The organism is Acinetobacter sp. YH12132 (assembly GCF_013418645.1).
GTDB classification, from domain to species: domain Bacteria; phylum Pseudomonadota; class Gammaproteobacteria; order Pseudomonadales; family Moraxellaceae; genus Acinetobacter; species Acinetobacter indicus.
The window spans coordinates 230,686-457,792 of the sequence record NZ_VPBR01000001.1 but is presented as its reverse complement, the minus strand read 5'-3'; the positions used below and the strand labels follow the sequence as shown (position 1 = coordinate 457,792).

Annotated in this window: 208 protein-coding genes, 7 tRNA genes and 2 pseudogenes (1 of these 217 cut by a window edge); 90 read left to right on the top strand and 127 right to left on the bottom strand. The window is 45.4% G+C overall.

Features of this window, described 5'->3' with window-relative positions; all coding sequences use genetic code 11:
- Positions 1–726 (bottom strand): annotated as a pseudogene (locus FTU67_RS02150) (transposase); the annotation flags it as partial.
- Positions 727–802: 76 nt separating this feature from the next.
- On the opposite strand from FTU67_RS02150, the gene FTU67_RS02145 reads away from it, so the two are divergent.
- Positions 803–1,585 (top strand): hypothetical protein, encoded by a 783-nt coding sequence (locus FTU67_RS02145; protein ID WP_180061346.1) that lies wholly within the window; start codon positions 803–805, stop codon positions 1,583–1,585.
- Between the two features lie 110 nt (positions 1,586–1,695).
- Here the strand turns inward: FTU67_RS02145 and FTU67_RS02140 are convergent.
- Positions 1,696–1,772: transfer RNA gene (locus FTU67_RS02140), tRNA-Ile, on the bottom strand.
- A gap of 753 nt (positions 1,773–2,525) precedes the next feature.
- Here FTU67_RS02140 and FTU67_RS02135 point away from each other — a divergent pair.
- Together FTU67_RS02135 and FTU67_RS02130 are read left to right on the top strand one after the other, a co-directional pair.
- Entirely contained in the window at positions 2,526–3,092 is a 567-nt protein-coding gene (locus tag FTU67_RS02135; RefSeq protein ID WP_005177219.1) for a 1-acyl-sn-glycerol-3-phosphate acyltransferase, read from the top strand.
- A gap of 109 nt (positions 3,093–3,201) precedes the next feature.
- Entirely contained in the window at positions 3,202–3,951 is a 750-nt protein-coding gene (locus FTU67_RS02130; protein ID WP_005177213.1) for a YebC/PmpR family DNA-binding transcriptional regulator, read from the top strand.
- Positions 3,952–4,003: 52 nt separating this feature from the next.
- Here the strand turns inward: FTU67_RS02130 and FTU67_RS02125 are convergent, their stop codons facing one another.
- A complete protein-coding gene (locus FTU67_RS02125) occupies positions 4,004–4,474 on the bottom strand; it encodes an Lrp/AsnC family transcriptional regulator (protein WP_104490323.1) in 471 nt (156 codons plus the stop codon).
- Between the two features lie 375 nt (positions 4,475–4,849).
- On the opposite strand from FTU67_RS02125, the gene FTU67_RS02120 reads away from it, so the two are divergent.
- Positions 4,850–6,385 (top strand): hypothetical protein, encoded by a 1,536-nt coding sequence (locus tag FTU67_RS02120; protein WP_180061345.1) that lies wholly within the window; start codon positions 4,850–4,852, stop codon positions 6,383–6,385.
- Between the two features lie 59 nt (positions 6,386–6,444).
- On the opposite strand, the gene FTU67_RS02115 is transcribed toward FTU67_RS02120, so the two are convergent.
- Entirely contained in the window at positions 6,445–7,209 is a 765-nt protein-coding gene (locus FTU67_RS02115; RefSeq protein ID WP_005177208.1) for a glutathione S-transferase family protein, read from the bottom strand.
- A gap of 322 nt (positions 7,210–7,531) precedes the next feature.
- On the opposite strand from FTU67_RS02115, the gene ychF reads away from it, so the two are divergent.
- Entirely contained in the window at positions 7,532–8,623 is a 1,092-nt protein-coding gene (gene ychF / locus FTU67_RS02110) for a redox-regulated ATPase YchF (protein ID WP_005177206.1), read from the top strand.
- A gap of 353 nt (positions 8,624–8,976) precedes the next feature.
- Here ychF and FTU67_RS02105 read toward each other — a convergent pair whose 3' ends face one another.
- Positions 8,977–9,471: a hypothetical protein gene (locus FTU67_RS02105; RefSeq protein ID WP_005177204.1), complete on the bottom strand. Its 495-nt coding sequence runs from the start codon at positions 9,469–9,471 to the stop codon at positions 8,977–8,979.
- 102 nt (positions 9,472–9,573) lie between these two features.
- Between FTU67_RS02105 and FTU67_RS02100 the strand changes: the two genes are divergently transcribed.
- The 5 genes from FTU67_RS02100 to dapC all read left to right on the top strand — a co-directional run bounded on the left by FTU67_RS02100 (position 9,574) and on the right by dapC (position 15,946).
- On the top strand, positions 9,574–10,332 hold the full coding sequence (locus FTU67_RS02100) for an AzlC family ABC transporter permease (protein ID WP_045795021.1): 759 nt from the start codon (positions 9,574–9,576) through the stop codon (positions 10,330–10,332).
- Positions 10,322–10,669: an L-valine transporter subunit YgaH gene (gene ygaH / locus FTU67_RS02095; protein ID WP_104472645.1), complete on the top strand. Its 348-nt coding sequence runs from the start codon at positions 10,322–10,324 to the stop codon at positions 10,667–10,669. Before FTU67_RS02100 ends, ygaH begins: the two co-directional genes overlap by 11 nt.
- Before the next feature lie 190 nt (positions 10,670–10,859).
- Positions 10,860–12,065 carry a formate-dependent phosphoribosylglycinamide formyltransferase gene (gene purT, locus FTU67_RS02090; protein ID WP_104472646.1) on the top strand — a complete coding sequence of 402 codons (1,206 nt, stop codon included), beginning with the start codon at positions 10,860–10,862 and terminating at the stop codon, positions 12,063–12,065.
- Between the two features lie 23 nt (positions 12,066–12,088).
- A complete protein-coding gene (gene glnD, locus FTU67_RS02085) occupies positions 12,089–14,752 on the top strand; it encodes a [protein-PII] uridylyltransferase (protein ID WP_005177196.1) in 2,664 nt (887 codons plus the stop codon).
- 24 nt (positions 14,753–14,776) lie between these two features.
- On the top strand, positions 14,777–15,946 hold the full coding sequence (dapC, locus tag FTU67_RS02080; RefSeq protein ID WP_104511227.1) for a succinyldiaminopimelate transaminase: 1,170 nt from the start codon (positions 14,777–14,779) through the stop codon (positions 15,944–15,946).
- Positions 15,947–16,094: 148 nt separating this feature from the next.
- Here dapC and FTU67_RS02075 read toward each other — a convergent pair whose 3' ends face one another.
- Entirely contained in the window at positions 16,095–16,577 is a 483-nt protein-coding gene (locus FTU67_RS02075; protein ID WP_104469920.1) for a glutathione peroxidase, read from the bottom strand.
- Positions 16,574–16,993, bottom strand: coding sequence for a peptide-methionine (R)-S-oxide reductase MsrB (gene msrB / locus FTU67_RS02070; protein ID WP_005177175.1), 420 nt, complete (start codon positions 16,991–16,993; stop codon positions 16,574–16,576). The genes FTU67_RS02075 and msrB overlap by 4 nt, the downstream gene beginning before the upstream one ends.
- A 155-nt stretch (positions 16,994–17,148) precedes the next feature.
- Between msrB and FTU67_RS02065 the strand changes: the two genes are divergently transcribed.
- Positions 17,149–18,381 carry a pyridoxal phosphate-dependent aminotransferase gene (locus tag FTU67_RS02065; RefSeq protein ID WP_005177173.1) on the top strand — a complete coding sequence of 411 codons (1,233 nt, stop codon included), beginning with the start codon at positions 17,149–17,151 and terminating at the stop codon, positions 18,379–18,381.
- A gap of 60 nt (positions 18,382–18,441) precedes the next feature.
- On the opposite strand, the gene FTU67_RS02060 is transcribed toward FTU67_RS02065, so the two are convergent.
- Positions 18,442–20,418: an acyltransferase family protein gene (locus tag FTU67_RS02060; protein ID WP_180061344.1), complete on the bottom strand. Its 1,977-nt coding sequence runs from the start codon at positions 20,416–20,418 to the stop codon at positions 18,442–18,444.
- A 129-nt stretch (positions 20,419–20,547) separates the two neighbouring features.
- Here FTU67_RS02060 and gloB point away from each other — a divergent pair, with 129 nt between their 5' ends.
- Positions 20,548–21,282 carry a hydroxyacylglutathione hydrolase gene (gene gloB / locus FTU67_RS02055; RefSeq protein ID WP_104472650.1) on the top strand — a complete coding sequence of 245 codons (735 nt, stop codon included), beginning with the start codon at positions 20,548–20,550 and terminating at the stop codon, positions 21,280–21,282.
- Positions 21,283–21,297: 15 nt separating this feature from the next.
- Here the strand turns inward: gloB and FTU67_RS02050 are convergent, their stop codons facing one another.
- Complete coding sequence (locus FTU67_RS02050) at positions 21,298–21,570, bottom strand: hypothetical protein (RefSeq protein ID WP_005177167.1); 273 nt, start codon at positions 21,568–21,570, stop codon at positions 21,298–21,300.
- 452 nt (positions 21,571–22,022) lie between these two features.
- Between FTU67_RS02050 and FTU67_RS02045 the strand changes: the two genes are divergently transcribed.
- Positions 22,023–22,226 carry a hypothetical protein gene (locus FTU67_RS02045; RefSeq protein ID WP_005177162.1) on the top strand — a complete coding sequence of 68 codons (204 nt, stop codon included), beginning with the start codon at positions 22,023–22,025 and terminating at the stop codon, positions 22,224–22,226.
- 158 nt (positions 22,227–22,384) lie between these two features.
- Here FTU67_RS02045 and FTU67_RS02040 read toward each other — a convergent pair.
- From FTU67_RS02040 to FTU67_RS02015, 6 genes are all read right to left on the bottom strand, one after another.
- Positions 22,385–22,469: transfer RNA gene (locus tag FTU67_RS02040), tRNA-Leu, on the bottom strand.
- 86 nt (positions 22,470–22,555) lie between these two features.
- Positions 22,556–22,640: transfer RNA gene (locus tag FTU67_RS02035), tRNA-Leu, on the bottom strand.
- Positions 22,641–22,679: 39 nt separating this feature from the next.
- A tRNA-Trp gene (locus FTU67_RS02030) sits at positions 22,680–22,753 on the bottom strand.
- A gap of 33 nt (positions 22,754–22,786) precedes the next feature.
- Positions 22,787–22,871: transfer RNA gene (locus tag FTU67_RS02025), tRNA-Leu, on the bottom strand.
- Positions 22,872–22,978: 107 nt separating this feature from the next.
- Entirely contained in the window at positions 22,979–23,815 is an 837-nt protein-coding gene (locus tag FTU67_RS02020; RefSeq protein ID WP_180061343.1) for a protein kinase, read from the bottom strand.
- Positions 23,781–25,295, bottom strand: a complete 1,515-nt coding sequence (locus tag FTU67_RS02015) for a DUF3336 domain-containing protein (protein ID WP_005177157.1) — start codon at positions 25,293–25,295, stop codon at positions 23,781–23,783. The genes FTU67_RS02020 and FTU67_RS02015 overlap by 35 nt, the downstream gene beginning before the upstream one ends.
- A 180-nt stretch (positions 25,296–25,475) precedes the next feature.
- Between FTU67_RS02015 and FTU67_RS02010 the strand changes: the two genes are divergently transcribed.
- Positions 25,476–26,348, top strand: a complete 873-nt coding sequence (locus FTU67_RS02010; RefSeq protein WP_180061342.1) for an ATP-binding protein — start codon at positions 25,476–25,478, stop codon at positions 26,346–26,348.
- Positions 26,349–26,461: 113 nt separating this feature from the next.
- Here FTU67_RS02010 and FTU67_RS02005 read toward each other — a convergent pair whose 3' ends face one another.
- Positions 26,462–27,172, bottom strand: a complete 711-nt coding sequence (locus FTU67_RS02005; RefSeq protein WP_104472654.1) for a hypothetical protein — start codon at positions 27,170–27,172, stop codon at positions 26,462–26,464.
- A 79-nt stretch (positions 27,173–27,251) separates the two neighbouring features.
- The gene (tsaD, locus tag FTU67_RS02000) at positions 27,252–28,268 is read right to left on the bottom strand and encodes a tRNA (adenosine(37)-N6)-threonylcarbamoyltransferase complex transferase subunit TsaD (protein ID WP_005177148.1); all 1,017 of its coding nucleotides are present in this window, start codon (positions 28,266–28,268) and stop codon (positions 27,252–27,254) included.
- Positions 28,269–28,415: 147 nt separating this feature from the next.
- Here tsaD and rpsU point away from each other — a divergent pair, with 147 nt between their 5' ends.
- Entirely contained in the window at positions 28,416–28,631 is a 216-nt protein-coding gene (gene rpsU / locus FTU67_RS01995) for a 30S ribosomal protein S21 (RefSeq protein WP_001136722.1), read from the top strand.
- A 33-nt stretch (positions 28,632–28,664) separates the two neighbouring features.
- Positions 28,665–29,111: a GatB/YqeY domain-containing protein gene (locus FTU67_RS01990; protein ID WP_180061341.1), complete on the top strand. Its 447-nt coding sequence runs from the start codon at positions 28,665–28,667 to the stop codon at positions 29,109–29,111.
- 117 nt (positions 29,112–29,228) lie between these two features.
- Here the strand turns inward: FTU67_RS01990 and FTU67_RS01985 are convergent, their stop codons facing one another.
- The 14 genes from FTU67_RS01985 to FTU67_RS01920 all read right to left on the bottom strand — a co-directional run bounded on the left by FTU67_RS01985 (position 29,229) and on the right by FTU67_RS01920 (position 42,449).
- Positions 29,229–29,585 (bottom strand): hypothetical protein, encoded by a 357-nt coding sequence (locus tag FTU67_RS01985; RefSeq protein WP_171502426.1) that lies wholly within the window; start codon positions 29,583–29,585, stop codon positions 29,229–29,231.
- A 48-nt stretch (positions 29,586–29,633) separates the two neighbouring features.
- Entirely contained in the window at positions 29,634–30,029 is a 396-nt protein-coding gene (locus FTU67_RS01980; RefSeq protein ID WP_160241430.1) for a GFA family protein, read from the bottom strand.
- 38 nt (positions 30,030–30,067) lie between these two features.
- Positions 30,068–31,507, bottom strand: a complete 1,440-nt coding sequence (locus FTU67_RS01975) for a M48 family metalloprotease (protein WP_005177138.1) — start codon at positions 31,505–31,507, stop codon at positions 30,068–30,070.
- Positions 31,508–31,589: 82 nt separating this feature from the next.
- The gene (locus FTU67_RS01970) at positions 31,590–32,558 is read right to left on the bottom strand and encodes a D-glycerate dehydrogenase (protein ID WP_127801154.1); all 969 of its coding nucleotides are present in this window, start codon (positions 32,556–32,558) and stop codon (positions 31,590–31,592) included.
- On the bottom strand, positions 32,555–33,226 hold the full coding sequence (locus FTU67_RS01965) for a hypothetical protein (protein WP_180061340.1): 672 nt from the start codon (positions 33,224–33,226) through the stop codon (positions 32,555–32,557). The genes FTU67_RS01970 and FTU67_RS01965 overlap by 4 nt, the downstream gene beginning before the upstream one ends.
- 136 nt (positions 33,227–33,362) lie before the next feature.
- The gene (locus FTU67_RS01960; RefSeq protein ID WP_075166687.1) at positions 33,363–35,252 is read right to left on the bottom strand and encodes a M48 family metalloprotease; all 1,890 of its coding nucleotides are present in this window, start codon (positions 35,250–35,252) and stop codon (positions 33,363–33,365) included.
- Positions 35,253–35,342: 90 nt separating this feature from the next.
- Positions 35,343–36,881: an amidophosphoribosyltransferase gene (gene purF / locus FTU67_RS01955; RefSeq protein ID WP_005177128.1), complete on the bottom strand. Its 1,539-nt coding sequence runs from the start codon at positions 36,879–36,881 to the stop codon at positions 35,343–35,345.
- A gap of 24 nt (positions 36,882–36,905) precedes the next feature.
- Positions 36,906–37,481: a CvpA family protein gene (locus FTU67_RS01950; RefSeq protein WP_180061339.1), complete on the bottom strand. Its 576-nt coding sequence runs from the start codon at positions 37,479–37,481 to the stop codon at positions 36,906–36,908.
- A gap of 4 nt (positions 37,482–37,485) precedes the next feature.
- Positions 37,486–38,487 carry a quinone-dependent dihydroorotate dehydrogenase gene (locus FTU67_RS01945; protein WP_160241433.1) on the bottom strand — a complete coding sequence of 334 codons (1,002 nt, stop codon included), beginning with the start codon at positions 38,485–38,487 and terminating at the stop codon, positions 37,486–37,488.
- Positions 38,488–38,577: 90 nt separating this feature from the next.
- Positions 38,578–39,057 (bottom strand): type II secretion system protein GspM, encoded by a 480-nt coding sequence (gene gspM / locus FTU67_RS01940; protein ID WP_045795041.1) that lies wholly within the window; start codon positions 39,055–39,057, stop codon positions 38,578–38,580.
- The gene (gene gspL, locus FTU67_RS01935) at positions 39,057–40,196 is read right to left on the bottom strand and encodes a type II secretion system protein GspL (RefSeq protein ID WP_180061338.1); all 1,140 of its coding nucleotides are present in this window, start codon (positions 40,194–40,196) and stop codon (positions 39,057–39,059) included. Before gspL ends, gspM begins: the two co-directional genes overlap by 1 nt.
- A gap of 33 nt (positions 40,197–40,229) precedes the next feature.
- The gene (locus FTU67_RS01930; RefSeq protein WP_005177115.1) at positions 40,230–40,685 is read right to left on the bottom strand and encodes a histidine phosphatase family protein; all 456 of its coding nucleotides are present in this window, start codon (positions 40,683–40,685) and stop codon (positions 40,230–40,232) included.
- A gap of 84 nt (positions 40,686–40,769) precedes the next feature.
- Positions 40,770–41,843, bottom strand: coding sequence for an NAD(P)H-dependent glycerol-3-phosphate dehydrogenase (locus FTU67_RS01925; protein WP_016658361.1), 1,074 nt, complete (start codon positions 41,841–41,843; stop codon positions 40,770–40,772).
- Positions 41,844–41,873: 30 nt separating this feature from the next.
- A complete protein-coding gene (locus FTU67_RS01920; protein WP_180061337.1) occupies positions 41,874–42,449 on the bottom strand; it encodes a nitroreductase in 576 nt (191 codons plus the stop codon).
- 224 nt (positions 42,450–42,673) lie between these two features.
- Here FTU67_RS01920 and FTU67_RS01915 point away from each other — a divergent pair, with 224 nt between their 5' ends.
- The gene (locus FTU67_RS01915) at positions 42,674–43,054 is read left to right on the top strand and encodes a hypothetical protein (protein ID WP_005177108.1); all 381 of its coding nucleotides are present in this window, start codon (positions 42,674–42,676) and stop codon (positions 43,052–43,054) included.
- Between the two features lie 112 nt (positions 43,055–43,166).
- Here the strand turns inward: FTU67_RS01915 and rhlB are convergent, their stop codons facing one another.
- Complete coding sequence (rhlB, locus tag FTU67_RS01910) at positions 43,167–44,318, bottom strand: ATP-dependent RNA helicase RhlB (RefSeq protein ID WP_005177106.1); 1,152 nt, start codon at positions 44,316–44,318, stop codon at positions 43,167–43,169.
- 95 nt (positions 44,319–44,413) lie between these two features.
- Positions 44,414–44,626, bottom strand: a complete 213-nt coding sequence (locus FTU67_RS01905; protein ID WP_005177104.1) for a cold-shock protein — start codon at positions 44,624–44,626, stop codon at positions 44,414–44,416.
- 385 nt (positions 44,627–45,011) lie between these two features.
- Between FTU67_RS01905 and FTU67_RS01900 the strand changes: the two genes are divergently transcribed.
- From FTU67_RS01900 to FTU67_RS01880, 5 genes are all read left to right on the top strand, one after another.
- Positions 45,012–45,248, top strand: a complete 237-nt coding sequence (locus tag FTU67_RS01900) for a sulfurtransferase TusA family protein (protein WP_016658363.1) — start codon at positions 45,012–45,014, stop codon at positions 45,246–45,248.
- A 136-nt stretch (positions 45,249–45,384) separates the two neighbouring features.
- Entirely contained in the window at positions 45,385–46,254 is an 870-nt protein-coding gene (gene rpoH, locus FTU67_RS01895; RefSeq protein WP_005177101.1) for an RNA polymerase sigma factor RpoH, read from the top strand.
- 221 nt (positions 46,255–46,475) lie between these two features.
- Positions 46,476–46,841, top strand: a complete 366-nt coding sequence (locus FTU67_RS01890) for a DUF423 domain-containing protein (protein WP_180061336.1) — start codon at positions 46,476–46,478, stop codon at positions 46,839–46,841.
- A gap of 32 nt (positions 46,842–46,873) precedes the next feature.
- The gene (gene thiS, locus FTU67_RS01885) at positions 46,874–47,071 is read left to right on the top strand and encodes a sulfur carrier protein ThiS (protein WP_005177095.1); all 198 of its coding nucleotides are present in this window, start codon (positions 46,874–46,876) and stop codon (positions 47,069–47,071) included.
- A gap of 12 nt (positions 47,072–47,083) precedes the next feature.
- Positions 47,084–47,869 (top strand): thiazole synthase, encoded by a 786-nt coding sequence (locus FTU67_RS01880; protein ID WP_005177093.1) that lies wholly within the window; start codon positions 47,084–47,086, stop codon positions 47,867–47,869.
- A gap of 118 nt (positions 47,870–47,987) precedes the next feature.
- On the opposite strand, the gene FTU67_RS01875 is transcribed toward FTU67_RS01880, so the two are convergent.
- The gene (locus tag FTU67_RS01875) at positions 47,988–48,599 is read right to left on the bottom strand and encodes a glutathione binding-like protein (RefSeq protein WP_160243377.1); all 612 of its coding nucleotides are present in this window, start codon (positions 48,597–48,599) and stop codon (positions 47,988–47,990) included.
- A gap of 218 nt (positions 48,600–48,817) precedes the next feature.
- Here FTU67_RS01875 and FTU67_RS01870 point away from each other — a divergent pair, with 218 nt between their 5' ends.
- Complete coding sequence (locus FTU67_RS01870; RefSeq protein ID WP_005177090.1) at positions 48,818–50,263, top strand: SulP family inorganic anion transporter; 1,446 nt, start codon at positions 48,818–48,820, stop codon at positions 50,261–50,263.
- Between the two features lie 69 nt (positions 50,264–50,332).
- On the opposite strand, the gene FTU67_RS01865 is transcribed toward FTU67_RS01870, so the two are convergent.
- A complete protein-coding gene (locus FTU67_RS01865; protein ID WP_180061347.1) occupies positions 50,333–52,741 on the bottom strand; it encodes an ExeM/NucH family extracellular endonuclease in 2,409 nt (802 codons plus the stop codon).
- A 220-nt stretch (positions 52,742–52,961) separates the two neighbouring features.
- On the opposite strand from FTU67_RS01865, the gene trmB reads away from it, so the two are divergent.
- Positions 52,962–53,678 (top strand): tRNA (guanosine(46)-N7)-methyltransferase TrmB, encoded by a 717-nt coding sequence (gene trmB / locus FTU67_RS01860; RefSeq protein ID WP_075166682.1) that lies wholly within the window; start codon positions 52,962–52,964, stop codon positions 53,676–53,678.
- Between the two features lie 150 nt (positions 53,679–53,828).
- Here the strand turns inward: trmB and FTU67_RS01855 are convergent, their stop codons facing one another.
- The 5 genes from FTU67_RS01855 to FTU67_RS01835 all read right to left on the bottom strand — a co-directional run bounded on the left by FTU67_RS01855 (position 53,829) and on the right by FTU67_RS01835 (position 58,820).
- Positions 53,829–54,605 carry a Rossmann-like and DUF2520 domain-containing protein gene (locus tag FTU67_RS01855; protein ID WP_168405297.1) on the bottom strand — a complete coding sequence of 259 codons (777 nt, stop codon included), beginning with the start codon at positions 54,603–54,605 and terminating at the stop codon, positions 53,829–53,831.
- 84 nt (positions 54,606–54,689) lie between these two features.
- On the bottom strand, positions 54,690–55,487 hold the full coding sequence (locus FTU67_RS01850; protein ID WP_168390819.1) for a thioesterase family protein: 798 nt from the start codon (positions 55,485–55,487) through the stop codon (positions 54,690–54,692).
- A 63-nt stretch (positions 55,488–55,550) separates the two neighbouring features.
- Positions 55,551–56,222, bottom strand: a complete 672-nt coding sequence (locus FTU67_RS01845) for a class I SAM-dependent methyltransferase (RefSeq protein WP_104488772.1) — start codon at positions 56,220–56,222, stop codon at positions 55,551–55,553.
- 178 nt (positions 56,223–56,400) lie between these two features.
- A complete protein-coding gene (locus FTU67_RS01840; RefSeq protein WP_104488771.1) occupies positions 56,401–58,089 on the bottom strand; it encodes an AMP-binding protein in 1,689 nt (562 codons plus the stop codon).
- A 101-nt stretch (positions 58,090–58,190) separates the two neighbouring features.
- Positions 58,191–58,820 (bottom strand): TetR/AcrR family transcriptional regulator, encoded by a 630-nt coding sequence (locus FTU67_RS01835; protein ID WP_005177074.1) that lies wholly within the window; start codon positions 58,818–58,820, stop codon positions 58,191–58,193.
- A 147-nt stretch (positions 58,821–58,967) separates the two neighbouring features.
- Here FTU67_RS01835 and FTU67_RS01830 point away from each other — a divergent pair, with 147 nt between their 5' ends.
- The 7 genes from FTU67_RS01830 to FTU67_RS01800 all read left to right on the top strand — a co-directional run bounded on the left by FTU67_RS01830 (position 58,968) and on the right by FTU67_RS01800 (position 66,939).
- Entirely contained in the window at positions 58,968–60,140 is a 1,173-nt protein-coding gene (locus FTU67_RS01830) for an isovaleryl-CoA dehydrogenase (RefSeq protein ID WP_005177068.1), read from the top strand.
- Between the two features lie 34 nt (positions 60,141–60,174).
- Positions 60,175–61,776 (top strand): carboxyl transferase domain-containing protein, encoded by a 1,602-nt coding sequence (locus tag FTU67_RS01825; protein WP_005177066.1) that lies wholly within the window; start codon positions 60,175–60,177, stop codon positions 61,774–61,776.
- A gap of 11 nt (positions 61,777–61,787) precedes the next feature.
- Positions 61,788–62,582, top strand: a complete 795-nt coding sequence (locus FTU67_RS01820) for an enoyl-CoA hydratase/isomerase family protein (protein WP_180061335.1) — start codon at positions 61,788–61,790, stop codon at positions 62,580–62,582.
- 20 nt (positions 62,583–62,602) lie between these two features.
- Positions 62,603–64,597, top strand: a complete 1,995-nt coding sequence (locus tag FTU67_RS01815) for an acetyl/propionyl/methylcrotonyl-CoA carboxylase subunit alpha (protein ID WP_168417026.1) — start codon at positions 62,603–62,605, stop codon at positions 64,595–64,597.
- Positions 64,594–65,496 carry a hydroxymethylglutaryl-CoA lyase gene (locus FTU67_RS01810; RefSeq protein ID WP_005177060.1) on the top strand — a complete coding sequence of 301 codons (903 nt, stop codon included), beginning with the start codon at positions 64,594–64,596 and terminating at the stop codon, positions 65,494–65,496. The genes FTU67_RS01815 and FTU67_RS01810 overlap by 4 nt, the downstream gene beginning before the upstream one ends.
- 96 nt (positions 65,497–65,592) lie before the next feature.
- Complete coding sequence (locus FTU67_RS01805; RefSeq protein WP_180061334.1) at positions 65,593–66,297, top strand: CoA transferase subunit A; 705 nt, start codon at positions 65,593–65,595, stop codon at positions 66,295–66,297.
- A 3-nt stretch (positions 66,298–66,300) separates the two neighbouring features.
- Positions 66,301–66,939 (top strand): CoA transferase subunit B, encoded by a 639-nt coding sequence (locus tag FTU67_RS01800; protein ID WP_005177056.1) that lies wholly within the window; start codon positions 66,301–66,303, stop codon positions 66,937–66,939.
- A 122-nt stretch (positions 66,940–67,061) separates the two neighbouring features.
- Here FTU67_RS01800 and FTU67_RS01795 read toward each other — a convergent pair whose 3' ends face one another.
- From FTU67_RS01795 to FTU67_RS01775, 5 genes are all read right to left on the bottom strand, one after another.
- Positions 67,062–68,516 (bottom strand): OmpA family protein, encoded by a 1,455-nt coding sequence (locus FTU67_RS01795; RefSeq protein WP_171432010.1) that lies wholly within the window; start codon positions 68,514–68,516, stop codon positions 67,062–67,064.
- Positions 68,517–68,664: 148 nt separating this feature from the next.
- The gene (locus tag FTU67_RS01790) at positions 68,665–69,900 is read right to left on the bottom strand and encodes a dihydroorotase (protein WP_180006830.1); all 1,236 of its coding nucleotides are present in this window, start codon (positions 69,898–69,900) and stop codon (positions 68,665–68,667) included.
- 10 nt (positions 69,901–69,910) lie between these two features.
- Entirely contained in the window at positions 69,911–70,927 is a 1,017-nt protein-coding gene (locus tag FTU67_RS01785) for an aspartate carbamoyltransferase catalytic subunit (protein ID WP_005177046.1), read from the bottom strand.
- A 219-nt stretch (positions 70,928–71,146) separates the two neighbouring features.
- Positions 71,147–71,476 carry a hypothetical protein gene (locus tag FTU67_RS01780; protein ID WP_005177044.1) on the bottom strand — a complete coding sequence of 110 codons (330 nt, stop codon included), beginning with the start codon at positions 71,474–71,476 and terminating at the stop codon, positions 71,147–71,149.
- Between the two features lie 151 nt (positions 71,477–71,627).
- The gene (locus tag FTU67_RS01775; RefSeq protein WP_160241446.1) at positions 71,628–71,948 is read right to left on the bottom strand and encodes a hypothetical protein; all 321 of its coding nucleotides are present in this window, start codon (positions 71,946–71,948) and stop codon (positions 71,628–71,630) included.
- 237 nt (positions 71,949–72,185) lie between these two features.
- On the opposite strand from FTU67_RS01775, the gene rlmKL reads away from it, so the two are divergent.
- The gene (gene rlmKL / locus FTU67_RS01770) at positions 72,186–74,390 is read left to right on the top strand and encodes a bifunctional 23S rRNA (guanine(2069)-N(7))-methyltransferase RlmK/23S rRNA (guanine(2445)-N(2))-methyltransferase RlmL (RefSeq protein ID WP_180061333.1); all 2,205 of its coding nucleotides are present in this window, start codon (positions 72,186–72,188) and stop codon (positions 74,388–74,390) included.
- Positions 74,391–74,641: 251 nt separating this feature from the next.
- Here rlmKL and clpB read toward each other — a convergent pair whose 3' ends face one another.
- A complete protein-coding gene (gene clpB, locus FTU67_RS01765) occupies positions 74,642–77,221 on the bottom strand; it encodes an ATP-dependent chaperone ClpB (protein WP_005177034.1) in 2,580 nt (859 codons plus the stop codon).
- A gap of 324 nt (positions 77,222–77,545) precedes the next feature.
- The gene (locus FTU67_RS01760; RefSeq protein WP_005177032.1) at positions 77,546–77,968 is read right to left on the bottom strand and encodes an OsmC family protein; all 423 of its coding nucleotides are present in this window, start codon (positions 77,966–77,968) and stop codon (positions 77,546–77,548) included.
- Positions 77,969–78,115: 147 nt separating this feature from the next.
- Here FTU67_RS01760 and crp point away from each other — a divergent pair, with 147 nt between their 5' ends.
- Positions 78,116–78,820, top strand: a complete 705-nt coding sequence (gene crp / locus FTU67_RS01755; RefSeq protein WP_005177031.1) for a cAMP-activated global transcriptional regulator CRP — start codon at positions 78,116–78,118, stop codon at positions 78,818–78,820.
- A gap of 170 nt (positions 78,821–78,990) precedes the next feature.
- The gene (locus FTU67_RS01750) at positions 78,991–80,040 is read left to right on the top strand and encodes an NADP(H)-dependent aldo-keto reductase (RefSeq protein WP_152342317.1); all 1,050 of its coding nucleotides are present in this window, start codon (positions 78,991–78,993) and stop codon (positions 80,038–80,040) included.
- An 88-nt stretch (positions 80,041–80,128) separates the two neighbouring features.
- On the opposite strand, the gene FTU67_RS01745 is transcribed toward FTU67_RS01750, so the two are convergent.
- The 7 genes from FTU67_RS01745 to FTU67_RS01715 form a co-directional block, all read right to left on the bottom strand.
- Entirely contained in the window at positions 80,129–80,911 is a 783-nt protein-coding gene (locus FTU67_RS01745; RefSeq protein WP_005177027.1) for a M48 family metallopeptidase, read from the bottom strand.
- A gap of 162 nt (positions 80,912–81,073) precedes the next feature.
- Positions 81,074–81,382, bottom strand: coding sequence for a hypothetical protein (locus FTU67_RS01740; protein WP_005177024.1), 309 nt, complete (start codon positions 81,380–81,382; stop codon positions 81,074–81,076).
- A gap of 88 nt (positions 81,383–81,470) precedes the next feature.
- On the bottom strand, positions 81,471–82,256 hold the full coding sequence (locus FTU67_RS01735) for a M48 family metallopeptidase (protein WP_104469896.1): 786 nt from the start codon (positions 82,254–82,256) through the stop codon (positions 81,471–81,473).
- A gap of 136 nt (positions 82,257–82,392) precedes the next feature.
- The gene (locus tag FTU67_RS01730) at positions 82,393–83,712 is read right to left on the bottom strand and encodes an adenylosuccinate synthase (protein ID WP_005177019.1); all 1,320 of its coding nucleotides are present in this window, start codon (positions 83,710–83,712) and stop codon (positions 82,393–82,395) included.
- Between the two features lie 71 nt (positions 83,713–83,783).
- Positions 83,784–84,950, bottom strand: coding sequence for an ATP phosphoribosyltransferase regulatory subunit (locus tag FTU67_RS01725; RefSeq protein ID WP_104498237.1), 1,167 nt, complete (start codon positions 84,948–84,950; stop codon positions 83,784–83,786).
- A 297-nt stretch (positions 84,951–85,247) separates the two neighbouring features.
- Entirely contained in the window at positions 85,248–85,562 is a 315-nt protein-coding gene (locus FTU67_RS01720) for a hypothetical protein (protein ID WP_005177014.1), read from the bottom strand.
- Between the two features lie 163 nt (positions 85,563–85,725).
- The gene (locus tag FTU67_RS01715; protein ID WP_016658386.1) at positions 85,726–86,760 is read right to left on the bottom strand and encodes a type I glyceraldehyde-3-phosphate dehydrogenase; all 1,035 of its coding nucleotides are present in this window, start codon (positions 86,758–86,760) and stop codon (positions 85,726–85,728) included.
- Between the two features lie 405 nt (positions 86,761–87,165).
- Here FTU67_RS01715 and alaS point away from each other — a divergent pair, with 405 nt between their 5' ends.
- From alaS to csrA, 3 genes are all read left to right on the top strand, one after another.
- Positions 87,166–89,859 (top strand): alanine--tRNA ligase, encoded by a 2,694-nt coding sequence (gene alaS / locus FTU67_RS01710; RefSeq protein ID WP_171294514.1) that lies wholly within the window; start codon positions 87,166–87,168, stop codon positions 89,857–89,859.
- A 60-nt stretch (positions 89,860–89,919) separates the two neighbouring features.
- Positions 89,920–91,200: an aspartate kinase gene (locus FTU67_RS01705; protein ID WP_160232502.1), complete on the top strand. Its 1,281-nt coding sequence runs from the start codon at positions 89,920–89,922 to the stop codon at positions 91,198–91,200.
- 244 nt (positions 91,201–91,444) lie between these two features.
- On the top strand, positions 91,445–91,699 hold the full coding sequence (gene csrA, locus FTU67_RS01700; protein WP_016658388.1) for a carbon storage regulator CsrA: 255 nt from the start codon (positions 91,445–91,447) through the stop codon (positions 91,697–91,699).
- Between the two features lie 66 nt (positions 91,700–91,765).
- Here csrA and rnhB read toward each other — a convergent pair whose 3' ends face one another.
- The 15 genes from rnhB to efp form a co-directional block, all read right to left on the bottom strand.
- Positions 91,766–92,344 carry a ribonuclease HII gene (gene rnhB / locus FTU67_RS01695; RefSeq protein ID WP_104500160.1) on the bottom strand — a complete coding sequence of 193 codons (579 nt, stop codon included), beginning with the start codon at positions 92,342–92,344 and terminating at the stop codon, positions 91,766–91,768.
- Between the two features lie 61 nt (positions 92,345–92,405).
- Positions 92,406–92,783, bottom strand: a complete 378-nt coding sequence (locus FTU67_RS01690) for a hypothetical protein (RefSeq protein WP_005177001.1) — start codon at positions 92,781–92,783, stop codon at positions 92,406–92,408.
- Positions 92,784–92,885: 102 nt separating this feature from the next.
- Positions 92,886–94,097, bottom strand: coding sequence for a glycosyl transferase (locus FTU67_RS01685; RefSeq protein WP_180006831.1), 1,212 nt, complete (start codon positions 94,095–94,097; stop codon positions 92,886–92,888).
- Between the two features lie 13 nt (positions 94,098–94,110).
- Positions 94,111–94,869: a mannosyl-3-phosphoglycerate phosphatase gene (locus tag FTU67_RS01680; protein WP_180061332.1), complete on the bottom strand. Its 759-nt coding sequence runs from the start codon at positions 94,867–94,869 to the stop codon at positions 94,111–94,113.
- Between the two features lie 145 nt (positions 94,870–95,014).
- On the bottom strand, positions 95,015–96,013 hold the full coding sequence (locus FTU67_RS01675) for an adenosine deaminase (protein WP_168381847.1): 999 nt from the start codon (positions 96,011–96,013) through the stop codon (positions 95,015–95,017).
- A gap of 68 nt (positions 96,014–96,081) precedes the next feature.
- On the bottom strand, positions 96,082–97,404 hold the full coding sequence (locus FTU67_RS01670) for an NCS2 family permease (RefSeq protein WP_180061331.1): 1,323 nt from the start codon (positions 97,402–97,404) through the stop codon (positions 96,082–96,084).
- Positions 97,405–97,748: 344 nt separating this feature from the next.
- Positions 97,749–97,985 (bottom strand): hypothetical protein, encoded by a 237-nt coding sequence (locus FTU67_RS01665; RefSeq protein WP_180061330.1) that lies wholly within the window; start codon positions 97,983–97,985, stop codon positions 97,749–97,751.
- 208 nt (positions 97,986–98,193) lie between these two features.
- Positions 98,194–98,622 (bottom strand): I78 family peptidase inhibitor, encoded by a 429-nt coding sequence (locus FTU67_RS01660; RefSeq protein WP_005176977.1) that lies wholly within the window; start codon positions 98,620–98,622, stop codon positions 98,194–98,196.
- 208 nt (positions 98,623–98,830) lie between these two features.
- Positions 98,831–98,907, bottom strand: a tRNA-Val gene (locus tag FTU67_RS01655).
- Between the two features lie 31 nt (positions 98,908–98,938).
- A complete protein-coding gene (locus tag FTU67_RS01650; RefSeq protein WP_168398839.1) occupies positions 98,939–100,948 on the bottom strand; it encodes a DUF3488 and transglutaminase-like domain-containing protein in 2,010 nt (669 codons plus the stop codon).
- 2 nt (positions 100,949–100,950) lie between these two features.
- On the bottom strand, positions 100,951–101,862 hold the full coding sequence (locus FTU67_RS01645) for a DUF58 domain-containing protein (protein ID WP_005176842.1): 912 nt from the start codon (positions 101,860–101,862) through the stop codon (positions 100,951–100,953).
- 2 nt (positions 101,863–101,864) lie between these two features.
- Positions 101,865–102,815 carry a MoxR family ATPase gene (locus FTU67_RS01640; RefSeq protein ID WP_005176839.1) on the bottom strand — a complete coding sequence of 317 codons (951 nt, stop codon included), beginning with the start codon at positions 102,813–102,815 and terminating at the stop codon, positions 101,865–101,867.
- A 97-nt stretch (positions 102,816–102,912) separates the two neighbouring features.
- Positions 102,913–103,212 (bottom strand): YbdD/YjiX family protein, encoded by a 300-nt coding sequence (locus FTU67_RS01635; protein ID WP_005176838.1) that lies wholly within the window; start codon positions 103,210–103,212, stop codon positions 102,913–102,915.
- An 11-nt stretch (positions 103,213–103,223) separates the two neighbouring features.
- Positions 103,224–105,323, bottom strand: coding sequence for a carbon starvation CstA family protein (locus tag FTU67_RS01630; RefSeq protein ID WP_005176837.1), 2,100 nt, complete (start codon positions 105,321–105,323; stop codon positions 103,224–103,226).
- 171 nt (positions 105,324–105,494) lie between these two features.
- Positions 105,495–106,064, bottom strand: coding sequence for an elongation factor P (gene efp / locus FTU67_RS01625; RefSeq protein WP_005176835.1), 570 nt, complete (start codon positions 106,062–106,064; stop codon positions 105,495–105,497).
- Between the two features lie 377 nt (positions 106,065–106,441).
- Between efp and epmB the strand changes: the two genes are divergently transcribed.
- The 3 genes from epmB to FTU67_RS01610 are packed head-to-tail and all read left to right on the top strand — an operon-like array spanning position 106,442 to position 111,323.
- Positions 106,442–107,458: an EF-P beta-lysylation protein EpmB gene (gene epmB, locus FTU67_RS01620; RefSeq protein WP_104471883.1), complete on the top strand. Its 1,017-nt coding sequence runs from the start codon at positions 106,442–106,444 to the stop codon at positions 107,456–107,458.
- Positions 107,459–107,478: 20 nt separating this feature from the next.
- Positions 107,479–109,224, top strand: a complete 1,746-nt coding sequence (locus tag FTU67_RS01615) for a GTPase (RefSeq protein WP_180006834.1) — start codon at positions 107,479–107,481, stop codon at positions 109,222–109,224.
- Entirely contained in the window at positions 109,206–111,323 is a 2,118-nt protein-coding gene (locus tag FTU67_RS01610) for an EAL domain-containing protein (protein ID WP_168381852.1), read from the top strand. The genes FTU67_RS01615 and FTU67_RS01610 overlap by 19 nt, the downstream gene beginning before the upstream one ends.
- A 71-nt stretch (positions 111,324–111,394) precedes the next feature.
- Here the strand turns inward: FTU67_RS01610 and rpmE are convergent, their stop codons facing one another.
- From rpmE to FTU67_RS01590, 4 genes are all read right to left on the bottom strand, one after another.
- Entirely contained in the window at positions 111,395–111,622 is a 228-nt protein-coding gene (gene rpmE, locus FTU67_RS01605; protein ID WP_005176824.1) for a 50S ribosomal protein L31, read from the bottom strand.
- A gap of 206 nt (positions 111,623–111,828) precedes the next feature.
- Entirely contained in the window at positions 111,829–112,809 is a 981-nt protein-coding gene (locus tag FTU67_RS01600; RefSeq protein ID WP_104488747.1) for a bile acid:sodium symporter family protein, read from the bottom strand.
- A 156-nt stretch (positions 112,810–112,965) separates the two neighbouring features.
- The gene (gene gloA, locus FTU67_RS01595) at positions 112,966–113,367 is read right to left on the bottom strand and encodes a lactoylglutathione lyase (protein ID WP_005176820.1); all 402 of its coding nucleotides are present in this window, start codon (positions 113,365–113,367) and stop codon (positions 112,966–112,968) included.
- Position 113,368: 1 nt separating this feature from the next.
- Complete coding sequence (locus FTU67_RS01590; RefSeq protein ID WP_180006835.1) at positions 113,369–115,525, bottom strand: MFS transporter; 2,157 nt, start codon at positions 115,523–115,525, stop codon at positions 113,369–113,371.
- Between the two features lie 202 nt (positions 115,526–115,727).
- Between FTU67_RS01590 and FTU67_RS01585 the strand changes: the two genes are divergently transcribed.
- Positions 115,728–118,340 (top strand): Lon protease family protein, encoded by a 2,613-nt coding sequence (locus tag FTU67_RS01585; RefSeq protein WP_171526789.1) that lies wholly within the window; start codon positions 115,728–115,730, stop codon positions 118,338–118,340.
- A gap of 55 nt (positions 118,341–118,395) precedes the next feature.
- On the opposite strand, the gene grxD is transcribed toward FTU67_RS01585, so the two are convergent.
- Complete coding sequence (gene grxD, locus FTU67_RS01580) at positions 118,396–118,737, bottom strand: Grx4 family monothiol glutaredoxin (RefSeq protein ID WP_005176812.1); 342 nt, start codon at positions 118,735–118,737, stop codon at positions 118,396–118,398.
- A 162-nt stretch (positions 118,738–118,899) separates the two neighbouring features.
- On the opposite strand from grxD, the gene FTU67_RS01575 reads away from it, so the two are divergent.
- Positions 118,900–120,111 (top strand): aspartate aminotransferase family protein, encoded by a 1,212-nt coding sequence (locus FTU67_RS01575; RefSeq protein WP_005176809.1) that lies wholly within the window; start codon positions 118,900–118,902, stop codon positions 120,109–120,111.
- A gap of 82 nt (positions 120,112–120,193) precedes the next feature.
- On the opposite strand, the gene FTU67_RS01570 is transcribed toward FTU67_RS01575, so the two are convergent.
- The 3 genes from FTU67_RS01570 to surE form a co-directional block, all read right to left on the bottom strand.
- Positions 120,194–121,123, bottom strand: a complete 930-nt coding sequence (locus FTU67_RS01570; RefSeq protein WP_005176807.1) for a LysR family transcriptional regulator — start codon at positions 121,121–121,123, stop codon at positions 120,194–120,196.
- Between the two features lie 93 nt (positions 121,124–121,216).
- The gene (locus FTU67_RS01565; protein WP_016658404.1) at positions 121,217–122,053 is read right to left on the bottom strand and encodes a peptidoglycan DD-metalloendopeptidase family protein; all 837 of its coding nucleotides are present in this window, start codon (positions 122,051–122,053) and stop codon (positions 121,217–121,219) included.
- Between the two features lie 110 nt (positions 122,054–122,163).
- Positions 122,164–122,940 (bottom strand): 5'/3'-nucleotidase SurE, encoded by a 777-nt coding sequence (surE, locus tag FTU67_RS01560; RefSeq protein ID WP_075174788.1) that lies wholly within the window; start codon positions 122,938–122,940, stop codon positions 122,164–122,166.
- A 110-nt stretch (positions 122,941–123,050) separates the two neighbouring features.
- Between surE and FTU67_RS01555 the strand changes: the two genes are divergently transcribed.
- From FTU67_RS01555 to FTU67_RS01540, 4 genes are all read left to right on the top strand, one after another.
- Complete coding sequence (locus FTU67_RS01555; protein WP_168406056.1) at positions 123,051–123,422, top strand: MCR_0457 family protein; 372 nt, start codon at positions 123,051–123,053, stop codon at positions 123,420–123,422.
- Positions 123,423–123,619: 197 nt separating this feature from the next.
- Positions 123,620–124,015, top strand: a complete 396-nt coding sequence (locus FTU67_RS01550) for an MCR_0457 family protein (protein WP_168406057.1) — start codon at positions 123,620–123,622, stop codon at positions 124,013–124,015.
- A gap of 117 nt (positions 124,016–124,132) precedes the next feature.
- Positions 124,133–125,281 carry a D-alanyl-D-alanine carboxypeptidase PBP5/6 gene (gene dacC, locus FTU67_RS01545; protein WP_168406059.1) on the top strand — a complete coding sequence of 383 codons (1,149 nt, stop codon included), beginning with the start codon at positions 124,133–124,135 and terminating at the stop codon, positions 125,279–125,281.
- A 106-nt stretch (positions 125,282–125,387) separates the two neighbouring features.
- On the top strand, positions 125,388–125,918 hold the full coding sequence (locus FTU67_RS01540) for a gamma carbonic anhydrase family protein (protein WP_180061329.1): 531 nt from the start codon (positions 125,388–125,390) through the stop codon (positions 125,916–125,918).
- 142 nt (positions 125,919–126,060) lie between these two features.
- On the opposite strand, the gene FTU67_RS01535 is transcribed toward FTU67_RS01540, so the two are convergent.
- The 8 genes from FTU67_RS01535 to FTU67_RS01500 form a co-directional block, all read right to left on the bottom strand.
- Positions 126,061–126,855, bottom strand: coding sequence for a hypothetical protein (locus FTU67_RS01535; RefSeq protein ID WP_168383967.1), 795 nt, complete (start codon positions 126,853–126,855; stop codon positions 126,061–126,063).
- 439 nt (positions 126,856–127,294) lie between these two features.
- Positions 127,295–129,370 (bottom strand): ATP-binding protein, encoded by a 2,076-nt coding sequence (locus FTU67_RS01530; protein WP_180061328.1) that lies wholly within the window; start codon positions 129,368–129,370, stop codon positions 127,295–127,297.
- The gene (locus FTU67_RS01525) at positions 129,367–130,728 is read right to left on the bottom strand and encodes an SIR2 family protein (protein WP_180061327.1); all 1,362 of its coding nucleotides are present in this window, start codon (positions 130,726–130,728) and stop codon (positions 129,367–129,369) included. The genes FTU67_RS01530 and FTU67_RS01525 overlap by 4 nt, the downstream gene beginning before the upstream one ends.
- A 21-nt stretch (positions 130,729–130,749) precedes the next feature.
- The gene (locus FTU67_RS01520) at positions 130,750–131,664 is read right to left on the bottom strand and encodes a GIY-YIG nuclease family protein (protein WP_180061326.1); all 915 of its coding nucleotides are present in this window, start codon (positions 131,662–131,664) and stop codon (positions 130,750–130,752) included.
- A 4-nt stretch (positions 131,665–131,668) separates the two neighbouring features.
- Positions 131,669–131,956, bottom strand: a complete 288-nt coding sequence (locus tag FTU67_RS01515; protein WP_020752787.1) for a hypothetical protein — start codon at positions 131,954–131,956, stop codon at positions 131,669–131,671.
- Positions 131,957–131,959: 3 nt separating this feature from the next.
- Positions 131,960–133,891 (bottom strand): DEAD/DEAH box helicase, encoded by a 1,932-nt coding sequence (locus FTU67_RS01510; protein WP_180061325.1) that lies wholly within the window; start codon positions 133,889–133,891, stop codon positions 131,960–131,962.
- A gap of 10 nt (positions 133,892–133,901) precedes the next feature.
- Positions 133,902–136,601: a DNA methyltransferase gene (locus FTU67_RS01505; protein WP_180061324.1), complete on the bottom strand. Its 2,700-nt coding sequence runs from the start codon at positions 136,599–136,601 to the stop codon at positions 133,902–133,904.
- 99 nt (positions 136,602–136,700) lie between these two features.
- The gene (locus FTU67_RS01500; protein ID WP_180061323.1) at positions 136,701–137,714 is read right to left on the bottom strand and encodes an Arc family DNA-binding protein; all 1,014 of its coding nucleotides are present in this window, start codon (positions 137,712–137,714) and stop codon (positions 136,701–136,703) included.
- 115 nt (positions 137,715–137,829) lie between these two features.
- Between FTU67_RS01500 and FTU67_RS01495 the strand changes: the two genes are divergently transcribed.
- The 3 genes from FTU67_RS01495 to FTU67_RS01485 all read left to right on the top strand — a co-directional run bounded on the left by FTU67_RS01495 (position 137,830) and on the right by FTU67_RS01485 (position 140,449).
- Entirely contained in the window at positions 137,830–137,982 is a 153-nt protein-coding gene (locus FTU67_RS01495) for an Arc family DNA-binding protein (RefSeq protein ID WP_106405989.1), read from the top strand.
- Between the two features lie 179 nt (positions 137,983–138,161).
- Positions 138,162–139,706, top strand: coding sequence for an IS21 family transposase (istA, locus tag FTU67_RS01490; RefSeq protein WP_180061322.1), 1,545 nt, complete (start codon positions 138,162–138,164; stop codon positions 139,704–139,706).
- Entirely contained in the window at positions 139,703–140,449 is a 747-nt protein-coding gene (locus FTU67_RS01485) for an ATP-binding protein (protein WP_180061321.1), read from the top strand. Before istA ends, FTU67_RS01485 begins: the two co-directional genes overlap by 4 nt.
- Positions 140,450–140,607: 158 nt before the next feature.
- Here the strand turns inward: FTU67_RS01485 and FTU67_RS01480 are convergent, their stop codons facing one another.
- Positions 140,608–141,414 carry a hypothetical protein gene (locus FTU67_RS01480; RefSeq protein ID WP_228278815.1) on the bottom strand — a complete coding sequence of 269 codons (807 nt, stop codon included), beginning with the start codon at positions 141,412–141,414 and terminating at the stop codon, positions 140,608–140,610.
- Between the two features lie 318 nt (positions 141,415–141,732).
- On the opposite strand from FTU67_RS01480, the gene FTU67_RS01475 reads away from it, so the two are divergent.
- From FTU67_RS01475 to FTU67_RS01455, 5 genes are all read left to right on the top strand, one after another.
- Positions 141,733–142,218 (top strand): NUDIX hydrolase, encoded by a 486-nt coding sequence (locus tag FTU67_RS01475; RefSeq protein ID WP_005176771.1) that lies wholly within the window; start codon positions 141,733–141,735, stop codon positions 142,216–142,218.
- A gap of 4 nt (positions 142,219–142,222) precedes the next feature.
- On the top strand, positions 142,223–143,356 hold the full coding sequence (mnmA, locus tag FTU67_RS01470; RefSeq protein ID WP_075166642.1) for a tRNA 2-thiouridine(34) synthase MnmA: 1,134 nt from the start codon (positions 142,223–142,225) through the stop codon (positions 143,354–143,356).
- Between the two features lie 14 nt (positions 143,357–143,370).
- On the top strand, positions 143,371–144,102 hold the full coding sequence (hflD, locus tag FTU67_RS01465; protein ID WP_005176767.1) for a high frequency lysogenization protein HflD: 732 nt from the start codon (positions 143,371–143,373) through the stop codon (positions 144,100–144,102).
- Positions 144,103–144,152: 50 nt separating this feature from the next.
- On the top strand, positions 144,153–145,541 hold the full coding sequence (gene purB, locus FTU67_RS01460; RefSeq protein ID WP_005176761.1) for an adenylosuccinate lyase: 1,389 nt from the start codon (positions 144,153–144,155) through the stop codon (positions 145,539–145,541).
- 150 nt (positions 145,542–145,691) lie between these two features.
- Positions 145,692–146,330 carry a DUF2238 domain-containing protein gene (locus tag FTU67_RS01455; RefSeq protein ID WP_180006715.1) on the top strand — a complete coding sequence of 213 codons (639 nt, stop codon included), beginning with the start codon at positions 145,692–145,694 and terminating at the stop codon, positions 146,328–146,330.
- 32 nt (positions 146,331–146,362) lie between these two features.
- On the opposite strand, the gene sohB is transcribed toward FTU67_RS01455, so the two are convergent.
- The 7 genes from sohB to FTU67_RS01420 all read right to left on the bottom strand — a co-directional run bounded on the left by sohB (position 146,363) and on the right by FTU67_RS01420 (position 156,073).
- A complete protein-coding gene (gene sohB / locus FTU67_RS01450; protein ID WP_180006683.1) occupies positions 146,363–147,325 on the bottom strand; it encodes a protease SohB in 963 nt (320 codons plus the stop codon).
- A 397-nt stretch (positions 147,326–147,722) separates the two neighbouring features.
- Positions 147,723–148,652, bottom strand: coding sequence for a phosphate ABC transporter ATP-binding protein PstB (pstB, locus tag FTU67_RS01445; RefSeq protein ID WP_218944958.1), 930 nt, complete (start codon positions 148,650–148,652; stop codon positions 147,723–147,725).
- A gap of 13 nt (positions 148,653–148,665) precedes the next feature.
- Positions 148,666–150,060, bottom strand: a complete 1,395-nt coding sequence (gene pstA / locus FTU67_RS01440; protein ID WP_160241466.1) for a phosphate ABC transporter permease PstA — start codon at positions 150,058–150,060, stop codon at positions 148,666–148,668.
- Entirely contained in the window at positions 150,060–151,439 is a 1,380-nt protein-coding gene (gene pstC, locus FTU67_RS01435) for a phosphate ABC transporter permease subunit PstC (protein WP_180006684.1), read from the bottom strand. Before pstC ends, pstA begins: the two co-directional genes overlap by 1 nt.
- 101 nt (positions 151,440–151,540) lie before the next feature.
- Positions 151,541–152,566 (bottom strand): substrate-binding domain-containing protein, encoded by a 1,026-nt coding sequence (locus FTU67_RS01430; RefSeq protein WP_005176746.1) that lies wholly within the window; start codon positions 152,564–152,566, stop codon positions 151,541–151,543.
- A 597-nt stretch (positions 152,567–153,163) separates the two neighbouring features.
- Complete coding sequence (locus FTU67_RS01425) at positions 153,164–154,696, bottom strand: aspartate aminotransferase family protein (protein ID WP_104471299.1); 1,533 nt, start codon at positions 154,694–154,696, stop codon at positions 153,164–153,166.
- 3 nt (positions 154,697–154,699) lie between these two features.
- Positions 154,700–156,073, bottom strand: a complete 1,374-nt coding sequence (locus FTU67_RS01420) for a diaminobutyrate--2-oxoglutarate transaminase (protein WP_005176742.1) — start codon at positions 156,071–156,073, stop codon at positions 154,700–154,702.
- 468 nt (positions 156,074–156,541) lie between these two features.
- Here FTU67_RS01420 and FTU67_RS01415 point away from each other — a divergent pair, with 468 nt between their 5' ends.
- A complete protein-coding gene (locus tag FTU67_RS01415; RefSeq protein WP_163145952.1) occupies positions 156,542–157,246 on the top strand; it encodes an SIMPL domain-containing protein in 705 nt (234 codons plus the stop codon).
- 83 nt (positions 157,247–157,329) lie between these two features.
- On the opposite strand, the gene proB is transcribed toward FTU67_RS01415, so the two are convergent.
- Both proB and cgtA read right to left on the bottom strand, forming a co-directional pair.
- The gene (proB, locus tag FTU67_RS01410; RefSeq protein WP_005176735.1) at positions 157,330–158,463 is read right to left on the bottom strand and encodes a glutamate 5-kinase; all 1,134 of its coding nucleotides are present in this window, start codon (positions 158,461–158,463) and stop codon (positions 157,330–157,332) included.
- 29 nt (positions 158,464–158,492) lie between these two features.
- Complete coding sequence (gene cgtA / locus FTU67_RS01405) at positions 158,493–159,704, bottom strand: Obg family GTPase CgtA (RefSeq protein ID WP_016660051.1); 1,212 nt, start codon at positions 159,702–159,704, stop codon at positions 158,493–158,495.
- Positions 159,705–159,970: 266 nt separating this feature from the next.
- On the opposite strand from cgtA, the gene FTU67_RS01400 reads away from it, so the two are divergent.
- Complete coding sequence (locus tag FTU67_RS01400; protein WP_180006685.1) at positions 159,971–161,158, top strand: MFS transporter; 1,188 nt, start codon at positions 159,971–159,973, stop codon at positions 161,156–161,158.
- Between the two features lie 502 nt (positions 161,159–161,660).
- Here FTU67_RS01400 and FTU67_RS01395 read toward each other — a convergent pair.
- Positions 161,661–162,035, bottom strand: coding sequence for a helix-turn-helix domain-containing protein (locus FTU67_RS01395; RefSeq protein WP_168396279.1), 375 nt, complete (start codon positions 162,033–162,035; stop codon positions 161,661–161,663).
- 115 nt (positions 162,036–162,150) lie between these two features.
- On the opposite strand from FTU67_RS01395, the gene FTU67_RS01390 reads away from it, so the two are divergent.
- The gene (locus FTU67_RS01390) at positions 162,151–163,002 is read left to right on the top strand and encodes an SDR family oxidoreductase (RefSeq protein ID WP_180006686.1); all 852 of its coding nucleotides are present in this window, start codon (positions 162,151–162,153) and stop codon (positions 163,000–163,002) included.
- Positions 163,003–163,015: 13 nt separating this feature from the next.
- On the opposite strand, the gene FTU67_RS01385 is transcribed toward FTU67_RS01390, so the two are convergent.
- The 6 genes from FTU67_RS01385 to uvrB all read right to left on the bottom strand — a co-directional run bounded on the left by FTU67_RS01385 (position 163,016) and on the right by uvrB (position 170,109).
- Entirely contained in the window at positions 163,016–163,690 is a 675-nt protein-coding gene (locus FTU67_RS01385; protein WP_180006687.1) for a hypothetical protein, read from the bottom strand.
- Positions 163,691–163,703: 13 nt separating this feature from the next.
- Positions 163,704–164,414, bottom strand: coding sequence for an MFS transporter (locus tag FTU67_RS01380; RefSeq protein WP_373684835.1), 711 nt, complete (start codon positions 164,412–164,414; stop codon positions 163,704–163,706).
- Positions 164,415–164,586: 172 nt separating this feature from the next.
- Complete coding sequence (locus FTU67_RS01375) at positions 164,587–166,044, bottom strand: glyceraldehyde-3-phosphate dehydrogenase (RefSeq protein ID WP_075167798.1); 1,458 nt, start codon at positions 166,042–166,044, stop codon at positions 164,587–164,589.
- A 268-nt stretch (positions 166,045–166,312) separates the two neighbouring features.
- Entirely contained in the window at positions 166,313–167,242 is a 930-nt protein-coding gene (gene rarD, locus FTU67_RS01370) for an EamA family transporter RarD (RefSeq protein WP_168395057.1), read from the bottom strand.
- 133 nt (positions 167,243–167,375) lie between these two features.
- Positions 167,376–167,963: a lipocalin family protein gene (locus tag FTU67_RS01365; protein ID WP_005176705.1), complete on the bottom strand. Its 588-nt coding sequence runs from the start codon at positions 167,961–167,963 to the stop codon at positions 167,376–167,378.
- Between the two features lie 124 nt (positions 167,964–168,087).
- Positions 168,088–170,109, bottom strand: a complete 2,022-nt coding sequence (gene uvrB / locus FTU67_RS01360) for an excinuclease ABC subunit UvrB (protein ID WP_180061320.1) — start codon at positions 170,107–170,109, stop codon at positions 168,088–168,090.
- A 309-nt stretch (positions 170,110–170,418) separates the two neighbouring features.
- Between uvrB and FTU67_RS01355 the strand changes: the two genes are divergently transcribed.
- On the top strand, positions 170,419–171,198 hold the full coding sequence (locus tag FTU67_RS01355; protein ID WP_016660041.1) for a hypothetical protein: 780 nt from the start codon (positions 170,419–170,421) through the stop codon (positions 171,196–171,198).
- A gap of 160 nt (positions 171,199–171,358) precedes the next feature.
- Positions 171,359–172,808 (top strand): annotated as a pseudogene (locus tag FTU67_RS01350) (diguanylate cyclase domain-containing protein).
- A gap of 46 nt (positions 172,809–172,854) precedes the next feature.
- Here the strand turns inward: FTU67_RS01350 and FTU67_RS01345 are convergent.
- Positions 172,855–173,037 carry a hypothetical protein gene (locus FTU67_RS01345; protein ID WP_005176699.1) on the bottom strand — a complete coding sequence of 61 codons (183 nt, stop codon included), beginning with the start codon at positions 173,035–173,037 and terminating at the stop codon, positions 172,855–172,857.
- A gap of 219 nt (positions 173,038–173,256) precedes the next feature.
- On the opposite strand from FTU67_RS01345, the gene FTU67_RS01340 reads away from it, so the two are divergent.
- Entirely contained in the window at positions 173,257–174,492 is a 1,236-nt protein-coding gene (locus FTU67_RS01340; RefSeq protein WP_005176698.1) for a pyridoxal phosphate-dependent aminotransferase, read from the top strand.
- Between the two features lie 98 nt (positions 174,493–174,590).
- Here the strand turns inward: FTU67_RS01340 and FTU67_RS01335 are convergent, their stop codons facing one another.
- A complete protein-coding gene (locus FTU67_RS01335) occupies positions 174,591–175,049 on the bottom strand; it encodes a hypothetical protein (RefSeq protein WP_180061319.1) in 459 nt (152 codons plus the stop codon).
- Between the two features lie 236 nt (positions 175,050–175,285).
- Here FTU67_RS01335 and FTU67_RS01330 point away from each other — a divergent pair.
- A tRNA-Asn gene (locus FTU67_RS01330) sits at positions 175,286–175,361 on the top strand.
- Between the two features lie 272 nt (positions 175,362–175,633).
- Here FTU67_RS01330 and FTU67_RS01325 read toward each other — a convergent pair.
- From FTU67_RS01325 to FTU67_RS01275, 11 genes are all read right to left on the bottom strand, one after another.
- Positions 175,634–176,287 (bottom strand): tRNA-(ms[2]io[6]A)-hydroxylase, encoded by a 654-nt coding sequence (locus FTU67_RS01325; RefSeq protein ID WP_005176696.1) that lies wholly within the window; start codon positions 176,285–176,287, stop codon positions 175,634–175,636.
- A 15-nt stretch (positions 176,288–176,302) separates the two neighbouring features.
- Complete coding sequence (gene pdxJ / locus FTU67_RS01320; protein WP_016660036.1) at positions 176,303–177,028, bottom strand: pyridoxine 5'-phosphate synthase; 726 nt, start codon at positions 177,026–177,028, stop codon at positions 176,303–176,305.
- A gap of 13 nt (positions 177,029–177,041) precedes the next feature.
- Positions 177,042–177,752 (bottom strand): DNA repair protein RecO, encoded by a 711-nt coding sequence (locus tag FTU67_RS01315; RefSeq protein ID WP_180061318.1) that lies wholly within the window; start codon positions 177,750–177,752, stop codon positions 177,042–177,044.
- Between the two features lie 17 nt (positions 177,753–177,769).
- Positions 177,770–177,958 carry an NF038104 family lipoprotein gene (locus FTU67_RS01310; RefSeq protein WP_045795115.1) on the bottom strand — a complete coding sequence of 63 codons (189 nt, stop codon included), beginning with the start codon at positions 177,956–177,958 and terminating at the stop codon, positions 177,770–177,772.
- Between the two features lie 21 nt (positions 177,959–177,979).
- A complete protein-coding gene (gene era, locus FTU67_RS01305; RefSeq protein ID WP_168399845.1) occupies positions 177,980–179,008 on the bottom strand; it encodes a GTPase Era in 1,029 nt (342 codons plus the stop codon).
- Positions 179,005–179,706, bottom strand: coding sequence for a ribonuclease III (gene rnc, locus FTU67_RS01300; protein ID WP_005176685.1), 702 nt, complete (start codon positions 179,704–179,706; stop codon positions 179,005–179,007). Before rnc ends, era begins: the two co-directional genes overlap by 4 nt.
- Positions 179,678–180,049 (bottom strand): DUF4845 domain-containing protein, encoded by a 372-nt coding sequence (locus FTU67_RS01295; RefSeq protein ID WP_005176678.1) that lies wholly within the window; start codon positions 180,047–180,049, stop codon positions 179,678–179,680. The genes rnc and FTU67_RS01295 overlap by 29 nt, the downstream gene beginning before the upstream one ends.
- Before the next feature lie 25 nt (positions 180,050–180,074).
- Positions 180,075–180,902, bottom strand: a complete 828-nt coding sequence (lepB, locus tag FTU67_RS01290; protein WP_005176674.1) for a signal peptidase I — start codon at positions 180,900–180,902, stop codon at positions 180,075–180,077.
- A gap of 23 nt (positions 180,903–180,925) precedes the next feature.
- A complete protein-coding gene (lepA, locus tag FTU67_RS01285; RefSeq protein WP_005176673.1) occupies positions 180,926–182,743 on the bottom strand; it encodes a translation elongation factor 4 in 1,818 nt (605 codons plus the stop codon).
- A 174-nt stretch (positions 182,744–182,917) separates the two neighbouring features.
- A complete protein-coding gene (locus FTU67_RS01280; RefSeq protein WP_005176672.1) occupies positions 182,918–183,379 on the bottom strand; it encodes a thioesterase family protein in 462 nt (153 codons plus the stop codon).
- Positions 183,380–183,496: 117 nt separating this feature from the next.
- Positions 183,497–184,882 carry a Do family serine endopeptidase gene (locus FTU67_RS01275; RefSeq protein WP_104469870.1) on the bottom strand — a complete coding sequence of 462 codons (1,386 nt, stop codon included), beginning with the start codon at positions 184,880–184,882 and terminating at the stop codon, positions 183,497–183,499.
- 228 nt (positions 184,883–185,110) lie between these two features.
- On the opposite strand from FTU67_RS01275, the gene nadB reads away from it, so the two are divergent.
- Positions 185,111–186,757, top strand: a complete 1,647-nt coding sequence (gene nadB, locus FTU67_RS01270; RefSeq protein WP_075174747.1) for an L-aspartate oxidase — start codon at positions 185,111–185,113, stop codon at positions 186,755–186,757.
- 104 nt (positions 186,758–186,861) lie between these two features.
- Here the strand turns inward: nadB and mtlD are convergent, their stop codons facing one another.
- The 5 genes from mtlD to pabC form a co-directional block, all read right to left on the bottom strand.
- Positions 186,862–189,006, bottom strand: a complete 2,145-nt coding sequence (gene mtlD, locus FTU67_RS01265) for a bifunctional mannitol-1-phosphate dehydrogenase/phosphatase (protein ID WP_160241475.1) — start codon at positions 189,004–189,006, stop codon at positions 186,862–186,864.
- A 368-nt stretch (positions 189,007–189,374) separates the two neighbouring features.
- The gene (locus FTU67_RS01260) at positions 189,375–189,794 is read right to left on the bottom strand and encodes a PaaI family thioesterase (protein WP_005176662.1); all 420 of its coding nucleotides are present in this window, start codon (positions 189,792–189,794) and stop codon (positions 189,375–189,377) included.
- A 61-nt stretch (positions 189,795–189,855) separates the two neighbouring features.
- Positions 189,856–190,467, bottom strand: a complete 612-nt coding sequence (gene tmk / locus FTU67_RS01255; protein WP_180006690.1) for a dTMP kinase — start codon at positions 190,465–190,467, stop codon at positions 189,856–189,858.
- A 2-nt stretch (positions 190,468–190,469) separates the two neighbouring features.
- Positions 190,470–191,528 (bottom strand): endolytic transglycosylase MltG, encoded by a 1,059-nt coding sequence (mltG, locus tag FTU67_RS01250; RefSeq protein WP_104505507.1) that lies wholly within the window; start codon positions 191,526–191,528, stop codon positions 190,470–190,472.
- Position 191,529: 1 nt separating this feature from the next.
- Positions 191,530–192,342 (bottom strand): aminodeoxychorismate lyase, encoded by an 813-nt coding sequence (pabC, locus tag FTU67_RS01245; protein ID WP_160241477.1) that lies wholly within the window; start codon positions 192,340–192,342, stop codon positions 191,530–191,532.
- A gap of 161 nt (positions 192,343–192,503) precedes the next feature.
- Between pabC and FTU67_RS01240 the strand changes: the two genes are divergently transcribed.
- From FTU67_RS01240 to FTU67_RS01210, 7 genes are all read left to right on the top strand, one after another.
- Positions 192,504–193,514, top strand: coding sequence for a sulfate ABC transporter substrate-binding protein (locus tag FTU67_RS01240; protein ID WP_180036441.1), 1,011 nt, complete (start codon positions 192,504–192,506; stop codon positions 193,512–193,514).
- A 47-nt stretch (positions 193,515–193,561) separates the two neighbouring features.
- Positions 193,562–194,167 (top strand): alpha/beta hydrolase, encoded by a 606-nt coding sequence (locus FTU67_RS01235; protein WP_104472953.1) that lies wholly within the window; start codon positions 193,562–193,564, stop codon positions 194,165–194,167.
- 83 nt (positions 194,168–194,250) lie between these two features.
- Positions 194,251–195,084, top strand: coding sequence for a sulfate ABC transporter permease subunit CysT (gene cysT, locus FTU67_RS01230; RefSeq protein WP_005176654.1), 834 nt, complete (start codon positions 194,251–194,253; stop codon positions 195,082–195,084).
- Positions 195,081–195,974: a sulfate ABC transporter permease subunit CysW gene (cysW, locus tag FTU67_RS01225; RefSeq protein WP_075167788.1), complete on the top strand. Its 894-nt coding sequence runs from the start codon at positions 195,081–195,083 to the stop codon at positions 195,972–195,974. The genes cysT and cysW overlap by 4 nt, the downstream gene beginning before the upstream one ends.
- Before the next feature lie 11 nt (positions 195,975–195,985).
- Entirely contained in the window at positions 195,986–197,047 is a 1,062-nt protein-coding gene (locus FTU67_RS01220) for a sulfate/molybdate ABC transporter ATP-binding protein (RefSeq protein WP_005176652.1), read from the top strand.
- A 53-nt stretch (positions 197,048–197,100) separates the two neighbouring features.
- Positions 197,101–198,024, top strand: a complete 924-nt coding sequence (locus FTU67_RS01215) for a CysB family HTH-type transcriptional regulator (RefSeq protein ID WP_075167787.1) — start codon at positions 197,101–197,103, stop codon at positions 198,022–198,024.
- Positions 198,025–198,298: 274 nt separating this feature from the next.
- Complete coding sequence (locus tag FTU67_RS01210; RefSeq protein ID WP_180061317.1) at positions 198,299–199,513, top strand: OmpP1/FadL family transporter; 1,215 nt, start codon at positions 198,299–198,301, stop codon at positions 199,511–199,513.
- Between the two features lie 58 nt (positions 199,514–199,571).
- Here FTU67_RS01210 and carO read toward each other — a convergent pair whose 3' ends face one another.
- Positions 199,572–200,318: an ornithine uptake porin CarO gene (gene carO / locus FTU67_RS01205; RefSeq protein ID WP_180061316.1), complete on the bottom strand. Its 747-nt coding sequence runs from the start codon at positions 200,316–200,318 to the stop codon at positions 199,572–199,574.
- 305 nt (positions 200,319–200,623) lie between these two features.
- Here carO and dapD point away from each other — a divergent pair, with 305 nt between their 5' ends.
- The 5 genes from dapD (at position 200,624) to FTU67_RS01180 (ending at position 204,066) form a co-directional block, all read left to right on the top strand.
- Positions 200,624–201,445: a 2,3,4,5-tetrahydropyridine-2,6-dicarboxylate N-succinyltransferase gene (gene dapD, locus FTU67_RS01200; RefSeq protein WP_104494597.1), complete on the top strand. Its 822-nt coding sequence runs from the start codon at positions 200,624–200,626 to the stop codon at positions 201,443–201,445.
- Positions 201,446–201,540: 95 nt separating this feature from the next.
- Entirely contained in the window at positions 201,541–202,251 is a 711-nt protein-coding gene (gene queE / locus FTU67_RS01195) for a 7-carboxy-7-deazaguanine synthase QueE (RefSeq protein WP_168397339.1), read from the top strand.
- 98 nt (positions 202,252–202,349) lie between these two features.
- Positions 202,350–203,018 (top strand): 7-cyano-7-deazaguanine synthase QueC, encoded by a 669-nt coding sequence (gene queC, locus FTU67_RS01190; RefSeq protein WP_160241482.1) that lies wholly within the window; start codon positions 202,350–202,352, stop codon positions 203,016–203,018.
- Positions 203,019–203,034: 16 nt separating this feature from the next.
- The gene (locus FTU67_RS01185; RefSeq protein WP_005176638.1) at positions 203,035–203,448 is read left to right on the top strand and encodes a hypothetical protein; all 414 of its coding nucleotides are present in this window, start codon (positions 203,035–203,037) and stop codon (positions 203,446–203,448) included.
- A gap of 156 nt (positions 203,449–203,604) precedes the next feature.
- Positions 203,605–204,066 carry a peroxiredoxin gene (locus tag FTU67_RS01180; RefSeq protein ID WP_005176635.1) on the top strand — a complete coding sequence of 154 codons (462 nt, stop codon included), beginning with the start codon at positions 203,605–203,607 and terminating at the stop codon, positions 204,064–204,066.
- Between the two features lie 75 nt (positions 204,067–204,141).
- Here FTU67_RS01180 and FTU67_RS01175 read toward each other — a convergent pair whose 3' ends face one another.
- Complete coding sequence (locus tag FTU67_RS01175; protein WP_373685105.1) at positions 204,142–204,663, bottom strand: YceI family protein; 522 nt, start codon at positions 204,661–204,663, stop codon at positions 204,142–204,144.
- Between the two features lie 119 nt (positions 204,664–204,782).
- Complete coding sequence (locus tag FTU67_RS01170; protein WP_075174739.1) at positions 204,783–205,352, bottom strand: nicotinate-nicotinamide nucleotide adenylyltransferase; 570 nt, start codon at positions 205,350–205,352, stop codon at positions 204,783–204,785.
- Between the two features lie 100 nt (positions 205,353–205,452).
- Here FTU67_RS01170 and FTU67_RS01165 point away from each other — a divergent pair, with 100 nt between their 5' ends.
- The gene (locus FTU67_RS01165; RefSeq protein WP_180036435.1) at positions 205,453–206,253 is read left to right on the top strand and encodes an enoyl-CoA hydratase; all 801 of its coding nucleotides are present in this window, start codon (positions 205,453–205,455) and stop codon (positions 206,251–206,253) included.
- 95 nt (positions 206,254–206,348) lie between these two features.
- Positions 206,349–207,140 (top strand): nitroreductase family protein, encoded by a 792-nt coding sequence (locus tag FTU67_RS01160; RefSeq protein WP_180036434.1) that lies wholly within the window; start codon positions 206,349–206,351, stop codon positions 207,138–207,140.
- A 110-nt stretch (positions 207,141–207,250) separates the two neighbouring features.
- On the opposite strand, the gene FTU67_RS01155 is transcribed toward FTU67_RS01160, so the two are convergent.
- The 3 genes from FTU67_RS01155 to purL all read right to left on the bottom strand — a co-directional run bounded on the left by FTU67_RS01155 (position 207,251) and on the right by purL (position 212,669).
- On the bottom strand, positions 207,251–207,568 hold the full coding sequence (locus FTU67_RS01155; RefSeq protein ID WP_005176621.1) for a hypothetical protein: 318 nt from the start codon (positions 207,566–207,568) through the stop codon (positions 207,251–207,253).
- Between the two features lie 274 nt (positions 207,569–207,842).
- Complete coding sequence (locus tag FTU67_RS01150) at positions 207,843–208,709, bottom strand: carboxypeptidase regulatory-like domain-containing protein (protein WP_168391092.1); 867 nt, start codon at positions 208,707–208,709, stop codon at positions 207,843–207,845.
- A 126-nt stretch (positions 208,710–208,835) separates the two neighbouring features.
- Positions 208,836–212,669: a phosphoribosylformylglycinamidine synthase gene (gene purL, locus FTU67_RS01145; protein WP_168389677.1), complete on the bottom strand. Its 3,834-nt coding sequence runs from the start codon at positions 212,667–212,669 to the stop codon at positions 208,836–208,838.
- 1,306 nt (positions 212,670–213,975) lie between these two features.
- Between purL and FTU67_RS01140 the strand changes: the two genes are divergently transcribed.
- The 12 genes from FTU67_RS01140 to pal all read left to right on the top strand — a co-directional run bounded on the left by FTU67_RS01140 (position 213,976) and on the right by pal (position 225,290).
- On the top strand, positions 213,976–215,613 hold the full coding sequence (locus FTU67_RS01140) for a sodium:solute symporter family protein (RefSeq protein ID WP_005176615.1): 1,638 nt from the start codon (positions 213,976–213,978) through the stop codon (positions 215,611–215,613).
- An 11-nt stretch (positions 215,614–215,624) separates the two neighbouring features.
- Positions 215,625–215,756 carry a putative transporter small subunit gene (locus tag FTU67_RS14140; protein WP_005176614.1) on the top strand — a complete coding sequence of 44 codons (132 nt, stop codon included), beginning with the start codon at positions 215,625–215,627 and terminating at the stop codon, positions 215,754–215,756.
- Positions 215,757–215,953: 197 nt separating this feature from the next.
- Entirely contained in the window at positions 215,954–217,294 is a 1,341-nt protein-coding gene (locus FTU67_RS01135; protein WP_005176613.1) for a deoxyguanosinetriphosphate triphosphohydrolase, read from the top strand.
- A gap of 188 nt (positions 217,295–217,482) precedes the next feature.
- On the top strand, positions 217,483–218,085 hold the full coding sequence (gene ruvA, locus FTU67_RS01130) for a Holliday junction branch migration protein RuvA (RefSeq protein ID WP_180036433.1): 603 nt from the start codon (positions 217,483–217,485) through the stop codon (positions 218,083–218,085).
- A 298-nt stretch (positions 218,086–218,383) separates the two neighbouring features.
- Positions 218,384–219,385 (top strand): Holliday junction branch migration DNA helicase RuvB, encoded by a 1,002-nt coding sequence (ruvB, locus tag FTU67_RS01125; RefSeq protein ID WP_005176611.1) that lies wholly within the window; start codon positions 218,384–218,386, stop codon positions 219,383–219,385.
- Between the two features lie 83 nt (positions 219,386–219,468).
- On the top strand, positions 219,469–220,119 hold the full coding sequence (locus FTU67_RS01120) for a hypothetical protein (RefSeq protein WP_180006699.1): 651 nt from the start codon (positions 219,469–219,471) through the stop codon (positions 220,117–220,119).
- A gap of 308 nt (positions 220,120–220,427) precedes the next feature.
- A complete protein-coding gene (gene ybgC, locus FTU67_RS01115; RefSeq protein ID WP_005176609.1) occupies positions 220,428–220,841 on the top strand; it encodes a tol-pal system-associated acyl-CoA thioesterase in 414 nt (137 codons plus the stop codon).
- A 22-nt stretch (positions 220,842–220,863) separates the two neighbouring features.
- The gene (gene tolQ / locus FTU67_RS01110; RefSeq protein ID WP_005176608.1) at positions 220,864–221,562 is read left to right on the top strand and encodes a protein TolQ; all 699 of its coding nucleotides are present in this window, start codon (positions 220,864–220,866) and stop codon (positions 221,560–221,562) included.
- Positions 221,562–222,014 (top strand): protein TolR, encoded by a 453-nt coding sequence (gene tolR / locus FTU67_RS01105; protein ID WP_005176606.1) that lies wholly within the window; start codon positions 221,562–221,564, stop codon positions 222,012–222,014. The genes tolQ and tolR overlap by 1 nt, the downstream gene beginning before the upstream one ends.
- A 3-nt stretch (positions 222,015–222,017) precedes the next feature.
- Positions 222,018–223,202, top strand: coding sequence for a cell envelope integrity protein TolA (gene tolA, locus FTU67_RS01100; RefSeq protein ID WP_168408364.1), 1,185 nt, complete (start codon positions 222,018–222,020; stop codon positions 223,200–223,202).
- Positions 223,203–223,401: 199 nt separating this feature from the next.
- Complete coding sequence (gene tolB / locus FTU67_RS01095) at positions 223,402–224,685, top strand: Tol-Pal system beta propeller repeat protein TolB (protein ID WP_373366853.1); 1,284 nt, start codon at positions 223,402–223,404, stop codon at positions 224,683–224,685.
- A gap of 35 nt (positions 224,686–224,720) precedes the next feature.
- Positions 224,721–225,290, top strand: coding sequence for a peptidoglycan-associated lipoprotein Pal (gene pal / locus FTU67_RS01090; protein ID WP_005176597.1), 570 nt, complete (start codon positions 224,721–224,723; stop codon positions 225,288–225,290).
- Positions 225,291–225,379: 89 nt separating this feature from the next.
- On the opposite strand, the gene FTU67_RS01085 is transcribed toward pal, so the two are convergent.
- Positions 225,380–225,577: an NF038105 family protein gene (locus FTU67_RS01085; protein ID WP_005176594.1), complete on the bottom strand. Its 198-nt coding sequence runs from the start codon at positions 225,575–225,577 to the stop codon at positions 225,380–225,382.
- A gap of 188 nt (positions 225,578–225,765) precedes the next feature.
- On the opposite strand from FTU67_RS01085, the gene FTU67_RS01080 reads away from it, so the two are divergent.
- Both FTU67_RS01080 and FTU67_RS01075 read left to right on the top strand, forming a co-directional pair.
- Positions 225,766–226,740 (top strand): class 1 fructose-bisphosphatase, encoded by a 975-nt coding sequence (locus FTU67_RS01080; protein WP_075167770.1) that lies wholly within the window; start codon positions 225,766–225,768, stop codon positions 226,738–226,740.
- A 51-nt stretch (positions 226,741–226,791) separates the two neighbouring features.
- Positions 226,792–227,107, top strand: partial view of an RNA methyltransferase gene (locus FTU67_RS01075; protein WP_168369657.1) — the start only. The gene runs 461 nt beyond the window's last position; the window shows 316 of its 777 coding nt (coding positions 1–316); its start codon is at positions 226,792–226,794; its stop codon lies off the right edge, out of view.

Genomic DNA, 227,107 nt, shown 5'->3' with positions numbered 1-227,107 from the left:
CTGCTTCAATGGCTAGGCCTTCGCGGCGGTAATCATCAATCACATTCAATAATCGAAACTTGCGACCATCGGAAAGCTGATCATGCATAAAATCTAATGACCAAACCTGATTTTCTCGGATTGGTTCCTTCAATGGTTCAGGCGCATGCCGTTTTAGTCTTCTTCTCGGTTTAATACGCAGATTCAGTGCCAACTCACAGTAAATGCGGTAAACCCGCTTGTGATTCCAGCAGCAACTCTCAACATGCCGTAAATACGAGAAGCACAAACCAAAGCCCCAATCGGAATTTTCCTCAGTGAGTTCAATGAGCTGTTCAGCAATGAGTGCATTGTCATCGCTGAGTTTGGCTTGATAGCGGTAGCAGGTTTCACTAATGCCAAATGCTTTACAAGCCAAACGAATACTAATGGCATGCTGGGCAACTGCCTGTTGTGCCATCTTACGCCGGCAAGATGGCTTTACCACTTTTTTGCCATCGCTTCCTGGATGATTTCGGCCTTTAATCGCTCTTCCGCATACATCTTTTTAAGTCTGGTATTTTCGGCTTCTAGCTCTTTCAGTCGAGCCATTAATGATGTATCCATACCACCATATTTGGCACGCCATTTATAAAAGGTAGCATTACTCATGCCGTGTTCACGGCAAAGGGTCGCTACAGGTGTGCCAGATTCTGCCTGTTTCAAGATGGACATGATCTGACTGTCAGTAAATTTAGATGTTTTCATGCAGAATCTCCTGCTCGTATCTTAAGAGAAAATTCTACTTTTAGATCCTATTATTTTTAGGGGGGATTACCATGTAATGAGATCTATTTTTTGGTATGACTCAACTTATTTGCTGTTAAAATTTTTTAAGAAAGTTAAGACTCATAATGATTTTGCAGTTTTTTTTCATCAATTAAATAATGGAGACAAAGATCAGACTGACCCTAATAGTGGTATTTTCTGGAAGATTAAAATGGGGCGAGTTACTCTCGGTCAAAAATGGTTAGATAGAATTGAAGAAATTTTCCCAATAAGTCTTAATTTTTATAATCATTTCATTTGGGAAACATTAAAGCATACACCTATGGATGAATATACTTTGAAATTAAAGTTGAAGAATTTACCAGCAAATCTTCAGTACTTAATTTTTGAAGGAAATGATACTCAGGAAGAGATAGCATTAGAAGAACATCACTTACAAAGCATCAAAGCACTAAATAGTTTAGATGGCTTAGGATTGCTATATTTACTACATTTACTTGGGAGATACATTGGTAGTATAAAATTAACTAATGATACAGCATCTTCTATTAATCAAATGTTTGAAAATCTTTCTAAATTTCAAGGATTAGAGAGAGCACACCTTTTACTTTTCGATGAATTATCAAAGCGAGTCTATCAAATTAAATTTATTGGATATAATAAACCATTAAAAATTTTTTTCCCTTGGCGAACATATAGGGATAAAGATTGGGATTCGTCGCTTCGAATCAATTCACAAAATGCTGAACAGAAAATGCTTAAGGATAAATACTTAAAAGAAAAACTATCAAATTCAAACTTAATAGAACAAGAAGTTTTTATAACATCTTTTCACTAAATTGATAATTAGTTCTTTTTTGTTGATTTTAGTTGCTTACTATTAGCTTACTAGAATGCAAAAAACAAAAAAACCACTTAGGATTCGTACACCTAAGTGGTTGTTTTATATGGTGGGCCCAGACAGACTTGAACTGTCGACCAACGGATTATGAGTCCGCTGCTCTAACCAACTGAGCTATAGGCCCTTTTCACTGAAATTGTTATATATCAACAAGTTCAGGCGCCATGAATACTATCGAAGATTTTTTTAAAATACAAGCCCTTTCAAAATCGCTTGTACAGTAAGACAACAGTTAACCAGAAGCTCAAAAATTAGCAGGAAATTGCACAACATCATCTCATCAAGCATTGCACTGAAACTGCGCTCATATCATGAGAGGTAAATTCGAAATTTATTTTTTTTAAGATAAAAAAGCAATAAATCAATAAAAAATTATACTTTTTTGAAATAACTTTATATAGTGAGTACAAAAACTTATAAAGTATTCGTATTGCTGAAATTTTAAACTCTTTTTGAGTTCAGTGACTTTTCTTTGCGCGATTCGAACACAAGTTCAGCAATAGACCAAAGCACAATCACCATTAAAATGAGCGAAGCAACAATTAGTGCGGTCAAATATGTCATTTTGCTATTCCTGTTGAGGTTAAGCCTAAAGTTGGACATTGGCCTGAACTACGACCTATCTACGACAAAAGTCTAATGCTTAAATTATCTGCTGAATAGCTTTTTTTTCACTTTTTTAATAGTAATTTTCTATATACTCATTTATTTTAAGTCTTAATAACTTTTAATTTATATCTAAAAACAATAAGTTGTTAGATTATATTCTGCGGCTAAACAGGTCTTTATTTTTTCTGCACAGTTGCACAAATTAACCCTTGACTCTAAAGCCGAACAAGCACAAATTATGCGCTTTCGTTTGTTTTACTCTGTACCCATGTTAAAAAAATTTATTGGCGAAGCTGCATTTAAAGTTGCCGGATGGAGCTATAACGTCGAACCTGATATTCTGGAAGATAAACAGGTCATTATTGGTTTTGAGCATACCTCGATGCTCGATGCAGTGCTATCACTGGCCATCTTCCAAATTTTCGACATGAAAATTCATACCTTAATCAAGAAAGAATTATTCAAAGGTCCACTTAAACCGGTACTTGAAGCCGTGGGCGGTATTGCGGTTGATCGTAAAGCCAATCAGGACATCGTGGGACAAATGGTGGAGCTGTTCCAGCGCAATGAAAAATTCAATCTGGTGATTGCTCCTGAAGCGACCCGTGCCAAAAATGGTGAAGCACGTAAGCCAATTCGTACCGGTTTCTGGCATATTGCCAAAGCCGCCAATGTGCCGATTGTGCTGATGTATGCCAACTCTAAAACCAAGCAAGGCGGGATTTTTGGTAAAATTTATCCAACCGACCTGGCGCATGATCTCGCGCTGATCAAACAGCTCTATAAAGAAAACACCGGATTGGATATTATTATTCCAGACGTGAAAACAGCGTAAATTTTTCAGTTAAAACTTAAAACCCTGCCCTTTTTTCAGAAAAAGAGCTTATGGTAGAATCTGTGCAATTCGATCGGCATACAGCCAATCTACAAGGAGCATATTTCGCATGGCGGGTCATTCCAAGTGGGCCAATATCAAGCATCGTAAAGCCAAACAAGATGCTAGTCGTGGTAAGTTGTTTACCAAATACATTCGTGAACTGACAACTGCTGCTAAACTCGGCGGTCCGGATGCAGGGAGCAACCCTCGCTTACGTGCTGTAGTCGAAAAAGCATTATCGGTCAACATGACACGTGATGTGATTAACCGTGCGATTCAACGTGGTGCTGGCGGTGAAGATAACGATGACTTAAAAGAAGTCACCTATGAAGGTTATGGTGTCGGCGGTGTGGCTGTGATTGTAGAAACCATGACCGACAACTTAAACCGTACCGTACCAGACGTTCGTCACTGCTTCTCTAAAACCGATGGTAACTTAGGCACCAACGGTTCCGTGGCCTTCTTATTCACCAAACGTGGTGAAATTACGTTTGAAGATGTGTCTTTAGAAGATCAGATCATGGACGTGGCATTAGAAGCCGGTGCAGAAGATATTGAAGTCTCTGAAGATGAAATTCTGGTGATTACCACTCCAGAAACGTTTGGTACCGTTCAGGATGCTTTAGCAGCAGCAGGTTTAAAATCTGACAATGCTGAAGTGGTGATGAGCCCATCAACCAAAGCTGAAATCACCGACATCGACCAGGCTAAAAAAATCATGAAAATGATTGATATGCTTGAAGATCTGGATGATGTTCAGAACGTTTATACCAACGTTGAATTCTCTGATGACGTTTTAGCTGCCTTAGATGCTTAAAACTTACATATAAAAAACGCGCTCATCTGGCGCGTTTTTTATTTCTTAGAAATTAAACTTTACTGAGCAAATTCGAGCAGTTTAAAACATTATATTCTTTAATCACGAAGCTCGAATGCAGCGCCACCACATGGTCAATTTTACCAATGCGTTTGAGTAAAATGTCACTGTAGTTTTCCATATCCCGCGCAATCACTTCTACAATAAAGTCAGCGGTTTGCCCGGTCACCAAAAAGGCATTAATCACTTCGGGAATATTTTCCAGTTCTTCCAGAAACTTGGCAAAGGTATCGGTATCATGTTTACTCAGCGACACCTGCAACAGGACATGCAGACTAAAGCCGAGTTTCTGGTAATTAATTTCCCGTTTTAAACCTGAAATAATATTATGATCAATCAGGCTTTTAATCCGGCGATGTACCGAACTCACCGACAAATTCACCCGCTCCGACAATTCATTTAAATTGACATCTTCATGACTTAAAATTTCAAGAATATGCTTATCAAAGCGATCCAGTTCCATTTTTATACTCTTTTTAACAGGCAATGACACTTTATAATTTTAGCCGAATCAGTACCACAACAATATTTATTTCTCATTATTTTTTCATCTATTGAAATTTTTTTTCAAGATATGATGTGCAGACACAACTGTAGCCTAACGGATCAGACCTCTGCCATTTATCTTGATCTTTTAAAAACAGATAAACGGTTAGCTTCAATAAACCGCTGTTTTCTCAAAAATTTCCTTCTCTCTACTGCGTTTAAATTGCCTTCTCTGCCCAAATACAGCTAATTCCAGAACGTTCATCTTTTACAAGTGTATACAAATAGATTAAAAAAAGATGCGTTTCAACACCAGCAAAACAAAAACATAAGAACACAAGGAATCGTCTTCATGGCTTTTAAATCTTTCAGTTTGCTGAAAAGCAAGCTCAGCCCGGTTTTAACTGTCGAAACCCAAACCAGCAGCTTTTTCAGTGGCATCAGCTCGACCTTGTCGAACTGGTTTGGACAACTCACCAGCCCCTCTACCCCAACCCTCGACAGCTTATTGCAAAGTCTGTTGTCTGGAAACAGCCTGGACAGTAGCAGTCTTAGCAATTTAATCAGCCAGTTTACAGGAAGTAATAGCGGCAGTTTAGATATTTCTAGCCTGATTAATCAACTGACCCAAGCCAATGGGGGCAGTTTTGATCTGGGCTCAATTAGCAATTTAATCGGTGGTCTGATTGGCGGTAATACGGGCGACCTGGATATTGGTACCATTGCTGACCTGGTCGGTGGTCTCATCGGCGGTGGTGCCGGCGACTTTGATATTGGCGCAATCGTAGAACTGGTGAGCGGCCTGATGGGTGGTGGTTCGGATGATCTCGACATCGCAGCGATTACTGAATTGGTTGGTGGGTTGATTGGCGGCGGTGCTGGTGATATTGATATTGGCGCGATTGCCGGATTAGTCAGTGGATTAATCGGTGGTGGTTCAGGCGCTATCAACATTGCAGCGATTGCTGAATTGGTTGGCGGTTTAATTGGTGGTGGCGCTGGCGATATTGATATCAGTGCAATTGCCGGATTAGTCAGTGGATTAATCGGTGGTGGTTCAGGCGATCTCGATATCACAGCGATTGCTGAATTGGTTGGTGGTTTAATTGGCGGCGGTACGGGTGACTTTGATATCGGTGCAATCGTAGAGCTGGTAAGCGGTCTGATGGGTGGTAGTTCAGGCGATATCGACATCGCAGCGATTGCTGAGCTTGTCGGTGGTCTCATCGGTGGTGGCGCTAGCGATATTGATATCGGTGCAATTGCCGGATTAGTCAGCGGATTAATTGGTGGTGGTTCAGGTGATCTCGACATTGCACCCATTGCTGATCTGGTCGGTAGTCTGATTGGCGGTGGCGCCGGCGACTTTGATATTGGTGCAATTTCAGAACTGGTCGGTGGCTTAATCGGTGGTAATACGGGTGAAATTAACCTTGAAACGATTTCTGAACTGTTTGAAGGACTCATCGGCAATAACACCGGTGATCTGAACCTTGAAACACTGACCCAGTTATTTGAAGGCTTAACAGGTGGCAGCAGTGAGTTTGACTTAAGTGCCTTACTTGGCGGTCTCCCAGACATCGGCAGTGGTTTTGATTTAGGTGGCTTACTGGAAGGTCTGACTGACGGTGGCACAGACTTTGACCTAGGCAATCTTACTGACAGCTTGGGCGATGCATTTGGTTCAACTGACTTTAATCTGGAAGATCTGTTACAAGGCGCCAGTACAGGAGCAGACAGCAGTCTGAGTCTGGACAACCTGTTACCTGAACTTCAAGAAGCTCTGCAATCGACCAGTACAGAAAGCAGTAGCAGCAACTTTGACCTGCTCAGCCTTGCGCCGCAACTGCCTGCAATTGATCTGGATTCATCTACCCCATTCATTTAATGGATTTGATAAAGTCATAAAAATACGCGCTACAGGCGCGTATTTTTTATGGTTGCCGTTTAGATACCGCGCCAGTCCACACGGGCATGACGCTCGGTCTGATAAATTCTCAGTACATATTGCCCTAAAGGTAAATCACTGAGTTCCTGTTTAAATTGCAGGAATTGTTCGGACAAGGTTTCGCCCTGCTCTTTTTCCCACGGTGTATCCTGAATTTCCAGAATCGGAGCCAGCATGGAACAGACCGCAATATCCGCCAGGCCTAAACGCTCACCGACAAAATATGCGCCGCCATTGGCTATCAGACGCTGGTTTAATTCGGCTATTAAACGGCGCATTTCCCGTTCCGATTCATCAACCTTGTCCTGATCCAGCTGATAGCCTTTGGAAATCAGCATCTTCATAATCGGTTTGGAGTATTTTTCAAATTGACGTAAATAACCTTTTTCACCAATCAGCAAATCTAAAGGCTGCTCACTTTCAGATAAAGTATGTGCCAAGCCCCAGCGACGAACGTGATAGCCCAGAGTCGAGGCCAACTGGTCAATCTCCAGTGCTTCATTGCGCTGTGTCGGGTCTGGGCGTAATAAGGTATGCTCCGGATACACCTCATCTAAATACAGGGCAATTTGGGTACTGTCCGCAATCCATTGATCCTGATCGCGTAAAATCGGCAGCTTGTTTTGTCCGGTTTTTAGCTTGGCAAAAGCCCGGTGCACGCCCGGAATTAAATTCTGCGCGTTATAATCCAGTTCCTTATGATCCAGCAGCCAGCGCGCTTTTTCACAAAAATGAGATAAAGGAAACTGGTACAAAATACGCATATCTTCTCCGTCAATTTTTATTTTTTGTTCAATAATTTGAACAGCCAACATCCATTGGCTACTTTAGTCATACTGCTGCTGAAAAACAATGCGCTTTTTATTCAAAAATCGCCGGTATTCGGCCAAACGCTTCATCAAGCGTATTTAGGTCAGGCTATCCTGTTTAAAAATCACCAAAGATACGGCACGCATTACCCACCATCCGCAGCACATATTTCAGAAATATGCTTTTTCAACAAACATCCCCGCCATGACCTGACTTTATGCTGGCTTTCATGTAAAATCAGCGACAATTTTTGAATAACACTTTGTGAGTCATTTCATGGGTTTTAATTGTGGTATTGTAGGTCTGCCTAACGTTGGTAAATCGACTCTTTTCAACGCCTTAACCAAAGCTGCAATTGCTGCTGAAAACTTCCCGTTCTGTACCATTGAGCCAAACACCGGTATTGTGCCGGTGCCGGATGCGCGTTTAGACAAACTGGCGGCCATTGTAAACCCACAACGTGTCCTGCCAACCACCATGGAATTTGTGGATATCGCCGGTCTGGTTGCAGGTGCTTCAAAAGGTGAAGGTCTGGGTAACCAGTTCCTCGCCAACATCCGTGAAACTGACGCGATTGCTCACGTGGTGCGTTGTTTTGAAGATGAAAACGTCATTCACGTCAATGGTAAAATTGACCCGCTGGACGATATTGCCACCATCAACACTGAACTTGCGCTGGCCGACTTAGAAACGGTATCGAAAGCCGTGACCCGTTTAACCAAAACAGCCAAAGGCGGCGACAAAGAAGCAGTTGCGACCAAAGCCGTGCTAGAAAAAATCCTGCCATTACTGGATGAAGGCAAACCGGCACGTGCAGCCAATCTGGACGATGACGAACGTAAACTGATTCGTGGTTTTGGTTTATTAACCTTAAAACCCACCATGTATATTGCCAACGTGGCGGAAGATGGCTTTGAAAACAACCCGCACTTAGATGCAGTACGTGAACTGGCAGCAGCTGAAAATGCGATTGTAGTACCACTCTGCAACCAGATTGAAGCTGAAATTTCATTGTTAGAAGATGATGAACGTGCTGAATTCTTAGAAGCGATGGGTATGGAAGAACCTGGCCTGAACGTGGTCATCCGTGCAGGTTATGGCTTACTCGGCCTACAAACTTACTTCACTGCCGGTGTGCAGGAAGTACGTGCCTGGACGGTGAAAGTCGGTGCAACCGCTCCACAAGCAGCAGGTGTCATTCATACCGACTTCGAAAAAGGCTTTATCCGTGCTGAATGTGTGGCCTATGATGACTTCGTACAATACAATGGCGAAGCTGGTGCCAAAGAAGCAGGTAAATGGCGTTTAGAAGGTAAAACTTACATCGTACAAGATGGTGATGTTTTACACTTCCGTTTTAACGTGTAATCGCCTGATATCAATGAAAAACCCTCAAATATTTGAGGGTTTTTTTATACTCTTTTTTTGAAGAGCAATCTTTGGCTCACCACAATTTAAGCAAGAAAATTAATCAATCAGCGAACCGATCTTGATATCTTCTTTGATTTACTGAGATGTTATTGAATTCCCTACGCTTTCCAGTTCTCGAAAGCGCTTGATTTCAGTGCACTCAAGCGCACCATAACCGTTCAGCACCGTGAAAGATGCGCCAATATCTTGCAGACTAATTGTGTAATGTAATCGCTATTCTGATTGCAAAGATCAATTTAATACGGCGGCGCCATTAAAAAAGCGGAGCCAGAACTCCGCTTATTGATGCTTCAGGATGCTGTCGCAATCGCATTGCCTTTTTGTTTGGGATCGGTATTGCCCAGTTCCGGATGGGCAATCGCATCGGCACATTGCTGTTTATCGCGTTCATAATCGGCCTGTTTCTGGCTTACCGTTGCGCTACTTTCCAAAGTGGCACGCGCCCAGATTTCCAGACTGGTGAGTGCTTTACGGCATAAGGCATATTTTCCTTCGGTGACTGAATCGGTCATTTTGACGTTAATGCGCCATTCGGTGCTTAACTGGCGCGCCGGTTTGCGTACATTATCTTCAATTAAATTGCGCTGTTTGCGATAAACATAAGGTTCCACCTCATTCATCAGCTTCCAGGCCGCTTCTGCATACGCCGTTGCATCATTGGTCAGTTTCGGTGCAGGTTTAATTTCCGGCTTTTCACCGGACTGATCGCCCCCACAGGCCTGTAATAACAGGCTACTGCCCAGTACAGTTGCAACCACAAATTGACGTGTTTTGAACATCCACATATCTGGCTCGCTTCAACAAACATTTCGGCACTATGCTAGTGAATTCGGGTACAATACACAATCATCATTTGACTCCTTGTTCAACTCTCCTTCAGGTGTGTCGTGTCTGAACACAAAACGCTTTCCACACAGCCAGCCGGTTTTTGGCAAGGCGCTAAAGATAGCCAAGCCATTATTTTTACTTATCTCCCCGTTTCTTTTGCATTTGGCGTTTCGGCGACCCAATTCGGTTTTAGCGCCTGGGAAGCCCTGTTTTTATCCTGCACCATGTATGCCGGTGCCAGCCAGTTTCTGGTGGTGGCCCTGTTAGGCAGCGGCACCTCCATCTGGATGACCGCCCTGACTGTCATTGCACTGGATATTCGCCATCTGCTCTATGGCCCGGCCTTAACCAACCTGATTCAGGACCGGCTCAATTTAAAGAAAACCGCGATCTGGGCCTGGGGCCTGACCGATGAAGTCTTTGCTTCCGGCATGATCAAGCTGTCGCAGCGCCGGCAACAATGGTCGGAATCCTGGATGCTGGGTTTAAGTCTGTTTAGCTGGATGTCATGGGCGCTCGGTTCTTTACTGGGCGGTCTGTTTGCCGATCAGGTCAGTAAGCTGCCGCAGTTTTTACAAGCCGCACTGGATTTCCTGTTACCGGCCCTGTTCCTGAGTTTCCTGCTGGCCGCCTTTGAGAAAAAACATACCTTTGTGGTCAGTGTGACTTTGGTGGTATCAGCTATCGCCTGCTATTTCATTGACCTGTCCGCTGCCATCTTTATTGGTATTTTATCGGGCATTTTTGCAGGTCTGTTCAAACACTATGTCTTAAAACAACCGGATGATGCATACGCAGGAGGCTCACATGAATCTTGAAATTATTCTGGTCGGGATTGTGGTCGGCATCGCCAATTTTGCTTCACGCTTTGGACCGTTTTTTGTGATTCAGAAGTTTCAGCAGGACTCACAAAAACGGGGTGCCCTCTGGCTAAAGATTGCTTTGGGTTCAATTGGTATTGCCGCAATCAGTTCAATGCTGGTGGTCGCGACCTTGCCACCGTTACTGGAAACGCCCAATAAAAGTTTTGCCATGCTGGTCGGATTTATAGTGCTGGCCGGGCTGTATTTTAAATACAAGAAAATTGTACCGGCCACCTTGACTGCGGCCGTGACCTATGGCCTGATTTATACCTATATTCCATTTTCCTTCTAGGTTTTGACTTTAAAACCAGATACATTGACGCAGTGCTGCAGTTGTGCTGCGTTTTCAACACTGTATTTCCTCTTGCCCACTGCGTCTAAAAATTGTTGGACAAAATCACGATTTTCTCCAAATCGGCACTAACATCGCGGTGCAGTTCTGCTATGCTAAAAGCCCATAAAATCAAGCATGGATGAATTACATGAGCGTGACGATTGGTACTCCTCTTCAAGCTTCGGCATTTAAAGTATTGCTATTGGGTTCAGGAGAATTGGGGAAAGAGGTGGTGATTTCTTTACAGCGTTTAGGTGTAGAAGTGCATGCCGCCGACCGATATGATCATGCCCCTGCCATGCAAGTGGCGCATCATGCCCATACCATTAATATGGCCGATCCTAACGCACTGAAACAGCTGATTGCTCAGGTGCAACCGCATCTGATTGTGCCGGAAATTGAAGCCATTGCCACAGAAGTGCTGCTGGATATTGAAGCGCAAAACGTTGCTACCGTGATTCCATCAGCCAAAGCAGTCAATCTGACCATGAACCGCGAAGGCATCCGCCGTCTAGCTGCAGAAGAACTGGGACTGCCAACCTCTGCCTACCGTTTTGCCGACTCTCTGGAAAGCTTCCGCGCAGCCTGTGATGATATTGGCTATCCAAACTTTGTGAAGCCGGTGATGTCCTCCTCAGGCAAAGGCCAATCCCGGGTAAAAAGCTTTGATGAAGTCGATGCCGCTTGGGACTATGCGCAAACCGGTGGCCGTGTGAATCAGGGCACCGTGATTGTTGAATCGCAGATTGATTTTGATTTTGAAATTACCCTACTCACGGTACGCTCTAAACATCCAGAAACTGGTGAAATTGAAACCTCATTCTGCGACCCGATTGGCCATCGTCAGGATGCCGGTGATTATGTCGAAAGCTGGCAGCCACAACCAATGAGCAGCCAGGCCTTAGCAGAAGCCAAACGTATTGCCCACAAGGTTACCAGCGCACTTGGCGGCTGCGGTATTTTTGGGGTAGAACTGTTTGTCAAAGGCGATCAAGTGTGGTTTAGTGAAGTGTCACCTCGTCCACACGATACCGGTTTAGTCACGTTGGCCTCACAATACCAGAGTGAATTCGAATTACATGCCCGTGCGATTCTCGGCTTGCCAGTGAACACGGCGCGTCATAGTGTGGCTGCCAGTGCAGTGATTTATGCCGGTGTGGATGACCAGAACCTGTCATTTTCTGGCTTGAATCTTGCTTTAGCTCACCCGGATACTGATTTACGTCTGTTTGGCAAACCGGAAGGCTTCAAGCGTCGCCGCATGGGTGTGGCCACCGCCCGCGCAGAAACCACTGAGCAGGCACGTGAGCTGGCTTACGCTACTGCACAAAACGTCAGTGTCAATCAAAACTAGTCGCACAACACGGAACGCTGTTCATGATCAACACCTTACCCTTGCTGAATTACGTAAAAAGTAACCATGACATTCAGGCCATTAATCAGTGGCGAAGTGATGTTGAACATCAGCTGGGGGAATGTTTTGAAAATGGACATTCGATCCGTGACATTATTCTGGCGCGCTCCAATTTTATTGATGAGGCGCTAAAATTCCTGTGGCAACATGCCGGACTGGACCAGACCGATTTAGGCCTGTTTGCGGTGGGCGGTTATGGCCGCCGCGAAATGTTGCCCTATTCCGATGTCGACATCATGATCCTGTCAGAAGATGAAATCTCGCCGGAACAGGAAAAGCTGATTTCAACCTTTATTTCATCGCTGTGGGATGTCGGTAATTTCAAACCCGGCATTAGCGTGCGTACCATTCAGGATTGCGTGATTCAGGCCACCAATGACCTGACTGTGGCCACCGCTTTAATTGAAGCACGACTGATTATTGGCAATGAACATCTGGCCAAATGGCCACGCCGGATTGTGTCGCAAACCTGGACCGATAAAACCTTTTTTGATGCCAAGATGGAAGAGCAAGCCAAACGCTATGCTCAGCACAACCATACCGAAAGCAATTTAGAGCCGGATATTAAAACTGCACCGGGTGGCATCCGCGATATTAACCAGATTGGCTGGATTGCCAAACGGCATTTCCGTGTCAACCGTATTTATGATCTGGTGCATCTGGGTTTTATTTCCGAGTTTGAGCTGGGCGTACTGGAAGAAGCCGAAAGTTTCCTCTGGGAAATTCGCCATTATTTGCACCTGCTGACCAAACGCGATGAAAACCGCCTGCTGTTTGATTATCAGCGTGATATTGCAGCCAAGTTCGGCTATGTCCGTGAAGAAGGCAAATCACCCAATTATCCGATTGAACAGTTCATGAAGCGTTATTACCGCACCGCGCAGCAGGTGTCGACGCTAAATGAAATGTTACTGGCCTATTTTAATGAATCGGTGATTACCCCGCGCCTGCCGCAATATGAACGCCAGATTGAAGAAATTAATGAAAACTTCAAACTGGTCGATGGCAAACTGGCGGTGCAGCATCACAAGATTTTTTCTGAAAAGCCCAGTGCGATTCTGGAAATTTTCTATCTGCTGGCCAATCGTCCTGAAATTACCGGGATTCGTGCCCGCACCTTACGCCTGCTGACCCTGGCTGCCAAACGGATTGACCGCGATTTTCGTGATAATCCAGTCCATCAGGCGCTGTTTATGGCGATTTTACGCTCGCCGTACCGTTTATATGACACCATGGTGGCAATGAAACGCTATGGTGTATTGGGCAACTATATTCCGGCTTTCGGGCAAATTACCGGCCTGATGCAATATGACCTGTTCCATATTTATACCGTCGATGCGCACACCCTGCTGCTGATTCGCAACCTTAACCGCTTTAAAGAACCGGAATTTGCCAAAGATTTTCCGGTGGTCAGCTCGGTGTTCCAGCGTCTGGCGCGTCGTGACATTGTCTATCTGGCCGCAATTTTCCATGACATTGCCAAAGGTCGTGGTGGCGATCATAGTGAACTTGGCGCCGCCGATGCGATTGCCTTCTGCCGCACGCATGGCTTTACCGAACGTGAATGCAATCTGGTGGCCTGGCTGGTGCAAAACCACCTGCTGATGTCGGTCACTGCACAGAAAAAAGATATTTCCGATCCGGATGTGGTCAAAGCTTTCGCCGAACTGATGGGCGATATGGAACATCTGGATTATCTGTATACCCTAACTGTGGCCGATATTAACGCCACCAATCCAACCTTATGGAACACCTGGCGCGCCTCGCTGATGCGCCAGCTATACACCCATGCCCGTGATGTGATCCGTTCCGGCCTGGGTCGTCCGGTGGATTATCAGATGCTGATTGAAGACACCAAATTTGCGGCCAGCGAATTACTGGTCGAGGATTTCTCGCTGGAAGAAGTGGAAAAAGTCTGGCAGGAACTGGGCGATGAATACTTCCTGAAAGAAACCGCCGATGAAATTGCCTGGCATACCCGCGCCATCTTGCAGCACAGTGACAATCCGGCACCTTTAGTACTGATGCGCGCTCATCGTAAATATGCCCAGGATGCCGTGCAGATCTTTATTTATACTCAGGATCAGCCAAACCTGTTTGCCACCACCGTGGCGATTTTAGACCGCATGAATCTGGATGTGCAGGACGCGCGGATTATTACCGCCACCAAAGCCTTTAGTTTAGATACTTATGTGGTACTGGACCGTTTTGGTACCCTGCTGACCGATGCCGAGCGTCAGGACACCGTGATTCAATCACTGGTCACTGCATTAAGCCAGTCAGACAAATATCCGGGGCTGATGCAGCGCCTGATTCCGCGCCAGCTGCGCCATTTTGATATTGAAAATACTGTCGACATCAGCCTGAATGCCGCACTCAACCAGAACATGGTGGAAATTGCGACACTTGACCAGCCGGGCTTACTTGCCAAAGTCGGCGGCTTGTTTATGATGCAGGGGCTGGATATTCATTCTGCTAAAATTGCCACCCTAGGCGAACGTGCCGAAGATATTTTCTTTGTCACCAAAAAAGATGGCGCGCCCATGAATGCAGAAGAAGCCAAAAGCTTTGCGGCCAAATTAAAGGCAGCACTTGATGAAGCCTCAAATCAGGTGTGCCAACATTAACATCAACCTATCGGTAACGATTACATGAACTCAAGTTTGTCTTTATTGCACCCTTATCCATTTGAAAAGTTAAACCGACTTTTTCAGGATATACAACCGGCCGATTTACCGCTGATTCCCCTCTCAATTGGAGAACCGAAGCACCCGGCACCGGAATTTGTAAAACAGGCCATTATTGACAACTTCCAGCATTTATCGACTTACCCGAACAGCAAGGGTCTGCCTGAATTACGCCACAGCATTGCCCAGTGGCTAAGTCGCCGTTTCAAGCTGAACAGCATCAGTGCAGATCACCATGTTTTACCGGTTTCAGGTACCCGTGAAGCGATCTTCTCTTTTGTACAGGCACTGGTGAAACGTGAAGATGCACCGTATGTGGTGATGCCAAACCCGTTTTACCAGATTTATGAAGGCGCAACCTTACTGGCCGGGGCCAAGCCGTATTTCATTAACTGTACCGAAGACAACCAGTATTTAGGTGACTTTGATGCCGTACCAGCCGAAGTCTGGGAAAAAACCGCGTTGCTATTTGTCTGTACGCCGGGCAACCCGACCGGTGCAGTACTGTCCAAAGACCAGTTTAAAAAGCTGATTGCACTGTCCGATCAATACGGTTTTGTAATTGCCTCAGATGAATGCTATTCAGAACTGTGGTTTGATGAAGCACCGACTGGCCTGCTCGAAGTTTGTGCCGAAATAGGCCGCGACGACTATAAAAACTGCGTGGTTTTCCATTCGCTGTCCAAGCGTTCCAATCTGCCGGGGATGCGTTCAGGCTTTGTTGCCGGCGATGCCGATTTACTGAAACCGTATTTGCAATACCGTACCTATCACGGTGCAGCCATGCCGGTACAGCATCAACTGGCCTCTATTGCGGCTTGGGATGATGAGCAGCACGTTGAAGACAACCGCGTGCAATACCGCGCCAAATTTGACTTGTTCCAAAGCGAGCTGGGGCAACTACTCCCTTTACAAAAACCGGATGCCGGTTTCTATTACTGGCTCAAAGTCGACAATGATGAAGCCTTTGCCAAAATGCTGATGGAAAAAGCGCATATTAAAGTGTTGCCGGGCCGGTATTTATCGCGTGAAACTGAGCAAGGGAATCCGGGTGAAAACCATGTCCGTTTAGCCTTGGTGGCCGATATCGCCCAGTGCGAACAGGTGATTCAGCGCCTAAAAGCAATTTTGTAAGTGCTGATATTAAAAAATCCACTCTATTGAGTGGATTTTTTATGGCTGCTTTCAGCGCATTTTTTATTTTAGGCAGGATTAAGCACTGTTTGCATGGATGAGGATCATCCCCAAAATTAAAGCTGATGCTGAAGTCGCTTGTCCTGTATTAACCTTGTAAAGCCTGTTCAATATCCTGTTCCAATGCATCCGGCTTGGTGGTTGGTGCATAGCGATTCAGCACTTTGCCATCTTTGCCAATTAAAAACTTGGTAAAGTTCCACTTGATGCCATTGCCCAGAATGCCTTTGCTGTTGTTGGTTAAATAACGGAAAATCGCGTGTGCTTCCGGGCCTTTGACATCGACCTTGGCAAACATGGGAAAGCTGACCCCATAATTTTTCTGGCAAAAGGCCCCGATCTGCTCATTGGAACCGGGGTCTTGGCCACCAAACTGGTTACAGGGAAAGCCGAGCACCTCAAAGCCTTGGGGCTTATATTTTTCATACAGCTTTTCCAGTCCGGCAAACTGCGGGGTAAAACCGCATTTGCTGGCGGTATTCACCACCAATAAAACCTTGCCTTCATAATCGGCAAATGATTTATTTTTCCCATCTAACAACTCAGCCTCAAACTGATAAATGTTGGTCATGGATAGGTTTCCTCATCACTTTTTTCTTGTGTTTTTAGTTCTAATGACGCCGAGTTGACGCAATAGCGCAAGCCGGTCGGTTGCGGTCCATCATCAAAAACATGGCCCAAATGTGCATCACAATGATGACAGACAATTTCAGTACGCACCATGCCATGCGACTGATCGTTATGTTCTTCCACAACCCCCGGGGCAATTGGACGGTAGAAACTTGGCCAGCCACTGCCGCTGTCGTATTTGGTGTCGGAAGAAAATAAGGCTTCTCCACAGCAACGGCACACATACACCCCATCCTGTTTGCTATTCCAGTATTTCCCTGTAAAGGCCGGTTCGGTTCCTTTTTGTCGTGTAATCCGAAACTCTTCTGGTGATAACTCTCTTTGCCATTCTCGGTCTGTTTTATTGAGTTTTCCCATCACTAACTCCTTTAAATCTTTGACATTCAATGTCATGCTTCAGTACTTCCATATTTACGCTAGAGCTTGCAAAATATCTAGCTAAATTTCAGTATAGATTGTGATAATTGCGTAATCTATTTTTTGCTAACAGAAACATATAATTGGATGGAATTATGTCCACAGGTAACACGACTCCTCGCGAAATTAAAAAATCCTCAAAACTCGAGCATGTATGCTACGACATTCGCGGACCTGTGTTACGAGCGGCCAATGAAATGGAAGAGGCCGGCCATAAAATTATTAAACTGAATATTGGTAACCCCGCCCCCTTCGGCTTTGAAGCCCCGCAGGAAATTATTAACGATGTGGCGCTGAACCTGCCGAATGCAGTCGGTTATACCGACTCCAAAGGGATTTTCCCGGCACGTAAGGCTATTTGCCAGTATTATCAGCAAAAAGGCATTTTTGACCTGCACGTTAATGATGTCTATATCGGCAATGGTGTGTCTGAGCTAATCGTAATGGCCATGCAAGGCCTGCTGGATGATGGTGATGAAATGCTGATTCCAATGCCGGACTATCCACTGTGGACGGCGGCGGTTAATCTGTCGGGTGGTACGGCCATTCACTATAAATGTGATGAAGAAAATCACTGGTATCCAGATCTGGCCGATATGGAAAGCAAAATCACACCCAATACCCGCGGTATTGTGATTATTAACCCGAACAACCCGACCGGTGCGGTTTATCCACGTCATGTGCTGGAACAGATTGTCGCGCTGGCAAAAAAATATGATCTGATTTTATTTGCCGACGAAATTTACGACAAAATCGTGTATGACGGCATTGAGCATGTGTCGGTTGCAGCCCTTGCTGGTGATCAGCTGTGTATTTCATTCAACGGTTTATCTAAAGCCTACCGTATTGCCGGCTACCGTTCTGGCTGGATGGCCATTACTGGTGACCGTTCACGCGCGGCCGACTATATTGAAGGTCTGGACATGCTGGCCTCTATGCGTTTATGTGCCAACCATCAGGCGCAATATGCGATTCAGACCGCGCTTGGTGGCTATCAGTCAATTAATGACCTGATCCGTCCGGGTGGCCGTCTGTATGAACAGCGCAATATTGCCTGGGAAATGCTGAACGAAATTCCGGGTGTGTCTTGCGTCAAGCCAGAAGGTGCAATGTACTGCTTCCCGAAACTGGACCCAAATGTCTACGCCATTGAAGATGATGAAAAACTGATGCTGGATTTCCTGAAAGCCGAAAAAGTGCTGCTGGTTCAAGGCACCGGCTTTAACTGGCCAACCCCAGATCATTTCCGTGTGGTGTTCCTGCCAGCTGAAAATGAATTACGTGAAGCGCTTAGCCGTTTAGGCCGTTTCCTGGCGAAAATCCGCTAAGCTGAAATACAATAAAAAAGCCGTGATCAATTCACGGCTTTTTTGTGCAAACCAGAAAGATTAAAGCGATTTCAGCGGATTGCCGTATTGCTGTAAATAGGCCTGCCCCAGCGCTTCCGAACCTTTAAAACTGAGATGATCATCATCCTGATTTCGGTACAGCGGCGTTCCCTCGACACTTAAATCACATTGCTGCGCATCACACAGCACCTTGGTCGGCTCGACCACAATCAGTTGTGGGTACTGCTGCTGCAATTCGCTCATCCACTGATAAATTGGTGCATTGCTCTGCTGGAACTCCTCTGCCGACACCGCGCATTCACGCTCAATCCCCAGCCATTCACGGCGTAATGAACAATTGGCCTGATCTGGATCAATCACCGGGACATCCATCAGCATCACCACATGCTCGCTGCTGGCCAGCGCACTATCTACCGCGGCCTGTAAACCGGCAAAATAACTGTCTAAATGATTCGTGACCTGACTGTCCTCTTCTGCGCTCGGATGCAGATCATGCCCGGCATCCAGATACTGGCTAAAGGCAGCTGACATCACCACAAACTGATAATGATGCTGTTTTAAATGCGCCTCAATTGCGTCATTGCGGGCTTGAAAGGCAGCCACTTCATGCTCACCACGGCCACGCTGGACACCCGGTAAATAAATAGTGGTGTCCTGAGTGCTGTCATAACCGCGCAGTCCAGCATCTTTGGCCCAGACATCCAGCAGTCCGGTATAGCTGTTGGCATGTGAATCACCAATCAGCATAAAATCAATCTGCGGTTTTTCCACACCCAGCACACAGTCTTGCGGATTGGCCAGCGTTCCAGGATTGGGAAAGCTATGACATTTCTGCCGGATGCCATGCGCAAACGAATTTAAGGCTGCCATCTGGTTTTGCACTTGCGGACTTAGCCGCTCCGGAAAACCCTGATGCTGACTGACCAGCTGCGCCACGCCAATAAAACAGAGCGCCGGCGCCACAAAACCGCTCAGAATGACCTTGTAATTGGCAGCCATCACAAAACCTTTGCTCGGCTGTTCAATATAACGATAAGTCAGATAGGCCAGCGCGATACTAAGCAGCACCATAGCCAGCTGATAACCGGCATTAACCGGCAGCATATAGATACTGAACAGTACAATTACCGGCCAGTGCCATAAATATAAAGGATAGGAAATTTTGCCCATCCAGAGGCTAAAACGGTTGGTCAGTACCACATTCTGCGACTGCACGCTCTGGCCGATATAAATAATCAAGGCCGTTGCCAGACATGGAATCAGCGCCATTGCGCCCGGAAATGGTGTGGCATGATCCAACCACATTGCCGTGCCTAACAACAGCGCCAGACAACTCCAGACCAGCGTTTGCGCCAGCCATTTTGACCATTTTATTTGTGGCAAAAAGCAGATCAGCGCACCCAAGAGCAGTTCAAAGGCGCGGACCGGCATACTGTAATAGGCTTTCTCGGCATTCACGCTCAACTGCTGCTGCGCATACAGCAACGACATGAGAATAAAAGATCCGACCATCAGCAGACCCCATTGCCGGTTACTTCTTTTCATAAAGCACAGCAGAATCAGCGGCCAGAAAATATAGAACTGCTCTTCAACACCCAACGACCATAAATGCAGCAGCGGCACTTCATTGACACTCTGACTGAAGTAATCACCGACTTCACGCTGCATATAAATATTGGCCATCAGAAACGTGGCATAAAAGACACTGTCGAAATAACGACTCAGCTCATCGGGCAGCATCACCTGCCAGGCCACCAGACTCACCACACTGAGTACAGTAAAATAGGCCGGTGCCAAACGCACCACCCGCTTTTTATAAAAGCGACCAATTGAGAAAGTCTGGTTCTGGATTTCTTTGCTTAAAATTAAGGTAATTAAATAGCCCGAAATCACAAAGAAAATATCGACGCCAATATAACCACCGGGGAAAATAGACAGGCCAATATGATTAAAAATCACCAACAGGACGGCAATCGCTCTTAAACCGTCAATATCGGCGCGATAGGCAAAACTCATGAACGTGCAGGGGAAAATTGAAACGTGGCTTATTGTAGACCTTTTCAGTCAAAGATCAATTTTGGATACACAGCGACGACAACATCGCTTTCAGGCTATACTGGGCATTATATTATGTGGGGGTGAGGGATGAGCAACTATAAAGTGCATCTGCTGGATATTCAGAACCAGTTACAGAATTATATTTGGCTGCTGGAACATACCACATCCAGAGATGTGATTGTGGTCGACCCCACCGAAGCCGAACCGGTGGAACAGTATTGCCGTGAACATGGTTTAAATTTAAGCCAGATCTGGCTGACCCACTGGCATAAAGACCATATTGGGGGTGTGCCAGAACTGCTGCAATCCCGCAATATTCCGGTCTATGGCCCGCGCGAAGAGCTGAGTAAAATCCCGTTTATCACCCACCCTTTGCAGCATGAAGCCCATTTTAAATTTCATGATCTGCAGGTGGATGTACTGGCGGTTCCCGGCCATACCCTGGGGCATATTGTGTACTTTATGGATGCCATCGATATCCTGTTTTGCGGTGACACCCTGTTTGCCATGGGCTGCGGCCGGGTTTTTGAAGGCACCTTTGAGCAGATGTATCACTCTTTAAACCGTCTGGCGGCATTACCAGCGCGCACCCAAGTGTACTGCACCCACGAATATACCCTGTCCAATGCCAAATTTGCCCTGCATGTTGAACCGGATAATCTGGCGCTACAACAGCGTTATCAGCAGGTGGAAGATTTACGCCTGCTAAATCAGCCGACCTTGCCAAGTACCATTGAACTGGAACTGCAGACCAATCCTTTTTTACGGGTGGACAGCGTCGAAGAATTCCAAAAATTACGTGAAATGAAAGATAATTTTTAAAGCGATTTAACCGGTTTATAACAGCTGGTGACTGGCCGCATACGCATCCAGCTCGGTCTGTGTCACCACACGTACCGCATTCATTTCATCAATGCGTACCAGCAGTAAGCCGCCCAACGCTGGTTGATAACGACGCGCACTGCCAAATGGAGTGTAGGCCACCTGCGATTGTTCGGTAAAGACCAGCCAGTCTTCATGGCCTAGCATTACCGCCACCGGGGTTTGGCCCTGTTGCTGCATCTGTTGAATGGTCTGCTGTACGTCAGCTTCAATGGTATTTGGCGTCATCTTACTCACTCCTGTGGCTGTACTTTATGATACCCGATCTCCAGGCCTGCTATGGCTTAAAATAAAGCCATCAATCACTCAGCGTATGCAAATTATAGCCGGCAGATCGCTACAACTTTTTATCTCGCGCCAGGCCGAGGTTGTAAGAAATACTTAAAGATGTGTTGTCATCAATATTTAACAAATTATTTCAAGCCGGCTTAAATAGCCCATAGATAATGTTGAAAATTTAGAATAAAAATACATCAAATATATCAATCAATTAATTTAAAATTTGCTTAAAATTCTGCTGATTTATTCATCAATACACGTTTTTTAGGCGCTCAAATTCTGGATTTTTTGCTGCAAAAATCATCAATCTCAATATTTTTTGACACATTCTTGAATTTTGCCCTTTAAAAAATCTTGATATAACCATATCTATACTTTATTGAAGATAAGGGAGTACGCTCGTGAAAAAAGTGGTAAAAGCTAAAAATTTAATTGCCTTTCGTATTTGGTTAGAAAAACTGGGATATTCAGTCAAAAATTTAGCCGATGGCCGTGGTTTTACCTTTAGTTTTAAAAAAGAATATGGTCTGGTCACGGGTGAACTGGCCGGCAATGCACTGGCGGTACAACTCGGTGAAGAATTTGAGGACCACTTAAAAGCCTGAATTCGTTTACGCACTCTTTGATCGAGAAAAATAAAGTGTTCTCATAACTTGAGCCCGTTGAACCGTCTGTTCTGCGGGCTTTTCTTTGGGCGAGATAAAGGCCTGACAAAATAACAGGCAATAAAAAAGCAGGACATCTGCCCTGCTTTTTCAGAATTTGGTGGGGATGAAGAGACTCGAACTCTTACACCTTGCGGCGCTGCGACCTGAACACAGTGCGTCTACCAATTCCGCCACATCCCCATATAAAGATGCCAATTTTTTGAAGAAATACTCAAGCTGGCCGGTTCAACAAAAGAAGCGAGGAGTTTAACCTTGCTGATTTTGAGTGGTGGGGGCGGAGAGACTCGAACTCTCACGCCTCGCAGCGCTGGAACCTAAATCCAGTGCGTCTACCAATTTCGCCACGCCCCCATACCGGGTACCAACTTAATGCTGGATTTCTCAAAATTCTGGCAGAGGATCAAGGATTCGAACCTTGACGAACGGTTTTGGAGACCGTCATGCTACCATTACACCAATCCTCTGTTACCTAAAATCAAGCTCACTTGATATTTAAGTGGTGGGGGCGGAGAGACTCGAACTCTCACGCCTCGCAGCGCTGGAACCTAAATCCAGTGCGTCTACCAATTTCGCCACGCCCCCGATGGCTGTGTATATTATAGAGATCACTTCCCGATGACAAGCCCTTTTTATGAAAAAGCCACTTGTTTGTTTAAATAAAAAACAAAAGCCTCTATTTTGGTTTTTTCTTAAGCATTTTCAGTGCTTAACAGTGTTTTTAAGGCCAAAAAACTGACTTCTCTCTGGCTTTTTTGCTTGTTGAGCATCGCCTCAAGCAGGTCCTGAAAGCCCAAATACGCTGCGGGTAACTCAATTTTAAGCTGCTGACAATGCAAATAGGCCCAATCCTGATAGCTTTTGGCCTGTAAACGGCGCTGAGTCAGCCATTCATAGACAATAATCCCCAATGCATAGAGATCACTGGCCAATGTTTTGGCTTCACCATGAAATAATTCAGGTGCCATATAGCGTGGTGTGGCTGTCATATTGGACATTAGCGGATCATCTATGGCCTGCAACTGTTCAAAATCAATCAGTTTGACCTGCCCTGCCCATTCACGCCAATGTTCGGCTTTTAAATCTGCATGTAGATAGCCCAACCGTGTTAGCTGTTCCAGACTGTCCAGTACCTGTAGCAAGCGTGTTTGAATCTGGCTTTGGCTAAATTGTGAGGGGGCTAAAGCAAAAAACGCCGGCGCATTCGGCACAATCAGATAATCCTGAAAGCTCTCCTGCTGGATGCGTAGGATTTCGGTATTTTGCGCACAATAGAAAGGTAGCAGAAAATCCGGTGCATCTGCCTGCTGAAACTGGCGATAGAAATCCAGCTCTCGGCAAAAACCTGCGCTCAGTTGCGGATGCGCATCCCTCTGCTGGGCTTTCAACCAGTATACAGATTGCCCTTGTTGAAACTGAAACAGACGCCGCCCCATCTTGAAGCTTTGCGGCTTGGTTTTTAACTCAAAACAATAGTGTTCAAGTTCAGCCGGACTAAACGGCAATAAATTCGGATTTGGCGTGTTCAACGGGGTTCTGCTGATATTCTAAAAGTTCCAGACAATGCTGAATGGTTTTACCCACGCGGGCATGGGTTTCAATCATGGAGATTTTTGGCCAGGTGGCGCGTTCACCTTCGCGTTGCAGCAATCGGAACAGGTGTGGACGCGGATTTTGCAACATATAGCTATAATGACGCCAGCCATATTTGCCAACAATATTCACATCACCATAATAACGCTGATCGACAATGCCATGGCCATGATCGAGCAGACGGCGTACTGCCGGCACACCACCGACACGTTCACGGGTAAAGTCCATAATCCCCTTACTAATCACTTTGCCCTGACGGCGCACAATACGCTCCGGCCAGCTCAGCATATCTTTACGGAAACGCTCGGCATCGGTTTGCATAAATGGCACCACATGCGGATTGACCTGACTGGCAATGGTGTAATTCACATTATATAAACGCGCCATTTTTTCCTGCGGGAAATCACTACGCACACTGCCATCGACCCAACGGGTTCTGCCCATATAGGGTGTATGTTCCCCATCCTGCCGTTTACTGGTCAAACGCACCGGTGGAAACAGCACCGGTACCGCACAGGAGGCCAAAGCTGCACTCCAGACCAGCAAATCTGGCGAGGTATAACTGTTCATGATGCGTGCTTCCTGTGATGCATCATAAGGCGCAACTGCAATATTGATATGCAGCCCGGACACCTTAAAGGCTTCTTCAAAGGTGACATCACCGAGGTTGGTGAGCAGGAATTTTTTTAGATAGCGCACATCGGCAATACCGCCATTGCCCTTTAAAATGTCTTCCCAGCGGCGAAAATGAAAAGCTTCGGTAAAGAACGATTCGCCATTTAAAATGTGCATCATCTCCGATGGTTTAGAAATGCCAAGCATGGCGGTCATAATCGCCCCGGCACTGGAGCCAGATAGCACTTGCGGCATCAGGTCACGCTCGAGCAGCGCCTTGCACACACCGGTGTGGAACAGGCCCAAGGTTGCCCCGCCTGAAAACATAATCGCCGGCTGGCCATAAGCCACCTGACAGTTTTTAAAAAATTCTATTTTTTCCTGGGTACTGAGCAAATGGCATTCTTTGGATGCAATAAAGGCCAGACTGTTGCTGACTTCTTCAATATAATCTTCAATAATTTTTTTGGTGCCGACATAGGTCGCAGTAAACAGCATTGGATGGGCAATGTTGGCCACATCATAGGTCAGACCTTCGCGCAGAATATACATCAGGTCGCTGGTGCGCTCTGCCAGGCGATAACGGCGTAATAAGTTCAGACGATGGGCAATAATTTCAGCATCAAAATACGGCGAGGTGTTGTCATACTTCCATTCCTGCGCCCCCGATTCTTCATCTATTTTTAGTGCCAGATTTTTCCATTCTTCGTAACTCTCGGCATGTTCTATTTTTCGTTTTAATTTTTTGATCCGATAGGCCTGATGAGGATTAATGTCCTGGCTAAACTCTTTAAACAACATAGCTTCCCTCTGCGCTTCGCTGAATAGGCGCTGATCTGTCGATGTCTCCTAACTATGCAGAAATTTCAGACATTCTTCAATTGCATAATTCATGTTTTCATTGCTAAATCATTTCGCCTTGGTATACAGTCGTTTGTGCACCCGATAATCTTTTGACCTAGACCGAAAAGCTGAATAATCATGGCGCATATTGATTTACCCGATAATATTCTCACCTCGCTTGCAACCATTTTACAGCAGCTCCAGCAACATTTGCCTGAACTCAAGCAAGCCACCGATTTTTCTGCATCGGCCTTTAAATGGCAGGATCAACAGTTAAAAGCCATTTACCAGCCACGAAAAATCTATCTGGAAGATTTAAAAGGCATTGAAAAACAAAAAGAAAAAGTAATTCAAAATACCTTGCAGTTTTTAAAAGGCTTACCGGCCAATGATGTACTGCTTACCGGTTCACGTGGTACCGGAAAATCTTCCATTGTGCGTGCCCTGCTAACCGAGTATGAAGCACAAGGGTTACGGTTAATTGAAATTGAACGTGATGATTTATCGGATTTGCCTGAGATTCAGAAGCTGATTGCAGATCGGCCGGAAAAATTTATTGTCTATTGTGATGATCTGGCCTTTAACGCCGAAGATGAAAATTATCGTTCTTTAAAAAGCGTGCTAGATGGTTCATTACAGTCCGGTTCAAGTAATTTTGTGATTTATGCCACCAGTAACCGCCGGCATTTATTACCTGAGTTTATGCATGAAAATACACCGGTAACACGGGTAGATGTGCCGCAATATACCGAGCTGCATCCACAGGAAGCGATTGAGGAAAAAATTTCGCTGTCTGATCGTTTCGGGATGTGGCTGTCGTTTTATCCAATGGATCAGAATCTGTATTTAGAAATTGTCGAGCATTATCTGCAAAAGGCGAAGATGGAACTCACCGCTGAAGCGCGTGCCGAAGCTTTACGCTGGTGTCAGGCGCGTGGGCAGCGTTCTGGTCGTGCCGCTTATCAATTCTCGAAGCACTGGATTGGGTCTGCGCAGTTAAAGCAACTTTAAGTTGCCTATATTGCTCTGCCAGACAGAAATAGCGATTATGGATTGAAAATCCTCATCTACAATCTGTTCGCTCATGTTGAAAAGCCCAACCTTGTGAGATTGGGCTTTATATTTTAAGGATTAATCGCTTTTTCTTTTTTAAATTGTGAAATGATCGTATTCATTTCAGGTTCAAATAATTCAATATACCGATCAGATAACCCGCGGCTTGAAGATGGATGTGGTAAACCTATAATCTGACAGTTTTCAAACTCACAAAAATATATTTTAAATTTTCTTCCTGAAAACTCTTTCTTTTGCTTCACTACAAAACTATCTGGAATTTCTGTACCCACAATTTCTTCAAAACGGGCTTTAACTATAGAATTTCTTAATAGATGTATCAGCTGACTTCCCATAAACAGGATAATCTTAGGTTTTAAGGTACTGATATGATTTATAAAATTATTGACCTGTTCTTCGCTCAACAGATGCGAGTAATTCGCTAATTGATGATTGCAGGTATTGGCCCAATTGGTCTGTATAATGGACTTATCAAAATCCTGACCATATTCATTACTATCTAGCGGATGCCCCCATAAAGCAAACCACCGTTTAATTCTATTATCATAGGGCCATGATAAAGCACCCTGCCCATATCTCGGAACTTTGTTACTAAAGGTACAAGCGATATTAAAATCAACTGGCTTTGCGTCCTGTGACTGCTCCTGATCTTTCTTAGAGTTACCCCATTCATAACCGCATATCATCAAACCCTGCTGATCATTCCAACCTTCAAATATCCCATTACCCAAATTTAAATCTTTATATCTGACTGATTTCATTTTAACTCAATAAAAAATTATTAAATTCATTGCATTATAAGCATTAAAAAAGAGGCTTTCGCCTCTTTTACATGCTCTTTTATACTTGCTCTGGATTGGTCAATTCCGTCATCGGCCAGCGCGGAGTCGTGGTCACAGACAAACCATCCTGCTGCCCTGCTTTTAAACGCTGATAACCGGCAAAGGCAATCATGGCGCCGTTATCGGTACACAGTGCAGGCTCTGCATAATAAACAGTAGCCTTAATCTTGGCTAAATCAGCTTCCAGACGTTCACGCAAGCGCTTGTTAGCACTCACGCCACCCGCAATCACCAGACGTTTTAAACCGGTCTGTTTTAATGCTTTCACCGATTTTTTTACCAAAGTATCTACAATCGCTTCCTGGAAACTGGCGGCAATATCGGCATCACGGTTTTCATCACCGAGTTTCTTCATCTGCACCGAAACGGCAGTTTTTAAACCACTAAAGGAAAAGGTTAAATCCTGATGCAGCATCGGACGCGGGAAAGCAAAAGCATTCGGATCACCCTGCTCGGCCAGTTTGGCAATATTCGGTCCACCCGGATACGGCAAGCCCATCATCTTGGCCACTTTATCAAAAGCTTCACCGGCGGCATCGTCAATTGACTCACCCAGCAGTTCATACTGACCAATGCCATACGCGGCCATCAGCTGTGAATGCCCCCCTGAAACCAGAAGTGCAACAAATGGAAATTCAGGCGGCGTTGCAGACAATAACGGTGCCAGCATATGCCCTTCCATATGATGCACGCCAATCGCAGGTTTATTTAAGGCAAATGCCAAGGTACGGCCAAATAGAGCCCCGGTCATCAAGGCGCCCATCAGGCCCGGACCGCGGGTATAGGCCACGGCATCAATATCCGATTTTTTCACACCGCTTTGCTCAAGCAGTTCGTTCATTAATGGAATCAGTTTACGCACATGATCCCGTGAGGCCAGTTCTGGCACCACGCCGCCATATTCGGCATGCAGTTTGATCTGGCTATACAGCACCTGTCCGCGTAAACCCAACTCACTGTCGTACAGCGCGAGTCCTGTTTCATCACACGATGTTTCTAAGCCTAAAACGATCATTAAACTGCCTATAACCTGTATCAAATTTATTGCGGGAACTATTATAGACTTGTGATATGAGATGTAAATGAGTAAAATACTGACCTTCACTTGTGATCGAGGGCAATTCGGCCCCAGATCTTATCCATAACTTAATGAGGATTCTTCATGCCACAAGTTAAATTGAAAGAAGGCGAACCAGTAGACGTAGCTATCCGTCGTTTCAAACGTTCTTGCGAAAAAGCAGGTGTTTTAGCTGACGTACGTAAGCGTGAATTCTACGAAAAACCAACTCAAGAACGTAAGCGCAAAAAAGCTGCTGCTGTTAAACGCTACCAAAAGAAATTGGCGCGTGAATCAGTACGTACTACTCGCCTTTACTAAGATTAATTTGTGATTGACTGCCTGGATTAAAACATGACTACTTTAAAAAGCCAGATTACTGACGTTTTGAAAGCGACAATGCGCGCTAAAGAAATGGACAAGTTAACGGTCATTCGTAGTCTACAGGCGGCAATTAAGCAAATCGAAGTCGATGAGCGCAAAGAGCTTGACGATGCTCAGGTTCTTGCGGTCATTGAAAAGCAAATTAAACAACGTAAAGAATCGGTTAAAGCCTTTGAAGGTGCTGGCCGAGAAGATTTAGCTAGTAAGGAACAAGCCGAAATTGAGGTGTTATCTCAGTTTCTACCAGAAGCTATGACTGAGGAAGAACTTGATTCCATCATTGCGCAAACGATTGCAGCGCAAGAAGCTACTAGCATGAAAGATATGGGTAAGGTGATGAATTCTCTGCGTCCGCTCATAGCCGGGCGCGCCGATCCTGTACAAGTATCTGCCAAAATTAAAGCCAAATTAAGCTAATTCAAGTCAGGCATACGCCTCACTTCCTCCCCGAACAGCATCAACAGCTGTATCAGTTTATTTTCCCGAAAATAAAAAAACTGCCTAAAGTTTTAAGCAGTTCTTGAGTCACTTCTATCAGTGTGCACAATTGACCTGATATTTTTTCAGCATCTGCATTTCTTTAGATGAATACACCTGCTGGGCCACATCCTGCTTGGTCATGTTGCGATATTGCGGATCCAGATAGGCACGGTTTTCATCTGCAGCGCTATACAGCTGATCAATATAATTCTGCACAATGCCACAAAACTGCTGTTGCTGCGCCGGACTAAAACCCGATTGCTGCGGATTCAAGCCCTTTAAAAACTGCCGGGTCTGCTGCTTATAACTCTGGTTAATCTGCTCAACCGCCAGTACATACTGCTCCACACTTGCTGCCTGGACCACAGACAGACTCCCCCAGAGCAATACGCCCATCCATAATTTTTTCATCGCGTTATTTAAAATCATTATTTAGCCAGGAGCCGGAATTCTAGCATTTTAAACCCCATGCCTTACAGAGGTTTCCAGCAGACTGACTTGCAAAAACTGCGGTTTTCGATGTGCAAAAGCCTGCTCGATGGGTGCCGGCACATAGCCTTCAGTCACCGTTCCCAAACGCAAACGCAGAACCCCCGGTAAATCTAAACGGTAAGAATAAATCGGGCTGCCACATTCCTGACAAAACACCCGCGCCTTATTCGGACTGTGAAAATATTCTTTTAAATATTGCTGGCCGCGTACAATTTTAAATTTGGCTTGATCAATCGGGCTATTCCAGCCCAGCATGGTCCCCTGCGCACGCTGGCAATGCTGGCAAAAACATAAAATGGTCTTTTCCAGCTCGGCCTGATAATGGTAATACACCAGCCCGCATAAACATTGTCCCTGTAACATCATTATTCTCCTTATTGTTATTATGATTTTTCATGCTGTTAAATTTTGAGCTGTCGTTCCCGCTGCATTTCTGTGGTACGTGTTTTCAGTTTGGCAGTCATGGCCTGATTATCCTTGGCCAGACGCTGGGCATGCAGCAAGGATTTAATCGCTTCTTCCTCCCATCCAGACCAGTATTGCAGTTCTGCACGATAACGCAATACATTCACCGTGCGTAATGGCGAACTACGATCAATATTGGCGGCCTGCTGCATCAAACGCCAGGCACTTAAATCACGCTCGTTCCTGTTCAGGAACTTTTGCACCAGTGCCTGTGCTTCAGCCGGCTGATTCTGCCGGATCAGCACTTCAGCCAGCTTGTAATTCAAGGCCCGGTTCTCCGGCATAATCCGCGCAGGCGAACTGATCACTTTATAAGCCTCACTCAGCTTATTCTGCCCTAAATAGATGTCAGTTTGAATTAAACTAATAAGATGATGTAAACGGCGATGATTTTTGGCCTGATCCAGGGTTTGCTGTGCCAAGGCATAATCTCCCTGCCGGGTATAAAAAGCCGCTAAAGCCAGCTGTGCAGCAAAGTTATTGCGGCTGGCCAAGACCTGTAATTGCTGCTCTGTCGCCTGATTGGATACCACCAAGGTGTACTGTTTTAAAATATCAAATTCTTCATCACGTAATGATGATTTCACTCGTGGCAACTGATTGGCACGCAAACGTGCTTCACTCATCCGTTCTGTGGTCAGCGGATGGGTAAACCAGAAATCCGGCAGGAAACTGACCCGGCTGGTGGCACGATGCATTACCTCAAAAAAATCAGCCATGCTTTGCGGGTTATAACCGGCAGTATACATATATTGCATGCCAATCCGGTCGGCTTCACGTTCCTGATTACGGCTATAGGTCAGCTGCTTATCCATTAATGCGGCCTGCGAGCCCATCATCACGGCAGCACCGGCATCACCATCGGCCTGGGATGCCACCAATGCACCCACCAGCACACCTGCTAGTGCCAGCAGACCCTGTCCCTTAAAAGCTTCCTGTGAACGGCTATAATGACGCTGGGTCACGTGGGCAATTTCATGCGCCATCACCCCGGCCACTTCATCCATATTACGCGCAGAAGTCACCAGACCGGTATTTAAGGCAAATAGACCGCCTGGCACGGCAAAGGCATTAATTTGCGGATCATTAATAATGAGCAGACCAATGGGCTGGCCCATTTGGGTCTGGCTGAGCAGATGCGAGAAGACCGAGAACAGCTGGTCTTCCAGCCACGGATTTTGCGCCACCGGCATTTGACGCTGCACTTCACGATAGACTTTTTCACCAATCATGCGTTCTTTTTGCTGATCGATCAGCCCCACCCCTGCGCCAATTTCTGGCACATTAAATTGTGGTGAAGTGGTGAAGTTTGCCCCATGTGTCGAAGTGAATGCTGTAAGCAGGCCTAAACTACCTGCTAAAAACAACCGTTTCAAATTGCCGTTCTCAAATTATCTGCTCGTGTCTTGAATATAGCATTCAATATCGAAGAAATATGCAACGAAGTGTTAGGAAGTTTTACGCAAATCCGCCATTGACCGCGTAGCCCGGCTGCCGGCCTTCCAGCACATCCACCAGATTTTTATAGGCCAGCCAGGCCATTTTTTTACGGGTTTCTGCGGTCGCTGAGCCAATATGCGGCAAGGTCAGCACATTGTCCAGACCAAAGAGCTCCGAACTTTGCAGCGGTTCTTTTTCATAGACATCCAGACCGGCCGCAAAAATTTTCTGTTGTTTCAGCGCGTCAATTAAAGCCTGTTCATTGACCACGGAACCACGGGCAATATTCACAAATACCGCATGTTTTTGCATCAGCTCAAATTCACGCGCACCAATTAAAGCGGTCGAGTCGGCGTTTAAATCCACCGCGACCACCACAAAGTCCGACTGTTGTAGCAGCTCATCCAGACTGTGATATTGCGCATTTAAGGGCTGCGCCTGCGCCAGATTTTCACGGCGGTTATGGTACAGAATATTCATGTTAAAGCCATAACGCCCACGACGGGCAATGGCGGCACCAATATTCCCCAAACCAATAATCCCTAAAGTTTTACCATGAATATCCTGACCGAACTGGGCCGGGCCAACGGTACGTTTCCATTCACCCTGTTTGGTCCAGCGATCCAGATAGGCCAGCTGACGCGAAGCTCCCATTAACAGACTAAAAGCCAAATCGGCAGTGGTTTCGGTTAATACATGCGGTGTATGACACAGATAAATCTTTTGCTCAGTCAGATAGTCCACATCATAATTGTCATAACCGACACTGATACTGGAAACCACTTTAAGACGGCGCGCACCCGTCAGGTTAGAGGCATTGAGCAAACGCCCCGCACCAATCATGCCATCAGCATCTTGGACATGAGTACGAATCTGCTCATTAACATCACCCAGTTTCGGGCTAATTTCTACCACGTCATACTGCTGTTTCAGCTGGCTTAAAACGTCCTGATCAACCTGACTAAATGCGATAACTTTTTGTTTCATTCCTGATCCGTCATGTGTTTTTTATCTTGCATAGCCTGCCATAGCTGTTTTTTCAATAATGGCTGTTCCAGCATTTCGGCCAAAGCGGGCAACGCTGTAGCTTGCGCTAACTGTACATGAGGCAATTGCCCCAGCACAATGATCTTTTTCTCCAGTGCAATCGCATCCAGAAAACCTTGCACATACACCGAGACCGCCCGGCCATCTTGCAGCTCAGGCAAAGCAAAGGGCCAATTCAGCTCAAAAAATTCTGCCTGTGCCGCACGCTGGATATTGCGCCATAACTGTTGCTGCGACTCATTGATGTGGGTGGCATCCAGCACAATCGTATATTGTTTTGTAGCAATGGCTTGTAAATGGAATGCATCAATCTGTAAGGCAGGCTGCACTTCAACCAGAGCCGCAGGCGTGACAGGTTCTGCCGGGCTTTCGACTGGATTCTCTTGCGGAGAGACTTGTGGTTCCGCAACAGGCTGTCTGAGTTGTAAGGCAATATCTTGAGGTACTGTCGCCGCGACAGCTGCCGGCATGACAATTTCAGTCAGCAGTTCTGCCGAGGCCTGATCTCGCCATAAGGAAGATGTGGGCAAATTTTGAGATGCAACGTCCCGGGGAATCCATATATCAATTCCCAAACTTGCCAAAATCTCACGTTGATGCCCAATCATCTGCTATCGTCACTTATGTCCATAGGGCTATTCTAGCCGGATTAGTCCGGTTTTGCTGTGCTTTCTGCATCCAGTCATATCAAAGCTGCTCAATGAGGATGACTCGATCCGCCTACCGCACTCAGAAATAGAGTCCTTAGATAATCATTAAACTGTTTTTCTTCTGCATACGCTCAACCATTTCTTCGGTGGCAAAGCCTAAACGCCAGTACAGCAGCTCCAGTACATCCAGCTCATCCTGAGTGATAATCCGGTCATTCCACAAACAGGCTTCAGCAATACCCAGAATACTTAAACGGTCACGCAACAACAGCCCGGCCATATCATTCAGAATTTCTGCCAGATCAATTGGCTCATCGGAAATTTCTTCATACAGCGACATTTCATACGGTGTCAGTACGCGCTGTAAAATTTTTTCCCGCACTTCCAGCTGGTTGCCGCTATTGATTTGCTGCACATGCAGCAAGGCATCAATTAAACGTACAATTTGCGGTTTAACTTCATCCAGCGCCGTCGGGGTATGTAGCGGCAGCAGGTTCAACTCGGATTTGACCCGCTCCAGCAGCAAGGCATCCAGCAGTCCAATTTCCCCATCTTCCTGAATAATTTTGGCCAGCTTGGTCAAAAACTGCCGCGCGATACTGGCCGGCATGCCGCCAATATTCTGGCAGGCTTCCAGAAAAATAGAGATATGCACCCGACCATCCAGATTCAACAAGGCATCGACAATGGCACGGCTGACTTCTACTTCAGGCGGAATAAATTCGCGGTATTGGCGAATCATTAAAATTGCCATCATCACCTCACGCGAACCAGTGGCCGTCTGCAAGGCACGCTGGATCAGTTCCGGACGCGGCATATTACGGCGGATTTCCGGTTTCAGCGGCTTGATTGCATCTTTAATGGCAAAACTAATCGGGGATAACCGCAACAAAGGCAAAGGTTGCGGCGAACTCCACGGTGCATAATATTCACCATTGACTTCTTCCAGTGAACGAAACAGACCAAACCAGGGCTGACTGCGCAGCTTTTTCAGGTTTTCCAGTTGCAGATCCTGTACCAGTGCCGGATTTAACTCATAAATCCGCGCATCAATACTCGGATGGATATTCAACCAGCTTTGCGGACTCAGCGAGTTGGCAAAACACATATGCGCAATCGATTCCGAATATTCACTGTGAATTTGCGAACCGGCATGATGCACATAAATCCTGAGCAGGGTTTGAATATTGGCATTGTTCTGGATTAAACGTTTGGTTTTCAGGTCGTTTTTAAAGGTACGCCCGCTCAGGTTTAAATATTTAATAAAACGGGTAATCAGCACACCCAGGCTGCCAATCAGCCAGATTATGCCGCCCAGTGCAACAAAAGGCGTCGCGGGCGCATAGGCGGTATTGTAATACTGTTTGCCAAAGCCGAGTTTGGCCACTTTACTGCCCCACTGGCTAAACGTAGTCAGGCTGCTGTAGAGAATTTTCAGCTTGGTATTTTCCGCAGTTTCACCACTTAAAATTTGATGAAACTCATGACTGAGTAAGCCATACAGTTCCTGCTCATCCAGGTTTTGCAAGGCGCCCCAGGTCAGAATAATCGCAATATCGCGTGGATAAAAACCGGCGGTCAGTGCATTTACCCCGACTTCATCCGGCAGGACATACAGCGCCGGCGTATCAATCGCGAAGGTATCGGCCAGCTGTTCGGTAATTTTTAAGGCAACACTTTCTTCCGGCGTGCTTTCAATCAGGCTTAAACGACGTGCACACAGCTGCTTGGCCAGTGAGTGGCCGCCAGAACGGAAAATATATAATTCAATGGCAATGGAAATGCCCATTAAAGACAGCAGCACCGCGACCAGATAAGGACTTAAGCTATGCCAGTAAATGGACTGCGAAGCATCAATATAATGCACCAGCAAACCCAGTACAGTATTTAAAATAAAAATGGTCAGGATGACCGCAAGCAGACACAGGCTTGCAGACCACATCATATTCTTGTTTTTAATAAAGTAGTAACCTACATCTTTCAATGTAAATTTCCTTAAATTACATTGTCTTTAGGCGACATCATAAATGAAAAAAGCGGGAATTTCCCGCTTTTCCTGCCAGTTTTACAAGAATTATTCTTCTTTCAAACCGGTCAAATCTACCGATGCAGCATCAATATTCACATCAATATAATTGTCTTTTTTCTTTTTAGCTGTATCGCTGCGTTTTTGCTGAAGATTATCCAGATAGGCTTCATCAATACCGCCTGCGACATAAACCCCATCAAACACCGAGCAATCGAAATCATTCACTTCTGGCACTTTATGGGTACGTACTGCAGCTTTCAAATCTTCCAGATCCTGGAAAATCAGACGGTCAGCACCAATAATTTCACGAATTTCTTCAACGCTACGGCTAGAGGCAATTAGCTCCGATTTAGCCGGCATATCAATACCATACACGTTTGGATATTTCACCATCGGTGCCGCTGAAGCGAAGAATACGCGTTTGGCACCAGCGTCACGTGCCATCTGGATAATTTCGTTACAGGTGGTACCACGCACAATCGAGTCATCTACCAGTAACACATTCTTGCCTTTAAATTCCAGCTCAACCGGGTTCAGCTTTTGACGTACCGATTTTTTACGCTGCTGCTGACCTGGCATAATGAAGGTACGACCGATATAACGGTTTTTCATAAAGCCTTCACGGAATTTAACACCTAAGGTGTTGGCCAGTTCCAAGGCCGAAGTACGCGAAGTATCTGGAATTGGAATCACGACATCAATATCGTGTTCCTCACCCCATTCACGCAGGATTTTTTGCGCCAGCTTCTCACCCATTTTTAAACGGGCTTTGTATACCGAAATACCATCAATGGTCGCATCTGGACGCGCGAAATACACATATTCAAAAATACATGGATGATATTCAGATTGCGCCGCACACTGCTGGGTAAACATCTGGCCGTTAGAGTCAATGAAGATGGCTTCACCTGGTGCCAGGTCACGCTCGACTTTAAAGCCCAGTGCTGTAATTGCCACCGATTCAGAGGCAATGATGTATTCCATGCCTTCATCGGTTTCACGCGAACCGTAAATTAACGGACGAATCCCATGCGGGTCACGGAAGCCCACAATCCCTTGACCGGTCACCATGGCCACCACGCCATAAGCCCCTTTACAACGCTCATGCACACGCGTTACCGCATGGAAGATATCTTCTGCTGCCGGCTCCAGCTTGCCGCGTTTTTGTAATTCATGGGCAAAAACGTTTAACAGTACTTCTGAATCTGAATCGGTATTCATGTGACGTAAATCAGTCTTGAACAGGTCTTCATGAATTTCTTCGGCATTGGTCAGATTACCGTTATGCGCCAGCGTAATACCGTACGGCGAGTTCACATAAAACGGCTGCGCTTCTGCACTGCTAGATGAACCTGCCGTCGGATAACGCACATGACCAATCCCGTAGTTGCCCAGCAAGGCACGCATGTGACGGGTATGGAATACATCACGTACCATGCCGTTGTCTTTACGCAAGAACAAGCGACCTTCATGGCAAGTGACAATCCCAGCTGCATCTTGTCCCCGATGTTGTAACATCGTTAATGCATCAAACAACATTTGGTTAACAGGTGATTTACCAGCTATACCAACTACTCCACACATAGCAACCTCGCAGACCAGCTAGGATTAATAAAAAGGATTATTCGTTGACTCATCTGCGCCCTTTCGTTCAGGTTCAGATGAAGAACCAGAAGATTTCGGAGCATCTTCTGATTTGATGTGCTGTAAAGCCTCATTGGCGGCATCTTTGGACATTTGTGTGGCCCAAGGCGCATAAGGTAAAAGGGTTTGAATAAATTTGGACTGTTTCCAGTACGGCGAACTTTCGACCCACGGCCCAATGCTCTGAATGGCAATTAGCACAATCAGCAGACCTTTGAGGGTACCAAACGCACCACCGGCTAAACGATTTAATGGGCCCAGTTTCAGCGATTTCAAGATGCGGTTTAATAATGCGCTCACCATCCAGGTCAGCACCACAATCACCAACACAATAAAAGCAAAGGCCGCAATTTTCTGAACCACCGGATCAGCACTGAGAGCGGTCATTGAAGGCGCTAGAACGGAAGCATATTTTGCCGCCACAATCAGGGCAAAAATCCAACCGACCAAGTTCGCAAAGGCTTTAATAAATCCTTGACGCAAACCGTTAAGCCCTCCAATGAGCAGAATAATCAGTATAAAGATATCGATGGCGTTCATGACTTTAAAGTGCGTCTACACAATCTTTCACAAGTTCCGGGCCAGTATAGACCAAACCGCTATACACTTGTACCAAAGTTGCACCGGCATTGCGTTTCGCAACTGCCTGCTCACCTGAAAGAATACCACCAACACCAATTAAAGGAATTTTGCCCTCTAAAGTTTTGGCAAAGGCTGCCAGACACGCGGTACTCTTTTCAAATACTGGCGCACCCGATAAACCACCGGCTTCATCGCCATGTGGCAAATTCTCTACCCCTTCACGAGACAAGGTGGTATTAGTCACAATTAAACCATCAATTTTAAATTGCAGTAATTGCTGGGCAATAAATTCAATATCGGACAGTTCTAAATCTGGCGCAACTTTCAGCACCAACGGTACATAATGCTGATGCTCTTCGGCCAACGCCAACTGACGCTGTTTCAAGGTTTGCAACAGCTCGGTCAGGGCATCGCCGCTTTGCAGACTACGCAAATTCTTGGTGTTTGGTGATGAGATATTGACCGTAATATAAGAGGCGTAATTATAAACTTTTTCTAAACAAATCAGATAATCATCAACCGCTTTTTCTACCGGAGTATCGGCATTTTTACCAATATTAATCCCCAGTACGCCTTTAAATTTGGCGGCCTTGACGTTTTCAATCAGCTTATCGACGCCATCATTATTAAAACCCATGCGGTTAATAATGGCTTTGGCCTGCGGTAAACGGAACAGACGCGGATGTGGATTACCGGCTTGTGGACGCGGGGTGATGGTACCAATTTCAATAAAACCAAAACCTAGAGCGGCCAGTGCATCAATATAGGCACCATTTTTGTCCAGGCCTGCAGCCAGACCTACCGGATTCGGGAATTCAATACCCATACAGGTGACCGGTTTTGCTGCCACCTGCTGACGCATCAGGCCCATTTTATGACCTGATTTTAATAAAGATAATGTGAGCTCATGTGCACGCTCCGGTGCCAAAGAAAACAACAAAGGGCGGGCAAGAGAATACAACATATCGGCAAAAGTCTACGGCTTTTTAAGTCGGCCTATTATAGGCCCAGATTGTTGAAAACACCATGCTTGACCATTGTTTATTTTTACCGGTTATTGCACTGTCGCCGTTAATTTAATCTGCCCGGCATCGGAAATTAATTCCATTTTTTCAATGCTTAATCCCATTTGTGCCAGCTGGGTCAGGAAATTGGCCAGCACAGAATATTGTGCATGACTGCTTACAATTTGAATTTTTTCACCCGACTGCTGCGATGCAACCGATAAACCCTGCTGCTGTGCCACGCGCTGTACTTTTTCCAGACTGCTGAGCTGTACATCCCCGGCCGGCTTCATGGTCACGGCGTTGCTTTGCATCCACACCACCAGATCTTTTAAGGTATTGAGCCGTTTTTGCTGCTGATCTGCTGCGCCGTGCATATACCACAGCGCCGATCCGACGGCGGCCACCAGCACAAAAATACCGGTAAAAATCACCATGATCCGTTCACGCACACTGAGCGTATCTAGATAGTCATTTAATTTTTCCAGCGACTGATCCCAACGCTGCTGAATTTTTTCTACTGCTTTCATTATTGTACTTTCACCAGTCCGATTGCGCCGTTGGCGGCCGGTTGAATATTACCTAGCTCGACCTTAAAGCCTTGCTGGTTTAATTGCTGGGTCAATGCCTGCAAGCTGGCTGCGGAACTGGCCTGCAATTCCATATTCAGACTGGACAGATCATAATTGACCCGTCTGGCCACAATCTGATTCTGCATCAATACCGGCCCGACCCGACTGAGCAACTGTAAGGCTTGGGTATCGGCGGTCTGGCTTTGTTTTAACTGATATTCAAACTGGCTTTTAATATTTTGCTCGGTGACAGGATAGTTTTGCCCAAACCAGTATTTAAACTGGTCAATCGCCTGCACCGCGGTCTGATTCGCGACTTTTTTATACTGATACCAGCGCGTGGCATCATAACTGAACTGCACCACCAGAATCCCCAAAAATACCGCAGCACAGGCTTTCCAGCAACCCGAAATGCCCGATTCACTTTTGGCTTTGGGTAAAATATTAAAAGGATGCTGTTTGGCTTTTTTCAGCACCGGCACTTCATAATGGAAGGAGCTTAACTGCTCATGCGTGCTGATGGCCTCAATACTGTGCATCTGTTCGGCGGTAAAATTACTGATCTGATAACGCTGTTCAGGCGCCTGATAATCCAGAAATAAAGCCAGATCATCGACCGAGCTGCCCAGATATTCATTTTCACGTACCAGCAACCGGCCACAGACATTGGCCAGCACAATATGATCAGGCTCAGGCACTGGCAGCAATAAAAAGTCTGGCAATAAGGCCGTGACTTTGACCGGCAATAGCGCCAAAGCATGTTGCAAGGTTTCGACATGGCTTTGCGCCACACCAAGTAAAGTCAGGCGGTCCGGCTGCTGAAAATGATGCAGCACTTTCATGGCATCAATTGGCAATACCACAAACTCTTCTAGCAGGAATTTAATTCCGTCTGGCCCCAGCTGCTTGTATTGGGCCTTGCTCATCTGCTGTTGCAGCATCTGTATATCCCGGCTCGGAAAATACACCACTGCTTCTTCACCCTGATGAAGCTGTATCGCCTGAATCAGGTCTTCCAGGGTATTGGCCTGAACCCAGTACTCCTCGCTCGACCATTGCCAAACCCCATTGGCTTCCGGCATCCATATTTGCAACATTGTTATTGTACTGCCATGAAATAAAGTGTGTTGTTATGCGTCTGGAATAAAACTTTTTATTTGTGTCGATAAACCTGCAGCAATGACCGCCTGCTCATAAATACGCGCTTCTGCCAGCGCATAAGGATGGAAAGATTCCCCAGTTAACTGCTCTGCAATATGTGCCACCACATTCATATGACACACCACGGCAATTGATTCATAAGGCAAATGCGATAACCACTCAACAGCCTGAGTCGCATCATCATCCGGTTTAATGGTATTGCAAATCACCACAGGCACATCTTTAAAATAGGTCTGGATATGCGCCAGCGTTTCCTGGGCACGTAACAGCGGACTGACCACAAACACATCCGGACGGATCAGATCTTTTAAATACTCTGCCGTTTGCTGTGCCTGGGTATGCCCACGTTCGGTCAGGGGACGTTTAATATCATTACCATGCACGGGTGGTGAAGCTTCACCATGACGCACTAGGGTCAATTGCATATACATTTCCTTATTTCATTTTGTCCGCATTATAAGCAGTAAATATGACAGTTCGGTTCATCAAACTGTCATATTTTAACCAATTTATACCTCATGATGCGGCAATACAAACTCTACATCACTACGATGGCCATTTTTCATGAGTGCCAGTGCAATCGTCAGCGGCGGCTGTCCTTCATAAATCACATCATACAAGGCGCTGGTAATTGGCATATACACATCCAGCTCTTCAGAACGTGCTTTGACCTGCACAATGGTATTAATCCCTTCTGCAGTCTGGCCCAGTTCCTGTGTGGCCTGTTCCAGGGTTTTACCTTTGCCCAGTGCATACCCCACCTGATAATTACGACTCAATGGACTGCTACAGGTGGCAAATAAATCACCGACACCTGACAAACCAAGGAACGTCAGCGGGTTGGCGCCCAGCTTGACCGCAAAACGGCTCATTTCAGCTAAGGCTCGGGTTAAAATCATACTCTTGGTATTTTCACCGACGTTATACGCGGCAGCCATGCCCATGGCCACGGCATAAATATTTTTTAACGCCCCACCAAGTTCCACCCCGTGTACATCATCACTACCGAATACACGGAATAAAGCACTGTGCAGTGCCTGCTGCACCGCATAACGCACCAGTTCTGACTGGCTGGCAATCACAGTTCCGGCGGGCTGCCCGGCTACAATTTCTTTGGCCAGGTTCGGGCCAGACAGCACGCCATACGGCACTTCTGGCAATTCGGCACGAATAATATCGCTCATAAAGCAGAAGGTTTTGGCCTCAATGCCCTTGGTCAGGGATACCACCGCTTGTGAAGTAATAAACGGCTTAATCTGCTTCAGCACATCACGAAAAGAATGACTTGGAATGGCGACCAGAATAATATCGCGGTCGCGCACCGCCAGTTCCAGATCCGATACTGCTTTTAAGCCCGGCTCTAAAGGAAAATCTGGCAAATAGCGTTTATTGATATGAGTGCGGTTAATTTCCTCAGCGGTGGCTTCATCCCGAATCCAGATCATGGTATCGCAGCCGTTACGCACCGCGGTATTGGCCATGGCGGTACCAAAACTGCCCCCACCCAAGACGGTAATTCTTAATGCGGTTTTCTGATCAATATTGACCGGTTCTACCAGACTGGCAAAATTCAATTCTGACATTATTTTTATATCCTCAGCCGTATGCGATGCTTATTCAGTCCAGTAACTGACATAGGCGTCAGTCTGAATGTCCGCACGCGGCGCAATCGCTTTTGCGGCAGTTCCAATATAGATGATGCCTGAAATTAAATCATCTTCATTTAATTTCAAAGCTTTTTTCAATAATTTTGATTCCACTACAGCACCACTGCGCCACATACTGGCAAAGCCCTGGGCCTGCAAAGACAGCAGGAAATTCTGTACCGCCGCCCCGGTACTTAAGGTTTGCTCAAAATCCGGAACTTTAGGATGCGGCTGGAATTTGGTCAGTGCCAGCACCAGTAATGGCGCCCGAAAAGGATGATGTTTCACACGTTCCAGCTGCACCGCATCGGTCTGGCCCAAATCGGCCAGGGCCTGTACCAGCAATTCGCCAAAGGCTTCACGGCGCTCTGCCGAAATTACCACAAAACGGGTCGGTTTTAAACGATGATGATCAGGCGCGGTCAAGGCTGCCTGAAAGGCACGCTCCAGCTGCGCTGCATTCGGTGCCGGCTCGACCAGATGCCCAATCGACTGACGTTGATGAATATTCTGATGAACCGTAGCTTCCACTGTATCCGTCATTGGCTTATATCTATCTGTAAAATCTGCCTCAAGATTAGCATAAACCACAGAATTTACTCTATTTGCGTTGGGTTATTTGTATAAATCCTGAGTTTTAATGGCCGGCTTGTCTGTCACAGAGCCACTATATAAAACTGCATTTCTTTACAGCTTCTACAAACTCTAAAAGTGCAGATATGTTTAGATAGATGACTGATTCAACAAATAAAATATGGGGACCACACATGAACAAGCTGATTGGTTTAAGTGCTGCAGCCACCGCTGCGCTATTTTTGACCGCCTGTGCTTCAAACCCGACCTCTTCGCTGGCAATTCAGAAAGAAAATAATCAGTACGAAGTCACCGGTTTAGGTAAAAGCAATATCATCTCCAAAAACAATGCGATTAGTGCGGCCAACAAAACCTGTGGTAGCCGCGCTACACCGGTGGTGGTCGATGAACAGACCACTTATAACGGCGCTTTAAAAGGCGTGGTCGATGAACAGACCGGACAGATGATTCAGGCTGCCGCGACTGTGCTCGGCACCATCTCGGGTCGTAATGCCCAGCTGGCACAGGATGATGATTATCAGACCGTACTCACCTTCCGCTGTCAGGCCAACTAATCTGAACGTCATCAAAAGATGCAATAAAAAATGGATCAGGTCCTTTGGAGCTGATCCATTTTTTCATTTTGATGCGGGTAGCTGCCTCAGCAACAACACGACATAGTAAAGTCTAGCAATAACCATCTAAACGGGTTAATGGCAGTTTTTGTCCGATGGCTTTTTCAATTTCTGGCAAATAGAAAGCATCATCTTCGGCCAGGAAACTAATACTCACCCCACGCGTACCAGCACGACCAGTACGGCCAATACGGTGTACATAGTCATCTGACTGTTCTGGCAAGGTAAAGTTCACCACATGCGACACGCCATCGACGTGAATGCCGCGTCCGGCGACATCGGTGGCAATCATGATGTTGTGTTTGCCATTTTTAAACTGGTCCAGCATTTTCAGGCGTTTATCCTGGGCAATTTCACCAGATAGCATCACCACTTTATAGCCATCACGTTTCAGATGGTCATACAGACGGCGCACCTGATCGCGGCGGTTGGCAAAGATCATGACTTTTTCAATCGGCTCGTCGCGCAAAATATCTTGCAGCAGTTTATATTTGTCTGAATTCGACACCATATATACGCGCTGTTCGACATCGGCATTGGTTTTCTTTTCCGGTTCAATTTCGACAGTCACCGGTTCAAATAACCATTGCTGGGCCAGATTCAGCACATCATAGCTAAAAGTGGCTGAGAACATTAAAGTCTGGCGCTGCTCTTTACGCGGTGAAAAACGCACAATCCGTTTTACCGATGGAATAAAGCCCATATCCAGTAAACGGTCGGCTTCATCAATCACCAGAAATTCCAGCTGATCCAGCCAGACTTCTTTTTGCTCGACAAAGTCAATCAGACGACCCGGGGTCGCGACCATAATGTCGACAAAGTTTTTATCCAGCTGCGCTTTTTGCTTGTCAAAATCGACACCGCCCAACAAGGTCACTACATGTAGGTCGGTAAACTTCACCAGCTCTTTGGCATCGCTTTCAATCTGTAAGGCCAGTTCACGGGTCGGTGCCAGAATCAGGGCACGCGGCTCACCACGGAAACGCTGCTCTTTCACCGGATTATTCAATAAGTCATTGATGACGCTAATGAGGAAGGCAGCGGTTTTGCCGGTACCGGTCTGGGCGCGACCAATGGCATCATGTCCAGCCAAAGTAAATTTTAAAACCTTTTGCTGAATGGGCGTCATTTCCTTAAAACCTAAGGCCGCAATAGCTTGTCTCAGTTTCGGATGTAAATTTAAGGTTTCAAAACCAGATGACATAAAAATGTGCTCTAACTTATTAATCACAAAAACGTATCATATTATAAACAAAAAACGCCCCAATAGATGGAGCGTTTTTCAGATTAATCCAACGATTAGTCTAAAGGTTGTACTTCTTCCGCTTGGAAGCCTTTTTGACCTTTAACTACGCTGAACTCAACACGTTGACCGTCACGAAGTGAACGGTGGCCTTCGCCTTGAATCGCACGGAAGTGAACGAATACATCGTCGCCGCCGTTACGTTGAATAAAGCCAAAACCTTTAGTGTCGTTGAACCATTTAACTACGCCTTGTTCACGAGCTGTCATAAGTTAATCCTCATTGATTAAAAAGAAGGACCACCCGGTGTTGCAAACAGCAGAGTAAACAAAGTTTAAAAATATTTTTATTTCTAAGCTTGTAATCATTCTGTATAACTATTAACAAAATCCCGGTTACATCCAATTTGTAATAGGGCGACAAACAACAACTGCCTATCTCAAATCCTAAATACGCATCGAGCTTAACACGGGTTTATGACAAATAATAGATTTTTTTTGATTTATCTTATTCAGAATTCATGCTTTTTTCGACAGAGTTAATTCAAGATTTTTCAATGTTATATTTTGATAAAAACCGCAAATAAACTTTAGATTTGGCACCAAATTTGCTAATATTTTGAGTCCTTTTTTAAAGACCCGATTGAAGCAGATTATGGACAACTCTGTCGATGAAATGATCATCATTGATGCGATGGGACAACCCTGCCCCATGCCCTTACTGATGCTAAAACGCGCTTTAAAAAAAACTGGCGCCGGACACTTTCTGCTCAAGTCCTCTGACCCGCATAGTCAGCAAGATGTCAGCCGCTATTGTCAGATTCACCAGTACGGCTGTGAATTGACACAAATTTCTGCCAACGAGTTTCATTACTTTATTGAAATTAAATAATTTTCAATTAAAGTAAACAGCATGCATTGGCATAAAACTTTACATTTCTCTACCTTTTTTCCTTAATTTGCAAGGATATTGGTATTAAGATGAAATTTACAGGTAATACGACCCACCGATCCTATAAGGAGAACTCATGAGTGACAGCCGCAATCAGTTGATGCCCCTGTCATTATCTGCGCCAGGCGTAAATCTCGGTGCTTATATTAGTACCGTCAATCAAATTCCTATTTTAACGGCTGAACAAGAAAAAGAGTTAGCTGAACGTTATTATTACGATCAAGATTTAGATGCAGCAAAAATGCTGGTCATGTCGCATTTGCGATTTGTAGTCCATATTGCGCGTAGTTATGCAGGTTATGGTTTGCCACAAGGCGACCTGATTCAGGAAGGCAACCTCGGTCTAATGAAGGCCGTGAAACGCTTCGACCCGAATATGGGCGTGCGTCTGGTGTCATTTGCCGTGCACTGGATTAAAGCCGAGATTCACGAATACGTGATCCGTAACTGGCGTATTGTTAAAATTGCTACCACCAAGGCACAGCGTAAACTGTTCTTTAATTTACGCAGCCTGAAAAAATCCAGCAAAAAACTGACGCTGGAAGAAGCCAAATCGATTGCCAACGACCTGAATGTCACTCCGGAACAAGTCCTGGAAATGGAAGGCCGTCTGACCGCTTATGACGCGGCTTTCGAAGCGCAAAATGATGATGAAAGTGAAAACACTACCCATGTTGCGCCGGCGCTTTATTTAGAAGATAACCGTTACGATCCGGCCCGTCTGGTCGAAGATGAAGATTATGAGGCACAAAGTACCTCTGCCCTGCATGAAGCCATGGAGCAGCTGGATGACCGTTCGCGTAACATCTTGCAGCGTCGCTGGTTAGATGATGATAAATCGACCCTGCATGAACTAGCAGCTGAATATAATGTTTCTGCGGAGCGTATTCGCCAGCTTGAAAAAAATGCCATGGAAAAAATTAAAGTGGCAATGTCATCTAACTAAGTGATGATTCCAGAGTGCTAAAGTTAAAAAAGGGCGATCTGCCCTTTTTTGCTGTCTGTGCTTGCTGAAACCGGGCGATGATCTTAAAGAAATCCATTTTCTTCCCCCCTAAAATCAAAAAGCTGGATTCAATACCACATTTCAGGGTGAAAGTTTTTCACTTTCTCGTTGCCCGGAAAAATGTTAAGGTTGAGCGCAAATTTACTCAGGTCATTCTTGCTATGTGGATTGCAATTTCTGCCCTTAATTTAGCACTTGCGGTGATATTAGGTGCATTTGGTGCACATGGCTTAAAAGCACGCGCAACAGAAGCTCAACAGGCGTGGTGGCAAACAGCGACTGATTATTTTTTCTATCATGCCCTCGGATTATTGGCACTGGCGATTCTGGCCAAAGTCATGACTCAATTTCCCATTAAAGCCAGCTTCCTGCTGATTCAGGTCGGGATTGTGTTTTTCTGTGGCTCATTGTATGTGATGGCGCTAGGTTTGCCGCGCGGTCTGGGGGCCATTACCCCAATTGGCGGTGCGCTAATGATTGCCGGCTGGCTGGTACTGGCCTGGAATGCCATGAAATATGCCCGATAATTCGGGAACGGAACAGCTAGGAAACTGCAGGTATGCACATTTATTTAAACGGCGAATTACAACAGACACAGTGCCATAATTTACTAGAACTGGTGCAACAACTGGCGTTGGAAGGCAAACGTTTTGCGGTAGAACAAAACGAGATGATTGTGCCGAAAAGCCGACTGGAAAGCACCCCTATTCATGATCAAGACCGCATTGAAATTATTCATGCCGTTGGCGGCGGCTAAGACGGAGCACGTATGGAAGACACCCTACTTAAAATCGGTTCACGCACTTTTAACTCGCGCTTGCTGGTGGGCACGGGAAAATATAAAGATCTGCAGGAAACAGATCTGGCCATTCAGGCCAGCGGTGCGGAAATTGTAACTGTTGCTATTCGTCGCGTGAATATTGGTCAGCATCCCGATCAGCCAAATTTGCTGTCTGTGATTCCACCAGAAAAATATACCATTTTGCCAAATACAGCCGGCTGTTTTGATGCCAACAGTGCAGTGCGTACCTGTATGCTGGCACGTGAACTGCTCGATGGTCATAATCTGGTAAAACTGGAAGTACTGGGCGATGAAAAAACCCTGTATCCAAACATCACCGAAACCTTAAAGGCAGCGCGTACGCTTATTGATGATGGTTTCGAGATTATGGTCTACACCTCGGATGATCCGATTGTGGCACAAGAACTGGAAAGCATGGGCTGTGTGGCAATTATGCCTTTAGGCAGCTTAATTGGTTCAGGACTGGGGATTTTAAACCCGCATACCATTTCTATTATTAAAGAAAATGCCAAAGTACCGGTACTGGTCGATGCGGGTGTCGGCACCGCCAGTGATGCAGCAATTGCCATGGAACTGGGCTGTGATGGCGTGTTAATGAATACTGCAATTGCAGCAGCGCAAAATCCGGTCCTGATGGCTTCGGCAATGCGCAAAGCAGTGGAAGCAGGTCGTGAAGCCTATCTGGCAGGCCGGATGCCGCGTAAACGTATGGCCAATGCCAGCTCGCCAGAAACCGGTTATTTCTTTAAATAATCCGGACATTATCTGCGCTGAGAGATAAGTTACTCCTTCAGGTTTTACTTGATTAAAAGCTAAACATGAAAAAAGGACTCTGCTTGAGTCCTTTTTTATTGCGGTTTTTAAACCTGGATCAAGGAATCAAGCCTTCATCACGCATGGCAATCTGCACCGATTGACGCTCGGCCACTTTATTGCGTAGCGCAATAATATGGGTATATGGGGTTAAATCATGATGAATATGGTTCGACCAGTTGGTCAGTACGAATAAATAGGCATCGGCCGGGCCAAAGTTATCATCGACCAGATACTCATTGTCTGATTCATCAATAGTTTTATCAATATAACTTAACAGACGGTCAATTTCAGCATAGGCTTTATTTTTTTCATCATCGGTTAACTGGCCACCGAAGAATACCGCGTAGGCATCATGCAGTTCCGAGTTGAGATAACCTAACCATTCCAGCACTTTGGCACGGCCCATGCCTGATGGCGGAATTAAATCTTGTTTTGGATCGTGCTGGGCCAGAAACGGTAAAATTGCCACGTTTTCGGTCAGAATTAGACCTGGATTAATCTCAAGCGCCGGAACATAGCCTTTTGGATTAATTTCGTAATAATCATGACCTTTTTCGGTTTTATGGGTTTTCAGGTCGACACGTTCTAAATCAAAATCTACATTAATTTCATTTAAAATAATATGGGCCGCTAAAGAACATGCACCCGGTGAATAATAAAGCTTCATATCTGATCCTTGTTATATAACTACTAACTGTTTTAAATGGCTTCTAACAAACTTTCAAGTGATCGAACCTGTAAATTGCAAAAAAGCGTAAATGCGTAAAAAACATTTACCTTTTCAATATTGAGCAAGCGCGGCGCTTTTTCAAGTGGATTGCGGCTGCTTTTTTCACTTCATTTGTTTTACCATAGTCGCCTTTAAAGTTTCATGAAAAGCCGATTGTGATTAGTCTGAAAAAAGAAGAGTGGTTTTCCAATATCCGGACCGATGTGCTGGCCGGTCTGGTGGTGGGGCTGGCCCTGATTCCTGAATCCATTGCCTTTTCTGCAATTGCCGGTGTCGATCCACAAGTTGGCCTATATGCCTCCTTCTGTATTGCCGTGACCATTGCCTTTTTTGGTGGCCGCACGGCGATGATTTCGGCCGCGACAGGTGCCATGGCGCTGCTGATGATTACCCTGGTCAAAGAGCACGGGCTGCAATATTTGCTGGCGGCAACGGTACTGACCGGGATCATTCAGGTGGTGGCCGGCTATTTTAAAGTGGCCAAACTGATGCGTTTCGTGTCGCAATCGGTGGTCTATGGTTTTGTGAATGCGCTGGCAATTTTAATTTTTGTCGCGCAACTTCCAGAGCTGATGCAAATGGATCTGTGGGGCTATGTCTTTGTTGGCCTGGGGCTGGCGGTGGTTTATCTGTTTCCCTATCTGCCTAAAATTGGCAAGGCGGTGCCCTCACCGTTAATCTGCATTATTGTGCTGAGTCTGCTGGCGCTATTTTTGGGTGCCGATATGCGTACGGTGAGCGATCTGGGACAGTTTCCAGACACCTTACCGGTATTTTTAATTCCTGAAATTCCGCTGAATTTTGAAACGCTGGCGATTATTTTCCCTTATTCCATCACCCTTGCAACGGTGGGTTTACTGGAAACCATGATGACCACCACCATTGTGAATGAAGTGACGGAAACTGAAGGTGACCGTCATCAGGAATGTCGTGGTCAGGGCTATGCCAATATTGTCAGCGGTTTTATGGGCGGGATGGCCGGCTGTGCCATGATTGGCCAGTCGATTATTAACGTCAGCTCTGGTGCGCGTACCCGTCTTTCTACTTTGGTCGCCGGCGTTTTCCTGCTGTGTCTGGTGGTGTTCTTTAAAGACTGGCTGGCTTATATTCCAATGGCGGCGCTGGTGGCGATTATGATTATGGTGGCCTTTACCACCTTTAACTGGGATTCGGTGCGTAACTTTAGCAAGCATCCAAAGCAAAGTAATATTGTGATGCTGACCGTGGTGGCGATTGTACTGGCCACACACAACCTGGCCTTGGGTGTTTTCGTTGGGGTATTGCTGTCGGCCTTATTCCTGGTGAATAAGCTGGAAAGTGAAGTCAAAGTTCAGTCTGAACGCGTACAGGATACACGCCGTTATCAGATTACCGGACAGATTTTCTTTAGCAGCTCGGACAAGTTTTTCCAGTTCTTTGACTTTAAGGAAAATCTGCAACAGGTAAAGATTGATCTGACTCACGCGCATATTTGGGATTTAACCTCAGTGAATATGCTGAATACCGTGGTGCAAAAATTTGAAGCTCGCGGGATTCAGGTCGAGCTGATTGGCTTGAATGAAGCCAGTGACACCCTGATTGATAAATTAAGTCCGAATTAAGCTTGAGTAAAACCACATAAAAAAACGCCTGATAATCAGGCGTTTTTTTATGGCAGATCAATACCCGCCTTATTTACGGCGACGTAACCAAGCCGCAGCACTCAGACCGAATAATCCCAATAATGACCATAGACCGGTACTCCCCCCATGGGTATCCGCTTTGGAGTCTTCCGATGGCTTTGGCTCTACCGGTGCATCTGCCAAATCCAGATCAATAATAATCGGGTCGTGGTCAGATGAACGGAAAGCATCCGGGCTATAAAAGGCCTGAATCTGCTCGGCAGTTTTATAGTCTTCGTTATAGGCCAGCGCCGTCGGTTCATCGGCATTAATGGCCCATGCAAAAGCACGTTTAACCCGTGGATACAATTGCGCATCGGCAATGGCATGGTCTAAATTACCGGCGCCGCCATAGCCCTGGGTATTACTGGCTACACCAAACACATAACTATAAGCCTGTTTGCCCTGTCCGATTTTTTCATCATTAAACAGATTTTTATAGTTGGCCTTTTCCAGCGCCAAAATCGGATCTTCCTTGGCATAACTGTTTAAGTCGCCCAGAATCAGGACATTGGGCTGCGTTACTTTGGTTGGATTGGTCGCCAGCCATTGCATTAATTTCTGTACTGCGGTCACACGGGTGCTATTCCAGCAGCCTTGACCATCGTCCTGATCTGCATCTAGGCCGGTATCAGGACAGCTACCTTTGGATTTCAGATGCTGCGACACCACGGTAAAGCTTTCGCCACCCGCCACAGGTTTAAAACTTTGCGCCATGGTGACACGATTCAATTGTGTACCATCATCAAATACGGCAGCGGCATTCACCGGCGTCAGGCGTTTGCTGTTATAAATCATGGCTACGGCAATGGTATCGGTGCCCAAGCGATCTGCATTTGGCGGTGTCACATACTTCCAGTCTGGCCCCAAGCTTTGGGTTAAATAGGCAATGGCGCTGTCTGGGCCATAACCATTGTTGGCAATTTCATTCAGGCCATAGACATCGGCATCAATGGCTTTTAAGGCACTGACAATTTTCTGATGCTGCTTGTCGAACTCTGCTTTGGTTTTTGCACCGCGCTCGGTCGGGAAGCCTTGTGCCACGCCATTGTCATAGTTCAGGACGTTAAAGGCCGCAGCACGAATCTGGGCAGTATTTTTAGCGCTGACGCTACTGCGCTCATTTTTGTCTGCCACGATATTCGGCAAGGTTCTGCCCTGAACAGGCTGAATACGCCACTGGTTAAAACGATATTCCAAAATCCCTTCTACATTTTGCAGCTCATAGCCGGCTCTTAAGGTATTTTGCGCATTAAAGTTCAGCGGCAACCACGGCGTCCGGTTCTGGTTGTTATAGCCATCATCCAGAATAATTTTCGACAGCAGGTTTTGTTTGGCCAGGCTGAGTGCTTCGTCGGATTTGGCCGGATACAGATTGGTCGGCATATATAAACGCCCAAGGCTTAAGGCCAGCTCGCCATAACGGCCATAATTATAGTTTTCACTGACGGTCAGAGTTTGCGGCAGTTTAACCAGCGCACCCTGATAACGCTGCGGTGCATGCTGCTGCATATCCGTCAGGCTTTCAAACGGTAAATTTACCGTTTTTGGTGCTACCCAGCTTGCCGCTTGCGGATTACAGGTTTGAATATCCTGAGTCAGCTGGTCCAGCTGCAGCTGGTTTTGATAGCTAGTGAGGCGACCGCGTAAAATCACCTCTTCCCCAACCTGTCCGCCTTTGATCTGGCTGCTGGCCGGAATATAAACAAAAATCGCATTATTCAGGTTTGGCTTAGCTTTGCTATCTGGCGTTTGCAGATAAAAACCGGAAAAACCATTGCTATAACGATAATCTGCGGTCATCACCCCACGCACGGTATAGATCTGGTTCTTGCTGGCACTGTGCAAATCGGCAATGGCGGTATCACTACTGCTACAGCTAATCGTTTCCGTCACAGGCGGCGTCTGCTCTCCTTCTGGCAGCAAATACTGGCTAAAAGCGTTCCGGTCAGACCAGGCCGTCCATTCACTGTTCACATCAAAGGGCGCTGTTGGATCAACTGAGCTAACACTATGCGTGGTTTTATTGCGGCTTAAACTGGTGCCCTCTGCCCAACTCGTAGTCTGTCCAAGCACACCAAAACGATCAACCGGTGTATTATGCTTATACAGCACAACCGCATCATTACCATTAAAATTCAGACTTGCGATTTTTTTGACCAGATCGCCCAGCACCAGCTCCAATTCACTTCGCCCGACCAGATATTCAGCTTTGGCCGGCAACACTCCCTCTAAAGATACCGTCAGTCCGGCTGTGGTTGAGCCATTGGAAAAAATCTTGATTTGATACTGAGATAAATCGGCCGCTGTCGCATCGGGGTTATAAATCTCCAGTCCCTTACGGTTCGATGTACCATCGACATATTGACTGAACATCAGCTCTGCATGTGCAGAAAAGCCACAACCCATGAGTGCCATGGCCCAGCATAAAGTATGTAATTTCATTGTTTTTTATCAGTTGTTAAAGCTTATTCAGGCTATTTTTTAGACATGACAGATGTATGAACATTTGATGAAACTATTTCTGCATTTTCATGACAGCTGCCGTGAAAAAAATAGCGCAATGCATGAAAAAATTTGACTTCAACTGCTCAGGACTTAAAATACCGCATTTGAATTTTTTACGATTGCCAAAGTTATGTCGAATGATCAATTAGACCAGCAAGTCGTCGAGCTGGACAACTTAAACGAGCACCGTGAAATTGTGACGTTTATGCGTCGTTCCTCACCACTCAACACCTCTCAACGTACTGCGCTTGAACAATATGGTCACCTAATTTTGGAATATCCGGTTGGCGATTTACGTCAGCATTTTGAACATCCAGAACGCCCTTTAACGGTGGAAATCGGTTTTGGGATGGGCCGCTCACTGGTCTTAATGGCGCAGGCCAATCCGGAGCGTAACTTTGTGGGTATTGAAGTGCATGTGCCGGGTATTGCCCAGTGCGTATATGAAGCAGGCACAGCCGGTTTAAGCAACCTGCGCGTACTGGATGCCGATGCAATTCAGGTGCTGCGTGAAATGCCAGACAACAGCATTAACACCGTGCAACTGTACTTCCCGGACCCATGGCAAAAGAAACGCCACTTCAAACGCCGCTTTGTGGTGGATGAGCGTATGGAACTGGTTGAGCAAAAACTGGAAATGGGCGGTACTTTCCATGCAGCAACTGACTGGGAACCGTATGCAGAATGGATGCTGGACGTGCTGGACAACCGTTCACGTTTAGAAAACCTGGCAGGCAAAGGCAACAGCTATCCACGTCCGGAATGGCGCCCGCAAACCAAATTTGAACGCCGTGGTATTGAAGCCGGTCACAAGATTAACGACTTTATCTTTAAGAAAATTTCTTAATCGCAAAGTTGAAAAAGCGCTGAAATCTCAGCGCTTTTTTTATACGTCCCTATTTTAAGATCAAAGATTTTAAAATAGATGATCTATTAGTCAAAAGATCGGATCGCCCACTCGATCAATCAGCATCAACCCGAAAATAACAACAATGGGTTATGACTGATGACGTTCTAAAATCTGCTGGCTGAATAGTTGATAAACCGCCTGTAAATCGGGTCGCTGTGCATCGGCCAATAACTGCTGATGCATCTGTAAAATATTCTGATCACCACGCATGGCCGGGCCGGTCTGCATGATTTTAGGGTCGGCCTGGGTGGCCTTCTGCGCCGTTTCCAGCATTAACGGATACAGCAGACTAAAATCGACCTGCTGGACATCAACAATTTGCCGGGCCATGTCATAACAATAATTACTGAAATTACAGGCAAACACCGCGGCCAGATGCAGGCTCAGACGCTGCTCGGAGCTATAGGCATAAACCCACTGACTGAGTTCATTGGCCAGCTGCAACAATACAGCCTGATCGTCTTCATGTGCCGCTTCAATAAATAAAGGGGTATGAGTCCAGTCAATCTCACGTTCCAGACTAAAGGTTTGTAGCGGATAAAATACTCCGGCACGTGCATGTACCTGCTGCAACAGCTGCATTGCAGTACTGCCGGAGGTATGGACCATCAGCACTTCAGGCAGATGAGGATGCACCTGCTCAATTACCGCGGCAATGGATTGATCACTCACCGCAATGATCACCAAGTCTAATGTTGCATCAAACTGTTCAGGGCTATGAATTGCACTGGCCTGTACCTGCTGTGCCAGCTGCGCTGCCTTATCCAAACTGCGGCTATAAATCTGTACTATCTGGTGCCGTGCACTCAATGCCCGTGCCAGATGATGTGCTACCCGCCCCGCGCCAATAATCCCGATTCGCATCTGTTTCATCTATATTTTGAACTGCCCACAGCATGCCAATAAAAAAAGGACGAATCAATTCGTCCTGATAGATTTGAGCCAGTTTTAGAACTTTCTTAAGGTCAGAATCTGTTCACTGCGTCCAAATGGCCCATGAACATCATGCAGAATGCCGCTGGTCAGACCAATACCGTCTTCACCATATTGTTGTACCACTTCCAGTCCTAGCCACTGGCCTTGCGGTAAGCGGTGCAGATGAATTTGCAAATCCAGGTTTGGAAAGCCCCAACCGGCATTCGGGTCCTGACGTGGCACCACACCATTGGCGGTATCTACCATACCCATCAGGCGGGTAAAATCCGATGTCGGCTGGCCGTCAATCATTTCAAGCTGATTACTGAGCCAGACAATGCCTTTGCCCGGACGATGGTCCAGATGGGCACGGGTCTGAATACTTTGAATATAGCCGCCTGGCCAGCAGCGCATGCCATCCCACTCGGGTAAATAGTCCGGACTTTCTGCCGGTAAATCTTCCAGACCGGCAATGCCTCGAGTGTCGGAAGTCAGCATTTTCCAGGCACGCGCCACAATACAGGTTTTGCCATTGGCACACATTTCCGCTTCAATCAGTTCAATGGTTTTGCCCGGGCGAATCATGCGGGTAGTAATTGAAAATTCACCAAAGGCAATTAAACCAAAAATATCCAGCCCGACCCGGCCAATGCGCATTTCTGCACGTGGCTGGAACTGTTCCAGCTCTGCACAGAGAATACCGGTGGCAGGTGCCATATGCTGCTCATGCGGATTCCACGCGCCCTGAGCATGAATATTCGATTCATAATAAGCTGTGCTGCTGCCATCTGCATGCTGTTCACGTCTGATAAAACTGTAATATGCCGACATTATTTTCCCTACTTCCTTGCTCTTTGCTCTGTGTGCTACCTACCTGTGTAGCCCCTGTCTCGTTTATTTTCGTGCAAAAAAACCATAATAATTCATGATTTGACAATAAACCCTGCAACTTTTAAATCCGACTTTTGTTAATACGTCTTTGGTCTGTTCAGCCGAAACCAGTTCAAAATCATCATCCAGACGTGCAATCATCTTTTCACTCTGGCTCACTGTTAAGCCCTGTTGCACCGCTACATGCTGCAGCACTTGCTGTTCAGCCAATGTTTCAGGCTGCATCAGGTCATAACTGAGGAAAACACCACCCGGTTTTAAGCGCTGGCAGATGTCCTGAAAAAAATCGGCTTTGGCCGGCATGGGAATAAAATGCGCCACCAGAATGGCCAGTGCCGCATCAAAAGGCTGAGGGGACTCTAAACTCTGGGTATCGGCCTGAATAAACTGCACCCGCTCGGCACCTGCAATTGAGCGGATCGTATTTTGTGCCTGTTCCAGCATGGCACGGGAGGGATCAATGGCGGTAATCTGCCACTGTGGATGATGCGCCAATAAATAGGTCAGCTCATAGCCTGTCCCGCACCCGACCACCAGAATATGCGCAGTTTCCGGTAATTCTGCCGTTAAAATGGCATCAATCTGTTGATGTACCAGCTCATAGCCGGGAATCAGTTTACGGATGTGATCATCATAGCCAGCGACAATGACTTCACTGTGAAAGTTTTTGGCCATCTTTAACTCACTCTACCTCTGACTCTTGAATAGACTTGCGAAGATCATTCTTGTTGGAAAGTCATGACAGCTCGCGGAAAGCAAAGTAATTTTGCTCTGATTTGATTTTTCCCAAGATTCAATCACATGACCGGCGATATCCCTGTCGCCCTGTCATGTGATTAGATGCCTGCATGAATCAAGCAATTTCTTTTAGGTTTAACTCTTCACGCATAAATTCACGCAGCTTAAACTTCTGCGCCTTACCCGATGCCGTCATTGGAAACTCGCTAAAGAAACGCACATAACGTGGCACTTTATTGTGTGAAATATGCTCGGCGCAGTACTGGCGAATGGTTTCTTCTGTGCAAGGGTCGTTTTCATGCAAGATAATGCAGGCGCAGAGTTCTTCGCCATATTTATGGTCAGGTACGCCAATCACCTGTACATCGCAAACCGCCGGATGGGTATAGAGGAAATCTTCAATTTCTTTCGGGAACAGGTTTTCACCGCCACGAATCACCACATCTTTAATCCGGCCTTTAATTTTGACAAAGCCTTCATCGTCCATTTCAGCGATATCACCGGTATGCATCCAGCGTGCAGCATCAATCACTTCTGCGGTTTTTTCCTGATCTTCCCAATAGCCGAGCATTACCGAATAACCGCGAACACAGAGTTCACCGAGCTGTCCACGTGGTACCACCTTGCCCTCTTCATCGACAATTTTGACTTCCAGATGTGGATGGACTCGGCCTACGGTACTGACGCGACGTTCCACCGAATCTTCCGTTGAACTTTGCGCACTTACCGGTGCTGTTTCAGTCATGCCATAGCAGATGGTAATTTCCGACATATGCATGCGGTCAATCACGCGCTGCATGATTTCCTGCGGACATGGACTGCCGGCCATAATACCGGTGCGCAAGCTTGACAGGTCAAACTCATCAAACTGTTCATGCTCTAAAATGGCAATGAACATGGTCGGTACGCCATAAGCGGCGGTACATTTTTCCTGCTGAATGGCTTTTAAAGTATCCAGCGGGTTAAATACGGCTGATGGATAGACCATGGTTGAACCATGAGTGATACAGGCCAAGTTCCCCATCACCATCCCGAAACAGTGGAATAACGGCACTGAAATACAGACCCGATCTGCCGGGCTGAGATGAATTGCTTCACCGACAAAATAGCCATTATTTAAAATGTTGTTATGGGTCAGCATGGTGCCTTTCGGATTCCCGGTGGTGCCCGATGTAAACTGAATATTAATAGTTTCATCAAACTGCAATTCACTAGAAATCTGCTGCAGTTTTTGCAGCATTTTTTTGCTTGGCGGGGTCAGTAAATCCTGAAAGCGGTGTAATCCGGCATGTTCCTGATCATCAATTTTAATAATATGTTTCAGATGCGGCAGGCGCTCGGCTTTCAGCACTTTGCTTGCTGCCTGGTTCAGCTCCGGGGCAATTTTGGTCAGAATCTCCTGATAATTGGTGGTCTTGAACTGCGAGGCAATCACCAGTCCCTTACACGACACTTTATTCAGTACATATTCCAGCTCATTGCTTTTATAGGCCGGGTTCAGGTTCACCAGAATAATGCCGGCTTTAAAGGCCGCAAACTGGGTAATGGTCCATTCCACGCAGTTCGGCGACCAGATTGCAAGACGGTCACCTTTTTGAAAGCCCAGTTTCAGCAAACTGCAGGCAAAGGCATTCACCTGCTCTTGCAACTGCCGGTAGCTCAAACGCACATTCTGATGCAGGCTGACCACCGCATCCTGTTCGGCGTATTGCGCGCAAGCCTGATCAAATTTTTCACCAATCGTTGTGCCCAGTAAAGGCTGGCTGCTCGTTCCGTAGGCGTAGCTTAACCGTACTTGTGTCATTGAATCGTTCTCCTTGATTCTTTGTAATTCTGATTTTCAACTCTACTAATTGTTTTTGAACCACGACTACCTGTCTGTCTTCCCTGCCGTTTTTATCGTTTTTACTCACTTCCCTCCTGTCGACGTACTGCGTTCACACAAAAATCGGCAATCTGTTTGACAAAGTAATCCTTATAGTTTTGATCAAACATCACATTGCGAGATGGGTTCAAAGGTTCAATCACCACAAAGGTCATGGAGCCAACCACGCCCAGTGCGGCGGTGTTCAAATCTTCAAACTCAAACTCACCATTGACTTTTCCTTCAGCCAAAATTTCCTTAATGCTCTGCTTGATCAGCTGTTTACTGCGAAAACGTTCATGTTCCATTTCCGGATCAACCGGTTCAAACATGAGCGCATACGCCAGTTGGGGACTGTTCATCGCACGCTTCACAAAAGTTGTAACAGATTTTTGCAATTTCTGTTTTGGCGATAAATCCGAGCCGGCAATGTGGTTCAAAATTTCAACCTCATGCTGAATCGCATTCGACAACACTTCAATTAAAATCTGGCTTTTGTTTTCGAAATATCGATAGACCAGACCGGTAGATACACCGGCGCGTTCCGCAATGGCCTGAATCGACGCCTCTTTAAAGCCCCCTTGAGCAATTAGTTCACGAGCGGACTGCAAAATCGACAGGCGATTCTGTTCCATTCGTTCCTGCATCAATGATGATCTTTTATAACTCATATCTTATTCTCAACCAGATAAAATGAATTGTAAATCATTTTGTGAATTTTAGTTCACTTTTTTAAATTTTCGATGTATGTTAAAAACCAAGCACAACAAAAATGCTTTTTTGGAAACAACAAATATAACCGCAGGATGGATGAAGAAATGAATTTACAAAGCTTGGATTTCGGTTTGGATGAAACACTGATCGCCCTTCGTGATTCAGTTGCTGCATTTTGTGCAAAAGAGATCGCACCCATTGCTCAACAGGTCGACCGTGACAACGAATTCCCTGCTCATCTTTGGAAAAAGTTTGGGGACATGGGTTTACTCGGTCTAACCGTAAGTGAGGAATATGGTGGCACCAACCTCGGTTATCTGGCACATATTATTGCCATGCAGGAAATTTCACGTGCCTCAGCATCTATTGGCCTTTCCTACGGGGCACATTCTAACCTATGTGTGAACCAAATTAAGCGTAATGGTAACGAAGAACAGAAACAGCGCTATTTACCGAAACTGATTTCAGGTGAATATGTCGGCGCATTGGCCATGTCAGAACCGAATGCCGGCTCCGATGTGGTCAGCATGAAACTCAAAGCTGAAGATCAGGGCGATCATTATCTGCTAAACGGTTCAAAAATGTGGATCACCAACGGTGGCGATGCAGATGTGCTGGTGGTCTATGCCAAAACTGATACCCAAGCCGGCGCCAAAGGCATGACCGCTTTCCTGATTGAAAAAACCATGCCGGGCTTTAGCCACGGTACGCACCTGGACAAACTGGGCATGCGCGGCTCGAATACCTATCCACTGTTCTTTGACAACGTGCGCGTACCGAAAGAAAACGTCCTCGGCGGTGTCGGCAATGGTGTAAAAGTGCTGATGAGTGGTCTGGACTATGAACGTGCTGTATTAAGCGCAGGCCCACTGGGCATTATGGATGCCTGCCTAGACACCGTGATTCCGTATATCCACGAGCGTAAACAGTTTGGTCAGGCACTGGGCGAATTCCAGCTGATGCAAGGCAAAATTGCTGATATGTATTCGACCTGGCTGGCCTGTAAAGCACTGGTCTATGCCGTAGGTGCAGAATGTGACAAAGCCGAGCATAGCCGCAGCCTGCGTAAAGATGCTGCCAGCGCAATTTTATATGCAGCCGAAAAAGCCACCTGGATGGCCGGTGAAACCATTCAGACGCTAGGTGGGAACGGTTATATCAATGAATTTTCTGCTGGACGTTTATGGCGTGATGCCAAACTCTATGAAATTGGTGCAGGCACCTCGGAAATTCGCCGTATGCTGATTGGCCGCGAACTGTTTAACGAAACTGCCTAAAAAATAAATCACAAGAATAGACAAGGATGTTGGCATGAATCAATTACAGAGCAAAATCAATATTCGCAGCGAAGAGTTCAAAAACAACCACGCAGCGATGCAAACCCTGGTCGATGACCTGAAACAGAAAGTCCAGAAAATTGCCCTGGGCGGCGGTGAAACTGCACGTCAGAAACATCTGGATCGCGGTAAATTATTACCACGTGAACGGATTGACCACCTGATTGATCCGGGTACGGCTTTTATTGAAATTGGTCAGCTGGCTGCCTATCAGGTGTATCAGGATGATGTGCCTGCTGCCGGTGTGGTGGCCGGTGTCGGTCAGGTCAATGGCGTGACCTGTATGATCATTGCCAATGATGCGACAGTCAAAGGCGGAACGTATTATCCGCTGACTGTGAAAAAGCATTTACGCGCTCAGGAAATTGCCGAGCAGAACCATCTGACCTGTATCTATCTGGTCGATTCTGGCGGTGCCTATTTACCGCTGCAAGATGAAGTATTCCCGGACCGTGATCACTTCGGCCGTATTTTCTACAATCAGGCGCGTATGTCGAGCATGGGCATTGCCCAGATCGCCGTGGTGATGGGCAGCTGTACAGCCGGCGGTGCTTATGTCCCTGCCATGTCGGATGAAACCATTATTGTGCGGAATCAGGGTACGATTTTCCTGGGTGGCCCGCCACTGGTGAAAGCTGCCACCGGTGAAGTGGTCAGCAGTGAAGACCTGGGCGGTGGAGATGTGCACACCCGTTTATCAGGTGTGGCCGATCATCTGGCAGAAAATGACGAACATGCTTTGGCCATTGCCCGCAACATCGTCGCCAATTTAAATAAAAAACCAAATCCACAACCGGAAAATGTCGAAGCACCATTATTCGATGCGTCCGAGCTGTACGGCATTGTCCCGACCGATGCGCGTAAACCGTTTGATGTGCGTGAAGTGATTGCCCGTATTGTCGATGGTTCACGTTTTGACGAGTTCAAGGCACGTTTTGGGACCACGCTGGTCACCGGCTTTGCCAAACTGTACGGTATGCCGGTTGGTATTATTGCCAACAACGGGATTCTGTTTTCCGAGTCGGCACAAAAAGGCGCACACTTTATTGAACTGTGTACCCAGCGCAATATTCCCCTGCTCTTCATTCAGAACATCACCGGCTTTATGGTTGGCCGTCAGTATGAAAATGAAGGTATTGCCAAAAATGGTGCCAAACTGGTAATGGCAGTCGCGACAGCCAATGTGCCGAAACTGACCCTGGTGATTGGCGGTTCTTTTGGTGCCGGCAACTACGGTATGTGTGGCCGTGCCTATTCACCACGCTTTATGTGGACCTGGCCAAACTCGCGTATTTCGGTGATGGGCGGTGAGCAGGCTTCGAGTGTACTCTCGACCCTGAAACGCGACCAGATTGAAAGCAAAGGCGGCAGCTGGTCAGCGGAAGAAGAAGATCAGTTTAAACAGCCTATTCGTGACCAGTATGAGCGTCAGGGTCATCCATATTATGCTTCTGCGCGTTTATGGGATGATGGTGTGATTGATCCAGCACAATCACGTGAAGTATTGGCGCTCAGTCTGGCGGCGGCATTAAATGCCCCAATCCAGCCAACCAAATTCGGCGTGTTCCGCATGTAAGAGGTGACAAAATGGACTATCAATTTTTACAGCTCGAGCAGCAGAATCAAGTCGCAATTGTCTGGATTAACCGGGCTGAACTGCACAATGCGTTTAACACCCAGGTCATTGAAGAGTTACATGCCTGCTTCCAATCTTTAAATCAGCGTGATGATGTACGCGTGGTGATTCTGGCAGGCCGAGGCAAAAGCTTCTCTGCCGGTGCCGACCTGAACTGGATGAAACAGGCCGGTCAGGCCTCACAAGCCGACAATGAAGCCGATGCACTCAAGCTAGCCAAAATGCTGCAAAGTCTGGCCACCTTGAAACAGCCAACCATCGCCCGCGTACATGGCATTGCCTTTGGCGGCGGTATGGGTCTGGCCTCGGCCTGTGATATTTGTGTGGCCAGCACCGATGCCAAATTTGCGACCTCTGAGGTGCGTTTAGGTCTGGCGCCATCCACCATCAGCCCTTATGTCATTCGTGCCATTGGTGCGCGTCAGGCATCACGTTACTTTTTAACTGCTGAACGAATTTCTGCAGAACAGGCACACGCTATTGGTCTGGCACATGAAGTGACCACGCCGGAACAGCTCGACAGCAAAATTGATGAAATTGTGCAGGTCTTATTACTCGGTGGCCCAGAAGCACAGCATGCATCGAAACAGCTCATTCAGATGGTGAACCAGCAAGTCCTGACCGAGGACCTCTTGCTGCAAACCGCACAGCATATTGCCCACGTTCGCCAGGGAGATGAGGCGAAAAACGGCTTAAATGCTTTCCTTAACAAACAAAGCCCGGCCTGGATCAAGACCACGGCATAACAACTAGAAGGATCCTAACGATGTTTGAAAAGATTTTAATTGCCAACCGTGGTGAAATTGCCTGCCGTGTCATTCGTACTGCCCAAAAACTGGGGATTGCAACTGTTGCAGTCTATTCAGATGCAGATGCTCAGGCCCAGCATGTCAAACTGGCCGATGAAGCCGTCTATATTGGTGAATCACCAGCAGCACAAAGCTATTTACAGATTGAACGGATTATCGAAGCCGCAAAAAGCACCGGCGCACAAGCCATTCACCCGGGTTATGGCTTCCTGTCTGAAAATGACCAGTTTGCTTTTGCCTGCCAGGACAACAACATTGTCTTTATTGGCCCGCCAGTTGACGCCATTCTGGCGATGGGTTTAAAAGCCACCTCTAAAGCCTTGATGGAAAAAGCCGGCGTACCACTAACACCGGGTTATCATGGCACCAATCAGGATGCTGCGTTCTTAAAACAGCAGGCTGATGACATTGGCTATCCAGTGCTGATTAAAGCCAGCGCCGGCGGTGGTGGTAAAGGTATGCGTCTGGTTGAGCGCAGTGAAGATTTCCTTAGCGCCCTGGCCTCCTGTAAGAGTGAAGCCCGTTCCAGCTTTGGCAATGAAGATGTGCTGATTGAACGCTATGTGGTGCAGCCGCGTCATATTGAAGTGCAAGTGTTTGGCGATACCCATGGCAATTATGTGCATCTGTTTGAGCGTGATTGCTCGGTACAGCGCCGCCATCAGAAAGTACTGGAAGAAGCACCAGCACCGAAAATGCCGGAAGATAAACTGGAAGCCATGCGTCAAGCCGCAATTGATGCCGCACGTGCCGTGAATTATGTTGGTGCCGGTACGGTCGAGTTTATTGTCGAGCAAGATGGTACTGCCTACTTCATGGAAATGAACACCCGTCTGCAGGTTGAACACCCGGTGACTGAAATGATTACCGGTCAGGATCTGGTCGAGTGGCAATTACGCGTCGCCTTTGGTGAGCCTTTACCAAAACAGCAGCACGAATTGCAGATTCACGGCCATGCTTTAGAAGCACGTGTTTATGCCGAAGAACCTGAAAAAGGCTTTATTCCGGCGATTGGTCAAATCAGCTATCTGCATTATCCAGCACAAAATGAAGCGGTACGTGTCGACAGCGGTATTGTTGAAGGCGATGAAATTAGCACCTACTACGACCCGATGATTGCCAAACTGATTGTCTGGGGCAAAAACCGTGAAGCAGCATTAACGCAAATGCACCATGCTTTAGGTCAGTTCCATGTCGATGGTCTGGGCAACAACATTGCCTTCCTGGATCGTCTGGTACTGTGCGATTCTTTCAAGAATGCCAATTTGGATACTGGCCTGATTCAGCGCGAAGAAGAATTCCTGCTAAAACCGGCCACAGAGCTGAACAGTACGCTAGTGGTCAGCGCGGCCTTCATCGAATTGCTGTCACGTTTGGCCCAGAACCCGAGCGCCAGCAATCCGGTCTGGCAGACCAATGCTTTCTGGCGTTTAAACCTGCAATCGGGGCAGACAATCAAATTACAATGTAATGACAAAACCTTAAATATCCAGTTTGCAGCACAAGAACATGGCTTTGTCGCACAGTATGAGGGTCAGACTTTTGAGCTTGAGGGTCAGTTACTGGATGCGCATACCCTGCAATTCAAGCTGGCCGGCAAACAGCAAAAACTGGCCTTTAGCCAGACTGAACATGGCATTACCCTGTTCCAGAATGGCCAGAGCTATAAATTTACCTATCTGAAACCGGTATTTAACCAGGATGATGAACAAGGTGCTGAAAACAACCTGACTGCGCCAATGCCGGGTGTCATCACTCAGGTACTGGTCGCGGCCAATGACAAAGTCAAAAAAGACGATGTCCTGATGACCCTCGAAGCCATGAAAATCGAATACTCGATTCGTGCACCGCATGATGGCATCGTGGCCAGCTCTTACTTCCAGGCCGGTGATCAGGTCAAAGCTGGCGATGAGCTGGTGGAATTCCAGCCGCTGGCGGAGGAAGTCGCATGAGCGAATTTGTCAAAATTGTTGAAGTCGGGCCACGCGATGGCCTGCAAAATGAAAAAACACCCTTAACCCTGGATGACCGCAGACAGCTGATTCTGGATTTAATGCAAACCGGTTTACAGGCCATTGAAGTTGGTTCCTGTGTATCGGCCAAATGGGTACCGCAAATGGCAGACAGCGATGTGCTGTTTGCCGGCTTGCCCAAAGATCCAAACATTCAGTTCAGCCTGCTCACGCCAAATCTGAAAGGTTTTGAATCTGCGCTGGCAGTGGGTTGTACAGAAGTTGCGGTCTTTACCGCAGCCTCTGAAAGTTTTACCCGTAAAAATATCAACTGCTCAATTGATGAAAGTTTTGAAAAATTCAGCGATGTGATGCGTGAAGCCAAAGCGCACAACATTCGTGTGCGTGGTTATGTGTCCTGTATGGTCGATTGTCCGTACGAAGGCGCGATTGATCCACAGCAGGTGGCAAAAGTTTCGCAGCGCCTGCTGGATATGGGCTGCTATGAAGTGTCTTTAGGTGAAACCATTGGCACCGCCACACCCGACCGGGTGAAAAAAGTCTGGGATGCCTGTCTGGCTGAGCTGGATGCAACGGTGCTGGCCGGTCATTTTCATAATACCTATGGCATGGCTATCGCCAATATTTATCAATCACTGCTGCAAGGTATTCGCGTTTTTGACTCGTCAATTGCCGGTTTAGGGGGCTGTCCTTATGCCAAAGGCGCATCCGGCAATGTCTCGACCGAAGATCTGTATTATCTGCTGTCCAACATGGGCTATGAAACCGGTATTCAGCTGGATGCCTTGATGCAGGCTAGTCGTAATATCAGCAATGTTTTACAGCGCAATAATCCATCCAATTATGCCAATGCCTACTGGCAAAAAGCCTGCGCTTAATAACCTAATAAAACCCGGCTTGAGCAATGCCCTCAAGCCACTCAAGGATGTAACAGCAGCAATCTGCTGAAAAAAGGATAAAAATAGAGGTGACACATGGCAAATAAAGTCTATAACAGCGCACAAGCCGCCTTAAATGGCGTGGTTCAGGATGGTCAAACCCTGGCCGTGGGTGGTTTTGGCCTGTGCGGGATTCCTGAAGCATTAATTGCCGCGCTAAAAGACACCGGTGCCAAACAGCTGACCTGTATTTCCAACAATGCCGGTGTCGATGGTTTTGGTCTGGGGCTGCTGCTTGAAACCAAACAGATTAAAAAAATGATTTCATCCTATGTCGGTGAAAACAAGGAATTTGAACGCCAGTTCCTGAGTGGTGAACTGGAAGTTGAACTGACCCCGCAAGGTACGCTGGCAGAAAAATTACGTGCCGGCGGTGCAGGTATTCCAGCCTTCTTTACCGCCACCGGTGTCGGTACCGTCATCGCGGAAGGCAAAGAAGTGCGCCAGTTTAAAGGTCAGGATTATATCTTAGAAGAATCTTTAACTGCCGATGTTGCCCTGGTCAAAGCCTATAAAGCCGACAAGGCCGGCAACCTGATTTTCCGTAAAACTGCACAAAACTTTAATCCGGTCTGTGCCATGGCGGGCAAAATCACCATTGCCGAAGTCGAAGAAATTGTAGAGATTGGCGCGCTCGATCCAGATGAAATTCATCTGCCGGGGATTTATGTCAACCGCATTGTGTTAAATGCACATCCTGAAAAACGTATTGAACAAATGACTTTAAAGGCGGAGGCTTAAACCATGGCTTGGACGCGTAATCAAATGGCGCAGCGCGCCGCACAAGAACTGGAAGATGGTTTCTATGTCAATTTAGGGATTGGTTTACCAACTTTAGTCGCTAACTATATTCCAGAAAATATCAACGTCTGGCTACAGTCAGAAAACGGCCTGCTCGGGATTGGGGAATTCCCAACTGAAGCCACGGTCGATGCTGACCTGATTAATGCCGGCAAACAGACGGTCACAGCTCGTCAAGGTGCTTCGTTTTTCTCTAGCGCAGACTCTTTTGCCATGATCCGTGGCGGCCATGTCAATATTGCCATTCTGGGGGCCATGGAAGTCTCTGAACAGGGCGATCTGGCCAACTGGATGATTCCGGGCAAAAAAGTCAAAGGTATGGGCGGTGCCATGGACCTGGTCGCAGGTGTGCAAAAAGTGGTGGTGTTGATGGAACACTGCGCCAAAGATGGGACACCTAAAATCGTTTCACAGTGTAGCCTGCCGCTGACCGGTAAAGCCGTGGTTCATCGCGTAATTACCGATTTGGGCGTTCTGGATATTACCCCAACCGGCGTGCAGCTGGTGGAACTGGCACCGGAGGTCAGTTTTGATGAAATCCAGAAAGTCACCGGGGTGCCTTTAATACGTAATGCAGCTTAATGGCTGGTTTTAAAAGCGGGCATCGGATGGTCGTGAATACATCCCCACCGCTACCTCCGCTTTTCAACTAAACCAAAAAGGACGACTTGACGTCGTCCTTTTCTATTTCCTTAACTCAATCCTTACTCTGCTTTTTTCTCGACAATACCTTGGTCATCGACCGCACGTACCACCCCGGTTTCTGTATTTAATACTTCAAACTCAATACGACGGTTCTGGAACTGCCCTTCTGGGGTTGCATTTGGTTCCATCGGCTGTTGCTGGCCATACCCCACGGCCTGTAACTGGGAAGGATCAACCCCGCGTTGTACCAGATAATCACGTACCGCTTCAGCACGGCGTAAGGACAACAGATTATTGGCTTCATTGCTGCCTACTGCATCGGTATGGCCTTTAATGGTCAAATGTACATGCGGCGCACGCTGGATTAAGGCCGCAGCCTGATCCAGAATTGGCTGATTGGCTTCCGGTACAGTCGAAGATGCCGACTCAAAATGAATCGCCTCCAGATTTAAGGCTGTGGCGACATCCAGCGCCTGAATATTATCCGGGTTAATCACGGCCAAGGCTTGTGCTGCGGTCGTGGTCGCTGGTGTGACGGTCTGTACATCGAGATCCTGCTGCACCGTAATGGTCATATTCTTGGCCAAAGGACGCAGCTGATTGGCCACACGCTGCGCATCTGCCGGATTGGTGGACTGAATCGCAATCTGCTCACCCATCCAGGTCATATTGGTATTCGGCACATCTTTCAGGATTTTCAATGCCGTTGGAATCACATCCTGATCAATAAATTCACTATGATAATTACTGGCGCTATTCACCCCACAACCTGTCGGATGGTTAAAAATCCGTTTAACTTCTGTTTGCAGAATGTCGGTATAAGCCGGATTGTTCAGATACAACTGACAGGTGACCAGATCGCCATTGGAACCGGTATTGACCTGCAAATAGGCCGGTTCCGTCGCTGCTGCCTGGGTAACAGGCACCTCTTCTTCATTACGGTCAGAACAGGCTTTAAATAAAAAGGCCAGTAACAATGCCAGAATAATAAAAATCAGAATCGGTACCCACGGCGAGCGCTTCTGCTCTGGCACCTCTTCATATAACTCAGGCGCCTGATGAATGGTCTGCCCGGCAGTGGTATTGACACCTAAACCGGCCAGCAGCGCAGCGGCCCATTCCGGCAAAGCAGCCTGAATGTCCGGCATATGCTGATCAAGCAAATGCACAATCGCCTCAGGATCGGTCGAGCCAGCCTCACTTTCTAAAAAACCTAAGGTTGGTACGATGGCCCGGTTCAGGATAGATTCAATTTCATCTGCCGGCGCCTGACCGCGGCTAAATTCCAGAAACTGCTGTTTCAGGTTCAGGTTGGTACCAAAAATTTCAGCCAGCCGCGGATTAAGCTGATTTCTCAGACTGTCAATGAGGGATGGCCGGTGTCTTAACACCGATAAAAATACCGGATAAAAATCATTTAAGGCACGGTTTTTCTCAATGAGGTAATCCGTTTCCCCGTCTAGCACAATGGATGACACGCTATTTTTCAATAATTCTATCAATCTGGTTTGCATGATATGGCCTCATTTTTGTCATTGTTCTACTCGCATTTTTTAGTGTATCTGGTCATTTTTTAGACGTTGTAAATAATTGTATTTTTCTTTATGTACTTAAATTAAAACATAAAAAAGCCAGCAAATGCTGGCTCTTGAACAGGCGAATTTAGGCCAGGAAAGTCTGAATTACCTTGCCTTTCACGGTTTGCTGAATCAGCGGTGTATTCTTGCCTTGGGACAGAATGCTGTCTTTGTCCAGCGTCCACTCCAGTTCAGGATCAATCAGAATCCAGCCAGCTTCCTGCATCCAGCGATCTGCCATTTGCGCAACCGTCGCCGGTGCCAGTGTCACGGTATGCACCCATTCCAATGGACTGAACAGACCTTCCTCAACCAGTTGCACACCCAAGGGCACAAAGGTATCAAAAGCGGTAAAGCCCGGTAAGGTTTCAGCAAACGGTGCCATTTTGGCCGAACTGCTTAAGGGTTCATGATGGGTACAGATCGCATCAATTACGCCATCTTTTAAGCCCTGACGCAGCAATTCTTTGTCTTTTTCAGCACGTAGCGGTGGACGCACATGCGCCAGCGAGTTAAAGCCATCAATCACCTGATCGGTTAAATGCAGCTGATGCATCGCCACATCACAGGTTACTGGCAGGCCTTTTTGTTTGGCAATTTTAATCAGCTCGACCGAAGCGCCACAGGACAGCAAACCGAAATGCGCACGGACTTTGGTCGCTTCAATCATCAACAGGTATTTGGCAATGGCTACGGTTTCGGCCAGCGCCGGAATCATAGGCAAGCCCTGACGTGAAGCAATAAAACCTTCATGCACACAGCCATCTTTGGCAATTTGCGGTTCTTCGGCATAGAACACCACGGTCAGGTCCAGACCGGCTGCATATTCCAGCGTGCGAATCACGACATCATCATCAGCAAAGGATGCATTGGCATTGGAAACTGCAGTACAGCCGCCCTTTTTCAGACCGGCCATATTGGCAGGCTGTTTGCCTTGCAAGCCTTGGGTTTGTGCGCCAATCACCTGTAAATAAATACCACCATCCAGCATGGCTTTTTCGACCAGACCGTGAATCAAAGCACCATTGTCCTGCACAATCGGCTTGGAATCTGGTGGGGTAAACACGTGCAGAATACCGTTTTCACGTGCCGCCTTGCCTTCTGATTTTAAAGTACCATGCTGCTGCTGACCCGGTTCACGCATCCGCGCGCACAGATCAACCATGGTTGGCATCAGCCATTTGCCTTGTCCATCAATGGTTTCAGTCACATCTGCTGTTTCTGCAACCAGCTTGCCATTTTCCAGATATACCGTTTGCACGCGATCAGTCTTTTGCATTGGATCAAGAACGCGGACATTTTCAATTTTTACAATACGCATGACTGATTCCTTATACCGCAATCGCTTCAATTAAACCTTGTTCCTGCAACTGACCCTGCATCGCCAGTGCCAGCACAGCCATACGCACCGCAATACCATTGGTCACCTGATTTAAAATCACCGATTGCGGACCATCGGCAATGCTGGAATCAATTTCCACACCCCGGTTCATCGGTCCCGGGTGCATCACGATACAATCCGGTTTGGCCAGCGCCAGACGCTCTTTGTTCAGGCCATACATTTTGTAGAATTCTGCCGGTGAGGACAGCGCCGGTGAATCAATCCGTTCATTCTGGATACGCAAGGTAATAATCACATCACAATCACGGATGCCATCTTCCATTTTATTAAACAGGCGTACATCGGCCCCGTATTCCTCAAAACCAAATGGCAGCAAGGTATTCGGTGCAATCACGCGAATATCTTTACAACCTAAAGTTTGTAACGCCGCCACATCAGAACGTGCCACGCGCGAATGTTTAATATCGCCAATAATGGCAATGCTCATGTCAGCAAAGTCTTTTTTGGTTTCACGGCGAATGGTCAGCATATCCAGCATCGCTTGAGTCGGATGCGCATGACGGCCATCTCCGGCATTAATAATCGCGATATTTGGACAGACATCCTTGGCAATAAAATGCGCTGCACCTGAAGAGGAATGACGCACCACAAAAATATCGGCGGCCATGGCTTCCAAGTTCCACAGCGTATCGCGCAGGGTTTCGCCTTTAGAGGTACTGGAACGGGCAATGTCAATGTTAAGCACGTTGGCCGAAAGACGTTTGGCTGCAGCTTCAAAGGTGGTACGGGTACGGGTTGAATTCTCAAAAAACAGGTTCATAACCGTACGACCTTCCAGCAGGTTGTTAGTGATCAGCTGATTTTGGTCATTAAAAAAGGACTGCGCGGTGTCCAAAATTTTGGTGAGGGTTTGTTTGGAAAGCCCTTCGATGGTGATGAAATGTTTTAGATTTCCATCTTTATTGAGTTGAATCTGGCTCGGAGTATGCAATGCCGCCAAGTGCATGAGAGATTCCTTATACGTTAAGTCAACGTATTATACAGAGAATCGCCATTCTTGGCACTTGGCAATTCGGCTACTTGTATAAAAACCGGCTCGATAATAAAAATTGATTTTGAAATTCCTATGTATTTTTTCAATAAGATAATTTAAACGAATTTTTAGAATGAATATTTTATGTTCTAAAATGGCACCCAAGTCTGGAGCTTGAATGCCATAACTGATCTAGCGTAGTGCGCCAATATAATGATGTGAGACTTGTGCCCGATAAATGTCATCTTCAGTTGGTTCAACTTTCATTAATTCATCGTTATTTTTTTGCTGTAAACCCGCTTTTTGACTTATGTTCGAATCGGAAGAGAACTCGAATACGTCTTTAAATTTTTCAACCAGACGCAGTAATTCCGGATCGCGTGTGGCTTCGGCTAATGCAATCACATGTTCGGCATAATCACTATTTTCAGACAGATAAATGGCATCAATTACCCGGCCTGAAACTCGTCTCAAACGTGCATAGATTAAAGTCGCAATTGAAAAACTTTCTGTATTGACCATTCTTGATTCCCCAATCATTTAAAAATCGAGATTGCAGCCTCTCCCCAGCGACTGCAATCTCGTGATAATTACAGCAATATCCATACCAAAATTAAAAAGCCCATCTGTAATTAAGACAGGCTTTTTATAAAAACTACAATTCAGTTATAAATCAGAATAGGCTAAAACTTACATGGCCTTCATCATATTTGGCCGAACCACCTTTTCTTGATACATCATCCTGAATATTCTCATAATTTCTTCTTTCCAGCTGTTCGTCATCTGGAAGATCCAGCAACTGACGCAAACGCTCGACATGCGTTGCCAGTTCAGCATCCCGGGTTTCTAGCGCCAGCGTAATCACATGATGTGCATAGGAGCGATCCTGCATCAGATACATCACGTCAATTACTCGACTATTCACTTTTCTTAACCGTGCATACAACAATGTTGCAATGGAAAAAACATCATCACGACCGGATGTAATATTCACCCTATATCCCTCTGTAAAATAAAAGATTTAATCAACAAGTTCCTCTTGTTGATGGTGTGTAATTATACATATCTCATGAATTTTCAATTTGCTTTTTATGCCAAGATTAAGAGCTTTTTATAATTATTAGCTCTAACAGAGATGTGCCAGATTTATAAAAAATTCCACAGCTTTAATAGCCAAAATACGGTAAACTTGGCGCAGTTTTTATTTATTCTTTTCCGGTCTCTCTATTTTATGAATACCTCTTCACGTTTAAGCAATTATTGGGTCACCTGTGCCGATGGTCTGGAAACCTTATTAGAAGAAGAAATCAAAGGTTTAGGTGTTCAGAATATTGAACGTTTCCCGGGTCGTCTAACCTTCAAAGGTACGCTGGAAAATGCTTACCGCATCTGCATGTGGTCTCGTCTGGCGTCGCGTGTCCTGATGCCAATCCACACCCATGAAATTGAATTTTCACATGATGCCCGTGATGTTGCTGAAGAGCTTTATGAAGGTGCAATCAGCTTTGATTGGTCACTGATTTTTGCACCACAAAGTACCTTCGCCATTCGTTTACACGTTGAACGTGAAATTAAGGTCAATACGCAGTTTGCTACGCTACGTGCCAAAGATGGTGTGGTTGATTCATTTATGGAAGCTGTCGGTAAACGCCCAAGTATCGACACCAAATCACCTGAAATCACCATGTATATTTTGGCAGGTAAAAAAGAACATACCTATTGCTTAGATTTATCGGGTGATTCACTGCATAAACGTGGCTACCGTCGTTTTATGACCGACGCCCCAATTAAAGAAAACCTGGCCGCGGCAATTTTGCAAAAAGCCAAACTCAAAGAAAAGAATCCGGACATTATTCTGGACCCGATGTGTGGTTCAGGTACCTTTATTATTGAATCCCTGCTGATTTTAACCGACCGTGCACCGGGTCTGGTACGCCGTTTCGGCTTTAATGGCTGGAATGGCCATGACCATGAACTGTGGATGTCATTAAAGGCAGAAGCGGCTGAGCGTCATCAACAGGCGCTGGAACAGCCACTGCCAAAATTCTATGCTTTTGATGCCGACTGGGAAGCAGTCAAAGCCACCAAACAGAATATTATTGCTGCCGGTTTTGAACGTCTGCTCGATCATATCCAGATTGAAGAACGCACCTTGTCAGACTGGCCAGATTTTCAGGCCGAAGGCAAAACTGCGTTTGTGGTGACCAACCCGCCGTATGGTGAACGTCTGGGTGATAAAGCCTCGAACCGTGCCTTGTATTTAGGTCTGTCTGCCCTGCTACAAAAACATTTCCCGAACCAGTCTGCTGCTGTCATTGCAGCCCAGGTGGAACAGGCCGATGTGCTGGCATTTAATGAGCCGCAAACCTTGCGTTTAATGAATGGTAAGCTGCCAATTTACATTCGCTTTGGTACGGTCAAACCATCGGCAGTAGTAAAACCGTTCCTGGCTGACTGGCAGCCACAGCAGTTTGAACCAATTGAAGGTGCCGAAGACTTTACCAACCGTCTGCAAAAGAACATGCAGGCCTTAAAAAAATGGGCGGTTAAAGAAAACGTTTACTGCCTGCGTCTGTATGATGCCGATTTACCGGACTTTAATGTCGCGGTCGATTTATATGGTGATCGTCTGCATGTGCAGGAATATGCACCACCGAAGAAAATTGATCCTGAAAAAGCAAAAAAACGCTTTAACCTGGCGCTGCAAGCGATTCGTGCCGTGACCGGTTTAGGCCGTGATGCCGTGTTTATTAAAACCCGTGCCCGTCAGGAAGGTAAAAACCAGTACACCAAACAAAGTACCGCATCGAAACGCTTTATTGTGCAGGAGGGTCAGGCCAAGATTCTGGTTAACCTCACCGACTATCTGGATACCGGCCTATTCCTGGACCATCGCCAGATTCGTTTACGTATTGCCAAAGAAGCTAAAGGCAAGCATTTCCTCAATCTGTACAGCTATACATCAACGGCGAGTTTGCATGCTGCTTTAGGCGGCGCAGCCAGCACCACCAGTGTGGACTTGTCCAACACCTATTTGAACTGGTCCAAAGAAAACTTTGTCTTAAACGGCTTAACCGTCAACCATGCCGATGAACAACACCAGTTCTTTGCCAGCGACTGTTTTGAGTGGCTAAAAGAAGGTCATGAGCAATATGACCTGATCTTTATTGATCCGCCCACCTTCTCTAACTCGAAGAAATTCTACGGCACTTTTGATGTACAACGTGACCATGTTTCGCTAATTAAACGCGCCATGAACCGTTTAACCACAGAAGGCACCCTGTACTTCTCGAACAACTATCGCGGTTTTGAAATGGATGAAACCTTGCCAGCGCTGTTTGATATTCAGGAAATCAGCCATGAAACCATTGGTCCAGATTTCAAGCGTAACCAGAAGATTCACCGCGCCTGGAAAATCCAGCATCCACAAATCTAAAATGTGAATGGTAAAGGATGATTTAATCCTTTTCTATTCACAGTTCATTCGATTAGCAATAAAAAGCCTGCTACCCCATAGCAGGCTTTTTTTACATCGGAAACTTTACGCTGTCACTCATCATCCAGCGTGGACTTACTTTGCAGAGTGAATCGCTACATCTGCCCGGCTTTTTGCTGCAGATACCTCCATAAAAAAACCCGGCCGAAGCCAGGTCTTTGATTAAACAGTTTAGATGAACCGTGTGCGGATTAGTTCAGTTTCAGCTTCTGGAAATCCAGTTGGCCTGCATCTGCCGTAATCACAATGGTATCTCCCGGCTGGAAGTCACCGGCCAGAATTTTCTGCGCCAGATTATTTTCTACCTGTTGCTGGATGGCACGTTTTAATGGACGCGCACCGTAAACTGGGTCAAAACCGGCTTCAATCAGCTGGTCAAAGGCAGAATCATCTACCGTTAACTTGATATCGCGGTCGGCCAGACGGGCACGTAAACGGTCCAGCTGGATATCGGCGATACCACGAATCTGGGCTTTTTCCAGGGCATGGAATACCACCAGCTCATCAATACGGTTGATAAACTCCGGACGGAAATGCTCAGACACAGCTGCCATCACCACATTGCGTACATCGTCACGGCTTGGATTATCGCCCAGTTCACGCACATCGCTTGAACCCAGGTTCGAAGTCATTACAATCACGGTGTTTTTAAAGTCCACCACACGGCCCTGCGAGTCGGTCAGGCGACCATCATCCAGTACCTGGAGCAAGATGTTAAATACATCCGGATGGGCTTTTTCTACCTCATCAAACAGCACCACGCTATACGGTTTACGGCGTACGGCTTCGGTTAATACCCCGCCTTCTTCATAGCCGACATAGCCCGGAGGCGCACCGACCAGACGACTGACTGAATGTTTTTCCATAAATTCGGACATATCAATCCGGATCATGGCGTCATCGCTGTCAAACAGGAAGTTGGCCAAGGCTTTGGTTAACTCGGTCTTACCGACACCGGTTGGACCCAGGAATAGGAAAGAACCACTTGGACGGTTCGGATCCGACAACCCGGCACGTGAACGGCGCACCGCATTGGATACCGCAATCACCGCTTCATCCTGCCCTACCACACGCTGATGCAGGAAGCTTTCCATTTGCAGCAGTTTTTCACGCTCGCCTTGCAGCATTTTCGCAACCGGAATACCGGTGGCTGCGCTGACCACTTCCGCAATTTCGTTATCGGTGACTTTATTGCGCAATAACTTCGGTTCTTCTTTCTCTTCCACCAGCTCATCTTGGGCCAGCTGTTTTTCCAGTTCCGGAATCACGCCATATTGCAGACGCGACATCTCGCCCAGATCATTTTCACGCTGTGCTTTTTGCAAGGCAATACGCGCCTGATCCAGCTGCGCCTGAATCTGCTTAGTGCCTTCGACCAGAGTTTTTTCAGACTTCCACACTTCTTCCAGATCGTTATAGTCTTTTTGGACGTCTTCGATCTGTTTTTCCAGATGACTGACTTCTGCACGGCTGCCGGCATCTTCATCTTTTTTCACAGCTTCAAGTTGCAGCTTTAACTGAATCAGACGGCGTTCCAGCTTATCCAGCGCTTCCGGTTTAGAGTCCAGCTCCATCTTGATGCGCGATGCTGCTTCATCAATCAGGTCAATGGCTTTATCGGGCAACTGACGGTCAGTGATATAACGATGTGACATTTTCGCTGCAGCAATAATCGCCGAGTCGAGAATTTTCACCCCGTGGTGGACTTCATAACGCTCTTTCAGACCACGTAAAATGGCAATGGTGTCTTCGACACTTGGCTCATCGACCAGCACTTTCTGGAAACGGCGCTCAAGGGCGGCATCTTTTTCAATGTACTGACGATATTCATCGAGCGTGGTTGCCCCCACGCAGCGTAATTCACCGCGTGCCAGCGCCGGTTTCAGCATGTTGCCGGCATCCATCGCGCCATCACCTTTACCTGCGCCAACCAGGGTATGTAACTCATCAATAAACAGGATGATTTCGCCTTCATGCTTGGCCAGATCTTTCAGGACCGCTTTTAAACGCTCCTCAAACTCGCCGCGATATTTGGCACCGGCCAGCAATGAACCCAGGTCCAGCGATAACACGCGTTTGCCTTTTAAGCTTTCTGGCACTTCACCATTCACAATACGCTGTGCCAGACCTTCTACAATTGCGGTTTTACCGACCCCAGGCTCACCAATCAGTACCGGGTTATTTTTGGTCCGACGTGACAAGACCTGTACGGTACGGCGGATTTCATCATCACGACCAATCACCGGATCGAGCTTGCCAGCCAGCGCACGTTCGGTTAAATCTACAGTGTATTTATTGAGTGAATCACGTTGATCTTCATGATTATTACTCATCACTTTTTCATCACCTCGAATTTTTAAAATCACCTGACGCAGACTGTCTGCGCTGACACCGATACTGTTCAATAAGCTTTTAGTGGCCCCAACTTCGCTCAGGCCCAGTAATACCCAGTCGGTAGACAGGAATTCATCGCCCGCTTTCTGGGCATAGCTATCGGCCAAGTTTAAGGCTTTAACCGCTTCCGGACTTAAATTAATGTCGCCAGTCGGATTGGCTAGCGTTGGCGCATCATTCAGTGCCTGCTGCAACTTGCTCTGCAAATCACGCAACTGGGCACCGGCCTGCTGTAACAAGCTGACATTGGATGCTTCTTCTAACAGAGTGGCCAAGACATGAATGCCGTCAATGGCGGTATGGTCTTTGCCCATCGCCAGCGATTGCGCATCGGAGAGAGCTTGCTGTAAGCGATTTGTAAATTTTTCAAAACGCATTCTTGTTATTCCTCACAACAATTTTTTCACTTGAAACATATATGGGAGTACTTTTGGCAATTTCAAATGATTTTTCATATATTTTTCAAAGTGTTATTTTAATGCAACAGATATAACTCAATTATAATATTGGTCTGTGACCGGCCAATTTCAAGTCAGCATCAGGATTATTTTTATACAGCAATGACGTTGCGACCTATGTAACAGGAAACACATATTTTGAGAGCTCTGCCCATTGCGGCCAATTTTTTGCGAGGTCTAAAACCATGGAAAAATAAAAAAGCCGGTAATTAACCGACTTTTTACATGACTTTACAGTCATGATTATTCTGCTTCGATAATCTCGAAATCGTGGCTAATTTCAACACCACCATCTGACAGCATTTTGCTGGCTGAACAGTATTTTTCTGCGGATAATTCAACTGCCTTGGCGACCTGCTTTTCCTTGACTGCCTTGCCTGTCACCACAAAATGCAGATGAATTTTGGTGAACACCGCCGGAATCGAATCGGCACGTTCTGCTTTCAGCTGACAAACCACACCAGTCACATCCTGACGTGATTTCTTTAAAATGGTCACAATATCAAACGATGCACAACCACCAAGTCCCATTAAAATGAGCTCCATGGGACGTGGTCCACGGTTTTCTCCACCATACTCGGCAGAACCATCCATCACCACGCTATGGCCACTTTCCGATTTTGCTTCAAAAGCAACATTCTCTAGCCAATGAACACTCGTTTGCATTGCAAGTCCTTCAAAAAAACTATAAATTTACAAGGTGCCTGTACACTAACATAATTTGAGTTGATAAGGAATTTCATCTCTACTGTGTGACAAGTTCATACTAGGTCTTGTGCGATCTATTATTTATCCATTTTCGGAACCGTTAGCATGACTTCAAACTTTTCACAATTAAGCACCGATGCCCTGTCTCCTGGTCAATTACCAGATTCAGTCAAGGCATTATTAAAACGTGCATATATCAACCGTTATCCGAAACGGACCACAATTGTTGATGCGGGGTCTGAATCAAAATCACTTTATTTGATTCTGAAAGGATCTGTTTCCATCATTCTGCGTGAAGATGATGATCGCGAAATTGTTGTGGCGTATTTGAATCCGGGTGACTTCTTTGGGGAAATGGGTCTATTCGAAGCAAATCCACAACGTACTGCAGAAGTACGCACACGTGACGTTTGTGAAATTGCCGAAGTGACTTATGAAAACTTCCACGAGCTCAGCAAGCAATATCCAGATTTAAGCTATGCGGTATTTGCCCAACTGGTGCGCCGTTTAAAAAATACCACGCGTAAAGTGACCGATCTGGCCTTCATTGATGTTTCAGGCCGTATTGCGCGTTGTCTGATTGACCTGTCTGCGCAGCCTGAAGCCATGATTTTGCCAAATGGCCGTCAAATCCGCATTACCCGTCAGGAAATTGGCCGCATTGTTGGCTGTTCACGTGAAATGGTCGGCCGTGTTCTGAAAACCCTGGAAGAACAAGGCATGATCGAAACTGATGGTAAAGCCATTCTGATTTTTGATGCCTCTTTAGAGCAAAATGATGCAGCAGATGAACAGTTTGATGATGAATAAGTCTTAAACTGCTATATGCTTAAGGCAAATCTTCGGATTTGCCTTTTTTATGCCTGTTCGCTATGTGAAAAATATTTACAAACTAACCTAAAATATTGATTTAACAGTCTGCCTGCGATGGTTTAGCCTAGTCCCTATTCGCTTGATGATATTTTGAATAAGGACATCTTATGCAGTTCAATCCCCTTGCTGATACCGGTATTTTATTGCCTGAAATCTGTCTGGGCACCATGACCTTTGGTGAACAAAACACCCAGGATGAAGCCTTTGCCCAGCTGGATTATGCACTGGAACGTGGCCTGTATTTCTGGGATACCGCCGAAATGTATCCGGTGCCCCCTAAACCAGAAACTCAAGGTGCCACCGAAGTCATGATTGGCAACTGGCTCAAGGCGCGCGGTGGACGGGACAAGCTTTTTTTGGCCTCAAAAATTGCCGGACCGGCTCAAGGCGGCAGCCATATTCGTGATGGACAAACCCGTTACAACGCTACTGATATTCGCACTGCCCTGGATGGCAACCTGAAACGCCTGCAAACCGATTATATTGACTTATACCAGCTGCACTGGCCACAGCGTCCGACCAACTTCTTTGGCAAGCTGGGTTATGGCAATGCCGAAGCCCATGCACAGCAGTATGTCACCGATCTTGAAGAAACCCTGACCGCCTTGCAGCAGGAAATCCAAAACGGACGGATTCGCTATATTGGGCTCTCCAATGAAACCCCATGGGGCACCATGAAGTTTTTGCATCTGGCGGAAAAACTCGGTTTAAGCAAATTTGTCAGCGTACAAAACCCCTATAACCTGCTGAATCGCACCTATGAAATTGGCATGTCGGAAATTGCCAAATATGAAGGCGTCGGCTTACTGGCTTATTCTCCTCTGGCCTTTGGTTACTTAACCGGGAAATTCCGGCATGGCGCCCGTCCGGCCAATGCGCGTGTCACCCTGTATTCACGCTTTAGCCGCTACAGCAATCCAGAAAGTGAATGGGCCACAGAGCAATATGCGCAACTGGCCGAGCAACATGGCCTCAGTTTAACCCAACTGGCTTTGGCTTTTATTAAGCAGCAGTTCTTTGTCACCAGTACCATTATTGGCGCGACTTCACTAGAGCAACTAAAAGAAAATATTGATGCCTTTGAAGTCAATCTGTCCGATGACATTTTACAAGGCATTGAAGCGATTCACCGTCAGCAGCCCAACCCGGCGCCTTGATGGCTTTCAATCAAATTCCAGCAACATCATGCATAAAAAAATGCCTCATCATATGAGGCATTTTTAAATCCATTTTAAACCCAGAAGCTTAACGACGGTTCTGGTTATAAATGGCCTGAGCAGCCGGCAAGTTCTCACGCATCGCTGCAATACGCTGGCTGTTCGATGGGTGAGTTGACAGGAACGATGCCCCGCCACCACCTTCCAAGCGGTTCATTTTTTCCCATAAGGTAATTGCCGCTTGCGGGTTATAGCCACCACGCGCCATCAGCATTAAACCGCCTTCATCGGCACGACTTTCCAGATTACGTGAATATGGCAAGCCCACACCCACCTGTGCACCCAATTGTGCCGCTGCAGCGCCTAACTGGCCAACGTTACTGCCTGCAGCGCTTAAACCGATATTTAAAGCCAGGTTGGTCAGTGCCTGCGCGCCAATTTTACTCTTGGCATGTTCTTCTAGAGCATGCACCATTTCATGGCCCATAATCGCAGCAATTTCGGCATCGGTCAGATTCAGTTTATTGACGATACCGGTATAGAACACCACTTTACCGCCCGGCGCGACAAAGGCATTAATCTGGTCAGATTTTAATACTGCCAGCTGCCAGCTAAATGGCTGACCAGTCTGGTTCATCTGGTTGGCAACCGGTGTTAAACGCTGGAACACCGTGTTAATACGTTTATAGGTACTCGAACTGGTGTCCAGCTGCCCCTTGTTACGCGCATCTTGCACCATCTGGCTATAACTTTGCGCCGCGGTTGCATTTAGGGTTGCGGTATCTGCACCGGCCATATCGGCCACGGTGGTACAGCCTGAAAAAGTGATTGCACTTGCGGCACAAAAACTCAATACCAATTTTTTGTTCATTATAATAATCTCCGCCATTCGGCTATACACATACTCATGAATTATATGAAATCATTTCAATGCTTTAAATCTGAAATGGCTTCATAATCATATCATTTATGTAAACAATGGCAGTGCTGTGTAAACTGTAGCTACATCAGCAGCAACGAGCGGAATACGGCCTTAATAGGCAAACTGATAGAAAATCCAGAATACCAGACAGAAAATATTCAGGCCCAGATACATCTGCGAAACCACTTCCATTTTCTCTTCCAGTGCCGGATTTTTACGTTTATAGAATAAATAGGCGTTTTGGATCAGTACCAGCGGCACCAAAATACAGGCAAAAATCACACTCAGACCAATAAAGGCCTGATACATAATATTCGGATCATGCTTTTGTAACAGAATCAGCAACATCGCAATGGTCGGTGCACCGCCCATGGCAAATAATAACGAATAGAAAATGGTGCTTGAAATATTTTTATGCATCCTGCCTGACCCAATGTTTTTTCTGTGTTTTATTCTAGCAAGCACCATCTGAATAGACAGTGCTGATCTGTGCAACTTTAGTCTTGAATTACTTCGCAGCGCGGTAATACTGCATTGCTTCCGGCATCATCTGCTGTAACGCGGCAATACGGTCATTATTGCTGGGATGGGTCGACATAAACTTGGCAATAGCGCTATTTCCACGGGCATCGTTGGCATTCATTTTCTGCCAGAGCGTAATTGCTGCATTCGGATCATAACCGGCTTTGGCCATTAACAGTAAACCGCCTTTGTCGGCGCGGCTTTCCAGATTACGCGAATAAGGCAACCCTACCCCAAACTGGCTACCCAAATCCAGCAGTAAACCACCATAACCACCCACCGACTGGCCCACATATTGCGAGCCAATACTAACCGCCAGATTGGTCAGGGTCTGGGCACCAATTTTACTTTTGGCATGTTCTTCCAGTGCATGTACCATTTCATGGCCCATGATCGCCGCGACTTCATTGTCAGTCAGTTTCAGGTTTTCAACAATGCCTGTATAGAACACTACTTTGCCACCCGGAGCCACATAGGCATTAATTTCAGGTGACTTAATCACCGCCACTTGCCACTCAAAAGTCTGCCCGGTCTGGTTCATCTGGTCGGCATAGGGCTTCATCTTTAAAAACACGCGATTAACCTTCTTATAGGTGGCAGAACGGGTATCTAGCACCTTTTTCTGCTCGGCTTCCTGCAACATTTGCTGATAGCTCTGGCTGGCGTTTAAGTTTAAAGTCGCTGAATCTGCCCCGGCCAGTTCTGCCACAGTGGCGCAGCCCGTCAAATGCGTTGCCAATACAATTCCAATGGCTAAGTTCTTATATTTCATAACATTCTCTAATTGTTCGAAAGTGCCTAGCACTATAAACAAAATCAGGGAATTCTCAAGATGGTGCGCTATTTTTCTGAGCCAAAAATAAAAAACCCTGTGCAAGCACAGGGTTTTCTCATTTCAGCTTAAACGATTAAGCTTCAAACGGATGACGCAGAATAATGGTTTCTGCACGGTCTGGACCGGTTGAAATGATATCGATTGGACATTCAATTAACTGCTCAAGACGCTTGATGTAGTTGATTGCATTTTCAGGCAATTGTTCAACACTGGTCGCACCCACAGTTGACTCAGACCAGCCTGGCATGGTTTCGTAAATTGGCTTCAAGTTTTCATAAGCCAGCGCGTCAGAAGAACCGACACAACCTGAATCGGTGTTTTCATAGCCAACACAGATTTTAATTTCTTCTAAACCATCCAATACGTCTAACTTGGTCAGGCAGATTCCAGACAGTGAGTTTACATCGACTGAACGGCGCAGGATTTCTGCATCGAACCAGCCACAACGACGTTGACGGCCAGTAGATGCACCAAACTCGTGACCCACTGTACCCAGGTGTTTACCAATTGCATCACCCACATCATTTGCCGCGTCGTAGACCAGCTCAGTTGGGAACGGACCAGCACCCACACGTGTGGTGTAGGCTTTGGTAATACCCAGCACATAGTCAAGATGCAATGGACCTAAACCAGAACCTGAGCTTACGCCGCCCGCAGTGGTGTTTGAAGAAGTCACGTACGGATAAGTACCGTGGTCAACGTCCAGCAATGAACCTTGCGCACCTTCAAACATAATGTTGTCACCGTTTTTACGGTAATTATGAATTTCAGTGGTTACATCCACCACTAATGGTGCAATCACTTCACGCCATTGGTCACACAGTGCAATCACGTCGTCCAGTTTAACTTCTTCAACACCGTAGTATTGAGTTAACTGGAAGTTGTGGTAATCCAGCAATTCAGCCAGCTGCGCACGTAATGCGTCACCGCCACGTACCAGGTCAGCCACACGTACTGCACGGCGCGCCACTTTATCTTCGTAGGCAGGGCCAATACCACGACCGGTAGTACCAATTTTGGCATTGCCACGTTTTTTCTCACGTGCCTGATCCAGCGCAATGTGGTTCGGAAGAATTAATGGACAGTTTGGAGAAATACGTAAACGTTCTTTAACTGGCACGCCTTCCTGTTCAAGAATGGTCATTTCCTTGATCAGCGCTTCAGGTGAAAGCACCACACCGTTACCAATTAAGCACAGTACGTTTTCACGTAAAATACCAGATGGAATGAGGTGTAATACAGTTTTCTTACCACCAACCACGAGAGTATGACCTGCGTTGTGTCCGCCTTGATAACGTACTACCGCAGCCGCTTGATCTGTGAGCAGGTCGACGATTTTACCTTTACCTTCGTCGCCCCATTGGGTACCAAGTACCACAACATTCTTGCCCATAATAGCCTCATTACATCATGCTGTTAAAATTGAAAACCAGGCGCATGTGACATGAACACATGCGCTGGCGATTAAATTTTTTCGACCGTCCACTCACCGTTACGATTCACCAGCTGGTGAGTTGCATACGGTACAGAGCTTAAATCATCCTGACCCAATAACTGAATTACACTTAAGCCTTGGGTACGGGTGGCCTGAATTGCAGCCAATAAATCTGCCTGATTGCCCTTTGGTGCAACCACCACCGATTTGGCTTCGAAACGACCGGCGCTGAGCGCATATAAGTCGCAAGAGAAACCGGTTGCCGGACGGGCACGACCAAAATGCTGGCCAATACCATCATAACGGCCGCCTTGAGCCAGTGGTGCAGCACGGTTTGGTGCATAAACGGCATACATTAAACCGGTGTGATAGTGATACGAACGCAGCTCTACCACATCAATCCCGATATGCAGATTTGGCCAGCGTGCCTGAATTTCTGCCTGGGTGGTTTTTACCGCATCAAAGGCATGTTTGAATTCCACATTGGCCAGCACATCGGTGCTTAAATGGGCTTCCAGTGCATCCAGATCACTGGCAAAACGGCCCAGCGCATAGAAATCTGAACCAAAGGCTAAATCCTGGGTAAAGTCCGCCAGTTCTGGCAAGGCTTTACGCTGATATAAATCAGACAACTGACGCTCAGTGGCTTTGTTCAGACCAGCTTTTTGTACCAGACTGCGGAACAGACCCACATGACCTAAATCCAGATGGATACCATCGGCCAGACCGGCTTCCTGAATCAGGCTGATCATCAGGTCAACCATTTCCACATCAGCATCAATGCTGTCGGAACCGAACAGTTCGGCACCCAGCTGCAAAGGCGCACGGGTGGTATTAAAGCCCTGTGGCTTGGTATGCAAAACCGTACCAGCGTAGCAATAACGCGCCACACCATCTACCGGATGCACATGCGCATCAATACGCGCCACCTGTGGTGTCATATCGGCACGCACGCCAAGCAGACGGCCAGACAGCTGGTCAATCACCTTGAACGTGGCCAGGTCTAAATCTTGATTCGATTCTGAAAGAGAAGAGAGAGATTCGATATATTCAATAAATGGCGTGTACACCAACTGATAACCTCGAGATGCGAGGAAATCCAGTGAATTACGGCGCAATGTTTCGATGACTTGCGCTTGTTCTGGTAATACATCAGCTACACCATCAGGTAATAACCATGTCTCTGAAATGGGCATGTTGTAAACCTAAATTCTTGTCTGCGCGGAACAAATCCGCATAAAAAAATCGGGAGCACACCCGATTTCTCCTAGTTTAGCACGATCAAATGGGCTGTGCATCGCAAATTTGATAATTTTCTCTGTCTGATCAATTCCATTGCAATCCTGCCCGGCTGGAGCTGTCATTTCGAGAGTAAAAGCTGTTTTTGCGGAAGAAGATAAAGGAGCTGGACACATCCCAAACTCATCATCTTTTTTTCAGGGCAGATGAAAATCATCTTCCCTCTGCCCTACGTCCATCTGCTTAAAAAAGACTTATTTGACTTTATTCGGATCCAGCACTTGAGTAATTAAATTGACCAGCTCAACATTCTGGGTTTCCAGCTGATGAATACGCTGCGCTGATTTATCCAGCGCTTCCTGCTGCACGTGCATTTTCTTGGCCAGATCCTGCATGATCTCTAAAGTCTTTTTCAGATTTTCTTCCAGACTGATGACTTTGTTTTCGAGCTGATGATTATCGCTTTGGCGATTCAAATGATCATGCTGGTTTTTAAACTGCAGCCAGATCAGAAAAATCACCGCCACGGCCAACAGTAAAATAAATCCCCAAAGTAGAATAAACATCATGTGTAGTGCTCGACTTATTTGTTTTGTTTTATCTTAACGAAAAATATAGCAAAAAGGCGAAAAATCGCCTCCGACCTGTCAATGCCCGGCTGTGAGCGTGTTTAACCCGGTTAGACCACCGCCCTGCAGTCCAAGCTTAGACAAAGATTTGGACAGATAGAAATTAATGCGCCTGATGGGCAAAAGATTCACATAAATCCAGTAAACGGTTGGCATAGCCCCATTCATTGTCATACCAGGCAAAGACTTTGGCCTGATGCCCGACCACCATGGTCTGGGTAAGATCGACAATTAAAGAATACGGCGAATGGTTAAAGTCACTCGATACCAGCGGCTCATCGGTGACCTGCATAATTTCGGCATAATCCTGCTGCGCGGCTTTCACCAGCACTTCATTCAGCTTATGTACGGTAATGGGTGACTGGGAAATAAAGCTGACATCAATGGCAGCGACATTAATGGTGGGCACCCGAATTGAATAGCCATCAATACGGTTTTCCATTTTGGGCATCACCTGTTTTAAGGCGCCTAAAGCACTTGAGGTGGTTGGAATAATATTCTGACCGGATGCACGTGCACGGCGTAAATCACGGTGTGCATGATCCAGCACCGACTGATCAGCCGTGACAGCATGAATTTCAGTCATCAGCGCGGTTTCAATACCAAAAGCATCATCCACAATTTTAACCAACGGCACCAAGGCCTGAGTGGTACAGGAAACACTGGAAATAATCTGGTCTGAGGCTTTGACCTCATGATGATTGACCCCGTAAACAATGGCGGCATCAACCGTGTCAAACGGTGCTGCGCCAATAATCACCCGTTTGGCACCGGCATGAATATGCTGGGTTGCGGCTTCACGCGAACGGAACAGGCCGGTACATTCCAGCACCACATCAATATTTAACTGCTGCCATGGCAACTGTGCCGGCTGTGGCTGGCTCAGCACCTGAACTTTCAGCTTGGCCTGCCCCGAGTGTATGCACAGATAAATCTGTTCCTGTTCCAGCTGGATTTCTACCTGCCCCGGAAAACGGCCATGGGTTGAATCGTATTTAAACAGATGTAGTAGCGTGGCAACATCGGCAACGTCATTAATCGCGACAATATCAAAATGAAATTCTTTAGGATTTTCAAACCAGGCACGCAGTACATTTCGCCCAATTCGCCCAAAGCCATTAATCGCCACTCGTTGCATCCGTATTCCTTCAAACTGCACATCAATCTTGTCTGTGCTTATGTTAAAGGATTTCCGCCAGACACGGCGAATAATTCCTGCCAAACTCAGCAATTAATTTAAACCTGTCCAATATTTAAGCAGTTAGCAGCACTATTTTCTGCTTGATAAAAATTAGCAGGATGCACGGTAACTGGCTAAACCGCAGCAATGACAACAGCTTGTGATTTCACAGCAGTTTAGATGACTTTAAGGTTTGGGTTTTCGCCGCAGATTTGTCATCAAAACACTTTAAAATCATTGGTGAGTGTGGCTTTTTCCGTTATAATTTGGCGTTTTTAAATTTTAAGCCCGTATAACAGCAGAGAAAATCTTGTCAGACTGTTATGCTTTTAGCCAAATCGAGAATTATGGAGTGACTTGGTTGTGAGTACTCGTTTTATGACATCAGCTGAAATTCGTGAAGCATTTTTGCGTTACTTTGAATCGCAAGGGCATACACGTGTCGCGTCGAGTTCTCTGGTTCCCGCCAACGACCCAACGTTGCTGTTCACCAATGCTGGTATGAACCAGTTTAAAGATTGTTTCTTAGGTCTGGAAAAGCGCGATTATGTCCGTGCCGTATCTTCACAAAAATGTGTACGTGCCGGTGGTAAACACAACGACTTAGATAACGTCGGTTATACCGCGCGTCACCACACCTTCTTTGAAATGTTGGGTAACTTCTCTTTTGGTGATTACTTCAAGCGTGATGCGATCAAGTTTGCCTGGGAATTCCTGACCGGTGATGAATGGTTAGCCCTGCCAAAAGACAAACTGTATGCCACGGTTTACCACACCGATGACGAAGCATTCGACATCTGGAACAAGGAAATCGGTTTAGCACCAGAACGTATTATCCGTATTGGCGACAACAAAGGCGAGAAATACGCATCTGATAACTTCTGGGCTATGGGTGATACCGGTCCATGCGGTCCATGTTCTGAAATTTTCTTTGACCATGGCGATCATATCTGGGGTGGCCTACCTGGCACACCTGAAGAAGATGGCGACCGTTTCATTGAAATCTGGAACAACGTCTTTATGCAGTTCAACCGTACTGCTGATGGCGTATTGCACCCGCTTCCTGCTCCTTCGGTCGATACCGGTATGGGCTTGGAACGTATTTCTGCCGTATTACAGCACGTCAACTCCAACTACGAAATTGACCTGTTCCAGCATCTTTTAAAAGCAGCAGCTGAAATTATTGGTCTAGATACCTCTGCACTTGAAGCGGAAGCCAAAGAAAAAGGCACACCGGTACAATATCCAGCTTCACTTAAAGTGGTGGCTGACCATGCCCGTTCTTGCTGCTTCCTGATTGCAGATGGCGTCAATCCGTCTAACGAAGGACGTGGTTATGTACTGCGCCGTATTATCCGCCGTGCCGTGCGTCATGGTAACAAACTCGGTGCAACCGGTTCATTCTTCCACAAAATGCTGCAACCGCTGATTGAAGTAATGGGTGCGGCGTATCCTGAACTGGAAGCTCAAAAAGCACGTATTGAAGCGCAATTACTGAAAGAAGAAGAACAATTCGCCAAAACACTTGAGCAAGGTTTGAAATTGCTTGAAGGCGAACTGGCGAACTTAAAAGGTTCTGTGATTCCAGGCGAAGTGGTATTTAAACTGTATGACACTTACGGTTTCCCGACCGACCTAACCGCAGATATTGCCCGTGAACGCGACCTAACCATTGATGAAGCTGGCTTTGAAGTTGAAATGGCAGCACAGCGTCAACGTGCACGTGATGCCGGTAAATTTGCCATCGACTATAACAGCGTAGTCAAAGTGGATGGTGAAACCCAGTTTGATGGTTACGATGCCACTGCAGGTCAAGGTCAAATCATTGCCATCTATAAAGATGGCGAACAAGTTGACGAAGTCGCTGAAGGTGATGAAGCACTGATCGTCCTGAACCAGACGCCATTCTATGCAGAAAGCGGTGGTCAGATCGGTGATACCGGTATTTTCAAAAACGACACCGGTATTTTTGAAGTGCAAGACACCAAAAAATCGGGCGGCGCTTTTGTACACCAGGGTATTGTAACCATGGGTAGCCTGAAAGCAGCACAAAACGTGGAAGCAATTGTCAAAGCGGACATTCGTGCTGCAACTGCACGCAACCACTCGGCGACTCACCTGCTGCACGCTGCGCTGCGTCAAATTCTGGGCTCACACGTACAGCAAAAAGGTTCACTGGTTGCATCAGACGTATTACGTTTTGACTTTGCCAACGACCAGCCGGTTTCATTTGAACAGCTGCAAGAAATTGAACGTCTGGTGAATGCTGAAGTGATTGCCAACACACCAGTAACAACTGAGTTACTCGATATCGAATCGGCCAAAGCCAAAGGCGCGATGATGCTGTTCGGTGAGAAATACGGTGATGAAGTTCGCGTACTGTCTATGGGTTCAGTAATTGAAGAGAAAAACTTCTCGATTGAACTGTGTGGCGGTATTCACGTGAAACGCACCGGTGACATCGGTCTGTTCAAAATTACCTCTGAAGGGGGTGTGGCTGCAGGCGTGCGTCGTATTGAAGCAGTGACAGGTACCAAAGCGATTGAAGCTGCGCAAAAAGCTGATCGTGACATCAACACCATTAATGCGCTGTTAAAAGCACAGAAAGAGCAAACCATTGAGAAAGTTGAAGCAATTGTTGAAACAGCATCTAGCCTGCAAAAACAGATTGAACAACTAAATCAGAAACTAGCCAGCCTGCAAGCGGGTGAACTTTTAAGCCAAGTTCAGACCATTGCTGGCCGTGCAACACTTATTACCACTGTTCAGGGTATGGATGCCAAAGCACTGCGCAACCTGCATGACGGTGTGAAATCAAAATTAGACAACGCAGTGATTGTACTTGCCGGTGTAGAGGGTGACAAAGTGAGCCTGATTGCATCCGTTGCAAAAGACTTCACTACGTCTATTAAAGCAGGTGACATCATCAAACACTTGGCTACTGAGCTTGGTGGTAAAGGTGGTGGTAAACCTGACTTAGCACAAGGTGGCGCGCCACTAAACGAGAAGTTTGCAACCGTGATGGCAGAGTTAACTGCCTGGCTGGAAGCAAAATAACTTCACTTTTGTGTAACTGACCCTGGCGGCAATCAGGGTCATGGCTTATATGGAACAACTATGGCATTAATCGTTCAAAAATATGGCGGTACTTCTATGGGTACGCCCGAGCGCATTTTAAATGTTGCTCGTCGCGTAAAGCGCTGGCATGACCATGGCCACAAGGTGGTCGTTGTTGTATCAGCAATGAGTGGCGAAACTAATCGCCTGCTCGCTCTCGCGAAAGCCATTACCGACACCCCTGACCCACGTGAACTTGACCAGATGGTTTCTACGGGTGAGCAGGTAACGATTTCCATGTTAGCTATGGCGCTCAATTCTATTGGCGTAGAAGCTAAATCTCTAACCGGTCGCCAAGTCGGAATTAAAACTGACAGCGCGTTCACCAAAGCCCGTATTGAAGCGATTGACACCGATGTCATGACCGGTCATTTAGATGCCGGCCGTGTGATTGTGGTTGCAGGCTTCCAGGGTGTAGACGAGCAAGGCAATACCACAACTTTAGGCCGCGGTGGTTCAGATACAACCGGTGTTGCGTTAGCCGCAGCATTAAAAGCAGATGAATGCCAGATCTACACCGATGTTGATGGTGTATACACCACTGACCCGCGTGTTGCGCCAAAAGCAAAAAAAGTGGATCGTATTTCCTTTGAAGAAATGCTGGAAATGGCATCTTTAGGCTCAAAAGTCCTGCAAATCCGTTCTGTAGAATTTGCTGGTAAATATCAGGTGCCTTTACGCGTACTATCTAGCTTCGATAACGACAACGATGGTGCATTTGACGAAGAGTTTAAAAACAACGTCGGAACTCTTATTACTACTGAATTGGAAGACAACATGGAACAGCCAATTATCTCAGGTATCGCGTTTAACCGTGACGAAGCTAAACTGACTATTCTCGGTGTGCCAGATGAGCCAGGTATTGCCTCTAAAATCTTGGCCCCAATTGGCGCTGCCAACATTGAAGTGGATATGATTATCCAGAACGTTGAAGAAGATGGCACCACTGATTTCACCTTTACCGTAAACCGTGGTGAACTGGCCAAAGCCAAAGCGATTCTTGAAGCGACTGCACAGGAAATTGGTGCACGTGAAGTTGCAACCCGTGATGACATCGTAAAAGTGTCAATTGTTGGCGTGGGTATGCGTTCACATGCTGGCGTAGCGAGCAAAATGTTCACCGCACTTGCAGATGAAGGCATCAACATTCTGATGATCTCGACCTCTGAAATCAAAATTTCAGTGATTATTGAAGAAAACTATTTAGAGCTTGCAGTTCGTTCACTGCACACGGCGTTCGGTTTAGACCGCGAGTCAGGTGAATCAAGCCCGCGTGCTTAATCTGTAGTCAGCAATTATTGGAATTGTCAGACAATATTGCGAAAAACTACAAAAAATCAGAGCCACTATAGTATTTTTTATAGTGGCTCTGTTATATTGAAATAATGAGAATTAGAAATCTTAACAGAATTGTATCCGACAAGGTTTTGTCAGGGGGAGTTCTGATAAAATTTCGCTTGAAATATTTTGTGCTTTTCAAAACTTTCAAATCAATGCAGGTTTAGCATTTTGCAAGGAGATAAACATGCTGATTCTGACCCGACGTGTCGGAGAAACATTAATGATTGGGGATCAAGTCAGTGTTACTGTACTTGGTGTCAAAGGCAACCAGGTGCGTATTGGTGTGAATGCGCCAAAAGAAGTGTCTGTTCATCGTGAAGAAATTTATCAACGTATTCAACATGAACGTGCCATGCATGAGCATTTGCAACATCTCGATCAGGATTATCAGCCTTCTTATGAAGATGATAATTACCCACAAAATAACTTTAACCGTTAAGACTTAAAGTTATCTTGTTATAAAGCGGCTCTACGGCCGCTTTAAGTTTTTTTCAGCGCTTCAAAATTATTGTTGCTCCAGCAAAGCCAGCGCTTTACGTACAGGTCCAAAACTACGGCGATGCTCTGTAGTCACGCCATGCAAAGCTATTGCTTCAAAATGCGCTTTGGTCGGATAGCCCTTATGTTTGGCAAAACCAAACTGTGGAAACTTCTGGTCCAGTTCCAGCATCTGCCGGTCACGGGTGACTTTGGCCAGAATACTGGCTGCGGAAATTTCGGCGTGCAAGGCATCTCCACCCACCACCGCTTCACACGGCATGTTTAGTCCTTGCGGAATTTTATTGCCATCGACCAGGACCTGATCGGGCTGGACCTGCAAGGCTTCAACCGCACGGCGCATAGCCAGCAATGAGGCCTGTAAAATATTCAGCTCGTCAATTTCAGCCGGACTGGCTTCAGCAATGGCCCAAGCCAAGGCTTTTTCCTGAATCTCAATGAATAACTTTTCACGTTTCTTTTCACTCAGTTTCTTGGAATCATTCAAGCCCGCAATCGGATTGTTTGGATCCAGAATGACTGCCGCAGCCACCACGGTTCCCACCAGAGGCCCGCGCCCTGCTTCATCTACACCAGCAATTTTCATCGACATTATTACCTTCAATAAAATAGGCTGAACCTGTCAGCCTATTTCTTTCATCTTGCGCTTATTGTACTGCTTCTTGCACACAAGCATGAATGGTTTTTGATACAACATTGCTCACAATGGTGGCACGCGCTGCCGGGTCAATCGCTGCTGTCGCCAAGTCTACCGCAGTCACATTTTGTGGTGCTTTTTCGCTGACACAACCACAGATTTCAGTCTGGATATTTTGCTTTTGGGTGCTGGTCATGACTTTGGTGGCCGTTTGCCATGCCGGAATGTTGTTTAGCTCGGTGACACATTTGGCATTAATCGCAATTTTCAGTGCTGCGCCGCCCAATTGCTGGGTCGTTGTTGCCGCTGTAGGCTGAGTGGTGCCTGTAGATGCACATGCGCTTAACAGTAATGCCAGCGGTGCTAAAACATAAGCCAACTTTTTCATGTATTTTCCTTCAGTTTTGCGTCATTTTACCGGCCTATTTTAAGGGCTTTAGCGCGGATTCGGTTTATCTTTTTGACCGCAATGCACAAATAAATGGCAAATTTAAGCATTATCCAGGGCAACTGCCTGCTTCATATCCGCAAATACCGTTGGACAGGCCGATTGCACCCGGTTCCAGCTTGGAATAAAAGACTGCTGGTTCGGATAATTCATAAACTGCTCCCCTGCCTCGACAATACTCTGAGCAAATAATTCCACCACATTTTCTTCGCTGTGCCGGTCATAGTTCAGGCCATTGGTGGTGGCATCATAATAATAGTGATCAATCAGATCCAGCGCATTACGATAATAGGCCGCGCGGATAATCCGAATATTGTCCAGACTGACCTGCACCCCCAGCGCCGCCAGCTTACGGAAAAATGCCAGTGCGATATCCCGGCTCATCCGTTTTAGGCCACCATCCCCATTGGCGGTGGTGATTTCCTGATGTTTATGTTCATAATCATCGGCAATATCGACCTGACAAATACGCTTGGTGGAATAGTTGCGGTAAATTTCCGACAGCACGCCAATTTCCAGCCCCCAATCGCCCGACACCTTCAGGTCACGTAACGCTTCGACATGAATTGCCATTTCCCCCGACAAGGGATAACGAAAGGCTGAAAGATAAAGCAGATAATCCAGCGGCCCGAAGACTTTTTTCAGCGCCTGCAATAAAGGTGACACCAGCAGACGTGATACCCGGCCATTCATTTTCTGGTCGGCCACCCGCGCATAATAACCTTTGGAAAACTGGAAACTGAATTGTGGATGTACCATCGGATAAATCAGTCGGGCCAGCATGTCACGCTTATAGGTACGAATATCGCAATCGTGCATGGCCACCACCTGACTCTTGCCTTCGGCCATGGCATAACCGGCACAATACCAGACATTACGACCTTTGCCACGCTGCAAAGGCGCGACATTTAACTGATTTAACTGCTGATGCAGCTGCTGCAAACGTGGCCCATCATTCCATAAAATTACATGGTTTTGCGGCAATACCGAGAAGAATTCCCGCGCATGGGCAAACTGCTCCGCATTGGCCTGATCCAGACCGATAATAATCTGCTGGATATAATCAGCGCCTTTCAACTCTTCGACAATCTGGGTTAAGGCCGGATGTTCAAGCTCGGAATATAAGGAAGGTAAAATTAAGGTGACCGGTTTGGACTTGGTAAATTCGCGAAGTTCCTGTTCATATTCATGTAGATGGCGCTGTTTTAAATCATGTATTGTTGTAATCATGCCTTCTTGTGCAAAATCGACCATCATCCTCTCCAGTTTATTGTTGTAAAAAGTACTGTAATCCTTCTGCCCAACCCGCTGGTGCCTGCTGCCGGGTGAAGTACACAGAATCGTGTTCTAATGCCAATGCTGCTTTATACGGCCGTTTGACCACCACAGCATGCTGACAGGCTTTCAGCATATCGAGATCATTTTCACTATCCCCCAGCCCAATACACACCATTTGCGTCGGATAAAACTGTTTCAGCCAGTTCACCGCCAGCGATTTATCACAGTCACGGCTTAAAATATGGCTAAAGCGTCCACCATGAACCATATGCAAATTACTGGCCAGATGTTGCGACAATATCGCTTCGTCTTCGGTTCGGCTGTCCGGATTCCAGATAATGACTTCGCTATACGGACGTTCTAAAGCCCGTGCTGCATCGTCCAGCGCCAAACCGGTCAGCGCTGCAATCTGTACGGCATCACAATCACTAAAGCATTGAAAATTTAAGCCATAGTCTGCTTTTAATTGCTGGAGCTGTGCAGCAATGTCAGTACTGGATAAGGGACTTTGATAGTCATGCTGCGCATTAAAATAAATATATGCTCCATTTTCAGCCACAAAAGGCATGCCGCTTAAACCAAGTTGTTGCTGCAAATGGCGGATTTCCGCTGCGGTTTTACTGCTACATAAAATAACCGGAGAATCCGGAATTAATCGCTGGATCAGCTCTGTGTTCTGCCCATAGCTGTAATTATCATGATTTAATAAAGTCCCATCTAAATCTGTAAAAATTATAAATTTTGGCATCTGTACTTATATTGGCTTTATCTGTTTAGAATCCTATAAGATTCTCAGCTTAATATTGGTTTAACTTACTTTTTTATAACAATAAAGTAACAGGCCTACATGAAGTAGGCCTATTTTTTTCATCATTTTATGAAGCTAGATGCGCTTATAACGCCTGGATTTTTTCAATCCAGGCCTGTTTCTGCGCTGCTGGCAGGAACGAGGCTTCAAAAGAGTTAATCGCCAGTTGCTTTAACTCATCTGCATTTAAATCTAACGCTTCGGTAATGGCAATAAAGTTGTCATTCATATAGCCGCCGAAATACGACGGATCATCCGAGTTAACCGTCACCTTCACGCCCTGCTGTAACAAACGGCGGATATTGTGCTGCCGCATATCCTGCACCACGCACAGTTTTAAATTACTGAGCGGGCACACCGTAAGCGGCATTTCATCCTGAATCAGACGCTGCATCAGTGCCGGATCTTCTTCAGAACGCACGCCGTGGTCAATACGATTCACTTTCAGCAAGTCCAGTGCTTCCCAGATATATTCTGGTGGACCTTCTTCACCGGCATGCGCCACCACCAAGAAACCGTATTCACGGGCTTTGGCAAAAACGCGGGCAAATTTAGCAGGCGGATGCCCCACTTCGCTGGAATCCAGACCGACTGCAATAATCTGTTCTTTATACGGCAGTGCCTGTTCCAGCGTTACAAATGCTGCTTCTTCGCTAAGATGACGCAAGAAACACATGATTAAACGGGAACTGATGCCCAGTTTGCTTTGTGCATCATCACAGGCACGTTGCAAACCGTTAATTACTGTCGCAAAGGCAATCCCGCGGTCAGTATGGGTTTGCGGATCGAAGAACATTTCGGTATGTACCACCTGATCTTCTGCACACTTTTCAAAATAGGCCCAGGCCAGATCATAAAAGTCCTGCTCATGTACCAGCACATTGGCGCCGGCATAATAGATGTCTAAAAATGACTGCAGGTTATGAAAGTTATAGGCTTCTTTGACTTCCTCGACCGACTGATATGGAATGGCAATATTATTACGCTGCGCAATGGCAAACATCAGTTCCGGCTCAAACGTCCCTTCAATATGGACATGCAACTCTGCCTTGGGTAAGGCGCGAATCAGCTCAAGTTGATTCATCTCTCATCCTCATGAAAATAAAAAAAGGGTGCAAACCGAGTTTACACCCTCAAAATGGTTGCTGGGGATTAACCGCCAAATAACGCGAATTTTAATGCCCACAATACTGCAATAATCCACACCATATACGGCACAGATGAGGCTTTACCGGTCAACAACTTGATCAGCGCATAGCTGATAAAGCCCATGGCAATACCGTCTGCAATTGAGTAGGTAAATGGCATAAATACGATGGTCAGGAAGGCTGGAACCGCTTCGGTGATATCTTCCCAGTCAATATGTACAATGCCCTGAATCATCAGCACACCCACAAATAACAAGGCAGGTGCAGTAGCAAAGCCCGGTACCGATTGGGCCAGTGGCGCCAGGAATAAGCACAGTACAAACAGCACCGCCACCACTACCGCAGTCAGACCGGTACGCCCGCCCGCAGCAACACCGGCAGACGATTCAATATACGGTGTGGTTGAAGAGGTACCCAGTGCTGCACCCGCTACAATGGCAGATGAATCGGCAAATAAGGCTTTTTTCAAACGTGGCAATTTACCATCTTTGAGCAGGCCCGCACGGTGTGAAACGCCGACCAGGGTACCGGTGGAGTCAAACAGATCGACCAGGAAGAAGACGAAAATCACCCCGATCAGGCTGGCGGTAAACAGACCTTCAAAGTCCATTTGCATGAACGTTGGCGCGATAGACGGGATTTCACCGACCACACCTTTAAATTCGCTTAAGCCCAAAGCCGTAGAAATAGCCGTTAACACCAGAATACTGATGATAATTGCACCACGCACCTTGAATTGGTGCATCACCACAATCATCAGGAAGCCAAATAAGGCCAACAGCACTGAAGGCTGTTTCAAGTCACCCAGACCCACCAAAGTCGCCGGGTTATCGACAATAATGCCTGCGTTTTTTAGTGCAATTAAGGCCAGGAATAAACCAATCCCGCCGCCAATGGCCAGTTTCAGGGACATTGGAATGGCATTGACAATGGCTTCACGAATTTTGAACATGCTGATGGCAATAAACACCAGACCGGATACAAACACCGCAGCCAGCGCAGTTTGCCAAGGCACACCCATGCCCAGACAAACCGAATAGGTGAAATAGGCATTCAGGCCCATACCCGGTGCCAGCGCAATCGGATAGTTGGCAATCAGTCCCATCACCAGACAGCCAATTGCGGCTGCCAGACAGGTTGCAACAAAGACAGCCCCGTGATCCATCCCGGTTTCGGATAAAATCATTGGATTGACAATAATGATGTAACACATAGTTAAGAATGTGGTTACACCAGCAAGAACCTCAGTACGAAAACTGGACTTGTTTTCGCTTAACTTAAATAAGCGCTCAAGCACATTTTCTGAAGATGGATTAGGAGTCGTCATGACCTCGCCCTTGTAAATAAACTTAAATACCCAACAGTGATGCGAAAGTACGGAGAAAATTCATCCCTACCCCTAGCATTGCCAAGCAACGGATATGCCAAAAGTTACACGCACAGGATAAGTCTATTTAGCCATTATGCTTTGAGCCCTTAACAGCTCAAATCAGATAAATTCTAAACAAAAAAGCCGCATAACTTTATGCAGCTTTACTTACCATAATTAAATCAACTATTTAAAAAATAAATACGCTAATTTAATTGTCTAATGGGTAAATTATATCACACTGATTTTTCATTGTTTCTAAAATTTATCTTTAATTTTCATTCAGAGCATTTCATGCTGAATTAGTATTTTTGGCCTAAACTTCCAGCCCGCTCAATAGAGGGTTCGATCTGTCGCATGTGATCATCCAGCGATGAACGATGTGAAGCCCGATCTTGTTCAATCAGATGCAGAGAGTCGCGTGCCTCCTGCACAATATTCTGCATTTCTTGTTGTCTGCGGTGTTGTTCCTGCTGAAACACCCAGACCATTAACAGGACAACCATGACAATAAAGGTCACGATCAGGATTTGCCTCATGTTCTTTACTATTATTAAACAAATTTAATTTATACTAACAGAAAAATAAACAATATGTGAACCATGTCACAACTTTCAGTTTGTGTATTAATCAAATTTTAACAATTCAAGCATTTAATTGGCCTTTAACTCACTCCTACCCTCACCTATTGAAATTTCAATTTCCTGACACCCATAAAAAAGTCCGCACTGGGCGGACTGTTTAGCCTTAACCGCAGGATGCTTGCACAATTTTATTACTGTTCGGATCAATGGTTACTGTGACTCGGTCAGCGCGATAATCCATGGTGACCGGCTGGCCAGGATGGACGCTGCGAACAATTTTGGCCTGGGTCCGCTGCTTGATTTCGCTCTGTGGCAAACTGCCCGATTGCCCAATCAGTTTTTTGGCTTCTTCTGCCACACACTGGCCTGGCTGCTGACGGAACAGCGCCCATTCTTCAACGATACTGCCATCTGGCAAATGGCAATAGCCCACCTGACCACTGTGTTCGTCTTTAATTTCCAGTCGGCCGCCCTGTTCAATACAATATTGACTGGCCGGATTGGCAAGTCCTACCTGTGCTGGGGGTTGCTGTACGGTGCTACAGGCCATAAGCGAGGCTGCAAGCGCAGCAAAAAGAACAATATTTTTCATGGGCAGTATTCTTGTATAAAAAATATTAGCCTAGCAAATTTTACTGGACCTGCTGTGTCTTTTTGCAAAAGAGGGAGAAAGCTTCTTGTTAGTCTTGATGAGGGACAGCTTTGACTTATATAGAGCTATTACTGATAAATTGGTGGATGGAGAAATTACAGAGATAAAAAAAGGCTTATAAGTGTTTCACTTATAAGCCTTTAAAATTTGGTAGGCATATCCAGACTCGAACTGGAGACCTCTACGATGTCAACGTAGCGCTCTAACCAACTGAGCTATACGCCTATATGTGACGCATCATATTCACTTTTAAATTTTATGACAAGCCTTTTCTATGATTTTTCAATGCAGATGCACAAGAATTCAGCAATGCTTTGAATTTTTTCAAATCTGCCTCAGAAACCTGTTCAGATGCATACTGCATCTGCTCATATAACTGCACGGTCTGCTTAAATACATGATGCTGCTGTGACTCAGCCTGAGCCGCCAAACGAGACATCCACATATTAAAGGTTTCAGCAGGCTGTTTCTGTAATTCAGGCGGTAACGGCTTCGAAAATGTCTGCACCAGCCGGGCAAGTTTTGGCTGCCGGCGAAGATGCTGATAATACAACCAGGCCATATATAGCCCCAGCAGACCTAAAATGGTCAGTATCAGCATTAGGATATTGGCATAGCTGGAATGCAGTCCCAGTTTGGCTAGCCAGCCCCGCTGCGACTCGGCATTATAGCCCACCACCTTGCTTTGCCATTGATAGCTGGCATAGTCGCTCCAGATACGCAGTTTATTCATTAAATGATAATGCCGATAAGTCCAGCCACTGCCACGCTCGCCCAATACCGCCTGATCTTCCGCAATCAGGTTTTGCATGCCCTGCTCAACCCGCTGCGGACTAATCATTGCTGTGGGGTCAAAACGCTGCCATTTGCCGTTTAACAGCACTTCGGTCCAGGCATGCGCATCTAACTGGCGTACTTCCCAGCTTTTACCATCCGGGGCCAGCTCTCCGCCCTGATAACCGGTGACCACCCGCGCCGGAATTCCAACATAGCGCATCAGCATCACAAAACTGGAAGCATAGTGTTCACAAAAACCTTGACGTGACTGAAACAGGAACTCATCAACACGATGTTGCCCTAATCGCCCCGGGGTTAAGGTATATACAAAGCCATTTTCCCGATACCAGCGCAGCACCTGCTGCACATAACGCTCGGGATCTTGTCCGCTGTGCAAAAATAAACGCTGGGCCAGTTGCTGTGCCTGCAAGTCCTGCTGTACCGGAAATTGAGTATTGATGCGTAAATTCAGATGAGCATTACTCACGGTCTGAGCCTGGATATCGCCGATCCAGCGCAACGGAATCGGCTCGACCCGCTGGGTTAAACGCCGCGGTACAATGCCCCAATCCTGCTGGCTATAATAACGGCGCTCCAGCGGTACCGATTTCTCCAGCCCCATCACCCAGCGCACGCCCGGGTCAGCCGCCAGATATTGATAATCAAAACTACGCGCATGCGCCGGCTGCAATACATCGCTACGCATTAACGGCTGCTGGTTAACAAAGCTGCTACGCCAGCGCTGGCCATCATATTCATCCAGCACCATCGCCCGCCAATACAGCTCATGCCGTGGTGGCAGTTGCTGCACATCGCCAATAATCCGAAAGGCCAGCGCGCTAGATTGTGACAGCTCGGCAATATCGCCCGGCGACATGCTGTCACTAATTCCGGTAATACCTTTATTTTCCGGAATCGGAATATGCCACAGTGGCGGTAGCCGCGGGAAAAACATAAACAGCAAGACAAAAAATGGCAGTGCATACAGCACAAAACGCCCCACATGGCGGGCATCGCGTTTTAAGGCCTGTACAGCCGAAGCCTGATATTCAAATTCGCTGGTTTGCAGGCGATACAGCCCGATCAGACAACTGAGCAGGCTTAAAATGACCATAAAGGCCATCCAGATTGACTGGCTAAACAGGAAGGAACTGGCACTGACAAATAGCGCGAAATTGAACAGGATAATCACATCGCGCCGGGTTCGGGTTTCGAGGGCCTTGGCAAATAAAAAGGTTGATAACACCGCCACGCCGGCCTCTACCCCAATAAAGGCGCGGTACTGTAAATAAATACTCAGCAGCGCCAGCGCAATCAGGCTAAAGGTCCAGTATTTGGCAATCGGCTGACGCCCGGGCTGCAGACTGAAATACAGACTAATCAGGATGATGATAAAAATTATACTGAGCAGCACAGGCAGATAGATCAGCTGTGCCAGTAACAGCAGGCCCAGGCTTGAGAGAATCGAAATACGGATACTGGAATTCATCTTTATGCCTGCGCCAACAGTTGTTTGGCGAGCAGCAATTGCTGCTCGCCACAGGCGGCCGGTAATTCTACCTGCGGCAAATACAGGGCATAGGCACATTGCTGCTGTTCACACTGCTCGACTAGGCCCATCATTAGGCTGAGTTTTTCTTCATGCGATGTGCTGGGCATCTGCGCATAGTCAATTTCAAGCTGCTGCTGATTCTGATATTGCTCAAAGACCTTGACGTATAAGCCCTGGCCACGCGCCACCTGTTTCCAGGACACTGCCTGCAAGGAATCTCCGAGCTGATAACTGCGCAGCTCCCGGAATTCATCTAAATCAGGTTCTTCATTGTGCCGGTTGTGTTTATTTTCAGTGGTGTGCTGCGCCGCTTTCGGTGCAATCCAGGCAAAGTCATTGAAATACAGATAGGTCCAGGCACGTACCAGACCAAAGGGATAAACCGAATATAACTGGATGGCCGGATAATGAAACTTGCCGCGCTGGGCAGTATAAAAAGCTAAGCTATACTGCTGTTTGGCTTCACTCAGCGCCAGTTTATGTAATTGCTGATCAACCTGAATCCACAGATAACGCAGCTGTGGCGTATCCTGCTGAAAAAACAGGTGCAGCTGGACATTTTCCCCGGCCTGCCCGACCTGCTGTGCCACCACCTCAAGCTGCAAGCCATGCAGCTGCTTAAAGGTCAAATAAAAACTGATACATAAAATCGCGCTAATTAAAAAGCAGAAGCCCAGAATCAGGTTATTGGCATAGTTAATACCGGCCACAAAGGTAATCAGGATAAGCACCAGATATAAGTAACCCTGCTGATAAATAAATACCAGCACATCTTTTTGCGTGAGGCGTTTTTTCTGCTGGAATTGAAAACGTTTCTCCAGCCAGTGCTGCCAAAAATTCTGCCCGAGCATACTTAGCTGACCTGCACCTGTTGCAGCAGCTGCTGGGTTTCACCCTCACTTAAACCAATACGATGTGCCACCACCGCCACAAAAACCGCTTGTACATCATCCGGAGTGACAAAACTGCGCTGTTCAATTAACGCATGTGCCTGGGCGGCTTTTTTCAGGGCCAGTACTCCGCGCGTCGATAGTCCATGCCGGTTTTTACGGCTGGCTTCGGCCAGATCCAGAATATAATCCTGCACGGCGTCACTGACATATAGCCGATGCACCTGCTGTTGTAATTCCAGGATTTCATCTTCACTAAACACATGCTGCAAACTGGCAATCAGGCTCTGCCGGGAAGATTGCTGCAGCAATAGTTTTTCTGCATAACGCGATGGATAGCCCAGTGATAAACGCATTAAAAAGCGATCCAGTTGTGATTCAGGCAATGCATAGGTTCCGCTTTGAAACAGCGGATTCTGGGTAGCAATGACCCAAAATGGTTGCGGCAGTTCGTAACGTACACCATCGACCGTGACGTTACCCTCTTCCATCGCTTCCAGCAAGGCACTCTGGGTTTTCGGGCTACAGCGGTTAATTTCATCGGCCAGTAAAATCTGGGTAAAAATCGGGCCCTGCTTAAACTCAAACTGATGTTCTTTCTGATTAAACATGTTCACCCCAATTACATCACTGGCCAGCATGTCATTGGTAAACTGAATCCGCTGAAATTTCAGTCCGGCCAAATGCGCCAGACTGCTGGATAAGGTGGTTTTGCCCAGGCCGGGTAAATCTTCAAACAGCACATGGCCGCCGGCCAGTAAACAGACCAGTGCCAGTTTGGTCTGCTGCTGTTTATCCAGAACAATCTGATTAACCTGTTCAAGGAACTGCTGGATTTTGGGTGCATAGCGCTGCAGCTCGCTCTGGAGCTGCGCCTGATCGTGTACTGGTTCCGATTTCTTATCCTGTTTCATGCCCCAAATCACCTTCATTCCCCAAATAAAAACGGTGTATGCCCTAACATACACCGTTTTGTTTTTTTTCTAAAGAAATCAGATGATTTCTAGACTTTTAACACGGACACTTCTTCAGGTTTCCGGAAGATGGATAACGTGAATCGACACAGTGCCGGTAAAAGGTTTTGGCATCCATTGCTTCCAGATCCGGATGATGCTGCCGCATGTGCTCCAGATAGGTCTGATAATCAGGCACCCCCACCATCAGCCGGAAACTTTGCTGCAAACGCTGCCACAATGTGGCAATCCGCGACCAGTTTTTAGGATTCAGGATTAAATCCTTCTGCGACATCACGGTCATTTTGATGATTTTATAAATCACCGTTTTACCCGCTCGAGCAAATTTCAGATTCATCTTCTCGCTCCTTAATGGCCTTTGGCCGGCTGAATATCTTCAGGATCGCGGTAAATTGCTTCTGCTTCATGCACGGTTGGTTCCGGATTGGCCAAGGCACGGCGAATCACCCCAATCGCAGCAAACAGCATCACAAACGCCACAATCATAAAGAAGCCACACAATGCCGCATTAATCTGGTTCGACATTGCCACAGTCTGCATTTCCGCAATACTTTTGGCTGGTGCCAGAATTTCATTATTGGCAATGGCGGTATTGAAACGCTCTGCCTGTGCCAGGAAGCCGATCTTCGGATTTTCGTGGAAAATCTTCTGCCAGCCAGCAGTCATCGAGGTGATAAACAGGAACACGGTCGGGATGATGGTCACCCAGACATATTTCTGTTTCTTCATCTTGAACAGGATGACAGTACCAAGGATGAGCGCCATCGCAGCCAGAATCTGGTTACCAATACCAAATAGCGGCCATAAGCTGTTAATCCCGCCGAGTGGATCGACCACGCCCTGATAAACGAAGAAGCCCCAACCAGCCACTGCAACTGCCGTGCCCAGCAAGTTACCAAAGAAGTTGTGTGATTTTTTCACTGCAGGAATCACAATACCTACGGTATCCTGAACCATAAAACGGCAGGCACGGGTACCGGCATCCACCGCTGTCAGAATGAACAGCGCCTCAAACAGAATGGCAAAGTGATACCAGAACGCCATCATTTCACGGCTATTGAAAATCTCGGTGATGATATGGGCCATACCAATTGCGAAGGTTGGCGCACCACCAGTACGGGACAGAATCGAGTTTTCACCGACTTCCTGGGCCAGCAAGGTCAAGGCTTCAGGCGTGACCACAAAACCAAGGTTACGCACAGCTTCTGCTGCCGTATCTACCGACGTACCCAGTAAAGCCGCTGGCGAGTTAATCGCGAAATACACACCCGGATCAAGCACCGCGGCACAGATCAGTGCCATAATCGCCACGAAAGACTCCATCAACATGCCGCCATAACCAATCATACGGATATCGCGTTCGTTGTTGACCAGTTTTGGCGTGGTGCCTGAAGACACCAGGGCGTGGAAACCGGAAATCGCACCACAGGCAATGGTAATAAACAGGAATGGGAACAGCGAACCGGCAAATACCGGACCAGTCCCATCAACAAACTTGGTGACCGCTGGCAGTTTCATTTCCGGCATGGCAAATAAAATACCAATCGCCAGACCTGCAATGACACCAATTTTCAAGAAAGTTGACAGATAATCACGCGGTGCCAATAACAGCCACACCGGTAAAACCGACGCAATAAAACCGTAAATGATCAATGCCCAGGTCAGCTCAGTCCCTGACAAGGTAAAGAACGGTCCCCAGTACGGATGCTGCGCAATGTTTTCACCGTAGATGATGCCAAGCATCATCAGCACAAAACCGATAATCGACACTTCTGCAATTTTACCCGGACGGATAAAACGCATGTAAATGCCCATAAAAATGGCAATCGGAATGGTGGCGGCAATACTGAATACACCCCACGGACTGTTGGTCAGGGCTTTCACCACCACCAGCGCCAGTACCGCCAGGATGATAATCATCACCCCAAGTGCACCCAGCATCACGATAATACCGGCAAAGCTGCCCAGTTCCTGCTTGGCCATTTCACCCAGTGAGCGGCCGTCACGACGGGTCGAAATAAACAGCACCAGGAAATCCTGTACCGCACCGGCCAGCACTACCCCGACCAATAGCCAGATGGTGCCCGGTAAATAACCCATTTGCGCTGCCAGAATAGGACCAACCAGCGGTCCGGCACCGGCAATCGCGGCAAAGTGATGGCCGAACAGGACACTTTTATTGGTCGGAACATAATCTAAACCGTCGGCCAGGCGATGCGCGGGAGTTAAACGCCTAGCATTGAGTTCAAAGACTTTATTGGCAATAAATAAACTGTAGAAGCGGTAAGCAATGCTATAGACACAGGCGGCGGCGAGGACCAGCCAGACTGCGTTTACATGCTCACCACGGCTGAGTGCCAGAATCCCGAAAGACACTGCACCCACAATAGCGACGAGCAGCCAGATAATTTTCGAAGTTAGGCTCGACTTCGTTGGTAATGTTTCCATTCAATCCCTCATATTTTCGATGCATTTAAATCAGCTTGATTGTTGTTGTTCGAGGTACTGCTGTTTTCCTTTGCGACTTTACGCCTGTTATTTTTCTATGCCTCTAAGACTTTGGCATAAAAAAGGGATGATTGATCATCATCCCTTCGATAATAGTATATTTTTACACCATTATGCACGTTCTAAATATTCACCAGTACGGGTATCTACACGAACGCTTTCTTCTTGCTGAACGAATAATGGAACACGTACCACAGCACCTGTTTCAAGTTTCGCTGGCTTACCGCCACCGCCAGAAGTATCACCACGAACACCTGGATCAGTTTCAACAATTTTTAATACCACGAAGTTCGGAGCGCTAACGTTTAAAGGCACGCCGTTGAACAACATAATGGTACATTTTTCATTAGAATCGTCTTTTAACCATTTTGCAGCATCGCCCATAGCTGTTTTATCAGCTGCGATCTGTTCAAATGTTACAGGATCCATGAAGTTCCACAGTTCGCCGTCGTTGTACAAGTAGTCCATTTCTACTTCTACAATGTCAGCAGCTTCTAGTGAATCACCAGATTTGAAAGTTTTTTCTAATACTTTACCTGTTTTAAGGTTACGTAATTTCACACGGTTGAAGGCCTGACCTTTACCTGGTTTTACGTATTCGTTTTCCATGATTGAACATGGGTTACCATCAAGCATAACCTTAAGGCCTGACTTGAATTCATTCGTAGAATAATTGGCCATGACTGGCACACTCCAAACTTACTAACTTTAAGCTATCGATGCTACGGGCTGTTGCGATGTCATTTAGCAAGTCTGACACGAACATTAGTTGCCACATGCACATTCATTTTATGTGACGTATTCTAAATGACCAATATACCTTGCCGCAATGAAAAATTCTTGTTTAACCGGCCGCTGCTGCCTAAGTTACAAGCAGATATCCATCTACCGGCTTTATTCCCAACTGGCAGATGCTTAAAATCAGTGCAGCTCGTTCTGGACTCCGCCTGGCCCGGATGTCCTGATTTTTCGCACACAAAGCACATTCCCAGCGCCTGCAAACTGTTAAACTAGCACGATTAGGCCTTGCCCTCCCACTTCCATGATTCTTTTCCGGCATGACAAACTATTTGTATCAACAGCAAAACTGGCAATCACAGCTCAGTGATTTAATTACCGATCCTCAGGAGTTGCTGAATCTTCTGCAACTGTCGCCTGAACAGTTACTCTCCGGCGCAATTCTGGCATCTGAACAGTTTAAATTACGTGTGCCGCGTGCATTCGTCGGAAAAATGAAAGTCGCCGATCCGTTTGATCCGCTGCTGTTACAGGTCTTGCCACATCATCTGGAACTGGAAGATCATCCTGAATTTGTCACCGATCCCTTAGGTGAAGAACAGGCCAACCAGCAACCGGGTGTCCTGCACAAATATAAGTCGCGTTTTCTACTGACCCTGACCGGGGCTTGTGCAGTACATTGCCGCTACTGTTTCCGCCGCCATTTTCCCTATCAGGACAACCTGCCTAAAAATGAAGATTGGCTAAACATCAAACAATATATTGAATCTCAGCCCGACATTAACGAAGTGATTTTAAGTGGCGGTGATCCATTAACGTTAACCAATCGACGTTTACAGAGCTGGATCGAACGTCTGGAATCGCTGCCACAGATTAAATTTTTGAGAATTCATTCACGCGTTCCGATTGTAATCCCCAACCGTGTCGATGAAGCGCTGATTTCCATATTAAAAAACAGTAGGCTACGGATTATTCTGGTGGTACACTCAAATCATGCATCAGAATTGGATGACTTCACTTGCCGTACATTAAATACACTGGTGAAACATCAAATTACCGTCCTGAATCAGGCAGTTTTACTTCGTGGGGTGAATGATTCTGCTCAGGTTCTGGTCGATTTAAGTTATCGCCTGTTCGATGCTGGGGTGATGCCGTATTACTTGCATGTATTAGATAAAGTGAAAGGTGCACATCATTTCGATCTGATGCCACAGGACATCGATCTTATTTATAAAGAGGTTTTAGCGAACTTGCCGGGTTATCTGGTTCCTAAACTCGTTAGGGAAATTGCGGGCGAAAAGAATAAAACACCGCTTTTTGGGGTTTCAACTGCTTGAATTTGAGTTAAATAACAACGATGAATATGAATCATTCAGATATTTTTCAGGTTGCCACTGAGCTGAAATTGGAACAGCTCAGTTTTTGCCAGAATTCTGTCAAAAGTATTCAGGAGTGGGCAGCTGACTTATCCATTTTACAGCTTGGGGACTCGTCAAAAGCCTTGTTCAAAGCCTTACTGGAAATTTCTGAACTCAAATGTCAGGAAACCTTGCGCTTTGACCTGATTCAGGCCATTCACCCGACGCTGGAAAATGTCCTGACCAGCCTGGAAAAACACTTTTTTAACCAGGGTCTGATTAGCAGCGACCGCAATGAGCACATTATCGAGCTGGCGCTGTTGTTACGTAGTCATTTTGCCAAAGTCTATATTGAAATCGCGCGCCGCAGTCACCGCCAGCTGGCCCAGCAGAAGTTTTCCATTTTTGCCTTTAACCTGAAAAAGAACCTGCAGACTGCGCGGACTGTGGCCACCTATTATGCGCTGCAACAACTGACCTTATTGCTGTATCAGCAACAGATGCTATATAGCTCGCCATTTTCCGGGCAATGGCTCACTGCGCATCAACTGTTTAACTGCGCGCTGCAGCACAATTTTCTTCAGAACAATATTAACCATCTGCAAGGCACCCAGCATCAGCTGCAAAATATCAGTCAGGCATATGCACAATTAATCCTGCTGGATATTTTCAATTCCCATCAGATTCGTCCGGCCGAAATTCAGGGGCTGTATCTCTGCAGTTTTGACTGGGTCAAGCTGATTCAGATTTTGCCCAAAGAAACCACCCTGTCACGCTATATTGTCGATACCAACAAAGACTATCCGCCAATTTATAACTCGCATCAATCGGGTGATTTTGAGCCGGGTATTTTTATTTCGACGCAGGCACTGCTGGATCATATTAGTGAAAATCAGGGCCGCAAGGCCGAACATTTCTCCCGCAATGAAAAGCTGTTTTTAACTCCGGCCCTGCATTTTCATATTCATACCCTGCTCACTCATAATCCTGAGCGTCGCCATGAACGTTATGAATATTCGGCCCGGGTCAAAATCTGTTTTGGCTTAAGCGTGGCGCACTTCTATTTGTCTAAAGGCAAGAATTTTCAGGAAACCCTGCAACTGGGTGAAAATTACCAGTTCCAGAGTGAAAGCCAGTTCATCAACCAGATGCACAGTCATGCCACTGCCGACATCAGTAAAATCCAGAATCTGGACCGCGAGGCCAAACAGATTTACGGCGCGGAAGTGCTGGATATCAGTGTGAATGGTTACCGGATTAAATGGGAAGGTGAAACGCCAAAAAACCTTAAAACCGGTGAATTTATTCTGGTGCAGGAAAATCCGCAAAGTCCGTGGCGTGGCGGTGTGATTCGCTGGATTAAACAGTCGACTGACAAAACCCTGGAACTGGGCCTTGAAGTTTTGGCGCAGGACATTATTCCATGTGCCGTCTATGTGAAATCTGACCGGCATAGCGGGCATTATCATCCTGCCCTGCTCATGCAGAGCTCACAGCTAAATGAAGTCAGCACTCATCTTATTTTACCGGGGATTCAATTATTAAGAGACAAGCAGACCGTACAGCTGCGTTTAGGGGATGAAGACATTAAAGTCTTTTTAATTAAACCGTTACTCATTACTCAAAGCTTTATGCGTTTTGACTTTGAACTGTTAAATGACCAGCAGCAAGCCACAGTCGATGCCTTTATTCACAAGCAGATGAATGACGTTAAGAATCAAGATTTATGGGAAGCGTTGAAGTGAGAAATCCTTTACTATCTAAAAAATTTAAACGTACCGAAACACGTTTACTCATTATCGATGATAACCAAATCCGTTTTAATCAGATTTGCGAACAGCTGAATGCACAGGAACATACCGTGCAGGCCACCCTGCTCGATGACCTGCAAAATTTTGAAAAACAGCTGAATTTAACCTGGGATGTGGTGATTTTTGGCCGCGCCTACGACTTGAAAATTGATCAGGCCCTGACCCTGATTCGCGCCTCAAAACAGCCGAATTTACCGCTGGTGTTATTGCAACCTGAAGACTATGATGCCACCCAATATAGCGCCCTCATCCGCAAAGGCATTTATGATCTGGTCAACCTGAACGATAGTGACAGTTTCTATCTGGGTCTGCTTCGTGCCCTCTCTTTCAGCCGTTTGCAGCAAACCCATGCCCAGCTCAAAGAAGAGCTGGAAAATGCCCAGACGCAGGCGCAGTCTCTGGTGGAAGACAGCAACAAGGCGGTGGCGATTATTCAGGAAGGCATTCATGTACAGGCCAATCAGGAATATTTACAGCTGTTTGGCTTTCAGAATGAAGATGAGATTATTGGTCTGCCTTTGCTTGACCTGTTGCAACCGGAAGATCTAGCCGATTTTAAACTGCGCTTTAAAAAAGTATCGCAAGGTCAGTTTGATTTAGGCCGTTTCAGCTACAGCTCTTTAAATAGTCATGTCGCCGCGCAAAATCCGCTACAGCTAGAATTTTTACCGGCCACTGATGAAGATGCCTTGCAGCTGACCATTGATATTCAGCAAGCTGCTACAGCACCAGCCAAGGCCAGCAATGAAAGCACAGCTGGTCAGCAGCCGACCCATCAGCTGATTAACCGCACCCTGAACAATCAGCCATCCAAAATTAATGCGCTGGTGGTATTTGCCCTGGCCTCCTGCCCTGAAAAAGTCTTGCAATCGGACTGGGTTACGCTGAAAAACTATTTCGGTAATATTAAAACCTTCCTGAAAGAACAGACCAATGTGCCTTTATTCAAGGTCAATTCATCGATCTATATTGGCTTGTTTCAGGCAGAATCAACCACCATTTTGCATTCCAAACTGATTGGTCTCAGCTCACTGAGTAAACCGCAGTTATTGAGCGTCAATGGGCAAAGTTATCCGCTGAATTTCCGTATGGGCTATGCGGTACTAGAAGGTGAAATTGCCGACAGCACCCAGTTTGAACAGCTGATGGAACGTGCCTTTGTAACCGCACTGCCTTATCAGCAAAAAGATGAGCAAAGCCTCGGACTGGATTTATCCATGACCGATCTGTCGCTGGAAATTGTCGAGCCAAAGGTTGCACCTGTGGTCGAAACCGCTGCTTCATCGCTATTAGGCGCCTTACGCCACAGCCTGGATCGTAATGAAATTCATCTGAAATACCAGCAACTGTATGACAAACAGGACAGCAATTTATATACCTATGAAGTCAGCAGCGGCTTTATTCATCAAGCAGAATGGAAAAGTCTGACCGGGCTGGTTGATCTGGCTGAAGATCCAGAACTCTCAATTAAACTGGATCGCTGGATTCTGGTCGAAGCCTGCAAACAGCTACACAACTTCATTACCCAATATCCGGAAGCCAAGCTGATTGTTAACCTGAACAAGCATGTGCTGTTACAAGACCGCGCGTTCCCGGAATTTGTGTCCAAACTGATTACCATTGTGGGCAGTCAGCAGGCTTATCCGTTAATTCTGCAATTCTCTGAAGAAGATGTGAGCCAGAACCTGATGGATGCCCAAAAGCAGATGCATTTGCTGCATCAGCATGGTGCGGAGATTTCTATCCGTGAATTTGGCCAGTCGATGTATAGCGAATCCATTCTTAAACAGCTGGATGTGCAATATGTGACCCTGCATCCATCGCTGACCAGCAAACTGATGCAAGATAGCGCGACTCAGGAGTTACAGGAACAGATTCAGCAGTTTAGCGAAATCAAGCCGGTGGAAGTGGTGCTACATGAACTAAACGATATGAACCTGTTTGCCAACGCCTGGAATGTGGATGCCCGTTATATTCAGGGTGATTACTTCCAGAAGAAACTGGATCATCTCATTGATGTACAAGACCAATAAGGTCTTGTACTTTTCGCCTGAAGTGCAGGCACAAAAAAACGGGCAAATGCCCGTTTTTTTCATTCTGGGTATTAACCACGTTTGATAGAACGTGACATACCAGCAAAACGTTGTTTGAACTTGTCGATACGACCGCCAGTGTCAACGTTCTTTTGCTTACCAGTGTAGAATGGGTGGCAAGCTGAACATACGTCTAGGTAAAGAGTGTCTTTACCAACAGCTGAACGAGTTTCGATCACGTTACCACATGAACAAGTAGCAACTAATTTTTCATATTTTGGGTGAATATCGGCGCGCATCGTCGATTACTCCATAAGATTAAAGAAGGTTTTGCTGTCGTCGCAATTGATCACTCTCAAGACTGAGGAAAAAAGCTGTTTATTCGAGATAAACCGCAGACCAACACCACAACAGACCATTCTTTTGGCCCACCGAGACGGATACCGTCAGAGCTAAGCACAACAAGTTGGGGCATATTATACGTGAATCTATGCCAATATGCGAATTATTCTTTGTCCTCAATTTCAGGCTGCTTCGACCAGTAATTGGCAATAATGCCGCAGACCATCAGCTGGATTTGATGGAAAATCATGATTGGCAGCACAATCATGCCCAAAGGCTGGCCAATAAACAGAATCTGCGCCATCGGTACACCACTGGCTAGGGTTTTTTTAGAGCCGCAGAAGAAAATCGCGATCTGGTCTTCACGTTTAAAGCCCAACCATTTCGGGATGTACAGCGCCAGCAGCATGATGATAGTCAGTAGTACCGAACAGGCCACAGTTAAAATCAGTAACGTTGTGCCGCTGACTTCATTCCACAGTCCGGCCACCACGGCGCCACTAAAGGCGCCATAGACCACCATTAAAATGGTGCCCTGATCAAAGCCTTTAACCAGACTTGGGAACTTGACCAGAAATGGATAGACCCACGGCCGCAGCAATTGCCCCAGAATAAAAGGCACCAATAACAATAAGGTAATCTGAATAATGGATGAGGTCGGATCATAATCGTGCTGCGACTGGCCAAAAATAAACAGGCTGACCAGAACCGGGGTAATGAACATGCCGGCAATATTGGAAAAAGACGCACTGCAGACTGCACTGGCGACATTGCCGCGTGCAACCGAGGTAAAGGCTATGGAAGACTGCACTGTAGAAGGCAAGAAGCACATAAACAGAAAGCCCCAGTACAGCTCCTGCCCCAGCAATGGCAGTAATACGGGTTTGGCCATGAGACCCAACACTGGAAATAACAAGAAGGTAAACGCAAACACCAGCGTATGCAGTTGCCAGTGCATGATGCCTTGTACCACCGCCTCTCTGGACAATTTTGCCCCATGTAAAAAAAACAGCACCGCAATGGCCGCCGTGGTAATAACGCCAAAGACTTCAGCGACCTGTCCAGACACCGGCACGATACTGGCCAGTATCACCATCACAATTAACAATATGGTAAAGCGATCCAATGCAAGTAGTTTTAGCATGTCTACATCCTGTGATTTTATTTTTGCATCGACATAAAAAAGCCCAGTCAGCGGGTTTTACCTCACGGTAAAGTTCCATCTTACTGGGCTGGAACAATAAAGCTAGTCTGCTGGCTTAATGTTCACTATTTTGTGGCGCTATACTACTGCGCCAACTTAGTTATTGCGGGCATTGTCATCCTGCTGGATCAGCTCGATTTTATAACCGTCCGGATCTTCCACAAAGGCAATTACGGTCACGCCGCCTTTCATTGGCCCCGCTTCACGCACCACATTGCCGCCGCGTGCCTTGATTTCTTCACAGGCTTTGTAAGCATCTTCCACTGCAATGGCAATATGACCATAGCCATTGCCCAGCTCATAGCTGTCTGTATCCCAATTATGGGTCAGTTCCAGCACGGTATGGTTGTCTTCATCACCATAGCCGACAAATGCCAGGGTAAAGCGGCCTTCTTCGTAGTCACGTTTACGGAGTAAAGTCATGCCAAGTACTTCAGTATAGAACTGCAATGACCGTTCTAAATTGCCTACACGTAACATGGTATGCAGCATGCGCATATTATTCGTCCTTTTGTTGAATTTGAGCGTGTTCATGAGCACGCAATAATTTTGCCACCCACACCACCAGAATCAGAATCGGAATTCCAAGCAGCGTGGTCATGAGGAAGAAACTCGGATAACCGATATTATTGACTATGGTACCTGAATATCCACCTAAAATTTTAGGAGTGAGGGTCATTAGCGAACTAAAGATCGCATATTGTACAGCGGTAAACGACACACTGGTTAAGCTGGACAGGAAGGCAATAAATGCCGCACCGGCCAGACCGGAGGCCAGGTTATCAATAATAATTGCCAGATAGAGCCATAAACTGCTATACGGTTTAATCACCTTACCGCGAACTTCTACCGCTGCATCAGCGTTGATATCCACCGGTGTCAAGGCCTGAATATCAATATCCAGCACCGGATGCTGCGGTGCCAGCTGATAGCTGCGGTTAGCACTGAGTGTACTGCCATCCAGCAATCGGGCCTGGACCTGAATCGTGCTATTTTGTGCTGTCTGTAACTGCTGGCCTTCAATCACGCCACTAAACAGGCCACCCTCTTCCAGCTTGGCCGGATATTCCTTGCCATCCAGAACCAAACTCAGCGGCTGTTCAGGTTGTAGCTGTGCAGCATCAAGACCACTCAACTGACCACGAATCACCAGACTTTGCTCGGCTTCCTGTACAGAAATCCGGTTATCCGAAGTAATCGGTAATAACTGGATTTGGGCTGTGCCGGTCTGCTGCAAATACGGCATGCTTAATTGTGCCTGATCGGACTGATTGGCATATTGTGCCTGTACCTGAATCTGATTGGCCTGAGCCAGCACATTGCTCGGTACCTGTATGCTCCAGTAACCGGCTTCATCAGCCTGTACCTTATATTGCTGCGCCCCGACATTCACCTGCACATCACTCAGGCTTTGCCCGGATTTGACCAGTCCAATAAAAATCAGGTTGGTCGAGCTGGCCAGCACTGCGCCCAGAAACATCAGTTTCATGATATTCATTTTTTGGGCCAGCAAACCACCCAGGAAGCCACCCACCAACGAGAAAATCACCCCGTAGACTTTGACTGCTTCAGCAATCTGTTCTTTGCTGAAGTTCAGGTCCTGATAAAACACATTGGAAATGACCCCGGCAATAATATCCGAAACCCGATAAAACCCGATCAGCAGCAGTAACACCAAAGCCAGCTTTAAACCATAGCGCTTAAAGAAATCCGCGACCGGATGCACCCAGGTTTCAAAAGCCATCTGTTTATTGACTGCACCCAGTTTGACCTGCACAGTTCCGACCAGTAAAGCCACCGCACCCGAGCCAATAAAGCGAATCGCCTCCAGCGTAAACAGCAGGAAGGAATCCTGAATACTGAGCTGGTTTTTCAGCGCATCCAGCGCCTGACCGGAATAGATATAACTCAGCACAAAACTGATCACGGCAACAAAAAACACCACCACCAGTCGATAATAATCGCTGCGTTTATATTCTTTACGGACACGCTCCACCACCGGCTCACGAATCACCAGCGTGGTACACATCCCGATCAGCATCACCGCCGCCATCACCAGATAGGTGTATTTCCAGGCCTCATAAATATAGTTGCCTTTAGCCGTGCCCAGATACGCTGCCAGAAATAAAGCGCCCGCACCAGCTACAATCATCCCGATACGATAACCGGCGTTATAGGTCGAAGCCAATACAGTTTGCATCTGGGTTTCAGCCAGCTCAATACGATAGGCATCAATCACAATATCTTGCGTGGCCGCAGCAAAACCGAGCAGCACCGCACCCACCGCCATCTGGTAGAGATGCGTCTGCCCTAAGGCCGGATCTGAAAAGGCCATAATACAGATGGCGCATATAATCAGGACCTGGGCAATTAAAAGCCAGGCCCGGCGCCGGCCCAGTTTTTGGGTTAAATATGGCACTGGTAACTCATCAATTAATGGTGCCCAGACAAACTTAAATGAATAACCCAGCGCCGCCCAGCTAAAGAAAGTTACGGCATTACGGCTAATGCCGGCTTCACCTAACCATAACGATAAACTGGAAAAAATAAGAAGAATGGGAATACCGGCCGAGAAGCCAAGAAACAGCATGATCAGCGCACGCCGATCTAAAAATGCGGTAAAGGCAGACTTCCATCCTGTAGATTGTGTTGTCATTACATTATTTTTGTCAAAAAACTGAATGTTGCTATTCAATCGTTTAATGGATTTGGTTTCAACCTGATTTATGCAAACGCCCTGTGATTTTCTGGAGAAATGCAGCGGCCTGGCTTGAAATTTTCTATTAAACCTGTATACCTTAAATCTCTATTGCAATAATTTCGTTTTGGATTTCACAGTGACGCAAAGACACGAGCACATGACCTCTTCTTTATCTGCTTCAATTACCGAACAACAAACATTAGTTTTACAACCAGAACAAACTCTTACCTCAGCCTTCGAACAAGCCGAAATTCAAACGACACTTAATAACACCCGCTTAAGCCCGGAACAGCTGACCCATATTCCGGATCTGGACAAAATTCCGGCCTCCACCAAACGGATTAAACCTTTAAATAATTTTCTGGGTCAGGATCGTGCCCGTGCTTCGGTAGAAGCCGGCATTGCCTTGCCGTATTCCGGCTATAACATTTTTGCGGTCGGTACGGCAGGACTGGGCAAACGCACCATGATCCGGCGTTTACTGCAGCAACATGCCAAAACCATGGCCACGCCAAATGACTGGGTGTATGTCAATAATTTTAAAAACCCGCGCCAGCCCATTGCCCTGCGACTGCCGGCCGGTCAGGCACCGAAATTCCAGACCCAGCTGCATCAGAGCTGGCAGACCATTTTAAAACAGCTGGAACGCCGTTTTAGCGCCGAAACCTATCACAACCGCATTGAACAGATTCGCCAGCAAACTGGCGATGAACAGCAACAGGCCCTCATTGAACTGACCAAAGAAGGTGAAACGCTGGATTTAAAACTGGTCTCGCGCAATGACGAGCACTGCTTTATTCCGGTGCAGTTTAAAGATGACCAGCTGCAGGAAATGACCCAGGAAGATGTCAATGCCTTAAGTAGCAAAGAGCGCGCCGAAATTGCCGCCAATATGCGCTATATGGATAAAAAACTGGAACGTCTGGGTCTGCATCTGGGCGATCTGGAAGATGATGCCCGCGATCGGGTTCAGGTCCTGAATCGTGACATTGCCAAACAGGTGGTGATGCCGCGGATTGATTTATTGCTGAATAAATTTTCAGAGGTTCAAGGGCTTGAAGACTATCTGAAATACTATGCCGAAGACATTATCAACAATGTTGAAATGGTGCTGGAACAGGAAGAAGATGACTTCACTCCGGCAGTGTTTAGCCGGGTGCCAGCGCGTTATCAGGCCAATATTGTTGTCACGCATAAACCGAATTCGGGTGCGCCGGTGATCTTTGAAGATTTCCCGACCCACTACAACCTGCTCGGTCATGTGGAACAGATGACCCAGAACGGCACCATCACCACTGACTTCACCTTAATCCGTTCCGGTGCCTTACATCGTGCCAATGGCGGTTTTTTAATTCTGGAAGCCGAACAGTTACTGGAACAGCCTTATGCCTGGCAAGGGCTGAAACGTGCCTTGAAATCGGGCCAGCTAAAACTGTCCTCACTGGAACATATGCTGACTTTAACCGGCAGTATTTCGATTGAACCGGAATCAATTCCCCTGACCTTAAAGGTCATTCTACTGGCCGAGCCGGAAATCTATTATGAAATTCTGGAAGTCGAACCAGAGCTGGGCAGCGTCTTTAAAATCCGTGCTGACTTCACCGATACATTACAACGTAATGACACCAATGAGCAGGCTTATATGCAGCTGATTGCTGATTATGTTCAGGCTGATAAACTGCTGCCCTTTGACCGCTCTGCCCTGGCTGCGCTGTTAACCGACTCGAGTCGTCTGGCCGAAGACCAAAGCTCGTTGTCCTTACATGCGCTAACGCTAGGTGATCTGATTCGGGAATCACATCATCATGCCGTACAAGCCGGCAAAAAAATGGTGTCAGAAGAACATATCAACATGGCGCTGGATCATCGCAAATATCGCTTAGGCTATTTACGTGAACTGTACTGGCAAGACCTGTCACGCGGCACCCAGCTGATTGAAACCAAAGGTCATCGTCTGGGTCAGATCAATGCCCTGTCCGTGATTCATTATGCCGATGTCGAGTTTGGCCTGCCTTCGCGCCTGACGGCATCGGTCTATCAGGGCGGCGGCGATATTCTGGATATTGAACGCAGTGTTGAATTGGGCGGCTCGCTGCATGCCAAAGGCGTGCTGTTAATGTCCAGCTTCCTGAAAGCCCATTTTGGCCGCGAACAGATTCTGCACTTCTCTGCCGCACTGGCCTTTGAACAGAGCTATGGTCAGGTCGATGGTGATAGCGCCACCGTTGCGGAACTGTCTGCCCTGATTTCAGCAATCAGCCAGTTACCAATTGATCAGTCCTGGGCCATTACCGGTTCCATGAACCAGCTGGGTCAGGTGCAACCTGTTGGCGGCGTCAATGCCAAAATTGAAGGCTTCTATGATGCCTGTAAATTACAAGGTTTAACCGGCAAGCAAGGCGTGATTATTCCGCGTCAAAACATGCAGCATCTCATGCTGCGTAAAGATGTGATTGAAGCGGTGCAAAAAGGCGAATTCCATATTCATGCCATTGATGTGATTGATCAGGCACTGGAAATTCTGATGGCGCGTCCGGTCGGTAAACTGGACAAAAAAGGCCGTTATAGCAAAGGCTCGATTTATGACATGGTGATGGCGCAGCTTGAATACTGGCAAGCCATTGAAGATGGTGCAGAAATTGAAGAGGAAGAGCCAAAGAAAAAGAAAAAAGCCAAGAAAGAAAAAAAGGCCAAGAAAAAAGATCAGCCTGCTGAAGCAGCAATTGAGGCTATTCCGGTAGAAGATGCCCGTAACCAGACTGGCTCATAATGGCCGGTCTAAAAAAGCAAAAAAGCGCCGAAAGGCGCTTTTTTATACGACTGAATTAAGCTTCAGGCGCTGGGCTGTACTGTTCAACCAAAGGCTGTAACTCACCTTTTTGGAACATATCCAGCATAATATCGCTACCGCCAATTAACTCGCCATTGATCCACAATTGCGGGAAAGTTGGCCAGTTGGCAATTTTCGGCAAAGTTGCACGAATATCCTGGTTTTCAAGAATATTCACATAGGCAAATGGACGACCAATTTGACTGAGCGCTTCTACTGCACGAGCTGAGAAACCACATTGTGGGAATTGCGGTGTGCCTTTCATGTAAAGAAGAACTGCATGTTTAGCAATTTGGTCACGAATTAACGCTTCGGTATCGCGTGCTTGTTCAGTCATTGATAAATCCTCAACTAATCTGTTTTGCATTATACCGAAAACACAGCAAAACAGTATGCTTAAAGCAATATTTCCATTTTTATTTACATTTACACTTTCAATCGGGGGCAGATTTTGCTTATATAAGTTTTTTCCTTTCTTTCTTACAGATAAGAGTTAGTCATGAACAACGTTACCCTTGCCCCTGTGCAAACTGATCAACCGTCTCATTTGATGCCCGTCTTCGGCCGTCAGCCGATCAGCTTTGTCCGCGGCCGAGGCGCTTATCTGTACACTGAAGATGGCACCGAATATCTGGATGCCCTGACCGGTATTGCAGTCTGTGGTTTAGGTCATGCTCATCCGGAAATTGCTGCTGCCATCGCGGATCAGGCCGCGACCCTGATTCATACCAGCAACCTGTTTGAAGTGCCTTGGCAAACTGCCGCTGCACAAAAACTGGCAGAAGTCGCTGGTATGGAAGAAGTCTTCTTCTCTAACAGTGGTGCAGAATCGAATGAAGGTGCCATTAAAATTGCACGTAAATTTGGTTATTTACAAGGCATTGCCAATCCGAAAATTATTGTCGCCGATCAGTCGTTCCACGGCCGTACCCTGGCAACCCTATCTGCCACCGGCAATAAAAAAGTCCAGGAAGGTTTTGCACCGCTGGTAGAAGGTTTTATCCGTGTACCGTTTGGTGATGTTGAAGCCATTGAAGAAGCCGCCATTCAGTATCCGGACATCGTCGCGATTCTGGTTGAGCCAATTCAGGGCGAAGGCGGTGTTAATACCGCGCCTCAAGGCTTTAGCTACCTAGAAGATATCCGCCGCATCTGTAACCAGCACAACTGGCTGATGATGCTGGATGAAGTGCAAACTGGTAACGGCCGTACCGGTAAATATTTTGCCTATCAGCACACCAATATTGTGCCAGATGTCTTAACCACTGCCAAAGGCCTGGGCAATGGCTTCCCGATTGGTGCAGTGATGACCCAAGGTCGCGGTGTGGGTGTACTCACTGCCGGTAACCATGGTTCAACCTACAGTGGTACTGCCCTGGGGTCACGTGTGGTCTACACCGTGATTGATATTATCCAGAAAGAAAATCTGGTCGAGAATGCCGCAAAAATGGGTAGCTATATTGTTGAGCAGCTACGCAACCAGCTGGCTGACCAAAATGTCAGCGTGCGTGGTTTTGGCCTGATGATCGGGATTGAATTACCTAAAGCCTGCGCAGAACTGGTGGATATTGCCCGTGATGAATACAAACTGATTGTCAATGTGACCGCCGGCTCCGTGGTGCGTTTACTGCCAACCTTGAACATTAGCCAGGAACAGGCCGATCAGCTGGTTGAACGTCTGGTGAAAATGATCAAAACGTTCCTGGCTTAAGCCGCGTGTTGATCTCAACAGATCTCAATCTGCATAAAAAAGCCGCATGATGCGGCTTTTTTAATTTCTGAATTGTTATATTTTATGAGGCTTCCTGGTAAATTCTGCCGCCAGGTAACTGACAAAAATACTGTTTTAAAGCATCCAGACAACGATGCACTTTCATTGGCTGCTGCTCACGTTTTGGCGTAATCGCATACAATGTAAAGGTCGGCAATTTCCATTCAGGTAATACTTCGACCAAAGAACCGTTAATTAAATCTTTTTGTACATCTAGATATAAAAGTCTCGCGATTCCGTGCCCTTGTAAACATAATGATTTGGCAATCAGAACATTATTTGTGGTGAGGCGAGAGCTCATGTCCAGTCCGACCACTTCACCCGTACTGGCGTGATGAAATGAAAAACTGGCATAATTTTTCATCAAATTTACTGGAATCAGGTCATGATTTTTTAAATCTTCAGGACGTGACACCGGTGTGGTCTGGTTCAGATAACTTGGTGATGCCACCAGAACCTGCTCAACGCGCGCCAGTGGCACTACATTCAGCTGACTATCTTCAATTTTTGAACTCATGCGCAAAGCAATATCAATCCGACCTTCAATCAGGTCAATAAACTGATTGTCCGCTTCGACATGTATGGCCAGACCACGATGGGCTGACATCCAGTGCGACAATGCCGGAATGACATGATTCGCACCCAGTTCCGGGGTGGTTGCGATACGCAAATCACCTACCAGGTCATCGCGTAATTCATTAATGCGTATTTTACCACGCTCCGCAGCGGCGAGCATTTCCTGACAGCTGTGGAAAAAAGCTTGTCCAGCTTCAGTCAAACTCAGTTTTCGGGTGGAACGGTGTAACAGCGTTACTTCCATTTCATTTTCCAAAGAACGAATTTGCTGACTTACAGCACTTGTGGTGATACCGAGTTCACGCGCAGCGCCACTAAACGAGCTTTTTTCAACAACACAAGCAAATACACCCATTGCTCGAAGTTGATCTAACATAAATTTCCCTCTGAACTTATGAGATGCTCCTACCTTTGATAAAAGCAACTCATTGTATTATACGGTGAAATTTACGTTTTGCACTTAAAAAAATTAATTTATTGGTAAAACATTAGTCGGGTTGATCGGCTTGCCATCAAGGCGGACCTGGAATTCCAGCATGGTGCGGGTGGTGCCCGATGAGCCCATTTCGGCAATTTTCTGCCCTGCTGCTACATTTTGTCCACTATTCACGTTAAGTTTACTGTTGTGTGCATAAGCGGTGATATAGCCATTAATATGCTTAATTAACACCAAGTTACCGTATTCTTTCAGGCCATCTGCGGCATACACCACCTGCCCGTCTGCAGCTGCAAAGACCGGATCACCAACATTGCCGCCATAACGAATCCCTTTCACATTCGACGCTAAATTGAAGTTTTCAATTACTGCACCATTGGATGGTTTCACCCAGCGTAAAGAACCTACGGTAGAACTCACTGTCGGCGCCGGAGTAGTGGTTCGTGGTGTGGTTGTGGTCGTCGTGGTCACCGGTGCGGTCGGTGCTGGCGTAGTTTTTGGAATAGCAATGGTCTGACGCTGGATTGGTGCTGGCTGCGTTACCGGACGCGTCGTGGTGGTACGCGGTGCACTGCCACTTTTCAGACGAATCGACTGGCCCACATAAATCCGGTATGGCGCGGCAATATCGTTCATTTCCGCAATACTGAGATAACTTAAACCATAACGTGCTGCAATGCCGCTTAAAGTATCACCTGAGCGTACAGTATAGAAATTTGGCGCAGCCGCATAACGTGCAGAATTATGTACTTGAGGTTTAGACGCACAGCCACTGATGATGAGCGTAGAAATAACGGCTGTAGATACAAATAAAGTTTTCAACAATGTTGTCGGTGCTGCAAATAAACGACCGTGTGACACCAAAGGCATTAATCTTCCTCTCTACATCTTAAATGTAATTATTGAACTGCGCTAAGATTAACAAAAAAGCACCGAAAAAGAGTTTCAGACGGTACTTTTTCACAAAGTTATAACATTCTTTACAGGGCTGGACTCAAGCTGTCATGCAGATGCCCCAGAATATCGTAATTGGTCGCATCCATCTGAATTGGGGTGATGCTGACATAGCCATTGGCCACAGCAAAGAAATCCGACTGGATTTCACCCACATCTTTACGCGGGTCTGCAACGGCTTCTCCGGCCAGTCCAATCCAGTACACCTGGCGACCGCGCGGATCGACATGGCTGGTAATCGGTTTAGATTGACTGCGACGGCCCTGATAGGTAATTTTTGCGCCTTTTAATTCCGCCACATCTGGAATATTAATATTCAAAATGTGGCGTGGCGGCAAGGTTGGCAAGCCGTTGGCAATAAAATCATGCACCCACTGCGCGGCAACTGCATAATCGGCCGGATGCTGATAGGCACGGACATTAGGGCCAGCCAGTGATACAGCTATGGCCGGCTGCGTCATTAAACGCCCTTCAAAAGCAGCACCAACGGTACCTGAATACAGTACATCATCACCCAGATTGGCGCCGCTGTTAATCCCGCTCACCACCAGATCAAATTCAAAATCAAACAGGCCATTCATAGATAAATAGACACAGTCTGCCGGAGTGCCATTCACCGCCCAGATATCTTCAGCAATCGGAATTGGACGTAAAGGACGATCTAAGGTTAAAGCACTGGAAAACCCGCTACGCTCGCTTTCTGGCGCGACAATTACCACACGGCCCAAAGGTTTTAATGCGTGTGCAAGCGCCTGGATCCCTGGCGCAAAAACGCCATCATCATTGGCAATTAAGATATTCACAAATTTACTCTTCAAATTAAATAAATGACCGGTCAGCACATTTCATTGAAATATAATGAGAAGTATATATATTTAGTGTCGAACTTCCATCAATAAAAAGTGTGTATAACATGATTCGTCGCTTATCTGTACGTCGTTTACTGGGGCTTGGTTTTGCGGTAATTCTCTCTCAAGCGGTCAATGCTGAAGGCTTGACGGTAGAAGAAGCCAATACCATTGTGAAAGAAGACATTGCTGCCGCTCAGGTGATGGCTGAGGTTTGTCCGGCCATTATTGGCAAAAACGCCAAACTGGATAGCAATATTCAGGCTTTAATTGAAACTTACCTGGCAGACTTAAAAGGTCAGACTTTAAGCTACAGCGCACTGCAGGCTGATGCTGAATATAAGAATATTCTGATTGAAGCACGTGATGCTGCTAAAGAAACCACGGCAGATGAACAGAAAACTGTTTGTCAGGATGCTGCTGTAATCGAACTTTAGGTTTGTACTGACGCACCATCTTCACATCAAGAGTAATCAGCATAGGTTGATTGCTCTTTTTTATTGCATTTCTGATTTGGCTTTTTAATTTTGGTTGTGTGTCAGCCTGCTCAGATACACTTCTTTTCTTTTCATTCTGTCAAAAATCATTAAGCTTATGGGCATGTGGTATTTTTAAGTTTTAGGTCTATTTTTTTATGTACACTTCCCAATTAAAAACGAAATCTTTGCAACTTCTGGCTGGTATCGCCATTACTTTGGGTTTGGGGCAAACCGCAGTGGCACAGAATGAAAATATTGAAGTCACACCACTTCAAAAAGTCACCCAGCAGGAACTGGCAGCCATTTATGTATTATCTGAAGTGTGCCCAGCGTTAATTCAGGACAAAGACCAGACTAAATTTAATCAGGGCTATGCCAAACTGGCCAAAGAATATATGCCGGCAGAAAAAGATCCGGTTGCAGCTTTACAAGCCCTAAGCAAGCAAAAAAGTTTTAAGCCGATGCTGGTTGAAGCACAGGCCGATGCCAAAAAAGCGGGAAGCCAGAAAAATAAGGCCATTTGCCAGGAATTGACCGCGTACAGCAAATAAAACTATTTGGTTACAATACTTTTTCCGATAAGCCGATTTCTCCCATAGAAGTCGGCTTTGCTTTATCCTAAAATGCTAGTCTCTTTTGTGCATATATCAAGTATTGGAACACCTAGAATGACTCGAAAAAGCGCCCTTGCTGCCTTACTCCTCCTACCAAGCTTTTCTTATGCAGCAACTGTTTTATCCAATCCACCAGAACTCAACAATAAATCTTATGTTTTAATGGATTATGAAACAGGGCAAATTCTTGCATCGAAAAATGAAAATGAAAAACTTGCCCCGGCGTCAATGACCAAAATGATGACCAGTTTCATCATTGAACAAAAACTATTGAAGGGCGAACTCACGGAAGATGAAAAAGTTCGTATGAACGAATCTGCATGGTGTCGCGGCAGTAGCGCGGAATCATGTATGTATGTTCCGCTGAATGGCACTGCAACTGTACTTGAAATGCTGCGTGGAATTATTGTTCAGTCGGGTAATGATGCCTCTAAAGCCATGGCGGAACACATTGCCGGCAATGAAGGCACCTTCGCACACATGATGAACGAAGAAGCCAAAAAAATTGGCATGACCAATACCCAGTTTATTAACTCGACCGGTATGCCAGCAGACGGCCATTATTCAACAGCCAAAGATATGGCAACCTTGGCCCAGCACATCATTAAAGACAGTTCTAAATATTATCCGATTTATTCAGAAAAAGAATTTACCTTTAATGGCATCCGTCAAGGCAACCGTAATGCCCTGCTCTATACAGACCCAAGTGTTGATGGTTTAAAAACCGGTCATACCAATGAAGCCGGCTACTGTTTAACGACTTCTGCAAAACGTGGCCCAACGCGTCTGATTTCTGTGATTTTTGGTGCGCCAACCATGCAGGAACGTGCGACACAAACACGTGAATTGCTGGCTTGGGGTTATGCCAACTTTGAAACCAAAAATGTACAGCCTGCAAATCAGGTCCTGGCCAAATCTAAAGTCTGGTTTGGTCAGTCGGATGAAGTACAAATTGGTCTGGCTGAAAACTTTAATGTGACCATGCCTAAAGGCAAAGCCAATGAAATTAAAACGCAATTGGTGGTTCAGCCGAAATTGACTGCGCCGCTACAAAAAGGCCAGGTCATTGGTAAATATGTCGCAAGCTTAGATGGTAAAGTAATTGCTGAAAAACCACTGGTGGCTTTAAACGCAGTTGAAGAAGCTGGCTTCTTCTCGCGCCTCATTGACCATATCAAGCAGTTCTTTAGCAACCTGTTCTAAGTTTAAAGCACGACTTTAGACTTAAGTGAAGGCACTCATTCAGCGAATGGGTGCTTTTTCTTTTATACTATTGTCTTGATCATTCCACTTTTACGAGCAGATCACTATGAGTCAGAACATTCGTCCTTATTTAGATACCCATCCACAGATTGATGATTCCTGTTATATCGACCCGATGGGTGTGGTCATTGGTGATGTGGTATTAGGCGAAAATGTCTCGGTTTGGCCGTTTGCCGTAATTCGCGGGGATGTTAATTCTATTCGTATTGGCAACAACTCGAATGTACAGGATCATGCCATGCTGCATGTCAGCCATAAAAAAGCCGACAAGCCAAATGGTTCACCTTTGATTATTGGTGAAGATGTGACGATTGGTCATCATGTGAAGTTGCATGGTTGTACTATTGGGAACCGCGTTTTGGTGGGTATTGGCACGATTATTTTGGATGACGTTGTTGTTGAAGATGATGTGATGATTGGTGCAGGCTCACTTGTTCCACCAAACAAAGTTTTGGAAAGTGGCTATTTGTATATGGGTAGTCCTGTTAAAAAAGTACGTCCGCTAACCGATAAAGAAAAAGCGTTTTTTCCGTATTCAGCGCAGAATTATGTAAAGGTTTCGGGGAATTATAAGTAAAATTGGATTTCGCATAAGAGATTTTATGTTAAATAAAAGCTAAGAATTTATTTAAAAGAGTCCAGCATTTGAAAGGAATTCTGAAAAAAATATATTTAATTATTTACTAAGCTTTTGATAAATAAATATATTTTTTATAAAACTATTTTTGGTCTACTGGTGATATATTCCAAGCCATTAGAAGTCGCCATATATTTGCGTCAATCTCTTGAACGTTATCAAAATGCTTTTGATCTACAATCCAATTAACTTTTACTCCTCCAAGAATAAACTCTTGAGAGCGCACGAATAATTGAAAATTATGGTCTGGTGAGACATAAAACTGAAACCCTGAACTCAAAGCATTCATTGAATGCCCGAAACACATTTTTCCTTTTGAACCATTATTAAACTGATAACAATCCACACCATTTTGAGTTTGCTTTGAGTCAATATTTAAGTTTTTCATTATTTCTGAATCAAAAAATTGCTTTGTATTCCTTTCTGTAGAGCCTCCTAATGTACTTACAAATACTTTGACTTGATCATAATGATCTAAAGTATAATTCCCATGAATACTGTTGTCCGTTGCCTGTACAGTTGAACCATTTAATATCAAATTAAATTCAAGGCCTCCCCCCATATCTATCATTGTCCAAGGCGTTTCTTTTGCTTCCGACTCGCTCAACGATGGATACTTTTTAGGTTGATAGTCAATAGGGAATTGACCAAGATAATGCTCAAGGTGCGGTCGATAAAACTCTCGCTCACACTTCGTACAATGTGTGTCAGGTATATGTTTTCGTCTTTGTCCAAGCTCAGCTTTGATGATGAGCTGATCTGTAAATTTCCATGTCACAATCTCTCCTTCTTTCGGGATATGTACTTTTTCTTTTGGCATACAACCTCCTAAAAGCACCATAGCCATTAGCACCATTCCTTTTTGAAAATAATTCATTACAAACTCTTAATATTTATAAAATATATAATTTAAAAACAGTTAATGACTTAGCTTTTAGCAAAGCTAAAATTAACATAGTACTAATTCCCCCAAATCATTTAAATAATAAAAAACCCCGGCATCCTGCCGGGGTTTTTCGTATTGGTTCGCTCGGTATAACTCCTGTCATACCTTACTTTCCTTGTGCCTATCTCTTGTTATTCTTCTCTGGAACTTCCTGTTCTCCATGTCTTCATCATAGGAAATTGAAGCCAGGTCGTATAGGCGAAAAGGACCGGAATTGCTGTGAGCATATACGTACAAGAGTGGCTAAAAACTGCTCCAGCTTTTACCAAACTAGAAGAGTCATTCCTTAGTTGCATATTCTTATTTAAATGAACAGGTATTCTTACTTTAAGTTGGACACCTGTTCTTATTTTACTTGGACAACAAGAATCTAAACCTGCTGCCAATCATCAGCTATCTCTTTCCAATTTACTTCACGAGCAACTGGATGCCCATGCTGATCTTGTCCAGTCCATACATTCCAGTAATCAGGATCATCTGATCTTGGTCTATGTTCAGTTGAAAGATGATTCATTTGAACCAATACGGGTAATTCCGAAGCCCAACCAAGTAGTATTGCATTTCTAGAAGGTAACGAGGGTAAATCTCTCAATAATCCGCGGAGATTATCAGGCACCAATTTTTGTATCAGTTCTTGATCCCGCTCATTGCTAATCCGATGAAGTAAGAAACTATTACACTGAGAAAGAACAGTCGGTGACAGTTCACTAGGTCTTTGTGACGATAGCATCATACCTAATCCAAACTTTCTACCTTCACGAGCTATTTTTTCAAAAACTTGACAACATATAGATGATGAATTGTGATATTCGGTATCATCCTTATACCGTTTCACAAAAGTATGAGCCTCCTCCATAACTAATACTGTAGGAAGTACTTGCCCATGATTCATTCGACGATATCTTTGTAACGATTCCAATGTCATTCGAGCTATAGTGGCTGCAATGATATGTGCAATTTCTGCTGGAACTAATGAAAGGTCGATAACTGTAACTGTTCCATTTGAAGCATTGTTATTCCCGATATAATTAGAAAGCCAGCCATCCAAAGAGATTTTTTCTGCACCGTCAATCTGACTTGTTAAAACTTTCATTCGAGTATCTGAGAGAAGAGTCTTAATTCTCATTTGCATAGTATCAATATATTCTGAGACACCTAGCAATTCAGCATTTCCTTCAATACTTTTTAATAAATTTTCACCAGAAAATGGTCTTGGAATATCAGCATCTATGGGCAATGCATCCATTGCACTACCACCAAATGAGGTATAGGCAGTTTTTAGTAATTGTAAGAAGTCACTAATCTCAGTTCTATCAAAGTCAAATTGTGCATATTGAGCTGAACGTGCTTGTTCAAAGTGGGTTATCTTTTCTATAATTTCTGTTAAACAAGCTTGTTGATTACCATCAAATACATCTTGATCAGTAAATCCAATTTTCCATTTTTTTAGCTTTTCAAAAAAATTCTTGGGTTTGGGAAAGTTTCCCCAAGGTGAACCTGAGTTAATCTCGATTTGGGTAATGCTAATGAGTGTTCTTAAATATTGTTTCATTTCTTGATGGGCAGATTGCTCAATATTAAAAACACCTTCCCGAACCGAACGTAAAGCCTGAATTAATGTAGGACGTTGAGTTTTAGGACTTGCCTGAGTAAAAGAAACCCATTCAGAACTATTCCAAAGCCATAAAGGAACTTGAAGTTGCTGTATGTCCTCATCTTTGGGTTCTACAGAAAAGATTCGAACGTTTTCTTTGTCTTTAAAAGTTTCTGAATACTCGCCATTAGGATCCAATATGATAAATCGGGCATTTGGCTGACTATGTCTAACTTTTTCTGCTGCATCAAGTGACCAGCGAATCAAACCAGCTACGGAACAAGATTTACCACTTCCAGTATTACCTAATACTGCTAAATGACGACCAAAAAGACGATCTGGATCAATCATCACTTTTGCACCATTTGCCAATGGACTGGTACCTATACAAACTCTTCGATTATCACCAGATTCAACTATATCTTGTAATTGATGTTGAGTTGGTAAAATAACAGGTGTTCCCACTGTGGGGTAGCTTTCTACACCTCTTTGAAATTTATAATAAATCCTATCATTTTCTTCTTTGTCGTAAATCAAACAACCCAAAGGATTTAAGCTCATTTTCCGCAAAGGATATGGTAAATCAACTAAACCAAAATCTTGCATTCCTTTTCTTTTTGGGTATTGTGAGCGTTCTATCGTTATCCATTCAATTTGACCAACTAAATATCCACAATCACTAGCTATAAGAACATATCCATTAACTTTGGGAAATGCTCTTGGTGTGCCTGTGTTTAATGCAGTGCCTTCTGGGGCTTCAATATCAAGTAGAACTTTGATTTCACTTGGTGAAACAAAATCCACAGTCCCTATCCTTAGTGAATCAGCATAAGCTAATGGAGAAATACTCATAATGTAATACCTCCATTAATTTTATCTAAATTTTCTGAAATAATGGATTCTTGATTTGAAGGCAATCTTTGTTTTAAAAGTTCACTCATCCGAGAAGTGGTTTTATCAATTGCGGCTTTAGGTAAATAGTATTGTGTTAAGTTTGTGAGATCTGCTAGTGCAGGACCTATAAGTAAACTAATTTGAGAATTACGTCCCAACTCCTCATATAATTTCATGATTCTTCCCATATTGTCATCATAAGAAATAATGACCAAATGGGTCGATGGGATCGTTAACATATCTCGAATAACTCTATTGATATGATCATCACCGAAACTATAGCCATATGTAACTAGAGTGCTATTAGGACGACAAATAGCAGCAGCCAGATCACGGAATAATTCAACATAAGGATAATTTGCCGTTTCTTGATCTTTTGCTGAATTTGGGTAAATCATTAATTCATGTGGGGTCATATCATCATAACCTGCCACTTCAAGAAATGGATCTATTGATTTTGCTCCAAATGGCAAACCAATACGCCGAATATCTTTATTTACTTGTATCCAATCTACTGATCCGTGAAGTTTTGTATATCGAACAACTCCTTCAAGGTAACGAGGTTCTCCACGGATACCAGGAGGATTATAGTGCATGTCTAAATCTAAACGAGATGACCTAAAAATAGGCATTAAATTGCCTAAAAATCTATCAAGTAAGTGAATACCTGCTAATTCTGAACCAGCTTCGATAAGTCGATCATAGTTCGTTGTAAAAATATTTAACCTATCTCGTACACCAGTACGACTAGCAAAGCTCATTAGAAATGTAACTAAGATATTGAAAGCATTTTCTCTTTTTTCAAAGTTTGCTGTGGCAATACTATTTTCACTAACCAATATTGAATTAGCAAAGTCTTGCATTGCTGTTTCTAATTCTTTTTTAAGGGCAATAGCTTTATCATCATTCAAAATTTCTAGCCCACGAAGCAATTCATTTGCTACACGTAATTGATCTTCTAAGTTACCCTTTTTACGACCAGTCGCTTCAGAGGATTTTTTTGCTGCCTGATTTACTTCATTGTTAAAATTATTAAGTGTTAAAGCATTCATACCCGTAGCAGCTTTATCTGCTGCTAAATAATGAATTGCATGAGTTAAACCAGAACCCGCAAGCAAAGAAAGATGCTCCGATTGAAATAGAGCCGTTAACCATGGCTCAATTCTTGATCGAAGTTCTTTATAAGAAAATGATTCATTAGGATTGAGCCAAGCACACTCAACAACGTCACATAAAGAATATTTCGCAGAATCAGTAGAATCCTGTTTAAATTGAATAGGTGAGTGATCATCCCTAACTTTTATAATATTAATCATATATATCCCCCTTAAATTTAATTATCTCAACTCAATCTCTTTCTTAAACTTATTGTATTGATAATTCATAATCTGCCCATTTACTAGCAATTCAACGGCTTGCTGAATTACTTGTAAAGGTGCAATAAACCACTCTTTCGGTTGATGATTTTTACCCTGCTTATCTGCGACCAATAAATCAAGACAAGATTCACCAAAAAAGGCATGTAGGTAATATTCAAATTTTTGAGGATTAATATTGAAAGCCTGATACTCAGCAATGACTTCAACATCAGCCATCAAATAAGTAGGCTCTTTTTTTGCATTCGCAATACGTTTATCAACAGTTGTCGTGGCGAAACCAATTTTGTAAAGATGATCGTATGATTGGATACGTGGATCTGTACTTTTAGATTTCAGAATATAAATATAACCTGTCGATGTATCATCTTCAGTGATACCGCCAAAATTAGTATAAAAGTTAGAGTTTTCTTGTTCGTTGGTCTCTGAAACAATGCGTCCATCTTTATATAATGCTTTAGCTAATGAACGGTACAGCATGGTTGATTCAGTTCCATTCTCAAAGATAGTACGTGTTCGACCATCTTTACGAAAACGTTTACCGTCAACTGTTTTCGCTTCGGAAGTAAAATTAATATCTGCTAAATAAGCTAATAAGCCGTTTAAGACATAGTAATTACCTTCAACCAGTTGATAACCCTTATCATTAAAGGGTAAGAGCTTACGTTTCCCTTCTCGAAGCTCTCTGTGAACATTTTTAAATAAATGCTCAAACTGATCAAAGTCCTTACAACGTTTACGTTTAGCAACTTCATCTGCTGCTGCACGTTGGACAGGCACATGCTTAATTTTAAAGATGTCACCATCTTTACCATCATCAAGCAAACCTAGATCATCATCGTTAAAAATATCTTCAAGTGATTTAATATCTGACATATCTTTAATCCTGATGTTGTGGCAGCAAATTATGCTCATCATAATCTGCTAAAGCCATGTATTGCTCTGGATTGGTTTGAATTGCTTCTAAACGGCTCGCAAGCATAAACTCAGAAATGTTTTTCATATCCTTAGCAGGTACACGCCCATGCTGTGTCACAAAATTATTAATTTCATTAAATTTTGAGACCAATTGTTCATCAGCCGTTAGACCAGACGTCTTTTTCTTTACGTTTAAAAGACCTAAGTCATCATCAGCAATCATATCTTGAAGCCAGCTAAAATCTTCCACGTATTACACTCCAGCTCGTCTACGTTGCTCACGAATATAAATTAGGCATTCAGCTAATCGTTTTTCAATTAAGTTGTGTGATTCTAGACTAGGCTCACGACCAAACTGAACTTTGAAGGCTTTTAACTTAGGCCATAGCTCAATGGCTTCTTCTTGAGTCATGGTAATTTTAGTTGCTTCGATTGCCTCCTTAATCAATTTTAGTACATTGACGGTGACTTCTTTTGATAGAATTTCAAAAGCTTTTTGGAATGGATTCACAGATTGAATTAAATCAATATTCAGGTCTTCGATATTGATAAATTTATCCGCCATACGAATAAATTTTTTATCACCAACTTCTTTGACTTCTGCTGTGCTAATCACTGAGTCAACGACTAAATATTGACTCACTTCTTCAAGTTCAGCTTTCGTTAAGTCAGGGTATTTGGTTTGGATGATCTTAGGGATAAGGACTTTATTCACCACTTCAGGCTCAACCTTACCTGCTGAACCTGCAATCACCTTAGCATCTTGAAGAATCGCTGCTTTTAGGTCCACAAGATCATTTTCAATAATCGCCTTTGTTTTTGCCGTGCTTGGTTCTTTAAAACCTTTAATCGTGAGTGTTCCTGGCGGAACAATATCTTCATCATCACGTTTAGTTTTAAACTTGAAGTTTGGTGCAAGTATTTGTTCCATTAATAAAGATGCAGTGATGGCTTTCAGCATGTTATTTACTGCAAATTTTACCTCAGTGTCTTGTGCATCAGGTTGAGCAATAAGATTGGTAAATTGCGCATGTGATTTGTTCGAGCTATCTCGTGTACAACGTCCCACAATCTGCACAATTTCAGTCAAAGAGCCACGATAACCAATCGTTAAAGCATGTTCACAGAATTGCCAGTCAAAGCCTTCCTTCGCCATGCCTAGGGCGATGATGAGATCAAGATCATCTACGGTTTTAATGTTACGTAGATATTCAACAACTTTATCACGACCATCTTCTTCAACGAGGTCCGCTACTTTTAAAATCTTACCATCTGAACGTTTGACGGTGATAATTCCAGTATCAGGATCTTTAGCGACAAATTCACCAATGATTTCAAGGATTGCATCCACTTCATCATATTTATCTTTGGTTGATTCACCTGAATTCACATTTGGAATATGAATGATAGTTTTTTTATCGGTATCCAATACTTCGGCAATTGCAATAACGCCTTCATCATCTTCTTTAAAGTAACGTCCTTTATAGAAGTGATAGCCAATGCCTAAAGATTTTAAATAAGTATAGCCATTAAGTTGTTCATAATAGTTAAATGAAACTTTATCAAACTTTGCTTCGTCTTCAGGCGTAAGTACAGGAACACTATCACCACGGAAGTATGAACCCGTCATCGCAACAATATGAGCCGTGGTATTGTCCATTAAAGATTTAAGAACAGTACCCAGAATATTATCGGCATCTGCTGAAACATGATGGAATTCATCGATTGCCACTAATGTATTGTCAAATACATGATCATCGAGTTGTTCAAAAGCAAATCTTAGTGTGGCATGTGTACATACTAAAATTTGATCTGTACCTTCCATAAAACGTTTAAAGGCTTTTACTTTGCTTTTATCGCCACCAGCAGTACATAAATTATTTTCAGGTTTAATATCCCAATCTGCAAAAAAGCCACTTTCGCTCAGCTTAGTGCTGGCAAATGAGCCACCAATAGAGCGTTCAGGTACGGCTACAATAACTTTGCTTACCCCTTGGTTGTGTAGCTTATCTAGCCCTAAAAACATTAAGGCACGAGATTTACCTGAAGCTGGAGGTGCTTTCAGTAGAAGATACTGAGAATTACGAGCATCAAAAGCACGAGCTTGCATAGCTCGCATCCCCATATTATTGATTGAGGTGCTTTGACCTGTTTGCTGATAATTTACTTCTATAATATTTTTCATTATGGATACTCTATACTTTCATTTTTTCATAAAGTTTAAATAGACCCTCTAACCTTTGCTCATCAGTTTTTAGTGGAACTGCTGTATATAGTGAATCTACATATTTATCATTTTCTTCATGGGCTGTTCGTAAATCTAAAGGCATGGAATCAAAATTGTATAACTCTGCTAGGGTTTTATTTGGATAATTTTCTCTTATTGAAAGAATATTAAAGGCATGAGTGGTCAATATTTCTTTTTTTCTTTCAGATAATTTAGGGCATGGGAAATTGTTATAAATAACAGAAGCAGAATATCGGTAATCAGTTTTTAATCTACCACCCACAACTTTCACCCAAGCCATATGCATTTTTGATGTAAGAATACTAAATAGCCAAGGCTCTGCATCATAAATAGCCATTGCTGAATCTAAAATAATAATTTCGTTGGATAAAATACCTATAGGTATATACTCTCTATTTTCAGAGGAAACCCGTGGGATAATAATTTGACTTTGATTTGCTCGGTTTAGATCTCGAAATTGATGTGATCTTGTCGCCAGTCTATTACAACTAGGATCTTTACTACTCAAGCGATGGATCTTTGTTCTTTCTATACGGTCTTTAATTTCCGGAATTGATAAGGCAAGATTCAAATCTTCATCATTTATCCAAAGGCAATATCTAGGAGTACCTTTAATAAATTCACTAGCACCTAACAATTTGAGTAATAGGTATTTAATACTAGGATATTTACTTAATATTTCTTCATATTCTTGTTTGGTTAATATCAGCCCACCTCCATCATTAGCCATATTACCGAAGTTCATTTTTGGAAAATCAACAGATAAAGGAGTATTTCTCTTAGTGACAACTAAATTTTCACTATCTACTAAATAGGCGTTAATATTTTTAACAGATAATATTTTATCATCTTGATAAATAGTTTTTTCTTTAATATTTTCAGGAGATGATATTCCAACTATTACACAAGTGACGCCTGCATTATGGCGTGCATTATTTCTCCATTTAAATGATTGATATGCGAATCTAATCTCCAAGTTGTACATTAAAAGTAATTTAAATATAGTCTCAACTTGCTCGCCTTGGAAAATTGAATTTGTTGTAACAAAGGAAAAATGAGAACTTTTGTAGAAATGAACAAATTTACAAGCTTTATAGAACCAGCCATAGATATAATCTAATGTTGTAGTTTTAATATTTGAATTTATAAAACATTTATTTAATTGTTTTTTTTGTAATTGTGTCTGTAATTTTGAACCTAGATAAGGAGGATTTCCTAAGATATATACTTCTAAGTTTCTATTATCAAACAGACTTTCCCAATCAACTAGTAAAGAGTTATTGCAATAGATATTTCCAGAATCTTTTAAAGGTAAAGTTGGCAATATTTCACCAAACTCATCTCTAAATGCCATATTCATTTGATGTTCTGTCAACCATAAAGACAGAATTGCGACTTCATGAGCAAAATCATCAATTTCTATCCCATAAAATTGAGAAACCTGAATCACTGAAAATGGTTTTGAAAATTGACCTGTTTTTTCAAGTTCTAGTTCTTGAACACGTTTCAAAAGCTCCATTTCAAACTTACGAAGCTCTTTATACGCAATAATAAGGAAGTTACCTGAACCACAAGCAGGATCAAAAATTTTAAGCTGCCCCAAACGTTGCTGTAATTTCAATAACTTATTAACACTGTCTTGGTTTTTCTCTAATTCTTCATATAGATCATTCAAAAATAAAGGTTCAATCACCTTCATGATGTTTGGAACAGAGGTGTAGTGTTGACCCATGGTACTACGCTGTTCTGTATGAACAACTGCTTGGAACATTGAACCAAAAATATCGGGATTAATATCAGACCAATCTAACTCTGCACCACACTCAATCAAAATCCTACGTGATTTACGTGTGAATTTTGGGACTTGAATATCATCTTTAAACAAACCGCCATTTACATACGGAAAATCTGCTAGGTAATCAGGTAAATCTGTTTCGCGATCTTCGGAAGATTGGTTTAACACTTTAAATAATCGACCAATTAAAGATGATAAATCTGATCCATCTTCATTGCTCTTCGATATTGCCGAAGTAAACTGTTTGTCCTTAAAAATCTCAGTATCTTCAGCAAAATAACAAAATAAAAGTCGAGATAAGAAAATATTGAGTTGATGTAAGTTCTCTTTATTATTTAAGTCATCTTCATCAAAATTATCTGCTTTAATTTCGTCAAATAGCTTTGCTAATTTTTCAGCAGCTTTAACATCCGCAGGGTTTTCGCCTTGATATACGGCTTTCTCCATCCCAGCCCATGGTAAGAAGAAATCAAATTTTTTAGCTAAATCACTAAAAGGAACATCCATTGTATCCTGTGTTTTGGTATCTACTGCCAATAGAGTTGTGAAGTCAGTTACGATTAAGAAGCGAATCTTATTACTTTCAGTTCGCTTTTCATTTTTCATCTGATCAATAAGACTATGCAAATCATGCTGTTTGGCAATTTTAAAATAAACCTTCAGCTTCCAAAATAAAGTATTCTCTTTATCCTCTGCTAAATTAGTATCTCCTGAGCGCAGTTTATTTATTGAATACTTACGCAAACCATAAGCCAACAACAATTCATAGATAAATTCTTTTTGATGTAGCTCGCCTTTAGAAATTCTATGGATGAGCTGTTTAATATTTTCTTCTATTTGGACGATATTCATGTGGGCAGAGAACCTTTTAATAACTATTAATTAGTGTATATAAACAATAATTTAAGTAGAATAACTTTTCTTATTTATACAACATAAACTGACATAGCATTAATCGAAAGTCATAGGATGCTTAATATGAAATTCCGAATCTTTCAAAATGTTTTGAATGTATTCTTTTTCATTAAAATCCTTAATAAGCCGTGATCTAAGTAAATCAAAACCTTTCCAATATAATTCATCTAAAGACCGATTAGGTGATTTATCAGCAAGATCATCCATCCATGGAATTTGATGTAGTTGATCAATCAATGGTAAGGGGTGTGTTTCTTCCGACCATATTTTCTTCGCCACTTCTTCAGAAATCAAATAACTGTAGATATTAGGATGATGGTATGAACCATGATATTTTTTTAAAGTTTTAAAGAGTAAACATAAATAAAGCAGAGAATTATACCCACCTACACCAGTTACATCACTAATATGGTAAGGAGTCTGGAAACACTCCACATAATGATTAGAGTATAGTTTAGCTACAATTAGCGAGCCTTCTGCATTGAGACTGCGAAGAAATTTAACTTCTCGCACCGACTGATTTTTTAAGAAAGCTTTTTCAGGATTAGGGGTCAACAACCATCTCAAATCTTTATCTAAATTCTCATCAAAACGGAAGCTCTCAACTTTGAATGGTCTTTCTTTTCCAAAAAGTAACCAATTTGAATTCGCAGATAAGAAGTCAGCGATCCTCTCCAACTGATTAAAAGTTGGTTCCATTTCTGCTCTAAACCATGATTCAGCACTATCTGCTGAATTTTCATCAATTTTATATGCTAATTCTGCAATCGTAAGTTGATCGAAATATTTACTTTTTTTAATTTGATTAAACAGAAAAGTAAGTCGTTCAGCTACATCCTTTTTACGTTGTGTAGGTGTTCTAGCTTGCAAAAAGTTTTCTATAACCTTAGCTGCTTCTAAATGAATATTATTATCCATAACAAAAGAGTCATATAGGCGAGACATTGTCTCAGCATTGATAGACCTCTGATTTATCTTAGCGGCTTCATCAATTTTTAACTTTAAATCTTCTGGAATTCGAAGATTAAACTGAATATCTTTTTTTTTCATGGATTCCACGGACAGTAGGAATTAACAATAGTAGCATTATGATGCAAAAAAACTATTGCGCATATAGAATCATTTCACTACTATAGAATCAAAATGCTACTATCGAGTGATGATCATGCAAGCAACTAAACAATTAAATTTAAGATTACCTGAAGAGCTAGTTTTTTGGATAAAAAGAATGGCTAAGAAAAAACATCAATCAATGAATTCTTATGTACTCACTGAACTTGAACGAATGCAGAAGGAGTCTAAAAATGGGCTAAATTAGTTTTTTAATTTTATCCGTGGAGAAAGATCAATGACCCATGCTGTAACATGAGCCATTGAAAGGTGTCTTTTGACTATCGACACACCTAGCATTTTGTTGAATTACTTTTTGAAAGTCAATAAAGCAAAATGCTTGTTCTTTCTCCCTCAATCTATTTATCTGATTTTGGGAGTTTTCTAATGAAAATACCTGTTGTAATTCAACGAAAAATTTTTGAGTTTTTAACTCAAGGCAATACGCATAGACAAATTGCAAAAAGAGTGAATGTATCACCAACAACTGTTGGCGTTATTGCAAAAAAATTAAATGAAATCCAAATGCCCGTTGCTGAGGTATTGAAAGCATCTAATCAAGAATTTGTAGATATTGTACAAACAGGTGTTGCAAAAAATATTACGAAGTGCAAACCGCTTCCAGATTTTACATATATCAATGATCAAATGAAGATCAGAGATATGACACTTAAGCAATTGTGGATTGAGTTTAAAGAAACAGAGCCAGAATGTGTTTCTTATTCTCGATTTGCGAAATTGTACAAGCAATGGTTGAAAAAATTACACCCATCTATGCGCCAACATTTTACTGCTGGGCAGACGTTACTTGTCGATTTCTGTGGTAAAACAATGCCAATTCACGACATCAATTCAGGTAAGGTGAGGAATGTACAAATCTTTGTAGGTGTACTAGGCGCTTCAAGTTTAATCACTGTGATTGCAGCCGAAACTCAACAAACACATGACTGGTTAAAATGTTTTACAGCCACTTTTGATCGTATAGGTGGTGTTCCAAGAGAAGTAATCACAGATAATCTAAAAGCGGCTGTTATTAAAACAGGACGTAATGGAACGGTTTTCAATAAAACATTTGAACAATTTGCTGACTATCATGATTTTGCAATTCTAAATACTCGCCCACGTACTCCCAAGGACAAAGGGCTAGCAGAGGTTTGTGTTCAAATTATCCAACGTTCTGTCTTGGTCAAATTAAGAGAAAGAAAATTTTTCTCACTTGAAGAATTACAAAAAGCTATCGATGTAGAAGTTGATAGAATCAACAATGGTGTTACTAAGCGTTTTCCTGAAAGTCGATCAGATCGTTTTCATCGATTTGAAAAAAATGAATTACTTGCACTACCTAAACATCCATATCCTTTTTCAAAATGGATATTTCAACAAACCGTTTCAGAGTTTTATCAGTTCACCATTGATGGGAATATTTATTCTGTTCCTTATACTCTGATAGGTAAGAAGTTAGATATCGGTGTTACAAGTCATGAAGTGCAATTCTATTATGAGAATGAATTAATTACTTCACACAGTTTATTAGAGGGTTATGGTCAAGCAAGTATTCTAGAGGAGCATATGCCAGCCAATCATAGGCTTTATAATACTTTAAGCCCAGCAAGTATTAAGCAGTGGGCTAAATCTCTTGGAAACTATGTTTATGAGTTTGTGGAACAAATTCTAAATAAGTCCAAGCAACTCGCTAGTAATATTAAGTCTTTAAATAGGCTTAGAGATTATATTTTAGAAAAAAAGCTTGATTCTGTCCTTAATCAGGCTTGTGAGTATGCATTAAAATATAATCTATTAGCAGTTACAGATCTAATGTATGTACTCAAAAATAGAAAATATATCCAACCTCTAAACACCACTCAAACAATGAATTCCTATACACACGCAAACTTACGTGGTGCTAATTATTTCGGAGGGGATGCAAAATGACTACAAAGAGCGTTATTGCACAAAAAATGCAAGATTTAAAACTCAATGGTTGTTTGAATTGCTTTGTTGATCATTATGATGAAATGGTTAACAGTAAAAAGACCTCATTAGAAATTCTCAATGAATTACTAATCGCCGAGCAAAATGAAGTCAGCAATCGAAAAATCTTATCATTGCTAAATAAATCGAATATACGATATCCGACAAGCAGCCTGACAGAAATAGATTGTTCCAATAAAAAAGGGCTAACAAGTGATATTTTACAAAGTTTTGCTGATTGTGAATGGATCAAGTCCAAACATAATCTAATTTTTACAGGTGCAACTGGCATAGGTAAGACGTGGCTTGCCTCTGCATTTGGAACGAACGCATGTAAGTTGGGTTTTAAAGTCATCTTTTATAATACAACTGAGTTGTTCGAAGATTTCAATAATGCGGTAAATTTGGGAACTATCTTGACCTTAAAGAAGAGATTACTTTCCTGTAAATTGCTCATTTTAGATGATTTTGGTTTATCACAGATCAATAATTCTTGGTTGGCTCATTTTATTAGTGTTATTGATAAACATAGTGACAACGGTTCACTACTAATCACAAGTCAATATGAAACCAATCTATGGCTCAACTACTTTGAGGACCAAACGGTTGGTGAGGCATTGCTAGATCGTATTGTTCATAGGTCCCATATTTTCAATTTGGCAGGTGAATCTATGCGAAAAAAACGAGGTAAAAAAATCGAGTAATTTTTTATTTTTGTCCAAGTAAAGCGACACTTTAATTTACGTATAAGTTTATTAAAGTGTCCAACTTGGATGAGAATGGGTGTTCAAGTAAGTGTTGATTTTGCACTTAGTCATGACTAATATTTCGCATAACAGCCATTATGTTAAATAAGTAAAATTTAGTTATTTTTTTGAGATGATGGAGCTGAGTTCCATGTGTCTAATAAGCGCCATATTGCATTATCAATATCTTGCCATTTCTCCCAATTGTTTAAATTAGTTTCCCATTGAACCCATATATCCCCATACTTATTTGATTCATAGTTATTTCCTATTATTTCAATTGATTCTCCATTTTCTGGTCTTCTTCCTCTTGTATTAACTTTAAGAAAGACACCAGAAACATTTGGAATATTCGAATCTGCATAACAAAATAGATATTCATCAGAAAAAATCCTCCGATAACATTCCAAGCCGAATTTTTTAAATTTCGAATCCATCTTGACATATTCCGGAGTAATATTATTAAGAATTACTTTTTTTGTATCAGTATTATTTTCCCTCATCTCTAAACCTAAACCTTTTATTCGTACTCGTACCTGATCTTTATGATCAGGTGCAAAACCATCCGTAGCTTCTATTTTTTCCCTATTGAAAGTTAAATAAAATTCTAATTGTCGATTAGAGTCAGGCATTGGTAAAGTATTTGCTTCCTCTTGAGTTATAGCGGGAAATTTTTCAGGAATATAGTCAATTGGAAACTGCCCTAAATAATGTTCACGTTCAGGGCGATAAAATTCATTATCAAATTGGTCAGGAATATGTTTTCTACGTGGACCAAGCTTTGCTTTTACTATCAAATTTGGATTCTGCTTCCATGTCACTATTTCCCCTTCTTTAGGAATATCTTTTGAAATATCTTTTGATGTACATCCAATAAGTAACAGGACATACGAGGAAATAATCCAATATCTTTTTATTAGCATTATTTATCTCTTATAAATTTATGATTTCAGCAAAATCAGAATAGTTAAATTTCCCTAAAATTAACATAATACAGGTTATACGAAATTATTTTTACTTCTCTTTTTAAATCAGCATATTAGCTCATACTAAGAAGTCAAAATCACCTGATTTGGACTTCTTTATGGATTTCTCATGTTCCACGCTCATTATTAAGTCCTTGTTTCACACAATTTTTTACTCAAACTCAAAAATCATCTTCTCCAAAGAAATCCCCTTCCCTCATAGCCACATCCCCCTAAATTTTGTAGAATATGCGTTTTACCCCATGGTGCTTTTTTATGACCGCTTGGACTGCGCATGTGACTGTTGCCACCGTTGTTGAAAAAGACGGTAAATTTCTGTTCGTAGAAGAACAGACTGAAGGCGTTACACATACCGTCTTTAACCAGCCTGCAGGTCATGTAGAAGCCGGTGAAACCATTATTGAAGCAGCGGTTCGCGAAACCCTGGAAGAAACCGGATACGATGTACGTATTCAGGCTTTACTGGGCATTTATACCTATACTCCGCCCATGTTTCCAGATCGTACCTATTACCGTTTCTGCTTTCTGGCCGAAGCCATTCACCATCATGCAGATGCACAGCTAGACACTGGTATTGTCCGTGCCGTCTGGATGAGCCCGGATGAACTGCTTGAATCGGCCCGCGCCCGCAGTCCTTTGGTGATTAAAGCCGTACAGGATGCTCAGACCGGACAAAAATATCCTTTATCGCTCATTTACGAGCACCAAAATTCTCCCTTAATTCATAGTGTGGATGCCTAATCCTATGCAACAACGTGTCATCGTCGGTATGTCAGGTGGTGTAGATTCTTCTGTTTCTGCAGCACTCCTCCTTCAACAAGGTTATCAGGTTGAAGGATTGTTCATGAAAAACTGGGAAGAAGATGATGGCACGGAATACTGTACAGCCATGGAAGATCTGGCCGATGCCCAGGCCGTATGCGATAAAATTGGCATCAAACTGCACACCGCCAACTTTGCCATGGAATACTGGGATCGGGTTTTCGAGCACTTCTTGGCAGAATACGCCGCTGGCCGTACCCCTAACCCGGACATTCTGTGCAATAAAGAAATCAAATTCCGTGCGTTTTTAGATCATGCCATTAACCTGGGTGCTGATTTTATTGCAACGGGTCACTACTGCCGTCGTGGTGAAACCATGACCAACTCTAAAGGTGATCAATATGCACCTTTATTGCGTGGTGTCGACAACAACAAAGATCAGACTTACTTCCTGCACGCGGTGCATGGTCGTGAAATTAACAAGACCCTGTTCCCTGTCGGTGAAATTGAAAAGCCACAAGTACGTAAAATTGCAGAAGAATTGGGCTTGGCGACTGCAAAGAAAAAAGACTCCACCGGTATCTGTTTTATTGGTGAACGCCGCTTTAATGACTTCTTAAAACAATATTTACCCGCACAACCCGGAAAAATCGTGCTGGAAGATGGCAAAGAGGTTGGTGAACATCACGGCTTAATGTACTATACGCTCGGTCAACGCGGTGGTATTGGTATTGGCGGCATGAAAGGTGCAGCTGAAGGTGCCTGGTTTGTACTGCATAAAGATGTAGCCGGCAATCGTCTGGTGGTTGGTCAAGGTCATGATCATCCACTGATGCAAAGCACGATTCTGTGGAGCGAATCCATTGATTGGGTCGCAGGTGAACAGGATATTCCTGACACCGGTTTCCGCTGCACGGCAAAAACCCGCTATCGCCAACCTGACCAAGACTGCGTATTATTTAAAGATCCAGAAACACCAAATGGTGTACGTGTTGAATTTGATCAGCCACAACGTGCAGTAACACCAGGTCAAAGCGTGGTGTTCTACGCAGGTGAAGTGTGCTTAGGGGGTGGCGTGATCCATCATACCAATGCCCCTCACCCGGATTTTGTTTAAAGGATTGTTTCGGCATGACAGAGTTACCGTTTCAACAGCCTCGAACTCTGAATGTTCGCCAGAATCGTGCTTTGGCCCTCGCTGCTGTGTTTCAGGCCACGCAGCTGACCCATATGACCGCACTGACTGGCCGACAAAGTATTGGCGATAGCGGTAACTTTTATCTGGAGCGCCTGATTCAGGCCAGCCTGAATATCCGTCCAAGTAATAATCAGAGTGGCCAAACCTTAGACTTTTTTAGTCAGCTGGCCGATATCTCCCTTGGTTTAAAAACCCTCGAAAATAGCATTACCCATCCGTTTACCACCTCACCCAAATCCAGATTACCGAAAATGTCCAATGCCAAGTTGCCGATGTCCTATGCCATGGCGCTGCTGCAACTGGAAAAGAAAGTCTATAGTAATCCGCAATTTGTTGAAATTATTGAGCAATCCCAGCAAAAAATCTTAAAACAGCTGTCCTTTTTTGATAATAACTATTTACATCCAAGTATTCTCGCCAATCTTGCCCAAACCTATGTTGATACTGCTGGACAGATTAATCCGCGGATTATGGTGCGTGGCAATGCCGAGGCCTTTAAAGATTCTGCCCATACCAACCGTATTCGTGCCTCGCTATTTACCGGCCTGCAAATGGCACATTTGTGGCGTCAACTCGGTGGCAGCTCATGGGCGATGATTTTTAGCAAACGCAAACTGCTTCAAGATATTCAGGATCTTGCCCGTTTACAGTATCAGGTGGTCTGATCTGTACGGACATTTGTTTTAGGTTTAGTTCCAAAGTTTAAGGAATCGTTATGAACGCTTTAACTGCACTTTCTCCATTAGATGGACGTTATGCGAGCAAATGTGATGCTCTTCGTCCTTTCCTTTCTGAGTTTGGTTTAATCCATGCTCGTGTGACTGTTGAAGTGCGTTGGTTACAAGCGCTTGCGAACCGTCCGGAAATTACTGAAGTCCCAGCTTTTTCTGCAGAAACCAATGCGGCCTTAGATGCGATTGTGGCAAATTTCTCTGAAGAAGATGCGAACCGCATTAAAGAGATTGAACGTACCACTAACCACGACGTTAAAGCGGTTGAATATTTCCTGAAAGAAAAAATCGCCAACATCGACGAGCTGAAAAATGCCGGTGAATTCATTCACTTTGCTTGTACTTCTGAAGACATCAACAACCTGTCACACGCGTTAATGCTGAAAAACGGCCGTGATGTACTGGTTGCATCTATGCAGCAAATCATTGACTCAATTGTGGCGCTGGCTGAAAAACATGCTGATCAACCCATGCTGTCTCGTACACACGGTCAAACAGCTAGCCCAACCACTTTGGGTAAAGAAATGGCCAACGTGGCGTACCGTTTAGCGCGTCAAATCAAGCAATTCAACAATGTTGAACTGCTGGGTAAAATCAACGGTGCAGTGGGTAACTACAACGCTCACCTGTCTGCCTATCCAGACATCAACTGGCCTGCACATTCACAAGCATTTGTTGAATCTTTAGGTTTAACTTTCAACCCGTACACCACGCAAATTGAACCGCATGACTATATGGCGGAACTGTTTGATGCGCTGCGTCGTTTCAACACCATCTTAATCGACTTTAACCGTGACGTTTGGGGTTATATCTCGCTGGGCTTCTTCAAACAAAAACTGAAAGAAGGCGAAGTCGGTTCTTCAACCATGCCGCACAAAGTCAACCCGATTGACTTCGAAAACTCTGAAGGTAACCTGGGTATTGCCAATGCTGTTCTTGCGCACCTGGGCGAAAAACTTCCAATTTCTCGCTGGCAGCGTGACTTAACCGACTCAACTGTACTTCGTAACATGGGTGTAGGTTTTGCACAGAGCTTGATCGCATTTGAAGCCTGCTTAAAAGGTATTGGTAAACTAGAACTGAATGCTGACCGTATTCTGGAAGACCTGGACAATGCACAAGAAGTATTGGCTGAACCGATTCAAACGGTTATGCGTCGTTACAACGTTGAAAAACCATACGAAAAATTAAAAGCGCTGACTCGTGGTCAAGCGATGACTCGCGACATGATGGTGAGCTTCGTCAACGGTAACGAACTCGAAGCTGTTCCGGCTGCGGATCGTGCACGTTTAGCTGAAATGACCCCTGCGTCTTACACCGGTAATGCCGCTGAACAGGCAAAACAAATTAAAGATTTGATTGCTAAAATCTAATGAAATGATTTGAGTTTTTCACAACATCTTCTTTCTTCCTCTGGAAGCAACATAAAGAGGGTGTAATTTTGAAAAACTCAGCATCAAAAAGCGAAGCTCCGGTTTCGCTTTTTTATTATGATAATTACAAATCCCAATCCTATAACCAGAATGATCGACTACCAATTACAAGCCAAACATTGGCTGATGCTGGTCCTGTTAGGCCTGACCATGCTGCTTGCCAGTATCAACCCGATGGAATTTTCAGCCTATGTGCTACATCAGGTTGGAACGGTTATCATGCTAATTGTGCTGCTATTGCTCTTCAAAAAAGTCGGTTTAAGCTTTTCGAGTTTTGTTTTCTATCTTATCTTTCTGTTGATTCATATTTTAGGCGCGCATTATCTCTATTCTTATGTGCCCTATAACGACTGGCTGCTGCAATACTTCGGCTTTGATTTAAATCAGTGGCTGGGCTGGGAACGCAATATGTATGATCGCTTTGTGCATTTTGCCTATGGGGTGCTGCTCTACCCGCTGTTTTTCCGCTTACATCGGCTGGGCTTTCCTAACGCCAAAGACTGGATGATCTTTCTGCTGGTCGTGCAATGGGTTATGAGCAGCAGTTTGATTTACGAATGGCTGGAATGGTTACTCGCCATCCTCCTCTCTCCAGAAGCGGCTGAAAATTATAATGGTCAGCAAGGCGATATCTGGGATGCGCATAAAGATATGCTCCTGGCTACGCTCGGCGCAATTCTGGCAGGAAGCTGGAGCTTATACAAAGACAGAAAAAAAGCACTCGATTGAGTGCTTTTTCATGTTTCATGAGCAAAATTGGATTAGAGCTTAGGATCGCGCATTTGCACCAGATTGGCACTGGCTTTGCTTAAAGTATCCATCACCTTGTTAATGACCGCAGGCACCAGAGAATCGGCCACCTGTGCGGCTTGTAGGCCGAGTTTTTCACCCAAGGTTGGCTTGCGACGGGTTTCAATGACATAAACATCATGCTGTGGCAATAACCCTAACAGGTATTCATCTGAGGTTTGCAGTTTATCGACCAGGTTCAGATCGGAAGCATCCTGACCATACCAGTGTTCACCTGTAGCGACTTTTTCAACATTGAGCTGCGGACGGTACTTTTCAACAAAGTGCTTGAACAGGCTGTGAGTTTGTTGCAACTCTTCTTCAAACTTGGCCTTGCCTTCTTCGGTATTTTCACCAAACATGGTCACGGTGCGTTTGTATTGACCAGCCGTATACAGTTCAAAATCTATATTGTGCTGTTTCAGCAGGCGGTTAAAGTTTGGCACCTGTGCCACTACGCCAATTGAACCCACAATAGCAAACGGTGCAGAGATAATTTCATTGGCGATACAAGCCATCATATAGCCACCGCTAGCAGCGACTTTATCAACACAGATGGTCAAATGAAAACCGGCATCACGCAGACGTACCAGTTGTGCAGCGGCTAAACCATAACCATGTACCATCCCGCCCGGACTTTCCAGACGCACCACCACGCGGTCACGTCCAGCTTTGGCGGTGGCCAGAATTAAGGTAATTTCTTCACGCAGATTCTCTACCGCAGAGGCGGCCATATCCCCTTTAAAATCGAGTACATAAATTTTCTGGTTATTCTTTTTACGCAGGCGTGCTTCTTTGGACAATTGCTGGCTAAATTGCAACAGCTCCAGTTTGGAGGCCGTAGTCTGCGCTATTTTTTTTCGTTGTTCGTTAATACGCGCATTTAAATGACGGATACGAATTTCGGCAGGTAGTTTTTGGGAATGAAATAACATATAAAAATCTGTTCTCAATTTTATTTTGGCTAAGCTTTAGATGAGGGCGGATATTGAGAATTCAATATTAGCGCATTTATTTGCTTAATTTAATCCACTTCCGTGTTAACCGTAGTGTCATTTTTGCAACAACTAAAAAATACAGCCCTGTTGAACAGGACGGGATTTTAAAAGCTGGGAAAGCTCAACATTAAAACCACCAACTGGATAGCAGATGGAATGATCTGCTCCGGATTCAGCCCTTCAAACTGAAATCTATTTAGGGTCTCATTTTAAGCATTATGATAGGTTAGATAATCCATCAAATCCGCTATGACCCTCCCCCTACCCCTCAACCAGAGCCATAAAAAAACCGCAAATATTGATTTGCGGTTTTTTGATATACAGCGGTTGGCAACTAACCAAAACGACCTGTAATGTACGCTTCCGTTAATTGATGGTCTGGTTGAGTAAAGACTTTTTCAGTCGAGTTCACTTCAATCAGATCACCCAGGTGGAAGTATGCGGTACGGTCTGATACACGCGCTGCCTGTTGCATCGAGTGCGTAACAATCGCAATGGTGTACTGGGTAGACAGCTCAGAAATCAGTTCTTCAACTTTTGCAGTTGCAATCGGGTCCAGTGCGGAACATGGTTCATCCATCAGAATGACTTCTGGTGAAACCGCAATGGTACGCGCGATACATAAACGCTGCTGCTGACCACCTGACAGACCAGTACCTGGCTGGTTTAAACGGTCTTTAACTTCATCCCACAGACCGGCTTTACGCAGGCTGTTTTCAACAATTTCTTCAAGATCGTATTTGTCACGCGCCAAACCGTGCAGTTTCGGACCGTAAGCCACGTTTTCAAAAATTGATTTCGGGAACGGGTTTGGCTTCTGGAACACCATACCGACTTGGGCACGTAGTAATACCACATCCAGGTTCGGATCATAGATGTCCTGATTATCCAGCATGACTTTACCGGTAACGCGGCATGAATCAATGGTGTCATTCATCCGGTTTAAGGTACGAAGGAAAGTCGATTTACCACAACCTGATGGACCAATGAAGGCAATGACTTCATTTTCATAAATGTTCAGGTCAATGCCTTTAATTGCTTCAGATTCACCATAGTACACATGAACATCGGAGGTGCTGAGTTTGACATTGTTCGATTTGGCTTCTTTTTTGCTCGCCGCCTGGGTATCAAACTGAGACACAAACGAAGTTGCAGGCTGTTTGTGTTCTTCGCCTTCAGTTGACGTAAATTGTGTTTGCTCTGGATTCACTGCTTTATCCTGTTCTAAGGAATTCGGTTTGTCTGTGCTTAATACAGTAGTCATATTTTGCCCTCAATTACCAACGTACTTCAAATTTCTTACGTAACCAGATCGCCAGACTGTTCAGGCCGATCATGAGTGCAAGAAGTACGATAATGGCGGCAGCGGTACGTCCTTCAAAGAAGTTACGCAATTCATTGCCCTGCCATAGGAAAATTTGTACCGGTAATGCGGTAGATTGATCAAATGGAGATGCCGGTACGCTCGCAACGAAGGCACTCATACCAATTAATAGAAGTGGTGCGGTTTCACCCAATGCTTGTGCAACACCAATAATCGCACCGGTTAAAATCCCTGGTAATGCCAGTGGCAATACATGATGGAATACGGTTTGTAGACGTGATGCACCCAAGCCCAATGCAGCCTGACGAATAGATGGCGGCACCGCTTTTAGTGAAGCACGTGTGGTAATAATTACGGTCGGTAAAGTCATTAAACTTAGAACTAGACCACCCACCAGTGGCGCAGATAACGGTAAATGCATCCAGCCAATGAAGATGGCAGCGCCCAACAGACCAAATACAATCGATGGAACTGCGGCCAGGTTGTTAATGTTCACTTCAATAATATCAGTAATGACATTTTTTGGTGCAAATTCTTCCAGGTAAATTGCAGATGCCACACCAATTGGAATCGAGATAAAGATCACGATCAGCATCATGAACAATGAACCCATGAAGGCACCAGCCAAACCAGAAGTTGCAGGCGAACTACGCGAGTCCGGGCTGACAAAGATATTGGTATTGAAAGTATTTTCTATAATACCTTGGGCTTTCAGATCATCTGCCAGCTGACGGATTTCCGGGCTTAGCTGCTGCTGTTCTGCCGGCAGGTCACGGTCAATATTGCCCGCAAGCCATACATCTACATTGGCATCGGCCAGAATTTTCACTTCTTTGGTTTGACCAATCAGCGATGGATCTGCCAGTACCATATCACGTAAGCGATAGGTTTCAGAACTGGTGTACATGTAGCCTAAATCATCACGCTTGGCTTCAAGCGCCGCATCTTTAGCGACGATACCATTAACGATAAGCGCATCCCAATCGACCATACCCATTTCAGTCTGCCAGGCAATCATACGGTCATTAAATTGTGCCGGAGATTCACCTGCCTGCTGTTTTGGCTGGGCGCCCACATTAATAATGCTTGGGTCAAAGTAGACTGGCACTGCCATACTGCTTTGCCAGAATGCCGGTAAACCTTTGGCCAGAATACTGCCGAACAGTAACACGACAAAGAATAAACCTGCCAGTACCGAGGCCAGACCAAACATGCGGAAAGTGCTTTCTTTACGATGGCGTTTTGCTAACGAGCTTTCAATTTTCTGTTTACGTTGTGCGCGTAATTCAGCGGCCGCCCGTGGATCAAGCGGTTGTTGATCCATTGAAGTAGTATTTGAAGTACTCATTAGTCGTATTGCTCACGATATTTACGCACGATGTAAAGTGCCACAATGTTCAAACACAGGGTAATAACAAACAGGGTTAAACCTAATGCGAACGCCACCAATGCCTGCGGACTTGCGAAGTCGGTATCACCGGTTAACTGGTTAACAATCGTCATGGTCACGGTTGCAACCGCTTCTAGCGGGTTGGCATGTAGTAACGGACTGTTACCTGCGGCCAGGACCACAATCATGGTTTCACCAATTGCACGAGATGCAGCCAGCAAGAAGGCGCCGATAATCCCTGGCAAGGCAGCCGGCATCACCACTTTACGAATGGTTTCCGACTTAGTCGCACCCAGACCCAACGAACCATCACGTAGAGCACGTGGTACCTGGGTAATGATGTCATCAGATAAAGACGATACAAATGGAATGATCATAATGCCCATTACCAGACCGGCAGTTAAAGCACTGGTAGCATTGATATCAATACCCAGCAGTGCACCGGCACTTTTCAGGAATGGACCAATAATCATTAAGGCAAATACACCATATACAATGGTCGGAATACCGGCCAACACTTCAATGGTCGGTTTTGCCCATGAACGGAATTTCGAAGATGCATACTCTGCCAGGTAAATGGCAATCATCAGACCAATAGGTACTGCAACCAGCAATGCAATCGCACTGACCAGCAAGGTTCCCCATAACAGCGGTAACAGGCCATATTCACCATCGGCACTACCGGTGGTACTAAAACCTGGGTTCCACTGGGTACCAAAGAAGAAGTCTATTGGGCTGACGAAGCTAAAGAAGCGCATGGCTTCCCCGAACATCGACATCACGATACCAACGGTGGTCAGAATGGCCACACCAGAACAGAGGGCTAAAGAAATGTTAATGATCTTTTCAACCTGGTTACGGGCACGGTACTGTTGAGAGACACGTTTTTTCGCCCATAGCAAACCAATTAACGCTGCACAAATCACAACGGCCAGTTTGATATAAGAACCAATGGTTTCAAATTTTGCTAATTGTTCAGCAGCTGCCAGTTCATAGGCGGCTGGTGTATCAGTGACACCAAAGCCAGAAGCCAGTGCTTGCACACGGTCTACCAGAACGCTGGTGCTGGCTGCATTCAGGTTGGCAGCAACATCTGCCGGTACATGACTCAGTACTACCTGTTCCAAAATGGTTGGTTCAACCAGATTCCAAACAATCAAAATTAAAAAAGCAGGGATCGCACACCACAACGCCACCAACGCACCATAATAACCAGGGCGTGAGTGCAACATTGCAGAATTATTTCCCTTACCTGCTAGGTTACGGCTTTTGCTTAACCCGATTTGATAGGCTATGGCAATAATTGCCAGTAACACACCTATGAGTAGCAGATTCATGTATTCTCCACCGTTTTTTCAATTTTCATTATTTGAAAAAACATTTCTCTTCGCAAAAAGCTGATGGCAGGAAACCCTGCCATCAGCTGTTTTAACCACAATTATTTAACAGCTTTACCTGCTTTGAAGTTCGCCAGGATTTGCGCACGTTCTTTGTCAGATAAAGAGATCAGACCTGCTTTGTCTAACTTAGAACCTTTACCAGATACTTTCTTGCTTAAGAAGAATTCTGTGTACTGTTGTAAGCCTTTGATTGATTTCAGGTGCTCACCTTTCACGTAGAAGAACAATGGACGTGAAACAGGGTAAGAACCGTTCAGGATTGTTTGCTCAGATGGCGCAACGTTGTTTACAGTTGCAACACGTAGCTTGTCACGGTTTTGGTCATAGAAACCTAGACCGAATACACCCACTGCACTTGGAGAAGTTCTTAAACGTGCCAGTGTTTCAGTGTAGTCACCAGCGATTTCAATCACACGGCCATCTTTACGGAAAGTTGTACATGCTTTTTTCTTCGCATCTTTGTCTAATGCTTTGATTGCTGCATAAGCTTCACAACCTGCATCAACCATTTTCTCTTGGAACACTTCACGTGTACCGTGGTTAGATGCTGGAATTACCAGAGTAATTGGTTCGTTTGGAAGTGATTTGTCAATCTGGTTCCAACGTGTATATGGGTTAGCAACCATTTTACCTTTCGATGGAAGCTCAGCAGCCAAAGCAGCAAATACATGGTAAGGTTTTAATTTATAAGCAGCTTTGTTTGAGTTTGACGCGAATACGATACCGTCATAACCAATTTTAACTTCTAAGATCTGGTTCACGCCTGCTTTTTTACATGCAGCGATTTCTGAATCTTTAATTTGACGAGATGAGTTTGCGATATCAATTGTGTTATCGCCCACACCGTTACAGAATTGTTTCAAACCACCTGAAGAACCGCCAGAACCAACAACAGGCGCTTTGAATTGTGGGAATGTGTTACCGAACTCTTCTGCTACAATACTTGCGTATGGCAATACTGTAGAAGAACCAGCGATTTGGATGGTGTCACGAGCTGCGTTCGCAGTTGTTGCTACAGCTGCCCCAGATAGTGCTAATGCAAGTGCGATATTGGTAAAGCGCATTCTGTTCTCTCTCAATTTATGCAAATTCGGAGTACGCCACTTTTTATTAAGTTTTGTACTTATTTCGTTATGTGCATTGTGAGTTTAAAATATGACAATAAAGTTACACCTTTATGACACTTTAATGATGTTTTATTTTGCAGCTTGTTTTTATAGTTTCTAGAAGCCTGCTTTATATCAAAATATTAATTTAAGATAATGATTTTAATAACATTTCACTACCTTATTAAAATTTCGAAAGATGTCTAAAAAAATATGAAAGCGCTGTAAAAATATGACAAAATGCCAATCCAGCACCGGTTCGCTTTCTTACAATTGTCATAATTCTCTCTGGTTGATGACAATCACCCGATATTCTATAAAAAGCGAAATTGATTGTTTTTCTTAAACTTAATATATTCATCTGTTGCCTGAAACACACGTTCTCAGCCAATTGATCACTTCACTTTACTCAGCCACTTTATTCATTTCTATCCCCTTCTTTTGGCCCGTTTGGCTTGTTAACAGATGCATGAGTACGCATCGTCATTTTTTCAATTCAATGACCCGAGATAAAAAAAGAGGCCTTGTAGGCCTCTCTTTCTTTGCAGCATGCGATTAAGCGATTGGTGGTGTGTAAGTACCATCTGCAATTGAAGCTTTAATACGCTCTGCTTCTGCCAGCACAAGTGCCAGCAGGTTTTTCACGTTGTCTAGTGTTGCAACCGGGCTTAACGTGGTCATTTTCAATGACTGAACCTGACCCACTTTGGTTACACCAATATTGGCTTCACCACGCGCAAACAGCTCATCTGCGACGTTCTGGTTTAAGGCATCGACAAATTCAGCCGGATAGCCTTCAGGCACCACACGGAACAATACCGATGCAAATTGCGGCTCTACCAGCAGCTCAAGACCATCTGTTGCTTTAATATAAGCAGCAACATCACGGGTTAAATCCACACCATGATCGATCATTGAACCATAAAGCTCTTCGCCCAAGGCTTCAACTGTCATCCACAATTTCAAGGCATCAAAACGACGCGTGGTTTGCAGTGACTTCGATACCAGGTTTGGTACGCCATGTTCTTCATCATAAGCAGAGTTCAAGTACTCGGCTTCATAATGCATGAAACGGTAGTTGGCTTCGTCTTTTAACAAGAATGCGCCACATGAAATGGTCTGGAAATAATGCTTGTGGAAATCAAGCGTCACAGAATCCGACAATTCAATGCCATCGAGCATAGAACGATAGTCATTCGACAAAATCAGTGCACCACCCCACGCCGCGTCAATGTGCATCCACGCGCCATATTTGTTGGTGATTTCACGAATTTCTTTTAATGGATCAATCGCGCCCGCATCGGTTGTACCTGCAGTTGCCACCACACATGCCACAATTTTGCCTTCAGACTGAAGGTGTGCCATGGTTTTCTCAAGTGCAACCACATCCATCTGTGCATTGTCATTCACAGGAACGGTAACCACAGACTGGAAGCCCATGCCCATCATCGCCATGTTCTTTTGCACAGAGAAGTGTGCATTTTCAGAACAGATGACTTTGACATTACGCATTGCCTCTGCCGGTACACCATCACGCTGTACTGACCACGGCTTGCCGTTTTCGTCTTTCCAGTTTTTCGCGATGCAGGCATCACGCGCCAGCAGTACGCCCATCAGGTTAGACTGCGTACCACCTGAAGTGAATACACCGGCCTGACCTGAACCGTAACCGACTTTTTGGCGTAACCAGTCAATCAGCTGCACTTCCATTAATGAACCGGCCGGGCTTTGATCCCATGAGTCCATGGACTGGTTAGTGGCGTTAATTAACACTTCTGCGATCTGGCTGGCCACCATGGTTGGACAGTGCAAATGCGCCAGTGAATGCGGATGGTGAACTTTCAAGCTCTTGTTCAGGAACAGCTCGACCATGCGCTCTAAAGATTTCTGTACACCCAGACCTTCTTTCGATGGATTGAATGAAATGGCACTGCGTAGCTCTTTAATGCTACCACCGGTGTACATTTTATCGTTTTGCAACCATGCTGCGACAGCTTTTGTCGCTTGGTCCATTGCTGACTCATAGTCAGCAATAGATTGAGCATCATTGCAGAGTAAGGCTTTACGATGTTCTGCAAAATCTACCATGTATTATGCGCCTCGTACTGCTTTCAGTGCTTCAGCCACAGCTTTCTTGAAGCGGGCAATCACTTCTACACACTCTTCCTGATTAATGATCAGCGGGCAAAGTAAACGGATTACCGTACCGCCACGACCACCTTTTTCTAACAACAGTTTGTTGTCAAAACATGCAGCCTGAATTGCAGCAGCCAGTTGTGAATCTGCAGGATAAGCACCTAAACGGTCTTTTTCCTGACGCTCATCTACAATTTCAACACCAATCATTAAACCGCGGCCACGTACGTTACCGATACATGGGAATTCAACTGCCAGTTTTTTCAGTTCAGCTTGCAGGAAGTCGCCACGCTCTTGCGCATTTTGCGCCAGGTTTTGTTCTTTAATGGTGTTGATTGTCGCCAGACCAGTACCCATTGCCAGCTGGTTACCACGGAAAGTACCGGTATGGCCTGCTGGTTGCCAAGCATCAAACTTACGTTTAATCCCTAACACCGCCAGTGGCAAGCTACCACCAACCGCTTTCGACATAACCACTACGTCTGGCTCAATACCAGCATGTTCATAAGCAAACATTTTGCCTGAACGCGCAAAGCCTGCTTGAACTTCGTCAAGAATCAACACGATGTTGTGTTTTTCAGTCACTTCACGGATTTTTTTCAGCCATTTGGTAGGCGCAGTAACCACACCGCCTTCACCCTGAATTGCTTCAAGAATTACAGCAGCCGGTTTAGTAACACCGCTTTCCACATCTTCAATGAAGTTTTCGAAATAGTAAGTCAGTGCATCCACACCTGCTTCACCGCCAAGACCCAACGGGCAACGGTATTCGTGTGGATACGGCATAAATTGTACGCCCGGCATTAAACCGTTTACGGCATTCTTGGCAGACAGGTTACCTGTCATTGCCAGCGAACCGTGAGTCATACCGTGGTAGCCACCTGAGAAGCTGATTACAGAGCTACGGCCGGTAAATGTTTTTGCAAGCTTGATTGCTGCTTCTGTTGCATCTGCACCAGATGGACCACAGAACTGCAAGCAATACTCTTCTTTGCCACCTGGCAGGTAAGCAAGAAGCGCTTCAGTAAATGCATCTTTTAAAGGTGTAGTTAAATCTAAAGTATGTAAAGGAAGACCACTCGCGATGGTGTCTTGAATACTTTGAATCACCGCAGGATGATTATGGCCCAAAGCCAATGTACCTGCCCCAGCTAAACAATCCAGGTACGTCGTACCCTCAACATCGGTAACCCAGCAACCTTGTGCCTTCGCTATCGCTAACGGTAATTTACGAGGATAACTACGCACATTCGATTCCATCTGACTTTGGCGAGTCAAGTAGTATTCGTTTGTGGAATTGGTGGCAGGGTTTACAGAAGTAACGCTCATATCGAATTACCATCTCTGATATGGGTTGAAGAAATAAGTCGGGTGACTTGTGGTCCTTTGACTCGGTGCTTTATAAAAATCTAGTTAGATGATCTAGATAATATTCAATAACTAGGAGCGCGATGATACCTAATTTTTCAGGAAAATAAACCGCTTTTGGCATTTTATCGAGCTAATTTTATCGAAAAGTTCTATCGGTCTAACCATTAGATTGAATTATCATCTTACAATGTGACAGCAGAAAGAAAACCGCATTCTTGATATTTTTTTTAACCCTATGTAAGTTGCCTGCAGAATTAAACCCACTATTAAATATAACATATTGTTTTAAAATAAATAATCAAGCCATTCCGAGTCAGTAGATTTTATTATTTTTTTACAATCCCACCACAAACTCTGCAAAAATTAGCCATATTGCTTGGCTAATATGCTTTGATAGATAAATACCTATAAAAACAGGACAAAATCATGCGTTTTATTACTCTCTCCAGTTGCTTATTGGCCGCCACAGTTTCAGGTAGTGCCTTGGCGCAGACCACCGAAAAACTGAACTATAACCTGATCAATGTTCAGGCAGAAGCCAGCCGTCAGGTATCCAATGACCAGATGAATGCAGTGCTGTATATCGAGCGCAGTCATAAACAGCCTTCTGAACTGGCCAATCAGATCACCCAAATTATGAATCAGGCGATGGCCACAGCGCGAAAATATCCAACGGTTAAAGTAGAAAGTGGTTCACAGTCGACTTATCCGGTTTATGACAATGACAGTCAGAAACTGAAAGAATGGCGCGGTCGTGCCGAAATTCATCTGGAAAGTACCGACTTTAAAGCCGCCAGCCAGCTCATTGGCGAGCTGCAGCAGCGCCTGCAAACTCAATCGGTACATTTTAGTGTGTCAGATAGCCAGCGTAAGAAAGTCGAAAATGAGCTACTAGTTGAAGCTTCGAAAAACTTCCAGCAACGCGCACAGTTATTGACCCAGGCCTGGAATAAATCAGGCTATCAACTGGTCAATCTGAACATGAATACCAATAACTATACCCCGCGCCCGATTGCAATGCGCGCCAATACCGCCAAGTTTGCAGTGGCTGAAGCAGCACCTGCACCGGATATGGCTGCCGGTGAATCGAAGATGACGGTGAATGCCAACGGGACGATTCAGTTTAAGTAAATTGCTCGTTACCTCTATTTCCAAAATAAAAAATCCCGCTCGGAAGCGGGATTTTTGTATTTCTTAAGTTGAATCTGTATGGCTTAGTAAATCGCCATATGATTGCGATGGATCATTTCCAGCGAACGTGCTTCACCTAACACCTGATGCACTTTGTCCGAGGCCAGACCTTTAATAATGTCTGCTGAACGCGAGCTAAAGTTCACCCGCCCGACAGCCACCCGATGGCCTTGACGATCGACACATTCCACCACATCACCACGCTCGAAATGCCCTTCCACGGCGCGTACACCCACCGGTAACAGGCTACGATGATTTTCCTTGATGGCTTTTACCGCACCTTCATCCAATACCAGACGGCCTGCGGTTTGCAGATGCGCCGCTAGCCATTGCTGATGTGCGGTGATACGATCATTGTCGGTAATAAACAGCGTACCAAGCATTTCGCCATCCATCAGACGGGCCAGTACATTATCACTTTCACCGCTGGCAATTAAGGTTGGACAACCCGATTTGGCTGCTAAACGCGCTGCACGGACTTTGGTCAGCATACCGCCACGGCCAAACTTGCCACCACCACCGGCCATATCGAACAGGCTTTCATCTAAAGCACGTACGGTATGGAACAGTTTGGCATCCGGATTAGAGCGCGGATCAGAATCAAACATGCCTTGCTGATCGGTCAGGATAATCAACAGATCCGCATGTACCTGTCCGGCCACCATAGCTGCCAGGGTATCGTTATCACCAAAACGGATTTCGTCAGTGGAAACCGTGTCATTTTCATTAATCACCGGAATCACGCGCCAGTCAATCAGGTGCTGCAAGGCATCACATGAATTGAGATAACGGCGACGATCTGCCAGGTCATCATGAGTTAATAACACTTGCGCAGTTTTAATGTCGTGTTTTTCCAGCACGCTGGACCAGGTTTGTACCAGACCCATTTGACCAATGGCCGCACAAGCCTGAAGACTGGGTAGATCAGTGGGTCGATTCTCTAGTTTCATTCGAACCATGCCTTCAGCCACAGCACCGGAGGACACCAGAATAATCTCGTGTCCTGCATTATGCAGATCTGCAATCTGATTCGCCCAATGCGAAATTGCATCCAGATCTAAGCCTTTCCCGTTTGCTGTGAGTAAAGATGATCCGATTTTAACAACGATTCGTTTACAACCCTGGAGCTGACGTTGCCCATCTACCACTTCTATCATCTTGTCCTCAGTTACTCTTCATCAAGAGCTTAACGTACGTAATATACTTCCATTTCGCCATCATCTTCATCGTCATCATCGAAGTCATCGCCCTGACCCGCCAGACGTTGCTGACGACGCATTTCACGATAAGCTTCTTTAGCGGCGATGGTTTGCTCGCGTGTTTCAGCTTCAAGCTGGTCACGGAAGGCTTTCATTTCTGCTGCATAGTCTGGATCTTCAACTTCGCGTTCGCGTTGCTGTTCAATCTGATCCATCAGGTAGTACACCACTTCTTTGGTACCTTCAGACATTAGGCCCGAGGTCTGGAATACCGGACCCTCCCATTGCAGTTCTTCCAGAATATGTTTACACCATTCTTCGCGTGAATCTTCCGGTAATTGGTCGAGCTTGTTCAGCACCAAGACTACTGGCAGTTTGGCCAGCGTTGGCGAGAATTTTTCCAGCTCGTTCAAAATGGCACGGGCATTGTGTGCCGGATCTGAACCATCAATTGGCTGTACATCGACAATGTGCAGCAGAATACGGGTACGCGCTAGGTGTTTCAGGAAGCGAATCCCTAAACCAGCCCCTTCTGCGGCGCCTTCAATCAGACCTGGAATATCGGCCATCACAAAAGAACGATGACGATCGGCATCGACCACACCCAGGTTTGGCACCATGGTGGTAAACGGATAGTCTGCAACTTTTGGTTTTGCGGCCGATACTGCACGAATAAAGGTTGATTTACCGGCATTTGGCATACCCAGTAAGCCAACATCTGCCAGCACTTTCAGCTCTAAACGGATTTCGCGGAATTCACCTTTCACACCTGTGGTAAATTTACGCGGGGTACGGTTAGTCGATGATTTGAAGTGAGTATTCCCCAAACCACCATCACCGCCCTGGGCAACCAGTACTTTCTGACCGTCTTCGACCAAGTCAGCAATAATGTCACCAGAATCTGTATCTACAATCGTGGTGCCTACCGGTACTTTCAGCACCACAGATTCACCACCACGGCCAGCACAGTTTGCGCCTGCACCATTTTTACCGCGCTCAGCACGGAATTTACGGGTATAACGATAATCTACGAGTGTACTGGTGTCGTCATCGGCCTGAATATAAATGCTACCGCCACGACCACCATCACCACCATCTGGACCACCAAATGGTACGAATTTTTCACGGCGAAAACTGGCTACGCCATTGCCACCGTCGCCAGCCTCTACGGTAATGACTGCTTCATCAACAAAGCGCATCTTGCCAATCCTCTAAAAACTTTAAAACCGCCTATTCTGCCATATTTTAAAGGATTTCTCGAATAATTTATGCAGCAAATCTATTGTGCTCACAATTCTTTTTACAATTTGTGTGTCGCCATCTAAAAAGCGCAATCTAGCTAAAACCGGACAGCGCTTATTTTTTTCCAAGCATGATATTCAGCAATCAAATGATTGTTTTTTCTTATTTCTATTTTCAGTCCACAACACCTATAGTGTGCTACTCGCTGACTTGAGAAATTGTTATGTCCTCCCCAACCGCCACGCCAGTGCTGTCCCCTCAATTTGTATTACTGATGGCGCTGGCCTGTGGCCTCTGTGCCGGTTCTGCCTATTTTAACCAGCCACTCATTTATTCAATTGAAAAAAGTCTGGGCATTAGCACCAGTCAAGCCGGCTTTGCTGTAGTAGTCGCGCAAATTGGTTATGGTTTAGGACTTATGCTATTGGTGCCACTGGGTGATTTACTCAATAAACGCAAGCTAATTGTTAGTCTGATGGTCTTCGCGGCAATTTCACAAATCCTGCTGTCTTTGAGCAGCAGCCTGTCTGGACTGTATTTCTTTACCTTATGTGCCACTTTTGGTGCGATTTCTGCGCAGGTGTTAATTCCGTTTGCCTCGACCATTAGTCCGCCGGAATCGAGTGCTGCCATTGTCGGTAAACTGATGAGTGGTCTGGTGATGGGGATTATTCTGTCGCGCACCTTTGCCGGTTTTGTATCGACCTACTGGTCTTGGGAAGGTGTGTATTTATCTAGCGGAATACTGACCTTGGGCTTTGCCCTGCTGATGTGGCACAAACTGCCGAATACCGAGCCACAATCCGGTTTAACGGTGACGGGGATTTATCGTTCCTTATTTAAACTGGCGCAGCATCATCCGCATTTAATTCGCCGTGCCTGTGCCGGCGCCTTAGGCTTTGGCATTTTGTCGATGGTCTTTACCTCAATGACCTTTGTCTTGGGCAGCGCGCCTTATCATTTTAGTGATTTTGAAATTGGCCTGTTTGGCTTACTTGGCGTGATCGGGATTTATTCGGCCAGCTGGTCGGGGAAAACCGTGGGACAAGGCAAGGAAAATCTGGTTGCAACGCTATGTATTTCCCTGATGCTGTTGTCCTGTATTCCGCTGTTTTTTGCCCAGCAGAATATTGTGGTCTACGCGATTGGGGTACTGATGAGCTATTTTGGCCTGACCGCATTTCACGTATTAAACCAGAACCTGGTCTATCGGATTGATATTAAAGCGCGTTCAAGAATTAATGCGGTATATATGACCATTTACTTTTCAGGGGCAGCCATTGGTTCACTGGGTGCGGTGTATGCCTGGGAACATTTTGAATGGATTGGCTGTGTGGCACTTGGACTAATCTTTGCGCTTGGCATTTTAGTGATTGACCGTTTTGATTTTAAAAAGATGAAACAGGCTTAAAATATTTTGATCCATCACTGCTCATGACTCATTCATAAGATAAATCCTGCAAGTTCCTTCTCCCTTTGGGAGAAGGCTAGGATGAGGGGCTGTTATGCTGAATGAGAAGTTTAAACTAGCTTATAAAAATATTTCTTTTTATTATTGTTGATCAATTGCATAGCGCATTAACTTCTGACCTAACGCGATAAAAGTATGACCCATTTCTTTTCCAAGCCTAGATACTCGATAATCAATAAACTCGATATTTTTCGACGTTAACCTCCGCGAATAGCTTGAATATAATCCTATTCTTTTATGATTAAATTATTTAATCCTATCCTTTAAGCTTTGATCTCCAGTCGTGTCTTCCAGAAATTGAAAATGAGCCCAACATGTTTGTGCTTAAGTTATGGAATTCGGCTATGAAATAAAAGTCAAAATAATGGCATAGACCACTAAAAGTGACGCGGCCAGATGTTCAGAGGGTTTCATTATTGCTTCCCCACCCGCAACTTAATGTCTATTTTGAAACGCGCGCTTTATTCTCTAAAATCTCAGGCAAACTACGCTCTACCCATCCAATCAAGTAATTTAACTTTTCAGACGCTTGCGAACCCAAAATCGTCAGCTGATATTCTACTTTTGGTGGCACAACGGGATAAACCGTTCTTAATATAAAACCATCTTGTTCCAGCATTTTTAAAGTCTGCGCTAACATTTTCTCGCTCACCCCTTCAATACGCTGCTTTAACTCGCTAAAACGATGTACACCATCACTTAAACAGCGCAGAACCAATACCGACCATTTATTGGTTAAGTGTTCCAAAATTTCACGCGATGGACAATCTATGGATAAAACTTGACCAAGCAATTTACTGGTTTCATAAGCTGACATAAAAATCTTTCCTGTGGGTAATAAGCTTACTTTTTGGTATGTACTTACATTTAGTAAGTTAACAGATTAGTATTTAACCATCAAGATTATTTTTCAAACAATATTGGAGTTAGATATGAATATTGCGATTACAGGTGCAACTGGTCAGTTGGGTCAATTGGTGATCCACCATCTTCTAAATTTAAGTTCAGAACATCACCTTATTGCGTTGGTCCGTAATATTGAAAAAGCCCAGGCACAATTACCGCAAGGCATCGAAATCCGCCACTTCGACTACGACAAAGCTGACAGTTTAAGTACCGCATTATTGGGCGTAGATAAGTTACTTTTAATTTCAGCCAATGAAATTGGTCGTCGTACTGCACAACACCAAGCTGTAATTGAAGCCGCCCAGGCGAGTCAAGTTCCCTATATTGCCTATACCAGTTTGTTAAATGCAGGTCACTCCAGTTTAGGCTTGGCACAGGAACATCGTGAAACTGAAAAATTGATTCAAGAAAGTGGATTGAGCTATACCCTGCTTCGCAACAACTGGTATATCGAGAACTATTTGGGTGCGTTAACCCAAGAGATCCAACATGGCGCAATATATGGTGCAAGTGGGGATGGTCAAATTAGTGCCGCGTCTCGTGACGAATATGCTGAAGCAATTGCACGTGTATTACTCACGGATACCCATCTGAATAAAACCTATGAGTTGGCATCAAGCCAAAGCTTTACTAAGGCTGATCTTGCTCAAGCCATCTCCGAAGTGAGCCAACAACCAGTGCAGTACAATAACTTAAGCCCTGAAGCCTTTGAGCAACTGTTGCTACAGGTGGGCTTAGACAAGGGTTTTGCCAGTTTCTTGGCAGATGTCGATGCTCAAACCCAAAATGGCGTCATGTATAGCCAAAGTCAGGATTTGCAAACGTTACTGGGACGTCCAACCGCAAGCATCACAAGTATTTTGCAGAAACTGATCTAAAGTCAGCTTCAGTTTATGGATGGATCTGGCTCAGTTTCAGATCCATTTTCATATCCAGATTGGCATGTGTGCGTCGCTCAACATTACGCATCGTGGCATTAAATCCAGAAACTTTCTGCAAGGTCATTGGATCATTCAGATTTAATTGCGGCGCAAATTGATGCAGCAAGCGAACCTTTAACAGCTCATGAAATTCCAGACCGACCGGGCCATTAAATAAAATCTTGACCGGCAGCCGATAGGTGCGCTGCAAATGAAACGGCACACTCATTTTAATTGGAATATCCAGCTGTAACGGCAGTTTGGGCAATAACGGATTCTGATAGATTAAATCGGTGCTGGTCTGTAGTGGCATCAGCTGATCAATTTGAATATGGGTTTTATAGTCCACTTTTACATCAATCGGTGTGGTGACCACAAATTGCAGATTGGCCGGATATTTGCCTTCCAAAGGCAATTGCACCTGCTGATCCAGCTGAATTTCAGTATCTAAATGGCCTTGGGTATGGGCCTGTAAATAATTGCCGACCTCAATATGAGTAGGTAAACCTTCCGGTAACAACAACCGCGCTTTTTGGGCATTGACATACATCGAGGCCTGAATATTTAAATACAGCCAGAACAGAAGTGCGACCAGCGCAGCTACAATCAAACCCAACACAAGCTGATGGCGAAGTGAAGAAAACATCTTGCATGCTCCTCTACTCGACCATTTGTACAGTAGTCTGTGGCTGCGCCGTTTCGGCCGTCGCCAGACGGATACTGTTTAAAGGAATATTCAGCTCACCCTGCTCAATCTTAATTGGTAAGGTATTTTTTACATCCACCGAGGCCTTCAGCGCGGTTTGAATTGGCACATTTAAATGACCTTGTACCGGAATCTGGGTATTCAGTGTGGTTTTTAATGGAATATTCAGGTTTTCTTTTAATACAGTTTTTACCGGCGCATTAAATTTTAAATGGACTTTTTGCGCCAGCGGCACATCCATATAAATAGGGACATCCAGCACAATGGGAATGGTGCCTTTGAGCGGCAAACTGATGTCTTTACCCATTAACCTGACTTTGACCTGGGTATCAACCGCCAAGGGCTGGTTAATTTTTAGGGTTTCCCGCACCGGAATGGTGGTACGAATTGGGACATGCGTATCAAAATACACCCGTGGATTTAAGGTTTGGGTCAGCGGAATATCCAGATTTTCCTGAATGGGAATAACCGCATTGACCCGGCCACTGACATTGACATCCAGTGCATCATGAATTTTAACTTCGGCTTGGAGTGCTTCCTGCAAATCAATATTGACCTGCTGGTTTTCGAGCGGAATATAAATCTGAAAATGCCGAAAAATCCATAAGGCAATTGCTACACCTACCATGGCTGCCAGCACCATCAAGATTATGCCGCGGAGCATCAATCTGTTTGGCAACGGTTTATCCTATCTGTCATTTTTGTTTTTCTCGACAGAAATTGTGCCCAAAAATCGTGATACGGTTTGCAATTTTTTGTATAGCGTCTTTGCTTATTATTTTAATGAAAGATAAAAAAGAGCCTCAAATGAGGCTCTTTCTGGTCTGCATTACAAATTAAGCATTTGTTTCAGCAGGAACTTTTGGATAGCTTACGCCGCCCATCTGTTCAGCGATACGCAGTACCTGGCAGCTATAGCCCACTTCGTTGTCGTACCATACATAAGCCGTTAAACGGTTACCTGAAGTGATGGTTGCTTGCGCGTCAAATACACCTGCAGTACGTGAACCGATGAAGTCAGAAGATACCACTTCAGTCGAGTTGGTATAACCGATCTGACCTTGCAGGTTCGAGCTGATTGAGATTTGACGGATGTATTCGTTCACTTCGTCACGCTCAACTTCTTTCTCAAGCGTCAGGTTCAGAATCGCCAGTGATACGTTTGGTGTTGGAACACGTACAGAGTTACCGGTTAACTTGCCTTTCAGCGCTGGAAGTGCTTTCGCAACTGCTTTCGCTGCGCCAGTTTCAGTAATTACCATGTTCAATGTAGCAGCACGGCCACGACGGTCAGCTTTGTGGTAGTTGTCGATCAGGTTCTGGTCGTTAGTGAACGAGTGAACTGTTTCAACGTGACCGTTAAGCACCTTGTATTTGTCGTCTAACACTTTCAAGGTTGGCGTGATTGCGTTTGTAGTACAGCTTGCTGCAGAGATGATGGCATCTTCATCAAGAATGTCGCCCTGGTTTACACCATAAACAACGTTCTTCATGTCACCTTTACCAGGTGCAGTCAGAATGACACGTGCTGCACCTGGGCATTGCAGGTGCTGAGCCAGACCGTCAGCATCACGCCATTTACCGGTGTTGTCGATTACCAGTGCATTGTTAATACCGTATGCAGTGTAATCTACTTCAGACGGGTTAGATGCATAGATCACTTTAATGAACTGACCGTTCGCAATAATTGCTTCGTTTTCTTCATCAACAGAAATGGTGCCAGAGAATGGACCATGGATCGAGTCACGACGTAATAAAGACGCACGTTTTTCCAAATCACCATCTGCAGATTTACGCACTACGATGGCTTTTAAGTTCAAGCCACGGCCAAGACCAGACTGACCAATCATTAAACGTGCCAGGATACGACCGATACGACCGAAACCGTAAAGTACAACATCACGGCCTTCTACAGAAGTTGGACGACCTTCAACCGCTTTGACTGCAGCTGCTACAAATGCATCTGCATCGCCGCCTTGCTCTTTAAAGGCAACCGCAAGTTTACCCAGGTCGATTTCAGCAGTACCAATGTTTTCAACTTTTGCTAATGCTTCAAGAATCGGGAAAGTGTGTACAACTGAAAGCTCAACGTCCATCATACGCGTGAAACGGTGTGCTTTTAAAATCTGAATCACTGAACGGTTAACTAAAGAACGTCCAAATACTGAAACAACAATATTTTTCTCACGGTACAGCTTACCGATCAAAGCGATCATTTGTTCCGCGATTTCTTCACGGTTTTTCCAGCGACCTTGGTGCTCTGCGTGTAGGGCGATGATAGTCTCTTTGCTCACAGATACGTCCTCTAATTAATTGTATATCTAGGCATAAAATTCAAAACCCGACAATTGTAATGGAATTGGCGGCAAGATTGAATCAAAAGCTGTCTAAGACCGCTCTATTTTGCTATATATTCAGTATAAATTTGCAAAATAGTTGTAATTATTTTTATGATTTCGCTCCTAAATCTTTAAAAACCGCTATTTTTCATATAAAAAAGAGTAAGTTATCTGTTTGTTGCTTTATCAGACAAATTTTACCGACTGATAACAATATTTTTTGCTATTCCAGCCGGTCCTGATAGTTCTGGACATTTTTTTGCAAGGCCCGCTCCTGCCGTTTCTGTTTCAGTACATGCAGTACACCTTCAATCACCAGCAGCAATACCGCCAGCCAGATTGGAATGTAGGTCAGCCATTCATCGGCTTCAACACGCTCGCCCAGCATCATTGAGGCGAAAGCCAGCAACACCGGTTCCAGATAGCTAAGCAAACCAAAAATCACAAAAGGCAAATAACGGCTGGCCAGAATATAACTGCCCAAACCTAAGGCACTTAAAAAGCCCAGTCCCAGCACAGCCCAGATCAGATGCGAGTAATTCAACAGCAATGCCATGCTGTCGCTATAAACAAAGCCCAGATAAAACGCGACTGGTAAAATCAGGAACAGATCCCACCAGAAACCGCCTAAATTGTCGGTTTTAAACTGACGGCGTAAAAAGAAATACAAAGGATAAGCCAGCGCCACATACACAGTTTCCCAGGCCACACTGCCAATGCGCCAGATTTCATGTCCGACGCCCAGTACGGCTAGCGCCACCGCCAGCATTTGCCAGCTGGACAGTTTTTCCTTATACAGCACACAGCCAACCAGCACCATCACCAGTGGCAACAGGAAATAACCGAGCGACACTTCCAGACCACGGCCGTTAATTGGCCCCCATAAAAACAGCCACAGTTGCGTGGTACATAAGAACGAACTGATCAGCAGCCACAGCAATAAAAGCGGCTGTTGTAGCACCCGCCTGAAAATCTCGGCCACATGCTTTAAATCACCACTCCACCACATAAACAGGGTGATAAAAGGCAAGGTGGACAGCATGCGCCAGGCAAAAGTTTCTTCACTGTCTAAAGGTTGCAGAAACTGGGTATAGAAATACAGCACACCAAAAGTGACGGATGCCAATACAGACAAAGCAACGCCTTTATACATCTTTCACTCCTGATCTTTGCCGAGCGCTGATTATACTCAGTTCATCTCCGGAAAACTCTGTTCGTGCATGAATTATTGACCGAAAAATAAAAAACCATGCCGGAGCATGGTGTATTTTTAGTAGGAGATTGCTTTAACGGGCTGTCTGTTTGGTGTGAATAATATCATCCAGGTTATAGCCTAAAGATTTGGCATATTCGAGATATTCATTGATCACTTCCGGATTAGCCTGCGGGGTACGCGACAACACCCACATATATTTACGATGTGGCTCACCGACCAGCACAGTCTGATAATCTTCATCCAGTTTTAGTACCCAGTAATCACCGCGACCAATTGGCATCCAGCGGATAAATTCTGGCAAGAAGCTGACTTTCAGTTTGGTATTAAATGGCGCATTTTGTACAAAGGCTTCACCAATGGAGACGGTTTGTTCGCCATTTTTGGTAATGCAGCGATTATCGACCTTGATGTTGCCATTTTCATTTAAGGTATAGGTCGCCGTGACATCCCGATCACATTTATTCTGGAACGACATCGGTTTACGTGCTACCTCATACCAGACCCCTAGGTAGCGATCCAATTCTACTTTTTCAACAGTCGGCAACGGTTCTTTTTGGGCATAAGCCATGGTGGCCAGCCCTAAACCGACCAGCACTGCCCCGCCTACGGCAATTTTTGCCAATTTATAACTCGCTTTAGGGAGATTATTCGTTTTCATCAGGTCACCTTATAGCTTCAATATTGTTCTGGAGTTCTCAGCATACTTGGCTAAATTAACGGTAAATTCAGGTATTTACTGTTGTGTTATGTAAGGAGTTTTTTAACAGTTCTCACACTTTTCTTTACTGCAGCATTTGTGCCTTCAAACGAATAATTTCATCACGCAGACGTGCGGCCTGTTCAAACTGCAATTCTTTTGAGGCTTTGAGCATCTCTTTTTCCAGCTTGGCCACATGCTTGGCAAACAGTTTCGGGTCCGACACGATATGCCGTTCATCCGCGGTTAATGCCAAGGTTTGTGGTGCCATCTGCTCATCAATTACATCTTCTTCCAGCACCTCGCCGGTATCAATTTCTTTAATGACCTGACGCACAGCACTGCGCGGAGTAATACCATGTAGCTGGTTAAATTCAATTTGCTTGGCACGGCGACGTTCAGTTTCATCAATGGCTTTTTGCATGGAATCGGTTATCCGGTCGGCATATAAAATTGCCTTACCGGCAATGTTCCGCGCGGCCCGGCCAATGGTCTGAATCAGCGAACGTTCGGAACGCAGGAAGCCTTCCTTGTCGGCATCCAGAATCGCCACCAGCGAGACTTCTGGCATATCCAGACCTTCACGCAGCAGGTTAATCCCCACCAGCACATCATAAATTCCGGTACGCAGCTCATGAATAATCTTGACCCGCTCGACCGTATCAATATCGGAATGCAGATAGGCCACTTTAATGCCGTATTCTTTTAAATAGGAACTTAAATCTTCGGCCATGCGCTTGGTTAAGGTCGTGACCAGAACCCGCTCGTTTTTATCTTTACGCAGGTTAATTTCCGACAGGACATCATCGACCTGGGTCAGCACCGGACGGATTTCAATTTCCGGATCAATCAAACCGGTTGGACGCACCACCTGCTCGACAATCTGTTCAGCTTTTTCCAGTTCATACTGTGCCGGTGTGGCACTGACATAAATAGTGCTTGGAATAATCCGTTCCCATTCTTCAAATTTCATTGGCCGGTTATCCAGCGCACTTGGCAAACGGAAACCATAATTGACCAGGTTTTCCTTACGCGAACGGTCCCCTTTATACATGGCACCAATTTGCGGCACGGTAACATGCGACTCATCAATAATCAGCAAGGCATCATCCGGCACATAATCAAACAGGGTTGGTGGCGCTTCACCGGCCGGACGACCGGATAAATGACGGGAATAGTTTTCAATGCCATTGGTATAGCCGAGCTGCTGCATCATTTCCAGATCATAACGGGTACGCTGCTCAATACGCTGTGCTTCCAGCAGCTTGTCATGTGCACGGAAAAAGCCTAAACGCTCTTTCAGTTCTTCACGAATGGTTTCAATGGCGCGCTGCAGATGGTCTTTAGGCGTGACATAGTGGCTTTTCGGGTAGATGGTGACGCGTGGCACTTTGCGGATCATTTTGCCGGTCAGCGGATCAAACCAGCGGATCGAATCAACCTCATCATCAAACAGTTCAATCCGGATGGCATTCTGCTCCGATTCTGCCGGGAAAATATCAATAATTTCACCGCGAATCCGGTAGGTCCCGCGCAAAAACTCTAGTTCATTGCGGCTATATTGCATTTCCACCAGCCGGCGGATGATGTCTTCACGTTGAATCCGGTCGCCCTGCACCACATGCAGCAACATGCTCATATAGGCATTCGGATCACCCAGACCGTAAATAGCCGATACCGATGCCACAATAATCGAGTCACGACGTTCCAGTAATGCCCGCGTCGCCGACAAGCGCATCTGGTCAATGTGATCATTAATGGCAGCATCTTTTTCAATAAAGGTATCGGAAGATGGCACATAGGCTTCCGGCTGATAGTAGTCATAATAACTGACAAAATATTCAACCGAGTTATGCGGGAAAAAGGCTTTAAATTCGCCGTAGAGCTGGGCCGCCAGAGTCTTGTTATGCGCCATCACAATAGTTGGCCGCTGTAACTGGGCAATCACGTTGGCCATGGTATAGGTCTTGCCGGAACCGGTTACCCCCAGCAGCAACTGATCATGCATGCCCTTTTGAATTCCCTGCACCAGCTTTTCAATGGCCTGCGGCTGATCTCCAGCAGGTTGATAATGGGTAACCAATTCAAAAGGTTGATGATCACTCACGGATAGCGTACTCATACAGATCGAAAAAAATAGTCTAACAGATTCAGCCTATTATCTGGCTTCAGATTGTAATTTTTGTACACTTTCTTGTCACCGGCAGCATCGGCAAGGTTCTGTTTTTAGTCCGCAGTGCAACTGAAATAAAGACCTTCACCCGCTGCTGTTTGGCACACTCTCACCAGACATACCCAGATCAAAGCAAAATCTTCATGTGAAACAGAAAAACACCCTCGTCTTGTGCTTTTTCACTTGATTCTGCCCCGCTTCACGGGCAACATGAACACAAGGGATCACATAGATTTAATGACAATGACTTACCGATATCATGATGAAAGTATTATTAAAAGCTTGCCTGAAGATACGATTTTTGTCTTTGGCAGTAATCTGGCGGGTGATCATGCCGGCGGTGCAGCGCGCACTGCCCTGCAACACTTTGGCGCCGTGCGCGGCGTAGGGCGTGGCTGGGCCGGACAAAGCTTTGCCATTCCAACCATGAACGAGCATTTGCAGCAAATGCCGCTGTCGCAAATTCAGCACTATATAGATGACTTTAAAACCTATACCAAAAATCATCCGAAAATGAAGTATTTTCTGACTTCAATTGGCTGTGGTATTGCCGGTTATAAAGTCGAGGAAATCGCCCCGATGTTTAAAGGCATTTCCCACAATGTGATTTTCCCGGCCTCCTTCCGGCCTTTTGTCGAGAAATCTTTACCGAAACTGAACCAGCATTTTCTGCATACCATTTTTCGTGATCCGGTGATTTTTGCCAGCAATCCGGATGAGCTGATTGAAGTACTGGCTTTAAATGACAATGAAAAAAGTCTGGCTAAAATTTTGCTGAATACCCAGATGTACCCGACCGACAGCAATGGCCGTGACCGGATTTTTGAAATTGAAGATATTTTATATGGCCTGAAAGGCAAGGTCTTCGAATGGCAAAGCAACTCTGAAGGTTCCATGCTGTTTGGCGGGGTGATTCTAGCCTTACTGGAACTGTATAGTATTAATGAACAGGATTTTGCCGAAGTCTGGCATGGTCAACGTGAAATTACCCCACCGCGTCCGGCGCATCGGGCCAAAAAATAATCCCTCTGTTTAATACCAGAGCAGCCGGCCACTGAGCCGGCTGCTTTTTAATTCAGTGATGCAAATCACATTTATAAAAATAAAAACAATTCTTATCACATAATAAAAAACTTGATTATAATTCTATTTTTCATTCACTAGAATAATCGAGCTTCAGACTATGACAATACTGGACACGCCTGTTTTTACCCTTGCGCCGATTGCCCTGTGGCTGGAAGACTTTAGTGAAATTAAAAAACAGTTTGAGCTGTGGCGCGCACAAGGCATTCAGGATTTACGTGGCTATTTACTGGAAGATCCAAGCCGTGTCATTGAATGTGCCCGTAAAATTAAAATTCTGAGCGTAAACCAGAAAACCCTGGAACTGTATGAAGCCCAAGATCTGCAGCATTTAATTAGCAACCTGGAGCAGATTTTTAAAGGTGATATGGCCAGTACCCATATTGATGAGCTGATCAGCTTGTGGGAAGGTCAAACCGAATTTTCCAGTCAGGCGGTCAATTACAGCCTGAACGGTAAACGGCTGGATATCCAGTTACGCTGCACCGTAGTCCCTTCACATGAGCATGACCTGTCTTTGGTGCTGGTCAGTACCGAAAACATTACCCCTTATACCGCAGCGCGCCGGCAGGCAGATCAGCAGCGTTTACTGGCTGAATCGCGCTTTGTCTATTCTCCCACCTCCTTGTGGGTGGAAGATTTTAGCCGGATTAAAAGCCGGCTCGATCAGCTGCGCCATTTGGGCATAGATGATTTCAATACCTTTTTAGATGTGCATCCGGATTTTATCCAGCAATGTATCCGCGATGTACTGATTATTGATGTCAATCAGGCCACGCTGGATTTATTTGGCGCCCCGGACAAAAACACCCTGCTGCAAAATATTCATAAAATTTTTGCCGGTGAAATGCAGCATACGTTCAGGGAACAGCTGATCGAGCTCTGGAACGGCAATATTCACCATCAGCGTGAAGCCATCAATTATGCGCTGGATGGCAGCATCCGCCATGTATTGCTGCAATTTACCGTATTTCCCGGCTATGAAGAGGACTGGAGCACGGTTCAGGTGGCCTTGACCGATATTACCGCGCGTAAAAAAAGCCGAAAATTATCTGGAATATCTGGGCAAGCATGATGTGCTGACCAAGCTGCTGAATCGCTCGCATTATAGCGAAGAAGTGAATCGCTTAGAGCGCAGCAGTCTACGGCCTGTATCCAGTATCTATATTGATATGAATGGCTTAAAAGTTGTGAATGATGCCTTTGGCCATGATAGCGGTGATGATCTGCTCAGACGCACCGGTGAACTGCTGAATCAGCTTGTCCAGAATACCCAGTACAGTGCCTGCCGCATTGGTGGTGATGAATTTGTGATTTTGCTGCCGGGTGCCGATGAGATTGCCCTGCACAACTGTTTGGCAGGCTTGCAGGAACTGCTGTTAATTGACAGTCAGTTTCATGGTAATCAGATGCTGAATCTGTCGATTGGGTCTGCGACCACACTACCACAGGAAAGTATTGAAGAGATGCTAAAACGCGCCGATCAGGCCATGTACACCCAAAAACGCGCCTATTATGTCCAGTTTGACCGGCGTGAAACCCAGGATTAAACCCATCAAGCGCCCATAAAAAATGCCACAGAACGTGGCATTTTTCTTAGCGTTTACCCATAGATTTACGGGTCCCACGTGGTGGTGGAAACAGCTTGTCGGCATAACCTTCATCTTTAGGACGAACCTGATTATGCAAGGCATCCATCTGGGCTTTTTCTTCCGCAGATGGCATTGGGAATGGGAGTTTTACCACAGGTTTTTTTGAAGTAGGCTGCTGCTTACTCATGACGATAACTCAAATCAAATTAGCGCTATTTTAAGGTTTTTTGCAGTCAGAAGCGAGCCTCCGGCTTTTTATTCTCAAAAATGCCTTATTTTGAGGCGCAGAAGCACAAATTTCGTGATTTTTTATTAATTTGTTGAGATTTTAAACGACGAAGTGACTATTTTTGAGCTAAGATAGTGTGCTTTTTATTTTTTAATCCCTATAAGAAGGAATACTGCCGTGGACGTACGTCTCTCTGATCGTGTAAATGCCATCAAACCGTCCCCAACGCTTGCTGTGACAAACAAAGCTGCTGAATTGAAAGCTGCTGGTCATAACGTAATTGGCTTGGGTGCAGGCGAACCGGATTTCGATACACCACAACACATCAAAGATGCAGCAATTGCAGCGATTAACAACGGTTTTACCAAATATACCGCTGTTGACGGTACGCCAGGCCTGAAAAAAGCCATTATTGCGAAACTAAAACGTGACAATAACCTTGACTACCAAGCCAACCAGATTCTGGTGTCTTGCGGTGGTAAACAATCATTCTTTAACTTGGCACTTGCACTGTTAAACAAAGGTGATGAAGTGATCATCCCTGCACCATTCTGGGTAAGCTATCCAGATATGGTCATCATCGCTGAAGGCGTGCCAGTGATTGTAAAATGTGGCGAAGAACAACGCTTCAAAATCACTCCTGCTCAGTTAGAAGCAGCCATCACAGACAAAACCCGTTTAGTGGTACTGAACAGCCCGTCTAACCCGACAGGTATGATCTACACCAAAGCTGAACTGGAAGCTCTGGCTGAAGTACTGCGTAAATACCCAGAAGTGTATATCGCATCTGACGACATGTACGAACCAATCCGCTGGGATGACGAGTTCTACAACATCGCTACTGTTGCACCAGACCTGTATGACCGCACTATCGTGTTAAACGGTGTGTCTAAAGCCTATGCCATGACTGGCTGGCGTATCGGCTATGCAGCGGGCCCTGCTAAATTGATCGGCGCGATGAAAAAAATCCAGTCTCAGTCTACGTCTAACCCGACGTCTATTTCACAAGTGGCTGCAGAAGCTGCATTAAACGGTCCTCAAGACGTTCTACAACCAATGATTGAAGCGTTTAAACGCCGTCATGACCTGGTGGTAAACGGCCTGAACGACATCAAAGGTATTTCTTGCTTACCTGCAGATGGTGCGTTCTATGCTTACGCCAACATCAAACCACTGATTCGTGCTAAAGGCTTAAAATCTTGCACAGAATTCTCTGCATGGTTACTGGAAGAAACGGGCGTAGCCGTGGTTCCAGGTGATGCATTCGGTTTAGGCGGTTTCATGCGTATCTCTTATGCAACGGCTGATGAAGTGCTGGTAGATGCGTTAGCGCGTATCAAGAAAGCGGCGGATTCAATCGAAGGCGTTGATGAAGCGATTGCGTCGATCGAAGCTGAAAAAGCTGCTCAATAATCTCTTCTGAGCAATAAAAAAAACCGCGACCTGTTCGCGGTTTTTTTTATGGCCTGATTTAACTCTAAACGCTCAATTCAGCGGACCATAGATAACGGTTAGATGGCCTTTTTCAGCGCCTGAATGAGCTGACTGCGTGAGATGTCAGGACGGTCTGTACCCTTATAAATACAGTAATATTTAAAGACACTATCCAGACTCACCCGCAGTTTTTTTTGTTCAGAAGCCGACCAGACCCGGCAGCGGTTACTACCCGACAAGGCACTGCCGGCAAGCTGATACAGGTATAAATCCTGGCTGCGCTGTAATGGCGTGCGGATCGCATGATCCGGATGCTCTGAAAGCTGGAAACATGGCTCATTGATCAGCCATTTTTCACTAAACCACAGCTGCAGCAAATCGCCCAGATACAGATCGACATGCCCGACTGGCCATATGTTGATATAGGCCGAAGCAACAGGCGTATAATAATCTGCTGGATTGCTGATAAGAGAAAGGTAGTTGTCTTTGTAAAAATTGAGATTTGCAAAAATTTCAGGGATGCTGAGCGTATTCATTCGCTGTCTCCGATTTAGCCATTTTTGTGCTGGCAAGTTGGTTTAAATCCACACTGTTTAACCATTTGGTCAAACGACTTTCTGGATTTAATCTAACAACAGATTTTTTGCTTTGCAAGATTTTTTCGTGTTTTATTTTATTTTGCACAAATAAAAAGCATATAAACTTTAAATGTAAAAAAGATGACAGTTTTCGCTTGACCCCTGCCAAAATCCCTCTATAATCGCATTCAGATTCTCCCATAGCTCAGTCGGTAGAGCGACGGACTGTTAATCCGCAGGTCCCTGGTTCGAGCCCAGGTGGGAGAGCCAAATTCAAGAAAGCCCAAGCATTTAAGACTTGGGCTTTTTTATTGCCAAAATTTATAGCTTTCAATCTTTTTAATTCCTACAGCGATTCACATCTGAAGGTTATAAAAAAAGAAGATTAGGATCTTCCCGAGCGATCTAATGGCGAGACGTCAATCGCCAGATCAGCAGAGCATCTATCTTCAAAAACAGGTAAATCAGCCCTGATTCCCCTTCTCACAGCCATAAAAAAACGGAACCGAAGTCCCGTTTTCTCTCAAAAAATATTGACTGTTTCAAGCTGCCTGCGCCGGCACACCGCTATGGAAACGGAAAGTATCATCCGGGCTTAAAATCAGATTTTTTTCCACTTCACGAATATGCTGAATCCGGCCCTGAATATCTTCTTCCGGATTTTTTAGCTTGGCAGTTTTGGCAACGTCCAATGCCAGTGCCAGATAATCTTCATAATGACGCGATTCAGATTTCAGCAAATAGCGGTAGTAACGCCCCAGCTCTTCATCAACATGCGGTGCCAAGGCATAAAAACGCTCACAGGAACGCGCTTCTACAAAGGCGCCAATCACCAGTACATCAATTAACGCTTCTGGTTCATAGGTACGGATTTCTTTGCGTAAGCCGCCAGCATAACGACCTGCGCTTAAGCCTTTCCACTCCTGTCCGCGTTTGTTCATAAATTCCAGCACCTGTTCATAGTGCAGCATTTCTTCACGAACCAGTTGCGCCAGCTTGACCTGCAAATCGGTAAAGAAGCTGTAGCGGAACATCAGGTTCATGGCTGTACCGGCGGCTTTTTTCTCGCAGTTGGCATGATCCTGCATCAGGATTTCCAGATTATTCAGTGCTTCGTCCAGCCAGGCTTGCGGGGTTTCACAGCCCAGGAAGCCGATCACCGGCTTCATGAGTTCATCATAATTGATTGTCGACATACAAAAACTTCAAGATTATCGTGCAGCTTTAATCGCTGCTTTCATTTGCTGTACAGCTTGGGCCAGACCCACAAACACCGCATCGGCAATGAGCGAGTGACCAATATTCAGTTCATGAATTTGCGGAATTGCGGCAATCGGCGTCACGTTATCTAAATTCAGGCCATGGCCGGCATTCACCACCAGACCTTTGGCCGCGGCATATTCGGCACCTTTCACAATACGTTCCAGCTCAGCCTGCTGCGCCTCTGCGGTTTCAGCATCGGCGTAGGCACCGGTATGAATTTCAATGGTTGGTGCACCACAAGCAACTGCGGCATCAATCTGGGCAAAGTCAGCATCAATAAACAGGGATACATCACAACCCAGAACAGAGAGAGCCTGCGTTGCCGCTTTTACCGCCGCAAAATTACCGACCACATCCAGTCCACCTTCAGTGGTGACTTCCTGGCGTTTTTCCGGGACAAAGCAAACATGATGCGGTTTGATTTCTTTGGCGAACTCGACCATTTCATCAGTCACCGCCATTTCCAGATTCATGCGGGTTTTCAGCAATGGACGCATACGACGCACATCATCATCCTGAATATGACGACGATCTTCACGCAGATGCAAGGTAATACCCTCTGCACCAGCCTGTTCACAAATCAGTGCGGCATTGACCGGATCTGGGTAAGTGGTGCCACGTGCTTGTCGCAATGTTGCAACATGGTCAATATTCACACCAAGTAATGCAGCCATACTCTTTTCCTAATTACGATTGTGTTTGGGAGTTCTGTATCCACAATTGACGACTTTTTAACGGCCGATCTCCCAGCAGGGAGCTGATCATCTGCCGATATAATTTAGACAGTAATTGTAACTGTTCTGGATTAAAATCCCTACCCTTTTCATGGTCACGCATACTCAAAATCTGCGCGCCACTTAAACCAGAACGGGAAGGCTGCGCCGTTGGCATAAAGCCTTCATTTAATAAAAACTGGTACTGCTGCGTTGCACCAATCGGCTGCTGGTTGGCATCCACTTCAAAGTCGATGGCATAACCCAGTTCTTGCAGCAACACATGCTCAAACTGGCGCAGAATCTGTCTTAAAAAGCTGTTCGGCTGCGGATGGCTCGACAGCTGCTGTAATTGCTGCAAAGTCGTGGCATATTGCAGAAAAGTCTCGGGCATCTCGACTTCGAGCGGACACAGACGCAGCAAAATTTCATTCAGATAAAAACCGGAGAAAAAGGCATCGCCAAAGAAAAATACGGGCTGGTTGATAATTTCCAGTTTGGTAAAATTTTTCAGTTCAGATTTACCCGAGGCCTGCAGGCTAATCGGTTGATATTGTGGTGGCGGGGTTTGTCTTAAAATACCATCAATCCGCCCATATTCCTGGGTAAACAGATGCACAATATGACTACGCTCGCGGTATTTACGATGATGGATCAGGTAGCCATGCAAGACTTCATTACGCATGCGGGCAGGATATCAGCCTAATCATCTTTCTTTTTGTTTTCATCTTCTTCATCCCCATCGGGAATGACTGCACCGACCACAGCGGCCGTGCCTTTGACCACGCCTTTGGTGGTTTTATAGGCCACTTTAACCGGAACTGTAACCACCTTATGAATACAGCCTTGCAGCATGAACATGCAGGCTAAAATCACAGCAATTTTGGTCATTACAGTTCCTCGTTTCATGGCTTAGATATCGCTATATCCCAAGCTTTTTAATGCACGTTCATCATCTGACCAGCCACCTTTGACTTTCACCCAAAGCGTGAGCATGATTTTCTGTTCGAACATTTTTTCCATATCGACACGGGCATCCATCCCGATTTTTTTCAGCTTAGCACCTTTTTCACCAATCACAATGGCTTTTTGCCCCGGACGGTCTACGAAAATGGTGGCATCAATATAGGTACAGGCCGGTTTCATACGACCGGTTTTTTCATTTAAAGCCGGCTCTTCGGTTTTAAATGATTCAATCTGTACGGTTAAATCGTATGGCAACTCTTCACCAAGCTGACGCATGATTTTTTCACGAATAATTTCAGAGGCCAGGAAGCGCTCGGAACGGTCGGTAACCTGATCAAATGAATACAGCGGTGGCTGGAATGGCAGATACTGCTCAATGGTGTCACGCAGATGTTCCAGATTGGCACCACGCAGCGCAGATACCGGTACAATTTCTGCGAAGTTCATCAGCTTGGCGCGCTCCTGAATCAGCGGCAGCGCCTGATTTTTATTCTCGAAGGTATCCAGTTTATTGATCACCAGAATGACTGGCATGTCTGCATTTTTCAATTTCTCCAGTACGAGTTCATCGTTCTGGGTCCATTTTTGTGCATCGACGACGAATAATACCAGGTTCACATCACGCAGCGCCGAGTGCGCGGCACGGTTCATCATTTTGTTGATGGCACGCACTTCTTTTTTGTGCATCCCCGGGGTATCGACATAGACCGCCTGAGATTTTTCACGCGAATCAATCCCGACAATTTTATGGCGGGTGGTTTGCGGCTTACGCGAGGTAATAGACAGTTTTTGACCCAACAGGTGGTTCATCAAGGTAGATTTACCCACGTTTGGCCGGCCCACAATGGCCACAAATCCGCTACGGTAATCCGATGGAATTTTCTGACCTTGTGAACTGAAGAATTGATTGATTAAATCGTGGCTGTCGCTTTGCGACTCGTGATCAGCATCGTTGTGATCGGAATGGATTGTCATTGAGACGTTTGCTCCAAGAGTTTTAAAATTTCCGCGGCAACTGCCTGCTCGGCAAAGCGGCGGCTAGAACCTTCACCTTTCATTACCGGTAAAGCATCGACCCGGCATTCCACCTTGAAATGCTGGTTCGGGGCATCACCCTGAATATCTACAACCTCGTAAACTGGGAGAGGTTTTTTACGTGCTTGTAAATACTCTTGTAGGCGTGATTTCGGATCTTTGAGCTGATCGGTCGGCTCAATATGATCCAGATAAGGCACGTACCATTTTAACACAATCGTCTGTAGCAGGTTTAAATCCCCACAGTCGATATAAATCGCACCAATAATCGCCTCGACCGCATCTGCAAGTATAGACTCACGATGATGACCGCCTGATTTCAATTCACCGGTACTGAGAATTAAATTTTGACTGAGTTTTAAATCATTGGCGATTTTACCCAGTGCTTCCTGACGCACCAGTGTTGCGCGCATACGGGTCAGCCGCCCTTCATTTTCCTGCGGATAGGCGGTGTAGAGATAATTGGCAATAATCATCCCTAAAAGTGAATCGCCTAGAAATTCTAGGCGTTCATAGTTGTGTTTGTGACTGACCGAACGATGCGTCAGCGCCAGCTTGAGCAGATCCGGCTGTTTAAACTGGTATCCGATGCGGCTGGCCAAACGCGTTTCATTGAGCTTGGACTGAGCTTTGATCAAAACTTTTCTCGAATTTCATGACAATATCAATATTCAATAAGAACGGTTTTCTTATCTCATAGTCTTTCTTCACCTGTAGACCATCTACATTGGTGACCTGGGCAACATCCGCAAATTTAATATCACGAATGTTGTTCATACTTAAACGCTTATCCATTTCCCCAATGAATTTTTGCGGACTCAGGTTTTTGGGTCCATGAATCAACTGCTCTTTAATCTGGTTATCCAGCATTCGATCATCGAAATACGGTCCCCAAACCGCAACTGCAATTTTTGCCATAAAAGCAAAACCAATAATTGCAACCAGAATTGCAATATACGATGCCCCTTGTTGATGACGCATTTTGTTATTTTCCTAATGGATGATTTTAATCTATGCTGCCGTTTCGGCTAAAAGACGGCAATTTAAAACCAGGCTCTTTGTGCATCCAGATATAGACGGCACGGCCGGTCAGGTTTTCTTCAGGTACAAAACCCCAGAAACGGCTGTCAGCACTCTGATCGCGGTTATCCCCTAACGCGAAGTAATGACCTTCTGGAACTTTGACTTCCCAATATAAACCATTTGTAGAAGCATATTTACCATTTTCGACATAATTAATAAAGGGTGCCTGACGCGCCACGTTTACGCCTTCCAGTTCACGCATGGTAAAAGTATGCTTGCCTAAAGTTTCCTGATGGTAAATCGAGTTGGGTGTATCGAGGCTGTCTTTTTCACGGCTAAATTCCAGTGCAACTTTCTGCACCTTTTCGCCGTTAATGGTAAATTGGCCATGATCATAAACAATATGATCACCCGGTAAACCCACAATCCGCTTAATGTAGCTAATGCTTGGTTGTGGCGGATAACGGAACACCGCCACATCACCGCGTTCTGGCGAACCGGTATCAATAATTTTGCTGTTGACGATTGGCAAACGCACGCCATAGTCAAATTTATTTACCAGAATAAAATCCCCGGTCTCCAGGGTTGGCACCATTGAATCTGACGGGATGTTAAACGGCTCATATAAAAACGAACGCAGCACCAGCACAACGGCCAGTACCGGCCAGAAGTCATACGCCCATGTGATAATGAAATTTTCATTGCCCCGCCCTTTGGTCTGTCTTTGCTTGAAGACAAATTTATCCAGCAACCACACAGCAATAAAAAACAGCGTGGCAGGAACGAGGATCAAATTAAAATCAAAATCCATGGGCGTTTATCCTTCTAATCTTATTAGCGTTCGACTTTTAATACAGCTAAGAACGCTTCTTGTGGGATTTCAACGCTACCCACTTGCTTCATACGTTTCTTACCTTCTTTCTGCTTGGCCAGCAGTTTCTTCTTACGCGACACGTCACCGCCATAACATTTGGCCAATACGTTCTTACGCATGGCTTTTACCGTTGAACGGGCAATAATTTGCGCCCCAATGGCCGCCTGAATTGCGACATCAAACATCTGACGCGGAATCAGGTCTTTCATTTTTTCAACCAGCGCAATACCACGGTGACGGGCATCCTGACGGTGACAGATCATTGCCAGCGCATCGACTTTTTCACCGTTAATCAAGACATCGACTTTCACCAGTGATGAACTTTCAAAACGCACGAAGTTGTAATCTAGTGATGCAAAACCACGTGAGCAGGATTTCAATTTATCAAAGAAATCCATCACCACTTCGGCCATTGGAATTTCAAAGGTAATGGATACCTGATTACTCATGAATTTCATATCTTTTTGCACACCACGACGCTCGATACACAAGGTCATGACGTTACCCAAGTATTCTTGCGGCACCAGAATATGACATTCGGCAATCGGTTCACGTAAGTCTTCAACGGTGGAACCGTCTGGCATTTTCGATGGACTGTCAATATATACGGTCTGGCCATTTTTCATTACGGCTTCATAAATAACCGTTGGCGCAGAAGAAATCAGGTCCAGATCGTATTCACGTTCTAAACGTTCCTGAACGATTTCCATGTGCAGCATACCAAGGAAGCCACAGCGGAAACCAAAACCGAGCGCATCCGAACTTTCCGGTTCGAAGAATAGCGCTGAGTCATTGATTTGCAGCTTTTGCAGTGCTTCACGGAACGGTTCAAAATCGCTGGCATCAATCGGGAACAAACCGGCATAGACCTGCGGTTTTACTTTCTTGAAGCCCGGTAACACTTCCACTTCTGGCGTGGTTGCCAAAGTGATGGTATCGCCGACTGGTGCACCAAAAATGTCTTTAATGCCGGCAATCACGAAGCCGACTTCGCCCGCTTCCAGAATATCGGTTTCAGTATGTTTCGGATTGAAAATACCCACAGAGGTAATGATGTGCGTTTGACCGGTTGATTTCATCAACATCTTGTCGCCTTTACGCACACGGCCCTGCTTCACACGCACCAGAGACACAACGCCCAGATAGTTATCAAACCATGAGTCGACAATTAAAGCTTGTAATGGCGCATCACGGTCACCGGTTGGTGCTGGAATGACATCAACCAGACGCTCTAAAACACCTGCAATCCCCAGACCGGTTTTGGCTGAACAGGTCGGCGCATCGGTTGCTTCAATACCAATAATATCTTCAATTTCCTGAATCACACGCTCAGGCTCTGCTTGCGGCAGGTCAATCTTGTTCAGAATTGGCAGTACTTCCAGACCTTGCTCAATCGCGGTATAGCAGTTGGCAACCGATTGTGCTTCTACGCCCTGGGCAGCATCAACCACCAGTAGTGCGCCTTCACACGCTGCCAGTGAACGTGAAACTTCATAAGAAAAGTCAACGTGTCCCGGGGTGTCAATGAAATTTAACTGGTATTCCTGACCATTCGGATGGGTATAGTACAAGGTCACCGAAGTCGCTTTAATGGTAATCCCACGTTCACGCTCAAGTTCCATTGAGTCCAGTACTTGCGCCTGCATTTCGCGATCCTGCAAACCGCCACAGGTCTGAATGAAACGATCCGCAAGGGTCGACTTGCCATGATCGATATGTGCAATGATCGAGAAGTTACGAATGTTTTTAATATCAACAGATTTTTTAGCTTGCGCCATGGGCTACCTTAAAAAATAACGCGCTATGCAAACCAGATTCAGTGCACAGCAAAAGCCGAATAGAAATTGCGAAGGATTATAGCAGATGGATTTTTTAAAGTATCCAAAATAATGCAAAGCTTTTCGGCCCGGCCGGTTTTAGATCATCCGATACAAACCGGCCAGTGACGATGCTTATGCCGGCTGTGGCGGATACTGGTTAAAATCCATCGGATTCAGATCGGCTGGAATAGGCTGATACGCCTGGGAAAAACTTGGCGACATGCGTTTTGGACGGCCGCTGTCAATTTCCACACAGGCCCATTTGGTCTGCGCGACAAACAGCACGCTCTGGTCCTGCGGACGATAAAACACATATTGGCGAAACAGGTACAGCGCATTAATTTCACTGAGCCAGGTTCTTAAAATCAGCTCCTCACCGGCAAATGCTGCCTTGCGATACTGCACATGATGCTCCACCGCCACCATGGCATGTTTCATTTCCAGAAACTGCGCCATGCCCAGGCCTAAGGTTTCAATATGGGCGCTGGCCACATCCTGCATCCACTGCACATAAACCACGTTGTTGACATGGCCCAGACTGTCAATATGCTCGGGTTGAACCTGAAGTTTTAAATCAAAAAATGTACTGCTCATGCTCTGTTACTGTACTGTGGTATCGGCTATTGAGGCCCCTAGTCTACTGAAAATTGGCCCCGGATAAATTGAAAAATAAAAAAACCACAGCAGGCTGTGGTTTTTAACTGGCTCAGATCAGGAAATTCGCATACCGACAATGGCACGTTGTCCCTGACGGATTAAGGTCACACGCGCCACGCTGCCCTTTTTCAGCTGCGAAACCGCCTGAACAAAACTGTTGCTGTCGGTGACTGGGCTATTGTTCAGCTGTACGATGACATCACCCGGTAAAATTCGCGACTGCGCTGCAATACTGCCCGGACGGACTTCCTGAATCAGCACACCGCCTTTAATTTCCAGCTGACGCATTTCTGCTGCTGACAGGTTCCGGATTGCGACCCCAAGTACCGGGCCTTTATTCTGGCTTGGCGTAACATTGCTCTTGGCCGGGGTGTCATCCGGTGCAGTACTTAAAGTAGCCGAGATATTCCGGCGACGGTCATCGCGTAAAACTTCCAGCTGGATGGTCTGTTTAGGTGCAGTACGGTTCAGATAATTGAGTAATTCGCTGGTGCGCGAAATTGGGGTACCGTTGTATTTTAAGATCACATCACCCGCACGCAAGCCGGCTTTGGAGGCTGGAGAATCCGGTGCCACCTGGGTAATTAAGGACCCTTCCGGTTTATCCAGTCGATACGATTCTGCCAGCGTCCGGTCAATATCCTGCAGGCTCACACCTAAATAGGAACGGGTGACTTTACCATGCTGTTTTAACTGGTCTGCCACTTCCATCGCCACATCAATCGGAATCGAGAAAGACAGGCCCATATAGCCGCCCGTTCCACTAAAGATGCGCGAGTTGACCCCAACCACTTCACCGCGCTGGTTAAATAGCGGTCCACCCGAGTTACCCGGGTTTAAGGCAACGTCAGTCTGAATAAACGGTACCGAGGTTTCCCCCATCATGTTACGCATTTTGGCACTGACAATACCAGCAGAGGCGGAATAGTCAAAACCAAATGGTGAACCAATTGCCAGCACCGGCTCACCGACTTTCAGGCGATCAACATTACCGGTACGCAGTTCAGGGAAGTTGCTGCCAGATACCTTCAGCAAAGCCACATCGGTCCGTTCATCACTGCCGACCACGGTGGCATCAATTTCACGGCGATCATTCAGAACAATGGTGACTTTGGAGGCATTTTCAATCACATGGTGGTTAGTGAGCAGGTAGCCATCTTTGCTGATAAAGAAGGCACTGCCATAACCGGTTTTTTCTTGTGGTGCCTGACGCTGCGGAATCACCACCCCATCGCCAAAGAAACGGCGTAACAGTTCCGGAACCTGTTGTTGTAACAACTCTTCCTGGCTTAAACGTTTGACCACATTGACACTGACAACACCGGGGCTGACCTGTTCAACCAGGTTGGAAAAATCTACTGAAGTAGAGGCCTGTGCTTGAACAGATGCCATAGTGAACACAGCTGCATAGAGACCCTTCTGTAAGTAGCGATTATTCATATATAGCATTCACTCAATTTGTTTATAAAAATGTGATGTTCTGTTTTTAACATAACGCTTTTTAAGATTTCGTAATAATATGTTCAATTCCTCAACAGGATACAAGTGCTTATGCCATTTTTTATAAAATGGAGTTTTATTGCTTTTTCTCATCATTAATAAGCATCTTGACCCTTGCCTTTTGTTTTAAAAAGCGTTGTCATTACCAGACTTTTTTCAAATTAGCTGATGGACATGTCTAATTTACATGCAACTCATCATTTTGATGTGATCATTGTGGGTAGTGGCGGCGCAGGTTTAAGTCTGGCACTGTCATTACCAGCTCATTTTAAAATTGCCGTGCTGGCCAAGTCGGCCCTGACTGATGCCAGCACCTTTTATGCCCAAGGTGGGGTCGCAGCCGTACTGGATGAAACCGACTCTATTCAACAGCATATAGATGACACAATGATTGCAGGCGCGCATTTATGTGAACTGAATGCCGTGCAGCAAACTGTAGAGGGCGGTAAACCTTCGGTCGATTTCCTGCTTGAACATGGCGTTCAATTTACCCTCGATGAACAGGAACAACTGCATTTAACCCGTGAAGGCGGCCACTCCCAGCGCCGGATCATTCACGCGGCAGATGCCACGGGACGTGCCATTTCAACGACACTGGTCCAGCGGGCCAGAGAAAAACAGAATATCCAGATTTTTGAAAACTTTGTTGCCATTGACCTGATTACCACACAGAAACTCGGTCAAACCGGTAACAATCGTGCATTGGGCCTGTATGCCCTGGATGAAAACACCGACCAAATTGATACCTTCCTGGCACCCTTTACCGCACTGGCCTGCGGCGGTGCCATGAAAGCCTATCTGTACACCTCTAACCCGGATATTGCCACCGGTGACGGGATTGCCATGGCCTACCGCGCCGGTTGTCGCGTCGCCAATATGGAATTTAACCAGTTCCATCCGACCTGTTTATACCATCCGCAAGCCCGTTCCTTCTTGATTACCGAAGCCATGCGCGGTGAAGGCGCCTATTTACGCCTGCCAGATGGTGAACGCTTTATGCTACGTTTTGACGAACGTGCCGAACTGGCACCACGTGATATTGTGGCACGTGCAATTGACTTTGAAATCAAGCGTCTGGGGATTCGTCATGTCTGGCTAGACATCACCCATAAACCGGCCGAATTTGTTAAAGAACACTTCCCGACCCTGTATGCGCGTTTACTGGAATTGGGCATCGACATCACCAAAGATATGATTCCGGTGGTCCCGGCAGCGCATTATACCTGTGGCGGTGTAGTGGTTGATGAACACAGCCAGACCGATATTGCCGGCCTGTATGCCATTGGTGAAACGTCTTATACCGGCCTGCATGGTGCTAACCGTATGGCCAGTAACTCACTTTTAGAATGTTTTGTATATGGCATGAGTGCTGCTGAACATATTCAGGCTGAATTCAAGCCCGATTATCAATCACCAAATGTGCCGGCCTGGGATGATTCTCAAGTGACCCATCCCGATGAAGATGTGGTAATTCTACAAAACTGGGATGAACTGCGCGCCACCATGTGGAACTACGTCGGAATTGTCCGCACCACCAAGCGTTTGCAACGTGCCCTGCACCGTATTGAAATGCTGAAACGCGAAATTACCGAGTATTATCAAGACTACAAAGTCAGTAAAAACCTGATTGAACTGCGTAATCTGGTGCTGGTTTCAGAAATGATTGTGCGTTGTGCCATGCAGCGTAAAGAATCGCGTGGCCTGCATTACACCCTGGATTATCCAGAACTGGCAGATGAGCTGCGTAAAACTGTCCTCACGCCGCCAAACTTCCAGGTAGAAACGCCATTGGTCAATGAGGATGTGCCGGCTTAAAATGCTTTTACATCTTCAGTTCTGAAAGATAAAAAACCGAATTGCAGGATGTGATTCGGTTTTTTATTGGGATCAGCCAAAAATGGTTTCAGCCGGATGGTTCCTCAAGTTGAAGCATATTGCGCTGCACTCGAGGTTGGCTTTAATAATGGCAACTGCTCAGGTTCTAGCACTCCGGACAGCAATTGCGGCAGATAGGTCTGCACATAATTACGTAAAGTCAGTGCCACTTGTGCCGAGAAATGTGGCTGCTGCAATTGTGTCTGTAAATGTGCCAAAGCCTGCGCCTCGGTCAGCTGATGGGTTTGCACCGCATAGACATAGCCCAATAAGGCGCCTTGTGCCAAAAACTGATACGGCAACCCGGCCTGAGCATTGCTGGCAATTGAACCTAACACCCGTTCGGACGCACTGAGCTTGCGTAGCGGATCACGCGCCACCCGTGCACATGGGTCTTTATAGGCATGGACACAGGAGTTTGCAAAACTTTGTGCCAGTGCATGTAGATCTTTCTGTCGGTGTGGTAACACCACCGCCAGTCCCTGCTGAACCTGCTGTAACAACTGCTGCATGAACTGTTCAATCTGCGGGTCGGCCAGAGCCACACCAATGGTTTGATGACCACGCAGGCTGGCATACCAGGCAAGCATGGCATGCACCCCGTTCCAGAGCCGGTTTTTAATCAGCTGGATTTCACTGATGTCTTCGACCAGAATCATCTGCCGCATTTTTTGCAGTAACGGACTGGCATTTTCCACATAAATCGGCATGTCAATTTCTGCATTAAACAGAATGAGATCCATCGTTTGCAGAATATGACTCGGCTGGAAATTACGGCGCAAATCTTCCACATACAGGCTGGCCTGACGTTCCTGCTCCGGCTGCAAACGGGTGTTATCCTCAATTTCAACCGGCTCGGCTTCATCTTCCGTTTGCGACTGCTTGAAGATGTTGTATTTAATCCGTAGCTGGCGGTACAGGTTCTGGTCAGTCAGTTTGGATACCATACGGTTGACCACGGTATCGCAGAAATAATGCTGCGCTAAAATGGCTTGTGCGGTCTGCACATCACTTAAGGCCACCAGGGCTTTACGGATATGCTCCAGCAATAACTGCTTGGCACCGACTTTATTTAAAATAATCAGCACGGTTAAAGGCGCAGCCGGCTGGTCCTGATGGGCCAGATAACGTGCATACAGGCCTTGCGCAATCACCTCAGCTTCGCTGCTCAGCGCTTTTTCTGGCAGACATAAGGCAATCAAGCTGGATTCGATATACATCTCCTGCATGTGCTGCAGGTTATCTGCATCAATAATGCTCATGTTTTCAATACGTTCATCATAGGACATTTGCCCATAACGAATGCAATAGGTGCCAAAAGCATTCACCGCAGAGCGATACAGCTGGTTACGGGTAGAAGCGTAAATCCGTTTCGGACGGGTATAACCATCCCAATGCGATAATACCTGCGCCAGATAACCGCCACCAATCGCACCAAAACCATGGATTCCGACAGTTAGCTGGTTCAAGGTTTGTGGAAAGGCTTCCTGCAGGCTGGGCATGCCCAAGGCCGGAATATACAGGTTTAAATCTTCCAGATAATCTTCCATGCTTTCATAGTAGTAATGCGCCTTAGACAGCATCTGTTCATTTGGTGCTTTAATGTCCCGCAGCAGCACGGTAATGCCCTGCGCTGCATAGGCCGAGGTCACACCATTGTCTGAATCTTCAAACATGAAACAGTCACTGGCGGAGAGATTCAGCTTTTGCGCAGCGGTCAGGAAAATTTCCGGATGCGGTTTGCCACGTTGGACTTCATCTCCGCACACCAGTACATCAAAAAATTTATAGACATTGGCATTAATTAAATATTCTTCGGCAATGGCACGGCGACTGGACGTCGCCACTGCCATGCGCAGCCCGGATTTACGCAAGCGCTCCAGCACCTGTAGCAAACCGGTTTTAATCGGCACGCCAAACTGACGCACACTTTCCAGTTCCAGCTCATCGGCACGCTGGCGAATTTCGGTATAGGGAATATCTTCACCATATTCAGCCTGTGCCAGCTGTTTGGCACTCCGCGCACTCAAGCCCAGACAACCCATTAAATAGTCATCGCTGAACTCGACTCCAATCAATTCCCGAGATGCCTGTTTCAAGGTTTGAAACCGTAAACGCTCAGTATCAAACATTGTGCCATCCATATCGAAAATTGCGCCCTGGATCATTTTATTTTTAAATTTAAGCATTTCCCCCCTCATTTGATCATTTTTCAACAGGCCTAGAGCCTAGAGCAATTTTTGAGGGAACAACACCTTAGACAAAGAATGAAATATTTAAGGTTAAAAATTAACCACCTAATTGGAGTAAGATTTAAGATATGTAACTTTAAGTAATTAATAAGTAACATCATGTAAATCAATAAAGCGATTTTGCTGAAATATAAGGATAAGTTTTAAATAATTCGGAGGGTGCTTTTCGGCGAATTAAATAGGCTTCAAAAAATAAAAAGCTGGAAGCATCAGATTGGCGAAGAAACTGAAGCAAGCAAAATTAAGACGAGTAAGAAAAGGATAAAATCAAGCGAGCCAGATCAACAGAACAAGTGACCTGAGAATCAAGCCACTTGGGGTGGAATGGAATAAGTTCCAGTCACATGCGCCACCGGCTCTTCCTGCCCGACTGAATAAATCCAGACTTCACCCACGGCCAAACTTTTACCCAGTTTCATGAGCCGGCATTCCGCCCGCAGGTTTTTTCCACCAGCGGGTTTGCGTAAAAAATTGATATTCAGGTTGGTGGTGACCGCCAACCCGACAATCCCAATCTGGCCCAGAATGGCTACATATAAAGCCAGATCTGCAGCCGTCATCATGGTCGGACCAGAGATCGTGCCACCCGGACGTAATTCACTTTCCCCAACCCGATAGGTCAAGCAGGCACCCATGGGCGTGACCGCATCAATCTCGCATTTTTCCAGGCTCTGGGGAAATTCTTGTTGTAAAAATTCAATAATTTCAGCACGGTTACTTTTCATTGTGATCAAAAAATCCTCTATCATCACGCTACTATAGAAGATTTTTAGTCTTGACCCAAATTTAAGCAGCGACTGTCTGTAAATATTTGAGCGCCTCGGCAAAGACCAGATCCGGACTTTGGGTGGCATCTAAACGTTTAATCCGTTCTGGTTCTGCCTGCCACAACTCCTGATAACCAGCACGCACCTTTTCAAAAAAGGTGACTTTTTCCTGTTCAAAACGGTCCAGCGCACCACGTTCACGCGCACGGGACATGCCCAGTTCAATCGGTGCATCCAGCCAGAAAGTCAGAGCCGGCATGTGCGAAACAAAATTCTGGTTCAGCAATTGCAACTTTTCCTGGCTTAGGCCACGCCCAGCACACTGATAGGCAAAGCTGGCATCAGTAAAGCGGTCACAGAGTACCGTTTTGCCAGCTGCCAGTGCAGGCAGAATCACCTGCGCCAGATGCTGGGCGCGCGCTGCGTACATCAGCAGTAATTCAGTATCATTACACATCGGCTCGTCATGATTGACTGAAAGCAGCAGACTGCGAATCTGCTCGGCCATCGGGGTGCCACCCGGTTCACGGGTCAGCACTACTTCACTGCCTTGGGCCTGCAAATGTTCATAAATACGACGGATGAGCGTGGTTTTACCTACCCCTTCGGTGCCTTCAAAGCTAATAAACATGCTCACTCCTTGTTCTTCGCACGAATGACCGCCAGATATTCCTGAACTGCGCGGTTATGATCTTGCAGATTGGTACTGAATTTATGTCCGCCATCACCGGTGGCGACAAAATAGAGATTGTCGGAATCATCCGGATGCATTGCTGCTTCAATCGCGCGTTTGCTTGGCAGTGCAATTGGTGTTGGCGGCAAACCATAGATGGTATAGGTATTGTACGGGGTTGGGGTACGTAAATCCTTACGGGTAATATTGCCCTGATATTTGTCGCCCATCCCGTAAATGACGGTCGGGTCAGTTTGTAAACGCATACCAATCTTTAAACGGCGCACAAATACGCCGGAGACCTGACGCAGTTCGCTATCGACATGGGTTTCTTTTTCAATAATCGACGCCATCACCAGCGCTTCATATTTATTCTTGTACGGTAAATCTGGTGCACGATTGGCCCAGGCTTCATCCAGTGCTTTCATCTGACGCTGATACAAATCGGTCAGAATTTTACGGTCCGATTCGCCCTTGGCAAAGAAATAGGTATCTGGCGCAAACAGGCCTTCCGGATGCTCAAATGGAATATTCAGCGCTTTTAACAACTGATCGGTCGGCAGATGGCTGACTTCTTTAGTCACCAGCTCATCCTTTTGCAGATGCTGCACCAATTGTTTAAAGGTGGTGCCTTCAATGACCAGAATCCGGTTCATCTGCGCATTTTCTGCATTGGAGATCATTTCCATGACTTCACGGATGCTCATACCCTGCTGGATTTCATAAACCCCGGCTTTCATCGAATCATGAATCATGATTTTCTGATACAGCTTCAGAATAATCGGAAAACTGACCTGATCATTTTTTTCCAGACGATCAATAAAACCGGAATAGGTATCGCCATCGCCAATGGCCAGTAATTCTTTCTGGCCTTTTACCGGATAGTCTTTAAACAGGCTGGACCAGAGGATGACTACGACAATGAGGAGTACGCCCAGTAACAGGGTTAAAATGCCTTTCATCGGCAATGGGGAACGAGGCTTGTTTTTCTTTTTCGTTTTAGAGCGGGATGAAGACATATTAATGCATCTGATTCAATTGAAGACGATTAAACAGTTCAATACAGGCTTGAACATCTAAAAGGCGTGCATCGAGCTGGATCACGATTTTCATCGGACTGAGCGCATTACAGAAAAACAGACTCTGGAACTGCGCAATTTCTTCCATATCGACATAACGCTGGCGACAGGAAATGCCGTGCTGCTGCATACGGGCCAGAATTTCAGCCCGCATCACGCCGTGGACGCCATTATAACGAAGTTCCGGCGTAATCCATTCATTGTTTATAAGAATAAAACAATTACTGCTCACCCCTTCAACAACCGAGCCTTGCACATCAGTCACCAAGGCTTCCGGCCAACCCTGCGCATCGGCTTCTTTTTTCAGTATCACCTGTTCTAAACGGTTCAGGCTTTTGATGCCGACCAGATGTGGCATACTCAGCCCCATCGCTTGTTTCAACACACCACTGGCGATTTTTTCATAGTGAAAATCATCCACTGCTTTGGGATAAAAGAAGACCCAGACATCAGCCTCTTGTGCGGGCAGGCTATAACCGCGCTGTCCATCTCCCCGGCTGATGATGATTTTTAAAGTGCCGTTGACCTGCGGATAGCGCTGCTGCAGCTGTTGAATCGACTGCTGGATAAACGCCAGATTGGCATGTAAATACAAATGCTCACAGCCGCGTTGTAGCCGCAGCAGATGTAAGGCCTCCAGTTCAATCTGGCCATTGCGGATGCGCGCGGTACTAAAGCAGCCATCGCCATAATGAAAGGCACGGTCCAGCACTGAAACGGCCGATATTTCCTCAGCATTCTTAAAACATTGCATACAACAAGTATCCATTTGAGCTGGCTTTAGTGTAAGAATGGAAGATCTATTTATATTTCTTTTTTATTCATATAAAATTCATTTTTTATTATTTTTTTAGGAATAAGACTGGCGCTATTCTTGCCTCATGTTACAAAACAGCGAAAAATTTGAGGTTAGTCATGAGTTTTACAAAATTAAAAATTGGGGTACTGGCCGCATTAATTTCGGCATCCTCCTTTGGTGTTGCTGCAAAAGATTTTCTGAACGTGTCGTATGACCCGACCCGTGAATTATATGATGATGTGAATAAACAGTTCGGCAAATACTGGGAAAGCCGGACCGGACAAAAAATTAATTTTAAACAGTCGCATGGCGGTTCAGGCAAGCAGGCCCGTGCCGTAATTGATGGCCTGAGTGCCGATGTGGTGACACTGGCTTTGGCCACCGATATTGATGTAATTGCGGAAAAAGCCAAACTGTTTCCGGCAGACTGGCAAAAGAAATTACCACATAACTCGACACCTTATACCTCGACCATTGTATTTTTAGTGCGTAAAGGCAACCCGAAAGGCATTCAGGACTGGGGCGATCTGGTCAAGCCGGGTGTGGGCATTATTACCCCGAACCCGAAAACCTCAGGCGGTGCACGCTGGAACTATCTGGCCGCCTGGGCTTGGGCTAAACATCAGCCGGGTGGCAATGATCAAACTGCACAGGAATTTGTACGTAAAATTTATAAAAACACCAAAGTCCTTGATTCGGGCGCCCGCGGTTCAACCACCACCTTTGCCGAGCGTGGCATTGGTGATGTGCTGCTGGCCTGGGAAAATGAAGCGCATCTCGCCATTCGTGAGCAGCCGGGTAAATTTGAAATTATTACCCCTAGCCTGTCGGTACTGGCAGAACCGCCGGTGGCCATTGTTGAGAAAAATGCGGAAAAACACGGCAACAAATATTTGGCCCAAGGCTATTTAAACTTCCTGTATTCCCCACTCGGACAGGATTTAGCCGGCAAACATTATTATCGTCCTCGTAGCGAAGCAGCATTAAAGAAATACAGCCAGGTCTTTAAGCCGTTAAAGCTGGTCACGGTAGATCAGGAATTTGGGGGCTGGGCCAAAGTCCAGTCTGCACATTTTGAAAATGGCGGTATTTTCGACCAGATCGTAAAAGCCAATAGCGCTAAATAATTCAGCTGTAGCATCAGCAACTGTAAGGTAAGCAAAGGAGCATCGACATGATTCATACCGTAATTGTTCCGGGCGTAGGTGGCAGTGAATATGGCCACTGGCAATCCTGGTTACAACGACAGCTCATGTCCTGCTCCCGCGTCGAGCAGCAGGACTGGAATGCCCCGGTACTCAAAACTTGGGTAGAACAGTTCCGAAGCACCGTGGCGGCGATTGATGCACCGCTGCAAATTGTGGCGCATAGCTTTGGCTGCCTGACTACCGTAGCCGCTCTGGCGCAATACCCGGCGCTGCAACGCAAGGTCAAGAATCTGGTACTGGTGGCGCCGGCCAACCCGGGCCGTTTTGGTGAAGCCGGTTTTGCCCGTGACAGCCAGCATGACTATCAGGACTATTTTCATCAGCTGCAAGTGCAGGTTCCGGCCAGCATGCTAATCAGTGAAAATGATCCCTGGTTAAATGCCGAACATGCACTGGAACTGGCGCAATCCTGGCAATTAGAACCGGTAAGCTTGGGCCATGTCGGGCATATTAATGTCGCCTCTGGTTTTGGTCCTTTTCCTGAACTCTGGAACTACCTGATTTCAGAAAAGGCTATGCAGCATATCAGTATTACTGATGACAGCAAGTATTTATTTAAATTTGCAATTTAACCCTCGCAAATTATGCTTGTGCCGAAATTTATTTATTTTTCGCTGGCTGATTTCAGCCCGCATTCTCTCTTTGAGGAGTAATCATGTCGCAGCGGTCCCGAGTGCTGCCAGGATTTGGTCTTTCTCTAGGCTTTACCCTAGCGTATTTATCATTAATCGTTCTGATTCCTTTGTCTGCCGTATTTTTAAAATCGCTGGACATTGGCTGGGAAGGTTTATGGGAAATTTTAAGTTCTGAACGTATCTTAAAATCTTTGCAGTTAAGTTTTAGTGCTGCGCTGATCGCAGCGCTGGTGAACGTCGTTTTTGGTTTATTGCTGGCCTGGTGTCTGGTGCGTTACCGCTTTCCGGGCAAACGCCTGATTGATGCACTGGTCGATTTACCTTTTGCCTTACCGACCGCCGTGGCCGGTATTGCCCTGACCTCTTTATATGCACCTACCGGCTGGATTGGTCAGTATCTGGAGCCTTTAGGCATTCAGGTGGCCTATACCCCTATCGGGATTACCCTGGCCCTGATCTTCATTGGTATTCCATTTGTGGTGCGTACCGTACAGCCGGTACTCAGCGATCTGGAAACCGAGCTGGAAGAAGCGGCATCTGCTCTGGGCGCAAACCGTCTGCAGATTGTTACCAAAGTCATTTTCCCGATTTTACTGCCGGCGTTAATTACCGGTTTTGCCCTGGCCTTTGCCCGTGGCGTGGGTGAATATGGTTCGGTAATCTTCATTGCCGGGAACCAGCCTTTTGAAACTGAAATTGCCCCGCTGATGATTATCTCCCGTTTAGAAGAATATGATTATGCCGGTGCAACCACTATTGCGGTGGTAATGCTGCTGATTTCATTTGTGATGCTGTTCCTGATTAACTTGTTACAAGCATGGGCCAGCCGTCGTACAGGGAGAACAGCCCGATGAGTTTAAATACCAACAGCAATGCTTTGGCCGACAAGCTGCAATCGCGTGATGCCACCCGTGAACCGACCTGGGTTCGCTACACCTTACTGGCCATTGCCCTGATTTTCTTCCTGAGCTGCCTGATTCTGCCGTTAATTCTGGTGTTCGTTGAAGCCTTTAAACAAGGCGTGGGCGTGTATACCCAGGCGCTGGTACATCCAGATACCTTATCTGCGGTCAAACTGACTTTACTCACCGCGGCCATTGCCGTTCCACTCAACGTGGTGTTTGGTGTAGCCGCAGCCTGGTCGGTGGCCAAGTTTAACTTCCCGGGTAAATCGATTCTGACCACCATCATTGATTTGCCGTTCTCGGTCTCTCCCGTCATTGCCGGGATGATGCTGGTACTGATTTTTGGTACCCAGGGCTGGATGGGCAACTGGTTAATGGACAACGACATCAAGATTTTATATGCCGTGCCAGCGATTGTCATTGCCACCATCTTTATTACCGTACCGTTTGTGGCACGTGAACTGATTCCGCTCATGGAAGCGCAAGGCACCGAAGAAGAAGAAGCGGCCATTGTACTGGGTGCCTCTGGCTGGCAAACCTTCTGGAAAGTTACCTTGCCGAATATTAAATGGGGCCTGATTTACGGTGTCATTCTGTGTAATGCCCGGGCGATGGGTGAGTTTGGTGCGGTATCAGTCGTGTCTGGACACATTCGCGGTGAAACCAATACTTTGCCCTTACACGTTGAGATTCTCTATAACGAATATACCTTCAGTGCTGCGTTTGCGGTGTCATCCCTGCTGGCCCTGCTGGCGATTGTGACCTTGATCCTGAAAACCTGGGTCGAAATCCGTCAGGAAAAGCAGGACAAACGTAATGAAGATTCAACAGTTTCTTAAGGAATGACCTCATGAGTATTCAAGTTAAAAATATTGAAAAACACTTTGGTGCATTCCATGCACTGAACAATATCTCCCTCGATTTTCCAGATGGCCAGCTGGTGGCTCTCCTAGGTCCATCGGGCTGTGGTAAAACCACCCTGCTGCGGATTATTGCCGGTTTGGAATCTGCCGATGGCGGTCAGGTGATTCTGGAAGGTCAGGATGCCACCGATGTTCACGTGCGTGAGCGTCAGGTCGGTTTCGTCTTCCAGCATTATGCGCTGTTCCGTCACATGACCGTTTTTGACAACATTGCCTTTGGTTTACGTGTACGTCCGCGTGCCACTCGTCCATCGGAAGCTGAAATTAAAAAACGCGTGACCCGCCTGCTTGATCTGGTACAACTCGGCTTTCTGGCCGACCGTTATCCGGCGCAATTGTCTGGCGGTCAGCGTCAGCGTATTGCCCTGGCGCGTGCCTTAGCCGTTGAACCACGTGTCCTGCTGCTGGATGAACCGTTTGGTGCGCTGGATGCCAAAGTGCGTAAAGAACTGCGCCGCTGGTTACGTACCCTGCATGATGAATTGCACATTACCTCTATTTTTGTTACCCATGATCAGGAAGAAGCCTTAGAAGTGGCGGACCAGATCGTGGTGATGAACAAAGGCAACATCGAGCAGATTGGTTCACCACGCGAAGTCTACGAAAAACCGGCGACGCCGTTTGTGTTTGACTTCCTGGGTCAGGCCAACCGTTTTGAAGGTCAGAACAGCAATGGCCTGATTCAGCTGGGTGAAGACCGTATTCAGCTGGCCAGCGCACAACAGGGGCCTCAGGGCGAGATCATTGCCTTTGCCCGCCCGGATGAGCTGACCATTCATGCCCAGCCACAGGACAATGCCATTCAAGCCACCTTCTTACGTGAAGTCTGGATTGCCGGTAAAGTGCTGGCAGAACTGAACGACCGTCAAGGGAACTTAATTGAAATTTCCCTCACCCCAGAAGAAGCACGCTTGCATCAGTTCCGTCCAAACCAGACCGTCTGGCTGACAGCAAGTCAATTACATTTATTTGAAAATCAAGTCGCTTAACCGCGCACCGATGGGGCATTTCAAGCCCCATCCTTTTTTGAGGGAAAAAGGACATGAACTTCCAACAGCTCAGAATTATTCGAGAAACTGTGCGCCAGAACTTCAATTTAACCGAAGCCTCTGCGGCGCTGTACACCTCCCAGTCCGGGGTGAGCAAGCATATTAAAGACCTGGAAGATGAACTGGGTGTGCAACTGTTTATCCGTAAAGGCAAACGCCTGCTCGGTTTGACTGAACCTGGTCAGGCCCTACTCGGTATTGTTGAGCGCATGTTGGTGGATGCCGATAATATTAAACGTCTGGCCGATGATTTCAATAAAGTGGATGAAGGCACCCTAACCATTGCCACCACCCACACTCAGGCACGTTATGTACTCCCGCCGATTGTGAACCAGTTTAAAAAAGAATTTCCCAAGGTCCATCTGATTCTGCAACAGGCCAGTCCGGTTGAAATTACCGAGATGCTGCTACAAGGCGAAGCCGATATTGGTATTGCAACAGAATCCTTAACCACAGAAAGCAATCTGGCCAGTGTGCCTTACTATACTTGGCAGCACAGTATTATTACCCCGCAAAACCATCCGCTGGCCCATAAAGCCGAGATCAGCATTCAGGATTTGGCGGAATATCCGATTATTACCTACCACGGCGGTTTTACCGGCCGTTCTAAAATTGACAAAGCCTTTGAAGATGCCGGCATTGATGTTGATATCGTGATGTCTGCCCTGGACGCCGACGTCATTAAAACCTATGTCGAATTAGGCATGGGCGTGGGTGTAGTCAACAATGTAGCCTATGACCAGGAACGTGATTATCGTTTAAAGCAGATAGAAACCGATATTTTTGGCCTGAATACCACCTGGCTGGCGGTGCGTAAAGGACATTTACTACGTGGTTATGGCTATGAGTTTATTTCCCTGTGCTCACCTGAAGCCGATATTAAAGCCCTGAAAAAAGTCGCGTATCCAGAAGATTAAACACCCACAAAAAATGGAAATGAAGAGGATGGCATCAGCATCCTCTTTTTTATATCATTCCAGTTGATCCAGTAATCAGACTAGCCCAATCCATACTTCTTAAATTTTATACTAATGCTTATTTTGAACTACATTACAGCATCCCTAAAAAAATGGGATAAAGATCACTTAAACCTGTTTATTTTTTCAGCAAATTCAGTTTTAATAGCTAGATAATTTTTAAATATCAATACTTTATGAATTTATAATTTAACCAAAAATTAAAGGACAGCCAATGAAGGTCCATTTTTTCTGGGTGTCGATGAGCCTGCTTTTACCGGTTCAAGCTGTCTCTGCAGCAGCGCTGGAGCAGTCCGGACAATCCATGCATATTTTTTTCCAGCCCAATCATTATGCCGAAATCTCCCTGGTGCATTTAGAGGCCGATGTCGCAGGACAAGTCGAAAATCAGGCTGCACTGGCCGAGTTAGGAATTTATGACTATTCCACCGGCAACCTGGCACCCGAGCAGCGTTTTGTTCTCGGTGGTTTTAAACTGCAGCTGAATCCAGAGTTTTCCTTTGCCCTGCTTTATGATCAGCCCTTTGGGGTCAAGGTCAACTATAACTACAACCCGGATTTTTATGGTCAACCATTAGACGTCGAAGCTGCCGACATTCGCTTTAAAACAGAAAATATTAGCGCACTTATCGGGTATCATCCGGATACGCACTGGACTTTTTATGCAGGACTCAGTCATCAGTCTTTTCAGGGAAACCTAGAGCTTTTGGGACAAAACTATTATATTTTTCATGGCTATCAGGCCTATTTCCCTGAAGATGATGCCTGGGGTTGGCTGGCCGGGGTACGCTACCAGATTCCTGAATATGCCATGAGTGCGGCGTTCACTTATCGTTCGGCCATTCATCATCAGCTAGCGGTACAGGAACAGTCCCCACAAGGCCAATTGCAGATCGTGGCGGACCAGAATACCGCGGTTCGCACACCCGAATCGCTGAATCTGGATTTACACACCGGCATCAGTGCCAATAACCTGCTCTATGCAGGTATACGCTGGGTTAACTGGAAAGATTTTTATATACAACCGACTCAATTTGGCGCCGTGATTGATGCTTACGCAACATTCATTCCTGAAATTAAAGACTTTAAATTAATTCATTATCAGAAAGATCAATGGTCGGCCAAACTGGGCGGGTTACATCGCTGGAATGCACGCTGGATCAGTCAGTTAGAACTGGGCTGGGACTCCGGGATTGGCAATCCGGCCTCGACCCTAAATCCGGCAGATGGGCACTATAGCCTCGGCGCAGGCCAGCTATTTTATTTTCGACCCGACAGTTTTATGGCTGCAGGGGCCTATTATTTAAAGTTTAAACAACCACATATTCAACCCAGTAATTTTGCCGGTACTCAAATTTCCAGTCTAGCCTCGGTCAATCGGGACAATCATGCCTGGGTATATGGACTAAGATTTGGCCATCATTTCTAAAGGCATAAAAAAACGAGCCGAAGCTCGTTTTTTAAGGTTTAGCTAAAGCTAATGAATATTACCAGTGGTAGCTTACACCTAGTTTCGCTACTGGCATCCATTCGTATTTGTCATCGTTACGGATTTTTTCAGCTTCTCTGTTTGCAGCAGCTTGACCATTATCAACACCACCTACTTCCTGCAATCCAACAGATTCCAAATTCACACTTGGGTTACCTGTGTAGAAAGCACCGACTTCACCAAATACACCCCAATTATTGTTAATTTTCGGTGCAAAACCTAGACCTAAATACGGCGCAATGTCATTTTTATAAGACATATCACCTTTCACATAACCTTGACCACTTGGGGCATAAAAGTTTTGGTCACCGATTTTCAAAGTATCATTGGCATTATTTAAACGTTTCTCTAAGCCGTATTCATTGTCAATATAACCAACACCAGCAGCTACATAAACACCTTGTGCCCACTTACTTGGACTTGCACCCCAAGGACGGATCTCAGCATTTAAATAGGTCAAATTATTGTCCATATCCATATCGTACTTAGTACCATCAATAGATAAGTCATCCGACCAAGAAATATCGCCACCGTTATAACCAAGAGCTAAGCCCACATACGGGTTTGCAGTCCAAAGTAAGGCACCGCCATAACCTGTTGTACCAACTTCAGCACGGACACCTGTTGGAATGAGTTGGTTACGATCAAAGGCATAACTATCATGTATTACTGCTGTATCTGCCATTGCTGAACCTGCTGCTGTAGCAAGCACTGAAATGGCTAAAATTTTATGTAAAGATTTCATCGTAATATGCTCCTCAAAATAAAAACTTATTTTTCATGTTTCGTACTATTGTTGATAAGCTTAAATATAAAGAAGTTCCCGCACAGTTTTTATGCACATTTTGCTCATTTTTTGTTATTTTTTGATACAAATCTATGTTTCTTTTTGAAAGATAACTCTTTTTTGAGGTGAAAGTTTAAGCAGATGTTTCTTCTATTGAGCGAAAACATTTTTCTTTATTATTAATTTCGATCTTAGCGCCAATTTTCATCTAACCCGTGTTCAATTTAGTGTAAAATCTTGAAAATTTTTTTGGAAGGAAGATCATGGCTCAGCTTTCAACGATTATTGAACAAGCGTTTGAAGATCGTGCTAATTTCACCGCGGCAGACTGCCCGGCTGAAATCCGTCAGGCAGTAGAGGAAGCTATTGCTGGCTTAGATAACGGTACACTGCGTGTAGCGGAAAAAATTGACGGTGAATGGGTTGTACACCAATGGTTGAAAAAAGCCGTTTTGTTATCTTTTAAACTGAACGACAACAAACCAATTGAGTCATGTGATCTTCGTTTCTATGACAAAGTCGACACCAAATTCAAAGGCTGGACTGAAGAACAGTTTAAAGCGGCTGGCGTACGCGTAGTACCCCCTGCAGTTGCACGTAAAGGTTCGTTCCAGGCAAAAAATGTGGTGCTGATGCCATCGTATGTCAACATTGGTGCATATGTAGATGAAGGCACTATGGTAGACACTTGGGCCACTGTCGGTTCATGTGCACAAATTGGTAAAAATGTACACTTGTCTGGTGGTGTCGGTATTGGTGGTGTACTTGAGCCGCTACAAGCCAATCCGACCATTATTGAAGATAACTGCTTCATCGGCGCACGTTCTGAAATCGTGGAAGGCGTGATTGTTGAAGAAGGTTCTGTGATTTCAATGGGCGTTTACATTGGTCAATCTACCAAGATTTATGACCGTGAAACTGGCGAAATCCACTACGGCCGTGTTCCTGCCGGTTCTGTAGTTGTTTCTGGTAGCCTGCCATCTAAATGCGGCACATACAGCTTATATGCTGCCATTATCGTGAAAAAAGTTGACGCGCAAACACGTGCGAAAACCAGCCTGAACGATTTATTACGCGAAGACTAATTTTTCTTTAGTTTAAGCGGAGCTATCGCTCCTCATCTCTACGGTTAGCAATGATCGTAGAGATTTTTGTTTTTCTACCCGGTGGTTAATTTGTTATGAGTACGCTTCGATCTTCCGCTATTCCTGTTTCTGATCCGTCTGCGGGTTTACGCATTACGGAGATCTTCTATTCATTACAAGGCGAAGCCAATACCTCAGGGCTGCCAACTGTATTTATCCGTTTAACCGGTTGTCCGCTGCGCTGTACTTATTGCGATACTACCTATTCTTTTGAAGGGGGCGAGCGTCAGTCGCTTGAAGCAATTATTCAGACCACGCTGGACTTTAACACACCGTATGTCTGCGTGACGGGCGGTGAACCGCTGGCACAGCCGAATGCCCTGCCTTTAATGCAGCGATTAGCAGATTTAGGCTGTGAAGTGTCCCTAGAAACCAGCGGTGCTTTAGATGTATCTAAGGTAGACCCGCGTGTTTCCAAAGTTTTAGATTTAAAAACCCCAACTTCGGGGGAAGTTGCACGGAATTTGCTTTCAAATCTGGACTATTTGACTGCGCACGATCAAATCAAGTTTGTGATTTGTAACCGTGAAGATTATGAATGGTCGAAGCAGCAAGTAGAGTTATATCAACTGCATAAAAAAGTCAGTACCGTCTGGTTTTCCCCTGCCTTTGAAGTTGAAAATGGTACCGCACGCATGCCGCAACTGGCCCGTGATTTGGCCCAATGGATTTTAGAAGACCATCTCCCTGTTCGTTTTCAGCTACAGTTACACAAACTGCTGTGGAATGACGAAACTGGTCGTTAATCAGGCTGCTGTATAATTGCTCTGTTTGCAAAATTAAGCTGCGAAACGCAAAGCTTTATACACGGCTCAAATTGCTTTTTATTATTTTGGAGATTCTGATGCGCCCTCGTGCCATTGTATTGTTATCTGGTGGTTTAGACTCAACAACCTGTTTAGCGTGGGCGCAAGCGCGTTATGAATGTATCGCCCTCAGTTTTCGTTATGGCCAGCGTTCCACCACTGAACTGGACGCTGCCAAAGCCTTAACCCAGCGTGCGGGTGTAGAACATCGTGTTATTAATATAGATTTAGGTAACTTAGGTGGCTCTGCCCTGACCGATCATAATATTGAGGTACCCGAGCAGGAACAGGATGGTATTCCGGTGACTTATGTTCCGGCACGTAACACCATCTTCCTGTCTTATGCACTGGCAGCAGCGGAAGTATTTGATGCAGAAGCCATTGTTATTGGTATTAACGCGGTGGATTATTCCGGCTATCCGGACTGTCGTCCTGAGTTTATTGAGGCTTTTGCCAATATGGCGCGTTTGGCGACCAAAGTGGGCGTAGAAGGAAAATCACTCAAATTTGAAACACCTTTGTTACATTTATCCAAAGCAAATATCATTCGCTTAGGTCTTGATCATGGCGTAGACTATAGTCAAACGGTGTCTTGCTACCAGGCAGATGACCAAGGACGTGCTTGTGGAAAATGCGATAGCTGTCGTTTACGTAAACAGGGTTTCCTAGACGCAGGTGTGGCTGATCCAACACGTTATATACCGTAATGACAAGGTAGAATCTATGAAGAATTTAAAATCAAACATTATCCTTTCTGCGATTGTGTCTACTGTAGCCGTATTCGCAACATCTGCTCAGGCCAACACAGACAAATTGCAACAGGCATATAAAAGCACCAATGTAAAATCGGCGCTGATTAATGTTTGTAAAGAAGAAACTGCCAAAGGTAAAAAGTTAAGCGCTGCTGAAGTCAGCAAATACTGTACCTGTGCGGTTGAAGCAGATGGCAAGCTGACCAATGCACAAAAATGGGAAATCCAAAGTACCATTAACCAGAAGAAAAGCCCAAGTACTCTTGCTTTTGTCCAAAAACAAAACAAAGACTTACAGGCATGTTTTGGTCCTCAGTTAACCGGTAAATTAAAAACCTTAACTGAAGAAGCCATGAAAGCCGCGCAAGCGCAGCAAAAGAAATAATCATATATTTCCTCCAGAGGCCTGCATCCATTGCAGGCTTTTTTTTGCCCAGTTTGCTGCGTTCATTTTTCTCTACCGGTAATTTGTGAGAAAATGCAGGAAATTCGGTATGATAGAGGCAATTTAAAAACTGACACAATCTAAAAGGACGATATCATGAGCGACTTGAACTTACCGAATCAGACTTTTCCGACCACCACGGCGGAAATCAATCTGGCTGAACTACAGGCGGAATGGTTAATTGTGTATTTTTATCCAAAGGATTCCACTCCAGGCTGTACCACGCAGGCGGTAGATTTTTCTGGCCTGAAAGATCAGTTTGAGGCATTGGGTGCGACCATTCTTGGCGTGTCGCGTGATTCGGTGAAAGCACATCAGAACTTTACTGCCAAACAGAACCTGACGATTGATCTGATCAGTGATAAGGAAGAAGTGCTGTGCCAGCATTTTGATGTGATTAAAGAAAAAAATATGTATGGCAAAAAAGTCATGGGAATTGAGCGCTCTACCTTTATTTTCCATAATGGCCAGCTGGTCAAGGAATACCGTAAAGTCAAGGCTGCAGGACATGCCGAGCAGGTACTGGAAGATTTAAAAACCTTACAAGCCAACAGTTAAACAATTGCTGGATCGGAAAAAAGCCTGATACAAGCTCAGGCTTTTAATTCACTCATCACGTCTATTGTTATCTCATTATTGAACACGCCACTGACCTTTAAGCTGAATATTGACCTTTTCTCCAACACCACCCATCGCCTTTTTCATACCGAAATCACTACGCTGAATTTGGGTTGATGATTGCACATCCAGCAATTTCGGGTTTCCTGTATTCGGTTTTAAACTGGTATGAAAAACAACCGGACGCGTCACGCCGCGTAGGGTTAAATTACCGGCAATACGATATTGATCAGGACCTAAAGCGGTAAAACGCGTGCTTTTAAAACTGACGGTTTTATATTTTTGAGCATAGAATAAGTCCTCACCCAGAATCATATGTCTTAAAGACGGTTTACTCAGCTGCAGACTGTCCACATTTAGCACAAATTGGGTTGAGGCCTGCTGCGGTGCTGTTGGATCAAAATGCATGACTGACTGCACCTCTTTAAACTGCCCTCCGACCAGTTGCACGCCCATGGACTTAATCTCAAAACCAACTTCACTTTTTGGGGTCAAGGTCCAGCGCTCGGCATAGGCCGGGCTGATACCCAGCAGCATAACGGCCGCACCCAGCAAGTATTTGGTCTTTGACATTGCTACTGGCGGGTTCAAGTTCATCGCTTATCTCCTTGCGGCGTAACTGGCTTTATCTTATTAACAAGATGAAGCTGGCGAGCTTAGGTGAGATTACTACGGTCTTGCGCATGATATTTGTCTTGTAATTGTTGATAAACCGGCGTGTGCTGAAAATTCTGTAAAAATTTGATTGTGCCCGGCGGGAAGGCATCGGTCCAGATTTCTCCACGAAAATAGGCTTCACGTACCGGCGTGGCAGACATGGCACCTTCCAGACTGTCAAGCTCGACCATCTCCCACTCCGGGAAAAATTGCAGATAATAGGAAGACTCATCTTTAAAATGGCCAATTAAACCGACTTTGGCTTCTGGTCCGGCCACCGTGGCCACCAGCATTTTCACCAGTTTCTGCCATTTTTCATCGTTATATACATCGACCACATGCACAAATTTGATCCGCTGCTGCTGCTCTGGGCTAAAGTTGGACAGAATCATCTGCTGGCGTTCAGCGGCAGTAAACGGATTTTTGATATTGCGTTCATCTTGTGCTGAGCCCAGTGCCAAAATCACGTTTTCACTTTGCTCCAGCGCGATTAAAATGGTCTGCATATGTGCCAGATGAAAAGGCTGGAAGCGGCCAATAAACACAAGATAATCAAATTTATAATTCATAGCACATCAACTTTTATGAACTCACCAGTTGTGGCGTCAATAATAATTTTCGCCATAATAAGCCCATAAATTCAAATTAATTGAAAGCAAGGATAGTACGATGACACTGAGCTGTATTCAACAACCCCATCCACATTTGAATGCGAATTTAGACAATGGCGTACTGACCTTAGCCATTCAGCGCCCGGAAGCCAAAAATGCCCTGTATGGTGAACTGTATCTCTGGATTGCGCAGGCACTGGACGAAGCCGATCAGAATAAAGACGTCCGCGTAGTAATTTTACGCGGAGCCGATGCTGATTTCAGTGCCGGTAACGACATGCAGGACTTCATGAAGTTTATTCAAACACCATTGCAAGGCAAAGCTGGAGATACGCCACCCTTTGTATTGCTAAAAGCTGCTGCACGTTTTTCCAAACCACTGATTGCTGCGGTGCGTGGTGTAGCCATTGGCATTGGGGTCACGCTGTTATTACATGCAGATTTAGTCTATAGCGACAACACTGCCCTGTTCCAGATTCCATTTGTGAGCCTCGGCCTGTCCCCAGAAGGTGCGTCCAGCAAACTGCTGGTACAGCAAGCCGGTTTCCATAAAGCCGCAGAGCTGCTGCTAACTGCGCAGAAGTTTAACAGCGACAAAGCGCTAAACGCCGGTCTGGTCAATAGGATTGAAGAGGATGTATATGCCACTGCCCAGCAACAGGCGCACATTTTGGCAGCCTTACCACTGGCTTCTCTCAAACAAACCAAAGCGCTAATGAAACACAATCTGGATGAGATCATTGACTGTATTGATCATGAAGCGGAAATCTTTATGAAACGGGTCGGCTCACCGGAAATGATGGAAGCTGTACAGGCTTTTATGCAAAAACGTAAACCTGACTTTACCCAGTTTCATTAAGTATTATGCTCATCAACGTAGGTGCAGTCGCTGTGCCTACGTTTTTTATGGTTTAGTTGTTTTCTCTTTCTTTTATCTCTTTTGTGATGGTTCCCATGTCAAATTCGTCAGATCCCTTATCTTTAAACTCTGCATCATCTTCAACCGAGAAAAAACGCTATTACGAACCGGCACCACAAGATATTGATGTCGAAAACTTTCGTAAAGTCATCACCAGTCGCCGTTCAGTACGTAAATTTACAGACAAGCCCATTCCAGCGGATATTTTAGATGCCTGCCTGGATTTAGCCTTACTGGCACCGAACTCCTCCAATTTACAGCCGTGGACCTTTTATGTGGTCCAGAATCCGGCCAAGAAAAAGCAGCTGGTCAAAGCCTGTCTGAGTCAACTGGCAGCCAAAACTGCGGCCGAGCTGATTGTTTGTGTAGCACGCACCGACCGCATTGATGAAATGGCCAAACTCAATATTTCCGAGTTCCCGTTTCCTGAAGCGCCAGCCCCGGTAAAAAAATACTATAAATTTATTCCCTATAATTATAAAACTGGCTATTTCAATGCCTTCGGTCATTTCAAAAAAGTGGCCTTTAAAGTGGCACGTAGCTTGGACAAGCAATTGCCAGTGTCGGCATTTCATCCGGCCGATGCCAAACTGTGGGCCTCGAAAACTACCGCTTTGGCCTGTGAAAATCTGGTGCTGGCCTTACGCGCTTATGGCTTTGACAGCTGTATGATGGAAGGTTTTGATGAGCCAATGGTGCGTAAAATCTTAAAGCTGAATGAACAGCAATATGTGGTGATGGTAATTGCTGCCGGTGAACGTGCGAAAGATGGCGTGTTCTTCCCGCAATACCGGTTTGACCGGGAGTTGTTTATTCAGAAAGTTTAAACAAGATGTAAAAAGTCCCACTTTTCTTTAAGAGAGAAGCGGGACTGCTGCACAAGGGAGAGCTGATTAAAAGGCTCTCCTTCTCTGTCAGATATTCCAATATTCAACAATTAAAACTGCACATCTATCATCTGAATAAACTCGAATGCCGGTTCTTCATAAGGATGGCTATCTTTTAAGGCACGGGCTACATTTGCTGCGTTATCTTCCGGTACAATGATTTCCACCCGCCATTCCTCTACTTTTTCAAGCGTGCCGACTTCCCCAATATACGGGTCTGCGCCACGTAAGGGTTTAAATTGCCCGGTGCCCAGCACCTGCCAGGCACAGTGTTCATAATCGCCGATTCCCCCACCACCGGCTTTAAATACAGCAGCTTTGGTGGCTTCCAGATGCGATTCAGGCACATAAAAAATCAGTTTTAGCATAGTCACTCCCGGTATTGATCTATCTTTCATACCGTATTGACTGGCCTGTTGTCATCTGCTGTTTGCAAGAAATGACCTAAATCCTGAATAGCGCTACATCTGTTTGAATAGATACAGTACTGATCCCAAACAATTGCCCAGCTTTAGCTATGGGTTTGGATGAAACATGGCAATGGAATAGCGAGAATTATTGAATCTTCAAAATCGATTAGATCCTTTCTTTGCTTAGGCTATTCCATTGAGCCCATTATTTATCTCAGCAAGGTAATCTACTTTAAATTTTTCTTAAGACGCCTACAATATTCAGCATCTCGAAATTATCCTGATCGGTGTCCAGGGTATGTGACTTAATTTGCACCTGAATATGATCATTCACCTGAAAATGCCTTAACGGAAAACAGTGCTCATTGGCACTATAGGCGCCCGAACTCGGACTGTCCGACAGCAATTGGGTAATACTTAAACGCAGGTCATTTTTTCTGGAGATGGAAATTTTATCCTGATTGGCATACTGGCTCTGAATACCCTTGCCATACAACTGGATACAGAGCTGGTTATACTGTTTTTGCAGTGCCTGCGTATACTGAAAACCATCACTCCAGACCAGTCCTTGTGGCGCGGTCTGAATTCGGGTTTCCGGGTTTTTCACCAGTGAATCATCACCCAGATGAATTAAATGTAGCCCCTGCTGAAACACCACATGCGCTTCGGTTAAAGGCTTGAGCTGAACCAGATGACTATGCTGATCAATATATAAATGCTGGTTCTGATAGGACAGCAACAGGATTTCCGGTTGATAGCCCTCCATCCAGACCGTGCCGGCAATATGATCCGGATAATCATATTCACGAGGCAGATATAAAGTGTAACGGCCATCGGTCTGAGAATGGGTGTAATAGTTGTGTTCGCCCAGCTGCACATAGATTTTGGCTTGGGCGATAGGTTGCCCGCTGGCATCAAATACCTGACCTGAAACTGACCACTTTTCGCCTTGTGACTGCGTACCAGACTGGGACTGGGTTAAACTGGAATGCAGCGGCTGAGCATATCTGACAGATTCCTGAATCTTGGCACTCTCACCACCACAACCGTTCAGCATAATCAAGCTGGTAAAAATAGGAATGACCGTTCGCATCTGCATTTTTGTTATCCACTTTTATAATTATGCTGTTTATTGTACGGTGCCGGGCAAAATCAGCTATCCCCATTTTGGGATGAAACGCCGATAAAAAAGCCACCCGAAGGTGGCTTTTCAAAATAAGGTCAATTAACCAATGAATTTACGTGCGTTACGGAACATACGTAACCATGCACCATCTTCAGTCCATTCTTCAGGTTTCCAAGAATGTTGTACGGCACGGAAGTTACGCTCCGGGTGCGGCATCATAATCGTGGCACGACCATCTTTAGAGGTCACACCAGTAATCCCTTCTGGAGAACCGTTCGGGTTCAGTGGATAGTGCTGGGTCACATTGCCCTGACTGTCGACATAACGCAGGCTGATCTGGTTGCCAGCATTTAATGCGGCAAAGTCTTCAGCGCTGGCAACAGCACGACCTTCACCATGCGCAACCGCGATTGGCAAAATTGAACCTTCCATGCCATCAAACAGAATCGAGTTTGATTTTTCTACACGCACGTTCACAGTACGCGCTTCAAACACTTCAGAGGTATTGCGATGGAAACGTGGCCAATGCTCTGCACCCGGAATCAGTGGTGCTAGTTGTGACAGCATTTGACAGCCGTTACAGATACCCACACTGAAAGTTTCTTGACGGTTAAAGAATTTCTCGAACTGATCACGCAGTTTGGCATTAAACAGCACCGATTTTGCCCAGCCACCGCCGGCACCTAAAACGTCACCGTAAGAGAAACCGCCACAGGTGACCAGACCTTCAAAGTCATCCAGGCTGATACGACCGGCCAGCAGATCACTCATGTGTACGTCAACGGTGTTGAAACCGACTTTATCAAACGCAGCCGCCATTTCAACATGACCGTTAACCCCCTGCTCACGCAGAATCGCCATGTTTGGACGACGGGTGTTGATGTACGGTGCTTCAACCGGCTCGTTCAGGTCATAAGTTGGCTGCGCGATAATCCCCTGATGGGCTTTATCTGCAATTAAGGCAAATTCCTGATCAGCATTTTCAACGTTGTCACGTAAACGCTGGATCTGATAAGACACTTCTGCCCATGCCTGTTGCAGGTCAGTACGTTCCAGCACCAAACCGTTTACCGCCAACTGGTCAGAATTGTTGACTGTACCGACAACCGCAATTGCATCTTTCAATGTCGACGCTGCAACTTCAGCTTGTAATGCTTCCCAATCTGCTTTGGTAATTTGCAGCACAGCACCAATTTCTTCAGCAAACAGGCTTGCAGTCGATTGATCTTCCAGTGCCACACCCAAGCGTGACGCAAACATCATCTCTGCAACAGTAGCCAATAAACCACCATCACCGATGTCGTGGTAGGCTTTAATCAGGCCACGGTTGTTCCAGTCTTGTACCAATGCGAAGAAGGCTTTGAAGTCATCGAAGCTGTCGACATCTGGTGTCACTGAACCAATCGCTTTGTACACTTGCGCCAGGATCGAACCACCCAGACGGAATTGGCCTTTAGACAGGTCGATACGTACCAGTACAGATTCAAGATTTTTCAGTTCTGGTGTTAATGTCTTACGCACATCAGTCACAGGTGCAAATGCAGTGATCACGCCTGACATTGGCGAAGTGACAGATTTGTCTTCACCTTCGTCATTCCAAGTCGTACGCATAGACAGTGAGTCTTTACCAACAGGAATGGCAATGCCCAGTGCTGGACACATTTCCATACCAATCGCTTTTACGCCTTCGAACAGTGCCTGATCTTCACCTTTTTGTCCTGCTGCTGCCATCCAGTTCGCAGACAGTTTAATATCGCCAATCTGGTCAATTTTTGCAGACATCAGATTGCTGATCGCTTCAGCCACCGCTAAACGTGCAGACGCTGCCGGGTTCAATAATGCCACTGGTGGACGTTCACCCATGGCCATCGCTTCACCGGTATAACCCACCAGGCTTGTGGTTGTTACTGCAGCATCCGCTACAGGCACTTGCCATGGGCCAACCATCTGGTCACGTGCCACCATACCGGTAATCGAACGGTCACCAATGGTGATCAGGAACGATTTAGAGGCAACGGTCGGGTTTTTCAGGACACGGTAAATCGCATCTTTCAGATCTGTCACTTGAGCTGCATCAAAATCATCGCCTTTACGCTCGATGCTTTCATATGAACGGCTCATACGTGGTGTACCGCCCAGCATCACCTGCATTGGCATATCCACTGGCTTGTTGCCAAAAAGTGGATCTTCAACGGTTAAATGACGCGCTTCAGTCGCTTCACCCAGTACCGCAAACGGACAACGTTCACGCGCACAGATCGATTCAAACAACGCTAGAGATTCTGGACGGATTGCCAGTACATAACGCTCTTGTGCTTCGTTAGACCAGATTTCCATTGGCGACATGCCTGGCTCAAGCGATGGAATCTTACGTAAATCCAGTACCGCACCGAGCTCATGATCGTTGACCAGTTCTGGCATTGCGTTTGAAATACCGCCCGCACCAACGTCATGCACCGATACGATTGGGTTTTCATCTTCCATGCGCCAGCAGGTATCAATTACTTCCTGGCAACGGCGTTCCATTTCCGGGTTTTCACGTTGTACAGAAGCGAAGTCCAGGCTCTCCCCCATGGTACCGCTGTCTACAGAAGACGCTGCACCACCACCTAAACCGATCAGCATGGCTGGACCACCAAGCACGATGAGTAGATCGCCCGGTTGAATTGCATCTTTTTCGACATGATCCGGACGGATGTTCCCGTAACCACCGGCAATCATAATTGGCTTATGGAAGCCTTTGACTTCGCCATTGACATTTTGTTCAAAGGTACGGAAGTAACCATTTAAGGCAGGACGACCAAATTCGTTGTTAAATGCTGCACCACCGAGTGGGCCTTCAATCATGATTTGCAGCGGAGAGGCCATACGCGATGGCTTGCCGTAGTTATCTTCCCATGGCTGTTCAAAGCCTGGAATGTTCAGGTTCGATGTGGTGAAACCGGTTAAACCTGCTTTTGGCTTACCACCACGACCGGTTGCACCTTCATCACGGATTTCACCGCCTGAACCGGTTGCCGCACCAGCAAATGGAGCAATTGCGGTTGGGTGGTTATGGGTTTCCACCTTCATCAGGATGTGAGCCGCCTGGCTCTTGTATTTATAAACGTATTGACCGTTTTCTTCTTGCGTTGGGTAGAAACGCTGGGTATCAAAACCTACAATCACCGAGGCGTTGTCTTTATATGCTGACAATACATCTGTTGGTGATTCTTTATAGGTGTTCTTGATCATCTGGAACAAAGACAACGGCTGAACTTCGCCATCAATGGTCCATTCTGAACCGAAGATTTTATGACGGCAGTGCTCAGAGTTGGCTTGCGCAAACATCATCAGTTCGATGTCGTTCGGGTTACGGCCCAGTTTGGTGAAAGCTTCAGTCAGATAATCAATTTCATCTTCAGACAGTGCAAAACCAAATTCATTGTTGGCTTTAACCAGTGCTTCTTTGCCCTGACCCAGAATATCAATCGAGTTTAACGGTTTTGGTGCGGTTTCCACGAACAGTGCGGCTGCATCTGCAATGTCAGTAAACACGCTTTCGGTCATGCGGTCATGCAAGATCTGTAATGCTTCTTTAGAAAGCGCTTTTACACCTTTTAGGGTAAACAGCAATCCGCGCTCCATACGGTGCACTGGAATATTACAGTTGGCAAAAATATCCGTCGCTTTGGATGACCACGGCGAAATGGTACCGACACGTGGAGTCACTAAAATTTGGACTTCGTCACTGGCAGGCTGACGTAATTCAAAAGATGCGCCATCATTTAACAGCTCTAAAGCTGATTGTTGCTGCTGCTCGTTGAGCGCTTGGTCAAACAGATAGATCCATTGGCTATCGAAAGATTGAACAGAACTAATTGACGATAAACGTGATAATAGTTGAGTTTTCTTAAAAGAAGAATGTGCAGGTGCACCGGCCACGATAAACATGCTGATTTTGGCTCCACGGGCAGATCTTTTGGACCTCGCCACAATGTGACTTGAAGAGAGCGCATATTCTACTGTGAAATGAGCCAATCAGCTAGAGAGGAAACAAGAATACTCGTACTAAAATATTTGATATTTTTAAAATAATACTTTTATTATCAGGCAAAAGAATTGAATTTAGCCGAAAATCTTAACATAAATTGTAATAGAAAAATTAATTTTTTTTTAAGAATAGTTCTACTCAGGAAAATTGTCTTATTTTTCAACAGTTCTATAAGCATGATGAAAGCTAGTCCTAGATTGTCTGAATAGCCTGCTGCAGCACCAGAAATTAAATTTTTTGTACGAATTAATCATCCTGAAAGCTGAGTACTCATATCCACCCGAAGAGAGCGTTGCTGTCATCCGCTCAGGATCCCTTTGGTCTTTGCCTTTGTGAACCTTGAACCCTGAGACTTCACCCTCTTAGATGGGATTTTTACGTTCAATATTTCTATTATTTTTCGTCCTGTATTCTCTTGAGTTTAACTTGATTTATTCACCTAAAAGAAAGAATGAAAATATGCAAATCCAACCCTTATAATCTCATACCACGAATATTTCACAAGAGTTTTTTCCATTATGTATTTCACTTCCTAATATCAGGGATAATCTAGTAGATAATATATAGATATTCTCAAGGAAAAAGCCCTATATAAATATCCACCCTAAAATTATCATTGCATCTATTTGATAAATGATTACTTACCTTTCATAAAAAAACTTGTCAATAATATGAAGAAATAACATTTAAAATAAATTTCATCCAATTCATTCTACAAGAATTGGTTTAAAATATAAGCTTTGACCAACAAGTAAAAATCGAAAAAATATGAATTTTTAATTTTTGTTACTTTTTTTAACATTTTAAATTAACGCAAACTTCAACAAGTTTTAATCCAATCTATAAATTACTGTAATCCCTAAAAAAAATATTCATATATTTGACCCTGCAAAATCATAGTTTTTTATCTAAAAATCACCCCTATATCAGCAAAAAACCTTACTTCCCACTGACTTCATCAGTAAATTTGATGGTTTTATGTTAAGCTCTAGCTCAATTGCTGAGGCAAGGTCCATTTTTGGACTCACCTACGTACATCTTTTTATGCTGTGGATCAAATATATGCTGTGGATCAAATATCGGCTAGATATTTAAACACCAGATTTCTCATTTTCTGCAGCTTTATGCTCTGCCTGTTTTAGAGCCTTAGTCCGTCACCAAAAGATTTGTTTTTTAAAATAAAGGTGCCTCGCTTAAGGAGTAATTATGTTTCAATTCACTAGTACAACCACTGTACTATTGATGGTGCTTTTTTACGGCATTACCTTTGTACTGTCGTTACGTATTAAACAAAAAAATGAAAATGTCGATGGCTATATGGTCTCGAATGGTTCTATTGGCTTTGGTATGTCTGCGGCCAGCATGACCGCAACTTGGATTTGGGCAGCGTCATTCTATGCAGCTGCCTCTTCAGGTTATAAATACGGCGTTTCCGGTGCCTTGCACTACGGCCTCTGGGGCGCGCTGATGATTTTGTTTATTTATCCTTTTGGTAAGCGCTTTCGTGAGTTGGCACCCAATGCACATACGCTGGCAGAAATTATGCATGCCCGCCATGGCAACCAGAGCCAGATGATTTTGGCAGGTTCCAATATTGTGGGAAGTGTCATCAGTTTGATGGTGAATTTTACTGCAGCAGGTGCCTTGGTCGAAATTTTATCTCCCCTAAGCTTTGTACATGGCGTCTTGATCACCGGGATTGGTGTGCTGTCTTATACCCTCTGGTCTGGCTTCCGTTCCTCTGTATTTACCGATTTTGGCCAGCTGGTGGCGATGATCGTGGCGGCGGTGATCATTATCCCAACGCTGTTCTTCACTTTGGGCGGACCGTCCCTGTTTCAAACGGGTATTCACAACCTGCAGCCTGAACAGCTCGATTTCTTCTCTAAAACTGCATTTCTAGAACAAGGTGCGCCTTTCTTCGTCGCAGTCCTGGCGTATGCCATCGGTAACCAGACCATTGCCCAGCGTTTATTTGCGGTACGGGAAGACTTGATTAAACCCAGTTTTATTACGGCGACGATTGGTTATGCCGCGATTGTGATCGGGTTGGGGATGCTCGGCTTACTGGCCTTGTTTGCCGGAATTCAACCGATTGATGGCAACTTGAATAACCTGATTCCACAAATGGCAGCGACGTATCTCTCTCCATTTATGGTGGCCCTGTTATTTATCATGGTGATCGGTGCGCTGTCTTCAACGGCTGACTCGGATCTGTCTGCGTTATCTGCGATTGTGATGACTGACATTTATGGAAAACAGATTGCCAAAAACCAACCTAATCCCAAGAAAATGCTGTTTATTGGTCGTATAACCATGATTGTCGCCACCATGCTTGGGATCATTATCGCCACTTTAAAATTTGACATTTTATCAATGCTGATTTTTGTGGGTGCACTTTGGGGGTCTATTGTATTTCCGGTAATTGTCAGCCTGTATTGGGACAAAGTGAATTCTCGTGCCTTTAACTGGTCGGTCGGGCTCGCCTTCGTCAGCTTCCTGATTGTCCGTTTTGAATGGATTCCAATCCAGGGCTTGATTGCGCTTGGCTTTGAGCTACTTGCAACCCTGGGTATTGGTGTGGTGCTGGGTCTGATGACCTTTGGTTTCTTCGGCAAAAAAGTCGGTTTGGTGGTGGGTATCTTGGCCAGTATTGGCTTCATGCCATGGACCATCGGCTTCTTGCGTGAATACGGCACCTTATTAAGTTCACTGACTGCTTATGGCAGTAGTGCTCTGGTCTGTACTGTTCTGACCTTGGTCTACAGTAAAGAACGATTTGATTTTAAACAAATCAACAAGATGGTGATTGAATTTCACCAGCTATCTGAGAAAAGTAAATAAGGAGATTTCAGATGACTAGTCAATTATTGACCCTATATGTACTTTTTTGGCCGTTGATCGCAAGCCTGGTCTTGTTCACAATTTGCTTGAATGTCTATAAAGATGCACAACAAGCCAAGGAAACTGGTGAAGGGCTGGTGTAATTTTAACTCTTCATGAAAAAGCAGGCTCATTTGGCCTGTTTTTTATGGCCGTTTCATATTGTTTGAATCACTTGTCTATATTGAGGAGCAAGATTTTTTCTGCTTTTCATTCCCATGACAATTCATGTCGCCTCACTCTAGTACTGGGCTTGGTTTTTTGGCATGATGCAAAGCAGTAAATAATTGAATAATGATAAATGACACAGATGCGTTGGTTAGAACTGCTTTCGACAGTTCGGATTGGTAGTAAAAAGCAAAGTACTGAACAGGCGCGTAGCCCGTTTCATAAAGATTATGACCGTATTATTTTCTCGCAGAGTTTCCGGCAGCTGAACCGCAAAACCCAGGTCCATCCGCTTACCCAACATGATGGTATTCATACCCGCCTGACCCATTCGCTGGAAGTGTCCTGTATTGGCCGTTCACTGGGGATGCTGGCAGCAGAAAAAATCAAGGATCAACTGCCTCCGTGGATTACCCCGGCCGATGTCGGCGCGATTATTCAGGCTGCCTGTCTGGCGCATGATATTGGCAATCCGCCTTTTGGTCATGCCGGTGAATATGCCATTCGTGAATGGTTTGATGATGCCTCGCATACCGACTTTTTAAAGGACCTAAGTCCGGAACAGGAAGCCGATGTACGCCAGTTTGAAGGCAATGCCCAAGGCCTGCGCCTGCTGACCAAAATTGACTATCATCCGCATGATGGCGGCATGCGTCTGACCTATGCCACCTTGGGTGCCTATTTAAAATATCCGTGGCTGTCGAAAACCATGGCCTCGCAGGGCAATCGTCCGGCCAGTCAGCGCGCCAAATTCGGTTGCTATCAGGCAGAAAAAGACATTCTGAAACAGATTGCCGAACAGCTCGGCCTGATTGAAATCGGACCTTATCGTTATTGCCGCCATCCGCTGACCTATTTACTCGAAGCCGCAGATGACATCTGCTATGCGCTGATTGATCTGGAAGATGGCATTATCCTGAACATGCTCAGCTATGATGAAGTCGAGCCGATTTTCCTGAACCTGATTGGCGATTATGGCATGCCGGAAGAACTGTCTTTGGACAGCACCACCTGGCAGCAGAAAATTGCCGCGCTACGTGGCCGGGTGATGAAACGTCTGGTCGATGAAGTCACCAGTGCCTTTGCCAAGCAGCATGACCAAATTCTTTCGGGCCAGCTGAAAGGGACCTTACTGCAATATTGCTCGGCCGATATTGAAATTGGCATTAACCGGGCCAAAGAACTGGCGCGTGATAAAATTTTTGAACATCCGCAAAAAGCCGGTCTGGAAATTATTGCCCATCAGAGCCTGCAAAGTATTCTGGATGCCTTTATTCCGCTGACCACACCGCATAAAACCTTAAGCTTTAAAGAGCAGCGGCTGATGGCGATTTTGCAGCGTTCCGGTGCCCATTTTGGTCCAGATCACTATGACAATATCATGCAGGTGCTGGATATTATCTCAAAATTCTCGGATCATCAGGCGTATAACCTGGCGCAGGAATTACAAGGCAATAAAGCCGGATTCTTTTAAGTACAGCCTGCCGTTTTGGGAGAACCTCCAAAACTGCTTTATACTTTTGCGCGTGCTGACATTGCTTGTGCAACACCCCGGCCCATCGGCTGTATATCGCAGAGCATCACAGAAAAGTGGATGACTTCAAGATGCAGACGACAGGCTCGGAACTGAAAAATTTAACCGAATAGAAGTGAATAAACCGAATGATTGGATGTCTGATTGGTGAGGTGTTTGCCCTCGAAGCCCCTACGGTCTTATTAAATGTCAATGGTGTGGGCTATGAAGTCGATACACCGCTGTCTACATTTTGCCAATTACAAAAAGGCCAGAAAGTCACCTTATGGACCCATTTAGCAGTCCGTGAAGATGCACAACTGCTATATGGTTTTCTGGATGCGCAGGAAAAAACCATTTTCCGTACTTTATTAAAGGTCAACGGGGTTGGTCCAAAAATGGCACTCGGCATTCTGTCGACTTTAAGCGTCGATATGCTGATTCACACGGTTGAACATGAAGATGTGAATACCTTGGTCAAAGTACCGGGTGTCGGCAAAAAAACCGCTGAACGACTGATGATTGAACTGCGTGACCGCTTTAAAGCCATGGCTGCCGGCAATACGCCAAGCAACACCAGCAGCGCACAAATCCAGTTTATGGGCAACTCTGCCGTGGCCGAAGCCGAAGCAGCTTTACAATCTTTAGGTTATAAACCGGCTGAAGCACAGAAACTGGTTAGTGCTGCCAAAGGCGACTTCACCGAAGCCAGCGACATTATCCGGGCAGCATTAAAGTCGATGAACAAATAGATAGCTCTATCTTGCCTCAAGGCCAGCATGAGATACGCGAAAATGTCATTCGCAACTGTTTGAGGCAGGAAGCATTTGCACAAAAATGTTTCTGCGATATAGTCGAGACGAATCATCTTTTGACGAGTTTTGCGAATGACGATGGTTTTGCTTACTTTTTGCCGAATGAGAAATATATTTCGCAAGGTAAGGCCAACCACAGGTTATTCCCGAAATTTAATTTTCTTGGAACATCCGTCAAAAAGCGCTTTTGACGTCTGACCCATTAAACTGTATTTACCTGAAGTTTACATAATATATGCAAGACCGTCTTATCAGTGGTTCTGAAAAACCCGAAGATCAAATTGATCGCGCCATCCGCCCCACCTCCCTCGATGACTACATCGGTCAACCGGTGGTGCGTGAACAAATGGAAATCTTTATTGGTGCAGCGCGCGGCCGCGGCGAAGCCCTCGATCACACCCTGATTTTCGGCCCACCGGGCTTAGGTAAAACCACCCTGGCCAATATTATTGCCCGTGAAATGGGCGGCAACCTGAAATCGACTTCGGGGCCTGTGCTGGAACGTGCCGGTGACTTGGCAGCCATGCTGACCAACCTTGAAGAAGGTGATGTACTGTTTATTGATGAAATTCATCGCCTGTCACCAGTGATTGAAGAAATCCTCTATCCGGCGATGGAAGATTACCAGCTGGACATCATGATTGGTGAAGGCCCGGCAGCGCGTTCGATCAAACTGGACTTGCCGGCATTTACTCTGGTCGCCGCCACCACGCGGGCCGGTCTGCTCACTTCGCCGCTGCGTGACCGTTTCGGGATTGTGCAGCGTTTAGAATTCTACTCGGTGGAAGATCTGACCCATATCGTAAAACGTTCTGCCAGTTTAATGGATGTCCCGATGACCGAAGAAGGCGCGGCAGAAATTGCCCGCCGTTCCCGCGGCACACCGCGTATTGCCAACCGCTTGTTGCGCCGGGTACGTGACTATGCCCAGGTCAAAGGCACCGGCGAAGTCACCCATGCAATGGCCCAGCGCGCTCTGGATATGCTCAATGTCGATAAAGATGGCCTGGACACCTTAGACCGTCGCTATCTGTCAATGTTACTGGAACGTTTTGATGGCGGACCTGCCGGGGTTGAAGCACTGGCCGCAGCCATGGCGGAAGATTCAGGCACCTTGGAAGATGTGATTGAGCCTTATCTGATTCAGCAAGGTTATGTGATGCGTACCGCACGTGGCCGGATTGCCACCAATATGGCTTATTTACAGTTTGGCATGACCCCGCCGGAACCCAAATAACAACCATCCCGGACCTTCATTGCCTGTGAGGTAATGAAGGTCTTTGATAAATAACAACTTGAATACATACTCGAACAACAATAATGATGACCGAACAACAACTAATTCAACACCTTCAGCAGCATTTTGATGAGCTGATAGAGCAATTGCAGCCAATCCGCCCCCTACCTTATGGCAAACCATTCCAGTTTTTCAGTGAATCTGAACTGAACTATCTGAACCAGCTTTTGCAAGGCGATCTCAGTCACTGGCTGAGCTTCGATTTTAAAAATGAACGCGGCAAAATCATTGATGCAGATCAAGCTGGCATTGAACAGATCGACCTGCATCGGCATGGGCACTGGTCTATCGACGCCATCCATTTTGATCAGCTATGCGCCATCCACTGGATTAGCCTGTATTTTTCCGAAGAACTTAAACCCTTTATTGAAACCTATACCCAACCATCCACTTCAGTAAAACCGAAACAGAAGCTTGCCCTGATTCTGACGTTACTGGCCGTGCTGGGCGGAATTGGTAGTTATCTGCTGCAAGACGCTGTAGGAATTGTCTTATCTGTGGCGGCATTCTTTCTTAGTATGATCTGGTATGGCTTACTCCAGCTACGACAATATTTTGCCAATAAACAGCCGCAGCAGTTTGAGCGAACTTTCGTGATCAGCAGCTATTTTGCCTTGCATCTACGTGATTATGCGGTGGAACGGCTGTACCTCAGTCATCCGGACAGTGCCTAAAACCGCACTGGCAACAGTGCTATCAAAATTGCCAATGACCAAGCACAGGCGGCATGGCAAAAAAAGGCATAAATCACGTGTCAATTCACCTAATTCAACCTGTACCGAACGATAAATATCCAATCTCGGCTCTACATTCTTTATACCTTTGCCACTGGATTTGACACCTTGTGCCATAGGAGCAAAAAGTCATTATGCTAAACTGCAAAGCCAACCCAGTCGGGCATTTGACAGAACCTCAGACAACTTCAATCCAGTTCTGTACGGCCCTTCCAGACCAAAACTGAAAATTGTAATGGAACAGTATCATGGCGAATAAATTTGAATTTCAAATTCGTATCTATATGGAAGACACCGATGCAGGCGGGATTGTATACCATGCCAATCATATTCGTTTCATGGAGCGCACCCGGACCGAATGGCTGCGTGCTTCCGGCGTCGATCATTATTGGCATCAAAACGACTATAACTTTGTCGTGCATAAAATTAATGTCAAATATATGCGTCCAATCTTAATGGATGATCTGATTACTGTTACAGCAAGTGTTGTTTCGTGTAAAGCAACGTCATTTGTATTGCAACAAAATATTTATCGTGGTGAAATCATGCTTGCTTCTGGTGAGGTGGAATTGGCATGTTTAAGTTCTGAAATGCGTCCACGTCGCCTTCCGGATGAAATTCGTGGCCTGATTCTAAAAGAGCTAGGACAGGACCAAGACTAAAAACTTATGGCACTACGTAACTATGGCAACACAATTAGAATCATCTCTACAAGTCTCTGATCTTATTTTGCAGGCAAGCCCTGTGGTACAACTGGTCATGTTGGTGCTGTTACTGGCCTCCTTGTATAGTTGGTATCTGATCGCCAAGTTACATCTCAGTTATAAAAAAGCCCAGGCTGATGATGATCATTTCCAGAAAATCTTCTGGTCTGGTGCTGAATTAAATACGCTATATAACAACGCCCAACTCAATTCCAAACGCACCGGCCTGGAAGATATTTTCTATCAGGGTCTGGGTGAATTTCTCAAATTGAAAAAACGTCATGCCCCGACTGCACAAAGTCTGGAAGGTACCGAACGTATTTTACGTGTCGGTTTAAGCCGTGACCAAGGCCAACTTGAACAAGGCTTAGGCGCGCTGGCCAGCATTGGCTCTGTGGCACCGTATATTGGTTTATTTGGAACCGTGTGGGGCATTATGAATGCCTTTATTGGCCTGGCCGATGTCGATCAGGTAACACTGGCTACCGTTGCACCGGGGATTGCCGAAGCGCTGATTGCCACCGCAATTGGTTTATTTGCCGCAATTCCAGCAGTCCTGGCCTTTAACCATTACACCGCCAAAGGTGAAAGCCTCTATTCAGACCGTGCCTTGTTTGCTGAAGAAATGGTGGCCTTATTACAACGTCAGTCTTTGGGTTCAGCACGGGAACATGACTAATGGCCATTCAACGTTCCGGACGCTTCGAGCGTATTAAAAAGCCCTTAAAAAGTGATATGAACGTGGTGCCTTACATCGACGTGATGTTGGTGCTGCTGGTCATTTTTATGGTCACTGCCCCAATGATTACCAGCGGCATCAATGTCGATTTGCCGCAGGCCAATGGCAATCCGATTGAATCCAAAGATGCGCCAGCTGTGGTCAGTCTGGACAAAGACGGCCAGTATTTTCTGAAATACAAAGCCCAAAACTCCAGTCAGCCGCTAACACTCAGTGAACTGACTGCCGTATTAAGTGAAGCACAGCAACAGGCGCAAGCAGAAAATAAAGAACTGCATGTGGTGATTGAAGGTGAAAAATCTCGTGCGTATGGCGAAGTCATGGCCCTGATGAGCAGCCTTCAGGACGCCGGTTTAACTCAAGTTGGCTTACTGACTGAGCCATTAAAGTAAATGATGAAAAGATTGCAAAAACCACCGTTTCAGCAAAAAGCACTGGCCATTGGCTTCACGCTCGGCGTGCATGTCATTGCCGTGGTGGGTTTACTTTATCTGGGCATGAGCCAGCCACCGGAGCCACCCAAACAGATTCGGACCGTGCTGATTAAACCGGAAGATTTACCCCCAGTTACTCGTGAAGAAACCGAGTTTGCTGAGACCGCACATAAAAATGTAGCAGCCGAGATTCAGCAAACCGCGACTCCGGTTGAAGACGCTCCGGTAATTCCGGTCGCACCACCAGCTGTGCCTCAGCCAGAACCGGCCAAAGCACAACCAAGCAATACTGCCGCACAGCAACAGGCCGAACAGCAAAAACGCCTAGAGGCTCGTGCGCAGGCGGAAGCAGAAAAATTACAGGCACAACAGGCCCAGCGCGCCAAGGCTGAAGCTGAACGTAAAGCCCAAGCCGCTGAAAAAGCCAAGGCCACTGCACAGGCCAAAGCCGAGGCAGAAGCCAAACGCCGCAGCGAAGCTGAAGCCCTGCGTAAGGCAGAAGCAGCAGAAAAAGCCAAACTTGATGCACGTCGTAAGGCGGAAGCGGAAGCCAAACGTAAAGCCGAAGCGGCAGATAAGGCCAAGGCGGATGCGGCAGCCAAGGCGAAGGCAGATGCAGAGGCGAAACGCAAAGCCGATGCTGAAGCCAAACGCAAAGCCGAGGCTGCGAATAAGGCCAAAGCAGAAGCAGCAGCCAAAGCCAAGGCTGAAGCGGAGGCCAAACGCAAAGCCGAAGCAGCTGAAAAAGCCAAAGCCGATGCAGCTGCGAAAGCAAAAGCGGATGCAGAGGCCAAAGCCCGCGCTGAAGCAGAAGCCAAAGCTTCGGCGGCCAAACAGGCGGCTGAAGAAGCGGCACAAAAGAAAGCTGAAGCCAAACGGATTGCCTCTACAGCCAAACGCGATTTTGAAAACAAGATCCGTCGGGCCTGGGATATTCCGGTCGGCTCTTCTGGCAAAACTGCCACGGCACGGGTTACGCTGACCGACAGCGGTTCGGTAGCCTCGGTGATTGTGAACTCCAGTGATCCGGACATGAAAGCCAGTGTCGAGGCCGCGGTACGTGCCGCTGCACCCTATCCAATGCCTTCGGACCCGGATGCACGCCGTGAAGCACGCAGTTTTACCTCCAGCTTTACTGCCAAATAAGCTGACTCGCCATCCTGTCAAAAGCCGGGATGGCCTGTTATTTTTCAGTTACACTGCACAACAAGCGACAAAATTTTATTCACTTTTCACAGTGTTATAACAGTTTGGTCATAATTCTCTGCTTTAAATCTCAAATAAGCATGGCATTATGTAGAACAATCACATCAACAAGAATTATGTTTTGAGTAAATAGCGAATGATGGAAATGAAGCCTAAACATCTACTTTACTTGGCAATTTTTACCGCTTTGGGTCCAATAATGGTCTCTCAAACCCATGCCCAGCTACATCTGGAAATTGCCAAAGCACCTGCAGAAGCCCCGAAAATTGCCATCATTCCGTTTAGTAATGATCAAAGCATTTACCCGATTGTTGAAAATGACCTGAACCGTTCCGGCAAATTCACCAGCTCATCAAAAAACTTGCCGGCAAGTGCAGCAAATAATAGTCCTAATGCCGCTGCCTGGCAGGCCGCCGGTGTACCTTATGTGGTGACTGGTACCAGCAAGCCAACCGCAGATGGTGGCTTTGAAATTCACTATCAGCTGTATGATGTGCAAAAGCAGCAGTATTTATTAAACGAATTACTGACTGTACCGGCTTCACGTACCCGTCAGGCTGCGCACATGATCAGTGACACCATCTATGAAGCACTGACCGGTATTAAAGGCGATTTCAGTGGTCGTATTGCCTATGTCTTGCGGAATCCGGCCACTCCGGAGCAGCGCTATACCCTGCAAATTGCCGACACCGATGGTGAACAGCCAAGAACCATTCTGACTTCACGCGATCCAATCTTGTCGCCGGCCTGGACGCCAGATGCCAAGAAAATTGCCTACGTGTCCTTTGAAACCAAACGCCCTGCGATTTATGTTCAGGATTTATCTACCGGTTCACGTGAAAAACTGGCCAGCTTCCGTGGCTTAAATGGCGCACCAAGCTTCTCTCCAGATGGTTCACGCATGCTGTTTACTGCTTCAATGCACGGCAATCCGGAAATTTACGAGATGGATCTGGGCACGCGTCAACTCAAGCGCATGACCAATGACAGCGCCATTGATACAGAAGCACGCTACGCACCCGATGGTAAATCGTTTATTTTTACTTCAGATCGTGGCGGCTCAGTGCAAATCTATCGCTATGACCTGAACACGGGCAGCAGCAAACGTCTGACCTTCCGCGGCGCATTTAATGCGCGTGGTACTTTAAGTGCCGATGGTAAAAAACTGGCGCTGGTTCATCGTCCAAGTGGCAGCAATTATAAAGTTGCGATTCAGGACATTAATACCGGCATTACCAATATCCTCACCCCAACCAGCCTGGATGAATCTCCAAGCTTCTCACCAAATGGACAGATGGTGGTCTATGCAACCCGTGAAGGTGCGCGTGGCCTGCTGTCCATTATGTCTTTAGATGGTCGTTTCCGTATGAATTTGCCAAGTGAACAAGGTGAAGTGCGTGAACCGGCTTGGGCACCAAAATAAGAGCAACTGAACAACCAAGTTTCATGGAGATGAAAATGAACGCAGTAAAATTATTTGTATTGCCTGTACTGGCCTCAGCGCTGGTGATGACTGGCTGTGCCAACCGTAAGCCTGCAACCGATGTTCAAGCAGGACAAACACCGACCTCTTCAACCACGGTCAATACACAAGGCTTAAGTGATGATGCAGCCTTGAATGCACAAAACCTGGCCGGTGCATCTGCCAAAGGTGTAACTGAAGCCAATAAAGCATTCTTGGCAAAACGTGTGGTGCACTTTGACTATGACAGCAGCGAACTGTCGAATGAAGACCTACAAACCCTACAGGCACATGCACAATTCCTGATGGCCAATGCCAACTCGAAAGTCGCGCTTACAGGTCATACCGATGAACGTGGTACCCGTGAATACAACATGGCCCTTGGTGAGCGTCGTGCCAAAGCGGTTGAAAGCTTCCTGGTCACCACAGGCGTGAATCCGGGTCAATTGGAACCGGTCAGCTATGGTAAAGAAATGCCGGTTAACCCAGGTCATGATGAAAGTGCCTGGAAAGAAAACCGCCGTGTTGAAATCAACTACGAAGCGGTACCTCCTTTACTGCGTTAAGCATCATTGAGCAGAGTTGCTCAATATAAAAAAGCGCTCCATCGGGCGCTTTTTTAATACTCAAACACAAGAGCTGAGCCAAATTCTATTTAAGGTGCATCTGCCTGTGCATCTTCTTCATCTTTGGCGGGTTGCATCGACTCAATCATGTCGTGCTTGTTAAATTTCTTGTACTCTGGTTTTGCTTCATACCCCTTCCAGGCCTCTTTGACCTTGTCGGCGCTAATTTCATCTAAACTAATGCCTTCGCTTGGGGTTGGAGTCGCATCAAACTTTAACGTTGTCATATGTGTGCTCCTATATACTGGTTGATTCTGTTCCTTCACATCAACATAGCACTTTCTAGCAGACTTGCAAGGGCAAAATCACGTCAAATAGTTGAGTTTAATTTTTCTTTTAAGCTGTTCTCATCTAAAATATCGGACAAAGCTTTTTTGATCATGCCCGATCGATTCTTATTCGGAGTTTTCCTATTATGTCTTATCGCACCCTGTCCCAATTTCTACAACAACAAAGCGGAAATTTAACCCCTGAACTTGCACAGGTGATTGAGACCATTGCCAATACCTGCAAAACTATTGATCAGGCTTTACAAAAAGGCGCCTTGGCTGGGGTTCTGGGCAGTGCACAAAATGAGAACGTGCAAGGCGAAGAGCAAAAGAAACTCGATGTCATTTCCAATGATTACCTGATTGATGCTTTACAGAAACATCCTAATGTCGGCGGTTTAGCCTCAGAAGAACTGGATGAATTCACTCCGGCACAGGAAAATGGCCAATATTTAGTGCTGTTCGATCCGCTAGATGGTTCAAGCAACATCGACATCAATATGTGTGTCGGCACCATTTTCTCGATTCTTCCGGCAAAAAATGCCGTCACGCAAGCAGCTGATTTCATGCAGGCCGGTGTTCACCAGGTTGCTGCCGGTTATGTACTGTATGGCCCATCAACCATGATGGCCTTAACCGTCGGTGCAGGTGTAGTGTTCTTTACCTTTGACCCGGAAACTCAGGAATTCCTGCTGACTTCGGAAAATATCCAGGTGGCAGCCGACACCAAAGAATATGCAATTAATGCCTCTAACCAGCGTCATTGGGAAGCACCCGTTCAACGTTATATTGATGAACTGCTAGCAGGTAAAACCGGTCCACGTGAAAAAGACTTCAATATGCGCTGGGTAGCCTGTATGGTGGGTGATATTCACCGTATTCTGTGCCGTAGCGGGATTTTCATGTATCCATATGACCTGAAAGATCCGAAAAAAGCTGGCCGTTTACGTTTAATGTATGAAGCCAACCCGATGAGTATGCTCATGGAACAAGCCGGCGGTGCGTCGACAACAGGTCGTGTACGTATTCTGGAAATTGAACCGACCGATCTGCATCAACGTGTACCAGTGATCATTGGTTCTAAAAACGAAGTTGATCTTGTTACTGGCTACCACGCTTAATTTTTTCTGATAACACCTGTGGGTCTGTGCTCACAGGTGTGGATGTTCTCCATGCCTACCTTATTTCTCGAATCGAAAGATAATCCTAAAATTAAGCACCTACGTGGCTTGATTGAACAAAACAGCTACCGTAAAAAACAAGGTCAGACTGTGCTTGAAGGTTCGCACCTTTGTCTGGCATGGTTAGAACAAAACCGGAAAATTAACGCGATTTTCACCACCGAAAATGCCCTGAAACATCCTGATCTGAACGATATTCTGGACCAGTATCAGGGTACGGTGTTTGTAATTGGCGAGTCTTTATATAAAGATTTAAGTACCTTGGGCACCACCCTTGCCTGTCTGGCTATTGTCGATTTGCCAAGTT

Excerpts from the sequence above, each read along its gene's own strand:
- FTU67_RS01950 (WP_180061339.1), bottom strand. The coding sequence starts at position 37,481 with ATGAACGCCATCGATATCTTTATACTGATTATTCTGCTCATTGGAGGG.
- FTU67_RS01455 (WP_180006715.1), top strand. The coding sequence starts at position 145,692 with ATGATCGACTACCAATTACAAGCCAAACATTGGCTGATGCTGGTCCTG.
- FTU67_RS01240 (WP_180036441.1), top strand. The coding sequence starts at position 192,504 with ATGAGTTTTACAAAATTAAAAATTGGGGTACTGGCCGCATTAATTTCG.
- tolA (WP_168408364.1), top strand. The coding sequence starts at position 222,018 with ATGAAAAGATTGCAAAAACCACCGTTTCAGCAAAAAGCACTGGCCATT.
- FTU67_RS01785 (WP_005177046.1), bottom strand. The coding sequence starts at position 70,927 with ATGCACTTGGCGGCATTGCATACTCCGAGCCAGATTCAACTCAATAAA.
- FTU67_RS01715 (WP_016658386.1), bottom strand. The coding sequence starts at position 86,760 with ATGCAACGAGTGGCGATTAATGGCTTTGGGCGAATTGGGCGAAATGTA.
- carO (WP_180061316.1), bottom strand. The coding sequence starts at position 200,318 with ATGAAATCTTTACATAAAATTTTAGCCATTTCAGTGCTTGCTACAGCA.
- istA (WP_180061322.1), top strand. The coding sequence starts at position 138,162 with ATGAAAATACCTGTTGTAATTCAACGAAAAATTTTTGAGTTTTTAACT.
- FTU67_RS01260 (WP_005176662.1), bottom strand. The coding sequence starts at position 189,794 with ATGAAAAGTAACCGTGCTGAAATTATTGAATTTTTACAACAAGAATTT.
- FTU67_RS01480 (WP_228278815.1), bottom strand. The coding sequence starts at position 141,414 with ATGCTAATAAAAAGATATTGGATTATTTCCTCGTATGTCCTGTTACTT.
- FTU67_RS01505 (WP_180061324.1), bottom strand. The coding sequence starts at position 136,601 with ATGAATATCGTCCAAATAGAAGAAAATATTAAACAGCTCATCCATAGA.
- FTU67_RS01930 (WP_005177115.1), bottom strand. The coding sequence starts at position 40,685 with ATGCAATTGACCCTAGTGCGTCATGGTGAAGCTTCACCACCCGTGCAT.
- csrA (WP_016658388.1), top strand. The coding sequence starts at position 91,445 with ATGCTGATTCTGACCCGACGTGTCGGAGAAACATTAATGATTGGGGAT.
- FTU67_RS01900 (WP_016658363.1), top strand. The coding sequence starts at position 45,012 with ATGGACAACTCTGTCGATGAAATGATCATCATTGATGCGATGGGACAA.
- FTU67_RS01180 (WP_005176635.1), top strand. The coding sequence starts at position 203,605 with ATGAGCGACTTGAACTTACCGAATCAGACTTTTCCGACCACCACGGCG.
- ruvA (WP_180036433.1), top strand. The coding sequence starts at position 217,483 with ATGATTGGATGTCTGATTGGTGAGGTGTTTGCCCTCGAAGCCCCTACG.
- FTU67_RS14140 (WP_005176614.1), top strand. The coding sequence starts at position 215,625 with ATGACTAGTCAATTATTGACCCTATATGTACTTTTTTGGCCGTTGATC.
- FTU67_RS01540 (WP_180061329.1), top strand. The coding sequence starts at position 125,388 with ATGAGTCAGAACATTCGTCCTTATTTAGATACCCATCCACAGATTGAT.
- FTU67_RS01980 (WP_160241430.1), bottom strand. The coding sequence starts at position 30,029 with ATGTTACAGGGACAATGTTTATGCGGGCTGGTGTATTACCATTATCAG.
- dapD (WP_104494597.1), top strand. The coding sequence starts at position 200,624 with ATGGCTCAGCTTTCAACGATTATTGAACAAGCGTTTGAAGATCGTGCT.
- FTU67_RS01510 (WP_180061325.1), bottom strand. The coding sequence starts at position 133,891 with ATGAAAAATATTATAGAAGTAAATTATCAGCAAACAGGTCAAAGCACC.
- tsaD (WP_005177148.1), bottom strand. The coding sequence starts at position 28,268 with ATGATCGTTTTAGGCTTAGAAACATCGTGTGATGAAACAGGACTCGCG.
- rpoH (WP_005177101.1), top strand. The coding sequence starts at position 45,385 with ATGAGTGACAGCCGCAATCAGTTGATGCCCCTGTCATTATCTGCGCCA.
- cgtA (WP_016660051.1), bottom strand. The coding sequence starts at position 159,704 with ATGCGCTTTGTTGATGAAGCAGTCATTACCGTAGAGGCTGGCGACGGT.
- FTU67_RS02010 (WP_180061342.1), top strand. The coding sequence starts at position 25,476 with ATGGCGCATATTGATTTACCCGATAATATTCTCACCTCGCTTGCAACC.
- pstC (WP_180006684.1), bottom strand. The coding sequence starts at position 151,439 with ATGAATCTGCTACTCATAGGTGTGTTACTGGCAATTATTGCCATAGCC.
- FTU67_RS01530 (WP_180061328.1), bottom strand. The coding sequence starts at position 129,370 with ATGAGTATTTCTCCATTAGCTTATGCTGATTCACTAAGGATAGGGACT.
- FTU67_RS01725 (WP_104498237.1), bottom strand. The coding sequence starts at position 84,950 with ATGCCCATTTCAGAGACATGGTTATTACCTGATGGTGTAGCTGATGTA.
- FTU67_RS01665 (WP_180061330.1), bottom strand. The coding sequence starts at position 97,985 with ATGAGGCAAATCCTGATCGTGACCTTTATTGTCATGGTTGTCCTGTTA.
- FTU67_RS02115 (WP_005177208.1), bottom strand. The coding sequence starts at position 7,209 with ATGCGTATTTTGTACCAGTTTCCTTTATCTCATTTTTGTGAAAAAGCG.
- FTU67_RS01795 (WP_171432010.1), bottom strand. The coding sequence starts at position 68,516 with ATGCAAACCAGATTGATAGAATTATTGAAAAATAGCGTGTCATCCATT.
- FTU67_RS01640 (WP_005176839.1), bottom strand. The coding sequence starts at position 102,815 with ATGAAACAGGATAAGAAATCGGAACCAGTACACGATCAGGCGCAGCTC.
- FTU67_RS01945 (WP_160241433.1), bottom strand. The coding sequence starts at position 38,487 with ATGTTGTATTCTCTTGCCCGCCCTTTGTTGTTTTCTTTGGCACCGGAG.
- FTU67_RS01325 (WP_005176696.1), bottom strand. The coding sequence starts at position 176,287 with ATGTCGACAATCAATTATGATGAACTCATGAAGCCGGTGATCGGCTTC.
- FTU67_RS01315 (WP_180061318.1), bottom strand. The coding sequence starts at position 177,752 with ATGCGTAATGAAGTCTTGCATGGCTACCTGATCCATCATCGTAAATAC.
- FTU67_RS01555 (WP_168406056.1), top strand. The coding sequence starts at position 123,051 with ATGATTCGTCGCTTATCTGTACGTCGTTTACTGGGGCTTGGTTTTGCG.
- FTU67_RS01915 (WP_005177108.1), top strand. The coding sequence starts at position 42,674 with ATGAACAAGCTGATTGGTTTAAGTGCTGCAGCCACCGCTGCGCTATTT.
- dapC (WP_104511227.1), top strand. The coding sequence starts at position 14,777 with ATGAACTCAAGTTTGTCTTTATTGCACCCTTATCCATTTGAAAAGTTA.
- FTU67_RS01805 (WP_180061334.1), top strand. The coding sequence starts at position 65,593 with ATGGCAAATAAAGTCTATAACAGCGCACAAGCCGCCTTAAATGGCGTG.
- FTU67_RS01905 (WP_005177104.1), bottom strand. The coding sequence starts at position 44,626 with ATGACAGCTCGTGAACAAGGCGTAGTTAAATGGTTCAACGACACTAAA.
- tolR (WP_005176606.1), top strand. The coding sequence starts at position 221,562 with ATGGCCATTCAACGTTCCGGACGCTTCGAGCGTATTAAAAAGCCCTTA.
- FTU67_RS01790 (WP_180006830.1), bottom strand. The coding sequence starts at position 69,900 with ATGCGTATTGTAAAAATTGAAAATGTCCGCGTTCTTGATCCAATGCAA.
- FTU67_RS01380 (WP_373684835.1), bottom strand. The coding sequence starts at position 164,414 with ATGCTCCGCGGCATAATCTTGATGGTGCTGGCAGCCATGGTAGGTGTA.
- queE (WP_168397339.1), top strand. The coding sequence starts at position 201,541 with ATGAGTACGCTTCGATCTTCCGCTATTCCTGTTTCTGATCCGTCTGCG.
- tmk (WP_180006690.1), bottom strand. The coding sequence starts at position 190,467 with ATGTTTATTAGCTTTGAAGGCACCGAAGGGGTAGGTAAAACCACGCTC.
- FTU67_RS01500 (WP_180061323.1), bottom strand. The coding sequence starts at position 137,714 with ATGAAAAAAAAAGATATTCAGTTTAATCTTCGAATTCCAGAAGATTTA.
- FTU67_RS01390 (WP_180006686.1), top strand. The coding sequence starts at position 162,151 with ATGAATATTGCGATTACAGGTGCAACTGGTCAGTTGGGTCAATTGGTG.
- purB (WP_005176761.1), top strand. The coding sequence starts at position 144,153 with ATGAACGCTTTAACTGCACTTTCTCCATTAGATGGACGTTATGCGAGC.
- FTU67_RS01985 (WP_171502426.1), bottom strand. The coding sequence starts at position 29,585 with ATGAAAAAATTATGGATGGGCGTATTGCTCTGGGGGAGTCTGTCTGTG.
- FTU67_RS01820 (WP_180061335.1), top strand. The coding sequence starts at position 61,788 with ATGGACTATCAATTTTTACAGCTCGAGCAGCAGAATCAAGTCGCAATT.
- FTU67_RS01430 (WP_005176746.1), bottom strand. The coding sequence starts at position 152,566 with ATGCGCTTTACCAATATCGCACTTGCATTAGCACTATCTGGGGCAGCT.
- FTU67_RS02105 (WP_005177204.1), bottom strand. The coding sequence starts at position 9,471 with ATGTGGATGTTCAAAACACGTCAATTTGTGGTTGCAACTGTACTGGGC.
- FTU67_RS02050 (WP_005177167.1), bottom strand. The coding sequence starts at position 21,570 with ATGACGCCAAATACCATTGAAGCTGACGTACAGCAGACCATTCAACAG.
- FTU67_RS01855 (WP_168405297.1), bottom strand. The coding sequence starts at position 54,605 with ATGCGAATCGGGATTATTGGCGCGGGGCGGGTAGCACATCATCTGGCA.
- FTU67_RS01310 (WP_045795115.1), bottom strand. The coding sequence starts at position 177,958 with ATGACCAAAATTGCTGTGATTTTAGCCTGCATGTTCATGCTGCAAGGC.
- FTU67_RS02075 (WP_104469920.1), bottom strand. The coding sequence starts at position 16,577 with ATGACCAACATTTATCAGTTTGAGGCTGAGTTGTTAGATGGGAAAAAT.
- FTU67_RS02005 (WP_104472654.1), bottom strand. The coding sequence starts at position 27,172 with ATGAAATCAGTCAGATATAAAGATTTAAATTTGGGTAATGGGATATTT.
- FTU67_RS01705 (WP_160232502.1), top strand. The coding sequence starts at position 89,920 with ATGGCATTAATCGTTCAAAAATATGGCGGTACTTCTATGGGTACGCCC.
- rnhB (WP_104500160.1), bottom strand. The coding sequence starts at position 92,344 with ATGAAAATTGCTGGTGTAGATGAAGCAGGGCGCGGGCCTCTGGTGGGA.
- FTU67_RS01215 (WP_075167787.1), top strand. The coding sequence starts at position 197,101 with ATGAACTTCCAACAGCTCAGAATTATTCGAGAAACTGTGCGCCAGAAC.
- gspM (WP_045795041.1), bottom strand. The coding sequence starts at position 39,057 with ATGAAAGCAGTAGAAAAAATTCAGCAGCGTTGGGATCAGTCGCTGGAA.
- lepA (WP_005176673.1), bottom strand. The coding sequence starts at position 182,743 with ATGGCGCAAGCTAAAAAATCTGTTGATATTAAAAACATTCGTAACTTC.
- FTU67_RS01610 (WP_168381852.1), top strand. The coding sequence starts at position 109,206 with ATGGGAAGCGTTGAAGTGAGAAATCCTTTACTATCTAAAAAATTTAAA.
- FTU67_RS01730 (WP_005177019.1), bottom strand. The coding sequence starts at position 83,712 with ATGGGCAAGAATGTTGTGGTACTTGGTACCCAATGGGGCGACGAAGGT.
- glnD (WP_005177196.1), top strand. The coding sequence starts at position 12,089 with ATGATCAACACCTTACCCTTGCTGAATTACGTAAAAAGTAACCATGAC.
- mltG (WP_104505507.1), bottom strand. The coding sequence starts at position 191,528 with ATGTCTTCATCCCGCTCTAAAACGAAAAAGAAAAACAAGCCTCGTTCC.
- rhlB (WP_005177106.1), bottom strand. The coding sequence starts at position 44,318 with ATGTCATCTGGTTTTGAAACCTTAAATTTACATCCGAAACTGAGACAA.
- FTU67_RS01355 (WP_016660041.1), top strand. The coding sequence starts at position 170,419 with ATGACTTACCGATATCATGATGAAAGTATTATTAAAAGCTTGCCTGAA.
- thiS (WP_005177095.1), top strand. The coding sequence starts at position 46,874 with ATGCACATTTATTTAAACGGCGAATTACAACAGACACAGTGCCATAAT.
- FTU67_RS01185 (WP_005176638.1), top strand. The coding sequence starts at position 203,035 with ATGAAGAATTTAAAATCAAACATTATCCTTTCTGCGATTGTGTCTACT.
- ruvB (WP_005176611.1), top strand. The coding sequence starts at position 218,384 with ATGCAAGACCGTCTTATCAGTGGTTCTGAAAAACCCGAAGATCAAATT.
- FTU67_RS01875 (WP_160243377.1), bottom strand. The coding sequence starts at position 48,599 with ATGAAGCTTTATTATTCACCGGGTGCATGTTCTTTAGCGGCCCATATT.
- FTU67_RS01365 (WP_005176705.1), bottom strand. The coding sequence starts at position 167,963 with ATGAAAACGAATAATCTCCCTAAAGCGAGTTATAAATTGGCAAAAATT.
- proB (WP_005176735.1), bottom strand. The coding sequence starts at position 158,463 with ATGATAGAAGTGGTAGATGGGCAACGTCAGCTCCAGGGTTGTAAACGA.
- FTU67_RS02125 (WP_104490323.1), bottom strand. The coding sequence starts at position 4,474 with ATGGAACTGGATCGCTTTGATAAGCATATTCTTGAAATTTTAAGTCAT.
- efp (WP_005176835.1), bottom strand. The coding sequence starts at position 106,064 with ATGGCCAATTATTCTACGAATGAATTCAAGTCAGGCCTTAAGGTTATG.
- FTU67_RS01120 (WP_180006699.1), top strand. The coding sequence starts at position 219,469 with ATGATGACCGAACAACAACTAATTCAACACCTTCAGCAGCATTTTGAT.
- ygaH (WP_104472645.1), top strand. The coding sequence starts at position 10,322 with ATGAATCTTGAAATTATTCTGGTCGGGATTGTGGTCGGCATCGCCAAT.
- FTU67_RS01690 (WP_005177001.1), bottom strand. The coding sequence starts at position 92,783 with ATGAAAAAGTTGGCTTATGTTTTAGCACCGCTGGCATTACTGTTAAGC.
- FTU67_RS01675 (WP_168381847.1), bottom strand. The coding sequence starts at position 96,013 with ATGAATCAACTTGAGCTGATTCGCGCCTTACCCAAGGCAGAGTTGCAT.
- FTU67_RS01810 (WP_005177060.1), top strand. The coding sequence starts at position 64,594 with ATGAGCGAATTTGTCAAAATTGTTGAAGTCGGGCCACGCGATGGCCTG.
- FTU67_RS01525 (WP_180061327.1), bottom strand. The coding sequence starts at position 130,728 with ATGATTAATATTATAAAAGTTAGGGATGATCACTCACCTATTCAATTT.
- FTU67_RS01720 (WP_005177014.1), bottom strand. The coding sequence starts at position 85,562 with ATGATGTTTATTCTACTTTGGGGATTTATTTTACTGTTGGCCGTGGCG.
- FTU67_RS01830 (WP_005177068.1), top strand. The coding sequence starts at position 58,968 with ATGAATTTACAAAGCTTGGATTTCGGTTTGGATGAAACACTGATCGCC.
- FTU67_RS01685 (WP_180006831.1), bottom strand. The coding sequence starts at position 94,097 with ATGGTCGATTTTGCACAAGAAGGCATGATTACAACAATACATGATTTA.
- rpmE (WP_005176824.1), bottom strand. The coding sequence starts at position 111,622 with ATGCGCGCCGATATTCACCCAAAATATGAAAAATTAGTTGCTACTTGT.
- crp (WP_005177031.1), top strand. The coding sequence starts at position 78,116 with ATGACTTCAAACTTTTCACAATTAAGCACCGATGCCCTGTCTCCTGGT.
- hflD (WP_005176767.1), top strand. The coding sequence starts at position 143,371 with ATGACAGAGTTACCGTTTCAACAGCCTCGAACTCTGAATGTTCGCCAG.
- ybgC (WP_005176609.1), top strand. The coding sequence starts at position 220,428 with ATGGCGAATAAATTTGAATTTCAAATTCGTATCTATATGGAAGACACC.
- FTU67_RS01155 (WP_005176621.1), bottom strand. The coding sequence starts at position 207,568 with ATGCTAAAACTGATTTTTTATGTGCCTGAATCGCATCTGGAAGCCACC.
- FTU67_RS01275 (WP_104469870.1), bottom strand. The coding sequence starts at position 184,882 with ATGAATAATCGCTACTTACAGAAGGGTCTCTATGCAGCTGTGTTCACT.
- FTU67_RS02145 (WP_180061346.1), top strand. The coding sequence starts at position 803 with ATGAGATCTATTTTTTGGTATGACTCAACTTATTTGCTGTTAAAATTT.
- cysW (WP_075167788.1), top strand. The coding sequence starts at position 195,081 with ATGAGTTTAAATACCAACAGCAATGCTTTGGCCGACAAGCTGCAATCG.
- FTU67_RS01635 (WP_005176838.1), bottom strand. The coding sequence starts at position 103,212 with ATGAATCTGAAATTTGCTCGAGCGGGTAAAACGGTGATTTATAAAATC.
- FTU67_RS01615 (WP_180006834.1), top strand. The coding sequence starts at position 107,479 with ATGAATATGAATCATTCAGATATTTTTCAGGTTGCCACTGAGCTGAAA.
- era (WP_168399845.1), bottom strand. The coding sequence starts at position 179,008 with ATGACAATCCATTCCGATCACAACGATGCTGATCACGAGTCGCAAAGC.
- mtlD (WP_160241475.1), bottom strand. The coding sequence starts at position 189,006 with ATGCTTAAATTTAAAAATAAAATGATCCAGGGCGCAATTTTCGATATG.
- FTU67_RS01970 (WP_127801154.1), bottom strand. The coding sequence starts at position 32,558 with ATGAAACAAAAAGTTATCGCATTTAGTCAGGTTGATCAGGACGTTTTA.
- FTU67_RS01550 (WP_168406057.1), top strand. The coding sequence starts at position 123,620 with ATGTACACTTCCCAATTAAAAACGAAATCTTTGCAACTTCTGGCTGGT.
- tolB (WP_373366853.1), top strand. The coding sequence starts at position 223,402 with ATGGAAATGAAGCCTAAACATCTACTTTACTTGGCAATTTTTACCGCT.
- grxD (WP_005176812.1), bottom strand. The coding sequence starts at position 118,737 with ATGACTGAACAAGCACGCGATACCGAAGCGTTAATTCGTGACCAAATT.
- FTU67_RS01140 (WP_005176615.1), top strand. The coding sequence starts at position 213,976 with ATGTTTCAATTCACTAGTACAACCACTGTACTATTGATGGTGCTTTTT.
- FTU67_RS01165 (WP_180036435.1), top strand. The coding sequence starts at position 205,453 with ATGACACTGAGCTGTATTCAACAACCCCATCCACATTTGAATGCGAAT.
- FTU67_RS01835 (WP_005177074.1), bottom strand. The coding sequence starts at position 58,820 with ATGAGTTATAAAAGATCATCATTGATGCAGGAACGAATGGAACAGAAT.
- FTU67_RS01745 (WP_005177027.1), bottom strand. The coding sequence starts at position 80,911 with ATGAACAAAAAATTGGTATTGAGTTTTTGTGCCGCAAGTGCAATCACT.
- nadB (WP_075174747.1), top strand. The coding sequence starts at position 185,111 with ATGGACATGTCTAATTTACATGCAACTCATCATTTTGATGTGATCATT.
- FTU67_RS01475 (WP_005176771.1), top strand. The coding sequence starts at position 141,733 with ATGACCGCTTGGACTGCGCATGTGACTGTTGCCACCGTTGTTGAAAAA.
- FTU67_RS01740 (WP_005177024.1), bottom strand. The coding sequence starts at position 81,382 with ATGCATAAAAATATTTCAAGCACCATTTTCTATTCGTTATTATTTGCC.
- dacC (WP_168406059.1), top strand. The coding sequence starts at position 124,133 with ATGACTCGAAAAAGCGCCCTTGCTGCCTTACTCCTCCTACCAAGCTTT.
- rlmKL (WP_180061333.1), top strand. The coding sequence starts at position 72,186 with ATGAATACCTCTTCACGTTTAAGCAATTATTGGGTCACCTGTGCCGAT.
- gloA (WP_005176820.1), bottom strand. The coding sequence starts at position 113,367 with ATGCGCATGCTGCATACCATGTTACGTGTAGGCAATTTAGAACGGTCA.
- FTU67_RS01570 (WP_005176807.1), bottom strand. The coding sequence starts at position 121,123 with ATGTTAGATCAACTTCGAGCAATGGGTGTATTTGCTTGTGTTGTTGAA.
- FTU67_RS01575 (WP_005176809.1), top strand. The coding sequence starts at position 118,900 with ATGAACAACGTTACCCTTGCCCCTGTGCAAACTGATCAACCGTCTCAT.
- cysT (WP_005176654.1), top strand. The coding sequence starts at position 194,251 with ATGTCGCAGCGGTCCCGAGTGCTGCCAGGATTTGGTCTTTCTCTAGGC.
- FTU67_RS01150 (WP_168391092.1), bottom strand. The coding sequence starts at position 208,709 with ATGCAGATGCGAACGGTCATTCCTATTTTTACCAGCTTGATTATGCTG.
- pdxJ (WP_016660036.1), bottom strand. The coding sequence starts at position 177,028 with ATGGCTGCATTACTTGGTGTGAATATTGACCATGTTGCAACATTGCGA.
- FTU67_RS01420 (WP_005176742.1), bottom strand. The coding sequence starts at position 156,073 with ATGAGCGTTACTTCTGTAAACCCTGCCACCAATTCCACAAACGAATAC.
- tolQ (WP_005176608.1), top strand. The coding sequence starts at position 220,864 with ATGGCAACACAATTAGAATCATCTCTACAAGTCTCTGATCTTATTTTG.
- FTU67_RS01735 (WP_104469896.1), bottom strand. The coding sequence starts at position 82,256 with ATGAAATATAAGAACTTAGCCATTGGAATTGTATTGGCAACGCATTTG.
- FTU67_RS02135 (WP_005177219.1), top strand. The coding sequence starts at position 2,526 with ATGTTAAAAAAATTTATTGGCGAAGCTGCATTTAAAGTTGCCGGATGG.
- FTU67_RS01495 (WP_106405989.1), top strand. The coding sequence starts at position 137,830 with ATGCAAGCAACTAAACAATTAAATTTAAGATTACCTGAAGAGCTAGTT.
- gspL (WP_180061338.1), bottom strand. The coding sequence starts at position 40,196 with ATGTTGCAAATATGGATGCCGGAAGCCAATGGGGTTTGGCAATGGTCG.
- FTU67_RS01920 (WP_180061337.1), bottom strand. The coding sequence starts at position 42,449 with ATGACGGATACAGTGGAAGCTACGGTTCATCAGAATATTCATCAACGT.
- FTU67_RS01990 (WP_180061341.1), top strand. The coding sequence starts at position 28,665 with ATGACTACTTTAAAAAGCCAGATTACTGACGTTTTGAAAGCGACAATG.
- FTU67_RS01750 (WP_152342317.1), top strand. The coding sequence starts at position 78,991 with ATGCAGTTCAATCCCCTTGCTGATACCGGTATTTTATTGCCTGAAATC.
- FTU67_RS01600 (WP_104488747.1), bottom strand. The coding sequence starts at position 112,809 with ATGCTAAAACTACTTGCATTGGATCGCTTTACCATATTGTTAATTGTG.
- FTU67_RS01800 (WP_005177056.1), top strand. The coding sequence starts at position 66,301 with ATGGCTTGGACGCGTAATCAAATGGCGCAGCGCGCCGCACAAGAACTG.
- FTU67_RS01235 (WP_104472953.1), top strand. The coding sequence starts at position 193,562 with ATGATTCATACCGTAATTGTTCCGGGCGTAGGTGGCAGTGAATATGGC.
- FTU67_RS01280 (WP_005176672.1), bottom strand. The coding sequence starts at position 183,379 with ATGAGCAGTACATTTTTTGATTTAAAACTTCAGGTTCAACCCGAGCAT.
- FTU67_RS01780 (WP_005177044.1), bottom strand. The coding sequence starts at position 71,476 with ATGGTCAATACAGAAAGTTTTTCAATTGCGACTTTAATCTATGCACGT.
- FTU67_RS01175 (WP_373685105.1), bottom strand. The coding sequence starts at position 204,663 with ATGCTGCTGGGTATCAGCCCGGCCTATGCCGAGCGCTGGACCTTGACC.
- FTU67_RS01815 (WP_168417026.1), top strand. The coding sequence starts at position 62,603 with ATGTTTGAAAAGATTTTAATTGCCAACCGTGGTGAAATTGCCTGCCGT.
- pabC (WP_160241477.1), bottom strand. The coding sequence starts at position 192,342 with ATGCAATGTTTTAAGAATGCTGAGGAAATATCGGCCGTTTCAGTGCTG.
- sohB (WP_180006683.1), bottom strand. The coding sequence starts at position 147,325 with ATGTTATTTCATTCCCAAAAACTACCTGCCGAAATTCGTATCCGTCAT.
- FTU67_RS01840 (WP_104488771.1), bottom strand. The coding sequence starts at position 58,089 with ATGACACAAGTACGGTTAAGCTACGCCTACGGAACGAGCAGCCAGCCT.
- FTU67_RS01160 (WP_180036434.1), top strand. The coding sequence starts at position 206,349 with ATGTCAAATTCGTCAGATCCCTTATCTTTAAACTCTGCATCATCTTCA.
- FTU67_RS01485 (WP_180061321.1), top strand. The coding sequence starts at position 139,703 with ATGACTACAAAGAGCGTTATTGCACAAAAAATGCAAGATTTAAAACTC.
- ychF (WP_005177206.1), top strand. The coding sequence starts at position 7,532 with ATGGGTTTTAATTGTGGTATTGTAGGTCTGCCTAACGTTGGTAAATCG.
- FTU67_RS01925 (WP_016658361.1), bottom strand. The coding sequence starts at position 41,843 with ATGTCAGAATTGAATTTTGCCAGTCTGGTAGAACCGGTCAATATTGAT.
- rarD (WP_168395057.1), bottom strand. The coding sequence starts at position 167,242 with ATGTATAAAGGCGTTGCTTTGTCTGTATTGGCATCCGTCACTTTTGGT.
- FTU67_RS01535 (WP_168383967.1), bottom strand. The coding sequence starts at position 126,855 with ATGAATTATTTTCAAAAAGGAATGGTGCTAATGGCTATGGTGCTTTTA.
- lepB (WP_005176674.1), bottom strand. The coding sequence starts at position 180,902 with ATGGATTTTGATTTTAATTTGATCCTCGTTCCTGCCACGCTGTTTTTT.
- FTU67_RS01845 (WP_104488772.1), bottom strand. The coding sequence starts at position 56,222 with ATGGCCAAAAACTTTCACAGTGAAGTCATTGTCGCTGGCTATGATGAT.
- purT (WP_104472646.1), top strand. The coding sequence starts at position 10,860 with ATGAGCGTGACGATTGGTACTCCTCTTCAAGCTTCGGCATTTAAAGTA.
- FTU67_RS01890 (WP_180061336.1), top strand. The coding sequence starts at position 46,476 with ATGTGGATTGCAATTTCTGCCCTTAATTTAGCACTTGCGGTGATATTA.
- FTU67_RS01080 (WP_075167770.1), top strand. The coding sequence starts at position 225,766 with ATGTCTTATCGCACCCTGTCCCAATTTCTACAACAACAAAGCGGAAAT.
- FTU67_RS01630 (WP_005176837.1), bottom strand. The coding sequence starts at position 105,323 with ATGGAAACATTACCAACGAAGTCGAGCCTAACTTCGAAAATTATCTGG.
- FTU67_RS01565 (WP_016658404.1), bottom strand. The coding sequence starts at position 122,053 with ATGCCTTTGGTGTCACACGGTCGTTTATTTGCAGCACCGACAACATTG.
- FTU67_RS02065 (WP_005177173.1), top strand. The coding sequence starts at position 17,149 with ATGTCCACAGGTAACACGACTCCTCGCGAAATTAAAAAATCCTCAAAA.
- FTU67_RS01650 (WP_168398839.1), bottom strand. The coding sequence starts at position 100,948 with ATGAATTCCAGTATCCGTATTTCGATTCTCTCAAGCCTGGGCCTGCTG.
- FTU67_RS01760 (WP_005177032.1), bottom strand. The coding sequence starts at position 77,968 with ATGCAAACGAGTGTTCATTGGCTAGAGAATGTTGCTTTTGAAGCAAAA.
- FTU67_RS01085 (WP_005176594.1), bottom strand. The coding sequence starts at position 225,577 with ATGACAACGTTAAAGTTTGATGCGACTCCAACCCCAAGCGAAGGCATT.
- FTU67_RS01170 (WP_075174739.1), bottom strand. The coding sequence starts at position 205,352 with ATGAATTATAAATTTGATTATCTTGTGTTTATTGGCCGCTTCCAGCCT.
- FTU67_RS01585 (WP_171526789.1), top strand. The coding sequence starts at position 115,728 with ATGACCTCTTCTTTATCTGCTTCAATTACCGAACAACAAACATTAGTT.
- FTU67_RS01220 (WP_005176652.1), top strand. The coding sequence starts at position 195,986 with ATGAGTATTCAAGTTAAAAATATTGAAAAACACTTTGGTGCATTCCAT.
- msrB (WP_005177175.1), bottom strand. The coding sequence starts at position 16,993 with ATGGGAAAACTCAATAAAACAGACCGAGAATGGCAAAGAGAGTTATCA.
- rpsU (WP_001136722.1), top strand. The coding sequence starts at position 28,416 with ATGCCACAAGTTAAATTGAAAGAAGGCGAACCAGTAGACGTAGCTATC.
- FTU67_RS01210 (WP_180061317.1), top strand. The coding sequence starts at position 198,299 with ATGAAGGTCCATTTTTTCTGGGTGTCGATGAGCCTGCTTTTACCGGTT.
- FTU67_RS01335 (WP_180061319.1), bottom strand. The coding sequence starts at position 175,049 with ATGAATACGCTCAGCATCCCTGAAATTTTTGCAAATCTCAATTTTTAC.
- purF (WP_005177128.1), bottom strand. The coding sequence starts at position 36,881 with ATGTGTGGAGTAGTTGGTATAGCTGGTAAATCACCTGTTAACCAAATG.
- FTU67_RS01385 (WP_180006687.1), bottom strand. The coding sequence starts at position 163,690 with ATGTTTTCTTCACTTCGCCATCAGCTTGTGTTGGGTTTGATTGTAGCT.
- FTU67_RS01135 (WP_005176613.1), top strand. The coding sequence starts at position 215,954 with ATGACACAGATGCGTTGGTTAGAACTGCTTTCGACAGTTCGGATTGGT.
- FTU67_RS01295 (WP_005176678.1), bottom strand. The coding sequence starts at position 180,049 with ATGCGTCATCAACAAGGGGCATCGTATATTGCAATTCTGGTTGCAATT.
- FTU67_RS01425 (WP_104471299.1), bottom strand. The coding sequence starts at position 154,696 with ATGGTAGATTTTGCAGAACATCGTAAAGCCTTACTCTGCAATGATGCT.
- FTU67_RS02015 (WP_005177157.1), bottom strand. The coding sequence starts at position 25,295 with ATGTTGTTTAAAGAGTTTAGCCAGGACATTAATCCTCATCAGGCCTAT.
- FTU67_RS01670 (WP_180061331.1), bottom strand. The coding sequence starts at position 97,404 with ATGACGACTCCTAATCCATCTTCAGAAAATGTGCTTGAGCGCTTATTT.
- FTU67_RS01850 (WP_168390819.1), bottom strand. The coding sequence starts at position 55,487 with ATGTCGGCATATTACAGTTTTATCAGACGTGAACAGCATGCAGATGGC.
- clpB (WP_005177034.1), bottom strand. The coding sequence starts at position 77,221 with ATGCGTTTTGAAAAATTTACAAATCGCTTACAGCAAGCTCTCTCCGAT.
- FTU67_RS01415 (WP_163145952.1), top strand. The coding sequence starts at position 156,542 with ATGCGTTTTATTACTCTCTCCAGTTGCTTATTGGCCGCCACAGTTTCA.
- FTU67_RS01520 (WP_180061326.1), bottom strand. The coding sequence starts at position 131,664 with ATGTCAGATATTAAATCACTTGAAGATATTTTTAACGATGATGATCTA.
- FTU67_RS01590 (WP_180006835.1), bottom strand. The coding sequence starts at position 115,525 with ATGACAACACAATCTACAGGATGGAAGTCTGCCTTTACCGCATTTTTA.
- FTU67_RS02130 (WP_005177213.1), top strand. The coding sequence starts at position 3,202 with ATGGCGGGTCATTCCAAGTGGGCCAATATCAAGCATCGTAAAGCCAAA.
- mnmA (WP_075166642.1), top strand. The coding sequence starts at position 142,223 with ATGCAACAACGTGTCATCGTCGGTATGTCAGGTGGTGTAGATTCTTCT.
- FTU67_RS01645 (WP_005176842.1), bottom strand. The coding sequence starts at position 101,862 with ATGCTCGGGCAGAATTTTTGGCAGCACTGGCTGGAGAAACGTTTTCAA.
- FTU67_RS01395 (WP_168396279.1), bottom strand. The coding sequence starts at position 162,035 with ATGTCAGCTTATGAAACCAGTAAATTGCTTGGTCAAGTTTTATCCATA.
- FTU67_RS01400 (WP_180006685.1), top strand. The coding sequence starts at position 159,971 with ATGTCCTCCCCAACCGCCACGCCAGTGCTGTCCCCTCAATTTGTATTA.
- pal (WP_005176597.1), top strand. The coding sequence starts at position 224,721 with ATGAACGCAGTAAAATTATTTGTATTGCCTGTACTGGCCTCAGCGCTG.
- pstB (WP_218944958.1), bottom strand. The coding sequence starts at position 148,652 with ATGACTACTGTATTAAGCACAGACAAACCGAATTCCTTAGAACAGGAT.
- FTU67_RS01965 (WP_180061340.1), bottom strand. The coding sequence starts at position 33,226 with ATGATTGGGCATCAACGTGAGATTTTGGCAAGTTTGGGAATTGATATA.
- queC (WP_160241482.1), top strand. The coding sequence starts at position 202,350 with ATGCGCCCTCGTGCCATTGTATTGTTATCTGGTGGTTTAGACTCAACA.
- gloB (WP_104472650.1), top strand. The coding sequence starts at position 20,548 with ATGAGCAACTATAAAGTGCATCTGCTGGATATTCAGAACCAGTTACAG.
- FTU67_RS01345 (WP_005176699.1), bottom strand. The coding sequence starts at position 173,037 with ATGAGTAAGCAGCAGCCTACTTCAAAAAAACCTGTGGTAAAACTCCCA.
- trmB (WP_075166682.1), top strand. The coding sequence starts at position 52,962 with ATGTCGAATGATCAATTAGACCAGCAAGTCGTCGAGCTGGACAACTTA.
- pstA (WP_160241466.1), bottom strand. The coding sequence starts at position 150,060 with ATGAGTACTTCAAATACTACTTCAATGGATCAACAACCGCTTGATCCA.
- FTU67_RS01880 (WP_005177093.1), top strand. The coding sequence starts at position 47,084 with ATGGAAGACACCCTACTTAAAATCGGTTCACGCACTTTTAACTCGCGC.
- purL (WP_168389677.1), bottom strand. The coding sequence starts at position 212,669 with ATGTTTATCGTGGCCGGTGCACCTGCACATTCTTCTTTTAAGAAAACT.
- FTU67_RS01660 (WP_005176977.1), bottom strand. The coding sequence starts at position 98,622 with ATGAAAAATATTGTTCTTTTTGCTGCGCTTGCAGCCTCGCTTATGGCC.
- epmB (WP_104471883.1), top strand. The coding sequence starts at position 106,442 with ATGACAAACTATTTGTATCAACAGCAAAACTGGCAATCACAGCTCAGT.
- FTU67_RS01865 (WP_180061347.1), bottom strand. The coding sequence starts at position 52,741 with ATGGCACTCATGGGTTGTGGCTTTTCTGCACATGCAGAGCTGATGTTC.
- FTU67_RS01825 (WP_005177066.1), top strand. The coding sequence starts at position 60,175 with ATGAATCAATTACAGAGCAAAATCAATATTCGCAGCGAAGAGTTCAAA.
- FTU67_RS01680 (WP_180061332.1), bottom strand. The coding sequence starts at position 94,869 with ATGCCAAAATTTATAATTTTTACAGATTTAGATGGGACTTTATTAAAT.
- FTU67_RS02120 (WP_180061345.1), top strand. The coding sequence starts at position 4,850 with ATGGCTTTTAAATCTTTCAGTTTGCTGAAAAGCAAGCTCAGCCCGGTT.
- FTU67_RS02060 (WP_180061344.1), bottom strand. The coding sequence starts at position 20,418 with ATGAGTTTTGCCTATCGCGCCGATATTGACGGTTTAAGAGCGATTGCC.